190 protein-coding genes and 9 tRNA genes (2 of these 199 running past the window's edge) are annotated in these 230,686 nt (G+C 62.9%); 73 read left to right on the forward strand and 126 right to left on the reverse strand.

All coding sequences use genetic code 11. The features are described from left to right. The 4 genes from ACJJV2_RS15000 to preA all read left to right on the forward strand — a co-directional run. Positions 1-140 carry the final stretch of a nitrilase-related carbon-nitrogen hydrolase gene (locus tag ACJJV2_RS15000; RefSeq protein ID WP_043333765.1) on the forward strand. Its footprint begins 697 nt before the window's first position, so only the last 140 of its 837 coding nucleotides appear in the window; the start codon falls outside the window, past its left edge; the stop codon is at positions 138-140. 107 nt (positions 141-247) lie between these two features. Beyond that, positions 248-1,690, forward strand: coding sequence for a dihydropyrimidinase (gene hydA, locus ACJJV2_RS15005; RefSeq protein ID WP_043333732.1), 1,443 nt, complete (start codon positions 248-250; stop codon positions 1,688-1,690). Positions 1,691-1,895: 205 nt separating this feature from the next. Continuing rightward, positions 1,896-3,296 carry an NAD(P)-dependent oxidoreductase gene (locus ACJJV2_RS15010; RefSeq protein WP_405282002.1) on the forward strand — a complete coding sequence of 467 codons (1,401 nt, stop codon included), beginning with the start codon at positions 1,896-1,898 and terminating at the stop codon, positions 3,294-3,296. Beyond that, a complete protein-coding gene (gene preA / locus ACJJV2_RS15015) occupies positions 3,296-4,648 on the forward strand; it encodes an NAD-dependent dihydropyrimidine dehydrogenase subunit PreA (RefSeq protein ID WP_405282003.1) in 1,353 nt (450 codons plus the stop codon). Before ACJJV2_RS15010 ends, preA begins: the two co-directional genes overlap by 1 nt. A gap of 172 nt (positions 4,649-4,820) precedes the next feature. Here the strand turns inward: preA and ACJJV2_RS15020 are convergent, their stop codons facing one another. The 3 genes from ACJJV2_RS15020 to ACJJV2_RS15030 all read right to left on the reverse strand — a co-directional run bounded on the left by ACJJV2_RS15020 (position 4,821) and on the right by ACJJV2_RS15030 (position 7,446). After that, positions 4,821-5,441 carry a TetR/AcrR family transcriptional regulator gene (locus tag ACJJV2_RS15020; protein ID WP_043333730.1) on the reverse strand — a complete coding sequence of 207 codons (621 nt, stop codon included), beginning with the start codon at positions 5,439-5,441 and terminating at the stop codon, positions 4,821-4,823. A gap of 170 nt (positions 5,442-5,611) precedes the next feature. After that, a complete protein-coding gene (locus ACJJV2_RS15025; protein ID WP_348473058.1) occupies positions 5,612-6,820 on the reverse strand; it encodes a CmpA/NrtA family ABC transporter substrate-binding protein in 1,209 nt (402 codons plus the stop codon). A 50-nt stretch (positions 6,821-6,870) separates the two neighbouring features. Then, the gene (locus ACJJV2_RS15030) at positions 6,871-7,446 is read right to left on the reverse strand and encodes an ANTAR domain-containing response regulator (protein WP_405282006.1); all 576 of its coding nucleotides are present in this window, start codon (positions 7,444-7,446) and stop codon (positions 6,871-6,873) included. Positions 7,447-8,008: 562 nt separating this feature from the next. On the opposite strand from ACJJV2_RS15030, the gene ACJJV2_RS15035 reads away from it, so the two are divergent. Beyond that, positions 8,009-9,367 carry a NarK family nitrate/nitrite MFS transporter gene (locus ACJJV2_RS15035; protein ID WP_405282007.1) on the forward strand — a complete coding sequence of 453 codons (1,359 nt, stop codon included), beginning with the start codon at positions 8,009-8,011 and terminating at the stop codon, positions 9,365-9,367. A 121-nt stretch (positions 9,368-9,488) separates the two neighbouring features. On the opposite strand, the gene ACJJV2_RS15040 is transcribed toward ACJJV2_RS15035, so the two are convergent. From ACJJV2_RS15040 to dbpA, 3 genes are all read right to left on the reverse strand, one after another. After that, entirely contained in the window at positions 9,489-9,656 is a 168-nt protein-coding gene (locus ACJJV2_RS15040; RefSeq protein WP_166019763.1) for a hypothetical protein, read from the reverse strand. Positions 9,657-9,819: 163 nt separating this feature from the next. Further along, complete coding sequence (locus ACJJV2_RS15045; protein WP_054555319.1) at positions 9,820-10,392, reverse strand: GNAT family N-acetyltransferase; 573 nt, start codon at positions 10,390-10,392, stop codon at positions 9,820-9,822. 229 nt (positions 10,393-10,621) lie between these two features. After that, entirely contained in the window at positions 10,622-12,022 is a 1,401-nt protein-coding gene (gene dbpA / locus ACJJV2_RS15050) for an ATP-dependent RNA helicase DbpA (protein WP_043333726.1), read from the reverse strand. Positions 12,023-13,116: 1,094 nt separating this feature from the next. Between dbpA and ACJJV2_RS15055 the strand changes: the two genes are divergently transcribed. Continuing rightward, a complete protein-coding gene (locus ACJJV2_RS15055) occupies positions 13,117-14,730 on the forward strand; it encodes a hypothetical protein (protein ID WP_405282009.1) in 1,614 nt (537 codons plus the stop codon). Between the two features lie 342 nt (positions 14,731-15,072). On the opposite strand, the gene ACJJV2_RS15060 is transcribed toward ACJJV2_RS15055, so the two are convergent. Further along, positions 15,073-15,507 (reverse strand): hypothetical protein, encoded by a 435-nt coding sequence (locus tag ACJJV2_RS15060; RefSeq protein ID WP_043333725.1) that lies wholly within the window; start codon positions 15,505-15,507, stop codon positions 15,073-15,075. A 387-nt stretch (positions 15,508-15,894) separates the two neighbouring features. Here ACJJV2_RS15060 and ACJJV2_RS15065 point away from each other — a divergent pair, with 387 nt between their 5' ends. The 6 genes from ACJJV2_RS15065 to ACJJV2_RS15090 all read left to right on the forward strand — a co-directional run bounded on the left by ACJJV2_RS15065 (position 15,895) and on the right by ACJJV2_RS15090 (position 23,014). Then, positions 15,895-16,398, forward strand: a complete 504-nt coding sequence (locus tag ACJJV2_RS15065) for a hypothetical protein (RefSeq protein WP_405282011.1) — start codon at positions 15,895-15,897, stop codon at positions 16,396-16,398. Positions 16,399-16,601: 203 nt separating this feature from the next. After that, entirely contained in the window at positions 16,602-16,916 is a 315-nt protein-coding gene (locus tag ACJJV2_RS15070) for a hypothetical protein (protein ID WP_043333722.1), read from the forward strand. 283 nt (positions 16,917-17,199) lie between these two features. After that, the gene (locus tag ACJJV2_RS15075) at positions 17,200-19,917 is read left to right on the forward strand and encodes a TrlF family AAA-like ATPase (protein WP_405282014.1); all 2,718 of its coding nucleotides are present in this window, start codon (positions 17,200-17,202) and stop codon (positions 19,915-19,917) included. Positions 19,918-20,173: 256 nt separating this feature from the next. Further along, complete coding sequence (locus ACJJV2_RS15080) at positions 20,174-21,064, forward strand: pseudouridine synthase (protein ID WP_405282016.1); 891 nt, start codon at positions 20,174-20,176, stop codon at positions 21,062-21,064. A 142-nt stretch (positions 21,065-21,206) separates the two neighbouring features. Next, positions 21,207-22,400, forward strand: a complete 1,194-nt coding sequence (locus ACJJV2_RS15085; RefSeq protein WP_405282018.1) for a DUF3500 domain-containing protein — start codon at positions 21,207-21,209, stop codon at positions 22,398-22,400. Then, positions 22,397-23,014: a hypothetical protein gene (locus ACJJV2_RS15090; protein ID WP_405282019.1), complete on the forward strand. Its 618-nt coding sequence runs from the start codon at positions 22,397-22,399 to the stop codon at positions 23,012-23,014. Before ACJJV2_RS15085 ends, ACJJV2_RS15090 begins: the two co-directional genes overlap by 4 nt. Before the next feature lie 519 nt (positions 23,015-23,533). On the opposite strand, the gene ACJJV2_RS15095 is transcribed toward ACJJV2_RS15090, so the two are convergent. From ACJJV2_RS15095 to guaB, 4 genes are all read right to left on the reverse strand, one after another. Then, complete coding sequence (locus tag ACJJV2_RS15095; RefSeq protein ID WP_405282021.1) at positions 23,534-25,300, reverse strand: UvrD-helicase domain-containing protein; 1,767 nt, start codon at positions 25,298-25,300, stop codon at positions 23,534-23,536. Between the two features lie 4 nt (positions 25,301-25,304). Beyond that, positions 25,305-27,230, reverse strand: coding sequence for an ATP-dependent nuclease (locus ACJJV2_RS15100; RefSeq protein WP_405282023.1), 1,926 nt, complete (start codon positions 27,228-27,230; stop codon positions 25,305-25,307). A gap of 532 nt (positions 27,231-27,762) precedes the next feature. Next, entirely contained in the window at positions 27,763-29,337 is a 1,575-nt protein-coding gene (gene guaA, locus ACJJV2_RS15105; RefSeq protein WP_054555315.1) for a glutamine-hydrolyzing GMP synthase, read from the reverse strand. 164 nt (positions 29,338-29,501) lie between these two features. Continuing rightward, on the reverse strand, positions 29,502-30,971 hold the full coding sequence (gene guaB, locus ACJJV2_RS15110) for an IMP dehydrogenase (RefSeq protein WP_131431234.1): 1,470 nt from the start codon (positions 30,969-30,971) through the stop codon (positions 29,502-29,504). Positions 30,972-31,380: 409 nt separating this feature from the next. Between guaB and xseA the strand changes: the two genes are divergently transcribed. Continuing rightward, on the forward strand, positions 31,381-32,751 hold the full coding sequence (gene xseA / locus ACJJV2_RS15115; RefSeq protein ID WP_405282026.1) for an exodeoxyribonuclease VII large subunit: 1,371 nt from the start codon (positions 31,381-31,383) through the stop codon (positions 32,749-32,751). 231 nt (positions 32,752-32,982) lie between these two features. Here xseA and glrR read toward each other — a convergent pair whose 3' ends face one another. The 6 genes from glrR to ACJJV2_RS15145 form a co-directional block, all read right to left on the reverse strand. Beyond that, complete coding sequence (gene glrR / locus ACJJV2_RS15120) at positions 32,983-34,350, reverse strand: two-component system response regulator GlrR (RefSeq protein WP_054555312.1); 1,368 nt, start codon at positions 34,348-34,350, stop codon at positions 32,983-32,985. Positions 34,351-34,470: 120 nt separating this feature from the next. Then, the gene (locus ACJJV2_RS15125; RefSeq protein WP_052384557.1) at positions 34,471-35,037 is read right to left on the reverse strand and encodes a hypothetical protein; all 567 of its coding nucleotides are present in this window, start codon (positions 35,035-35,037) and stop codon (positions 34,471-34,473) included. A gap of 4 nt (positions 35,038-35,041) precedes the next feature. Continuing rightward, a complete protein-coding gene (locus ACJJV2_RS15130; RefSeq protein ID WP_405282028.1) occupies positions 35,042-36,598 on the reverse strand; it encodes an ATP-binding protein in 1,557 nt (518 codons plus the stop codon). Between the two features lie 1,089 nt (positions 36,599-37,687). Beyond that, entirely contained in the window at positions 37,688-38,998 is a 1,311-nt protein-coding gene (argA, locus tag ACJJV2_RS15135) for an amino-acid N-acetyltransferase (RefSeq protein WP_043333715.1), read from the reverse strand. A 182-nt stretch (positions 38,999-39,180) separates the two neighbouring features. Next, positions 39,181-40,464: an inorganic phosphate transporter gene (locus tag ACJJV2_RS15140; protein ID WP_043333714.1), complete on the reverse strand. Its 1,284-nt coding sequence runs from the start codon at positions 40,462-40,464 to the stop codon at positions 39,181-39,183. Between the two features lie 40 nt (positions 40,465-40,504). Beyond that, positions 40,505-41,185, reverse strand: a complete 681-nt coding sequence (locus ACJJV2_RS15145; RefSeq protein WP_043333713.1) for a TIGR00153 family protein — start codon at positions 41,183-41,185, stop codon at positions 40,505-40,507. 475 nt (positions 41,186-41,660) lie between these two features. On the opposite strand from ACJJV2_RS15145, the gene ACJJV2_RS15150 reads away from it, so the two are divergent. Further along, the gene (locus tag ACJJV2_RS15150; RefSeq protein ID WP_405282031.1) at positions 41,661-42,671 is read left to right on the forward strand and encodes a CYTH domain-containing protein; all 1,011 of its coding nucleotides are present in this window, start codon (positions 41,661-41,663) and stop codon (positions 42,669-42,671) included. Positions 42,672-42,822: 151 nt separating this feature from the next. Further along, the gene (locus ACJJV2_RS15155; protein ID WP_405282033.1) at positions 42,823-43,884 is read left to right on the forward strand and encodes an ion transporter; all 1,062 of its coding nucleotides are present in this window, start codon (positions 42,823-42,825) and stop codon (positions 43,882-43,884) included. 144 nt (positions 43,885-44,028) lie between these two features. On the opposite strand, the gene ACJJV2_RS15160 is transcribed toward ACJJV2_RS15155, so the two are convergent. Together ACJJV2_RS15160 and ACJJV2_RS15165 are read right to left on the reverse strand one after the other, a co-directional pair. Further along, on the reverse strand, positions 44,029-44,652 hold the full coding sequence (locus tag ACJJV2_RS15160) for an L-threonylcarbamoyladenylate synthase (RefSeq protein WP_107335589.1): 624 nt from the start codon (positions 44,650-44,652) through the stop codon (positions 44,029-44,031). A gap of 65 nt (positions 44,653-44,717) precedes the next feature. Then, positions 44,718-45,578, reverse strand: coding sequence for a PHP domain-containing protein (locus tag ACJJV2_RS15165; protein ID WP_405282246.1), 861 nt, complete (start codon positions 45,576-45,578; stop codon positions 44,718-44,720). Positions 45,579-45,946: 368 nt separating this feature from the next. Between ACJJV2_RS15165 and ACJJV2_RS15170 the strand changes: the two genes are divergently transcribed. The 3 genes from ACJJV2_RS15170 to mnmC all read left to right on the forward strand — a co-directional run bounded on the left by ACJJV2_RS15170 (position 45,947) and on the right by mnmC (position 49,296). Beyond that, on the forward strand, positions 45,947-46,528 hold the full coding sequence (locus tag ACJJV2_RS15170) for a septation protein A (RefSeq protein WP_405282035.1): 582 nt from the start codon (positions 45,947-45,949) through the stop codon (positions 46,526-46,528). Continuing rightward, the gene (locus ACJJV2_RS15175) at positions 46,528-46,827 is read left to right on the forward strand and encodes a YciI family protein (protein ID WP_043333710.1); all 300 of its coding nucleotides are present in this window, start codon (positions 46,528-46,530) and stop codon (positions 46,825-46,827) included. Before ACJJV2_RS15170 ends, ACJJV2_RS15175 begins: the two co-directional genes overlap by 1 nt. Positions 46,828-46,968: 141 nt before the next feature. Beyond that, positions 46,969-49,296 (forward strand): bifunctional tRNA (5-methylaminomethyl-2-thiouridine)(34)-methyltransferase MnmD/FAD-dependent 5-carboxymethylaminomethyl-2-thiouridine(34) oxidoreductase MnmC, encoded by a 2,328-nt coding sequence (gene mnmC / locus ACJJV2_RS15180; protein WP_405282037.1) that lies wholly within the window; start codon positions 46,969-46,971, stop codon positions 49,294-49,296. A gap of 14 nt (positions 49,297-49,310) precedes the next feature. Here the strand turns inward: mnmC and ACJJV2_RS15185 are convergent, their stop codons facing one another. Both ACJJV2_RS15185 and ACJJV2_RS15190 read right to left on the reverse strand, forming a co-directional pair. After that, on the reverse strand, positions 49,311-50,048 hold the full coding sequence (locus ACJJV2_RS15185; protein WP_175089931.1) for a response regulator: 738 nt from the start codon (positions 50,046-50,048) through the stop codon (positions 49,311-49,313). A 65-nt stretch (positions 50,049-50,113) separates the two neighbouring features. After that, positions 50,114-51,931 (reverse strand): ATP-binding protein, encoded by a 1,818-nt coding sequence (locus ACJJV2_RS15190; protein WP_405282248.1) that lies wholly within the window; start codon positions 51,929-51,931, stop codon positions 50,114-50,116. Positions 51,932-52,123: 192 nt separating this feature from the next. Between ACJJV2_RS15190 and ACJJV2_RS15195 the strand changes: the two genes are divergently transcribed. After that, entirely contained in the window at positions 52,124-53,434 is a 1,311-nt protein-coding gene (locus ACJJV2_RS15195; protein ID WP_043333707.1) for a 2-hydroxycarboxylate transporter family protein, read from the forward strand. Positions 53,435-53,603: 169 nt separating this feature from the next. On the opposite strand, the gene ACJJV2_RS15200 is transcribed toward ACJJV2_RS15195, so the two are convergent. The 13 genes from ACJJV2_RS15200 to ccmA all read right to left on the reverse strand — a co-directional run bounded on the left by ACJJV2_RS15200 (position 53,604) and on the right by ccmA (position 69,611). Continuing rightward, entirely contained in the window at positions 53,604-53,882 is a 279-nt protein-coding gene (locus ACJJV2_RS15200; RefSeq protein ID WP_043333752.1) for a YheU family protein, read from the reverse strand. 92 nt (positions 53,883-53,974) lie between these two features. Next, positions 53,975-56,077 (reverse strand): NAD-dependent DNA ligase LigA, encoded by a 2,103-nt coding sequence (ligA, locus tag ACJJV2_RS15205; protein ID WP_317292917.1) that lies wholly within the window; start codon positions 56,075-56,077, stop codon positions 53,975-53,977. A gap of 412 nt (positions 56,078-56,489) precedes the next feature. Then, on the reverse strand, positions 56,490-57,602 hold the full coding sequence (locus ACJJV2_RS15210; RefSeq protein ID WP_405282040.1) for a cell division protein ZipA C-terminal FtsZ-binding domain-containing protein: 1,113 nt from the start codon (positions 57,600-57,602) through the stop codon (positions 56,490-56,492). Between the two features lie 413 nt (positions 57,603-58,015). Then, entirely contained in the window at positions 58,016-61,537 is a 3,522-nt protein-coding gene (smc, locus tag ACJJV2_RS15215) for a chromosome segregation protein SMC (protein WP_405282041.1), read from the reverse strand. Between the two features lie 280 nt (positions 61,538-61,817). Further along, a complete protein-coding gene (gene ccmI / locus ACJJV2_RS15220; RefSeq protein WP_405282043.1) occupies positions 61,818-63,185 on the reverse strand; it encodes a c-type cytochrome biogenesis protein CcmI in 1,368 nt (455 codons plus the stop codon). After that, positions 63,182-63,745, reverse strand: a complete 564-nt coding sequence (locus ACJJV2_RS15225; protein WP_405282045.1) for a cytochrome c-type biogenesis protein CcmH — start codon at positions 63,743-63,745, stop codon at positions 63,182-63,184. The genes ccmI and ACJJV2_RS15225 overlap by 4 nt, the downstream gene beginning before the upstream one ends. Continuing rightward, complete coding sequence (locus ACJJV2_RS15230) at positions 63,742-64,320, reverse strand: DsbE family thiol:disulfide interchange protein (protein WP_405282046.1); 579 nt, start codon at positions 64,318-64,320, stop codon at positions 63,742-63,744. The genes ACJJV2_RS15225 and ACJJV2_RS15230 overlap by 4 nt, the downstream gene beginning before the upstream one ends. After that, on the reverse strand, positions 64,317-66,317 hold the full coding sequence (locus ACJJV2_RS15235; RefSeq protein WP_405282251.1) for a heme lyase CcmF/NrfE family subunit: 2,001 nt from the start codon (positions 66,315-66,317) through the stop codon (positions 64,317-64,319). Before ACJJV2_RS15235 ends, ACJJV2_RS15230 begins: the two co-directional genes overlap by 4 nt. Then, a complete protein-coding gene (ccmE, locus tag ACJJV2_RS15240; protein WP_175089946.1) occupies positions 66,317-66,823 on the reverse strand; it encodes a cytochrome c maturation protein CcmE in 507 nt (168 codons plus the stop codon). The genes ACJJV2_RS15235 and ccmE overlap by 1 nt, the downstream gene beginning before the upstream one ends. 81 nt (positions 66,824-66,904) lie before the next feature. Beyond that, positions 66,905-67,171, reverse strand: coding sequence for a heme exporter protein CcmD (ccmD, locus tag ACJJV2_RS15245; protein WP_405282048.1), 267 nt, complete (start codon positions 67,169-67,171; stop codon positions 66,905-66,907). Further along, entirely contained in the window at positions 67,168-67,935 is a 768-nt protein-coding gene (locus ACJJV2_RS15250) for a heme ABC transporter permease (RefSeq protein WP_405282253.1), read from the reverse strand. Before ACJJV2_RS15250 ends, ccmD begins: the two co-directional genes overlap by 4 nt. Positions 67,936-68,100: 165 nt before the next feature. Then, a complete protein-coding gene (gene ccmB, locus ACJJV2_RS15255) occupies positions 68,101-68,823 on the reverse strand; it encodes a heme exporter protein CcmB (RefSeq protein WP_043333704.1) in 723 nt (240 codons plus the stop codon). Beyond that, positions 68,820-69,611 carry a cytochrome c biogenesis heme-transporting ATPase CcmA gene (gene ccmA / locus ACJJV2_RS15260; protein ID WP_405282050.1) on the reverse strand — a complete coding sequence of 264 codons (792 nt, stop codon included), beginning with the start codon at positions 69,609-69,611 and terminating at the stop codon, positions 68,820-68,822. Before ccmA ends, ccmB begins: the two co-directional genes overlap by 4 nt. 475 nt (positions 69,612-70,086) lie before the next feature. Between ccmA and ACJJV2_RS15265 the strand changes: the two genes are divergently transcribed. Next, positions 70,087-70,563, forward strand: a complete 477-nt coding sequence (locus tag ACJJV2_RS15265) for a LexA family transcriptional regulator (protein ID WP_043333703.1) — start codon at positions 70,087-70,089, stop codon at positions 70,561-70,563. Between the two features lie 26 nt (positions 70,564-70,589). Next, on the forward strand, positions 70,590-71,216 hold the full coding sequence (locus tag ACJJV2_RS15270) for a YigZ family protein (protein ID WP_317292573.1): 627 nt from the start codon (positions 70,590-70,592) through the stop codon (positions 71,214-71,216). A gap of 110 nt (positions 71,217-71,326) precedes the next feature. Here the strand turns inward: ACJJV2_RS15270 and ACJJV2_RS15275 are convergent, their stop codons facing one another. Next, positions 71,327-71,956 carry an FMN-dependent NADH-azoreductase gene (locus ACJJV2_RS15275; RefSeq protein WP_043333701.1) on the reverse strand — a complete coding sequence of 210 codons (630 nt, stop codon included), beginning with the start codon at positions 71,954-71,956 and terminating at the stop codon, positions 71,327-71,329. A 153-nt stretch (positions 71,957-72,109) separates the two neighbouring features. Continuing rightward, positions 72,110-73,090, reverse strand: coding sequence for an MliC family protein (locus ACJJV2_RS15280; protein ID WP_405282052.1), 981 nt, complete (start codon positions 73,088-73,090; stop codon positions 72,110-72,112). Positions 73,091-73,686: 596 nt separating this feature from the next. Between ACJJV2_RS15280 and ACJJV2_RS15285 the strand changes: the two genes are divergently transcribed. Continuing rightward, positions 73,687-74,598: a LysR family transcriptional regulator gene (locus tag ACJJV2_RS15285; RefSeq protein WP_054555293.1), complete on the forward strand. Its 912-nt coding sequence runs from the start codon at positions 73,687-73,689 to the stop codon at positions 74,596-74,598. Positions 74,599-74,835: 237 nt separating this feature from the next. Here ACJJV2_RS15285 and ACJJV2_RS15290 read toward each other — a convergent pair whose 3' ends face one another. The 4 genes from ACJJV2_RS15290 to ACJJV2_RS15305 form a co-directional block, all read right to left on the reverse strand. Then, positions 74,836-75,042, reverse strand: coding sequence for a cold-shock protein (locus ACJJV2_RS15290; protein ID WP_043333698.1), 207 nt, complete (start codon positions 75,040-75,042; stop codon positions 74,836-74,838). Between the two features lie 214 nt (positions 75,043-75,256). Then, positions 75,257-75,706 carry a lipocalin-like domain-containing protein gene (locus tag ACJJV2_RS15295; protein WP_043333697.1) on the reverse strand — a complete coding sequence of 150 codons (450 nt, stop codon included), beginning with the start codon at positions 75,704-75,706 and terminating at the stop codon, positions 75,257-75,259. A gap of 24 nt (positions 75,707-75,730) precedes the next feature. Beyond that, a complete protein-coding gene (locus ACJJV2_RS15300) occupies positions 75,731-77,392 on the reverse strand; it encodes an ATP-binding protein (protein ID WP_405282055.1) in 1,662 nt (553 codons plus the stop codon). Positions 77,393-77,395: 3 nt separating this feature from the next. Further along, a complete protein-coding gene (locus ACJJV2_RS15305; RefSeq protein WP_394805763.1) occupies positions 77,396-78,100 on the reverse strand; it encodes a response regulator in 705 nt (234 codons plus the stop codon). 605 nt (positions 78,101-78,705) lie between these two features. Between ACJJV2_RS15305 and ACJJV2_RS15310 the strand changes: the two genes are divergently transcribed. The 4 genes from ACJJV2_RS15310 (at position 78,706) to gnd (ending at position 85,715) form a co-directional block, all read left to right on the forward strand. Next, positions 78,706-81,606, forward strand: a complete 2,901-nt coding sequence (locus ACJJV2_RS15310) for a ribonucleoside-diphosphate reductase subunit alpha (protein WP_043334707.1) — start codon at positions 78,706-78,708, stop codon at positions 81,604-81,606. A gap of 280 nt (positions 81,607-81,886) precedes the next feature. Beyond that, positions 81,887-83,140: a ribonucleotide-diphosphate reductase subunit beta gene (locus ACJJV2_RS15315; RefSeq protein ID WP_043334709.1), complete on the forward strand. Its 1,254-nt coding sequence runs from the start codon at positions 81,887-81,889 to the stop codon at positions 83,138-83,140. Between the two features lie 97 nt (positions 83,141-83,237). Continuing rightward, a complete protein-coding gene (locus tag ACJJV2_RS15320) occupies positions 83,238-84,632 on the forward strand; it encodes a hypothetical protein (protein ID WP_405282058.1) in 1,395 nt (464 codons plus the stop codon). A 99-nt stretch (positions 84,633-84,731) separates the two neighbouring features. Next, complete coding sequence (gnd, locus tag ACJJV2_RS15325; RefSeq protein WP_043334711.1) at positions 84,732-85,715, forward strand: phosphogluconate dehydrogenase (NAD(+)-dependent, decarboxylating); 984 nt, start codon at positions 84,732-84,734, stop codon at positions 85,713-85,715. A 149-nt stretch (positions 85,716-85,864) separates the two neighbouring features. On the opposite strand, the gene ACJJV2_RS15330 is transcribed toward gnd, so the two are convergent. The 6 genes from ACJJV2_RS15330 to ACJJV2_RS15355 form a co-directional block, all read right to left on the reverse strand. Then, a complete protein-coding gene (locus ACJJV2_RS15330) occupies positions 85,865-86,407 on the reverse strand; it encodes a TIGR02281 family clan AA aspartic protease (protein WP_216060141.1) in 543 nt (180 codons plus the stop codon). Then, a complete protein-coding gene (locus ACJJV2_RS15335) occupies positions 86,404-86,901 on the reverse strand; it encodes a hypothetical protein (RefSeq protein WP_248379892.1) in 498 nt (165 codons plus the stop codon). Before ACJJV2_RS15335 ends, ACJJV2_RS15330 begins: the two co-directional genes overlap by 4 nt. 26 nt (positions 86,902-86,927) lie before the next feature. Beyond that, complete coding sequence (locus ACJJV2_RS15340; RefSeq protein WP_052384714.1) at positions 86,928-87,593, reverse strand: ankyrin repeat domain-containing protein; 666 nt, start codon at positions 87,591-87,593, stop codon at positions 86,928-86,930. Between the two features lie 342 nt (positions 87,594-87,935). After that, a complete protein-coding gene (locus tag ACJJV2_RS15345; RefSeq protein WP_131431216.1) occupies positions 87,936-89,300 on the reverse strand; it encodes a HAMP domain-containing sensor histidine kinase in 1,365 nt (454 codons plus the stop codon). Next, positions 89,297-89,995 carry a response regulator transcription factor gene (locus ACJJV2_RS15350; RefSeq protein ID WP_405282062.1) on the reverse strand — a complete coding sequence of 233 codons (699 nt, stop codon included), beginning with the start codon at positions 89,993-89,995 and terminating at the stop codon, positions 89,297-89,299. Before ACJJV2_RS15350 ends, ACJJV2_RS15345 begins: the two co-directional genes overlap by 4 nt. 147 nt (positions 89,996-90,142) lie before the next feature. Beyond that, positions 90,143-90,640, reverse strand: a complete 498-nt coding sequence (locus ACJJV2_RS15355; RefSeq protein WP_405282063.1) for a PepSY domain-containing protein — start codon at positions 90,638-90,640, stop codon at positions 90,143-90,145. A gap of 258 nt (positions 90,641-90,898) precedes the next feature. On the opposite strand from ACJJV2_RS15355, the gene ACJJV2_RS15360 reads away from it, so the two are divergent. Next, positions 90,899-91,735, forward strand: a complete 837-nt coding sequence (locus tag ACJJV2_RS15360) for a hypothetical protein (protein WP_405282065.1) — start codon at positions 90,899-90,901, stop codon at positions 91,733-91,735. 336 nt (positions 91,736-92,071) lie between these two features. After that, entirely contained in the window at positions 92,072-92,425 is a 354-nt protein-coding gene (locus ACJJV2_RS15365) for a hypothetical protein (RefSeq protein ID WP_052384715.1), read from the forward strand. A 180-nt stretch (positions 92,426-92,605) separates the two neighbouring features. Here the strand turns inward: ACJJV2_RS15365 and coq7 are convergent, their stop codons facing one another. Then, positions 92,606-93,253, reverse strand: coding sequence for a 2-polyprenyl-3-methyl-6-methoxy-1,4-benzoquinone monooxygenase (gene coq7, locus ACJJV2_RS15370; RefSeq protein WP_043334772.1), 648 nt, complete (start codon positions 93,251-93,253; stop codon positions 92,606-92,608). Between the two features lie 260 nt (positions 93,254-93,513). After that, on the reverse strand, positions 93,514-93,855 hold the full coding sequence (locus ACJJV2_RS15375) for a histidine triad nucleotide-binding protein (protein WP_043334727.1): 342 nt from the start codon (positions 93,853-93,855) through the stop codon (positions 93,514-93,516). Positions 93,856-94,076: 221 nt separating this feature from the next. On the opposite strand from ACJJV2_RS15375, the gene ACJJV2_RS15380 reads away from it, so the two are divergent. After that, positions 94,077-94,907: an RIO1 family regulatory kinase/ATPase gene (locus ACJJV2_RS15380; RefSeq protein ID WP_405282068.1), complete on the forward strand. Its 831-nt coding sequence runs from the start codon at positions 94,077-94,079 to the stop codon at positions 94,905-94,907. A gap of 34 nt (positions 94,908-94,941) precedes the next feature. On the opposite strand, the gene ACJJV2_RS15385 is transcribed toward ACJJV2_RS15380, so the two are convergent. The 4 genes from ACJJV2_RS15385 to phaR all read right to left on the reverse strand — a co-directional run bounded on the left by ACJJV2_RS15385 (position 94,942) and on the right by phaR (position 98,505). Then, positions 94,942-95,814 carry a phosphoribulokinase gene (locus ACJJV2_RS15385; protein WP_043334728.1) on the reverse strand — a complete coding sequence of 291 codons (873 nt, stop codon included), beginning with the start codon at positions 95,812-95,814 and terminating at the stop codon, positions 94,942-94,944. Continuing rightward, complete coding sequence (locus tag ACJJV2_RS15390; RefSeq protein ID WP_052384717.1) at positions 95,814-96,269, reverse strand: thioesterase family protein; 456 nt, start codon at positions 96,267-96,269, stop codon at positions 95,814-95,816. The genes ACJJV2_RS15385 and ACJJV2_RS15390 overlap by 1 nt, the downstream gene beginning before the upstream one ends. A 259-nt stretch (positions 96,270-96,528) precedes the next feature. Then, positions 96,529-97,821 carry a phosphoribosylamine--glycine ligase gene (gene purD, locus ACJJV2_RS15395; RefSeq protein WP_043334731.1) on the reverse strand — a complete coding sequence of 431 codons (1,293 nt, stop codon included), beginning with the start codon at positions 97,819-97,821 and terminating at the stop codon, positions 96,529-96,531. Between the two features lie 165 nt (positions 97,822-97,986). Beyond that, a complete protein-coding gene (gene phaR / locus ACJJV2_RS15400; RefSeq protein WP_043334733.1) occupies positions 97,987-98,505 on the reverse strand; it encodes a polyhydroxyalkanoate synthesis repressor PhaR in 519 nt (172 codons plus the stop codon). A gap of 197 nt (positions 98,506-98,702) precedes the next feature. Here phaR and ACJJV2_RS15405 point away from each other — a divergent pair, with 197 nt between their 5' ends. Continuing rightward, the gene (locus ACJJV2_RS15405; protein ID WP_405282071.1) at positions 98,703-99,428 is read left to right on the forward strand and encodes an RsmE family RNA methyltransferase; all 726 of its coding nucleotides are present in this window, start codon (positions 98,703-98,705) and stop codon (positions 99,426-99,428) included. 107 nt (positions 99,429-99,535) lie between these two features. On the opposite strand, the gene ACJJV2_RS15410 is transcribed toward ACJJV2_RS15405, so the two are convergent. Then, positions 99,536-101,230: a deoxyribodipyrimidine photo-lyase gene (locus ACJJV2_RS15410; RefSeq protein ID WP_405282072.1), complete on the reverse strand. Its 1,695-nt coding sequence runs from the start codon at positions 101,228-101,230 to the stop codon at positions 99,536-99,538. 715 nt (positions 101,231-101,945) lie between these two features. Here ACJJV2_RS15410 and ACJJV2_RS15415 point away from each other — a divergent pair. Genes ACJJV2_RS15415 through ACJJV2_RS15440 form a run of 6 tightly spaced genes read left to right on the forward strand, consistent with a single transcriptional unit; the run spans position 101,946 to position 107,815 of the window. Then, on the forward strand, positions 101,946-104,738 hold the full coding sequence (locus ACJJV2_RS15415) for a monovalent cation/H+ antiporter subunit A (protein ID WP_054555277.1): 2,793 nt from the start codon (positions 101,946-101,948) through the stop codon (positions 104,736-104,738). Continuing rightward, entirely contained in the window at positions 104,738-105,094 is a 357-nt protein-coding gene (locus tag ACJJV2_RS15420; RefSeq protein ID WP_043334740.1) for a Na+/H+ antiporter subunit C, read from the forward strand. The genes ACJJV2_RS15415 and ACJJV2_RS15420 overlap by 1 nt, the downstream gene beginning before the upstream one ends. Further along, positions 105,094-106,635, forward strand: coding sequence for a monovalent cation/H+ antiporter subunit D (locus ACJJV2_RS15425; protein WP_405282074.1), 1,542 nt, complete (start codon positions 105,094-105,096; stop codon positions 106,633-106,635). The genes ACJJV2_RS15420 and ACJJV2_RS15425 overlap by 1 nt, the downstream gene beginning before the upstream one ends. Continuing rightward, positions 106,632-107,132 carry a Na+/H+ antiporter subunit E gene (locus tag ACJJV2_RS15430; RefSeq protein WP_043334742.1) on the forward strand — a complete coding sequence of 167 codons (501 nt, stop codon included), beginning with the start codon at positions 106,632-106,634 and terminating at the stop codon, positions 107,130-107,132. The genes ACJJV2_RS15425 and ACJJV2_RS15430 overlap by 4 nt, the downstream gene beginning before the upstream one ends. Continuing rightward, positions 107,126-107,395 carry a K+/H+ antiporter subunit F gene (locus ACJJV2_RS15435; protein ID WP_043334744.1) on the forward strand — a complete coding sequence of 90 codons (270 nt, stop codon included), beginning with the start codon at positions 107,126-107,128 and terminating at the stop codon, positions 107,393-107,395. Before ACJJV2_RS15430 ends, ACJJV2_RS15435 begins: the two co-directional genes overlap by 7 nt. A gap of 18 nt (positions 107,396-107,413) precedes the next feature. Next, positions 107,414-107,815 (forward strand): Na+/H+ antiporter subunit G, encoded by a 402-nt coding sequence (locus ACJJV2_RS15440; protein ID WP_054555276.1) that lies wholly within the window; start codon positions 107,414-107,416, stop codon positions 107,813-107,815. 187 nt (positions 107,816-108,002) lie between these two features. Here the strand turns inward: ACJJV2_RS15440 and hemH are convergent, their stop codons facing one another. Next, positions 108,003-108,992, reverse strand: coding sequence for a ferrochelatase (gene hemH, locus ACJJV2_RS15445; protein WP_405282077.1), 990 nt, complete (start codon positions 108,990-108,992; stop codon positions 108,003-108,005). A gap of 242 nt (positions 108,993-109,234) precedes the next feature. On the opposite strand from hemH, the gene ACJJV2_RS15450 reads away from it, so the two are divergent. After that, positions 109,235-110,869: a cryptochrome/photolyase family protein gene (locus ACJJV2_RS15450; protein ID WP_405282255.1), complete on the forward strand. Its 1,635-nt coding sequence runs from the start codon at positions 109,235-109,237 to the stop codon at positions 110,867-110,869. Further along, positions 110,866-111,252 carry a thiol-disulfide oxidoreductase DCC family protein gene (locus ACJJV2_RS15455; protein WP_054555274.1) on the forward strand — a complete coding sequence of 129 codons (387 nt, stop codon included), beginning with the start codon at positions 110,866-110,868 and terminating at the stop codon, positions 111,250-111,252. The genes ACJJV2_RS15450 and ACJJV2_RS15455 overlap by 4 nt, the downstream gene beginning before the upstream one ends. Positions 111,253-111,268: 16 nt before the next feature. On the opposite strand, the gene ACJJV2_RS15460 is transcribed toward ACJJV2_RS15455, so the two are convergent. The 10 genes from ACJJV2_RS15460 to rnr all read right to left on the reverse strand — a co-directional run bounded on the left by ACJJV2_RS15460 (position 111,269) and on the right by rnr (position 122,053). After that, entirely contained in the window at positions 111,269-111,625 is a 357-nt protein-coding gene (locus ACJJV2_RS15460; RefSeq protein ID WP_405282079.1) for a DUF6482 family protein, read from the reverse strand. A gap of 215 nt (positions 111,626-111,840) precedes the next feature. Next, complete coding sequence (locus tag ACJJV2_RS15465) at positions 111,841-113,709, reverse strand: bifunctional diguanylate cyclase/phosphodiesterase (RefSeq protein WP_405282080.1); 1,869 nt, start codon at positions 113,707-113,709, stop codon at positions 111,841-111,843. Positions 113,710-113,905: 196 nt separating this feature from the next. Beyond that, positions 113,906-114,193 carry a hypothetical protein gene (locus ACJJV2_RS15470; protein WP_043334752.1) on the reverse strand — a complete coding sequence of 96 codons (288 nt, stop codon included), beginning with the start codon at positions 114,191-114,193 and terminating at the stop codon, positions 113,906-113,908. A gap of 86 nt (positions 114,194-114,279) precedes the next feature. Next, positions 114,280-115,668 carry a replicative DNA helicase gene (gene dnaB / locus ACJJV2_RS15475; RefSeq protein ID WP_165873876.1) on the reverse strand — a complete coding sequence of 463 codons (1,389 nt, stop codon included), beginning with the start codon at positions 115,666-115,668 and terminating at the stop codon, positions 114,280-114,282. A 286-nt stretch (positions 115,669-115,954) separates the two neighbouring features. Further along, complete coding sequence (gene rplI / locus ACJJV2_RS15480) at positions 115,955-116,401, reverse strand: 50S ribosomal protein L9 (RefSeq protein WP_043334754.1); 447 nt, start codon at positions 116,399-116,401, stop codon at positions 115,955-115,957. 12 nt (positions 116,402-116,413) lie between these two features. Then, complete coding sequence (locus tag ACJJV2_RS15485) at positions 116,414-117,268, reverse strand: hypothetical protein (protein WP_043334783.1); 855 nt, start codon at positions 117,266-117,268, stop codon at positions 116,414-116,416. 12 nt (positions 117,269-117,280) lie between these two features. Further along, positions 117,281-117,508: a 30S ribosomal protein S18 gene (gene rpsR, locus ACJJV2_RS15490; RefSeq protein ID WP_024952281.1), complete on the reverse strand. Its 228-nt coding sequence runs from the start codon at positions 117,506-117,508 to the stop codon at positions 117,281-117,283. Between the two features lie 26 nt (positions 117,509-117,534). Further along, complete coding sequence (gene rpsF / locus ACJJV2_RS15495) at positions 117,535-117,915, reverse strand: 30S ribosomal protein S6 (protein ID WP_043334756.1); 381 nt, start codon at positions 117,913-117,915, stop codon at positions 117,535-117,537. A 347-nt stretch (positions 117,916-118,262) separates the two neighbouring features. Then, entirely contained in the window at positions 118,263-119,174 is a 912-nt protein-coding gene (gene rlmB, locus ACJJV2_RS15500) for a 23S rRNA (guanosine(2251)-2'-O)-methyltransferase RlmB (RefSeq protein ID WP_353888910.1), read from the reverse strand. A gap of 164 nt (positions 119,175-119,338) precedes the next feature. Next, positions 119,339-122,053: a ribonuclease R gene (gene rnr, locus ACJJV2_RS15505; RefSeq protein WP_405282084.1), complete on the reverse strand. Its 2,715-nt coding sequence runs from the start codon at positions 122,051-122,053 to the stop codon at positions 119,339-119,341. Positions 122,054-122,404: 351 nt separating this feature from the next. Between rnr and ACJJV2_RS15510 the strand changes: the two genes are divergently transcribed. The 4 genes from ACJJV2_RS15510 (at position 122,405) to ACJJV2_RS15525 (ending at position 123,017) form a co-directional block, all read left to right on the forward strand. After that, a tRNA-Leu gene (locus tag ACJJV2_RS15510) sits at positions 122,405-122,491 on the forward strand. A 123-nt stretch (positions 122,492-122,614) separates the two neighbouring features. Beyond that, positions 122,615-122,701, forward strand: a tRNA-Leu gene (locus tag ACJJV2_RS15515). A gap of 42 nt (positions 122,702-122,743) precedes the next feature. Further along, a tRNA-Leu gene (locus tag ACJJV2_RS15520) sits at positions 122,744-122,830 on the forward strand. 100 nt (positions 122,831-122,930) lie between these two features. Then, a tRNA-Leu gene (locus tag ACJJV2_RS15525) sits at positions 122,931-123,017 on the forward strand. A 288-nt stretch (positions 123,018-123,305) separates the two neighbouring features. Here ACJJV2_RS15525 and ACJJV2_RS15530 read toward each other — a convergent pair. Both ACJJV2_RS15530 and ACJJV2_RS15535 read right to left on the reverse strand, forming a co-directional pair. Continuing rightward, positions 123,306-124,172: a DNA/RNA non-specific endonuclease gene (locus tag ACJJV2_RS15530; RefSeq protein WP_405282086.1), complete on the reverse strand. Its 867-nt coding sequence runs from the start codon at positions 124,170-124,172 to the stop codon at positions 123,306-123,308. Between the two features lie 88 nt (positions 124,173-124,260). After that, positions 124,261-124,545, reverse strand: coding sequence for a hypothetical protein (locus ACJJV2_RS15535; RefSeq protein ID WP_405282088.1), 285 nt, complete (start codon positions 124,543-124,545; stop codon positions 124,261-124,263). Positions 124,546-124,620: 75 nt separating this feature from the next. On the opposite strand from ACJJV2_RS15535, the gene ACJJV2_RS15540 reads away from it, so the two are divergent. Beyond that, a complete protein-coding gene (locus ACJJV2_RS15540) occupies positions 124,621-124,938 on the forward strand; it encodes a high-potential iron-sulfur protein (RefSeq protein ID WP_043334757.1) in 318 nt (105 codons plus the stop codon). Between the two features lie 183 nt (positions 124,939-125,121). On the opposite strand, the gene ACJJV2_RS15545 is transcribed toward ACJJV2_RS15540, so the two are convergent. From ACJJV2_RS15545 to ACJJV2_RS15600, 12 genes are all read right to left on the reverse strand, one after another. Further along, positions 125,122-126,687 carry a SpoVR family protein gene (locus ACJJV2_RS15545; RefSeq protein WP_052384722.1) on the reverse strand — a complete coding sequence of 522 codons (1,566 nt, stop codon included), beginning with the start codon at positions 126,685-126,687 and terminating at the stop codon, positions 125,122-125,124. A gap of 83 nt (positions 126,688-126,770) precedes the next feature. Further along, positions 126,771-128,054, reverse strand: a complete 1,284-nt coding sequence (locus ACJJV2_RS15550) for a YeaH/YhbH family protein (RefSeq protein WP_043334759.1) — start codon at positions 128,052-128,054, stop codon at positions 126,771-126,773. Between the two features lie 97 nt (positions 128,055-128,151). Continuing rightward, positions 128,152-130,074, reverse strand: a complete 1,923-nt coding sequence (locus ACJJV2_RS15555; protein WP_043334761.1) for a PrkA family serine protein kinase — start codon at positions 130,072-130,074, stop codon at positions 128,152-128,154. Between the two features lie 702 nt (positions 130,075-130,776). After that, positions 130,777-131,862, reverse strand: coding sequence for a threonine aldolase family protein (locus ACJJV2_RS15560; RefSeq protein WP_405282090.1), 1,086 nt, complete (start codon positions 131,860-131,862; stop codon positions 130,777-130,779). Between the two features lie 199 nt (positions 131,863-132,061). Continuing rightward, on the reverse strand, positions 132,062-133,135 hold the full coding sequence (locus ACJJV2_RS15565) for a 1-aminocyclopropane-1-carboxylate deaminase/D-cysteine desulfhydrase (RefSeq protein ID WP_405282092.1): 1,074 nt from the start codon (positions 133,133-133,135) through the stop codon (positions 132,062-132,064). A 203-nt stretch (positions 133,136-133,338) separates the two neighbouring features. Then, entirely contained in the window at positions 133,339-135,366 is a 2,028-nt protein-coding gene (locus ACJJV2_RS15570; protein WP_405282093.1) for an FAD-dependent oxidoreductase, read from the reverse strand. Positions 135,367-135,845: 479 nt separating this feature from the next. After that, positions 135,846-135,922 (reverse strand) — tRNA-Asp (locus ACJJV2_RS15575). 4 nt (positions 135,923-135,926) lie between these two features. Beyond that, positions 135,927-136,003 (reverse strand) — tRNA-Val (locus tag ACJJV2_RS15580). Positions 136,004-136,052: 49 nt separating this feature from the next. After that, positions 136,053-136,129, reverse strand: a tRNA-Asp gene (locus tag ACJJV2_RS15585). A gap of 41 nt (positions 136,130-136,170) precedes the next feature. After that, a tRNA-Asp gene (locus ACJJV2_RS15590) sits at positions 136,171-136,247 on the reverse strand. 78 nt (positions 136,248-136,325) lie between these two features. Next, positions 136,326-136,401, reverse strand: a tRNA-Val gene (locus ACJJV2_RS15595). 216 nt (positions 136,402-136,617) lie between these two features. Next, positions 136,618-137,484 (reverse strand): alpha/beta family hydrolase, encoded by an 867-nt coding sequence (locus ACJJV2_RS15600; protein ID WP_405282095.1) that lies wholly within the window; start codon positions 137,482-137,484, stop codon positions 136,618-136,620. Between the two features lie 321 nt (positions 137,485-137,805). Between ACJJV2_RS15600 and ACJJV2_RS15605 the strand changes: the two genes are divergently transcribed. The 4 genes from ACJJV2_RS15605 to fnr all read left to right on the forward strand — a co-directional run bounded on the left by ACJJV2_RS15605 (position 137,806) and on the right by fnr (position 141,240). After that, positions 137,806-139,284 carry a cbb3-type cytochrome c oxidase subunit I gene (locus tag ACJJV2_RS15605; RefSeq protein ID WP_405282097.1) on the forward strand — a complete coding sequence of 493 codons (1,479 nt, stop codon included), beginning with the start codon at positions 137,806-137,808 and terminating at the stop codon, positions 139,282-139,284. After that, the gene (locus ACJJV2_RS15610; RefSeq protein ID WP_405282099.1) at positions 139,281-139,898 is read left to right on the forward strand and encodes a cbb3-type cytochrome c oxidase subunit II; all 618 of its coding nucleotides are present in this window, start codon (positions 139,281-139,283) and stop codon (positions 139,896-139,898) included. Before ACJJV2_RS15605 ends, ACJJV2_RS15610 begins: the two co-directional genes overlap by 4 nt. Positions 139,899-139,923: 25 nt before the next feature. Further along, a complete protein-coding gene (locus ACJJV2_RS15615; protein WP_192838652.1) occupies positions 139,924-140,202 on the forward strand; it encodes a hypothetical protein in 279 nt (92 codons plus the stop codon). A gap of 288 nt (positions 140,203-140,490) precedes the next feature. Then, entirely contained in the window at positions 140,491-141,240 is a 750-nt protein-coding gene (gene fnr, locus ACJJV2_RS15620) for a fumarate/nitrate reduction transcriptional regulator Fnr (RefSeq protein WP_043333190.1), read from the forward strand. Positions 141,241-141,458: 218 nt separating this feature from the next. Here fnr and ACJJV2_RS15625 read toward each other — a convergent pair whose 3' ends face one another. After that, positions 141,459-143,957, reverse strand: a complete 2,499-nt coding sequence (locus ACJJV2_RS15625) for a fatty acid cis/trans isomerase (RefSeq protein ID WP_405282101.1) — start codon at positions 143,955-143,957, stop codon at positions 141,459-141,461. Positions 143,958-144,226: 269 nt separating this feature from the next. Between ACJJV2_RS15625 and ACJJV2_RS15630 the strand changes: the two genes are divergently transcribed. From ACJJV2_RS15630 to ACJJV2_RS15665, 8 genes are all read left to right on the forward strand, one after another. Further along, a complete protein-coding gene (locus tag ACJJV2_RS15630; protein ID WP_197738697.1) occupies positions 144,227-144,493 on the forward strand; it encodes a hypothetical protein in 267 nt (88 codons plus the stop codon). 218 nt (positions 144,494-144,711) lie between these two features. After that, entirely contained in the window at positions 144,712-145,656 is a 945-nt protein-coding gene (locus ACJJV2_RS15635) for a DUF692 domain-containing protein (protein ID WP_405282103.1), read from the forward strand. Further along, positions 145,653-146,489 (forward strand): putative DNA-binding domain-containing protein, encoded by an 837-nt coding sequence (locus tag ACJJV2_RS15640; protein WP_405282105.1) that lies wholly within the window; start codon positions 145,653-145,655, stop codon positions 146,487-146,489. The genes ACJJV2_RS15635 and ACJJV2_RS15640 overlap by 4 nt, the downstream gene beginning before the upstream one ends. A 120-nt stretch (positions 146,490-146,609) precedes the next feature. Beyond that, positions 146,610-147,548: a pseudouridine synthase gene (locus ACJJV2_RS15645; RefSeq protein ID WP_405282107.1), complete on the forward strand. Its 939-nt coding sequence runs from the start codon at positions 146,610-146,612 to the stop codon at positions 147,546-147,548. A 215-nt stretch (positions 147,549-147,763) separates the two neighbouring features. Continuing rightward, the gene (gene tcdA, locus ACJJV2_RS15650) at positions 147,764-148,648 is read left to right on the forward strand and encodes a tRNA cyclic N6-threonylcarbamoyladenosine(37) synthase TcdA (protein WP_324692481.1); all 885 of its coding nucleotides are present in this window, start codon (positions 147,764-147,766) and stop codon (positions 148,646-148,648) included. 80 nt (positions 148,649-148,728) lie between these two features. Further along, positions 148,729-148,986 carry a DUF1653 domain-containing protein gene (locus ACJJV2_RS15655; RefSeq protein WP_225996526.1) on the forward strand — a complete coding sequence of 86 codons (258 nt, stop codon included), beginning with the start codon at positions 148,729-148,731 and terminating at the stop codon, positions 148,984-148,986. A gap of 221 nt (positions 148,987-149,207) precedes the next feature. Next, a complete protein-coding gene (gene purE / locus ACJJV2_RS15660; protein WP_043333193.1) occupies positions 149,208-149,726 on the forward strand; it encodes a 5-(carboxyamino)imidazole ribonucleotide mutase in 519 nt (172 codons plus the stop codon). A gap of 3 nt (positions 149,727-149,729) precedes the next feature. Beyond that, complete coding sequence (locus tag ACJJV2_RS15665) at positions 149,730-150,851, forward strand: 5-(carboxyamino)imidazole ribonucleotide synthase (protein ID WP_279834747.1); 1,122 nt, start codon at positions 149,730-149,732, stop codon at positions 150,849-150,851. Positions 150,852-150,944: 93 nt separating this feature from the next. On the opposite strand, the gene bfr is transcribed toward ACJJV2_RS15665, so the two are convergent. Beyond that, complete coding sequence (gene bfr / locus ACJJV2_RS15670; RefSeq protein ID WP_043333195.1) at positions 150,945-151,424, reverse strand: bacterioferritin; 480 nt, start codon at positions 151,422-151,424, stop codon at positions 150,945-150,947. A 399-nt stretch (positions 151,425-151,823) separates the two neighbouring features. After that, a complete protein-coding gene (locus tag ACJJV2_RS15675; protein ID WP_043333196.1) occupies positions 151,824-152,027 on the reverse strand; it encodes a bacterioferritin-associated ferredoxin in 204 nt (67 codons plus the stop codon). Between the two features lie 617 nt (positions 152,028-152,644). Here ACJJV2_RS15675 and ACJJV2_RS15680 point away from each other — a divergent pair. After that, entirely contained in the window at positions 152,645-153,469 is an 825-nt protein-coding gene (locus ACJJV2_RS15680; RefSeq protein WP_107335632.1) for a hypothetical protein, read from the forward strand. 114 nt (positions 153,470-153,583) lie between these two features. Here the strand turns inward: ACJJV2_RS15680 and ACJJV2_RS15685 are convergent, their stop codons facing one another. The 3 genes from ACJJV2_RS15685 to lptF are packed head-to-tail and all read right to left on the reverse strand — an operon-like array spanning position 153,584 to position 156,217. Next, a complete protein-coding gene (locus tag ACJJV2_RS15685) occupies positions 153,584-154,048 on the reverse strand; it encodes an RDD family protein (protein WP_235506925.1) in 465 nt (154 codons plus the stop codon). Continuing rightward, complete coding sequence (lptG, locus tag ACJJV2_RS15690) at positions 154,041-155,123, reverse strand: LPS export ABC transporter permease LptG (protein ID WP_213113694.1); 1,083 nt, start codon at positions 155,121-155,123, stop codon at positions 154,041-154,043. The genes ACJJV2_RS15685 and lptG overlap by 8 nt, the downstream gene beginning before the upstream one ends. Next, the gene (gene lptF, locus ACJJV2_RS15695) at positions 155,123-156,217 is read right to left on the reverse strand and encodes an LPS export ABC transporter permease LptF (RefSeq protein ID WP_405282112.1); all 1,095 of its coding nucleotides are present in this window, start codon (positions 156,215-156,217) and stop codon (positions 155,123-155,125) included. The genes lptG and lptF overlap by 1 nt, the downstream gene beginning before the upstream one ends. A gap of 412 nt (positions 156,218-156,629) precedes the next feature. Between lptF and ACJJV2_RS15700 the strand changes: the two genes are divergently transcribed. From ACJJV2_RS15700 to ACJJV2_RS15710, 3 genes are all read left to right on the forward strand, one after another. Further along, entirely contained in the window at positions 156,630-158,150 is a 1,521-nt protein-coding gene (locus ACJJV2_RS15700) for a leucyl aminopeptidase (RefSeq protein WP_405282114.1), read from the forward strand. 145 nt (positions 158,151-158,295) lie between these two features. Next, positions 158,296-159,390 carry a branched-chain amino acid aminotransferase gene (locus ACJJV2_RS15705; protein ID WP_405282116.1) on the forward strand — a complete coding sequence of 365 codons (1,095 nt, stop codon included), beginning with the start codon at positions 158,296-158,298 and terminating at the stop codon, positions 159,388-159,390. Between the two features lie 221 nt (positions 159,391-159,611). Then, on the forward strand, positions 159,612-160,082 hold the full coding sequence (locus ACJJV2_RS15710; RefSeq protein ID WP_043333207.1) for a DNA polymerase III subunit chi: 471 nt from the start codon (positions 159,612-159,614) through the stop codon (positions 160,080-160,082). A 15-nt stretch (positions 160,083-160,097) separates the two neighbouring features. Here the strand turns inward: ACJJV2_RS15710 and ACJJV2_RS15715 are convergent, their stop codons facing one another. Beyond that, a complete protein-coding gene (locus tag ACJJV2_RS15715; RefSeq protein ID WP_405282118.1) occupies positions 160,098-163,052 on the reverse strand; it encodes an ATP-binding protein in 2,955 nt (984 codons plus the stop codon). Between the two features lie 263 nt (positions 163,053-163,315). Between ACJJV2_RS15715 and ACJJV2_RS15720 the strand changes: the two genes are divergently transcribed. Continuing rightward, on the forward strand, positions 163,316-166,159 hold the full coding sequence (locus tag ACJJV2_RS15720) for a valine--tRNA ligase (protein WP_405282121.1): 2,844 nt from the start codon (positions 163,316-163,318) through the stop codon (positions 166,157-166,159). Between the two features lie 110 nt (positions 166,160-166,269). Here the strand turns inward: ACJJV2_RS15720 and ACJJV2_RS15725 are convergent, their stop codons facing one another. Further along, a complete protein-coding gene (locus tag ACJJV2_RS15725) occupies positions 166,270-166,776 on the reverse strand; it encodes an META domain-containing protein (protein ID WP_405282123.1) in 507 nt (168 codons plus the stop codon). A 533-nt stretch (positions 166,777-167,309) separates the two neighbouring features. Between ACJJV2_RS15725 and ACJJV2_RS15730 the strand changes: the two genes are divergently transcribed. Next, a complete protein-coding gene (locus tag ACJJV2_RS15730) occupies positions 167,310-167,993 on the forward strand; it encodes a phosphatase PAP2 family protein (RefSeq protein ID WP_405282125.1) in 684 nt (227 codons plus the stop codon). Between the two features lie 37 nt (positions 167,994-168,030). On the opposite strand, the gene ACJJV2_RS15735 is transcribed toward ACJJV2_RS15730, so the two are convergent. From ACJJV2_RS15735 to ACJJV2_RS15750, 4 genes are all read right to left on the reverse strand, one after another. Further along, positions 168,031-169,257, reverse strand: coding sequence for a GGDEF domain-containing protein (locus ACJJV2_RS15735; RefSeq protein WP_405282127.1), 1,227 nt, complete (start codon positions 169,255-169,257; stop codon positions 168,031-168,033). Positions 169,258-169,542: 285 nt separating this feature from the next. Next, entirely contained in the window at positions 169,543-169,983 is a 441-nt protein-coding gene (locus ACJJV2_RS15740; RefSeq protein WP_405282129.1) for a VOC family protein, read from the reverse strand. Between the two features lie 174 nt (positions 169,984-170,157). Then, a complete protein-coding gene (locus tag ACJJV2_RS15745; RefSeq protein ID WP_405282131.1) occupies positions 170,158-172,545 on the reverse strand; it encodes an FdhF/YdeP family oxidoreductase in 2,388 nt (795 codons plus the stop codon). Positions 172,546-172,560: 15 nt separating this feature from the next. Then, a complete protein-coding gene (locus tag ACJJV2_RS15750) occupies positions 172,561-173,352 on the reverse strand; it encodes a formate dehydrogenase accessory sulfurtransferase FdhD (RefSeq protein WP_405282133.1) in 792 nt (263 codons plus the stop codon). Positions 173,353-173,689: 337 nt separating this feature from the next. Here ACJJV2_RS15750 and ACJJV2_RS15755 point away from each other — a divergent pair, with 337 nt between their 5' ends. After that, positions 173,690-174,784: a rhodanese-related sulfurtransferase gene (locus ACJJV2_RS15755; RefSeq protein WP_303570608.1), complete on the forward strand. Its 1,095-nt coding sequence runs from the start codon at positions 173,690-173,692 to the stop codon at positions 174,782-174,784. A gap of 69 nt (positions 174,785-174,853) precedes the next feature. On the opposite strand, the gene ACJJV2_RS15760 is transcribed toward ACJJV2_RS15755, so the two are convergent. The 8 genes from ACJJV2_RS15760 to ACJJV2_RS15795 all read right to left on the reverse strand — a co-directional run bounded on the left by ACJJV2_RS15760 (position 174,854) and on the right by ACJJV2_RS15795 (position 182,152). Continuing rightward, positions 174,854-175,741 carry a LysR family transcriptional regulator gene (locus tag ACJJV2_RS15760; RefSeq protein ID WP_317292537.1) on the reverse strand — a complete coding sequence of 296 codons (888 nt, stop codon included), beginning with the start codon at positions 175,739-175,741 and terminating at the stop codon, positions 174,854-174,856. Positions 175,742-175,916: 175 nt separating this feature from the next. Then, the gene (locus ACJJV2_RS15765) at positions 175,917-176,048 is read right to left on the reverse strand and encodes an entericidin A/B family lipoprotein (protein WP_043333217.1); all 132 of its coding nucleotides are present in this window, start codon (positions 176,046-176,048) and stop codon (positions 175,917-175,919) included. 151 nt (positions 176,049-176,199) lie between these two features. Continuing rightward, on the reverse strand, positions 176,200-176,331 hold the full coding sequence (locus ACJJV2_RS15770; RefSeq protein WP_107335644.1) for an entericidin A/B family lipoprotein: 132 nt from the start codon (positions 176,329-176,331) through the stop codon (positions 176,200-176,202). 23 nt (positions 176,332-176,354) lie between these two features. Then, the gene (locus ACJJV2_RS15775; RefSeq protein ID WP_084589348.1) at positions 176,355-176,486 is read right to left on the reverse strand and encodes an entericidin A/B family lipoprotein; all 132 of its coding nucleotides are present in this window, start codon (positions 176,484-176,486) and stop codon (positions 176,355-176,357) included. A gap of 65 nt (positions 176,487-176,551) precedes the next feature. After that, positions 176,552-177,547, reverse strand: coding sequence for a zinc-dependent alcohol dehydrogenase family protein (locus tag ACJJV2_RS15780; protein ID WP_279835203.1), 996 nt, complete (start codon positions 177,545-177,547; stop codon positions 176,552-176,554). A gap of 179 nt (positions 177,548-177,726) precedes the next feature. Then, positions 177,727-178,506 (reverse strand): sulfite exporter TauE/SafE family protein, encoded by a 780-nt coding sequence (locus ACJJV2_RS15785; RefSeq protein ID WP_404325771.1) that lies wholly within the window; start codon positions 178,504-178,506, stop codon positions 177,727-177,729. Positions 178,507-178,708: 202 nt separating this feature from the next. Further along, positions 178,709-180,781, reverse strand: coding sequence for a TRAP transporter permease (locus tag ACJJV2_RS15790; protein WP_279835440.1), 2,073 nt, complete (start codon positions 180,779-180,781; stop codon positions 178,709-178,711). A 363-nt stretch (positions 180,782-181,144) separates the two neighbouring features. Continuing rightward, the gene (locus ACJJV2_RS15795; protein WP_284727140.1) at positions 181,145-182,152 is read right to left on the reverse strand and encodes a TAXI family TRAP transporter solute-binding subunit; all 1,008 of its coding nucleotides are present in this window, start codon (positions 182,150-182,152) and stop codon (positions 181,145-181,147) included. Between the two features lie 404 nt (positions 182,153-182,556). Here ACJJV2_RS15795 and ACJJV2_RS15800 point away from each other — a divergent pair, with 404 nt between their 5' ends. Further along, complete coding sequence (locus ACJJV2_RS15800) at positions 182,557-182,985, forward strand: HIT domain-containing protein (protein WP_405282138.1); 429 nt, start codon at positions 182,557-182,559, stop codon at positions 182,983-182,985. Between the two features lie 148 nt (positions 182,986-183,133). Here ACJJV2_RS15800 and ACJJV2_RS15805 read toward each other — a convergent pair whose 3' ends face one another. The 6 genes from ACJJV2_RS15805 to ACJJV2_RS15830 form a co-directional block, all read right to left on the reverse strand. Beyond that, positions 183,134-184,366 (reverse strand): nickel/cobalt transporter, encoded by a 1,233-nt coding sequence (locus tag ACJJV2_RS15805; protein WP_405282140.1) that lies wholly within the window; start codon positions 184,364-184,366, stop codon positions 183,134-183,136. Continuing rightward, positions 184,356-185,117, reverse strand: a complete 762-nt coding sequence (locus ACJJV2_RS15810) for a DUF1007 family protein (protein WP_405282141.1) — start codon at positions 185,115-185,117, stop codon at positions 184,356-184,358. The genes ACJJV2_RS15805 and ACJJV2_RS15810 overlap by 11 nt, the downstream gene beginning before the upstream one ends. Before the next feature lie 122 nt (positions 185,118-185,239). Then, positions 185,240-186,769, reverse strand: coding sequence for a sigma-54-dependent transcriptional regulator (locus ACJJV2_RS15815; protein WP_405282143.1), 1,530 nt, complete (start codon positions 186,767-186,769; stop codon positions 185,240-185,242). 16 nt (positions 186,770-186,785) lie between these two features. Beyond that, positions 186,786-188,894, reverse strand: a complete 2,109-nt coding sequence (locus tag ACJJV2_RS15820; RefSeq protein ID WP_405282144.1) for a cache domain-containing protein — start codon at positions 188,892-188,894, stop codon at positions 186,786-186,788. Positions 188,895-189,018: 124 nt separating this feature from the next. Beyond that, a complete protein-coding gene (locus tag ACJJV2_RS15825; RefSeq protein ID WP_043333222.1) occupies positions 189,019-189,456 on the reverse strand; it encodes a hypothetical protein in 438 nt (145 codons plus the stop codon). Then, positions 189,456-190,079: a hypothetical protein gene (locus ACJJV2_RS15830; protein ID WP_284727146.1), complete on the reverse strand. Its 624-nt coding sequence runs from the start codon at positions 190,077-190,079 to the stop codon at positions 189,456-189,458. The genes ACJJV2_RS15825 and ACJJV2_RS15830 overlap by 1 nt, the downstream gene beginning before the upstream one ends. 412 nt (positions 190,080-190,491) lie before the next feature. Between ACJJV2_RS15830 and ACJJV2_RS15835 the strand changes: the two genes are divergently transcribed. From ACJJV2_RS15835 to ACJJV2_RS15845, 3 genes are all read left to right on the forward strand, one after another. After that, the gene (locus tag ACJJV2_RS15835; RefSeq protein WP_054555244.1) at positions 190,492-192,489 is read left to right on the forward strand and encodes a choline BCCT transporter BetT; all 1,998 of its coding nucleotides are present in this window, start codon (positions 190,492-190,494) and stop codon (positions 192,487-192,489) included. Between the two features lie 364 nt (positions 192,490-192,853). After that, positions 192,854-193,333 carry a Dps family protein gene (locus tag ACJJV2_RS15840; RefSeq protein ID WP_043333228.1) on the forward strand — a complete coding sequence of 160 codons (480 nt, stop codon included), beginning with the start codon at positions 192,854-192,856 and terminating at the stop codon, positions 193,331-193,333. 199 nt (positions 193,334-193,532) lie between these two features. Then, positions 193,533-194,645, forward strand: a complete 1,113-nt coding sequence (locus ACJJV2_RS15845) for an App1 family protein (protein ID WP_192838676.1) — start codon at positions 193,533-193,535, stop codon at positions 194,643-194,645. Positions 194,646-194,779: 134 nt separating this feature from the next. Here ACJJV2_RS15845 and ACJJV2_RS15850 read toward each other — a convergent pair whose 3' ends face one another. The 5 genes from ACJJV2_RS15850 to rmuC form a co-directional block, all read right to left on the reverse strand. Then, the gene (locus tag ACJJV2_RS15850; protein ID WP_405282145.1) at positions 194,780-195,253 is read right to left on the reverse strand and encodes a DoxX family protein; all 474 of its coding nucleotides are present in this window, start codon (positions 195,251-195,253) and stop codon (positions 194,780-194,782) included. Positions 195,254-195,330: 77 nt separating this feature from the next. After that, positions 195,331-196,137, reverse strand: a complete 807-nt coding sequence (locus ACJJV2_RS15855) for a putative DNA-binding domain-containing protein (RefSeq protein WP_405282146.1) — start codon at positions 196,135-196,137, stop codon at positions 195,331-195,333. Continuing rightward, a complete protein-coding gene (locus ACJJV2_RS15860) occupies positions 196,134-197,060 on the reverse strand; it encodes a DUF692 family multinuclear iron-containing protein (RefSeq protein WP_405282148.1) in 927 nt (308 codons plus the stop codon). Before ACJJV2_RS15860 ends, ACJJV2_RS15855 begins: the two co-directional genes overlap by 4 nt. Before the next feature lie 110 nt (positions 197,061-197,170). Continuing rightward, the gene (locus ACJJV2_RS15865) at positions 197,171-197,467 is read right to left on the reverse strand and encodes a DUF2282 domain-containing protein (RefSeq protein ID WP_043333233.1); all 297 of its coding nucleotides are present in this window, start codon (positions 197,465-197,467) and stop codon (positions 197,171-197,173) included. A 345-nt stretch (positions 197,468-197,812) separates the two neighbouring features. Beyond that, complete coding sequence (gene rmuC, locus ACJJV2_RS15870; RefSeq protein ID WP_405282149.1) at positions 197,813-199,699, reverse strand: DNA recombination protein RmuC; 1,887 nt, start codon at positions 199,697-199,699, stop codon at positions 197,813-197,815. Between the two features lie 216 nt (positions 199,700-199,915). On the opposite strand from rmuC, the gene ACJJV2_RS15875 reads away from it, so the two are divergent. Further along, the gene (locus ACJJV2_RS15875) at positions 199,916-200,503 is read left to right on the forward strand and encodes a type 1 glutamine amidotransferase domain-containing protein (RefSeq protein ID WP_043333235.1); all 588 of its coding nucleotides are present in this window, start codon (positions 199,916-199,918) and stop codon (positions 200,501-200,503) included. A 390-nt stretch (positions 200,504-200,893) separates the two neighbouring features. Beyond that, the gene (locus tag ACJJV2_RS15880) at positions 200,894-201,307 is read left to right on the forward strand and encodes a hypothetical protein (protein ID WP_405282150.1); all 414 of its coding nucleotides are present in this window, start codon (positions 200,894-200,896) and stop codon (positions 201,305-201,307) included. Positions 201,308-201,424: 117 nt separating this feature from the next. Here the strand turns inward: ACJJV2_RS15880 and ACJJV2_RS15885 are convergent, their stop codons facing one another. Together ACJJV2_RS15885 and ACJJV2_RS15890 are read right to left on the reverse strand one after the other, a co-directional pair. Beyond that, positions 201,425-202,891 (reverse strand): aminoacyl-histidine dipeptidase, encoded by a 1,467-nt coding sequence (locus ACJJV2_RS15885; protein ID WP_303594636.1) that lies wholly within the window; start codon positions 202,889-202,891, stop codon positions 201,425-201,427. A 330-nt stretch (positions 202,892-203,221) separates the two neighbouring features. Then, on the reverse strand, positions 203,222-205,552 hold the full coding sequence (locus ACJJV2_RS15890; RefSeq protein ID WP_405282152.1) for a tRNA(Met) cytidine acetyltransferase TmcA: 2,331 nt from the start codon (positions 205,550-205,552) through the stop codon (positions 203,222-203,224). Positions 205,553-205,887: 335 nt separating this feature from the next. On the opposite strand from ACJJV2_RS15890, the gene ACJJV2_RS15895 reads away from it, so the two are divergent. The 4 genes from ACJJV2_RS15895 (at position 205,888) to ACJJV2_RS15910 (ending at position 209,499) form a co-directional block, all read left to right on the forward strand. Then, complete coding sequence (locus tag ACJJV2_RS15895) at positions 205,888-206,448, forward strand: iron transporter (protein WP_054555234.1); 561 nt, start codon at positions 205,888-205,890, stop codon at positions 206,446-206,448. Between the two features lie 177 nt (positions 206,449-206,625). Continuing rightward, positions 206,626-207,042, forward strand: coding sequence for a cupredoxin domain-containing protein (locus ACJJV2_RS15900; RefSeq protein ID WP_405282154.1), 417 nt, complete (start codon positions 206,626-206,628; stop codon positions 207,040-207,042). 76 nt (positions 207,043-207,118) lie between these two features. Further along, positions 207,119-207,979, forward strand: coding sequence for an FTR1 family protein (locus ACJJV2_RS15905; protein WP_405282156.1), 861 nt, complete (start codon positions 207,119-207,121; stop codon positions 207,977-207,979). Between the two features lie 41 nt (positions 207,980-208,020). Beyond that, a complete protein-coding gene (locus ACJJV2_RS15910) occupies positions 208,021-209,499 on the forward strand; it encodes a 4Fe-4S binding protein (RefSeq protein WP_405282157.1) in 1,479 nt (492 codons plus the stop codon). A 138-nt stretch (positions 209,500-209,637) separates the two neighbouring features. On the opposite strand, the gene ACJJV2_RS15915 is transcribed toward ACJJV2_RS15910, so the two are convergent. Both ACJJV2_RS15915 and ACJJV2_RS15920 read right to left on the reverse strand, forming a co-directional pair. Further along, entirely contained in the window at positions 209,638-211,248 is a 1,611-nt protein-coding gene (locus ACJJV2_RS15915; protein WP_405282159.1) for a DHA2 family efflux MFS transporter permease subunit, read from the reverse strand. A 2-nt stretch (positions 211,249-211,250) separates the two neighbouring features. Continuing rightward, a complete protein-coding gene (locus ACJJV2_RS15920) occupies positions 211,251-212,378 on the reverse strand; it encodes an HlyD family secretion protein (protein ID WP_405282161.1) in 1,128 nt (375 codons plus the stop codon). Positions 212,379-212,622: 244 nt separating this feature from the next. Between ACJJV2_RS15920 and ACJJV2_RS15925 the strand changes: the two genes are divergently transcribed. Continuing rightward, positions 212,623-213,300 (forward strand): TetR/AcrR family transcriptional regulator, encoded by a 678-nt coding sequence (locus ACJJV2_RS15925; RefSeq protein ID WP_107335663.1) that lies wholly within the window; start codon positions 212,623-212,625, stop codon positions 213,298-213,300. Positions 213,301-213,486: 186 nt separating this feature from the next. On the opposite strand, the gene ACJJV2_RS15930 is transcribed toward ACJJV2_RS15925, so the two are convergent. The 13 genes from ACJJV2_RS15930 to polA all read right to left on the reverse strand — a co-directional run. Then, positions 213,487-215,121, reverse strand: coding sequence for a sigma-54 interaction domain-containing protein (locus ACJJV2_RS15930; RefSeq protein WP_405282163.1), 1,635 nt, complete (start codon positions 215,119-215,121; stop codon positions 213,487-213,489). Between the two features lie 65 nt (positions 215,122-215,186). Continuing rightward, positions 215,187-216,644 (reverse strand): hypothetical protein, encoded by a 1,458-nt coding sequence (locus ACJJV2_RS15935; RefSeq protein WP_405282165.1) that lies wholly within the window; start codon positions 216,642-216,644, stop codon positions 215,187-215,189. 75 nt (positions 216,645-216,719) lie between these two features. Further along, complete coding sequence (locus ACJJV2_RS15940) at positions 216,720-217,889, reverse strand: iron-containing alcohol dehydrogenase (protein ID WP_405282167.1); 1,170 nt, start codon at positions 217,887-217,889, stop codon at positions 216,720-216,722. Between the two features lie 432 nt (positions 217,890-218,321). Continuing rightward, entirely contained in the window at positions 218,322-219,296 is a 975-nt protein-coding gene (locus ACJJV2_RS15945) for an ABC transporter substrate-binding protein (protein ID WP_405282169.1), read from the reverse strand. A gap of 203 nt (positions 219,297-219,499) precedes the next feature. Further along, entirely contained in the window at positions 219,500-220,144 is a 645-nt protein-coding gene (locus ACJJV2_RS15950; protein WP_405282170.1) for an HD domain-containing protein, read from the reverse strand. Continuing rightward, complete coding sequence (locus tag ACJJV2_RS15955; protein ID WP_405282172.1) at positions 220,141-221,283, reverse strand: TauD/TfdA family dioxygenase; 1,143 nt, start codon at positions 221,281-221,283, stop codon at positions 220,141-220,143. The genes ACJJV2_RS15950 and ACJJV2_RS15955 overlap by 4 nt, the downstream gene beginning before the upstream one ends. 232 nt (positions 221,284-221,515) lie before the next feature. Next, positions 221,516-222,139: a hypothetical protein gene (locus ACJJV2_RS15960; RefSeq protein WP_405282174.1), complete on the reverse strand. Its 624-nt coding sequence runs from the start codon at positions 222,137-222,139 to the stop codon at positions 221,516-221,518. Positions 222,140-222,293: 154 nt separating this feature from the next. Then, a complete protein-coding gene (locus ACJJV2_RS15965) occupies positions 222,294-223,643 on the reverse strand; it encodes a TRAP transporter large permease subunit (RefSeq protein WP_054555227.1) in 1,350 nt (449 codons plus the stop codon). Then, on the reverse strand, positions 223,633-224,364 hold the full coding sequence (locus ACJJV2_RS15970; protein WP_082388172.1) for a TRAP transporter small permease subunit: 732 nt from the start codon (positions 224,362-224,364) through the stop codon (positions 223,633-223,635). Before ACJJV2_RS15970 ends, ACJJV2_RS15965 begins: the two co-directional genes overlap by 11 nt. After that, positions 224,361-225,497, reverse strand: coding sequence for a TRAP transporter substrate-binding protein (locus ACJJV2_RS15975; protein ID WP_082388171.1), 1,137 nt, complete (start codon positions 225,495-225,497; stop codon positions 224,361-224,363). Before ACJJV2_RS15975 ends, ACJJV2_RS15970 begins: the two co-directional genes overlap by 4 nt. Before the next feature lie 451 nt (positions 225,498-225,948). Further along, positions 225,949-227,499, reverse strand: coding sequence for a sigma-54 interaction domain-containing protein (locus ACJJV2_RS15980; protein ID WP_405282177.1), 1,551 nt, complete (start codon positions 227,497-227,499; stop codon positions 225,949-225,951). Between the two features lie 322 nt (positions 227,500-227,821). Beyond that, positions 227,822-228,889: a type I restriction endonuclease gene (locus ACJJV2_RS15985; RefSeq protein ID WP_303570525.1), complete on the reverse strand. Its 1,068-nt coding sequence runs from the start codon at positions 228,887-228,889 to the stop codon at positions 227,822-227,824. Between the two features lie 125 nt (positions 228,890-229,014). Next, positions 229,015-230,686, reverse strand: partial view of a DNA polymerase I gene (gene polA / locus ACJJV2_RS15990; RefSeq protein WP_405282179.1) — the 3' portion only. Its footprint extends 1,217 nt past the window's final position; the window shows 1,672 of its 2,889 coding nt (coding positions 1,218-2,889); its start codon lies off the right edge, out of view — the gene reads right to left on this strand; it ends in the stop codon at positions 229,015-229,017.

Raw genomic sequence — 230,686 nt, forward strand, 5'->3', positions numbered from 1 at the left:
AAGCCCAGGCCAGCGCCACCGAGGATGAGCTGCTGATCCACGACCTCGACATGGCGATGGTGCGCGAGGTGCGCAACAACTGGCAGTTCTTCCGCGACCGTCGCCCCGATGCCTATACCCGCCTCACCGACGGCGAGTGACGGACTGACGACCCGCACGACAACAACAAGACGACCAGCACGACGACAACAAGACGACCTGACACTCAATGCCGGACAAGGCCGCGCGATGCGGCCGGGAGAGATTCATGGCAATCCTGATCAAGGGCGGCAGCATCCAGACCCACGAAGAGCGCTACACCGCCGATGTGCTGTGTGACGGCGAGACCATCACCGCCATCGGCACCGACCTGGACGTACCGGACGACTGCGAAGTGATCGACGCCAGCGGCTGTCTGGTGATGCCCGGCGGCATCGACCCGCACACCCACATGCAGCTGCCCTTCATGGGCACCGTGGCCAGCGAAGACTTCCAGACCGGCACCGCCGCAGCGCTGGCCGGCGGCACCACCATGATCATCGATTTCGTGATTCCCTCCCCGCAGCAGCCGCTGATGGAGGCCTATCACACCTGGCGCGAATGGGCCGAGAAGTCGTGCTGCGACTACAGCTTCCACGTCGCCGTCACCTGGTGGGACGAGAGCGTCAGCCAGGACATGGCGACGCTGGTCGCCGATTACGGCGTCAACAGCTTCAAGCACTTCATGGCCTACAAGAACGCCATCATGGCGCCGGACGACACCCTCGTCTCGAGCTTCGCGCGCTGTCTGGAACTGGGCGCGATTCCCACCGTGCATGCCGAGAACGGCGAGCTGGTCTACCACCTGCAGCAGAAGCTGCTGGCCGACGGCATCACCGGCCCGGAGGCGCATCCGCTGTCGCGCCCGCCGCAGGTCGAGGGCGAAGCCGCCAGCCGTGCCATCCGCATCGCCGGTACCCTGGGCACGCCGGTGTATCTGGTCCACGTCTCCACCGCCGATGCGCTGGAGGAGATCCGCTACGCCCGCGAGCACGGTCAGCCGGTCTACGGCGAGGTGCTGGCAGGCCATCTGCTGATCGATGAAGAGGTCTATCAGAACAAGAGCTGGGAATTCGCGGCCGGCCACGTGATGAGCCCGCCGTTCCGCTCGCTGGAGCACCGCCAGGCACTGTGGGGCGGCATCCAGTCCGGTGACCTGCAGACCACCGCCACCGATCACTGCTGTTTCTGCGCCGAGCAGAAGGAGATGGGCAAGGACGACTTCTCGAAGATTCCCAACGGCACCGCCGGGGTCGAGGACCGCATGGCGATGCTGTGGCACGAAGGCGTCAATACCGGGCGCTTCTCCGCCGAGGACTTCGTCGGCCTGACCTCCACCAACGCCGCCAAGATCTTCAATCTCTATCCGCGCAAGGGTGCGATCCGCGTCGGCAGCGACGCCGACATCGTCGTCTGGGACCCCAATGCCGAACGCACCATCTCGGCCAAGACCCACCACCAGAACATCGACTTCAACATCTTCGAAGGCCGCACCGTCAAGGGCATTCCGCGCCACACCATCAGCCGCGGCGACTGGGCCTGGCGCGATGGCGAACTGCATGCCAAGCGCGGCCACGGCCAGTATGTCGAGCGTCCGGCCTACCCCAGCGTGTTCGACCAGCTCAAGGCCCGCGCCGAGAGCAACGTCGTCAGCGCCGTGGATCGCAGCTGACGGCAGCGAACGACCCACCTGAGACCAGCACGACACGGCTGAGACCAGTACGGCACGACTGAACGACGGCCTGGCGGCGCACCTGACGCGCTGCCAGTCCCTTAGCACTTCCAAACAAGCCGCTGCCAGTCCCCAAGCGCAACCCGACTCGCCTGCAAGACCAACAACAACGACCCCGCGCCTGAGCGCGGGCAGGAGCCACACCGTGACCACATCCTCCACTCCTTCCCACTGGGCCCCGAGCGGGCTCACGGAAGAGGCGCTGAGTGCGCGTTTCACAGACCTGCATCCGGCGCTCAGCAAGCGCCAGGCCTTCATCGAGAGCTCGCGCTGTCTGTACTGCTACGATGCCCCCTGCATCAAGGCCTGCCCGACCAGCATCGACATCCCAACCTTCATTCGCCGTATCCACGATGACAATCTCGAAGGCGCCGCCAGCGAGATTCTCGATGCCAATATCCTCGGTGGCAGCTGCGCCCGCGTCTGCCCCACCGAGATCCTCTGCGAGCAGTCCTGCGTGCGCAATCAGGGCGAAGAGTGCCAGCCGGTGCTGATCGGCCTGCTGCAGCGACATGCGCTGGACAACGCCCAGTTCGAAGCCCATCCATTCACGCGTGGCGCCAGCACCGGTCGGCGTATCGCCGTGGTCGGCGCCGGGCCAGCCGGGCTTTCCTGCGCCCATCGTCTGGCACGTTTCGGCCACGACGTGGTGATCTTCGAGGCCGAGGAAAAGGCCGGCGGCCTCAACGAATACGGCATCGCCCGCTACAAGCTGACCGATGACTTCGCCGCCCGCGAAGTCGAATTCCTGCTCGAGATCGGCGGCATCGAGATCCGCCATGGTCAGCGCCTCGGCGACAACCTGGCGCTGGCCTCCCTGACACGCGAATTCGACAGCGTCTTCCTGGGCCTCGGCCTTGGCACCAGCCATGCCCTCGGCCTGACCGGCGAGGATGCCAGCGGCCTGATGGCGGCCACCGACTTCATCAAGGTGCTGCGTCAGAGCGGCGAACTGAACGCCCTGGCGGTGCCCAGACACGCCGTGGTGATCGGCGCCGGCAACACCGCCATCGATATCGCGGTGCAGGCCAGGCGCTTGGGCGTGCAGACGGTGGACCTGGTCTACCGGCGTGGCGAGGAGCAGATGTCCGCCACCCATCACGAGCAGGAAATCGCGCGCGCCAATGGCGTGATGATCCACACCTGGGCGCGCCCGCTGGCGATCGATGTGGCAAACGATAGTGATAGAAGCGAAGAAGGTGATGACGCCGCGCTCAGCGCGATGCAGTTCGCGCGCACGCGGGTCGAGGATGGCCGCCTCGTCGATACCGGCGAGACCTTCACGCTGGCCTGCGATGGGGTCTTCACCGCCATCGGCCAGGGCTTCGATGACGCGAGCCTGAGCGACGTCCATGCCGCAGGGCTGGCCCGCGAGGGGGCCAGGATAGAGGTGGACGAGATGCTGCGCACCAGCCTGCCCGGTGTCTATGCCGGCGGTGACTGCATCGCCCGCGGGCAGGACCTCACCGTTCAAGCCGTCGCCCACGGCAAGCTGGCCGCCGAGGCCATCCATCACGATCTGATGCTCAAGGTGGAGGCCGCCTGATGACCATTCATACCCCGCTCAATGATGACAACGCCCGCCCGGCAAGTGCTGGATCAAGCGGCGATCACGTCGCCAGCTACAAGGCCGATCTGTCGGTCAACTTCGCCGGCATCCGCGCCCCCAACCCCTTCTGGCTGGCCAGCGCCCCGCCCACCGACAAGGCCTACAACGTGGTACGCGCCTTCGAGGCCGGCTGGGGAGGCGTGGTCTGGAAGACGCTGGGCGAAGACCCGGCGGCGGTGAACGTCTCCTCCCGCTACTCGGCGCACTATGGCCCGAACGGCGAAGTCAGCGGCTTCAACAACATCGAACTGATCACCGACCGCTCGCTGGAGATCAACCTGCGCGAGATCACCCAGGTCAAGAAGGACTGGCCGGACCGCGCGCTGATCGTCTCGCTGATGGTGCCGTGCGAGGAAGAGGCCTGGAAGACCATCCTGCCGCAGGTCGAGGCCACCGGCTGTGACGGCATCGAACTCAACTTCGGCTGCCCCCACGGCATGCCGGAACGCGGCATGGGCGCGGCGGTGGGCCAGGTGCCGGAGTATGTCGAGCAGGTCACGCGCTGGTGCAAGACCTACAGCTCGCTGCCGGTGATCGTCAAACTGACGCCCAACATCACCGACGTGCGTGAACCGGCCAAGGCCGCCTGGCGGGGTGGTGCCGATGCCGTCTCGCTGATCAACACCATCAACTCCATCACCCATCTGGATCTCGACCGCATGGTCGCGCATCCCATCGTCGGTGACCGCAGCACTCACGGCGGCTATTGCGGCAGCGCCGTGAAGCCCATCGCGCTGAACATGGTGGCCGAGATAGCGCGCACGCCGGAAACCGCGAACCTGCCGATCTCCGGCATCGGCGGCATCTCCAACTGGGAAGATGCCGCGGAATTCATCGCCCTCGGCGCGGGCAGCGTGCAGGTGTGCACGGCGGCGATGCTGCATGGCTTCCGTATCGTCGAGGAGATGAAGGATGGCCTGGGGCGCTGGATGGATAGCAAGGGCTATCAGCGTATCGACGAGTTCTCGCGCGCGGCGGTGCCCAACACCACCGACTGGAAGCAGCTGGACATGAACTATCAGGTGATCGCCCGCATCGACCAGGACAAGTGCATCGGCTGCGGACGCTGCTACATCGCCTGCGAGGACACCTCGCACCAGGCCATCATGCATCTGGCCAAGGACAACGGCACCGCCCGCTATGAGGTGAAGGACGCCGACTGCGTGGGCTGCAACCTGTGCGAGATCACCTGCCCGGTCGAGGACTGCATCAGCATGGAAGTGCAGGACACCGGCAAGCCGTACATGAACTGGATGGAGGACCCGCGCAATCCGCATCGCGCTGCCTGATCGCCTGATGCGGCGCTGATCCTGAACAGGAGCGGAGAGAAACAACGAGAAACAGATGGAATCAAAAAAGGGGCTGCCAGCAATGGAAGCCCCTTCTTCATTGGCTTGATGACCCACCAATGATGACGATGATTAGCTTCAGGATAATGAAATCATGAAGTCACCTGCTGACTCAGGCAGACAAACCGACGCCCTTCAGCAGCACCCGCGTCACGTTCTGCACCGCCTGCTCGAATTCCCGATCACTCAGCGCCTTGCCCTGATTGAGCACCGCGATCTGGTGATCGAAGTCGGCGTAGTGCTGGGTGCTGGCCCAGATCATGTACAGGTAGGCGGAGGCATCGACGTTGTCGATGCGGCCCTCGCCGATCCACTGGCGCAGGCGTGACTTCTTCATCTCGGCCCACTCGTCGAGCCACACCGTCAGCTCCTCTCCCAGCACCGGCGCGCCCTGCATGATCTCGCTGGCCCACACCTTGGAGCCATAGGGGCGCTGGCGCGAGTGCATCATCTTGGCGCGAATGTAGGTGGAGAGCACCAGCTGCGGGTCGTCGTAGGCCTCGAAGCACAGCGCATCTTCCTTCCACAGCGCCAGCAGGCCATCGAGCACCGCGCGATACAGCGCTTCCTTGGTGCTGAAGTAGTAATGCAGATTGGACTTGGGCAGCTCTACCTCGGCGGCAATATCGACCATGCTGGCGCCGACATAGCCCTTGAGAGCGAAGATCTTTTCGGCGGCGAGCAGGATGCGGCCGACATTATCCTTGCGAATCTGAGACTTGCGAGTGGTCATGCGATCCCCTGACGCGGTGCTGGCAGTGCGATGAGAATATCACAACCGCACTGCCAACATGTCTGAGCCGTCAGGTTTGCCCTGTCATCCGGCAAAGGAGATGGCGACTTCTCTGCAAGTGCTGTGCAATCCCGCGCCAGCGCGGACCGGCAAGAACCGCGCCCGCGACATCACTCGAAGACCGCGCCATCGATGAAGCCATCCGCCGGCATCGGCACCTGGCCCGCCTCGCCGCTCAGCCACCAGGGCGCCGGATGCGTGCCTTCACTGCGCTCATCCGCCACCGGCACCACCATGCCCAGCTTGCGGGCCGCCGTGCGGTAAAGATCCGGGCGCACACAGCGTGTCAGCGTCGCCTCGAGATCCTCGTCATTGAAACCCTGCAGATGCCCCCAGCGCTGCATCTGGGCGATGTACCAGCGCGTCTGGGAACGCCACGGGAAGTTGGCCGCATAGCGATGGAAGATGGTCCAGCCGGGATTGTGCTGCTGGAAGTCGTCCACCGACTGCTCGACATCGACATCTTCCAGTCCGCGCGTCACCACGCTCATCGGCACCTCCGGCATGCCCTCGTCATGCAGCCACTCGGCGGCTCTGGCCCGATTGCCGGGGCGGTCCAGCCAGGCGCAGGCATTGAGCAGCGCGCGAATCAGCGCCTGATGCGCCAGCGGATGCTGCTCCGCCCAGTCCTCGCGCACGCCCAGCACCTTTTCCTGCCCGAAGCGCCAGATATCGTGACTGCCCGCCACCACCTGCCCCATGCCCTGCGCCGCCGCCAGGCTGTTCCAGGGCTCACCGACACAGAAGCCATCCAGCGCACCGCTGGCCAGCTGTGCCGCCATCAGCGGCGGCGCCACGGCGCGCATCTCGACGTCGCGGTCCGGATTGATGCCGCCCGCCGCCAGCCAGTAGCGCAACAGATAACGATGCGAGGAGAACGGGTGCACGCTGGCCAGCTTGAGCAGCGGCTCGCCGCGCTGCTTGCGCTCATGCACATGCGCCGCCAGCGCCTTCGCGACCTGCAACGGACTGGAGAGGTCGTGGCCGTCCTCGCCGAGGGTGGCCATCAGCGCGCGCGACAGCGTGATGGAGTTGCCGCCCAGATTCAGTGTCATGGCACTGATCACCGGCGTGGCGCGGCCATCCAGGCCCAGGGTCGAGGTCAGCGGCATCAGCGCCAGCATCTGCGCGCCCTGCAGCACGCCGGTCTGCAGGTCATCACGCAACGCCGCCCACGAAGGTTGCCACTTGAGTGTCACCGCCAGCCCTTCCTCGCGGAAAAGCCCCAACTGCTCAGCGACCACGAAGGGCGCGGCATCATTGAGTGGCATCAGGCCCAGCGTCAGCTGATGGCCATTCAGGGGTACATCTGTGGGCATCACGCACACCTCTTGAACGATCGAGAGAGAAGGACAGTACGGCGACCGGCTCAGCGCCGACGCGCGGCCTTGAGCAGCTCATCGGCCAGCTCATGCAGGGCCAGGCGCCGGTTCATGGCGGTCTTGCGCAGGTATTGGTAGGCGGCATCTTCACTGAGCCCGCGCGTCTCCATCACCACGGCCTTGGCGCGATCGACGCTGCGCCGCTGCACCAATGTGGTCTGGGTACGGTTGAGCTCCCCCTTGAGCGCACGGTGCGCCTCGAAGCTGGTGATGACGACCTCGACCATGCTGCGCACCATCGCAGGCATGACGTGGTCCACCACATAGGCCGAGACACCGGCGCCTGCCGCCTCACGCACGAGGTCCGGGGCATCTTCACTGGCCAGCATGATCATCGGCTTGGGATAGCGTCGCCCCAGCTGGCCGAGATGCTCCAGGGTGTCGCGGCTGGGCAGGTCGGCGTCGATGATCACCGCATCGGGCTGATGCTGCTCGACCAGCGCGTGCAGGTCCTCGTGCTCGTCAACGCGCAGCGCCACCTCGAAGCCGGCGCTCAATAGCGCCTGCTCCAGCGCGGCGGAGCGCTCACTGCGGACATCGACGATCAGCACGGTCACGGGCATGTCAGGTTTCCTTGGGTCGGGCATGAGACTTGCCGTACACCCAAGCAGGATTCGTGCCGCAATCTGGTGCAACCCTGCGACCAAAGGCCTTCAGAGCGGCCGAGCCGAAAGCGTCGCTGCACTGCAATGAGGCACGCGCCTTGCCGACCCTCCCAGCGCCAGTCGCGTGCGCCAGACTGGTACCTCGCGCCTTGCTGACGCACCGCCAGCGCGCATCGAGCGCGCATCCAGCCCGGGACACCGCCTGCGCGTGCCAACCTACTGCCCTCGCCAAGCCATTGATCTTCTGGGACTTGTCCCGCCCACACCCCCGCAACTGGCGCGCTACTTGCTTTGTTCCTGTCACTTGCCGCACAGACGCTCTGCTGCCGGCAACCATGGCATCACCGACTGCTGCCATCGCTATCCATGACGTGGACCAGGCTCTTCGGAGTACGAGTGCGTCGAACCAGGCCCCTCAATGACGAGGCGCCCTTGCTGTCGTTCATTCACAGCCGTTCGACCACTCGCCGAGCACACCTGACCTCGTGCCCGGCACCGACGCTGAATCAGGAGCCCACTCATGGATATCCGCAACAAGGCCAGCCGCATCCGGCTGTTCAGCTTCAACACCCCGCAAATGCGCGCCTTCCACATGTCGTGGTTCGCCTTCCACGTCTGCTTCTTCGGCTGGTTCGGCATCGCGCCGCTGATGGCCGTGGTGCGTGACGACCTCGGCCTGACCAAGACCCAGATCGGCAACACCATCATCGCCTCCGTCGCCATCACGGTGATCGTGCGCCTCGCCATCGGCGTGCTGTGTGATCGCATCGGGCCACGCAAGGCCTACACCTGGCTGCTGTGCCTCGGCTCGCTGCCGGTGATGTGCATCGGCTTCGCCGACAGCTTCGAATCCTTCTTCCTGGCCCGTCTGGCCATCGGTGCCATCGGCGCTTCCTTCGTCATCACCCAGTACCACACCTCCGTGATGTTCGGCCCCAACGTGGTCGGCACCGCCAACGCCACTACCGCGGGCTGGGGCAACCTGGGCGGTGGCACCACCCAGATGCTGATGCCGCTGGTGATGGCCGGCCTGCTGATGCTGGGCGTCGAGCAGACCCTGGGCTGGCGTCTGGCGATGGTCGTGCCGGGCATCGTGCTGTTCCTGACCGGTATCGCCTACTACTTCTTCACCCAGGATGCGCCGGACGGCAACTTCAACGAGCTGCGTGAGCGTGGTGAGCTGCCCAAGGCCGAGAAGGAATACAGCATGCGCGCCACCTTCGGCGCGGCGGCACGCGACATCCGCGTCTGGGCCCTGTTCCTCGTCTATGGCGCCTGCTTCGGGGTCGAGCTGACCATCAACAACGTCGCCGCCATCTACTTCTTCGATCACTTCGACCTCGATCTTGCCACCGCCGGTCTCATCGCGGGCCTGTTCGGCCTGATGAACCTGTTCGCCCGCACCCTGGGCGGCGTGTTCTCCGACCTGTTCGCCCGCCAGTCCGGCCTCAAGGGCCGCGTGCGCTGGCTGTTCATCGCGCTGCTGTGTGAAGGCGTGGCGCTGGTCGGCTTCGCCCAGATGGAAACCCTCGCGGTGGCCATCGGCATCATGCTGGTCTTCAGCCTCTTCGTGCAGATGGCGGAAGGCGCGACCTTCGGCATCGTGCCCTTCGTCAATCGCAAGGCACTCGGCGCGGTCGCCGGTATCGTCGGTGCGGGCGGCAACGCGGGCGCTGTCGCCGCGGGCTTCCTGTTCCGCAGTGAGGAGCTGACCTACCAGGAAGGCCTGATGTACCTGGGCATGGGCGTGATCGTGATCTCGCTGTTCGCACTGCTGGTGCGCTTCAGCGCCGCCACCGAGGCCGAGGAAAGCCGCGCCTACGACGCCGCCGTCGCGGACCGCAAGCAGCAGAGCGAGCAGCAGCCCGCCTCGGCATAAGCGGATTGCTTTCTCCCCGAGCCAGACACAAGAAGGCCCCGCCTCATGGGAGGCGGGGCCTTCTTGTGTCTGGCGACAGCTCAGGTCAGCGGCGACTCATCGCGGCGCTGGCATCCGAGCCTCAGCTATCGGTGGCGTTCTCGACGCTATCACCGGCTTCCTCGACGGCGTTGTCCATCTTCTCACCGGCCTTCTCCATCGGGCCTTCGTCCTCGCAACCGGCGAGCGACAGGCCACCGAGACCGAGCATGGCAATCATCAGCGAACTACCCAGAGTCTTGAGCTTCATGATGTCTCTCCTTGAATCATCGGTCGGAATGACGCGACAGCTGCCATCACACGCAGGCTGCCACGTGGTGTTACCCATGACATGGAGCTGGAGCCTTGCCGTTTCAAGGGTCACGCAACGCCGAGTTGCCTGTTGCTGATCAAAACCAACCGCTCAAGGCTGCTCAGATACCCAGCTCAGAGAAGGTATCGGGAAACTGCACTTCACCGCCCAGCCCCTCCAGATAGTCCGGCAGCAGCTCGAAGGCGACGAAGGAACCCGGCACGTCGTCATGATGGCAGTAGAGCCCGTAATGACACGCCGGATGAAAGCCCAGATGGGTATAGAAATCCGCATGGCCTGCCGCCACCACGGCCCCCGCCCCCAGCAGCCGGCAGCGCTTGACCGCCGAGATCACCAGCCGCTTGCCGATGCCGTGACGCTGATGCTGGGGCAGCACCGCCAGCGGCGCCAACGCCATCAGCACGCGGTCCGGGTAGCCGGAAAGCTCCACCCGCGACACCATCACATGCCCCAGCAGGCCGCCCTCGCCTTCGCTGAGGTGACGGCCGGTCTCCGGGTCGGTGACACGCTCGGCCACCAGCGAGATCTGCGCCAGATTGCCTCGACGCAATCTATCACCCAGGCGCGCTTCACGATGGCCGGCAAAGACGGATTCATGAATGCGGTAGATGCGCTCATGATCAATGAGACGTTCTTCACGAATGCGAAGATTATCGACGGCGTTGGCAGTCATCACGAGGTACCGGATCAGCGCCCTGATGGCCAGGGACGTTACCTCAAGCTTAGCCACCGCCCGCAGCGGCTGCGAGCGTCAATCTGCTGCTCAAAAAGCACGATGCCCGCCGTGGTGGCGGGCATCGCTTGGGGTGATATCAAGGTCGCATGGCAGATGAAAAGACTGGTTCAGTCCCTCTCAGGGTTCTCGCCGATACCGGTCAGACACGTCACCGACGCTGCCCGCCTCAGCTCTTGAGACGACGCGCGCGGAAGGAGCGCCCCTTGAGCTTGCCGTTCATCAGCTGGGTGAGTGCCGACTTGGCGACATCACGCTCCACGGCGAGGAAGGTGGTCCGCGCCAGCACCTTGATCTTGCCGATCTTGCTGCCTTCCAGGCCGCCGTCACCGGTCAGCGCGCCGAGGATATCGCCGGGGCGCAGCTTGTCCTTCTTGCCACCGTCGATCTGCAGCGTCGCCATGCGCGCATGGAACGGCTCGCGCGTCAGCATGCTTTTCGAGGGCAGCGGCTCGGCTTCCAGCGTCTGCTCGAGGAATTCACCCAGCTTGGTCAGACGATAGTCTTCCTTCTCGGTGTACAACGTGCAGGCGATGCCGGAGCTGCCGGCACGGCCGGTACGCCCGACACGGTGCACGTGGGCGTCGAGATCACGCGCGATCTCGTAGTTGAACACCGCGTCCAGCGCTTCGATATCCAGCCCGCGCGCCGCGACATCGGTGGCCACCAGAATCGAGGTGCTCTTGTTGGCGAACATCACCAATGTCTGGTCACGCTCGCGCTGTTCGAGATCACCGTGCAGCGCCATGGCACTGAAACCGTGCTCATTGAGCGCGTCGCTGACTTCCTGCGCCTGACGCTTGGTGTTGCAGAACACCACGCTGGATTCCGGGCGGTACTTGAGCAGCAGGATACGCAGCGCCTCGAAGCGCGCCTCGTCATCGGCGACACGGTGGAACAGCTGACGGATGCTGCTGTCATCGTGAGTGGAGGCCACCTCGATGCTGACCGGATCACGCAGCATGCGCTCGGCGATCGGGCGCACGCCATCGGCGAAGGTCGCGCTGAACAGCAGCGTCTGACGCTCCTCCGGGGTCTCGGCGACGATGGCATCCAGCACCTCGGCAAAGCCCATATCGAGCATGCGGTCGGCTTCATCCAGCACCAGGGTATTGAGCTCGACCAGGCTCAGGCTGCCCTTGCGCAGGTGCTCATCCACGCGCCCCGGCGTGCCGACGATGATATGCGCGCCGTGCTCCAGCGAGCCCAGCTGCGGGCCGAAGGGCGCGCCGCCGCACAGAGTCAGCACCTTGACGTTGTGCAGGCCGCGCGCCAGACGACGGATCTCGCCGGCGACCTGATCGGCCAGCTCACGTGTCGGACACAGCACCAGTGACTGCACACGGAAGCGCGAGACCTTGAGACGCGACAGCAGCCCCAGGCCGAAGGCAGCGGTCTTGCCGGAGCCGGTCTGGCCCTGGGCGATGACATCGCGGCCTTGCAGCATCGGCGGCAGGCTCTGCGCCTGAATCGGCGTCATGGTGTGATATTCGAGCGTGGCGAGGTTGTCGAGCAGCTCGGGCGCCAGCGCCAGAGAGGCAAAGGCAGGGGTGGCGGTGGCGTCAGTCACGGGGACATTCCTTCAATCGATGAACAGGCACGAGCCGAACGGGCTTACGCGCGGGCGCAGAGCATAGCAGAGCGTGGCCACTAACGCCTGCCACGGATGCCAGCACCTGATACCGGCTCCCCAGGCGAGATAGCCTTTTTGAGCAACGCCCTCTCTTGCCCGCCAGACTCACTTCTCAGCACACCGTATGAGCCAGCTCGAATGTGACTCAACTCAAAGCATGATTTTCGTCACGACAGGATTCGATTCCCGCCAAATATCATTTATTAATTATCGTTAATTAAACAAAATGGCCAACGGTCAGTTGGCATGACATGACACGGAAACGCATATCAGATTGTCGATGTTTCCCGAGCCTTGATTCATGCAGCGTATTCACACAAATAACGTCGCTACTCATGACGGAATAATCATCGCGACGTTCTTGTTATCTGCCTCAGACTATCAGTGCCAATGACGCACCAGGATTGGCGCATACCGAGATGGGCCCACCCCCATGCCGGGCATGAGGAATGCCAGCTCTCATCAATGATGTGCTGCTGGATACCGCTCGGCTACCGCATCGCAGCTTCTATTGAGCAGCGGTGCCGCTGCGCGCCCAGAGGCTCCATCTGAATCGATGTCATGAATATCAATGACTTGCAGATAGCGAAATGCTGTCTGTGTCGCACAGGCGTTTTCGATCTCGGGGTGGTCTCCCGAATTGGATCGTTGCAAGCGTACTGACAGCTCGTGCGAAGCCGCTCATCACGCTGGTCATGAAACCGGTCATCAAGCCCGGTGCAAGGCACAGGTCGCCGGCACTCAGAACCGGCAACACCTTGGAAACACCATTGACGTGAATCCTGCAGCTTCACCGCCGCAATGCACGGCACCACACGCATGCAAGTTGCTGTAATAGCACGTCAAAGAGCAAATGATATCGCACGGACAGGCGATCTTTGCCACCCGCAACACCACGGTCACCGCTGCCCCGACGACAGGGGAGCAGCAATAGAGCGGCGCAGTCTTCAAGCCGCCAGCTGTCAGAGGGGATCACACCTCTCTACCGAAACAGCCACAAGATGTCACTACGACCCAGGGAGCAAGACGACATGAAGGACCTCTCAAGAATCACGGGCTACGGATGTATCGTGGCCGGTGTCGGCCCGGCAGGCATGGGATTTCTGTTCAATGCCCTCAAGACAGGCCAGATCACGACACTGGCCCGCCACGGACTGTTGATTCTCGATGCCGGCGGTACCCACGCCAGCGGCAAGCTTGGCGCTGGTCGGCTGGGCGAATATCGCATCACCGCCAACTCGGTCGGCGATGTGTTCCTCGACTGCCTGCGCGACCCGGCACTCGCCGACGTGCTGGCCCCGCTTGAAGGCGAACCCTGCCTGGAACGAATCCGGGCCGATCCCTACTCCTCCCCGCGACTCGATGAGATCGGCGAGCTGCTGGAAGCCGCCAGTGCCCTGGTATTGGCGCACATCACCGCCCTGCCGGGCGTCAAGATGTGGTGCGGCACCAGCCTGGACACGCTGCAGTACCTCGACGGCACCAGCATTCTGACCCTCTCGCATGAACCGGAAGTGGCCCAGCGCACGTCGCGGCTGCGCACCGAGAACCTGGTGCTCAATCTGGGCGGCCAGCAGTGCCCGGAGCAACTGACCCAGAGCCTCAATCGTCAGGGGCTGACGCCGTCGCGGCGCGCACGCATCTACAGCGGCGATGAGCTGTTGCGCATGCCGCCGGGGCAGCTGCGCAGCCTGCTGCTGCCGCGTCTGCGGCGTGGTGGTCGCGTCTGTGTGGTGGGTGGCTCGCACAGCGCCTTCTCGATGCTCGACGTGCTGGCCGACGCGCTGCGCAATACCCACGTCAAGGAGATTACCCTGCTGCATCGCTCGCCGATTCGGCTGTTCTTCGAGAACGCCGAAGAAGCGCGCGCCGCAGGCTATCACTACGATGCCGAGCGCGATGTATGCCCGATCAGCGGTCGCATCAACCGTTCCGGCGGGCTGCGCTACCGGGCGCTGGCCATCGGTCAGGAAATACTGGCCACCGGCCGCATTGAAGAGTGCGCGATGGACATCCAGCTGGTGCAGACCGGCCCCGGCAGTGCCCAACGCCTGGAACTGGCCAGCGAAGTGCTCGCCGACGCGCCCATCGTGGTGCAGTGCAACGGCTATCAGCCGATTCTGCCCACCATCAGCGACGCTCATCATCAGCCCATCACGTTGCGCGAGGTGAATGGCGGGCTGGATTCCGATGCCAACGGCAACCCCTGCGACATCCACGGCCAGCGTCTTGCGGGCCTCTACATGTTCGGGCTGGGCGCCGGTCTTGCCGTCGACCCGACACTGGGCAGTGAAGCCTCCTTCGATGGCCGTATCTACGGCGTCTGGCAGTTCCACAACCACGCCAGCCTGCCGGCCCTCCACGCCATCATTGCGCGCAACGCCAGTGACGACGCACTCGGCAGCGACACTGCTCACTCCGTCGGTCAGGTGATCGCCAGCGATCGCGGCATGGCAAGCGTCAGCGGCAGTGGAATGACCAGCGTCAGCGACAAGACCCGCGACAAGACCATCGCAAACAATGTCGTCAGTGAGAAAGCCAGCGCGGACAGCCTCGCACAGGCGAGCGAAGCCGAGGACTTCTCCAGCGCCCTCAAGGTGCTGAGTGACTCACTGGGTCTGCAGCAGAAATCCCGCATGGCGTAGCAAGGCATGACGTGACCTGAGCAAGCACAGTGCTGCCTGTGGGCCTTGCCATCAGATAATTACGTAATGCTGATTATGTAGCACAGCAGTCACAATCATGGGCTTTACCATCTGCACATAAGCCAACAGATTGTCTTTTGGATAAACATAACAAGAAACCACACATAACGACGCTGGAGTCCCCACTCTCCCCGGCGCAAGCAAGAAAGGCCACACGAAGACGCACGATGGCGATACCTCCCCACACAAAAGCGCCGCCCGGGCATGTCCCGAGCGGCGCTTTTGTGTGTCATTTCAGCAAGAGCTTTGGCCGAGCCTTGCAGCCAGCTCGGCCACGGGCACTTAGCGTGCCGCTTCTTCCTCAAGACGCGCCTGCTTGCCACCGAGGGTGAAGCAGGTGTCGATCTCGCGCAGCATGAACAGCGCGACACAGGCGGCCAGCATCGGCCAGGCGGCGAAGAACAGCAGGTGATCGAACGGGTCCAGATACTGCTTGAAGGCAGAGAAGGTAGACCCGGCGTGCAGCAACAGCACCAGACCATAGGTGAGGGTCTTCTTCACGCCGGTGACGAACAGCAGCAACAGCACCATCTCGATGACGGCAATCGCGATGACGATGCCCTCGCCCATGCCACCGATGGCATAGAACTTCTCGAAGATGGCGGCGGCGTGGCCAGGATTGAAGAACTTGTCCAGTGTCCACATCGTGATCACGAGGAAGACCCCGAGGCGCAGCAGCAACAGGGAAATGCGGATTCGATCGGCGTACTTCGTCATGTCAATTCTCTCCAGGGGGAATGGGCCAGCGCTGCAACGCAGCAGGCACGTACTGCTGTGTACGCACGAAGTGGCCGTCTGGTTGCATCATCGATTGATGTTTTTTCTCGCAAAATTAATCACTTGGCAGCGCAATCCCGCCGCGTGACTCCTTGGCGCAAACGCCTGCTTCATCTGCGGGTTTAGCATCCGCGAGCTGCCATTGTTGGGCAAAACAGCAGCAGTGACTGCCGCGCAAGCGACGCTGACTCGCCCGCAATCCAACACTCTGCCTTTCTCGCTGTCTGATCCAGCAGGGGCTAGCGCCTTTGCAGCCTCGCCCTGACCTTTGTCCCTCGATCCTCGACCGGCCTGCCGGCTCGCCCCTTCGCGCTGGAGTTTATCCACATGGCCTCCAAGACTGATCATCCGTCTGCTTGTGCGTCGTCAGACGCTTCAATGCCGGGCTCTTCAATCAAGCCCTCTCCTGCGCTGCGCCGCTGGCAAGCGCCCGAGCCTGGCAACTCGCATCTGCCGGCCCGCATTGCAAAGGCGCGCTTTCCAGCCTTGAGCGCCCAACTGCTGGCGCATGCCGCGCGCATTGCAGCAGAACGCGAGCGCGGCGAGATTCTCGACTACGCCTGTGCCATGAGTGCGGTGCCGACGGTGATTCAGGAGATCTGGCTGGCCAGTGGCGAGCTTGAGACATTCGCATTACGCGAAGGCATCCAGATCGAGAGCCTGACGGAGCTGCTGGGCGAGCACACTCCGCCTGACAGCCCCGCCACCGCTGCACAAATTGGCGCGCCAGCGCGGGTCGTGAGGCCCCTTGATACTTTCGACTGGCTGCATCTGGCGCTGGAGCAGCTGTTGCAGATACATCAGGATAAGCAACGTTTACACTCAGACTGATGTATCTCGGCGCCAAAACTCGTATGGTGAGAGAGAGGCTCGGCTTGTCGTCGATCAAGATGACGCGCGAGCCTCGAGCACGACTGTCATATGCACGACTGGAACGCATTTCTGGTACGAGCAACAAGGCACGACATCAAGCACAGCACGCGGAGCAGAACATCACGATCGATCATTGAAAACGACCAGCCGAGGAGGTTCACATGAAGGTCTACAAACCTGAATGGCGTTGCACGCTCGACGTGACGGAAGGCCCCGACCCCACCGCCCGCTGGAAAACACGGCTTGCCTGGCGCTTGCGCGCCCTCGCCGACCGCTTTGATGGCGGTAGTCGTACGATGAAGATTGACTGCAATGTCACCCCGGCGCTCACCCGCGAAGAGGTCGACACCTGCCTGGGCAAGGGCTTCGCCCTCAGCCAGAATCTGATGCTGCAACTGGCCAACCACAGCGCCTGCGAAGATGTCCTACGCGACGCCAAGGCCGAGCTCTACGAAGAAGAGCAACACCCGATGTAATGGTCTGATCTGAGTAGAATTCCGCAGATCACCCCATCGGTGAAGGTAGTCCGCAAGACGCATGAAAAAGCCCTCCCGGCGATGTCGGGAGGGCTTTTTTCAATTATAACAAAGGCATACGCACACACTACTTGTTTTCAAGCAAGAATATTCAATGAATCATGAATAAAAACTGAATAAATAGTTCTTTAGCTACAAACTCTTGTTGTAGACTCAAAGAGTAATTTTCTGTATCGACAAAGAAGAGCCTTCAGCTTACAAAATAACATTCAGGGATGAAGATATGAAGCATATTTACTCAGGTAGCCGTTGGTATAAATTTGATTTTCATACACATACTCCAGCTTCATCTGACTACAAAATTAAGAACGAAACTCCTGAGCAGTGGCTAAAAGCATTAATGCTTGAGGAAATTGACTGTGTAGCCATAACAGACCATGTAACTGGTTACTGGGTTGATATACTAAAGAAATGCTATGAGAGTATGGATACAACTAGTGACTGGTATCGACCAATTGAATTGTTTCCTGGGTGTGAAATAACAATAAGCACGGGACAGTCTCGAGTTCATTTATTAGCCATATTTGGATATGATTGTAACACCGCAAAGATAAATGCAATATTAGGCCAGTGTGGTATCACAGGGGGACATGGTGATGCAGATAGTACCTGCGCGACTGAATCCATCGAAAAGGTTATCGATATAATTTCTAAAGCTGGCGGTATAGCGATACCAGCACATATTGATGGCGCAAAGGGTTTTCTACATAAAGTTAAAAATTTAAATCAGGAAATTACAAACTGGCTAAAGAAAATCGAAGCCGCAGAATTCATTAATCTAAATTATCTAGACCAAGTAAACCCTGAGTTAGCTACAGCCTGTAGCAATTTAGCTAAGCTACAAGGCTCAGATGCCCACGAGTGCTCTCGCTTAGGGAAGCGTTTTACTTGGATAAAAATGAGCACACCATCTATAGAAGGCCTAAGCTTAGCTTTATATGACCATAACCTATGCGTAATTAACGAATCAGAAGATCCGAATAGCACGCCAGACATATATATAAAGAGTCTATCAATATCTCAAATGCAGCATTGTGGTCGCATTAATTCGCATCCAACTGAGTTTAATCTACATCCACTCTTCAATGCGGTAATTGGCGGGAGGGGATCGGGTAAATCAACTTTCATAGAATCTATCAGATTAGCAATGGGAAGGGAGGATGAAGCATCAGAGCTTACACAAATACATACTGATATAATAGCCTTTAAAAATGGCGTAACAAACCCAAATACAGTAATTAAAGTAGGTATACAGAGAAGAGATGAACTATATCAGTCCATTTGGAAAAAAAATAGTCCGCCTTATATTGAAAAATACAGAAATGATGATTGGGTTTTAGATAACGGGAAACCAAAAGAAAGATTTAACGTGAGCCTTTACAGCCAAAAACAAATAAACAGCTTAGCAAGTAACCCGAATAGCTTATTAGATATAATAGATAGATCTGATGAAGTAAATATAAGCGAATGGAACGTGGCCTTCAGTAATGAGACGGCCAATTTCCTAACCTTTAAAAATGAAGTACGCTTACTTGAAGGTAAGCTGAACAATAGAGGATTTCTTGCATCACAGAAAGATGACTTAAATAGTGATATTGAAAGTTTTGAAAAAGGAGGCCACCGAGATATATTTCATTCATATCAAAGGTTCGTACAAGAGAAGCAAAAACTAGATGCTTCAATTGATACAAAAAATCTAGTCAAGTTTATTGATAATATACTCACAGAAAGATTTATAAACACAGACTTCTTATCAGATGAAACGACTAGCTCTTCTCAGTTAGCAGAGCTCGAAGACATACAAAGAAAATTTAATGGAAGAATAATAAAATTCAAGGAAGAGTTAACAAAATTAAAGGCCGTTGTTATTGATGCGGAAGAAGAAAGAGAGAAATCTATACAACATACAGAATGGTATATAAATGGATGCAACTCTGAAATCAAATATAATGAAATTGTCAGCGAATACCAAGCTAAAGGAGTAGAGCTAAATCCAGATAAATACGAGACATGGATTAGGCAACGAAATATTATAGATGAACAAATCAAAAATTTGGACAGTGTCGAAAAAACACTATTAATCAAGGAAAAGGAATGTGAAAAATCACTCATAAAACTTTATAAGCTAAGACGTAGATTGCAGCAAAAAAGGCAAAAATTCATTTCAAAGGTTATTGGTGGCAACAAATACGTAAGAATGAAGCTGGAACCATTTTCGAGCCATTCGAATATTGAAAGTCAATTCAGGAGCCTAATTGGAATTGAGAATAGTTTCTCTAGCTCAATTTACCAAGACGACCAGCCTAGCTCTTTGCTATACCCGTTGCTTACTGAAAAACTAGCTCCTAACAGTGTAGTTAGGCTAGTTGCCGAACTAAAAAGCACTATTGTAAAAATAGCAAAACAAGATGACCATTCTTATCCTATACACCAAAAATTACAAAACTCATTGGTTCAAAAGCTAGTCAAACAGCCAGAGTCGTATGATAGGCTAATGACTTGGTGGCCTGAAGATAATCTAGTAGTAGAATATGCAAAAGATATTGCTAAAGAAAAATTTGAGAATATAGAAAAAGGATCGGCAGGACAAAAAGCAGCAGCAATACTTGCTTTTTTGCTCAGCCATGGAGACAACCCCATTATTGTAGATCAACCTGAAGATGATCTGGATAACGCTCTCATATACCAGCTAATTGTTTCTCAGATCCATGAGAATAAAAAGAAAAGACAAATAATAATGGTAACCCACAACCCAAACATAGTAGTAAACGGAGATGCCGAACTTGTTAATGTTCTAGAATTCAAGAAAGGGCAAATTCAAATTACTAAAGCGGGCGGATTATGTGAAAAGGAAATTCGCGAACATGTATGCAACATCATGGAAGGTGGCACTACAGCTTTTGATAAACGTTATCAAAGACTAAGAAGCTATAATAGCTGAAAAATATAAACTACTAATTATGCCGAGCTATCTTCCAAAGCATAGCTCGGCATAATTTATAACATAAAGCTATGAATAAAACATATGCAAAACCATTAACATGCTTACTATAACCATGGTGCTCATTTATTAAGCTTAAAATAGGATTAACTAGCTGTATAATCCTGACTAGTAGCTAACCTCCTAAGCCTAATTTCATCACCATTAAACAGCCATCTCTGTATAATTGTTTTTCATTCAAGCTCCTAGGTCCTCAATGTCCATTTCCGCGCGTCCTTCCAAGCTGAGCCTGCCTCAGGTCAATCCCGGTGTGACGACAGTGCTGGAGTATCTGCTGCTCAAGTTTCCGGCGATTGCCGAGTCACGCTGGCGCGAGCGCATGGCCGAGGGTAAGGTGCATCGCGATGATGGCTCGCGGATTACGCCAGAGTCGCCCTATCAGCCACATCTGCGCGTGTTCTATTACCGCGAGGTGGCAAGCGAGCCGAGCATTCCTTTCGCGGAGCGGATTCTCTATCAGGATGAGCACATTCTGGTGGCCTACAAGCCGCACTTCCTGCCGGTGACACCCGGTGGCCTGTACGTGAACGAGTGTCTGCAACAGCGGCTGCGCAAGCGCACCGGAATAGAGGCGCTGCAGGCGGTTCATCGGCTGGATAGGGTCACGGCGGGGCTGGTGCTGTGCTCCGTCAATCCCGACACGCGCCCCCTCTACCATCAGCTGTTCAAGTCACGAAATATCCACAAGACCTATCAGGCCATCGCCGAGACCCACAGCGATGAGCCCCTGGTGGGCCAGCAGTGGGAGGTGAAGAATCGTCTCGAGCAGAGCGAGCAACGCTTCCGCATTCATGTCACCGACGGCGCAGCCAACAGCCACTCGGTGATTCGCTGCGTGCAGCAGACAGACCGCCGGGCATTGTTCGAGCTGCATCCTGTCACCGGCAGAACCCACCAGCTACGCGTGCATATGCAGACGCTGGGCTGGCCGATTCTGAATGATCGCTACTACCCCGTGCTGCAACCGCTCTCGCCGGATGACTACGCGCGCCCCTTGCAGTTGCTCTCCAAGGGGTTCGAATTCATTGACCCCGTCACCGGCGAGGCAAGACGCTTCGAATACGACGGTGACCTGACACTGGCATGAGCCGTGACATGGCCCGTGGCTGTCGTCGCCAGCCGACGCACAGCCCATCGCATGTGCACAAAGAAATCATCTGGCGAAGGCTTCCTGCTCGACGTCAGGCGGGCTAAGGTTTTCCTCCTGTCCCCGGAAAATAGGCCCATCGATGTCCCGACGTCTCGCAGTGACCGGAGGAGCCGCGCTGGCCGCGCTCCTGTCCTTCCCCGTCCTCGCACAACAAGGGCACGACGGGCCGCCGCCCGATCACGATGGCCCGCCGCCGATGTCAGCGGAAGACCAGGCCCTGAGCGAGGCGCTGCGCGCGCGCATGGGCGATACCAGCACCCAGATGCAGAGCGTGCCCATCCCCGAGAGCGCCGCCGAGTGCGGCGACACACCCGGTTATGAGCGCATGCTGTGCCTGATCGATCTGCTCAAGGCGGATATCTCCGACGATGACATCCTGCAGAACCTGCAGCATGACTACTCCCTCGCAGAGGCCGAGAACTGGAGCAATCTGCCCGCTGGCGCCTTCCCGAAACGCCCCGGTGTGCTGCTGGGCGAGCTGAATATCAAGCAGCGCGGCCTCGTCAAAGCCATCATGCTGGAAGCCACCGGCCACGCGCCCGATGAAGGCTTCGACGAGATGCTCCAGACGCTCAACGCCGATGACTACATCAACACCGTCAGCACCGACTACAAGGCCGGTTACTCCTCCTACAACACCAAGTTCGCCTTCCTCGGCACGCCCGGCGAGACCGGCACCTGGGAGCTGTACTACGGCGGCCACCACATGGCCTTCGCCAACACCTACACCGACGGCAAGCTGGCCGGCGCCACGCCCTCCTTCCGTGGTGTGGAACCCTTCCCCTATTTCGAGATGAACGGGCGCGTGAACGAGCCGCTGACCCAGGAGCGCGATGCCTTCGCCACCCTGTTGAGCTCGCTCTCCGATGACCAGCAGGCCAAGGCCACGCTGGAAGGCACCTACCGCGACATTCTCGCTGGCCCTCAGGCCGATGATGCCATCCCCGAAAGCTATGAAGGCCTGCCGGTCTCCGAGTTGGATGATGACCAGCGAGCGCTGCTGCTGACGGCTATCGAGACCTACGTGGACGATATCTCCGCCCCCGAAGCCGCGGCCTACATGGAGAAGTACACCTCCGAGCTTACCGAGACCTATCTCGGCTTCTCCGGCACGCCGCAGGTCAGCGCCGAAAATGATTATGTGCGCATACACGGCCCGTCGCTGTGGATCGAATTCTCATTGCAGTCGAACAAGTCCACCGACAAGGTCGGCAACCATCCGCACTCGGTATGGCGTGACCGCACCGACGACTACGGCGGCCAAAGCGAATGACCCGCTGCTCGCCGTGGCGCGCGGCGCTGCTCACGCTCGCGGTGATGATCGGCGGGGCCACGCTTGGCGGCAATGGTATGGGCATCATCCAGTCGGCTCACGCCCATGCCCTACGCGGCAGCACGCTCATCTTCCAGCCGCAGCCACAGCATACGCTCAAGCTCACCCTCCAGTTCCCGCGTGAAGACCTGCTGATCGCCGCGCCGGAGCTGGCAGCGCTTGGTGACGCCAAGCCCGATGCTCCCTTGCCGCAGGCGCTGACAGATCAGCTCGGCGACTATCTCAGTCGGCACCTAGCGCTCTCAAAGGACGGTGACACGCTGCCGCTGACACTCACCGAGGCACATCTCACCTCCACCTATCAGCCACAACTCGGCGACTACCTGCTGGTCGTCACACAATGGGATGTAAAGACCGAGGAAGCCGAACCGGACTCACTGCTGCTGAAATACGACGCCGTGATGCACGAAGTCCGCAATCACCGCGCCGAAGTCGAATGGCAAACTCCCGAAGGTGACACCCGCCTGATGGCCGACTTCGGCTTCTTCCACTCCGCCCACGGTGTCCGGCTGAACCTGCAGAAGGCCAGGCAGGCGCCAGCCAAGCAGGAGTGAGCCGAGCTGGAGTAAACAAGGCGGTTAGCGTTTCCTGAATCGCGCTCACAAAAAAGCCCTTCCGGCCAATGGCCAGAAGGGCTTTTTGCTTGCTGCGTTCTCGTCTCGATCAGTTCAAGAGACCGTCAGGACGAAACGCTGCGTCAGCTCAGCGAGGGGTGATCGTCAGGCGATCATTCCCACTCGAACATCAATGATCAGAAAATACATCGAAATAACAGCTAGTTAGAAAGACCACCTTTCTCGATACCATCATCTATACCATGCACAGATTTTTTTGATTTTTTGCTGCTCGTCGGCGTTTCAGCTCAACTTTGGCCCAGGCGGAGGATTCAGCCATGTCACGCCGTAGCTGCTCACGTTTCTTAGCAGATAGCCTGATATTTTCCAGCTTCGCTTCATTTGACATACATTCCCCGCTTTTGCTCAGGACTCCGAAAATCCAAACTGTAGAGACAAGCCTTCAACACGATTTCATTCTTGCACTAAAACTACAACAGCATATTTTATTGAAGTAGCTTAGGGGAAAAAGTGAAAGCCGAGGGAGGCAAAGGCCTCGATCTGGGGTTTATCCAGTTTTTTTACAGCCCAAACCAGCCGGTGTTTGGGCCGTGATGAAGCAACGTAAGCAAATCTGGCTGCTTCGCTAGAAGGATCCTTTAACCAACTCTTCCAATTAGATTCTGGCTGCCCACGCGCATCAGGACTTGACAACAATATCGTAACATCATGAGTTTCACCTTTTGCACCATGTATTGTTGCTTTTCTTTTTATTTTCTGAGGGCTAGCTTTATTTCCCAACGATTCCGCAACATTTTTCGTGGCTTCCCCTTTTGGAGATCTGAGATTAACCCCCTCTAAGGGCGATAGTACGTCCCCAAGCTCCTCACTCAAAAACAAGTTACTGCACATACATTGAATTTCCGGCTTAATAGCGCTCACCCACTCAGACCATGTTCTATCGAAATCGTCAAACCCTTTGCTTTTCAAATGAGTAATAGCTGATAAAAGGAATGTTCTCCATTCTCTAGTAGATTCTACACACTGAGGACAGTTGAAACTGTTTGGCTTTACACTTCCTTTTAAATAAAACCGAATAAACTCTGAAAAAAGACTCAGGGAATCTTTTACATTCTGCATATTTTCAGCATTAAAAATACCGATCGATAACGCTAACTTGTGAACAGGTTTCAAATCACGATTTGATGTATTAAACCGTGCCAATAATGCATGCCCTCTACTGACCAAAACTGTTTCATCAAACCCATCACATAAATGTTCAAAAACATCAATTAGTTCAGTGGGGCATTTTTCGTATTGCACAACATAGCACGTTGGCTCTAACTGAGTAAGTCTACCTATAATATTATCTCTTCCGGTCAAACTTCCACATAGATCTATTATTTTCTGGCAACTACGAAAATTATTTGTCAGTTTAAGATTGACAAAATTATTCTTATCAGCAAACTCTTTTACAGCCAACGGATCAACATCTCTGAAGCCATATATTGCCTGATTCAAATCACCGACAAAATGGACTTTTGTACCAAAGCCAATAAGCTTCTCAATAATCATCAATTGTTCAACGCATAGATCTTGACATTCATCAACATAGATTAGCGGCCATCTTTTTGCGAGCGTCTGAAAAAACACTTCATATTTTTCGTCACTTAACGCTTTTATAGCGAGATACTCTATATCTCCGTAAGTTGCAAACCCACAAGAAAGCATATTGTTTTTAGCTTTCAAAAGATCTTCAACTTGCCAATTCTCAAAAGAAAAAGAGCCTAATATACGATCCCTTTTACTATCTCCTGTACTGAACTCAAATATATTATCCTTTACATTAATAGAGAATTGGTGAGCACATATATTTCCTTGCTTGGCAATACCGTATTTGGTTCTAAATCCAAAAAACCCAGACGAGCCATCAACTAATCTAAGCGAGCAATCACCACCCTCTCCAACATATCCTGTTAAATCCGTCGATAAAGGATTAACTATATTTTTATAAACAAAGCTATCAAAAGTGCCTAAAAAATGAGGAAAAAAACCATACCCAGAAGGCATGTGCTTAGTAACTCGAGCTTTCAACTCGTCGGTTGCACTATTAGAAAATGAAAGTACTGCCATACCTCCTGGAAATTTATTCCAACTTCTCATTTCTCTTGCAACCTTTGCCGCTACAACCTCAGTTTTTCCACTACCAGGACAAGCCTCTAAAAAAACACATTTATCTATATCAGACTCTATATAATCTCGCTGCTCATTAGTGAATTCCATCATTAGATTAATCCTTGATTTCCAATGAGCATGCCCAGAGCACAGACTGTTTTATATAATCTGGCACAGTTAAACTCAAATCACCAATATTGATTTTATCAGAAAGGATTTGAGCAAAAATACCTTTCCCAATATTCTCATTATCAATACGATTTAAAATTTGTTTCGCGACATAAGATTTTTCTTCTGATGTTTTTTCTGTCCAGTCTTCTCTGCTGATAGCTTCGAGACTTTCTATAACCGGACTACTTCCAGACTTAGGTACAGGCCAAAGCGAAGCCAAGATTTTTGCCATTACAGCAGCGTTGTTTCCTTCCATTGCAAGATCATATTCAAGCGTTTTGTACTTGCTTACGAATAAGCGTGCATTATCTGATGAAGAAATATCATCAACTAACTTAATTGCGTGATTATTACCATCTAGTAGATTCCCATCATGCGGAATATAATCCATCGCAATATTTTCCCCTGCAATATTTCCTGTTGTTATTCTCTTTGGGGGATCTAGGTCTGTAATACCGGAGCAACGTATTGGTATATTCATGCCGATTTGATCTTCTTCACCATTCACATTATTTAGATTACAATAAAGTCTTATAAAATGATTAAAGTATATACCATTCATATTAATGACTGATATACCCTGATCTTCAAGATTATTCTTCCCATCAGGTTTTTCTTTAAGTACTTCTTTCGCCAGTGCAGGAATAAGCATTTGTTCTGCAATTCCTTCGACTAACACAACCCCACTTGCGAATAAAAGATTAGACTTAGTTACATCTAGCCAGCGGTTAATGAATTGTTTGCTATTAATAGGCAAACCACACTCTCTTAATGGTGTTGCAATAGGAAGATTAGATTTAGAGAGATGGATTATAGAATCTATATTAACTGAAGATGCCATAACAGTAGAATGAGTAGTGACGATAACTTGGACATTACTATCTTTGGCATCTGCCACAGATTTTATATGACTCAAAAGCCTAATTTGAAGCTGAGGGTGTAAGTGTGCCTCTGGCTCCTCAATTAAAAGTATTTTAAATATAGGACCATCATCTGCTTGATCGTCATCAAGCGTAAGCTCTGCCAATATAGATGCAATATAAAGAAGATTATTATACCCCAAACTATTTTGACTTAAGCTACGAAATAATGACTCATCCTTAGGTTTCATCCCCGGAAAGAACAAAAGAGTTAGACTTTCTACTATTTTCGTAAAATCACTTTCAACGAATTGTATTCTAGTGCTTTGCCCAAAATGTTGACCTATAGCTTTTTCTAACTGTTCGCCAACAAGATTATTAGCACGCTTGATACTTAGTTCATCATCTTCCGAGAGTGTTACATTAAAATCTTTAATTTTTTCTTCGAGAGGGTGGGGCTTTTGATTTTTCCTACAATCTTTCAATTCTTTACGATTGATAGCTTTAAGGAGTTTTGACAGCCTAGACATCCTGCCATTTTTGAGCTTTGATTCGGCATCGCGAAGGGGAGGCAAATAAACACATTGAATAAGATCAATTAACTCTGGATCGAATTGCGCCCCTCTAGCTGTTCCTCCCCATAAAATCCTCTTATAGCGACCGCGAAGTTCCTTATTTTCAACTTGAAGATTCAGTAATGCTGATTCAGAGTTTCCTGTCCAAGATAGAAATGCAACTTTTTCATCTATTTTTAAATCGGTAAACCTTACAGAGGCAGAAAAGAATGGTGCCTGATAAGAAGCAGAGATGAAATCAGAATAAAAATCTTCATCGCTAATACTATACCGACCAGATTCAGAGTCTTGAAATAGCTGTCTCATAGCATTTATTATAGCTGTTTTCCCTGCACCATTTTCACCAACAACAACATTAAGCCCACTGTTAAGTAAAAGAGTAAACTTTTCTTTAAAGCAGCGAAAGCCTTCTACCTCCAACTCTTTAATATACATTTATTCTCGTCCCTAAGATTTATGTATTCAAAATATGAACATTATTACCAATGAACTTAAAAAACAACCTTTATAAAAAATCTAAAAAAACACCCTTTCTAACCGAACTTTTATTAAGTTATTAGCATACTTTCCAAGACAGTTCTGTAATACTTTAGCATCTACTCTTCCCCCCTCCGATTAACCTAGGTTTCTAGAATACCCTAGAATTGACATAAAATAATTTTACTCTACAGATTATCCACCTATTCAGTCTACTAGGCTATGTTAATAGTAGTAAAATTTCAGCACAATGCTTTAGAGGCATACGGAATAATACTCTAATTTTTAAAAATGTGAGTCTCACTTTCACATGCTTCTCATTCAACGTGTGGTTATCAACTTTTAATCTAGTATATATTCCCCCACAAAAAAGCCCTTCTGGCCATTGGCCAGAAGGGCTTTTTGCTTGCTGCGTTCTCGTCTCGATCAGGTCAAGAGACCGTCTAGACAGAACGCTGCGTCAGCTCAGCGAGGGGTGATCGTCAGGCGATCATTCCCACTCGATGGTGGCCGGCGGCTTGCTGCTGACGTCATAGGTGACGCGCGAGACGTGCTCCAGCTCGTTGATGATGCGGTTGGAGACCTTCTCCAGCAGCTCATACGGCAGGTGCGCCCAGCGGGCAGTCATGAAGTCGACGGTCTCGACGGCACGAATGGCGATGACCCACTCGTAACGACGGCCATCGCCGACGACGCCGACGGACTTGACTGGCAGGAAGACGGCGAACGCCTGGCTGGTCTTGTGGTACCAGTCGAAGTTGTGCAGTTCTTCGATGAAGATGGCGTCGGCTTCACGCAGGATATCTGCGTATTCCTTCTTCACTTCACCGAGGATACGCACGCCCAGACCCGGCCCCGGGAAGGGGTGACGGTAGACCATGTCGTAGGGCAGGCCGAGTTCGAGACCGACCTTGCGGACTTCGTCCTTGAACAGTTCGCGCAGCGGCTCGACCAGTTCCATCTTCATGTCGTCCGGCAGGCCGCCGACATTGTGGTGGGACTTGATGACGTGGGACTTGCCGGTCTTGCTGGCAGCGGATTCGATCACGTCCGGGTAGATGGTGCCCTGGGCGAGGAAGTCGACATCCTTGAGCTTGGCGGCTTCGGCATCGAACACTTCGATGAAGGTGTTGCCGATGGCCTTGCGCTTGGCTTCCGGGTCGCTGACGCCAGCCAGCTTGCCGAGGAAGAGGTCTTCAGCGTCAACACGGATGACCTTCACGCCCATGTGGCGAGAGAAGGTTTCCATGACCTGGTCGCCTTCCTTCTTGCGCAGCAGGCCGTTGTCGACGAAGACGCAGGTCAGCTGGTCGCCGATGGCCTTGTGCAGCAGCGCCGCGACCACGGAGGAGTCGACACCGCCGGACAGGCCGAGCAGCACCTTGCGGTCACCGACCTGAGCGCGAACGCGATCCGTGAGGTCTTCGATGATCTTGGCCGGAGTCCACAGACGCTCGGACTGGCAGATCTCGATCACGAAGTGCTCGAGGATGCGCTGACCCTGCAGGGTGTGGGTGACTTCCGGGTGGAACTGCACGCCGTAGAACTGCTTCTCTTCCCACGCCATGGCGGCGATCGGGCAGCTCGGGGTGGAGGCGGTGACGGTAAAGGTCTCCGGGACCTTCGCGACCTTGTCACCGTGGCTCATCCAGACGTCGAGCAGCGGGCGGCCTTCGTCGTCCAGGTGGTCCTTGATGTCCTTGAACAGCGCGGACTCACCGTCGACACGAATCTGGGCATAGCCGAATTCGCGCACGTTGGAACCTTCGACCTTGCCGCCGAGCTGCTCGGCCATGGTCTGCATGCCGTAACAGATGCCGAACACCGGCAGACCCATCTCGAACACGCACTCAGGCGCACGCGGCGAGTCCAGCTCGGTGACGGATTCCGGGCCACCGGCCAGGATGATGCCGTTGGGATTGTACTCGCGGATCTCTTCTTCGGTGATGTCGAAGGCACGCACCTCGGAGAACACGCCCAGCTCACGCACGCGACGCGCGATCAGCTGTGTGTACTGGGAACCGAAATCGAGGATCAGGATCTTGTGGGAATGGATGTCTTGCATCTTCAGTCTCTCATTGGGGAGTCATGTGACCCGCTTCGGAGCTGCGAGGGAGCGCGGCGTCGTCTCCTTCCGGCCCCCGAAACCGCCGGGGGAGAAGTTTTCTCGACCTAAGCAAAGCGGGAACCCGTGTAGGGCTCCCGCTTTGCGTCGCGCTTCGCTATGTCTCAGTCGCGCCGATAGTTGGGCGCTTCCTTGGTGATCTGCACGTCGTGGACGTGGGATTCGGCGAAGCCGGCACCGGTGATCTGCACGAATTGCGGCACGGTGCGCATCTCTTCGATGGTCTGGCTACCGGTGTAGCCCATGGAGGCACGCAGGCCGCCCATCAGCTGGTGCACGATGGCGCTCATCATGCCCTTGTAGGGCACGCGGCCTTCGATGCCTTCCGGTACCAGCTTCTCGACGCCGGCATTCTTGTCCTGGAAGTAACGGTCGCTGGAGCCCTGGGTCTGGGACATGGCGCCCATGGAACCCATGCCGCGATACGCCTTGTAGGTACGACCCTGGAACAGCTCGACTTCGCCCGGCGCTTCTTCCGTCCCGGCGAGCAGGCCGCCGATCATGACGATGCTGGCGCCTGCGGCGATGGCCTTGGCGATGTCACCGGAGAAGCGGATACCGCCATCGGCGATGACCGGCACGTCGTACTTGGCCATGGCGGCCGCGACGTTGGCGACGGCGCTCATCTGCGGCACACCGACACCGGCGACGATACGCGTGGTGCAGATGGAACCCGGGCCGATGCCGACCTTGACGCCGTCTGCGCCGGCTTCTGCCAGGGCGATGGCGGCTTCAGCGGTCGCGATGTTGCCACCGATGACCTGAATCTTCGGGTGGTGCTCCTTGACCCAGGCGACGCGGTCGATCACGCCCTTGGAGTGACCGTGAGCGGTGTCGACGACGATGACGTCAACGCCGGCTTCGGCCAGTGCAGCGACGCGGTCCGGGGTTTCCGGGCCGGTGCCGACGGCGGCGCCGACCAGCAGGCTGCCGTTGCTGTCTTTTGCCGCGTTCGGGTAGGTCTTGACCTTCTCGATGTCGCGAACGGTGACGAGGCCGCGCAGGCGGAATTCGTCATCGACGATCGGCATCTTCTCGATGCGGCTTTCCTGCAGCTTGGCCTTGATCTGGTCCAGCGGCGTGCCTTCCAGCACGGTGACCAGCTTCTCGCGGCCGGTCATGATGCCGGCGACGGTATCGCTGAAGTCAGGCTGGAAGCGCATGTCGCGACCGGTCACGATGCCGACCAGGTATTCACCCTCGACCACCGGGAAGCCGGAGTAGCCATGCTCCTCGGACATTGCCAGCAGATCCTGGATCTTGGCCTTCGGGCTGACAGTGACCGGGTCACGCACGATGACGCTTTCGTGCTTCTTGACCTTGCGGACTTCCGCGGCCTGCTGGGCGATGCTCATGCTCTTGTGGATGATGCCGACACCACCTTCCTGCGCCATGGCGATGGCCAGGCGAGCTTCGGTGACGGTATCCATCGCAGAGGAGATAAGCGGGATATTGACGCTGATGTCGCGTGTGAGACGTGATCTCAGGCTGACGTCCTTGGGGAGGACCTCGGAGTAGCCGGGGACGAGAAGAACGTCATCAAACGTCAGAGCTTCTTGCGCTATACGTAGCATGTCGAACGCCCAGTAGCAGTTTATGAGGGATGCGCGAAAGCCGCAGTGCAGGGCCCGATGGACAGGCGCCATGACTACGGTTCTAGCGGTTGCTGCGAGGTAATCACCCATGATAACCCATTCGCCCCGCCCGAGACAAACGTCGCAGGCTATCAAACTCGCAACTTCACGTCCCGGCGGCACTAACCATCTGGTCAACTAAAGCCACGGATGGCGCGGCCTGCGGGCTGGCGGGCGGTGAGTCACCTTGCCAGAGCCGAGCCTCGCTGGGTGCCGGCCAGCGCAGCGCATGGGGCGCTTTGGATCGTCTCTCGCTTCTCGCCTGTGGCATCATTGTCTTGTTCTCTTCACAACTTCAATAGTCGCCCTCACTCAAGCTCCCCGTCAGCTCCAGCACAAGGAATGTCGCGTGTTCGAAACCTCGTCTGCCGCCAACGCCATCAGCGTGACCCAGCTCAACCGCGAGGCCAAGGGCCTGCTGGAGCGAGGCCTGGGGGAGCTCTGGATCGAGGGGGAGATCTCGGGCTTTTCGCAGCCGCGCTCCGGCCACTGCTACTTCACGCTCAAGGATGACAACGCCCAGGTGCGCTGTGCGCTGTTCAAGAGTCGCGCCCAGTTTCTGCGCGAGAAACCCAGGGACGGCGACCGAGTGCGGGTACGCGCCAAGGTGTCGCTGTTCGAGGCGCGTGGCGACTATCAGCTGATCGTCGAGGCGTTGCAGCAGGCGGGGCTGGGGGAGTGGCTGGCGCGACTGGCACGCCTGAGAGAGCAACTGGCGGCCGAGGGCATGTTCGCCAATCAGCGCGCCCTGCCCCATCCGCCGCGCCATCTGGGCGTGATCACCTCCGCGACCGGCGCGGCGCTGCAGGATGTGATCGCGGTGACGCGCAAGCGTTGGCCACAGGCGCATCTGAGCGTATTGCCGGTCGCCGTGCAGGGGCCGCAGGCGGTGCCGCAGCTGATTCGCGCGGTGGCGATGGCCAATCGTGACAGCGACTGTGATGCGCTGCTGATCACGCGTGGCGGTGGCAGCCTGGAAGACCTGTGGGCCTTCAATGATCAGCATCTGGCGCGTGCCATCTTCCACTCGCGCCTGCCGGTGGTCGCCGCCATCGGCCACGAGACCGACACCACCCTGGCGGAGCTGGCCGCCGACCTGCGCGCGCCGACGCCCTCTGCTGCAGCCGAGGCGCTATACCCGGACCAACGTGCTCAGGTGCAGCAACTGACCGCCCTCAAGCAGCGCCTGTGGCGCGCGCAGCGGGCCCGCCTCGACCAGGCGGCGCAGCGGCTGGATCACGCCCGCTCGCGCCTGCGTCATCCGGCGCGTGAGCTGGAAACCCAACGCCAGCGTGCCCGCGAGCTGGAGCGCCGCCTGCACACCGCAGTGCGCATGCGCATGACCAGTGAGCAGCAGAAGGCCGACCAGCTGACCCGCCGCCTGCAGCAGGCCAGCCCCGCGCGCGATATCCAGCGTCATCGTCAGCAACTGGCGATGCTGACCCCGCGCCTCAACAACGCCCTGCCACGTCGCCTGGCCGCTGATCGTGAACGCCTGGAAGGCGCGATGCGCGCGCTGAATGCGGTCAGCCCGCTCAATGTGCTCAACCGTGGCTACGCCATCGTCGAGCGCGTCGGCACCAGCCAGACGCAGTCACCCGGCGACAGCAAGGTGATTCGCGCCGCCCACCAGACCCAGCCCGGCGAGATGCTCTCGATCCGCCTCGGCGAAGGCCGCCTCGCCGTCGAGGTCAAACGTCGCTACAAGCCGCGCCCCTGATCCTCTGATCGGTACTGTCGCGCTACCAAACCGAAAAAGCCCCGCTACCTGAACAGGTAACGGGGCTTTTTCTTGGGCGCTTCACGTCTGACACACCAAGCCGCTTGTGATCTCACGCTTTACGCGCGTGAGCTTGCAAGGACCTGTGGCCGCTTCTGACCTTACGCCCTTCGCGCAGCTCCGGGCCGCTTTTGACCTTGCGCCTTTCGCGTGGCTTCGGACGCGATAAATCTAGAAGTCAGGCGGACCCTGCTCGGCGCCCGGCTTGAACACGCCCGGCTCCAGATCATGACGTCCCAGCAGCTTGTAGAAATCGGTGCGGTTACGTCCGGCGATACGCGCCGCCTGGGTCACGTTGCCTTCGGTAATCTTCAGCACCTTGATCAGGTAGCTGCGCTCGAAGCCGGCACGCGCCTCGGAGAAGGACGGCAAGGCGTTCTCTTCCGCGGCCAGCGCCTGGGAGACCAGCGCTTCCGGAATCATCGAGGAGCTGGTCAGGGCGACACACTGCTCGACCACGTTGACCAGCTGACGCACGTTGCCCGGCCAGGCACTGGAGGCCAGCAGGTTGAGCGCTTCCGGCGAGAAGCCCTTCACGAACGGCTTGTGGCGCGCGGCGGCCTGGCTGATCAGATACTTGGCCAGCAGCGGCACATCCTCGGCACGCTCGCGCAGGGCGGGCAGCTTCAGATTGACCACGTTGAGGCGGTAGTAGAGGTCTTCGCGGAAGTCGCCGTCATGCATCGCCTTGTCGAGATTGCGGTGCGTGGCGGAGATGATGCGCACGTCGATGGGCACCGAGGTGGTGGAGCCCAGCGGGCGGATCTGACGCTCCTGCAGGGCACGCAGCAGCTTGACCTGCAGCGCCAGCGGCATGTCGCCGATCTCATCGAGGAACAGGGTGCCGCCGTCCGCCGCCTGGAACAGGCCCTGGTGGGCGCTGACCGCGCCGGTGAACGAGCCCTTGGCGTGACCGAACAGTTCGCTTTCCAGCAGCTGCTCCGGCAGCGCGCCACAGTTGATGGCGACGAAGGGACGCGAGGCGCGCGGGCTGGCGTTGTGGATGGCCTTGGCCATCAACTCCTTGCCCGAACCGGACGGGCCGGTGACCAGCACGCTGACATCGGATGCCGCCACCATGCGCGCCTGCTCGAGAATCTGCTCCATCTGTGGGGAGCGAGTGATGATGCCAGCGCGCCAGGCATCGTCACCCTCCTTTACGGGCGGCGCCTGGGCCAGCGCCTCATCGATGGCGGCGAACAGCTCGTCCTTGTCGACCGGCTTGGTCAGGAAGCTGAACACGCCCTGGCGGGTGGCACTGACGGCATCAGGGATGGAGCCGTGTGCGGTCAGCAGGATGACGGGCATACCCGGCTGACGCTTCTGCAGCTCACCGAACAGGGCCATGCCATCCATTTCATCCATGCGCAGGTCGGACAGGACCAGGTCTGGACGTGCGGCTTCGAGACGGCTGAGCGCCTCGCGGCCACTGCTGGCCGTCGTGACCTTGAAGCCACGGCTTTCGAGACGCATGCCGAGCAGCTTGAGCAGGCTCGCATCATCATCGACGAGCAGAATATGCGCTTGTGCGTATTTCACACTAACTCTCCTTGCGACACCCGAGGGCCTGGGACATCGACGTCGGGGCCGCACAGTCTTGCGTCATGCAATCGCGGGGATTGAGTGACAGGGTCGTGGCCAGAGTCTGCCGCTGAGGGTTCAGGGCGTGCTCTGGCGGCGCGAATTGATCGATTCTTCGATGGCCGTCAAGGCTTCCAGCTTCTTGGTCAGCTGGGCGTTCTCGGCGCTGAGCTTGCGACGGGCACCGTCATTCTTGTCACGCTCGGCGATCAGACCGCGACGCTCCTCGAGGCCATTGAGCCACTGACGAAGCAGCGGCTGCAAGCGGCTCGGGGCGGTGGGCAGGTCCGCCTTGTAGAGGTCGGAGGCCAGCTCCCAGTCCGATTCATCGCCCCAGCTGAGCACGATGGCACGCGCGAGACGACGGTCGTGCCGGTTGCCTTCCAGCTGCAACAGGGTGCTTTCACGCCAGCCGCTGTTGCCACGCTGGGCCTGCAGCGCGAAGGCGACCCATTCATCCAGCAGGCAGTCCTCGCCGGTGAAGTCCGGCAGGTCGCCGGCGCCGTAGCAGCTCTCCCGCACACTCGGGCTGACCACTTCCGGCTCGCTGCCCGGCATGGTGATATTGGTCAGGGCGCCACAGGCGCTAAGCGTACTGAGCAACACGCCTGCAGCCAGGCGCATCAGTAGTCGTTGACCCTTCATCACTTCAGTTCCTTGCGTGCTTGATGGCATTCAATGACGCCATTTCATGTGGTGTGGACTGCTGATCCGCTCCGGCGGCATCCCTGTCTGCCTGCGGTTCATGCTCGCTGCCTTCCCCTGACGTCAGCGAGCGACTCGGTGTCGGCAATGTCAGCCGGAAGCAGACATCCGCCTTGGGGTCATCCACCAGCGCCAATTGACCAAATTGGGCGCGGGCGCTGTCAGCGGCGACCGAGAGACCGATGCCGGAGCCCTTGAGCGGGCCCTTGCGCTTCACCGCGCCCTGATAGAAGGGCTTGAACAGGTGGTCACGGTCCTGGGCGGCGATGGGTTCCCCGCTGTTGGCGACTTCGATGATCAGCTTGCGACGCTCCTTGCGGGCTCTCAACCACAGGTCACCACTGTCTTCGCCGTAGGCGATGGCATTGGAGATCAGGTTGTCGAGAATACGCCCGGTACGCGGCCTGTCCGCCTCCCAACTGAGGCTGGCAGGCGGAAGATGCACGCGCATGCCCTTCTTTTCCAGTGCCAGGCGATGTTTTGCCAGCACTTCCTTGAACACTTCATGCACATCGAAGCGGCTCTGTTCGAGGCCCTGATTGTGCTGCAGCAGATTGTAGTCGAGGAGTTGCTCGATCAGCTTCTGCAATTCCTTGCTGGAGTCATCCAGCAGGCCAAGAATCTCGGACTGGTGCGGACTCAGCGGCCCGGCGACCTCGTCGATCAGCAGGCCGGTGCCTTCACGGATGCTGGCCAGCGGGGTCTTGAGCTCATGCGACATGTGACGCAGGAACTGCTGCTTCTGCTCCTCGAGCTCATCAAGACGCGTCGACAGCCAGTTGAGGCGCTCGCCCAGCTGCACCAGCTCCGCCGGCCCCTTGATGACGATGGGTCGCTCGCTGTCGGTGCCGCTGCCCAGGCCATTGATGCGGCGCTCCAGCTGCCGGATGGGACGGATGATCAGCCAGGTGAAGAACAGCATCAACAGCAGACTGATGGAGACCAGCGCGGCGGTCTGCCACCACAGCTGATTCTTGACCTGGGAGGCGCGGGCGCGGATGCCTTCGATACGCGCATCGACGAGTTCACGCGTGGAGTTGAGCAGGCCGCTGGCCTGGATCGAGAAGGGCCCGAAGTCTTCCAGATGGCGACTTACCTGGTCGACGCTCATCTCGGGCATGCGCTCGAGCTGTGACAGCGTCGCCTTCAACTCGCTGACGCGGGGGTCCCCCTCGCCCAACAGGCGCGCCTGCTCATCCAGCAAGGTGCGGAAGCTGTTGGCCTTGTCGGCGTAGATCTTCATCAGATCAGGATTTTCCAGCACGGCGTACTGGCGGGCGCTACGCTCCATCTCGACGGCGAGATTGGTCAGCGTGCGGGCGCGGCGGGTCTGGTCGACGGCCTGGCGGGCACTGACATCCGCCAGTTCCGACAACTCCGACAGCGCCTGCCCTGCTTGAAACATGAGCACGGCAATCGGCAGCATCACCACCAGAAATGCCATCAGAACCAGCTGCGGCAGCGAGCGGGGACGCCAGCGTCGTGACACTGTGGAGGCCATGGAAAGAACTCTATGCAAGAAAGGGGTGGTCATCATCGAATCACGTCTTCCTAGAATACCAGAGTTCACCAGCGTCCATCGCGGTTGCCAGTTCGTTAATAAATATGACTCTTATTCAAATCATTACGCTGCCACGAGACGAACCGCCCCATTGGCAACGTTTCGCATGAAATTGTTGGCCATTCAGCGCTAGACGCACAAAAAAAGAGGGCCGGCATAGCCGGCCCCAAGTACGCAGGGAACTGAAGGGTCAGTCATCACGTGGTGCCTCTGGTACCTGGAGACCAGAGGCACTACGTGATTGGCGGGTCTGACAGGTGGTCTGCCTGTCAGTCCCGGGAGAAAAGAACGTCACCTGGTGGTCGTTCCAGGTCAGTTGACGTTCACGCCGGACAGCGTCCGCGCTCCCTATCGGATGTGAAGCAGGGGGCAACACATCGCAATGTGGATGATCGAGTCGGATGGCTTGCCGACTTGCCCGCCTCGATCGTCAATTCGGGGATGACGGCAGCCAATCTCTCCGGCTACCGCATCGGTTTCGGGCATCCTTGCCCGGGCGTCCTTGCCCTCAAGATACTGTCCATGCCCACCAGGGGCCGTACCTGTCTCATCGCAACCTGAAGTCACACATCGCGTGGAGCAGACGCTTGGCCTGTCAGCGATCACGGAGCGCACAGGGTAGTGAGTACCGTCATCGCTGGAAGGCCAGAGAAAGGGGCCGGTGATGCACCTCATATCTCTTGCTCACGGTACCTATTGCCAAAGGCGTGCCATAAACGCGAAAACATATTACAAAACAATGACTTGAAATGGCGATCACGGTGACAGGCATGCCAATGTTGCCCAGGGCGGCACACAGAGTCGTGTTTTACTGGCCGATTCGTCGCGATTTGCCAACACATATACGGGACATGTTATTTTTCCCTTCTGAATCAATATCTTGAAACGTCTCCTTTGCAAGACAATCTCGCAAGGGGTGAGGGAAAACTGCGACACCTACGCAAGAACACCCGCTGATCTGCCCTCATCGAGAGGGTCATCAGCGGGTGTTCTCTGGGCGATTCACACTGGCAGGCAAGTGAGGTGTGACTAGAGCGACTTGAGCAATACCTTGGAGTTACGCGCCGAGTTGTAGGCCTCGCGACGCATGGGCGGCAGGTCTTGCAGGCCGGCCGACACGAAACCGTGCTCGATGAACCAGTGGACGGTATGGGTCGTCAGCGCATACAGACGCTCGACGCCGGCGCGACGCGCGCGCAGCTCGATCTCGGCCAGCAGCTGCTCGCCGCGCTGTCCGCGGCGATAGTCATCATGCACAGCCACGCAGGCCAGCTCGCCCATGGCGGCGTCACGGCTGAGATGCAGCGCCGCACACCCGATGACCATGCCATCGCGCTCCAGCACTACATAGTCGTCGATCTCATGTTCGAGACGCTCCCGCGAGCGGGCCACCAGGATGCCACGCTGCTCCAGCGGCCCCAGCAGCGCCAGCAGGCCACCGACATCCTCGAGGCGTGCCTTGCGCAGCTGCTCATAGCCCTGACGCGTGATCATGGTGCCGATGCCGTCACGGGTGAATAGCTCGCCCAGCAGGGCGTCACGGTCGCGCCAGCTCAACAGGTGAGTGCGCCCGACGCCGCGCCGTGCGGCGCCACAGGCAGCGGCCAGGTGGCGCGACAGCTCACTGTCGTCATCGCGGGGCGGCGCCATCAGCGCGGCTTCCTCCGGATTGAGCTGACGCAGCAGCTCGCCGTCTTCGCCGAACAGGCCCTCCCCTTCGCCAAGCAGGATCAGCTTGTCGGCGGCCAGCGCCACGGCGGCGTGTTCGGCGACCTCAGCGGCGTCCAGATCGAACACCTCGCCGGTGCTGGAATAGCCCAGTGGCGGCAGCACGACGATGGCCTGCTGCGAGAGCAGCCCCTGGATCGCCTCACTGCGCACGCGGCGCACCTCGCCACCATGCAGGAAATCGACACCATGACGCACGCCCAGCGGCTTGGCCATCACCAGATTGCCGGAGACGGCGGAGAGCTCCACGCCATGCAGCGGCGTATTGGGCAGCCCCTGGGACAGACTCGCCTCAAGGCGCAGACGCAACGTGGCGACCTGCTGCTCCAGATGGCCGAGAATCTCGCGCGTCACCACCCAGCGGCCCTGATGGCGGTCCGCCTCGATACCGGCAGCTTGCAACGCCTCGGCCACCTGCGGGCGCACCCCGAACACCACCACCAGCTTCACGCCGAGGGTATGCAGCAACGCCAGATCCTGTATCAACTGCGTTCGTCGTGACGAGGACAGAGCATCGCCCTCGATCAGAATGACGAAGGTACGGCCGCGATGGGCATTGATATAGGGAGAGGAGTTGCGAAACCAGTCCGCGAAGGGGAAACGCGTGTTCAAGAGCCAGCTCCGGGCAGGAGAGAGGGGAAATGGCATGTCAGGCATGCCCATGAATCATCATATCAGCGCCGCAGCCTGCGCGGCGAGCGGTGCCCCCTGACATCCATGTGTCAGACACGAGAAAGGCGACCCGAAGGTCGCCTTTCTCGTATTTCCAATTCAGCTCTGGATCATGCGTCGGCTTAGCCGAACATGCCCTTGAACATGAAGAAGAACAGGATCGACAGGATCGCGCCGGCCGGCAGAGTGATCAGCCAGGACATCACGATGGTGCCGATGACACGCAGGTTGAGCGCTGCCATGCCGCGTGCCAGGCCCACCCCCAGCACCGCACCGACGAGGGTGTGGGTGGTGGAGATCGGCAGGCCGGTGCCGGAGGCCAGCACGACGGTCGAGGCGGCGGCCAGCGTGGCCGCGAAGCCGCGTGACGGCGTCAGCTCGGTAATGCCGGTGCCGACAGTGGCAATGACGCGACGACCATAGGTGACCAGGCCGACGACGATACCGCCGCCACCCAGCACGAGGACCCACCACGGCATGCTCGCCTTGGCGCCGATCTGACCGGCAGAGTCGACGACGCTGATGATGGCCGCCAGCGGACCGACCGCATTGGCCACGTCGTTGGAGCCGTGGGCGAAGGCCATCGCACAGGCGGTGAACATCATCAGCAGGCCGAATACCTTCTCGACGCCGCTGAAGTCGAAGTCGTCACCGGTGGCGCGATTCTTCTCCTTGAGGCGTGAACGCGCGACCTTGCGCTCCATCAGCACGCCGATACCCATCACGATGGCGCCGATGACGACGGCCAGCAGCAGGCTGGATTCGAAGCTCAGGTGCAGGCCGACATGCTTGAGGCCCTTGACCATGGTCACCATCGAGATGATGAAGCCGACCAGGAACATGTACATCGGCACGTAGCGCTTGGCGGCCGCGAACGGGTCTTCGTTGTCGAAGATCAGCGTCTGCACGGACTTGAACAGCACGAAGGCGATGGAGCCCGCCAGCAGCGGCGAGACCAGCCAGGAGGCCGCGATCTGACCGACCTTGGTCCATTCGACGGCATCCACGCCCAGACCCGCAGCGGAGAAGCCGACGATGGCGCCGACGATGGAGTGGGTGGTCGAGACCGGCCAGCCCTTCATGGAAGCGATCAGCAGCCAGATACCGGCGGCCAGCAGCGAGGCCAGCATGCCGTAGACCAGGAACTGCGGATTCTCGATCAGCAGTGACGGGTCGATGATGCCCTTGCGGATGGTGTCAGTCACCTCACCACCGGCAAGCCAGGCACCGAGGAATTCGAAGATCACGGCGATGATGATCGCCTGCTTGATGGTGATCGCCTTGGAACCTACCGAGGTTCCCATGGCATTGGCGACGTCATTCGCACCCACACCCCATGCCATGAAGAAACCGAACAGACAGGCAAGAATGACGAGCACATCGCCGTATTGAGCAATGATGGACATAGAAGACTCTTGGACAGATGGCAGGACGTCCTGATGGCGCTCAGCGCGCCATCAGGATCTGCAGTCGGGTACCGACCTTTTCCGCTTGGTCAGCCACATCGCCGACCCAATCGATGATCTTGTAGAGGAAGATCACATCGACGGGCGGGAGACTGGCTTCCAGCGAGAACAGGGTCTGGCGGATGGCGATCTGCTGTTCGTCAGACTGCTTCTCGAGCTCATGCAGCTCGTTGATCAGCTTGTCGACCAGCTCGCTCATGTTGCGCCCGAAACCGGACTCGACGAGGTCTTCCAGTTCACCCAACGCACGACGCGCCTGGCAGACCGATTCGACCGCAGTCTTGAGATACTCACGCATGGCGGGCACCAGTGCGGTGGGTATCTGCATATGACGACCCAGCATGATCCCGGCGATGTCCTTGGTGACATTCGCGATGGAATCCTGGACATGGATCAGCTCGAGAAGGTCGGAGCGCGAGACCGGCAGGAACAGCGAGTTGGGCAGGTTGAGACGCAGCTGCGTCTTCAACTCGTCCGCTTCACGCTCCAGACCACTGATGGTCTTGCGAATGCTGGCTGCCTGCTCCCAATCACCCTGCTCGCAGGCGTCGAAGAAGGTCAGCAAGTGCTGGGCGCACTCGTCGGTCTTGATGATGTGGGTGTGCAGCGCCTTGAAAGGCGAGCGCCCGAACATCGAAGAGAAAGGGTTGGTCGTTACCATAGTGGCCGTCGGCGTTAAGGATTGACGCGCGGAGTGTAGCAAAGCCTTTGTGACGATCACATAACTTTCATCGTAACGTCATGATACCGCCTTGCTGTTGTCATTTACGCAACAACAGCGGCAGTTCGGGGGAACACGAAGGATTCCAGAAGAGAGATTGTCATGTAGCGGCAGGACCCGTGGTCGCTGGCTTTATCCACTGTTCGTAATATAACCAAGGACGTGACGACAGGCAATTGCTGTCACTTCAATGTCATCATGCTGTCATATAAGTGTGATTCGGCCGACAGGCCGATATCCCGCATGCCCTTCCGCCCTCCCCGAGCTTGCCTTGCCGCGGGCCAGGCGCGAGCATGAGACACACGAGCCTTCACCACCATGCACCACGCTTGCCGGAGGCTCTGCGGTCCTGGCGCCGCTGTCATCCTCATCCGTCAGCATCTGTCTTCTTTCATCCGTACAGGGAGTGCCCATCATGGCGCAGGAAATCGAACTCAAACTGGCACTGTCTCAACCCGTCATTGATCGCGATGCCATTCTGGAGACACTGGCGAGCATTGCAGAACTGGCAATGGTCGCCCCCAGGCGGCGCTGGCTGGCCAACACCTACTTCGACACCCCCGAGCATGCGCTGGAGCGCGCGCGCATGGCGCTGCGTCTGCGCCAGAGCGGTGAGGATGCCGACAGCACGGGTGCCCTGCGCCAGACGCTCAAGACCAGCGGCGAGAGCCATGGCGGGCTGCATTCACGCGGCGAATGGGAGTGGGAGCTGCCCGAGGGCCAGACCGGTCTCGACCTCGACGGCCTGCGTAACCTGCCGCCCTTGCAGGCGCTGGAAGACGGCGCCCGCGAGCAGCTGCTGAGTGCACTCGCGCCCAGCTTCAGCACCGATTTCGAGCGTCATGCCTGGCAGATCGACGTCAAGGCGACACGCAGCGACGAGAATGTGAGCGACGAGCAGGTCACCGTCGGCGTCGAGATGGCGCTGGACCTGGGCGCGGTGAAGGCCAGTGGTCGCGAAGTGGCCATCCAGGAAATCGAGCTCGAGCTGACCGGCGGCGAAGGACTCGCCCCCGAGGTGAGAGAAGGCGTGCTCTGGCAGCTGGCGGATTCACTGGCCAGCCGCCTGCCACTGCGCCCGGCAGATGCCAGCAAGGCCAAGCGCGGTGCGGCGCTGCGGGATGGCGAATGGCATGAGAAGACGCTGGATACCGCAGACCCCGGCGCGCTGCTGTCCGCCGCCATCGATGCGCTCGATGCCCACGCCGACCGTCAGGCGAAAGACGACCTCAAGTGGCACGCGCATGCGCTGGCCGCCCTGTCGGCCCTCGCATCACGGCTGGCCGCCAGCCAGCATCCCGGCCATATCCACGCGGTGGCGCTGGTCGAGGCGCTGGAAAGCAGCGACGGCGACGCCTCACAGGACTGGGCGACTCGCGACTTCGGCCAGCACAGCCTGTCACTGCTCGCGACGCTGCGCGGCTGAATCTCAGCACGACACTGACTGCCCAGCCGCCAGGCGCTAGACCACTGGCTGATGGACAACGGCCGGGCAGTCACTGAAGGTCACACACTGAGACATCCCCGATACGCCCTGACATTCATCCGGCGTCGTCACGCCCGTCAAGGAAGCCTGCATGCCTGAACGCCAGGGCCCTGCCAATGAATATGGCAGCACGCCGCAAAGCCCCCCAGCGACACCCTCGCACCCCAGCGACTACGAGCCCGCGACGGGCCGCCTGCGCGCGCGGCTGTTCCACTGGATCTTCGAATCCGATACCAAGGCGGCCAAGGCCTTCGATATCGGCCTGATCCTGATGATCTTCGCCAGTGTCGCCGTGGTGATGCTCGACAGCGTACCCTCGCTCAATGCGCAATACGGCGAGCTGTTCCGCATCATGGAGTGGGGCTTCACGATCATCTTCACGCTGGAATACGCCGTCCGCCTCTACTGCCTGAAGCATCCCGGCACCTGGGCCAAGGGCTTCTACGGCGTGCTCGACCTGCTGTCGATCGCGCCCACCTGGCTGTCGCTGCTGATTCCGGGCGCCCAGGCCCTGCTGGTGGTACGCGTGCTGCGTGTGCTGCGCCTGTTCCGCGTGCTGCGCCTGATGGCCTTCGTCGGCGAGGGCCGCATGCTGGTCGAGGCCATGACGCGCAGCCGGCGCAAGATCCTGCTGTTCTTCATCACCGTGCTCAGCATCGTCACGGTGTTCGGCGCCCTGATCTATCTGATCGAGCCGCCCGAGGCCGGCTTCACCTCCATCCCCAAGGCGCTCTACTGGGGCGTGGTGACGCTGACGACGGTGGGCTACGGCGACATCGCGCCCATCACGCCACTGGGGCAGTTCATCTCGGCGCTGATGATGATTCTCGGCTACTCGATTCTCGCCGTGCCCACCGGGGTGTTCTCGGCCGAGGTCCTCAACGGCCTGCGCATGCAGCAGACCAGCGACGAAGCCTGCCCGGGCTGTGGTCGTGAAGGCCATGATCGCAACGCCAAGTACTGCAAGTTCTGCGGCACCTGGCTGGACGAGGACACCCGCGACCCGCGCGAGCCGGAACCGGAACCGGAGCCGGAATCTGAGCCTGAACCTGAGACAGAGTCCGAGTCCGAATCTGAAGCTGATGCAGAGACGCCATCGGGGGATGAGACCGCCTCCCCAGGCGACGATCCCCCTGACCGCGACCGCAGTTGACGAAGCCGAGAATCACTCAGCACACGACCACTCCTCGGAAATGACAACGCCTCGGAAATGACAACGCCCCCGCGACCGCAAGGTCCGGGGGCGTCTTCGTATGGCAAGGCGATGTCAGCGCCGTGAAGCGCTACGCTGTCGCGATCACTCGACGAAGCTCGAGATATCGCCACGTCCTTCGCGCACGATCACCGGCGGCAGCTCGCGCAGGTCCACCACACTGGTGGTCTCGAAGCTGCAGGCGCCGCCGTCGATGACCAGATCCAGCGCATGTCCGAAGCGCTCGCGAATCTCTTCGGCGTCCGTCATCGGCAGCTCCTCGCCCGGCGGAATCAGCGTCACGCTCATCAGCGGTTCGCGATGGGTTTCCAGCAGGGCGTGGGTGATGGCGTGGTCTGGCACGCGCACGCCGATGGAGCGGCGCTTGGGGTGCAGCAGCAGGCGCGGCACTTCGGAAGTCGCCTGCAGGATGAAGGTATAGGCGCCGGGCGTGTGACTCTTGAGCAGGCGGAAGATGGCGTTGTCGACCTTGGCGTAGGTGCCGATTTCCGACAGGTCAGAACACACCAGGGTGAAGTTGTGCTTGTCGTCCAGCTGACGCAGGCGCTTGATGCGCTCGATGGCCTTCTTCTCGCCCAGATGACAGCCCAGCGCGTAGCCGGAGTCGGTCGGATAGGCAATCACGCCACCCTGCTGGATGATGGCGACGGCCTGATCGATGAGGCGTTTCTGGGGATTTTCGGGATGAATCTGGAAGAACTGTCCCATGCGGTGCTCCTTGCGTCTGGGCGCCAGCCCGGCAGGCGGACTGGCGTCACGGTGATCTCTTGATATCACATGGAGGCAGCGTCGGCCGCAAAAAAGGGCGCGATGCGCGGATGACACCACACGGGCGGCACCTTGGTGCGGGGCGGCGGACTCATGCTGCCGGGCGCCAGCGGGCCGCCGGGGAAGTGGAAGTCACTGCCGACGGAGGCGTAGAGACCCAGCTCATCGAGCTGACGCGCCAGGTCACGCGCGCGATCGATATTCTGGAAGCCGCTGACCAGCTCCGCGCCTTCGCCACCGGCGGCAATGAAGTCACGCAGCAGCTCGCCACGCTTGGTGCGGGTCAGCTTGTAGCGCATCGGGTGCGCCATCACGGCGATGCCGCCATCGGCACGCACCCAGCCCACCGCCTCTTCCATCTCCGGCCAGTGCGCCTTGACGTCGCCTTTCTGGCCCGCGCCCAGATGCCGCTTGAAGGCGTCCTGCAGGTTGCGTGCAATCCCGGCCTCGACCAGCGCGCGGGCAAAATCCGGGCGTGACAGCGGGCGGTCGCCTGAGCCACTCAGCGTGGCCTGTTCCCGAGCGCGCTCGAAGGCATTCTCGAGCCCGAGCTTTTCCATGCGCGTGGCGATCTCGTGGCTGCGGCGTTCACGCGCCTCGTGCTGCTGCTTGAGACCGGCTCTCAGCGCATCGCCGGCGCCCTCGGGCATCAACGCCACGATGTGGATGGTCTGGTTGCGCCAGCGGACCGACAGCTCACAGCCGGGCAGCAACGAGATTCCCTCGGCGCGGGCGGCCTGCTGGGCCTCGAAGATGCCTTCCATGCTGTCGTGATCGGTCAGTGACATGCGTGACAGACCGCGCCGCGCGGCCAGCGCCACCAGCTCTGTCGGTGCCATGCCGCCATCGGAGGCGGTGGAATGCATGTGCAGGTCGATGTCCGGCACCTCGATATCGGAATCGAAGCGCTCCGGCAGCGGGCGAAACTCGATCGGCTTGCGGGATGCGGAAATCGGCGAAGAGTCGGACAGAACGTCGGACACGGGGAACCTCTCGGGATGAACGTCTGTGCCACGCGATGCCTGAGATGCAGGCGATCCAGCAGGCCAGACGTCGGGCAGTATTGGCTGCGATGCGCGCCCGGACACACAGGGGCTTTGTCAGCAGGCAGCAATGGCGGCAGAATGAGCACATGCAGGCAGGGGTGCGCCGCTGGTGTCAGACAGGATACCACTCGCACAGGCCCTTGCCTTCCCGACGGCTGCGTCGTCGTGTTCAGGAGTGCGCATTACCCATGAAGATGTTGCTCGACTTTCTGCCGATCGTGATCTTCTTCGCCGTCTACAAGATGACTGGCGACATGATCATGGCTACCGCCGTGTTGATTCCCGCGACCCTCGCGCAGGTGCTGTACATCTACTGGCGCCACAAGCGCGTCGAGAAGATGCAGCTGGTCACCCTGGCGCTGGTCGTCATTCTGGGTGGCGCGACCGTGCTATTCGGCAACAGCTCCTTCATCCAGTGGAAGCCCACCGTGGTCAACTGGCTGTTCGCCGTCGCCTTCCTGCTGTCGCCGCTGTTCGGCGGCAAGCCGCTGGTGGAGCGCATGATGGAAAAGGCGATTCAGCTGCCACGCCCCATCTGGCACCGCCTCAATCTGGCCTGGGTGGTATTCTTCCTCGCCATGGGCGGCCTCAACATCTACGTCTTCAGTCACTATTCGGAAGACATCTGGGTCGATTTCAAGCTGTTCGGCATGCTCGGTCTGACACTGCTGTTCGTCATCGTTCAGGGCGTCTACCTGTCCCGTCACATGGTGCAGGCCCCTCAGGAAGAGAACGCTTCCTCGACCAATTCTCAAAAGGATGATTCGTGATGCTCTACTCCATTGTCTGTCAGGACGTCGAAGGTAGCCTCGAAGCGCGCATGGCGGCGCGCCCGCCGCATCTGGCACGTCTGGAGGCGCTGCACGCCGCTGGGCGTCTGGTCATCGCCGGCCCCAACCCGGCCATCGACAGCGAAGCACCGGGCGAAGCCGGCTTCAGCGGCAGCGTCATCATCGCCGAGTTCGATTCCCTCGAAGACGCCCAGAAGTGGGCCGATGCCGATCCCTTCGTCATCGCCGGTGTCTATGAAAGCGCCGAAGTGAAGCCCTTCAAGCAGACCCTGCCCTAGCCCGGTGTCCGACCGGTCATCTGACCGGCGGTTTCTCACAGACGACGGACAGCCTGGCTGTCCGTCGTCTGCGTTGCAGGCCTTGCTCTGCCGCTGTCTCGCTGTGCTGCTCTCCCGCTCGACCTCCTGCCAGGAATGCCCGTGAACGATCACCCTTCCTCTCCCCGCCAGCCCGCTCCCGGCCAGTCAGCTCCTGATCAGGCCGCCTCGCCAGCCCGGAAGACTTCGCCGCAGGAAGCCCCGGCCACCGCGGCCCGCAAGCCTGCCACGACGCCACCGAGCGCGATCGAGCCGGTCACGGCGCCCGGCGTGGTGCCGAACGTGCCACTGGCGCCACTGGCGGCACTGGAAGAGGCACAGCTCGAGTGGGACGACACCGCGCCACAGGCCACCGATTACGGCGATGTGTACTTCTCGATCCACGATGGCCGCGCCGAGACCGTGCACGTCTTCCTCGACAGCAACCGGCTAAGCGAGCGTTTCCGTGACTGGCGGGAAGCGCGCCCCTTCGTGATCGGCGAGACCGGCTTCGGCACCGGCCTCAACATCCTGTGCGCCGCCCAGCGCTTTCTGGCGACGGCGCCCGCCGAGGCGCGCCTGCATGTCGTCTCGGTGGAAAAGCACCCGATGCGTGCCGCGGACCTCGAGCGGGCGCTGTCCGCCTGGCCGGACCTCGCCTCACTGGCGAAGCCGCTGGTCGCTCAATGGCCCGCTGCCGTCCTCGGCGTGCACCGCCTGTGGCTGGATGAGCGCATCACCCTGGACCTGCACTTCGGCGATGCGGTGGAGCGCCTGTCGCGCCTGGAAGGTGGCGTGGATGCCTGGTTTCTCGATGGCTTCTCGCCGTCGAAAAACCCGCAGATGTGGTCACCCGAGCTGTTCGCGGCCATGGCGGGTGTCTCGCGCCCCACGGCGACCTTCGCCACCTTCACCGCCGCGGGCTTCGTGCGGCGTGGCCTGCGCGCGGCAGGCTTCGTGTGGCGCAAGGTGCCCGGCCACGGCATGAAGCGCGAGATGATCTGCGGCGAGCTGGACGAGCCGACCGCCGCCGCGCGCGCCGAGCTGATGGGGCTTGATGCCTCACCCGCATCCACCCACGCCCCTATGCAGGAGCACGCGGTGCGTGGCGCCCTTCATCCGCTGCGTCGTGAGCAGCCCTGGACCCAGCCCCCGCAGCCCGCGCCGATCGCTCGCGAGACGCATGTCGCGGTACTCGGCGCCGGTATCGCCGGCACCAGCTGCGCCGAGGCGCTGGCGCGGCGCGGTGTGAAGGTCACGCTGATCGATGCCGAAGCCCCCGGCGCGCGGGCCTCCGGGAATCGCCAGGGTGCGCTCTACGTCAAGCTGGCCGCCGAGACCAACCCCGCCAGTCGCTTCCAGCTGGCCGCGCTGCAGTACAGCCGGCGCTGGCTGGCAAGCCTCGACCCCGAGCAGAGCCTGTGGTCCGCCAGCGGCGTGCTGCAGCTGGCCACCAGCGAGCGTGAGCGCAAGCGCCAGCAGCGCTTCCTCGACAATCACCCGCTGCCCGAGGCGCTGCTCACGCCGGTCAGCGCCAGTGAGGCCAGTCGAATCGCCGGCAGCGAGATCGCCTTCGACGGCCTCTTCTATCCGATCGCGGGCTGGGTGCGCCCCAGCGCGCTCTGTCAGCACCTCGCCGCCACCCCGGGCATCCGCTTCCTGCAGGCACGCATCGAGGCCATTCAGTCGCTGGAGGCCGAGGAAAGTGGGGCTACTGGCAACGGCGCGCCACGCTGGCAGCTGCAGACCAGCGACGGCAGCTGTCTGGAAGTCGATCAACTGATTGTCGCGCTGGGGGAGCAGACTCACCTGCCCGAGCCGCTCGCGCACCTGCCGCTGCAGCCGATTCGCGGCCAGGTCAGCGAGATCACGGTAGCGCCGGAACACGCCGCGCACCTGCCCGCGCTCGACAGCGTGGTGTGCGCCGGTGGCTATGTCTCGCCCTATCAGCGCCACGCCGATGGCAGCGTGACCCTCAGCTTCGGCGCGACCTTCGCCCCGCGCGATGAGGATGATGCGGTCCGCGAGGCGGACCACGCCGCCAATGTCGCGGAGCTGCGCAGTGCCCTGCCCGCCTTCGTCGCCGCCTGGGAGCAGGCGCGTGGTGTCAGGCTGGAAGACGATGACTGGCAGGGACGTGTCGCCTGGCGCGCCGCCAGCCCGGACAAGAGCCCGTTGGCCGGCCCGGCACCGGACGCCACGCAATGGCGTGAGGACTACGCCGCCATGGCCTTCGATGCGAAAAAGCGCGTGCCGCAGTCGAGCGGCACCCACCTGCCCGGCCTGTGGCTCTCCACCGCACACGGCTCACGCGGCTTCACCACCGCCCCGTTGTGCGCCGAATTGATCGCCTCGCAACTGTGTGGCGAGCCGCTGCCGCTGGAACGCGAACTGGCCGAGCACCTGCACCCGGGACGCCGCCTGATCCGCGATATCGTCCAGCGGCGTTGAGAGGTCGATATCACTCAGGCCTGACGGCACTGTCTGGACAGGGCCTGACGGTCGATGACCTGATAGGTGAAGGATGGCCGGCCGATCTGACCGTAGTGGAAGGCCTCGCTGAGCATGCCGCAGGCCGCGAGATGGCGCAGGTACTTGCGGATGGTCACTCGCGACATGCCGGTGGCAGGCAGCAACGCCTCACTGGTGAAGCTGCCTTCCTCACGCGGCAACGCCTGGATGGCACTGGCCACCAAGGCTAGAGACGCCGCCGTCACGCCCTTGGGCAGGCGCCCCTCGGGAACCGCGCCCGCAGCGCCGCTGACCAGCCCTTGCACGCCGAAGAGCTGGTCCAGTTGTTGCTGGCTGACTTCACCCTCTAGGCTCTCCAGCTGCTGGCGCCCGCGACGCGCCAGTGCCAACGCCTGCTGAAAACGGGCGAAGCTGAAGGGTTTGACCAGGTAATCGCACACCCCGAGCGCATGTGCACTGCGCACCGTGTCCGCCTCACTGGCGGCGGTGATCAGGATCACCTGGATATCGGGGGCGGCGTGGCGCCTCAGCCATCGCAACACTTCCAGCCCGCTGCGACTGCGCAGATAGACATCCAGCAGCACCAGGTCCACCGCTTCCTGCGCCAGCACGTCGAGTGCCGTCGCGACATCCTCGCACTGGGCCACCAGGCGCATGCCGTCGATGCGACTGAGGTATTCGACATTGAGACGCATGACCATGGGGTCGTCTTCGACTATCAGCACACGCATGCGCTCTGGCTCCTTCGTTGTGCAAATTCCGGCCGCAACGCCATCCCATGGCGCTCGAGATCCGCTCAAGGCGCCACACCAGTCAGCAGTCGGCAAGGCAGGGTCAGCTCGACCAGGGTACCGCCGCCCGAGGGCGCATAGAGGTGCCATTCTCCCTCGCGCGCGGTCACGATCTCCTGCACCAGCGACAGGCCCAGCCCGCGGCCTTCTCCATGACTGCTCACCCCCGCCATGCGTGCCGTCTGCCTCAGCTCCGTCGGCATGCCGGGGCCGTTGTCCGCCACGCTGATCGACAACTGCGCCTCTGCCGACGGGTCCAGTGATTCCAGCATCAACCCCAGGGTCACAGACGGGGCGTGAGCGTCAGCGCCCACCTCCTCCAGCGCTTCGAAGGCATTGTCGAGCAGATTGCCGATCACGCTGACCAGATCATGACTCAAGCTACGCTCCAGCACCGGAAACTCGGCCTGAGCGCCCTCGTCCTGTGGCATTCCCCACTCAGCGCAGCGGCCATGATGGCACTCGATCTCCAGCTCGACCGCCAGCGTGATGCCACGCTCGCGAGCCTCGCTGTGCTTGCCGATCAAGAGGCCTGCCAACAGAGGGTCCGCGATGCGCTCGGCGGCCGCGGCATCCGCCGGCAACTCCCGCTCCACCAGCAATGCAAGATAATCGCGCAGACCGGCGAGGTCCTGCATCTGTGTCAGGCCCGACAGCACATGCAGCCGGTTGCGGAACTCATGGCGCGCGGCGCGCAGTGACTCCGCCTGGCGGCGGACGCCGGTCAGCTCCTCGGCGAGGCGCTGCATGCGGTCGTGCTCGCGCAGTACCAGCACGCCGCCCATCAGCAGCTCGCCATCATGCACCCGCTGGCAACGCACCAGCAATCGCCGCCCGCCGTGGGTCACCTGGCGCAGTCGGGTCTCTTCCTGCTCGCTCGCCGGCTGGTGCGCAACAAGGCACTCACGCATGCCGGTGTCGGGCAACCAGTCATCAAGGCGCTCGCCCAGCGTCGGCAAGGCCCCCAGCAACTCGCGCGCCGCGGCATTCACCAGCGTGATCCGCCCCTCGGGGTCGACCACGATGATGCCTTCTTCCAGGCTGGCCAGCACCGCCTGGTGCTCTTCCACCAGACGCGCGATGGCTGCCGGCTCCAGCCCCTTGAGCTGCCTGCGCAGATAGTGCGCCAATCCCAGTGCGCCCAGCGTGCCGAACAGCATCAGTACGCCCAGCCCGAGCAGCAGCTGACGCTTCTCATCGGCCAGACGCCGCCCCAGGGAATCCAGCGTGATACCGATGGCCACCGCACCGACGACGGCGCGCTCACCGCCCCTGGACGCATTCGCCATGACCGGAACGAAGCTGCGCAGGCTTTCGCCGAGCGTGCCGCGGGATTCAGAGAGGTAGGAGGCGCCGGCAAGCGCACGCTGTTCGTCGCCACCCTGGAAGGGCTGCCCGATGCGTGCGGGGTCCGGGTGACTGAGCCGCAGGCCATCCGGGCGCATCACCACGATGAAGTCGACGGCATTCTCCTGACGCAGTCGCTCGATGCGTGCCGCCAGGCGGCTGTCCGCGACAGGAGGTGCAGCCTGCGGCGAGCTGGCCTCGCTCAGGGCGGAACGCACCTCGGGCAGACGCGCGATGCGCTGGGCAAGAGCGGCAATGCGCTGGCCCTGGATCTCGCGCTGGGTCCGCTCCAGCTGGGCACTGAAGAGCCAGGCCGCGACCAGCAGGCTGACGATCACCATGCCGGCGGCGAGCAATGAGGTCAGCGCGCTCAGCCCGGGTTGAGAATGTCGCAACACGCCGGACAAGCCATGTGCCCCCTTGGTGGCATGGCCATTCGGCCCGGCGCATGGGCGAGTGGCAGCCGGCGCTTTCATAAGTTTCAAAAGGCTTTCTTTAATTCGCAAAACTTGGCCCTCGGGAGCCACACCGTAAGCTCCCTGTGACGCGCATCCAGTGCGCGAACATGATGTCCCTTCCCCGTCCCAAACGATCCCGCGATGCCACGCCAACGCGTCCGGGCATGACAACAGGTCCTGCAACGACAGAGTGCAGGACAAGGAGCATGCATGACACATTCCTCGCAGACCGCCACGGCCACGCCTGCCGCAGAGTCCCCCTGGCAGAAGACGCGCATCTTCGGCATGTCGCTGCCGATCTTCGCCCTGTCCTTCCTGGTTCTTGTCGCCGCCATCGCCACCGACACCCTGCCTGCGGGCATGATCGGCGCGCTGCTGGTCATGATGATTCTCGGGGAGCTGCTGGGCTTTCTGGGCGACCGCCTGCCGATCATCAACAGCTATCTGGGTGGCGGCGCCATTCTCGCCATCTTCGGTGCCGCAGCGCTGGTCTACAGCGGCTGGCTGCCGCAGGAGGTCACGGCGAATGTCAGTGAGTTCATGAAGGCCGGTGGCTTTCTGAACTTCTACATCGCGGCGCTGATCACCGGCAGCATTCTCGGCATGGACTCCCGCGTGCTGGTCAAGGTCGGGGCCCGCTTCGCGCTGCCGCTGCTGTGCTCGGTGCTGTTCGCGGCGCTCTTCGCGATGCTGGTCGGCTGGGTCATGGGCTTCTCGCCCAAGGATGCCGTCATGGTCATCGCCCTGCCCATCATGGGCGGCGGCATGGGCGCCGGCGCCGTGCCGATGAGCCAGATCTACGAGCAGCTGCTGGGGCAACCGGCCAGCTACTATATCTCGATCCTGGTGCCGGCACTGGCCCTGGGCAATGTCTTCGCCATCATCATTGCCGGGCTGCTCAACGGGCTTGGCAAGCGCTTCCCGTCACTGACCGGTGGCGGCCAGATGATGCCGGGCGTCAATGTCCGCGAAGAGAAGAGCACGCCTGACCTGTCCCAGCTGGGCATCGGCATGGTGATTGCCTTGAGCTTCTTCGTCGCCAGCCAGATTCTCGGCAAGGTCATTCCGCTGCACCCCTACGCGCTGATGATCATCGCGGTCGCCGTGCTCAAGTGCGCCAACCTGGTACCGGAGAACATCAATCAGGCCGCCGCCCAATGGTTCCGATTCGTGGCAGGCAACTGGACCTTCGCGCTGCTGTTCGGCATCGGCGTGGCCTATACCGATCTGGGCCAGGTAATCGATGCCATCACCATCACCTACGTGGTGATCGTGTTCGGTGTCGTCGCCGGTGCCGCCTTCGGTGCGGGTCTGGTGGGCAAGCTGGTCGGCTTCTACCCCATCGAGTCGGCCATCACCGCTGGACTGTGCATGGCCAACATGGGCGGCACGGGTGACGTCGCCGTGCTTTCGGCGGCCAATCGCATGCAGCTGATGCCCTTCGCGCAGATTTCCTCGCGCTTGGGCGGGGCCTTGATCCTGCTGATCTCGAGCCTGGTCGTGCCAATGTGGTTTGCATGATCCGGCGCATCGCCAGACGCCACTAGGCGCACTAATTAGCGCAACAACTGGTGCTTCATGAACGACAATGCCCCTGGCTCAGGCCAGGGGCGTTGTCGTTTCCAGCCCCGGGACCAGGGGCAGGGTAAGGATCAGGGCATGCTCAACACAGCATGACCGCTGGCCGGGCTCAGTCGCCCTCTTCCTCGTCGTCCGCCAGCTGGCGACCGAAGGACTGCCATTGCTCCAGCGTCATCACCTCGGTGGATTCGGTGCCGATGTCATGGACGATCAACAGCTTGCCGCGTGACAGCTGGCCTTCCAGCTCCGCGACCCAGCCGGCCATGCCTTCGCCGACATCGGTGGTGTCATAGCCTTGGCGGGTGACGAAGGCTTCCAGCAGGGCGCGCCGTGTATCGGCGGGCAGCATGGTCTGCGGCACCTCGATGAAGCGGTCCCGCGGGTCCATCTGATCAAGTGGCATCTGGCTCATGGGTAGCTCCTGTCCTTCATCAGGGTGGCGTGGCGCCGCCTGCGGTGCATCGTTCAGCGTATCCGTACTCATGCATCCTCTCCCGCGCTGTCTTGCGCGCTGTCCTGCACATTGGCTTGCGGATTGTCCTGCTGTGCATCAGCACCGGATTCCCATTCGGCCAGGCGCTTCACGAAGGTCTCTTCGTCCAGCACCGTGAGGCCCAGCTGCATGGCTTTCTCGAGCTTGCTGCCCGCTGCCTCGCCGGCGACCACCCCGGCGGTCTTCTTCGAGACACTGCCCGCCACCTTGGCGCCCAGCGCCTGCAGACGTGCCTTGCCTTCATCACGCGTCATGCTGTCGAGGCTGCCGGTCAACACCCAGGTCTGGCCTGCCAGCGGCTGGGGGCGCTCACCGATCTCGACCTCTTCCCAGCTCAGGCCACAGGCGAGCAACGCATCCAGCGTCTCGTTGTTGGTCGGCTGCTGGAAGAAGGTATGGATATGCGCGGCGACGATGGGGCCGACATCTTCCACTGCCTCCAGCGCGGCCTGATCCGCTGCGCGCAGCGCTTCCAGGGTGCCGAAGTGCGTGGCCAGGTTCGCGGCGGTGGCTTCACCGACTTCCCGAATGCCGAGGGCGTAGATGAAACGTGCCAGGGTGGTGTTGCGGCTCTTGTCCAGCGAGGCGACCAGATTGGCGGCGGACTTCTCGCCCATGCGCGGCAGCTCGGCCAGGGTGGCAGCCTCCAGGTGGAACAGGTCCGCCGGCGTCTTGACCAGCTCACGCTCGATCAGCTGCTCGATCAGCTTCTCGCCGAGGCCATCGACATCCAGCGCCTTGCGGCTGGAGAAGTGCTTGAGGGCTTCCTTGCGCTGCGCGGCGCAGATCAGTCCGCCCGCACAGCGTGCCACCACCTCGCCTTCGAGGCGCTCGATCTCGGAGCCGCACACCGGGCAGCCGTCCGGCAGCACGATGGCTTCACGGCTGGCACCTTCACTGGCGACCCGCACCACCTGCGGGATGACGTCGCCAGCGCGGCGGATGATGACGCTGTCACCGATCTGCACGCCGAGACGCTCCACCTCGTCCATGTTGTGCAGTGTGGCGTTGGAGACCACCACACCGGCGACCTGCACCGGTGCCAGCCGGGCGACCGGTGTCAGCGCGCCAGTGCGCCCGACCTGAAAATCGACGCCTTCCAGGGTGGTTTCCTGCTCCTGTGCCGGGTACTTGTAGGCGATGGCCCAGCGCGGTGCGCGCGCCACGAAGCCCAGTTCACGCTGCAGACGCAGTGCATCGAGCTTGATGACCGCGCCATCGATGTCGTGATCGAGGCCATCCCGCTGCTCACCGAGGCGGCGGGTGTAGTCGATGATGCCCTGGGCACCGCGCACCACCTCAAGCTGCGGGCTGGTGCGGAAGCCATAGTCGTTGAGCAGCGCCATCAGACCGGAATGATTCTGGCCGGCCTCGCTGGCGAGCAGCGCATCATCCACCCGCGCGACCTGATAGGCGCAGAATTCCAGCGGACGCGAGGCGGCGATGTTGGAATCCAGCTGGCGCAGGCTGCCGGCGGCGGCATTGCGCGGGTTGGCGAACACCTTGCCATCCTCGTCGCGGCCGCGCGCGTTCAGCGCCTCGAAGCCAGCGTGGCTCATGTAGACCTCGCCGCGCACTTCAAGCAGCTCCGGCAGATCATCACCCCGCAGCTTGAGCGGGATCGAGCGGATGGTGCGCAGGTTGGTGGTGATGCCTTCGCCGGTGCGGCCATCGCCGCGCGTCACGCCTTGCACCAGCACGCCATTCTCGTAGATGAGCGACACGGCCAGGCCATCGAGCTTGGGCTCGCAGCAGAAGCTCAGCTCGTCACCCGCGTCCTGAGCGTCTCCCAGCTCCAGCGTTTTCGCCGCACGTTGCACGAAGGCGCGCAGCTCATCGTCATCGAAGGCGTTGTTGAGCGACAGCATCGGCACCGCATGCTGCACTTCCTCGAAGCCGCTGGCCGGCGCGGCTCCGACACGCTGGGTGGGCGATTCCGAGCTGATCAGCTGGGGATATTCGGCTTCCAGCGCCTCGAGGCGACGCAGGCGCGTGTCGTAGTCGGCATCGGTCAGCGTCGGATCATCCAGCACGTAATAGCGGTGGCTGGCCTCAAGCAGCTCGCGATGCAGCTGCGCGACCTCCTCCATCACCTTGGCAGGCACGCCTTCCACCACGGCCGGTTCAGCGGAGCGGGAAGCACTCGAGGCGTTGGAATCATCGGCAGGCGCCGAAAACAGATCATCCTGGGCTGACATGACACTCACTCGAAACAGTGGCTCGCCAGCACTGCCAGAAGGCAGCGCTGAGCGACCTGAAAACGGGTGGCGACCCCTCCGACCTGACGCACTTGCAAGAGCTTGCACAGGCTTGCAGGCGGAGGGGTCGCCTTGATGCTGCCATTGTACTCAATGTGATCGACGGGCCACACATTCAAGCACTTCGGGCGACGGTCAGAGGCTGCAAGAGGTCGGCAGGACATGAAAACGCCAACGGCGACCCGAAGGTCGCCGTTGGCGTTCTGGCATGACTGATCGACTCAGAGAATGGCTGGGGAGTCGATCAGTTGGCCTGGTAGCGATGCAGACGATTGCGACGCTCGAACTCATGCACCTGCTGGCGCTTGAACTCGATGGTCTGGGCCGTCATCACGCTGTGGTTCTCGTCTTTCAGCTCACCGCCCAGACGACGCACCAGCAGCATGGCGATCTCGACCATGGTCTCGAAGGCGGCGGAGGTGTCATCCGCGCCCGGCAGCGGCATCAGGAAGGTGACGCCATCCAGCTGGCTGTCCACCATCTCGGCCGGCTTGAAGATGCCCGGCTTGACCACGTTGGCCATCGCGAACTGCAGCGGGCTGTCATCGTCATCTTCCTCGTGGCGCAGGAACAGACCCATCTCGGAATGACGCAGACCACAGGCCAGCGAGATGCCCAGCACGTCTTCACCACTGAAGCCTTCATCGCCACGCGCCATCACCGAGATGATGATGACTTCACTGGCATCGGCCAGGGTGTCACGTGCGAGCTGGTCATCGACCTGATTGCGTTCGGCACGCAGCACCAGCGGATGACGATCATCCTCGGGCGCTGTGGCATCGGCAGCAGGCGCGGCGGCCGCTTCCAGTGAAGGTTCCTGGCGCTGGGAAGCACTGCTGGCGACATCGGCCGGCTTGCCAGCGGACGACGCCTCAGTCCTGGCATCCTGACCTTCCTCGATCTCGGCCATCGGCTCGAGATCATCGGCCTGGGTGGAGGAGACGCTGATGCTGTCGTCCTCGGCGGTGATCACCGGCTTCTCATGGAAGTCGTCTTCGCGCGCCGTCTCGGTCTGCTCGCTGGAGGCGCTGCCGAGCACGGGCTCACGATGCGCATCGTCGTGCTCATGCTCATCATCACGCCGTGCGCCCAGACTGGCCGTCACGTCGCGCATTGACTGGCTGGCACGTGCACCGAAGGCAGCCGCACGCTCGCCGAAGCCCTTGCGCTCCGGCGCTTCACGACGCTCCATGGGCTGCGCCGGACGACTCGGTTGAGTCACCCGCGAGGCCTTGATGCCGTGCGCATTGTCGAGCACGACATCTTCCTCGGCCTCGGCATGCGTCTCGGAATCGCCAACCACCCGGTAGCCGCCGTTCGGCAGCTCCCAGTTGTCACGCTCTTCCTCTTCTTCCACCGCGGGATTGCCCGCATCGTCGGTGGAATCCTCTGTACCCGCTCGATCCAGTCGGGGTACTCGACGTTGACGTTGGAGCCTGCGCACACCGTCAACGACGATGATTGCGACCAGCACCAACCCCAACAAGATGAGCCACTCTCTCAATTCCATGGGTCATTAGCCTGTTTGCTTGGGCACCATGCACGTGAACAGCATAGCGCGATTGCAGAAAAAGGGGACATTTTTTCGAATGTCAATCCTGTGGTGGTGACCTGCGCAATCGCCCTTCAATTATCCCTGACTGACACTATGACGCAAACTCGTAGTGCTTTCGATCTCTAGATGCAACACGATCTTGCCAACTAGGCCACCAAGGCGGCCACTGGCTACCGCGCCGGAGGATGACCTTGCCCTCCTGAACGGCTTTTCCCTCACGCTTCGGCAAGCACGGCAGCTTCTTCTATCCCTACAGAGACAAGGCGCGAGACGCCGGGTTCCTGCATGGTGACACCCATCAGCCGATCTGCCGCTTCCATGGCGATCTTGTTATGGGTGATATAGATGAACTGTACGCTTTCCGACATCTCCTTCACCAGCCTCGCATAGCGTCCGACGTTGGCATCATCCAGCGGTGCATCCACCTCATCGAGCATGCAGAACGGGGCCGGATTGAGCTGGAAGATGGCGAAGACCAGCGCCAGTGCCGTCAGTGCCTTCTCGCCGCCTGACAGCAGGTGAATGGTGGAGTTTTTCTTGCCCGGTGGCCGCGCCATGATCGCGACTCCCGTCTCCAGCAAATCATCACCAGTCAGCGTCAACCATGCGGTTCCGCCCCCGAAGATCTTGGGGAAAAGCGCCTGGATTCCGGCATTGACCTTGTCGAAGGTGTCCTTGAAGCGCACCCGTGTTTCCTGGTCAATCTTGCGGATGGCGCGCTCGAGGGTCTCCAGCGCTTCGCTCAGCTCGGCATGCTGGGCTTCCAGATAGTTGCGACGCTCGGCCTGCTGGTCGTATTCCTCGATGGCCGCCAGGTTGATGGCCCCCAGCCGCTTGATGCGTTCGCCGATCTGCTCGAGGTTGTGGCTCCAGGCCGATTCGGTGGCATTGGGGTCCAGCTCGTCCTCGAGCTGCGCGATCGCCGCCTCGTCATAGCCCAGTTCCACCAGTTGCTCGTCCTGCGCATCGCCCTTGAGGGTCAGCGCCTGCACCTGCATGCGGCCTTCCTCGAGGCGCTGGCGAATCCCCTCGAGATTGCGCTCATGAGTCTGGCGCGCCTGTTCCGCCTGTCGCATCTGTTCGACCAATTCATGAGTCTTGTCACGACAGGCGTTGAGCTTGGTTTCCTGATACAGACGCGTCTCGAGCAGCATCTCGAGCTTTTCGCGCTCTTCTTCCTGCGGCAGTGAGGCCTCTTCGCGGCTGGCCTCGAGCATCTCGATGCGCTCGGCGAGCTTCTCGCGCTGCTCGACGGCTCGCATGCGCTGGCCCTGCATGCCATCACGCTCGGTGGTCAGGCGCTGACGCTCCATGTCGAGGCGGTTGACCTGCTCACGCGCGGGCGCCAGCTGGGCACGCAGCCCGGCCAGCGCCTCCTGATGTTCGCGCCGTGAACGCTCCAGCGACTCGCGCGACTGGGCATTGTTCTCGACCGCCTCCAATGCCTGCTGCCAGCGCTCGCGCGCCTCCTCCAGCGTCAGGGCCTGAGTCTCGCGCGTTTCCGCCAGCTGCTCGAGCTCCTCATCCAGCTCACGAGCGCGACCATCGACATGCTCCAGGCGGCTGGCGATGCCGGCCTCCTTGAGACTGAGTTCACGCTGACGCTCGCCCAGCTCACGCTCTTCGACGCGCAGATGCTCGAGCTGCTGCTCGGCGCCGGCAATCTGTTCGGCGGCTGCGGCCAGTCGCGTCTCGATCTCCTCGAGACGCTCATCCAGTGACTCGAGCTCCAGCACGACCTGCTCGAGGCGCGCCCGCTGGGCGATGACGCTATCGGCACGTTCACCGGCCACCTGACGGCGGCTCCAGCCCTGCCCCAACCACAGACCATCCGGCGTCAGCACGCTCTCGTGCGCGGCCAGCGAATCACGCCTGGCCCAGGCGGCTGCCTGCGACTCGACACAGTGGATGCTGGCCAGCCAGCCGGCCAGGGCATCCGCGCCACTCACCTGCGCCGCCAGAGTGCCGGCGGGGCGGGTTGCCGCGCTGGACGCCGGCGTGCCATCGACCAGCAACAGCTCGCCGCCGGGCAGCTCATCCATCAGCGTGGCCAGACGCGACGGCTCGCTCGCCGCCAGGCGCGCCTTGAGGAAGGGGCCCAGCACCCAGGCACTGGCCGATTCCCAGCCCTCGGCGACCTCGAGCCCCTCGGCCAGCGCCGGGGTCTCGGCGAGCCCGTGCTGCTCCAGATGGCTCGCCAGGCTGTCATCGTCGTCACGCAGCGCCGCGTCGATCAGTGCCTCAAGCGAGGCCTTCTCGCCCTGCAGAACGTTGCGACGCTGGCGCAGCTGATCACGCTCTCCATCCAGCGCCAGACGATCGGCCTGGGCCTGCTCACGGGCTTCACTGGCCTGCTCGCGGCGCGACTCCAGTGATTCGCCACTGAGCGACAATTCATCGAGCTGCTCGCGCAGCTCCTCGCGGGCTTCACGCAGCTCAGCGACATCCGGCAGCTCCGCCAGCTGCTGGCGACGGCGTTCACGCTGGCGCTCGGCGTCGGCGATGGCATTCTCGAGCTGCTGGATCTCGCTCTGGGCCCGTTCGGCACCACGCTGGGATTCGTTGTCGGCCTGACTGAAGCGCTCCCACTCACTCTGGCTGTCCTGGCGGCGCTCTTCGGCCTCCTCCAATGACAGCTCGAGCCCTTCGAGGGTCTCGCGGGCCAGCTCGAGTTCCGGGGCGATGTCTTCCAGACGCGCATCGATCATCTCGAGGCGCTCGCCGTCCTCACCCTCGACGCGCTGGATGTCGCTCAGCTCACGCCTGGCCATCTCGAGATCCGCCGCCAGCTGCTGCTCACGGGTGCGGGCGTGCTCGAGGCTCTGCTCGAGACGCGCGATCTGGGCACCGGTCTCATAGAAGGCGGCCTGATGGGTTTCCAGCTCTCCCGCCAGCTCGTCGTGCTGATAGCGCTGCTCTTCCAGCTGGCTCTCGCACTGACGCTGACCGAGAATCTCGCGCTCGACGCTGGTTTCCAGCTCCGCGACGCGTGACTGCTGCTCGCGCTGCTGCGCACGCAGGCCCCGCCGACGCAGCACGGCCAGCTCGCCCTTGAGGCGGTATTCGTCCTGTTTGAGGGTCTGATAGCGCTTGGCGGCCTCGGCCTGACGCTTGAGGCGCTCGAGCTGCTTGTCGAGCTCCTCACGCAGGTCATCCAGGCGCTCCATATTCTCCTGGGTGCGCTTCATGCGGTTCTCGGTCTCGCGGCGGCGCTCCTTGTACTTGGAGATGCCCGCGGCTTCCTCGAGGGTGCTGCGCAGGTCATCCGGGCGCGCCTCGATCAGCTGCGAGATCATGCCCTGACCGATGATGGAGTAGGAGCGCGGCCCGAGGCCGGTGCCGAGGAAGACGTCGGCGATATCACGCCGGCGGCACTTCTGGCCATTGAGGAAGTAGCCGGACTGGCCATCGCGCGTCACCAGACGCTTGACGGCGATCTCGGCATACTCGGACCAGGCGCCACCGAGGCTACCGTCGGCATTGTCGAAGGTCAGCTCGATGGAAGCCTGCCCCACCGGCTTGCGTCCGGTGGAGCCATTGAAGATGACATCCGTCATCGACTCGCCACGCAGATTCTTGGCGCTGGACTCGCCCATCACCCAGCGTACAGCATCGATGACGTTCGATTTCCCGCAGCCGTTGGGGCCGAGAATCGCCGTCATGTTGCTGTCGAAGGGCACGGTGACCGGATCGACGAAGGATTTGAAGCCGACCAGCTTGATCGATTTGAGCCGCATTGCGCCTGGCGCGTCCTTGAGTCTGGAGAAAGAAGGTCTGAAGAAACAACTTCTGGAGAAAGAAGCTCTGACGCAGGAAAACCTGAAATACCGCGGCGTCGCAGGCCTTTCGATAAGAGCCCGCACCGCCGCAAGGTAAACATGTCCTTACGACGAGACAGCCGGTCATCGAGGGTATTTTCGAAAAACCAGCGCGCAGTCTACCCAAAAGCGGCGATGGCCCCAACCGGCGCAATGACAAACGAAGCCGTCATCGCGCGGGCCAGGGGCCAATCGCGGCTTACTGAGTGATGCGGTGATCGATGCGCAGTGCCAGCGGCGCCTGTGATGAATCAGTGCCCTTCTCGTCATCGGCGTCAGCACTGCGCGTGACGATGACATTCTCGAGCTTGCCTTCGAGATCCCCCGGCTGGGCCGTCGGCTGCCCGGAAGCGGAGATACGCGCCACGAGCGTGACGCGCTCGGCCATCGAGAGCCGCGCCATCGGGGCCATGGCGTTGTCGTCCGACAGAGTGAGCGTCAGCGGCAGCTTGTCCGCGGTGGTGCGCACCACTGCCAGCGGCGGCAGCTTGCCTTCGCCATCGCGCGCCACGATGAACAGGGTCGCCGCTTCGGCACTGACCGGCAGCGCCGCCAGCTGCGCCTTGAGCGTCGGGTCCAGTGACACCTTGAGCGTCAGACGTGCGGCGCCCTCCTTGCTGTCCTGATCAGCCGCAGTGCTCTGATCCGCCGAGCCTTGATCTGGCGCGACCGAGTTGGCCAGGGCGACCGAGGCATCGACATCACCGGCACTGGCCATGCGCTGGCGTGCGGCCTTGATGCCTTCGCGCAGCGCCTTGGCGGCATCGGGATTCTCGAAGCCGGCAATTGCCTTGCGCCAGTAATCGATGGCCTCGGGATAGCGGGCATGGTCGAAGGCCTCGATCCCGAGCAGGCCGAGTACCGTCGGCTGACGCGGATCGGCCGCCAGCACTTCATCGACCAGCGTCTGGACCTCATCGGTCAGGGTGCGCTGGGCGGCGAAGAACTTGAGCTGCGCCAGCTGCGCGATCAGCGCAGGCACGCGGCCCTCGAGCGCGATCAACGTCTCGAGCGACTGCATGGCCTCATCGAGACGTCCGGCATCGCGGTAGAGCGGGAACAGCGCCATCCACACCTTGGCGTTGTCGGGCTGGGCCTCGGCCTCGGCGCGCAGCCGGGCGATGCGCGCCTCGAAGCTGACGGCATCATGGATCGGCGTGGCGGCAATCGCCTGCGCCAGCGCCAGGTCCCCGCTCGCGCCTTCGCGCTGATACCAGTAGAGCGAGCCCGCCACCATCGCCACCAGCAACACGGGCACCAGCACACGGCCACTGCTGGCCGCCTTGAGCGGAGAGCGCTTCAGGGATTCGGCGTCTTCCAACAGGCTGCGTTCCAGCTCGACCCGCCCTTCCGCCAGCGCCGTGTCATCCAGCTCGCCGCGCGCATGGCCGCGCTCCAGCGAGGCCAGTCGACGCCGATAGACACGCACGTTCTCGGCGCCGAGGCTGTCGTTGTCCTCGAACGCCTGCTGATCGGCATGCACGCGACGCGCCCGCCGCAACGGCAGCAACAGCAGCCAGCCGGCGGGAATCAACAGCACGGCAATCGCCAGCCATAACAGGATCATGAGCGCTCCTTGGCAGTGTGTTGCCCAGCGCCGGGTTGCTCATCACCAGGCTGCTCATCAATGGACTGGCGGTGCGTGGCAAGCAATGCCGACAGGCGCGCCTGCTCATCATCATCCAGCGCACGCACTCGCGCACGCCGCCGGGCGCGCACGATCAGGGTCACGACCAGCAGGCCGAGCAGAATCAAAACAGCCGGACCGCCCCACAGCAGCCAGGTGCGCCCATCGAGGCGCGGATTGTAGAGCACGTACTCGCCGAAGCGCGCGACCATGAAATTCTGGATCTCGCTGTCACTGCGGCCGTCCTTGAGCAGGTCCGCCACGTTCTGGCGCATGTCACCGGCGATGGGGGAGTCCGAGTCACCGATCGCCTGGTTCTGACACTTGGGGCAGCGCAGCGCGGCGGTCAGGCTGTCGTAGCGCTTCTGCAGCACCGGATTGTCGAACTGATGCATCTCGATGGCGGCCTGCGCCTTGCCGGCTGACAGCCAGGCAAGAAACATCAGCACCACCAGCGCCTGCACCAGCGGGATGGCGAAACTCCTGAGCACGGATTTCATGAGCTGGCCTCCTCATCGGGCGTGCTGGCGGCGTTAGTCGCGGGCTCCGCGATGCGCTCCAGCGTCGGCAGGATGACGTCGCGGACATCTTCGGGCCGGATGTAGCCGGTGTGGTGATAGCGGATCACACCCTCGGCATCGACCAGGAAGGTTTCCGGTGCCCCATAGACGCCGAGATCAAAGCCCAGCGTGCCGTCGGGATCGAACAGATTGACGCTGAACGGGTTGCCGAATTCCGCCAGGAACTGACGGCCCTTGGCGCGGGTGTCCTTGTAGTCGACGCCGACCATATGCACGCCGCGGCTGGCGAGATCCAGCAGCTGCGGCATCTCGTGCTTGCAGGTCGGGCACCACTCGCCCCAGACGTTGACGAGGCTGACCTGCCCCTTGAGCAGCGAGGCATCGAGGCGCGCCTGCGGATCACTCAAGGTGCTGAGCGAGAATTCGGGGAAGGGCCGCGACAGCAGCGCGGAGTCCCGTGCATAGGGGTCATCATCGAGGCGCTGGTAGAGGAAGGCACCCAGCCCCACCACGACCACCAGCGGCACGAACAGCACCAGACGACGAACATTCATGGGCGAGCCTCCTGCGTGGCGAGGGAGCGGGTGTCAGACGCCGTGCTGGCCTCGACACGGCGGCGATAACGGCGATCCAGCACGGCGATCACGCCGCCCGCCCCCATCAGCAGGGCGCCCAGCCACAGCCAGCGCACGAAGGGTTTGACCTGGATGCGTACCGCCCAGCTGTCGTCATCCAGCTTCTCGCCCATGGCGACGTAGAGGTCACGCGTGAAGCCGGCATCGAGCGCGGTCTCGGTCATCGGCATGCCGCTGGCCAGGAACAGACGCTTCTCGGGATGCAGTGTCGTCACCGCCTTGCCATCACGGCTGACCTCCACCGTGGCGCGGTCCGACAGGTAGTTGGGGCCGCGATATTCACCAAGCTCTGTCATTCGGAACTGATAGCCGCCCACGCTGACTTCCTTGCCCTGCACCATGCGCACGTTCTCGGCGACCTCGGTATTGGAGACCAGCGTCACGCCGACGATGGTCACCGCCAGCCCCAGATGCGCCAGCTGCATGCCCCAGTAGCTGGGCGTGAGGCGCTTGAGCCCCGCCCAGCGCCCCGCCTTCGAGGCACTCTTGTCCCACAGGTCGCGCAGCAGCGGCAGCACCACCCACAGCGCGATGACCAGCCCGAGCGCCACCGAGAAGCTCCACTCGATATCCAGCGTCAGCGGCAGCAGGCCGCCGATGACGAGTGCCGCGCTGCCGGCCAGCGCCAGACGATGCGTAAGCTCGCGCCCCGGCATCTGTTTCCAGCGCGAGGCTGGCCCGAGGCCCATGAAGGCACACAGCAGCGTGGTCAGCGGCACGAACAGCGCATTGAAGTACGGCGGGCCCACCGAGATCTTGCCCAGCCCCAGCGAATCCAGTACCAGCGGATAGAGGGTGCCCAGCAGCACGGTGACCATCATCACCAGCAGCACAAGATTGTTGACCAGCAGGAAGGCATCCCGCGATAGCCAGTGAAAGCCCAGCGTCGAACGCACGCGCGGCGCGCGCAGCGCGAACAGCAGCAGCGAGCCACCGACGGTGATGCCGAGCAGCACCAGAATGAACAGTCCGCGATCGGGGTCGCTGGCGAAGGCGTGCACCGAGGTCAGCACGCCGGAGCGCACCAGGAAGGTGCCCAGCAGTGACAGCGAGAAGGCGAAGATCGACAGCAGTACCGTCCAGCTCTTGAAGGCGCCGCGCTTCTCGGTGACCGCCAGCGAGTGGATCAGGGCGGTACCGGCCAGCCACGGCATCAAGGAGGCGTTCTCCACCGGGTCCCAGAACCACCAGCCGCCCCAGCCGAGCTCGTAGTAGGCCCACCAGCTGCCCAGCGCGATGCCGACGGTGAGGAAGGCCCAGGCGATGTTGGTCCAGGGGCGCGCCCAGCGTGCCCAGGCGGCATCGAGACGCCCGCCCATCAGTGCCGCCATCGCGAACGCGAACGCCACCGAGAAGCCCACGTAGCCCATGTAGAGCATCGGCGGATGGATGATCAGCCCGATGTCCTGCAGCAGCGGATTGAGGTCCGCGCCGTCAGCCGGCATGTCCGGCAGCAGGCGCGCGAAGGGATTGGAGGTCAGCAGCACGAAGGCCATGAAGCCGGTGGAGATCAGCCCCATGATGCCCAGCACCCGTGCCAGCATGTCGCGCGGCAGATGGCGCGCGCCCAGCGAGACGGCAAAGCCCCAGCCGGCCAGTATCAGGCTCCACAACAGCACAGAGCCCTCATGGCTGCCCCACACGGCGCTGAACTTGAAGTACCACGGCAGCTGGCTGTTGGAGTTGTTGGCGATATAGGCGACGCTGAAATCATCCAGCAGGAAGCTCGCGGTCAGGCAGGCATAGGCGATCAACACGAACAGGAACTGCCCCCAGGCCATCGGCTGGGCGAAGCTCATCCACAGCGGACGGCGCGTACTGGCCCCCGCCAGCGGCACGACCGCCTGCACACAGGCCAGACAGGCACCCAGAATCAGCGCGAAGTGGCCGATTTCCGGCAACAGTTGCGTCACCATCACGGGGTCTCCTGCGGATCGAGCGCGGCCTTGGCTGCGCTGCTGTCGCTGGTCAGGTTGCCCGTCCTGTTACCAGACACATCACGCCCGGAGGCCTTGAGTGCATCGGTCACCTCCGGCGGCATGTACTTCTCGTCATGCTTGGCCAGCACCTCGCTGGCCTCGAGATGCTCACCATCGAAGGTGCCCATCACCACCACGCCCTGCCCTTCACGGAACAGGTCCGGCAGGATGCCCTGATAATGCACCGTCACGTCATGATCGAAATCCGTGACGGTGAAGATAGCATCCAGCGTCTCGTTGTCGCGCCTGACACTGCCATCACGCACCATGCCGCCCGCACGGATCTGCCGCCCCTGGGGCGCTTCGCCGGTGGCGATCTGCGTCGGGGTATAGAAGGCGTTGATGTTGGCGCGCAGGGCATAGAGGGTCAGGCCCACCGCGAGGGCGGCCAGCAGCACGATGGCCGTGACGATATACAGGCGCTGCTTGCGTTTGGGAGTCATGGTCAGGGCTCGATCAGGGCAAGGGACGGTCAAGCCTCTCGCGGCCAGCGGGACAACCGCCGCGGGAGGGAGAAAACAGGTTCAATCACGAGAGCTGTGGCGCGAAACCTGATGTGACGAACGATGCGAAGCGCGGTGTGAAGCAGGGTGCGAAGAATGACGGGAAGCGTCACGGCGCAGGCGGCGACGGATATCCGCCTCCAGCGCGCGACGCGACAGCCGCGTGGCGATCACCAGCCCCACCAGACACGCCGCCGTCAGCCCCCAGGCCGACCACACATACAGCGCATGGCCGCCCATGGCGAAGAACTCGCTGACACTCGAGAAGGCAGTGCCCGGCAGGTTCATGGCTTGTCCCCTTCTGTCGCGACTACCGCAGCATCGGGGCGCGCACGCGAAGACGGACTCATCAGATCACGCACCCACTGCTTGCGACTCTCGCGCCTCAGCACCTCGACCCGCGTGCGCATCAGCACCAGCGCGCCGAACAGGGCGTAGAAGCCGATCACCATCATCAGCAAGGGAATCCACATGCTGGCCGGCATCGGCGGCGCTTCGCTGAGCGTGAAGGTGGCCGGTTGATGCAGTGTGCTCCACCAGTCCACCGAATACTTGATGATCGGGATGTTGACCATGCCGACCAGCGCCAGGATCGAGGCCGCGCGCGAACCGCTGTCACGGCTGGCGAAGGAGCCACGCAGCACGATCACGCCCAGATACAGGAACAGCTGGATCAGCATCGAGGTCAGCCGGGCATCCCAGATCCACCAGGTGCCCCAGGTGGGGATGCCCCACACCGAGCCGGAAAACAGCGCCAGCGCCGTCATCAGGGCACCGACGGGCGCGGCGGCCGTGGCGACCATGTCCGCCAGCTTGATCTTCCACACCAGGAAGATGAGCGCGCACACCGCCAGCAGCATGAAGCACGACTGGGCGAGAATCGCCGCCGGCACATGCACATAGATGATGCGGAAGCTGTTGCCCTGCTGGTAGTCGGCGGGCGCGAAGGCCAGCCCCCAGATACTGCCGGCCACCAGCGCGATGATCGCCAGGGCCCAGAGCCACGGCAGCCAGCGCTGGCTGGCCGCGAAGAAGGTCGCCGGTGCGCCCATGCGATGCAGCCACGGCCATAGCCCGCCCTTGCGGGGGCGAACCTTGCGGGCAGGCGCTTGAGGAGAGTCGGAGTCGGCGGTCACACGGGCCTCTTGTCAGGGGCAATGAAGAGCCTTGCGAATGCCCGAGAATGCTCGGGCAGCGTCATGCAGTTCTTGATCGGGCTAGCCATTGATGCTCAGCCTGAGTCCGGCGGCGATGGCGAGTGGCGCCAGCAGCAAGGCCAGCGCCAGCATCGCGCCCAGAATGGCCAGATGGGCCAGGCTGGGCATGCCGTTGACGGCGCTCTGTACGGCGCCGGCACCGAAGATCAGCACCGGAATGTACAGCGGCAGGATGATCAGCGAGAGCAGTACTCCGCCACGCCGCAGCCCCACCGTGAGTGCCGCACCGATCGCGCCGATCAATGACAGACTCATGCTGCCCAGCGCCAGCGAGGCGATCAACACGCCAAAGGCGCCGCTCGGCAGCCCCAGCATCACGCCCAGCAAGGGCGCCATCAGCGCCAGTGGCAGGCCGGTCAGCAGCCAGTGGCCTGCCACCTTGGCCAGCACCAGCAACGGCAATGGCTGCGGCGTCAGCAACAGTTGCTCGAGACTGCCGTCCTCCAGATCCTGCCGGAACAGACCATCCAGTGACAGCAGCGTCGCCAGCAACGCCGCCACCCACAACAGGCCCGGCGCCAGCGTCGCCAGCAGCGCCTTGTCCGGTGAGATGCCCAGCGGAAACAGCGTGATCACCAGGGCGAAGAACACCAGAGGATTGATCAGCTCACTGCGTCGGCGCAGCGCCTGACGCAGGTCGCGCGCGAGGGTCGCCTTGAAGGCACCGGCCAGCGAACTGGTGGGCGGGGCCTCGGGCAGTGCCGTCAGCAGCTCATGGTTCATGCCGAGGCGCCTTGTATCGAGGCTGTGTCTTTCCCGCCCACGCCCTGCTCTGAACCCTGCTCTAGCCCCTGTTCTAGCCCCTGTTCTGATCCCTGTTCGGCCTTCTCCCCTTCCTTCGCGCCCAGGCACAGGCGGCGCAAGCGCGAGGCCTGCGAGAAGCGATGATGAGTCGTCATCACCACGCTGCCCCCACGCTGGGCGTGAGCCAGCAGCAATGCCTCCAGCGCCTGAACGCCGTCACGATCGATGGCGGTGAAGGGCTCATCGAGCACCCACAGCCGGCGTGGCGTAAGGTGCAGCCGCGCCAGCGCGATACGTCGCTGCTGACCGGCGGACAGCTGCTGGGCAGGCACATCCTCGAAACCGGCCAGCCCCACGGCGTCCAGCGCTGCCCAGGCGAGCTCGCGGCGGGCCTCTGCCTTCGCCTGCGGTTGACCGCCAAGCGCCTGATACCAGGCAAGGTTTTCCATTGCGGTCAGGGTGCCCTTGATGCCGGGCTGGTGACCCAGATAGAGCAGTGAGCCCAGAAAGTCGTCACGCACCCGCGAGGTGGGCTGGCCGCGCCACAGCACCTCGCCCTCGTAGTCATGGAACTGACCGGACAGAATCTTGAGCAGGGTCGTCTTGCCACTGCCATTGGGGCCCTCGACCTGCAGAATCTCTCCCGCATGCAGCGAAAGATCCAGTCCCTCGAACAGCCAGCGTTCATCACGCTCACAGCCGAGCGCCACGACCGCCAACAGAGGCGGCGCGCTACAGACTTCATCGCTGGCAGGCAGGCTGGGCATCCCGGATTCTCGCGGCTGAGCCGTCGCGGAGTGCGACATCAAGGGCAGACCCCGTGGGGTCACTGCGAGCCATTCTACGAGCTGAGGTCGACACTGACCACCGAGCAGCCGATCGCCTGACCTCGCAGCCCCGCCATGACGGGCAGTCAAGCACTCGAGAAATATATCAGCGACATGTGGTGCACATTCATACGACACACTTTCGCTGGATTGGCGCTGGTCGATCCGCTCACCTCTTGCCACTTCGCGAGAGCTTGCTATGATGCAGGCACTGTATACAAAAACAGTATCCATACAGTACCTTCATCACACGCCTGCCGAGTGCAGGCACAGACTGATCGGGTCGGCTCAACGCGTTGTCAGCATGTTCGCGGAGCCTAGCAGGCGACAGATGAACTCAGCCTGACGACCCTCCACGCTGCACCGCAGGCCGACGCACCATCCGCGCCGACCGCACGGCATCAGGGGATAGCTCATGTCACGTCTTCACGCTCCGCACTACCTTCAGCGTCTTCACAACCTGCCGCTCAATGACCAGGCCTGGCAGGAAATCACCGCCAGCGACATGATGGATATCCCGCTGCTCGGCAACATCACCGCCGGCATGCCCATCGAAGCCATCGCCGACTGCGGTACGGTTGCCGTGCCGACGCGCATGGTGCGCCGCAATACCTACGCTCTGCGCGTGCGCGGCCATTCGATGATCAACTGCAATATCCATGATGGCGACATCATCATCATCGAACGCAGCGAAAGCGCCGAGAACGGCGAGACCGCCGTGGTGATGATCAATCAGCAGGAAGTGACGCTGAAGAAGCTGTATATCGAGAAGACCGGCGTGCGCCTGCAACCGGCCAACGACAGCATGGCCCCCATCTATCTCAAGAATGCCGATATCGAAGTGCTGGGCATGGTGATGGGCGTGGTGCGCGGCAATGCCGTCACTCACTGAGGGCGACGCTTTGGTAAGATGGTGCCATGACCTATCTGATACCGGCACTGGCGCCCGAGGCGCACCATGAACACAGCATCGAGATCGAGAAGAGCCGCTTCATCGCCTGGCTGGCCCATGCCCCGACGCCAGAAGGCATGACGCGGCTGCTGGCTCAGGCGCATCTCGCCCACCCCAACGCACGCCATCACTGCACGGCGTTCATCGCCGGGGCGCCCAATGAGCAGAACGCCATCGGCTTCTCCGATGATGGCGAGCCGGGCGGCACTGCTGGCAGGCCGATGTATCAGGTGCTCGAAGGCAGTGGCGTCGGCCAGGTGGCCTGCGTGGTGATCCGCTACTTCGGCGGCATCAAGCTGGGTACCGGTGGCCTGGCGCGCGCATACAGCCGCGCGGTGCTCGAGGGGCTCGAGCACCTGCCCACCACGACCTTCACACCGCGCACGCCCAGGCGCCTGAAAGTCGGCTTCGCCCATGAAGCCGATGTTCGCCACTGGTTGAGCGGCTACGATGTGCCGGTGGATGCCAGCGACTATGGTGCCGATGGCGTGGTGTTGACGGCGGGCTGGCCGCAAGGCGGCGCCCAGCCGCCGCTGGAAGAACTGCATGCGCGCCTCAAGGGAGCGCTGGAAGTGCTCGATTCCCGCGACTGATCTGCACCAGCGACTGACCGGCGCCAGCGATTCCCTTTGGCTGTGCACAAACACGAACGCCATCGCCACCCCTTGTCCGGGCGGCGATGGCGTTCGTGTTTTCACTTCTCTCAGCGGAACTGCAGGGCTTCCACCTGATTGGCGATGGCAGCCTTGGCCTCGGCCAGCGAGGCGGCCCGGGGCTCATCGCCCATGCTGAGGCCTTCGGCATACACGAAGTGCTGATCCGTGATACCCATCAGCCCGAGCATGGATTTCAGGTGCGGTGTCTGGGAATCCATTTCAGTGCCCGCGTACATGCCGCCACGCGCCGCCAGTACCAGCGCCTGCTTGCCTTCCAGCAGGCCCACCGGCCCTTTCTCGGTATAGCGGAAGGTCTCGCCGGCACGCAGCACCCGGTCGAACCACGCCTTCATCTGCGTCGGCAGGCCCAGATTGTAGAGCGGTGCCGCAACAACCAGCAGGTCTGCCGCTCTCAGCTCGGCCAGAAAACCATCGGAAAGTGCGGCGAGCTTGCGTTGCTCGGCGCTACGCTCATCCGCCGGCGTCATCCAGGCCTGCATTTCCGCGCCATCGAGATGCGGCAGGTCACGCTCGACCAGATCATGATGCGTCAGCTGAAATGGCTGCCCGGAGGCCTCGAGCGCACTGACGAAGGATGAGGCCAGCGCACGTGAATTGCCCTTGTCGGCGAACAGGGAAGCAGACACCAGCAGGACATTGAGCGAAGCTTTTGACATGTGGAGGGTCTCCATGAAAGTGAGGCGCGATCCTGTCGACGGTGTTCGACCCGATCCGCATGCACAGCATGATAAATGAACCATTCCACACGAAAAGCGACTTAAATCGCCCATATCATTCGAAAAAAGCGGACAATTAGTCAGTCGTCACCCTTATTCGACTGCCGACTGATAACGGAACGCCTCGCCACAGCCCTTCAATTCCTGTCCCGCAATCGTCAGGGTCGCCGTCAGCGGATAGGGCGCACCCTGCATGGAATCGAAGCAGGCACCCGGCGCGACCACCAGCTGCAATGGCTCGCCCTGCTTGCCGTCAGCCGGGAGTTGCGCCTTGAGCACACGACTATCATTTTCCTCGCGGGCGACCCGATAAGGCAGCTTGACCACCTGGACACCTGACGAGCGCGCGCCAGCCTCCGCCTCTGCAGAGCGCTCGGATGCCTGCGCCTCGTGCGGCGACTCGAGCAAGCTCTGCATGGCCGTCAGCGTCAGCAGGTTGTGCTCGCTGTCGAGACTGACCTGCCAGCCGGGCTCATTGCCCTGCGCCACCAACAGCGGCTTCTGCGTCGTCGGATGAATCACGCGCCGATCATCCTGCACACATTCCAGATTGCCGCGGGCATTCTGCAGCATCGCCTCGGAACCCTTGAACCACACCTCCAGCCCCACTTCACCGGGCAACACCTTCACACCACCAGACGCCTTCTCGGCCGGCGATGCACCGGCATTGGCCTGATAGCGCTCGCCCGAGGCACTGACGACCCGCTCCAGGGTATAGGCATGCCGGCGTGACCACAGTCGCAACCAGTCATGCGACGCCTCGGCGTCGCCTTCACTGAAGGCCATCAGCAGATCCTGCGCCGGAGTGCAGCGCCACACCTGATACTCACTCGCCCGGGGCGGTGGCAGAAAACTGGAGGGCAAGGTCACGGCAGCGGCCTTGCCCAGTGATTCCGCACTGGGCGGCGCAGGTTTCTTCGCCACCTCATGCACCACGGGGCCCGGGTCCTGCGCGGGGGCCGGCACCTTCAGCGGCGGCTGGCCAGCATCCGTCCCTGACGCGGCATCCTGACTCCACGGCAGGGAGGTACATCCCGCCAGCAGCAGGGGCACCGCCAGAGGCGACAGGCGCAAGCCCGCTCGACCGGCAGCGATCATCCCTGGCGTGAGGCTCGCGGCCCACCTATGGGGCAACGCACGGAAAATGACAAAAAGACGACAGCAATGACGTGACATGATGGACCCTCCCTGGGCATGTCGGACGACAAGATGCAGCGCAGCACTCTCGCGACGAGACACTGCGGCATGGCTGGACTTCAAGGCGGAGACGGCGGCCTTCCTGGCGCACCCTGCCAAAGTCTATCAAGCGCAGTGGGGCTTGTGGGGATGGGAATGCACTGAGGGTACAAGGCGCGTGCCCTGCCGGCCTTGCATGACACCCTCCGGCGCCCTTCGTGTTCCGCCGCCCCGAGTGATACGCCAATCGCCATGAATATGAGACAGTATCATGAGCGCTCTCGAGCAGACGCGCGTCACGGCGGTGGTCTGGCAGGGGGAGATCCCGCTGCCACTCCCCCACTGATCCAGTCACGCGGGAGTGATTGACCCGCTCGCGGCTTGCGCCAGGAGTTTCAACTCAACGTTCTCGGCTTGCCTGTCTCAACTGGCCTGTCTCCACTTGCCGTTCACAACACATCTTTCTCAACCTCTCAACATGAGCACCATTCATCATGCTTGAATTGCGCCATCTGCGTACCCTGCTGGCCCTGCGTGATGCTGGCTCGCTGGTCGAAGCCGCGGAGCGTGTCCACCTCACCCAGTCCGCCCTGTCCCATCAGCTGAAGGACCTCGAGGAGCGCCTGGGCGCGCCGCTGTTCATCCGCAAGACGCGCCCCGTGGAGTTCACCCGCGCCGGACAGCGCCTGTTGTCGCTGGCAGAGCAGGTACTGCCGCAGTTCCGCATGGCTGAGCGCGACATTGCCCGCATGGCGGGTAGCGAGCAGGGCCGGCTGCACATGGCCATCGAGTGCCATAGCTGTTTTCAGTGGCTGATGCCGACGGTGGACCGCTTCCGCGATCACTGGCCGGAGATTGAAGTCGATATCCCCTCGGGCCACAGCTTCGCTCCCCTGCAGGCATTGGGCCGCGAGCAGCTGGACCTGGTCATCACCGCCAACCCGGTGGAGATGACCGGCATCCAGTACATTCCGCTGTTCCGCTATGAGGTCATGCTGGCCGTGGCACGCCAGCATGCATTGGCCATCAAGGGCCATGTGGAGCCGCAGGACCTGTGTGACGAGACCTTGATCATCTATCCGGTCGAGCATGATCGCCTGGACGTCTTCACCCAGTTCCTCGAACCGGCCAACGTGAGCCCGCGCGAGATCCGCAGCGCCGAGATGACGGTGATGATGATGCAGCTGGTCGCCAGCGGCCGCGGCGTCACGGCGCTCCCCAACTGGGCGCTGGCCGAGTATCTGACGCGCGATTACGTGCGTGGCCTGTCGCTGGGCGACGGTGTCTGGGCGACACTCTACGCCGCCGTCAGAGAAGATCTGCTCGGCACGCCGTGGATGGACGACTTCCTGCGTACCGCCCGTGAGACATCATTCGAGGTGCTGAGTGGCGTGAAGCCTGCCTGATACCCGAGCCTCAGCGCTTACGAGGAATGGATACACGAAAGCCCCACCACTCGACAGGCCGCAAGGCATCGATTGGTGGGGCTTTCGTGTATCTGCTGATCACTGCCTGTTCGCGCCATATCACTACGGCTACGCAAAAGACTTTTCTTCAGCACAAACAGAACCGCCCCAGCATGAGCTGGGGCGGTTCTTGACATCTATCATCTCAAGCGGAAAGCATTCCGCAATGAGTGATGATCAGTCGATAGCCTTGACGTTGGCTGCCTGCAGGCCTTTCTGGCCCTGGGTCACGTCGAAGGAGACCTGCTGGCCGTCCTGCAGAGTCTTGAAGCCATCAGCCTGGACTTCGGAGAAGTGAACGAACAGATCGTCACCACCGTCAGCCGGAGCGATGAAACCAAAACCTTTAGCGTCGTTGAACCACTTAACTGTACCTGTAGCCATGAGAAATTCCTCTCTGATTAGCATGTTTGAAATAACGGGCATTACCCGAAGAGCGTGGGCAAAGCAAAACCATGCATCAAATCAGCGAGGCTTCTCGGGGCGCTCAAGGCGATTTACCGAGCAGCACAGGCGACTGAGTGGTGCGTCTTGCTATCCAACAGGGGCTACATTGCACGCTAACCCATGATCACGTCAAGCCTTTTCGACAATCACTTCACACAGTCGCCAATCGATGCCACTCCAGCCAGGTCAGGAATCCCCCTTCGGGCAGCTGCAGATTCGGCGCATCGGTGCCCAGCAGCAGGCGGTCTCCCTCGAGCGTGACGCGCCGCACAAGCGTCACCTCATCCCAATCGGCGATCGTGGCCAGCGACAGATGATGGCAGACCTCCTCCCGCTCACTGTCCCACTGCCAGCGCCCACAGTAGGCAAAGCCCTCACGAAAGGCGGCGACCAGCTGATCATCCGTCGGCGCCATTCCCAGAGGCTGACGCTCACAGGACACCAGCTGCACGCTCATATAGCCATTGGCCATGTAATGCAGCTGTCCCTTGCACTCGCCCAGCGGCTCCAGCTCGCGTCCATCCGGCCAGGCATACCAGAAACGCTCGAGCCGCCACGCGCCGATCAAGTCAGGATGCAGTGACAAGGAAGATTCCCGCATGGCCGATTCCTCAAACGGTCGTGATCAGGTGGCGTGCTCGTCCTGGAGTGACGGCGGCTTGACCGGCGGCAAGGGCACAGGCGCCTTGCGTTCCAGCTGACTGGAGGTCAGTGGCAGCAACAGGCTGAAGCGCGCGCCCTTGAGCGACCTGCCCTTGTCCACCACCACACTGCCGCCGTGGGAATGCAGGATCTTCTGCACGATGGAGAGCCCCAGCCCGTAGCCGCCGGAGGCACGCGTACGCGAATCATCCAGGCGCGCGAAGGGCTTGAAGACCTTCTTGCGATCTTCCTCGTTGATGCCGGGGCCATCGTCCTCGACATCGAGCCTGACCACCTGCGGGTCACTGGTGATGCGCACCAGTACACGGGAGTCCGCGTGCCGGCAGGCATTGGAGACCAGATTCTGCAGCGCCCGCTGCAGATAGCGTGCCTCGGCCTCGACTTCCAGCGCCTCGCCTTCGATGCTCAGCAGCAACTCAGGATGCAACGGCGCCAGCGTCTCGCAGACCTGCTCCGCGATCTCGCGGCAATCCACCATGCCGAGGTCCAGCTGGATACCGGCGGCATTGTTGAGGCGTGCGTAGGTCAGGATCTCGTCGATCAGCTTGTCGAGTTCCTCGATGTCGCCGTCTGCGCCCTTTATCTGACGCTGGACGAAATCATCATCGACCATGTCCTCGATCATCTGCAGCGCGAAGCGGATACGCGCCACCGGCGTGCGCAATTCATGTGAGACCGCCCGAATCATGTCCTGCTGCGCGCCCAGCAACCCCTGCACCCGCTCGGCCATGCCATTGAAGGCCATGCCGAGACGCCCGAGAAAGTCATTGGACTCGATGCGTACCCGCGTATCGAGATAGCCGCCCGCGATGCGGGTCGCGGCCTTTTCCAGACGCGTCAGGCGCGCCTCCAGTGAACGCACCACCAGATAGATGACGCCGCCCAGCAGACTGATGACCGCCAGTATCATGGCGATGATCAAGGCCGGCGGTGTCGTCTCGAAGCCGCGAATGGGGCCGACCTTGAGCATGGCGCGGTCCCCCAGACGAGTATAGAGCGCCATCGCCTGGCCGTGACTGGCCACGTTGAGCACCACCCGACCGGCCTCCAGGCGACTGGCCTGCTGCGCATCGAGATTCTGCGGAATGTCCGGCAGCAGCGCGAAGGACAGACCGGAGGCCTGCTGCAGCTGGGCCAGCAAGTCGCTGCGCTGCTCGGCATTCATGGGTTGCAGGGTGTCATGCAGCGACACCATCAACCCGCGCAACTGCCGCTCCGCGAGATGCAGCAACCGGAATTCCAGCACTCTCTCTTCGCCCGGCACCGCCATCAGCAGCTGCCAGCCGGCGTCATCATGCGGCCGCACCAGCGGCCGCCCGGCCTCAAGTCGTCGCTGCTCCCACCAGCTGGGGTCAAAGACCGCCGCCGGTGCCAGCAACAACCGCCCATCCAGGAGGCGGGCGGTCCGATTGAGGAAGGCCCCGCGCTCAGCCTCCGGCGTGGCCGCGATCTGGCTCACCAGCAGGCGCATCGGCGCCGCGCCCAGACGCGTCTGGTAGGCCTCAAGCCGGACCATGTTGGTCAGCTGAAAGCCGCCCAGCGCGATGCCCAGCGTGAGCACCAATGCCACCAGCAAGGCGACATAGACACGCAGGAAGATGCTGTCGGAGAGAGCCCGGCGCATCGTCTAGAGGTCCTTGACGAACAGGTATCCCTTGCTGCGCACCGTCTTGATCCGCTCAGGATGATTGGGGTCATCGCCAATCTTGGGGCGGATGCGCGAGACACGCACGTCGATGGAGCGGTCCTGGCCGTCGTACTTGATGCCGCGCAGCGCAGAGAAGATTTCCTCGCGCGTCAGCACGCGTCCCGCATTCGAGGACAGCAGCCACAGCAGGTCGAACTCGGCACTGGTCAGTTCGATGCGCTCGCGCGCCAACCATGCCTCACGGGTGGCGTTGTCGATCTCGAGATCATTGAACACCAGGCGCGTCTCACCGGCGGCCACTTCGGGGCCATCGGCGCGACGCAGCAAGGCCCGCATGCGTGCCAGCAATACACGCGGCTGCACCGGCTTGGGCACGTAATCGTCGGCGCCCATCTCCAGACCCAGCACCTGGTCCATGTCATCGGTACGCGCCGTCAGCATCAGGATCGGCCCGGCGAACTGAGGCCGCACGCGACGACAGATGGACAGGCCATCCTCGCCCGGCAGCATCAGGTCCAGAATCACGATGTCGGGGCGCAGACTGATGATCAGGTCCACCGCCCGCGCGCCGTCATTCTCGACGCTCACGCGGAAGTTGTTGGCTTCGAGGTATTCGCGCGTCAGTGTCGCCAGACGCTCGTCATCCTCAACAATCAATACATGTTCTTGCGCATTGGTATCCAAGGGCATTCCATCCGCATCGTTGGGTCAACGTGGCCAGCAGCTCACAAGCAGTTACTTTCCTGTGCCACGTCGTAACCTTTTCAGGGTGATTTGTCACGAATGATACGCCAATTTGGGCGTTTACGCGCCAGCAGCGCAGGCACCATCTGCATTGACGGAGCGCAGAAAATTTAACACCTGAACTCTTGACATCCCCCAGCGGCAAGGCCGGATTTTCAACCACACCTTACCCACAAGTTATCCACTTGCACGCCCCACCAAACAACACTATCTTGTGTCCAAAACCAGCTCACACCCCATATGTAGGGTTTTGGCGACGTCGACACCCATAGATCATGGCGACGATTGTCAAGCCCCGAAAGCATGAATCAGCGTATGGGACGGCAGTCAAGCAAGGCTGCTGGAACCGTGTCTCATGAACGCTATCAGGCTCAGCCCGGGCGCCGATTGCCCCGCCTGAGCCTGATCGAGTTTCTCGACGACAAGGCTGACGACGACAGAATATCCCCGGGCGCCGGCAGGAATTTCCAGCCTGCGCCCCGATACGAATTGCCCTCGAGCCCTAACGGGCAACGATTCACCTTCAGACGATTCAGGAAGGCGTCATGGATTCCACTTTCAGCACCGATCAGGCGACAGTCGACGTGACTGCCCCCCAGCGCCTGCGCGTCATCAAGCGCAATGGCGATGTTGCGGCCTTCGACGCCAGCAAGATCTCCGTCGCTCTCTCCAAGGCGTTCATCGCCGTGGAAGGCGATCAGGTCGAGTCCAGCTCGCGCATCCGCGACCTGGTTCAGCAGCTGACCAGCCAGATCACCGACGCCTTCCAGCGTCGCATGCCTGACGGTGGCACCCTGCACATCGAAGACATCCAGGATCAGGTCGAGCTGGCGCTGATGCGTTCCGGCGAGCACAAGGTCGCCCGTGCCTATGTGCTGTACCGCGATGAGCACGCTCGTGCCCGCAGCGCCCAGAGCGACGGCATCGCCAAGCCGCACCCGACCATCAACGTCACGCACCTCGACGGCAGCGTGCGCCCGCTGGATCTGGGCCGTATCGAGACCCTCGTCTTCGATGCCTGCGCAGAGCTTTCCAACGTCGATGCCCAGAAGATCGTCGATGACTCCCTGAAGAATCTGTACGACGGCGTGCCGGTCGATGGCGTGTCCACCGCGCTGATGATGACCGCGCGTACGCTGGTCGAGAAGGACCCGAACTACACCTACGTCACCGCCCGCCTGCTGCAGGACAACCTGCGCCGCGAAGCCCTGAGCTTCCTCAAGGTCGCTGACGAGGCCACCTTCGGCGAGATGAAGGACCACTACCCGGTCGCCTTCAAGGCCTACATCGAGAGCGGCATCGCCTTCGAGCAGCTGGACGAGCAACTGGCCACCTTCGATCTGGAGCGTCTCGGCGCGGCCATCGATCACACGCGTGACAACCAGTTCACCTACCTCGGCCTGCAGACCCTGTACGACCGCTACTTCCTGCACCAGAACGACGTGCGCTATGAGCTGCCGCAGGTCATGTTCATGCGTGTCGCCATGGGCCTGTCCCTGAACGAGGAAGACCGCGAAGGCCGTGCCATCGAGTTCTACGAGCTGCTGTCCAGCTTCGACTACATGGCTTCCACGCCGACGCTGTTCAACGCCGGTACCCGTCGCAGCCAGCTGTCCAGCTGCTACCTGACCACCGTGCCGGACGCCCTCGACGGCATCTACGGCGCCATCCGCGACAACGCCATGCTCTCCAAGTGGGCGGGTGGTCTCGGCAATGACTGGACGCCGGTGCGTGCGCTGGGCTCCTACATCAAGGGCACCAACGGCAAGTCCCAGGGCGTCGTGCCCTTCCTGAAGGTCGTCAACGACACCGCCGTTGCCGTCAATCAGGGTGGCAAGCGCAAGGGCGCCGTCTGTGCCTATCTGGAAACCTGGCACATGGACGTCGAGGAATTCCTCGACCTGCGCAAGAACACCGGTGATGACCGTCGTCGTACCCACGACATGAACACCGCCAACTGGGTGCCGGACCTGTTCATGAAGCGTGTCTTCGATGACACCGAGTGGACCCTGTTCTCGCCGTCCGACTGCCCGGACCTTCACGACCTCTACGGCGCGGCCTTCCAGGCGCGTTACGAGCAGTACGAGGAGATGACCCGTCAGGGCCAGCTGAAGCTGTTCAAGCGCGTCAAGGCGCGTGATCTGTGGCGCAAGATGCTCTCCATGCTGTTCGAGACCGGCCACCCGTGGATCACCTTCAAGGACCCGTGCAACCTGCGCAGCCCGCAGCAGCACGCCGGTGTCGTGCACTCGTCCAACCTGTGCACCGAGATCACCCTCAACACCTCCGAGGACGAGATCGCGGTCTGCAATCTGGGCTCGATCAACCTGGCGCAGCACGTCATCGACGGCAAGCTGGATGGCGACAAGCTCAAGAAGTCGGTGCGTACCGCCGTGCGCATGCTCGATAACGTCATCGATATCAACTACTACGCCGTACCGCAGGCGCGTCGCTCCAACATGCGTCACCGCCCGGTCGGCCTCGGTATCATGGGCTTCCAGGATGCGCTCTACGCGCAGTCCATCGCCTATGCCTCCGAAGAAGCCGTGACCTTCGCCGACGAATCCATGGAACTCGTCAGCTATCACGCCATCGAAGCTTCCAGTGATCTGGCCGCCGAGCGTGGTCGTTACGAGAGCTTCGACGGTTCGCTGTGGAGTCAGGGCATCCTGCCGATCGATTCCATCGAGAAGCTCAAGACCGAGCGTGGCGCCGACTACATCGAGATGGACGAAAGCCAGACCCAGGACTGGGACTACATCCGCGAGAAGGTCCGCACCCAGGGCATGCGCAACTCCAACGTGATGGCGATCGCGCCGACCGCGACGATCTCCAACATCTGTGGTGTCTCGCAGTCCATCGAACCGACCTACCAGAACCTGTTCGTCAAATCGAACCTGTCTGGCGAGTTCACCGTGGTCAACGCCTACATGGTCAACGACCTCAAGGCGCGCGGCCTGTGGGACGAGGTCATGATCAACGACCTCAAGTACTACGACGGCAGCGTGCAGCCGATCGAGCGCATCCCGGAAGACCTCAAGGCGCTGTACGCCAACGCCTTCGAAGTCGAGCCGAAGTGGATCGTCGAAGCCGCCTCGCGTCGTCAGAAGTGGATCGATCAGGCCCAGTCCCTGAACCTGTACATCCAGGGCGTGTCCGGCAAGAAGCTGGACGTGACCTACCGCATGGCATGGTTCCGTGGCCTCAAGACCACCTATTACCTCCGTGCTCTGGGTGCGACCGCCGTGGAGAAATCCACCGTCGATCGCAGCAAGCACAACGCCGTCGGCAATGCACCGACTCCGGCACCTGCTCCCGCGCCGACCCCGGCACCGGAAGCCAAGCCGGAACCGCGCGGCATCGAAGACTTCCTGCAGGGCAAGAGCGGCCAGCGCGCCCCCTCCGCCAGCAACATCGATGAGTTGGGCTGTGAGGCCTGTCAGTAAGCGATTGCGCCAGACCCGAGTCCGCTGACGACGCTGACTCACCGCCTGCCAGGACACACCTTGCGGGCGGACTGCGGCAAATCCACAAGACCGAGCCCCGCTCGGTCTTGTGCCGCCACCAACAATCACTGCCTCCTGACATTCCCTCGAAACAAGCCCGGGCCTGACTCCCTGTGGGAGCCACGCCACTCGATGGCGCTCGCGTCGTAGAACGCACCGCCCCTGCCTTTTCGTCACGCTGACTGCCCGCGTGACCATCACCGAACACGAGGAACGCAACATGTTGAACTGGGACGATTTCCACGAAGACGAAGCCCCCGCTGCCGAGAAGCCGGCGACGGCCAAACCGGCGCCGCAGGCCGAAGCTCCCGCCGCTGCCCCGGCGGCTGACGCTGTCGTCGCGAGCGAGAACAGCGAAGGCTACGCGATCAGCGATGCCGAGCGCATCGCCCGCGCCCAGCAGGCGCTGGACGATCTCGACGTGGCCAAGGGTCTGGAAGAACTGGAAATGGGTGCCCAGCGCATTCAGGTCGACGAGAAGCGCATGATCAATGCGCGCGCCGACGTCAACCAGCTGGTGCCCTTCAAGTACGACTGGGCATGGCAGAAGTACCTCGACGGCTCCGCGAACCACTGGATGCCGCAGGAAGTGAACATGAACGCGGACATCGCGTTGTGGAAGAGCCAGGACGGCCTGACCGAAGACGAGCGCCTGATCGTGATGCGCTCGCTGGGTTACTTCTCCACTGCCGACTCGCTGGTCGCCAATAACCTGGTGCTGGCCGTCTACAAGAACATCACCAACCCGGAGTGCCGCCAGTACCTGCTGCGTCAGGCCTTCGAAGAGGCGATCCACACCCACGCCTACCAGTACTGCATCGAGTCACTGGGCATGGACGAAGGCGAAGTCTTCAACATGTACCGTGAAGTGGACTCCGTGGCGCGCAAGTCCGCCTGGAGCCTCAAGCACACCCAGGCGCTGGCGCGTGCCGACTTCCACACCGGTACACCGGAAGCGGACCAGGAATTCCTGCGCAACCTGATCGGCTTCTACGCCGTCACCGAAGGCATCTTCTTCTACTGCGGCTTCTCCCAGATCCTGTCCATGGGTCGTCGCAACAAGATGACCGGCGTCGCCGAGCAGTTCCAGTACATCCTGCGTGACGAGTCCATGCACCTGAACTTCGGCATCGACGTGATCAACCAGATCAAGGTCGAGAATCCGCACCTGTGGACCGCCGAATTCCAGGACGAAGTCACCCAGATGATTCTGGAAGGCACCCAGCTCGAGATCGAATACGCGCGTGACACCATGCCGCGCGGCGTACTGGGCATGAACGCGGCCATCATGGAGGAATACCTCCACTTCATCTGCAACCGTCGCCTCGCGCAGCTGGGCCTCAAGGAGCAGTTCCCGGGCGCCAAGAACCCGTTCCCGTGGATGTCCGAGATCATCGACCTGCGCAAGGAGAAGAACTTCTTCGAGACGCGCGTCACCGAATATCAGGTCGGCGGTGCCCTGAGCTGGGATTGATTTTTTAGCTTATAGAAGGAGGGGGGCAGCCCCCCCTCTTCTATAAACACAGCAATAGAACATCCCTTTTAAGATAATAAAATCTGAGGGCTTAATATTGAACACAATAGATAATAGCGAAGCTATTAACAGCATTAAGAATTTCAACTTAAAACCTACCACGAACATCTCGTTCAATTTTTTCAACAATCAAAACAGAAAGTTAACAAAACTATTAAACCCTTCTTCAAACTCAGTTTTGCAAGGGCAATCTAAATGGTATCATCTCTCTCTTCAAGAACCCGTTTTTATATCAAAAATCACAATACTACTATCCGGCTATTCGAATTCAAACAAATTCGACATTGAGTACTCATCAAAAAATCATAATATAAAAGCAGCACGATCTATAAAAGTTAACGACAATACTGTTACTATAGCTCCCAACGCGTTCGTAACAGAATTCTGCTTTAAGCCTGAAAAAAGGTACCTTGAAGAAACTACTATTCAGAAAATTGAAGTTCATGGCTACACTCAGGAAGGCTTCCTAGAGGTGTGCCAGGATCTTTCTAATCTAGAAAAGCTAAAAGAAAGAATAATTTCGGAAATAGAAAAAAACACTAGCCCAGCTATAACTCAAGCAAATGCACAAATTGAACTAGCACAAGATAGAATAAATAAAGCTGATTATCTAGAAGAGCAAAAGTCCGATTTAGAAAATGAAATATCTAATTATAAGCAAGAATGTGAGGATTTAGGACTTAAATTAAACGATTTAGAAAAAATAGTTAGCACCAAAAAATCTTATATAGATGAGCTGAAACAAGAAGAAAAAAACACTATAACAAGACAACAAGAACTAAATAATATCATCGAACAAAGAACTAGCACACAAAGAGAGCTTAATACTCAGATAGCAAGCAAAGAAACCGAATTATCCAAATTAAAGGATAACATCAATCTATTTCCAAGTGAATTAAGTCAGTTTGTACGGCAGAGCGCCTTAACCAATAGCCGCTATATGTGGATGGCTCTATTGCCAATACTAATAATATCTCTTATCACTGTCGCCCTATTTAATAACGCTGCTGATCTAACAGTCTTATACAAGCGCCCAGAGAATATCGATATACTTTCAATTTTGATCACGCGAATGCCTTATGTGATAATAGCTGCCGCCATTATCCATTCATGCTACAAAATTGCTAAAATATTTATATCAGAGATAATAAAAACAAATAAACAGGGACTCAATCTATCTAAAATAAGCATAATAGCTACAGATGTATCTAAAGCTTCCAGCCAAGGCCTGTCTCTCACTGACACGGAAAAATTTCATCTAAGGACGCAACTAAAGATGGACTTGCTCAGGGAACACTTAAAAGACTACATACAAAATGATTACAAATACTCATTGGATACAAAAACACAAAATCATTCGAAGGTAAAAGACAGTAAAAAAACTGAACTTGAGCCGGAAAACGAAATAGAGGGCGTAAATATCAACGAGTAAGCCATGTCATTGATATGGCCCGTTTTTGCGTCCAGCGCCCGCACAGGGTAGGCTTCGCGCCGTCCCGACTCTCCCCGGCTTCACGTGAAAGGAACGAACATGCAACTCGGTATCATCGGACTCGGCCGCATGGGCGGCAATATCGCTCGTCGCTTGATGCGCAATGGCCACGAAGTGGTCGCCCATGATCGTGACGCGGCAATCGCACAGTCACTGGTCGCCGACGGTGCGACGCACGTCGATAGCCTCGTGGAACTGGTTCAGCAGCTCGAGGCGCCGCGCGCCGTCTGGGTCATGCTGCCGGCGGGCGAGATCACCGAGCAGACCATCGCCACGCTTGCCGAGCTGATGGAAGCCGGCGACACCATCATCGATGGCGGCAACACCTTCTACAAGGACGACATCCGCCGTGCCACGGCCCTCAAGCTGAAGGGCCTGAACTACGTCGATGTGGGCACTTCCGGCGGCGTGTGGGGCCTGGAGCGCGGCTACTGCATGATGATCGGTGCCGAGAAGGCCGTGTTCGAGCATCTCGAGCCGCTGTTCGATACCCTCGCCCCGGGCTATGGCGATCTCGAGCGCACCAAGGGCCGCAACGCCCCGGATGAGCGCGCCGAGCGCGGCTACATCCACGCCGGCCCGGTCGGCGCCGGTCACTACGTGAAGATGGTCCATAACGGCATCGAGTACGGCCTGATGCAGGCTTATGCCGAGGGCTTCGAGCTGATGCAGAGCAAGGGCTCCGACGCCCTGCCGGAAGATCAGCGCTTCGACCTCAATCTGGCCGATATCGCCGAGGTGTGGCGTCGTGGCAGCGTGGTGTCTTCCTGGCTGCTCGACCTGACCGCCCAGGCACTGGCCGGTGACGAGCGTCTGGACCACTACAGCGGTGCCGTCTCCGACAGTGGCGAAGGCCGCTGGACCGTCGATGCCGCCGTCGAGCAGGGTGTCGCGGTGCCGGTGCTGGCCAATGCGCTGTTCTCGCGCTTCAGCTCGCGCAAGGAAAACACCTACGCCAACCGCCTGCTGTCAGCGATGCGCTTCGGCTTCGGTGGCCATGTCGAGCCGCCCAGGAAAGACTGAGCACCTGCTCTGACACCCCAGACGTGAAACGCCCCGCTCATGGTGATCATGAGCGGGGCGTTGTCGTTTGCGGGGCCTGCTGGCAGAGCGGTGGAGTGTCAGCTGCCCTTCTTGCCAGCCCTGTCAGCCATCTGTGTCAGCCACTGGCGTTATCGGCCGCCGCCAGCGCCATCCACCGGCGTCAGCGTCATCTGCTGACCGCGCATGTTGATATCGAACTCCCCCAGGAAACTCATACCCAGCAGCACCACCTCATCGTGCATGCCCGGCACGATGGCCCCGCGCACCTCGCGCTGGCTGAGCCCCGCCAGACTGACAGCGTCCAGTGTGGTCAGGGCACCGTGGCTGACGCCATTGGCGGTAGTGAAGCGCGCATCCCGCCCGCGTGGCAACTGCAGGCGCTCGGCCAGCGCTTCGGACACCGAGACATAGGTGGCGCCGGTATCGAGCAGGAAGGTCACCGGTTGATCATTGATCGTGCCGGGGGCCACGAAGTGCCCTGAGCGATTGCGCGACAGCGTCAGTGGCTCGCCAGATGACAGCGACTGGCCAGCCAGCGAGGCATTGGGCCGGGTGCGCTCATCAAGCTGGCCCTGAAACCACCACACCAGCATGGCGAGAATCAGCGCCCAGCACAGCACCAGCATGCCGACACCATAACGGCGGGTCGCGCCGCCCCCTGAATCACTCATCCACCACCACCCCGCAACAGCAGACGCAGGCCGACGGCGCACAGTGCGAAGCCGAGAATCAACGGCACCCCGATCAGCCAGCCGCGCGTCCCCGGCAGACTGGCCTCATGCGGGGCATCGAGGCGATAGACCAGCGCCACGCTCTCCCCCACGGCGGGTGTCGGCGAGGGCACCGCCAGCGGCGAGATGATCTCGTGCCAGCCATCACGCTGATCCTGATAGCGCACCACGGGCGCATACTGGATCGACTCGATATTGAAGCGCCCACCCGGCGGCAGCCCCGCCATCGCCAGAGCCTCATCCTCGCTGAGTTTGCCACCCTTGGGCAGATGGATCGGGCCACGCCCTTCGACGTGCAGCGTGCGGTCGTGGTTGATGACCTCGCCCATCACCTGCGCGCTGTTGCGGGCGAAGGACTGCGCCTGCTGCCAGCGATAGCCACCGAGCAGCAGCAAGGCGATGCCGATGATGATCAGTCCCCAGGTCAACGCCATGCGATGCCTCCTTGTGGTCGGTGCCATCATGCACGACGCGGTGTCGAGGTACGGGCCTGGACGTCGTCGCTCACGTCATGGGCAACGCCCTGCTCGTGTCCGCCGGCCGCTTCCAGCCTCTCGCTCAGCGCCTCGAACTGGCGCCAGCGCGCATGCGCCAGCGGCGTGACACCTTCGGCGTCCGCCAGATTGACGTCGGCACCGTGGGCCAGCAGCTGCTCGACGACCCGTTGATAGTCAACGCCGCCATCCCCCAGCAACACGGCCTCGATCAGTGCCGTCCAGCCGAGCGTATTCTGGTGATTGACGTCGACATCGGTCTCCTCGAGCAGCTGACGGCAGATATCGGCATGGCCACGCTCACTGGCCGACATCAGCGCAGTGGAAGAGAAACGATTGAGCACCGTCGCCGAGGCGCCATGCGCCAGCAGCCGGCTCAGGCAGCGGCCATAGCCGAGTGCGGCCGCGGCCAGCAGGGGCGTGTCGTGCAGGGCATCGGTCTGCTCGCAATCGGCGCCGGCGGCCAGCAGGGCCTCCACCGCCTCCGGCTGATTGGCCTGCACCGCGACCAGCAATGGAGAGCGCCCGCGATAATCCACGTCATTGACTCGCTCGTGCGCATCGGGAGCGGCCAATGCCTGTGCCAGGCCCTCCAGATCGCCATGCTGAGCACACATTGTCATGTCCTTCATCACCACCTCCTGACGCCCGGCAACGGATGCTTACTCTCTGACAGCCTATGCGATCCTGAGCGTGACCGTTAGCCCTGCCAGCGTTCAATCGGCGCCTTGAGCATCGTCGATCAGGCATGGCGTGGTGAATGACAGGCAAAAAAAAAGCGCTCCCGAAGGAGCGCCAGTTCGTCATCACCGTAGGGCGCGGCAGACGAGACTCAGAAACGAAGCCCGTCCGGCTGCCAGCCGGACACCGTCAGAATACGGTGTCGTCCTGGCCGCGCCCAATCATCTCTCGGGATGGCTGTGATAGCGCTGAGCTATCAAGACAAGATCGCCGATAAACGAGGCGGCGCCCTGTCACTCCGTCGGCTGCGCCCCGACCAAAGGGGAGCTCGGCAGCCAGACGCGTGCCGCCAGGCCGCCCAGGCTGGAGCGCTCAAGTGCCAGCTCGCCCCCGTAGAGCGCCATCAGATCATCGACGATCGCCAGCCCCAGACCGGAACCGGAGCGCCCCTCATCAAGACGCGCCCCACGCCCCAGCGCGGCGGCGCCCTCTTCTTCATTCATGCCGGGGCCATCGTCCTCGATGATCAACAGCACGCCGCCATCGCGGGTCTCGCTGCTGACGCGCACCTGCTGGCGAGCCCACTGCAAGGCGTTCTCGAGCAGGTTGCCGACCATTTCCTGCAGGTCCTGCGGGTCGACCCGCACGCTGGCGTCGTCCTCCAGCGCCAGACTGAGCGTGATGCCACGCCGGCTCGCCAAGCGCCCGAGTCCCTCGAAGACCGGCCCCGCCGCCTCACGCAGGCTGATGCGCCCGCTGAGGTGCGCGCCACCCGCGGCACTGGCACGCGCCAGATGGTGGCGAACGGCTTCATCGATGCGCTTGAGCTCGGCGTCGATCCGCGCACGGTCCTCGCCGTCGAAGCGCTCGGACTGGGCCTTGAGCACGCTGACCGGCGTCTTGAGCGCATGCGCCAGATTGCCGGCCGCCGCACGCCCGCGCTCGATCAAGCGCTGATCTCGCTCGAGCACGGCATTGATGGCGCGGGTCAGCTCGGTCAGCTCCGGCGGCAGACGGGTCTCTTCCAGCCGCTCCGCCTCGCCATCGGCGACCTTCTTGAGGCGAGCCCGCAGGCGCCGCAGAGGCGCCAGCCCCCAGCTGATCTGCGCGGCAGAGCCGCACACCAAAAGCGATGCCAGCGCGACCAGCGCACCCGCCAGCAGCCACTCGAAGCGCGCGACCTCGGCGTCGACCTCGCTACGACTGGCCGCCACCATCACGTGCAGTGGCTGGTTGCGGCCGGGCAGGCGGATATCGCGCTCGAGGGAGCGCAACACCTGATGGCGCGGGCCCTTGAGGTCACGACTGATGATGACGCCCTTGTCCATGTCTTCCAGCGGCGGCAGGCGTTGGTCCCACAGCGAGCGCGACGTCAGCACATTGCCGTTGCGGTCGGAAATCTGCCAGTACCAGCCCGAATAGGCCTGATCGAAGCGCGGGTCGCCCAGCGAGCGGGTCAGGCCGGGGCGGCCCTTCTCGCGGTCGAACTGGATGGCGGCGATCAGCACCTTCGACAGCGACAGCAGGCGCTGGTCGAAGGCGGTAGTCACGGCGTCACGGAAGCTCCAGGCCAGACCGAGTCCAGTCAGCGGCATGACGATCAAGGCAATGACCAGCGAGCCGCCCAGCAAGCGGCGGCCGACGGACAGTGGCTTCATGCGTCGCTGCCATTCGCCGGCGTCTGTGTCTCGGCGTCCGGATCACGCAGACGATAGCCACGCCCGCGCAGCGTCTCGATGCGCTCGGCACCCAGCTTGCGGCGCAGACGGCTGATCTGCACGTCGATGACGTTGGAATCGGGTTCGTGGTCGCGGTCATAGACATGCTCGACCAGTTCAGAACGGCTGACCACACCGGGCACGGCGTGCATCAGGTGCATCAGCAGGCGCGTTTCCTGGGCGGTCAGCGACACGGGGCGCCCCGCCAGGCTGACGGTACCGCCGTGGGTGTCGCAGGCCAGATCACCCAGCTTGAGCACGGGGTGGGCATGGCCGCGAGAGCGACGCACCAGGGCGCGCAGACGGAAGATGACCTCGGCGGTCTCGAAGGGCTTGGTGACGTAATCATCGGCGCCGGCAGAGAAGCCGGCAGCCTTGTCAGACCAGCGCTCGCGCGCGGTCAGCACCAGCACCGGCACCTCGATGCCGGCCTCTCGCCACTGGGCCAGCCAGCGCGTGCCATCACCGTCCGGCAGGCCGAGATCCAGCACTACGGCATCGTAGCTCTCGGTCTGGATCAAAAAGTCGGCGTCTCCCCCGGTGGTGGCATGCTCGACCAGTACATCGGCCTCCCCCAGGCGCGCCATCAGCGCTTCGGCCAACGGCATGTCATCTTCAACCAGCAATATCTTCATCGATTCTCGGGCTCCTGACGCAAGCGGCGTTCTACCGGTGGCGCAATGGACAATGGCACTAGCATACCGTTCCTCAGGGCCGCCAGGCACCCTCGGCGCCCTTGTCACAGCCTGCGCTGGCACTGCCTGGCCACTGCCTGCCTCGCCTTACTGACTCTCGACCTCGGCATTGGCGCCGTCAGTCACGAGCGGCGCGTCGTCCGTCTCGGGCAAGGGCCTGGTCAGGGGCTCGGACAAGGAACCGCTGCCAGCGCGACGCATGGCATCCAGATTGACGCCGCGCACCTCACGCAGGCTGCCATCCGAGGCGCGCACGGTGAATCTGGCCATCTGGCCCTGTGGCCCGAGCATCTCGACCTCATAGATCAGCTCGCCATGCGTCTCTTCGAGTTCCACCTCGACCACCTGCCCCAGCCAGTCGCGCTCGAGGCTATCGAGCAGCTCGGACAACGAAATGACACGTCCGGCGGCGACTTCGTCGTGCAGGCTGCGCCAGCGCTCGCTGTCACACAGCGCATGCGGCGGCAGTGCCAGTGCTCCGACCAGCAGGCTCCCGAGCCCGAAGCACAGCCAGACATAGCGTTGCCGCCATTGACTGCCACGCGCTGCACGGGCGTCTGGCTGAGCCTTGTGGGGAGTCTGCATGAAGAGGAACCTCGTGAATGACGGCGGGGCTGGTGTGCGCCCAAGGCGGGCGCTTGCGCGTGGCGCTCAATCTAGCAACGGAATGTGCAATCAAACCTGCGTTGGAACAACGCGGACCAACGCTAGAGCAACCACTGACCCTGTGATGCAGAGACTGACAGGAGGCAATGAACCTCAGATGAATTCACGTCTCAGCGTCGCGCAAGGTCGCCTGGCCCACAGTGAGTGCCATGCCCAGCCATCCTTGAGGAGGGTGTCATGTCCCCATCAGCCGCGTCCCGTATTGCTCCCGTTCGTGAATCAGACTCCGCATCCCGGCAGCCGCCGTCCTCGGCCGCAGGTGCCGCCCCGTCACGCTTCTGGCTCGCCAGCCGCGCAGTCCAGCACTGGCGACACGGCCTGGGCGTCAGCGCACTCGGCCTGATGCTGGGTTCGGTTCCCGCCTATGCCAATGGCATCGAGGACCTGCCGGTGCGCCATCAGCTGTCGGCGGCAGAACTCTCGACCGCAGGGCTCTCTGCAAATGGGCCCTCGACCAGCGAGCACTCAGATGACGGCAAGGCGCACGCCATGCTCGGCGATGATGCCGGGGATAGCGCGCTGGACACGGCCGCCACCCGCACAGCCGGTAAGCCTGCGACAGATAACTCTGAGGCCGCGACTACTCAAGGGCTCGCGCCAGAGCTGCTCACGCAGATGATGATCCACGCCAGTCGCAAGGGCATGATGGAATTCAGTACGATGGATATCCGCGACGATCATGTTCAGTTCACGGGCTGGGGGCATAATGGGTGGCAGATGGAACTGGCCATCAATCTCGCCGATGGAGAATTCATCAGCGAAGCGCTGCGCCAGAGTGATTCCGCGCCCGGCGACAAGGCCATCGATGGCGACAGCATGCGCCAGACCTTGAATTTTGCCGCTGTCGACGGCATCAAGAGTGTACAGAGCGTCGAAGTCGCTGCGCACGCCACCCAGATTCACGGGCGCGATGCGCAAGGCAGGCCGCAACGGATGACATTGAACATGCCGCTGCCGGGCAACGCTCTCAACCTCGCCGCCAGCGTATCCATGAATCCGGATTACCGGCCGTGAACTGATCGACCCGCTTGTCCAGCCGCCGTGCCTTGAAGTGGTTCGAGGACTGAACCCGACATCCAGCGCTGGATCAACGCCGAAGCCGCTTGACGGCAACGATGCCAACTTCGATGCTGAACGAGTCAACCGGCCGCCCGATGCCATCAAGCGCCTCATGCAAAAGTGCGTCGCATCGAGCCCCACTTACCCATCCCCCGGCCCAGAGCACGAATGCCCGTTGCGCCGGGAGGGCAATACCCCTGTTTCCTGACCCGATATCCCCGACCACCCACTTTCACCTATCGGGTCATCCTCGCCCGGCCTGACGGCCCGGCTCTATCGTGGAGAAGACACATGCAAGGCCAACAGCACAACACTCTGTGGAACCAGGCTCGCCAATGGCAGGCCAATGCAGGCAACCAACGCCCCTCCAATGGCCTGTCCGGCCTCAAGCTGGTCGCCGCCTGGCTGATCGGTGGCGTGGTCATGATCTTCAGCCTGTTCGCGGCGCTGGTGATGATGGTACTCGGCATCATCATGCTGCCCTTCATCCGCCGTCGCATGAAAAAGCGCATGAGCGAGATGCAGCAGCGCATGCAGGAGGCCCAGGACAAGGCCAGTGGCCGCCAGAACTACTCGCGTGATGCCACGCGTGAAGACGGCAGCAGCACCGAGACGCTGGACGGTGAATACCAGGTCAAGGAATAAGCCCTGACGCCAGAGACCGCTGAGCGTCTCACATTGGCCGACTCGCACTGGCCGATTCGCAATGATCGTCTCGTATTGATCATCACGACGTTCGCCCAAAACACAAAGGCCGCCCCATGGGGCGGCCTTTGTGTTTTGCAGCGTCCTGAAGCTGCCAAGGCAAGCTCCGGCGTCTGACCATCACACCCGATAGACGCTGGCCGTCATCACCTTGGACATCAGGCGCATGGCGCTCTTCAGCGGCCCCGGGAAGCGATGACCACCGGCTTCCAGTGCCCACTGCTCATGATGGGCTTCGTCGATTTCCATCTGGCGCAACACGGCACGTGAGCGCTGATCGCCCTCGGGCAGCGTCTGCTGGTGCTTCGACAGGTGCTCGCCGACCAGCTCTTCGGTCGCGGCCACGAACCCGAGGCTGACCTTGTCATTGATGGCACCAGCCGCTGCACCGAGGGCGAAGCTCGTCATGTAGAACAGCGGATTGAGCAGGCTGGTATTGGCATCCAGCTCGACGAGTCGTGCATCGCACCAGGCCAGGTGGTCGATCTCTTCCTGGGCAGCCAGCTCCATCTGCGTGCGCGTCTCGGGCAGACGCGCCGTGAATCCCTGACCCTGATAGAGCGCCTGGGCACACACCTCGCCGGTGTGATTGATGCGCATCAGGCCAGCGGCGTGCTGGCGCTCTTCGTCACTGATCGCTTCGTCATGGATGTCGCCCGCCGGAGAGGGACGCGACGGCTGGGCGGCATGCGGCACCAGGGTACGCAGTACGGTGTCGAACTGATGGATCAACTGATCGGCGCGGCTGTGATGACGTTGCGCCGAAATGGCATCGGAATGCGGCATGGGAAGACTCCTGCACGGCGTGAGCAATGAGGCCATCTTACGCAAGCCAGCCCGCGACGGTAAGGGGCAGAGTGTCGCCGGACGAGGCCTGACCGGCTCCCTTGCGCCGTGGCTTCCCCAATGCAAAACCGGCAATGCCGTTTTCACGACATTGCCGGTATGCGCCTGTGTGCCGCGCGCTTGTTATCGCTAGCCGCTACCTGCCCGCGAACCGCCGGTACAGGCGCCTGCTCTATGCCGGCTCAGCCAGCCGGCCATGTGAAGCGGCGACCACCCATCAGGTGCATATGAATATGATAGACCGTCTGGCCGCCATCTTCATTGCAGTTCATCACCACGCGATAACCGCCCTCGGCAAAACCGTAGTCCTTCGCCAGTCTGGCGGCGGTGTACTGCAGGCGCCCTACCGTGGCCAGCTGATGCTCCTCGATATCGTTGAGCGTGGCGATGTGCTGCTTAGGGATGATCAACACATGGGTCGGCGCCTGCGGATTGATGTCATTGAAGGCCAGCACCTCATCATCCTCATAGACGATATCGGCGGGAATCTCGCGGTTGATGATCTTGCAGAACAGACAGTCCATGACACCTTCTCCCTTGAAGTGGGGCTGCCCACGGCAGCGTGGCCTGCCAGCGTAGCGCCAGCCGGGCAACAGGCCAAGGGCAGACGCAGGAAAACGCGGGCCAGTTGGCGGACAGGGCAATGTCGCCTTTAGGGAAACAGACTGATTCACCGCTGCCAGTGGGCGAATGAGGAAAACAGTAGGATAATCATTGTTACCCCGCTAACGAGAAGCCGACTGTCATGCCCGTGTTCACTCGCCAAGATTCCTCCCTGCGCAAGGCCAACCCCGAACTGGAGGCCGGCCTTGGTTCTCACGGCGAGACACGAACGGCCACTGTCGGCGCCCCCGCCGTCGATCGCGCTGAGCCTACGCGCGCCGAGAAGGCGCGCGCTGTACTGCGTGCCGCGCCCAGGGTCGCGCGTGTTGACGGCGAGCAGGCCCCGGGCGAGTTCCTGCAGCGTGCCAAGGGCTTTCTCAAGGCCGAGGTCTATATCACGCACCTCAATGGCCAGCCGGTGGTCTGCAAGGATTACCGCCGCTATGCCGGCACGCCGGCGGCATTGGTGGCACGCTGGCTGGTACGCCATGAGCTGAAGATGCTCGAGCGTCTGGGCGACTGGATACACGCCCCCCGCGCCGTGGCGCGCCTGTCACCGCTGTCGCTGGCGATGGAGTACATCCCCGGGCCGTTGCTGAGTGATGCCGCCCTGGATGACGTGACGGATGCCCGCCTCAGTCAGCAGCTGATTCTCGTCGTGCAGCAACTCCATCAGCGTCAGATGGCCCACAACGACATCCGTGGCTCCAACGTCGTGCTGCGCGATGGCGTGCCGGTCCTGATCGACTTCACCTCTGCCGTCCGCCTGCCGCGCCTGCCGGGCACGGCCACTCTTGCGCGCATGATGCGCCGCTTCGACCTGCGTCACTCGCTGAAGCTCAAGCAACGCACCCTCGGCCTGCCGTTGAGCACCCGCGAGGCGCACCTGCTGATCCGCAGTGGCCGCCTGAATCGCACCCTGCGCGCCTGGAAGAAAGGCATCCTGCCACGCCTCAAGGGCCGCAAGCACTGAGCCACCCCAAGCCCAGCCCCCTTCATGTCTCCCGCTAGCGAAACCGCCGCTGCGCCAGCAGACTCTTGACCAGCGGCGTGATGATCAGCTCGATGGCCAGTGCCATCAGCGCGCCGGGCACCACCAGCGTATGCGGGCGCGACATGAACGAGCCCTGGATCATCGCGAGCAGGAACGGGAAGTCGACACTGCCGGGATCGCGGAAGTGGATCACGACCATCGACTCGGCGTCCGTCGGGATATCCTGCGGCTCGAAGGGGTTGGAGGTATCCACCGTCGGCACGCGCTGGAAGTTGATGTGCGTGCGTGAGAACTGCGGCTGGATGTAGCGTACGTAGTCATCCATGCGGCTCAGGATGGTGTCCACCACTGCTTCCTGGGAGTGCCCGCGCAGCTTGGTGTCCCGATCGATCTTCTGGATCCACTCCAGATTCATGGTCGGTGCCACCCCGATCAGCAGATCGACATGACGCGCGATGTCATGCTCCGGCGTCACCAGCCCGCCATGCAGCCCCTCGTAGAACAGCAGGTCCGTACAGTCCGGCAGCGACTGCCATTCGGTGAAGGTGCCGACCTTGTAGCCGGCCTCGATCATGCGCTTGTCTTCGGCATGGATGTAGTGACGATGCGTGCCGGAGCCCTGCTCGCCATATTCGACGAACAGCGCTTCCAGACGATCCAGCTGGTTGGCCTCGACGGCGAAGTGAGACAGCTCGCGCTTGCGCTCCGGCGCCTCCTGAAACATGCGCACCAGCTCGTCACGGGTATAGCGGTGAAAGGCATCCCCATCCACGTAGGCGGCATGAATCGCCTCACGCGAGAACATGCGCTCGAAGGTGCGCATGACAGTGGTGGTACCCGCGCCGGAAGACCCCGTCACGGCGATGATCGGATATTCCCGCGACATCAGTTGGCTACCCGGGACGACATGGCTGAGACGGCCTGCTCGATGGCGGCACTGGCGCGCGCGCTCGGCTCCGCCAGCCCCTGCTCGCCAGCGAACACCAGCCCGACGCGCAGCGTCGCCAGTACCGCGTCATCGCTGACACGCAGCAGGCGGTGATGGACGCCAAGCCCCTTGCCGGACACGCTGTCGATGGCCGTTTCCACCACGAGCGCGTCGCCCAGCCGACCCTCGCCCTGATACTGCACGGCGAGATCCGCGACGATGCTCATCAGCCCATCGATGTTCCATTCGGGGAAGCCCAGCGCCTGCCAGGCCTGGCCCCGCGCCTCGTGCGCCAGGCTGACTACGCTGTCGTGGCCCAGGTGCTGGCCATAGTTGATGTCGCTGACCCGAATCGTCATCGGGTGGCGATGTACCAGGCGGGAAACCGGAAATTCAAGCCGGATACGGTCCATGCAGACTCCTTGTCGGCGAGACAGGAAAAGGGTTCAGGGCGGACGGCGACGCCATCTTTCGACGCCGGTCAGCCTCAAGAAGGAATATAGGATGACTAGGGTTATCGCATGCCCGACACCGACATGACCAGACCCCGACACGATGGTCGTAGGCGCTCAGGGCGTCCAGAGACACCCCAACGACAAGACCCGGCCTGAGGCCGGGTCTTGTCGTGAAGCAGGCATGTCGCAGGGCGATGGCCCGTGCGACTCAGCGCTTTCAGCTATCGCCGCGCTCGCGAGCGATGGCGCGCCAGGCGATGTCGCGACGCACCAGCATGTCCTGCCAGCTGATGGCATCGACGCCTTCATAGGCACGCTCGGTGGCCGCCGCGACGCTGTCGCCCAGTGCGGTGACGCACAGCACGCGACCACCGCTGGTGACGACCTGGCCGTCCTGCTCGGCGGTGCCGGCATGGAAGACCTTGCAGCCGGTCGCTTCGGCAGCGTCGAAGCCACTGATGACATCGCCCTTGCGGTAGCTGGCCGGGTAGCCGCCAGCTGCCAGCACCACGCCGACCGCCGCGCGGGAATCCCACTCGCAGGTCTGGGTGTCGAGACGCCCGTCTTCAGCGGCCAGACACAGCGCGACCAGATCGGACTTCAGACGCACCATGATCGGCTGGGTTTCCGGGTCACCGAAGCGGCAGTTGTACTCGATGATCTTCGGCGCGCCCTGGGCATCGATCATCAGGCCGGCATACAGGAAGCCGGTATAGGGATGGCCTTCGGCCGCCATGCCACGCACGGTGGGCAGGATGATCTCGTCCATCACGCGCTGGTGAACGTCAGCCGTCACCACCGGCGCCGGAGAGTAGGCCCCCATGCCGCCGGTGTTGGGGCCGGTATCGCCTTCGCCGACGCGCTTGTGATCCTGACTGGTGGCCATCGGCAGCACGTTCTCGCCGTCGACCATCACGATGAAGCTGGCTTCCTCGCCGTCGAGGAATTCCTCGATCACCACGCGTGCGCCGGCATCGCCGAAGGCGTTGTCCTCGAGCATGTCACGCACGGCGGCGCGGGCTTCCTCGTCGCTCATCGCGACCACGACACCCTTGCCTGCCGCCAGGCCATCGGCCTTGATGACGATGGGCGCCGGATGGGCCGCCAGGTACTCAAGCGCCGCATCGACCTCCGCGAAGGTCGCATAGTCGCCGGTCGGGATGGCATGACGCGCCAGGAAGTCCTTGGTGAAGGCCTTGGAGCCTTCCAGCTGGGCGGCGCCGGCCGTCGGGCCGAAGCACTTGAGCCCCGCCTCGCGGAAGCGATCGACCACGCCGATCACCAGCGGCGCTTCCGGGCCGACGATGGTCAGCTCGATGGCGTTGTCACGCGCGAAGGCGACCAGCGCATCGAGATCGTCAGCGGCAATCGCCAGATTGGTCAGCTTGGACTCGCGCGCCGTACCCGCATTTCCGGGCGCCACGAAGACCTCCTCGACACGGGATGACTGGGCGGCCTTCCAGGCCAGCGCATGTTCGCGGCCACCGCCGCCGATGATCAGGACCTTCATCTTTTCAACCTTCATGAGCCAGTGAGGATCAGGGCTACCCGCATGGCGCGAGCTACCGAGGAAATATCAGGCTGCGCATTATGGCAGAAAGGCGCCCTGCTCGGGGCGCCCCTTTTCACATCACGATGAATTTATGTGAAAGCTGGATCTGACACGGTGTCACACTCAGCGCCGCTCATCGTCCGGCGGCGTATCCGACTCATCAGGCGCCGCATCCGCATCGCTCGGCTGTGAGCGTGAGGCGTTCTTGCCAGCACCCATGCCAGCGCCCATGGCCTGCTGCCAGAAGCGCAGGTTCTCTTCGGCGACCTCGCGCATCATCTCCATCGGCGAGTGACGCATGGCCTGGGACCACTGCTCCTGCATGCGCTGCTGCTGTTCCATCATCAGCCGCGTGCCCTGCTCCAGATAACCGGCCAGCGGCAGCGGCTTGGCCATCGCGTAGATGCGGATGAACTGCTCCAGCAGCTCGTTGGAGAAGACCTCGGCCTCGCCCTCGCCCTGCTCCTGCTCGATGATGATGGTCAGCAGGATGGTGCGCGTGAGGTCCTCACCGCTCTTGGCGTCCTCGACCTTGAAGACCTCTTCCGCCAGCACCAGGCTGCGCAGGTCTTCCAGGGTCACGTAGCGGCTCTGCTCGGTGTCATATAGGCGCCGATTGGCATATTTGCGGATCACTCGCACGTGTCAGGCTCCTGTCGATTTTTCTTCATTGTGCACTCAAGGGGGGGGACTGCAAGAAAAGGCGTCTCCACGCGTCAGCCATTGACGCCATGCCAACGCTGTCCCCGTCGGGTCAGCATGCACGACATGCTAGAATAACGCCCGCTTGCCGCTGTCTGTAAGCGATGCATCCCGCCCTCCACTGCCCCGGTATTGCCATGAATCTGATTTTGCTCGGCGCTGACGACCTGACCGCTCAGGACCATGCACGTGTCACGGACCCACGCCGCCTGCGCCATCTGCGTGAGGTGCATCGTGCCAGTGTCGGCGACGAGATGACGCTGGGGGTGGAGGGTGGCCTGATCGGCCGTGGCCGCCTGGAGCGACTGGAGGCGGACAGCGCCGAATTCAGCCTGACGCTGGACCGTCAGCCGCCGGCGCCACTCGACGTGCATCTGCTGCTGGCGCTGCCGCGCCCGCGCATGCTGGCACGCTCGCTGGAACACGTCACGGCATTGGGCGTGAAGCACATCACCCTGCTGCATACGCGGCGGGTCGAGAAGAGTTATTGGCAGTCGCCGGAGCTCAAGGAAGACAAGATTCGCCAGCATCTGGTGCTGGGACTGGAGCAGGCGCGTGACACCATCATGCCGACGGTGACCCACGAGAAACTGTTCAAGCCCTTCGTGGAAGACCGCCTGCCAGCACTGATGACGCCAGCATCAGGCACGCCTCCGCGTGGCATCATCGCCCATCCGGGCATGCCGGATGAATGCCCACGCGCCGTCCGCGAGCCGGTGATGCTGGCCATCGGCCCGGAAGGCGGCTTCGTGGACTATGAGGTCGAGAAATTCATGGCGGCAGGCTTTGAAGGGGTGCATCTGGGCGAGCGCATCCTGCGCGTCGAGACAGCCGTCACGGCGCTATTGGCCCGTCTGGGCTGAAGAGCGCCAAGTCATAGCAGCAGGTCATGGAAGCAGCAGGTCATGGATGAGGTGCCACCAGGGCTTGGGTCTTCCCGGACGACTGGCGTGATATCGACACCGTCCGATCACACATCGAAGCCCGCCAGATGCCGCCATTCGCCCCAATGGATGGCGGCGTCGTAATCGAGCAGGCAACGCTCGAACCAGCGCGCGCCCAACCGCCAGTCGCCGCCGCCCTCCAGCCAGACACCGGCCAGATACTTGCGCTCGGACCACGGCAACCAGCCTTCACGTACCAGCACCTGCATGGCCTTGTCGGCCCGGGCATCGCCGGTTCGCCCTTCGCTCCAGCGCGCAAAGGCGGCGTCATTTGCGGCGTCTTCCCGCAACGCGGCGCCATACCAGGCCGCGCGAGCCTCCTCATCCTTGTCACGCAGCATGCGCTGCCAGCACTCACGCTGCAGCACGATGGCCAGCAGCTGCTGATTGATCGCCTCATCACCCGCCTCGCGGCGGCGGGCATCCAGTACCTGCAGAATGCGGCGCGGACTGATGCAACCCAGCGCCAGCCATGCTGCCAGTGGCCATGCATCCGCCGGGCGCGCCATCAATTGCATATCGTCCAGCGTCTTCCCCGCCTCCCGCTGGGGTGCCAGTCCCGTCGGCACACCAGCGCCTTCGGCATCGACAGAGTGCGATCGCTGATAGGACGCCCCTTCGATCGAGTCGTCATCGCCCTTGCCGGCATCTCCCTTCGCCCAGGCCTTGCCCCACAGCAAGGTCGACAGGTATGCGCGGGCGGGTTCCTCGCCACCCTGCAGCTCCGCAAGCCTGGCAGTCGCCGGCTGCCAGGCTTGCGCCGAGCCACAGATGGCATCCAGCGGCGGAAAGCCACGCGAGGCAGAATCGGGCCACGGCGGCAGGGAATAGGGCAGCCCCTGCAAGGGTGACTGCGCCTCGCACAGCGCGCGCCACTGCTCATCGTTCAACCCTGTCGGCAAAGGCTCGTGTTGAGACAGAGCCTCGCGTTGAGAGAGAGCCTCGCGCTGAGGGCGTGCCTGCATGGCGCCGGGCGTCGGCGTCAGCACAGCACAAGGCGGCAGCATCAGGTCGGCCACGCCAGCGTCATCGCCACCACTGGCGCGCAGCACCCGCGAGGCAAGCGCGGCGCAGGTCGTCAGGGCGTCATGATCGCCTGATGCGCCTGTATCAGCAGAGGCCGTGTCACGCAGAGTGAGATCACTGGAGGGAGCCGCACGCTCGTCTACAACGCAGGACGCTTCATGCGCCACACGCAGGCGAGCCGTCTCTTCGCGGGGGGATCTGCCCGGCAGCAGGCGATCAAGCAGAGGGCCATCCAGCAGCTGGCTATCGAAGGCGATCTGGTCAGCAGGATGACAGTGGAGCCGGGTCGAGGCCGGCAGACGCCGTGAGAGCTGCTGCAGGGCGCGGCTGTCTTCCGGCGCGGCGGCGAGGCTGACTTCCAGACACTGGACATCATGCTGGGCGACCTGCGTCAGCACTTCCTCGACGGGGTCCCCGACGCGCACCAGCAGGTCGCTGCCGCGGCGCAGCAGCATGCCTCGCAGATTCATCAGGCTCTGCCACAGCAGGCGCAGACGCGCTGGCCCCAGGCGCGGCAAGCCGTCGCTCGGCGTCAGCCAGCGACGGTCGAAGACATACATCACCAGCATCTGATGCGGGCGACGTGACAGGGGCAGCGCGAACAGCGGGTTGTCTTCCAGCCGCAGGTCGTGACGCAACCACACCAGAGAGGTTTCCGGTGCGTTGCCCGAATTCATGCTGGCGACCTCGTGCATGATGACTCCGTGGAACGTATGGCGTGCAATATTTGTACAAGAAAATCGACATCTTGTACAACACTTCACACGGTACATGTCGCGTTCCGGCGGGTCGGGCATGCGCTGGCGAGGGGTGCAAGTGCGTGATACATTCGAGAGGTTAGGTCACGTTCCATCAATGTTTTCAACAAGATCGCGCAAGTGTCTCCACTCGAACACACACTTGTCATCCAGGGGCTTCAGGAGGAATACGGCCATGCTCGCAAGACATGACATGACCGCACCAACCCGGCATATTCGCCGTCTGCCCGTTGCGGGCAGCCGGGGACGCGCTGCGGACCTCATCCCATCCTGGATGCTGGCACCCCGTGCCGTGCGACTCCCCTTCCTGACGGATCCGCCCCTTGCGACGGTAACGTCATGCCCGGAGCGATTGACGCGCTGAACCCGCGCCAGATCCTCCGTGCAGCCTGAGCCAGCCACTGCCAACCCTTGCTGCCGCGTGACGCATGTCGTGTCTCGCATGGCCCCATGAGAACGTCTTCCTGACAAAGTCTCGTGTGTCCGGCACTTCATCGCGGCAACCTGCAGTGCGCTCGCCTATTCTGTCGGCACCCAGTGGCCGAAACTCCGCCTCCCGATCTCGAAGCTGGCAGTCCGGCCCTGAGCCTGTGTCTGCGCTGCCCACGAATGACGGACTACGTACTACAACAACGACTGGAGCGAGTCTTCCATGACCCTGCTGTTGATCGTGCTATTGCCGTTACTCGGTGCCCTGGTGCCCTTGATGGCCAGAAATCTGCCCCGTGCACGCCTTGCCTGGCTGACCGCGGTGGCGCCTGCCATAGCACTCGGTATCGCCGTCTTCCACCTCGGAGACGTCTTCTCGGGCATGGTGCCCCAGTTCCATCTGCCCTGGATCGCGGAGCTGGGACTCAACCTGTCGCTGCGCTTCGATGGTCTGTCGGGGCTGTTCGTGCTGCTGATTCTCGGCATTGGCCTGCTGATCATCCTCTATTCCCGCTATTACCTGTCGGGCGAGGATTCACTGGCACGCCTCTACAGCTTCCTGATGCTGTTCATGACTGCGATGCTCGGCATCGTGATGGCAGACAACCTGCTGCTGATGTGGGTGTTCTGGGAGCTGACCAGCCTGAGTTCCTTCCTGCTGATCGGTTACTGGTACCAGCTGAGCGAGGCGCGCAAGGGCGCCCGCATGGCCCTGACCGTCACCGGCGCCGGGGGTCTGGCACTGCTGGCCGGTATTCTGGTCATCGGGCATATCGTCGGCAGCTACCAGTTCGATGACGTACTGGCCGCGGCGGACCAGATCCGCTCCCACGAGCTCTATCCGGTCGCGCTGGTGCTGGTGCTGCTGGGCGCCTTCACCAAGTCGGCCCAGTTCCCGTTCCAGTTCTGGCTGCCCCATGCGATGTCGGCACCGACGCCGGTGTCCGCCTTCCTGCACTCCGCCACCATGGTCAAGGCCGGTGTCTTCCTGCTGGCGCGCATGCACCCGGTGCTCGCGGGGACAGACCTGTGGTTCTACATCGTCAGCCTGACCGGTCTGGCCACCCTGCTGTATGGCGCCTGGTTCGCGCTGATGAAGCAGGACCTCAAGGGCGTGCTGGCCTTCTCGACCATCAGTCACCTGGGCCTGATCACGCTGCTGTTCGGCTTCAACAGCCAGATGGCCGCCGTCGCGGGCCTGCTGCACATCATCAACCACGCCACCTTCAAGGCCTCGCTGTTCATGGCCGCCGGCATCGTCGATCACGAGTGCGGCACGCGTGACATCCGCAAGCTCAACGGCCTGTATCGCTACATGCCGCATACCACTGTGCTGGCGATGGTCGCCTCGGCCTCGATGGCCGGCGTGCCGCTGCTCAACGGCTTCCTGTCCAAGGAGATGTTCTTCGCCGAGAGCCTCGATGCCCAGCTGCTGGGCGGTCTGTCGTGGCTGATTCCGGCGCTGGCGACCCTCGGTGGCATCCTGTCGGTGGCCTACTCGCTGCGCTTCATCCACGATGTCTTCTTCAATGGCGAGCCGAAGGATCTGCCCAAGACCCCGCATGAGCCGCCGCGCTACATGAAGCTGCCCATCGAGGTGCTGGTGCTGATCTGTCTGCTGGTCGGTATCCTGCCGTCGCTGGTGATCAAGGACCTGCTGGTCAGTGCCTCCGCCAGCGTGCTGGCCGGACCGGTACCGGACTTCAGCCTCGCCATCTGGCACGGTTTCAACCTGCCGCTGCTGATGAGCGGTATCGCGCTGGCGGGCGGCGTCGCCGTCTATGCCCTGCGCCATCATCTCTATTCCTTCCAGCGCCAGTTCCGCGCCCGCAATGCCTTGCTGGTGTTCGAGGCCAACGTGCAGCGTCTCGTCAAGCTTTCCGAGCGCAGCATGGACAGCTTCGAGAACGGCTCGCTGCAGCGCTACATGCTGTGGCTGCTGCTGACCGCGCTGCTGTTCGTCGGCATCGGCCTGCTGGCCGTGCCGCAACTGGGCGGGGAGCTTGAGCAACAGCCCTTCGATGGCATGCTGCTGACCGGCGCCGTGATCACCGGCCTGGCCGGCCTCGGCACCGCGATCACCCACCGCAAGCGCCTGATCTCGCTGCTGATGCTGTCCGTGGTCGGCCTGATGACCTCGCTGGCCTTCGCGCGCTTCGCCGCACCTGACCTGGCACTGACCCAGCTGGCGGTCGAGGTGGTGACGATGATCCTGCTGATGCTGGCGCTGTTCTTCCTGCCCCAGCGCACGCCCAAGGAATCCAGCGCACGCCGCATCATGCGCGACGTGCTGCTGGCCAGTGCCTTCGGCGTGGTGGTGGCGAGCCTCAACTTCGCCATCCTGACCCGCCCGGTGGAGTCGATCTCCGACTTCTTCATGGCCAATGCGGTCTCCGGTGGCGGTGGCCATAACGTGGTCAACGTGATTCTGGTCGACTTCCGTGGCTTCGATACGCTGGGTGAGATCACCGTACTGGGCATCGCGGGTCTGGCGATCTTCAAGCTGCTCAACCGTCTGCGCCTGTTCATGCCGTCCAGTGACCTGGATGGCCGTGGCTGGTCGCCGGATCGCCATCCGATGATCCTGGCCACCGTTTCCCAGACGCTGCTGCCGCTGGCACTGCTGGTCTCGGTCTACATCTTCCTGCGTGGCCACAATGCGCCGGGCGGCGGCTTCATCGCCGGCCTGGTGACGGCAGTGGCCATCATCCTGCTCTACATCGCGCGTGGCGTGGACTGGACGCAGCGCTGGCTGCGCTTCCCCTATCAGCCCGTCGCGGCGGCCGGGGTGTTGATCGCCGGCCTGACCGGCGCCGGCAGCTGGGTGTTCGGCTATCCGTTCCTGACATCCTCCTTCGGCCACTTCACCCTGCCCGTCATCGGGGAAATCGAGCTGGCCACCGCGCTGCTGTTCGACCTCGGCGTCTACCTGACCGTGGTCGGCGCGACCCTGATGATTCTCGCCAATCTGGGCAAGCTGACGACTCCGCATCGCCCGACCAAGGAGAAGATGTGATGGAAGCCCTCTACGCCACTACCACCGGCCTGCTGGCCGCCTGCGGTGTCTACCTCACCCTGCGCGGCCGCACCTTCCCCGTCGTGGTCGGCCTGACGCTGCTGTCCTACGCCGTCAACCTGTTCCTGTTCTCCATGGGTGGCCTTGCGATGCACGGCAATCCAGCCGTGGTCGGTGCCGGTTCACCAGCGGCTGACCCGCTGCCTCAGGCGCTGGTGCTGACCGCCATCGTGATCGGCTTCGCCATGACGGCCTTCGTGGTCATTCTGGCGATGCGCGCGCGCGGCGATCTGGGCAGTGACCACGTCAACGGCAATCGCCTGGATGATTCGAAAGAGAAAGAGGACACCAAGTGATGCTGCAACACCTGATTGTCCTTCCGATTGTCCTGCCGCTGCTGGTGGGGGCGGGCCTGCTGCTGAGTCGTGCCACCTCACCGATTCTGCGCCGCACGGTCAGCCTGGTGGCCCAGGCATTGATGGTGGCCATCGCCATCGCGCTGGTGGTGCAGGCCGGTGATGGCACCATCCGCTACTACGCGCTGGGCGACTGGCAGCCGCCGTTCGGGATCGTGCTGGTGCTGGATCGCCTGTCGGCGACCATGGTACTGCTCAGCTCGCTGCTGGGACTGCTGGCCTGTCTGTACGCCACGGCGGGCATCGATGAGACCGGCTCCAACTTCCATGGTCTGTTCCTGCTGCAGCTGATGGGCATCAACGGCGCCTTCCTGACCGGCGACCTGTTCAACCTGTTCGTGTTCTTCGAGGTGCTGTTGATCGCCTCCTACGCCCTGCTGCTGCATGGCGGCAGCAAGGCACGCACGCTGTCGGCGCTGCACTATGTGGTGCTGAACCTGATGGGCTCGGCGTTCTTCCTGATCGCGCTGGGTATCCTGTACGGCGTGACCGGCACCCTGAACATGGCCGACATGGCGGTCATCGTCACCACGCTCGATCCGGGCCGTGCCGGCCTGATGGAAGCCGGTGGCCTGCTGTTGCTGGTGGTGTTCGGCCTCAAGGCGGCGATGCTGCCGCTGTACTTCTGGCTGCCACGCGCCTATGCCGCGGCCTCGGCACCGGTGGCGGCGCTGTTCGCGATCATGACCAAGGTCGGTATCTATTCCATCCTGCGCGTCTACTCGCTGATCTTCACCGACAACGCTGGCGCACTGGCGGACCTCGGTCGTGACTGGCTGTGGTGGGCGGGACTCGCCACCCTGGTGGTGGCGATGCTGGGTGTGCTCTCGGCGCGTGATCTGCGCACCCTGGTGGCCTATCTGGTGATGGTATCGGTGGGCACGCTGCTGACGGCGCTGGGCATGAACACGATCGAGGCAGACAGCGCGCTGCTGTTCTACCTGATCCACTCGACGCTGGTCACCGGCGGGCTCTTCCTGCTGGTCGACGTGGTCGCCGGTCAGCGCGGCAAGGCCGGGGCACGCATCGTGCGCTCGCGCCCGCTGCTGCAGGCAGGCCTGCTGGGCGGCCTCTTCCTGATCGGCACCGCCGCCGCCGCCGGGCTGCCACCGTTCTCGGGCGCCATCGGCAAGGCGCTGATTCTCGCCTCGGCGACGCCGGAGCAGCAGATCTGGCTGTGGCCGCTGCTGCTGCTGGCCGGTCTGTGCTCGCTGGTCGCCTGCTCACGCGCCGGTTCCAGCGTGTTCTGGCGCACCAGCAAGGCCGAGCCCAGCGGCGAGCGCACCGGCGTAGCCCGTGGCATCGCCACTGGCGGGCTGATCTCGGCCGCGCTGATGCTGGTCATCTTCGCGGGGCCGCTGGCGAACTGGACCAAGGCCACCGCCGAGCAGCTGTCCAACCCGGCCCCCTATCTTGAATCCTTGCTCGGCAAGGACGCGGCACCGGAAACCGCGCCGCCGCTGAAGGGAGATGTCTCATGATCAAGCCTCGTTCCCGTCTCTTGCCCACGCCGATGCTGTCGGTGCTGCTGTTGATCGTCTGGCTGATGCTGCAGAACAGCGTCGCGCCCGGTCAGATCCTGCTCGGGGCAGTGCTGGCCATCGCGATTCCCATCCTGACCTACCGCTTCTGGGAGCCGCAGCCCGACCTCCAGAAGCCCTGGCGGCTGATCAGCTATTTCCTGCGCGTGATCATGGACATCATCATCGCCAACCTGCAGGTGTCCTACCTGATCCTCAATCCGCGCGCCAAGTTCCGGCCGGCCTTCGTGCGCTATCCGCTGGAGCTTGAGGAGAAGTTCCCGATCACCCTGCTGTCGAGCACCATCACGCTGACACCAGGCACGGTCTCGGCCTATCTGACGCTGGATGGTCGCCATCTGATCATCCACGCGCTGGATGTCGAGGATGAGCAGGAGTTGATCGACGAGATCCGCCAGCGCTACGAGCGTCCGCTCAAGGAGATCTTCGAATGCTAGACATCGCCCTGTGGATCAGCATCGCGCTGTTCGCCGCCTCGCTGGTGCTCAACGTCTTCCGGCTCGCCATCGGGCCGGACCTGCCGGACCGCATTCTGGCGGTGGACACCATGTACGTGAACTCCATCGCCCTGATCGTGCTGTTCGGCATCCAGCTCAACAGCAAGTCCTACTTCGAGGCGGCGCTGTTGATCGCCATGCTCGGTTTCGTCAGCACCGTGGCAGTCTGCAAGTACCTGCTGCGCGGCGACATCATCGAATGACCTGAGCGGAGACTCCCCATGCCCACCTGGTTCTATCCTGTCCTCGAAGGCGTGATCGCCTTCTTCCTGGTTGCCGGCGGCCTGTTTGCCTTCATCGGCTCTCTGGGACTGACGCACCTCAAGGACTTCTACATGCGCCTGCACGGCCCCAGCAAGACCACCACGCTGGGGGTCGGCTGCGTGCTGATGGCGTCGATGATCTATTTCCGCGCCACCACCGGCCACTTCAGCTTTCAGGAAATGCTGGTGTCCATCTTCCTGTTCATCACCGCCCCCGTGACCGCTCACCTGCTGTCCAAGGCGGCGCTGCACCAGAAGCTGGTGGCGGACAGCCGCACACGCAACGTGCCGGAGCGACTCGAAGTCGCCGAGGAGCCGGACGAGGTCAACGCCGAGGCCAGCGAATCCCGCCTGCCGTGATCGTCACTCGGCTCTCGCCAGGCAGGCTCTCATCAAGCGGGGCCAAGCCACGAGAGCAGATTCACGAGCGCTGATTCGCAGGAGCGGATTCACGAACAGCAGGCCAGCAACATGAAAACGCCCCACCAGTGATGACTGGTGGGGCGTTTTCATTTCTCGGGCAATGGCAGTATGACGGGCCTGCTCGTTACCAGCCCTGAGTATGCTGGCGACACAGCGCCTCGAGCAGATCGATATGGTCACTGCGGTCATTGAGCGCCGGAATGTAGCGGAAGTCGCCACCACCGGATTCGGTGAAGTAGCCGCGGTTCTCTTCCTCCAGCTCTTCCAGCGTCTCGAGACAGTCAGCCGCGAAGGCCGGCGAGATGACATCGACGCTTTCCAGCCCTTCACCGCCCCACGCCTTCAGCGTTTCATCGGTGTACGGCTTGAGCCACTCGGCCTTGCCGAAGCGCGACTGATAGGTCATCGCCCACTCATCGTCACCAAGCCCCAGCGCCTCGGCCAGCAACTGGCTGGTGCGCTCGCATTGCGTCGGATAGGGGTCGCCTGCGGTGGCATAGCGCTTGGGAATGCCGTGATAGCTCATCAGCAGGCGCTTGCCACGCCGACCTTCCTTCTCCCAGTGCTCACGCACGCTGGTGGCCAGCGCCGCGATGTAATCCGGGTGGTCGTGATAGTCGCGCACGAAACGCAGCTCCGGCAGATGCGGGCACGGCTTGAGTGCGCGCGCCAGGCGATCGAAGACCGCGGCGGTGGTCGTGCGCGAAAACTGCGGATAGAGCGGCAGGATCAGCATGCGGTCGGCACCGCAGCTGGCGAGCTTGCGCCCCACCTCTTCCATGGTCGGCTTGCCGTAGGTCATCGCCAGTTCGACGGGAATATCCTCGCCCAGTGACTCGGCCAGGCGTGCTTCCAGCGCGGCGCGCTGACGCTTGCCGATGGCCATCAGCGGCGAGCCGTCTTCCGTCCACACCGAGGCGTAGGCCTCGGCCACCTTCTTGGGACGCGTCGTCAACACCAGGCCATGCAGAATCGGCAGCCAGAGCAGACGCGGCAGGTCGATCACGCGCACATCACCAAGAAACTCCGCGAGGTAACGGCGCACCGCCTTGGGGGTCGGGGCATCGGGGGTGCCGAGATTGACCAGCATGACGCCAAAACGCGGGGTACTCATGGATGATGGACTCCTGACTAGGGGCAAGAAGAGAGGTAAAGCGGCAGCGTATCCACTTTCACCGCAGCGCAGCCAACTTCACGACAGCGCAGTCATATTACCAGCTCGCCCTGTGCGTGAGGGATGAAGTTATACTATCATCACGATTTGTATAGCTTTAAGACAATTATTGTCACAACCCCTCCGGAGTCCTCGTGCCCGATACCACTCCCGCTACCCTGCGCCTGGCGACGCGTCATGACTTGGCGCGGCCATTGGTGCTGATCCTCGGCGACCAGCTCAGCCATGAGCTGGCAAGCCTCAAGCAGGCACCCGCCGACAGCGTGATCGCCTTCTGCGAGGTCGAGGAGGAAGGCCGCTACGTGCCGCACCACCCGCACAAGATCGCGATGATGCTGGCCGCGATGCGCCATCACGCCCAGGAACTCAGGGAGTGTGGCTGGCAGGTACATGAAAGCCGACTGGAGGACCCGGACAACCTCCAGCGCCTTGCCAGCGAGGCAGAGCGTCTGGCCGACCTGTATCAATGTGATGGCGTGCTGGTGACCCGCCCAGGCGAGTGGCGGCTGCTGGACGACTTTCTGGCGCGGCGCGAGGCCGGCAGCGTGCGCTGGGAAGTCCTCGAGGACACACGCTTCTTCACCACGCCGGCAGCCTTCGCCGGCTGGGCCGAGGGCCGCAAGCAACTGCGCATGGAGTACTTCTATCGCGAGCAACGCCGTGACACCGACCTGCTGATGGAAGGCAGCGAACCCGCCGGCGGCAAGTTCAACCACGACCACGACAACCGCGAACCGATTCCAGACGACTTCCACGCCCCACCGCCGCCGGTGCATGCCCATCACGAAGATGCGACGACCAGCGAGGTACTGGCGCTGGTCGCGGCGCGCTTCGGGGAGCAGGCCAGTGACAAGGAACGCCACTTCGGCAGCCTCGAGAACTTCAACTGGGCCGTCAACCGCGCCCAGGCTCGCTCTGACCTCGCGCATTTTCTCGATCACTGCCTGGCGGACTTCGGCCGCTATCAGGATGCCATCGAGGACAGCGATCCCTTCCTGTTCCATTCACGCCTGTCTGCCGCGCTCAATATCGGGCTCTTGAGCCCGCAGGAGGTCTGCAGCGCAGTGGATGCTGCCTGGCGGCGCGGCGAGGTGCCGATCAACTCGGCGGAGGGGTTCATTCGTCAGATACTCGGCTGGCGAGAATATGTGCGCGGCATCTACTGGACGCGCATGCCCGGCTACAAGCGCGAGAACCGGCTGGAAGCCAGCCGCAACCTGCCGGAATTCTTCTGGACGGGGGACAGCGGCATGCGCTGTCTGGATCAGGCCATCGCCAGCACCCGCGAGCATGCCTACGCCCACCATATTCGTCGCCTGATGGTCACGGGCAACTTCGCGCTGCTGTGCGGCGTGAAGCCCGAGGCGCTATGCGACTGGTATCTGGCGGTCTATGTGGACGCCTGTGAATGGGTCGAGCTGCCCAATACGCTGGGCATGGTGCTGCATGCCGATGGCGGCCTGATGGGCTCCAAGCCCTACTGCGCCTCGGGCAAGTACATCGACCGCATGTCCAATCACTGCGACAGGTGTCAGTACTCGCCGAAGAAGGTCACCGGCCCGCATGCCTGCCCGTTCAACAGCCTCTACTGGCACTTCATCGAGCGCCATCGCGAGGCATTGTCACGCAATACGCGCATGTCACTGGTCTACGGCAGCTGGCGACGCATGAAGGACGACAAGCGCGAAGCCCTGCTGCAACAGGCCGACGCCTTTCTGGCTCGCCTCGACAGCGCCGCGGACTATGGCAGTGATGCCCATCGCGCCGGTTACTACGCCGCACCCTCCAGTCTCACGACCGACAAGGAATCCTCATGAGTCGCATCTGGCAAGCCAGCGCACCGGTCACGCTCTATCACGATGGCAAGTGTCCCCTGTGCCAGCGCGAGGTCGCCTGGCTGGCCAGGCATCCCGGGCGGGAGCGGGTCAGAACGGTGGATATCCGTGCACCAGATTTCTCGCCTCAGGCGCTGGGCTTGAGCTTCGAGACGATGATGGGACGTCTGCATGTGCAGGACGCACGCGGGGAGTGGTATGTCGGCATGGATGCCAGCCGAGCACTCTATGCGGTACTCGGCTACCGGCGCCTGGTGCGCCTGTCGCTGCTGCCGGGCCTGCGCCCGCTGATGGACTTGAGTTACCGCTTCTTCGCCCGCCATCGCGAGCGCATTGGCCGCTGGGTGCCTCAAAAGCACACCTGAGCCAGGAGGCGCGGGCTCAGAAGCTCAACGGGATACGCGAGTTCAAGGGTTGATGGTACTGTGGCGGGCGGCCGATCATCTCGTCATTGGCGACCTGCGAGACCAGCCACGCCCGTGACATCCCGCCCCGCTTGAGCTCGCTGTAGACATCCTCCAGCGAGCGGAACAGCATCGGCTTGCCGCGCTTCATCAGCAGCTCACTGCGCTCCTCCTCTTCTTCGCCGGCGGCTTCCAGCACCAGCTGGACCTGATAGAAACGACTGGCGGCATGACTGATCACACGCGCCTCCAGTGCAGGGTATTCGGCCATCAAGGATTGCAGATTGCTGGTAAAGATGGCGGACGGCGTGAAGATGCTGGCGGTTCTGGACATGTAAAGACTCCTGCGCATCCAGGGGACTGCGCATGGTAAGGCCGTAAGACGACGACGTGGTACAAGGATAGCCCGTGAAAACAGGGGCTGGGCGACTCAGGCATCCGAGCAGCCCGACACTTCAGGATGAACTTCAAGGCTTCACGCCAGACTGATGGCCAGCGATGACAGTCATGGGGCAGGCGGATGACGATTGAGTGACTCGCAGGCAGAGATCACTGCACTGGTGAGGCACACGCCTCGATGACTCGCCCGGAGTCCCGCGCCTTGGCCTCGCTCTTGAGCTCGCTCCAGCGCGCGGCGATCCGGGTCGTCTCGCACCCGGCAAGACCATGCAGCGCTACCAGTGACAGTCGCGTCAGCGGAAAGAAGCGCGTGGTGCCGAAGCGGTCGTGGCCCTGAAAGCCTCCCGCTGCCAGCACATCGGCCGGATACAGGCTGGCGACCGCATGCTGGAATGCCGACTGCAGGCCAGCCAGACGTTGCTCGAGCGCTGTCAGGCGCAGTGCCCGGTGAGATTCGGTCATGCACAGCGTCATCACGAAATCATCGCCGCCGACATGGCCGAGAAAGTCACCCTCCTGCAGCGCATCGCGCAATACCGTCGCCAGCGCCAGCAACATGCGGTCGCCCTGCGCGTGGCCGAAGCGGTCATTGAAGGGCTTGAAGTTGTCGAGATCCAGATAGATCGCGGCCCATTCGGCACTGCGCGCGTTGCGGTCCTCTCGCAAGTCCTCTCGCAAGCCCTCGCCCAAGCCCGCTCCAGCCACGCACTCGAGCAACTGACGCTCGATCGGCCCGTTGCCCGGCAGGCGCGTCAGTGGGTTGGCCTCCTCGGCGCTCGCCACCTGCAGCTCCGTAATGATGCGCAGCAGATCCAGGGTGCGTCCCAGTCCCTGATAGCGCCCGCCCCGCGTGATGATGAAGTCCTCATCGCGATCACTGCCTTCGCGGCCGGTCACCTTGGCCGAGACGCGCTCCAGCGCTTCATCTGCCTCGACGCGCAGCGGACTGGACTGCATGACCTCGTGGATCATACGACGCGCATGCAGTTCCGGCCCGAAGCGCTGGCTCAGCAGCCCCAGCAGGCGATGGCGGATGATCAGGCCCACCGGTCGTTGTTGCTCGTCCACCACGGCCAGCGACATCACCTCCTGCTCGGCATGCAGACGCTGGGCGACCTCATTGACGGTGACATCCTGCTGCACCGGCGTCACGGCGCGCGCCAGACTGCCGATGCTGCGGCCAGGCGGCGGGCGCTGCTGCAGCCTGCGACTCAGCTGGCGCAGATGCCGGTCGAGCGCAGCGCGCTGGCCAAGCGGGTCGGCCTCGGCTGGCGCGAACAACCAGCCCTGCAGGTAGTCGGCCCCCAGCTGGCGCACGCATTCCATTTCCGCCTCATGCTCGATACCCTCGGCGATCACCTGACTGCCACTGCCGTGGGCGATATCGATGATCGAGCGCACGAAGCGCCGCTTGAGCGGGTCGGCATGGATGCCACTGATGAAGTGACGGTCGATCTTGACGAAGTCCGGCTGCACCGACGACCACAGCTTGAGGCTGGCATAGCCCTCCCCGAGATCATCCAGCGCGATGGCGAAGCCCATCGATTGATAGTGGCTGACGGCTTCCCGCATCAGCGCCGAATCCAGCCCCGGCGTCTGCTCGGTCAGCTCGATCACCACCTGATGCGGACGCAGGCCGAAGCGCCGCAGCAGGCGACGCGTCAGGCCGGGCGAGTGGGCGCCATCCAGCAGCACATCGGGAGATACGTTGATGAACAGCCGCTCCGTCAGGCCCAGCATCGACCATTGCTCGAGCGCACGCTCGCGACACAGGCTGTCGAGCTCCACCAGGCGGCCGTGCTCGCGCGCCGCCGAGAACATCGTCAGCGGTGAGGCCAGCGGCCCCGCGGCATTCCCGCGCGCCAGCGCCTCATAGGCGAAGACCTCACGACCATTGGACGACACGATGGGCTGGAAATGCATGCTCACCTGGCGCAGACGCAACAACGCCTCCAGTGCATGACGGGATTCGACGACAGGCTGGCCATGAGCGGCTTGCAGGGACGGGGATGGGAGCATGTCAGAATCTGAACATGCTGATATGACAGAGGGATGACAAAGGTGCCGCGCGGCGCATGAGGCGCCTCATCCGACAGAGGGGATGCCAGACGTCAGATCGACTAACTCGATATACCGACTATCTCGATCAAAACAGGATCACGCCATGCCGGCCTGGCAGCCGCCATGGCGTGATCCTCAAGCGCCAGGGTGACGCTTACAGCGAGTTGGGGTCGATGGCCTTGCCGAGGGAGTTGCGGTCGATCCACTTGCCCGCCTTGGTCTCCTTGTAGCGGAAGACGACCATGTCGCCGGCTACCACCGGCACTTCACTGTCTTCGGTCTGGTAGCTGTAGCTCTCACCTTCCACGACCAGCGTGAAGCGGTAGAGGTCCGGCATGCCCAGCCATTCCTTGAAGGGCCCTTCACGCTCCAGGCTCTCCAGCGTGCCGCGGCCCTGCAGCTTGGGGGTACGTGCGCGTCCGCGCCCAAATCCACCTGCCATGCTATCTCCTCCCCGTCAGTGCGGGTCTTGCGAGGCAACGGCGATGCCGCCGCCCGGGTACATGATTGACGCGCGTACGCATCACGTTATTCAGCGAAGGCCTGGCCATAACTGTCGGGCGCCAGGTCCTCGAAACGGGTGTACTTGCCGATGAAGGCCATGTGAACGGTACCGATGGGGCCGTTACGCTGCTTGCCGATGATCAGCTCGGCCAGTCCCTTGTTGTCGGGATTGTCCTTGTTGTAGACCTCATCACGGTAGACGAAGGCGATGACATCGGCATCCTGCTCGATGGCGCCGGATTCACGCAGATCCGACATTACCGGGCGCTTGTTGGGGCGCTGCTCAAGCGAGCGGTTCAGCTGCGAGAGCGCCACGACCGGGCAGGCGAATTCCTTGGCCAGGCCCTTCAGCGATCGCGATATCTCGGAGATCTCGGCGGTACGGTTCTCGGAAAGTCCCGGCACCTGCATCAGCTGAAGGTAATCGATCATGATCAGGCCGATGCCGCCATGCTCACGCGCCATGCGTCGACAGCGCGAGCGCATCTCGTTGGGCGACAGCGCCGCGGTGTCATCGACGAACAGCTGCTTGTCCTTGAGCAGGTTGACCGCCGAGGTCAGGCGCGGCCAATCCTCGTCTTCCAGCTGGCCGGTACGCACCTTGGTCTGGTCGATGCGGCCCAGCGAGGAGATCATGCGCAACATCAGCGATTCGGCGGGCATCTCCATCGAGAACACGGCGACCGGCTTGTCGCCGGAGACCACGGCATGCTCGACCAGGTTCATGGCGAAGGTGGTCTTGCCCATCGAGGGACGGCCGGCAATGATCACCAGATCCGACGGCTGCAGGCCGGAGGTCATGTCATCGAGATCACGGAAGCCGGTCGACAGGCCCGTCATCTGGCCCTTGAGATTGAACAGCTCATCGATGCGGTCCACCGCGCCGGTCAGCAGCTGACTCATGCCCTTGGGGCCACCGCTCTTGGGCCGCGACTCGCTGATCTGGAACACCAGGCGCTCGGCCTCGTTGACCAGCTCATCGGCATCACGGCCCTGCGGGCTGAAGGAGCTCTCGGCGATCTGGTTGGCCGCCTGGATGAGCTTGCGCAGCGTGGCGCGCTCGCGAACGATGTCGGCATAGGCCTTGATGTTGCTGGCCGAGGGCGTGTTGCGCGCAAGCTCAGCGAGGGTCGCCAGCCCGCCGACCGACTCGAGCTGGTCACGACTTTCCAGCAGCTCGGACAGCGTCACCACATCCAGCGGGCGGCTGCCGCCGACCAGCTGAGACATGGCGTTGTAGATGAGACGATGCTCATAGCGATAGAAATCGTCGGCCACCAGCCGCTCGGAGACGGTATCCCAGGCGCTGTTGTCCAGCATCAAGCCGCCAAGCACCGACTGCTCGGCCTCCAGCGAATTGGGCGGCACCTTGAGCGCTGCCGTCTCGCGATCCTGATCCTGAATCTCGCTCATGCCTGGCTGACTCCTGCTGATGACTGACATGCCCGCGGGGGCTTCTAGTTTCACGCATTGACGCAAGCCTGCCAACCGCCGCGCCCACGCCGAAGCCTCTTCCTGACGGGGGCAGGCATTCTACCGGATTTTGTGCGTCATCGCCTCGCCGGCGACCAGTCAAATGCCACGCCGACAACAAATCGCGCCCATGAAAAAACCGCCTTCGCATCGAGGATGCAAAGGCGGCTTGGGTACCGCAGCAGTCGCCACACCGGATCACCGGCCAGCCACTGTAAATCAGCGATTACTCGCCGACCACGACCACACGGACAGTGGCAGTCACTTCAGCGTGCAGCTGCAGCACGATGTCGTATTCGCCAGTGTTGCGCAGCGGGCCTTCCGGCATGCGGACTTCGCTCTTGGCGATGTCGATGCCAGACTGGGCGATAGCTTCGGCCAGATCACGCGGACCGATGGAACCGAACAGCTTGCCTTCTTCGCCAGCTTTGGCGACCAGGGACAGTTCGATTTCGTTCAGCTGAGCGGCACGCGCTTCAGCTTCGGTCTTGCGCTCTGCAACCTGTGCTTCCAGCTCAGCGCGCTGAGCTTCGAAAGCTGCCTGGTTTTCAGCAGTGGCCGGAACTGCCAGGCCGTACGGCAGCAGGTAGTTGCGACCGAAGCCAGCCTTGACGGAAACCTGGTCACCCAGGTTGCCCAGCTTGCCAATCTTGTCGAGCAGAATGACTTGCATCTCGTAAACCTCTTATCGATGACTGCCGGCGAGACGTGCGCGAAAATCCGCAAAGACGTCCACAAGCGCCAACAGCAGCAAAATCAGAATCGTGGGCCAGGTGGTCAGCATCATGAAATAGACGCCGACGAGCCATAACCCGCTCATCCCCTTTAACCCGATGTAACCATGTACCAGGGCAATGCCCGCCACCAGCAGCGGTATCCAGATCAGCAGGAGCACTGCAGGCACATTGAGCAGTACGCCAATGATCCCGCAGGCTGCCAGTATCAGGATTTCGGGCAAACTCAGCCGAAAGGCATGGAATTCGCTGCGAAACCCACCCGGATTATAGAGCCCGGACTGCCAACTGCGCGCCAGGGCCAGACAGCCCGTAGCGGCCAGCAGGACCACCAACCCGGTAATACCACCGATGACCAGCCCTGCGAGCTGTTCAGTCGGCACACCTTGAGCGGCAAAGTCGTTCAAGCGTGCGTCAAGCTCAGGGGCATTCTTGCGAATGCTCTCAAGCAGTGGACCGGCTCCGCCTGGTGGCAGGAATATCCCGGACTGCACCATCAGTGCCGCCGTCAGGCTGGCGCCTATCAGCGCCTCACCCCATCGCACGCGAGCGCGTAACAGGGTTGCCATCAGGGTGACCAGCAATACGGTTGCCAGAGGCACCGGATCGCCTTGTACCCACCACCAACCGGCCGGAACGGCGGCGGCGATGACTACGGGTGCGGCAGGCGCAAGGCCACGCCGAAGCGTGACCAGCGCACTGATGGCGGCACTGAACCAGAAGAACCAGGGCACGATTCCCGTCAGCAATGCAATCGCGATGCATTGCAGGGGGCCGCGCATGGCCCAGCGTGCCAGTGCCAGCATCATGGTGTCGCCTTACTGGTGGCTGTCGCTGTACGGCAGCAGAGCCAGGTAGCGAGCACGCTTGATGGCAGTCGCCAGCTGACGCTGGTAGCGTGCCTTGGTGCCAGTGATACGGCTCGGGACGATCTTGCCGGTCTCGGTGATGTAAGACTTCAGGACTTCGATGTCCTTGTAGTCGATCTGCTTCACGCCTTCAGCGGTGAAGCGGCAGAACTTGCGACGACGGAAAAAACGTGCCATTGCAATGACCTCCTGGGGGTGCGGTATCAGTTAGCGTCTTGAGCTTCGGATTCGTCACGCTTGTCTTCGCGACGCGGACGCTTCTCTTCAGCCGGCTTCATCATCGGAGACGGCTCGATGGCCGCTTCCTTTGAACGCACAACCAGGTTACGGATGACGGCGTCGTTGAAACGGAAGATGGTTTCGAGTTCTTCGACCACCTCACCGGTAGTTTCGACGTTCATCAGCACGTAGTGGGCCTTGTGGATCTTGTTGATCGGGTAGGCCAGGTGACGGCGACCCCAATCTTCCAGACGATGCACAGTACCGCCGGCTTCGGTCACGATGGAGGTGTAACGCTCGATCATGGCCGGAACCTGTTCGCTCTGGTCCGGGTGGACCATGAACACGATCTCGTAGTGACGCATGGCTTGGCTCCTTTCGGTTTGACAGCCCCCACGGCGCGTCTCGGGCCGGGAAGCAAGGAGTGGAGTGATTACTACGGTTGTGCCATTCAGACCCGAAGGCCACGAAAGACGCGCACGGGCGAGGACAGGTGCCCCCATGCCGCGCATTCACTGCAGACTGCACTTCACAGAACCGCAGTATTGTAGAGAGGAGTCAAGGGCTTGGCAAGCGGCCCGTGAAAGACAGCCAGCCCCGTTCCGCCGGCCGTCTCTCTCTTGCCACTCTCTTGCCACTCTCTTGCCACTCTCTTGCCACTCTCTTGCTTCTACCCTGCCCCTCCCCTGACTATCCCCTGCCGACAATTGCCTCAGCCGCGGCGCTGACGCACGGCCTCGAACAGGCAGATGCCCGCGGCAACCGAGACATTGAGGCTGGAGACGCTGCCCGCCATCGGCAGCTTGATCAGGCTGTCGCAATGCTCGCGGGTCAGGCGACGCATGCCCTTGCCCTCGGCACCCATCACGATGGCGACCGGGCCGGTGAAATCGGCTTCGAAGGCCATGGATTCGGCTTCGCCCGCTGTGCCCAGCACCCAGACACCGGCTTCCTTCATGGCGTCCAGCGTGCGGACCAGGTTAGTGACCTGATAGACCGGCACCACTTCCGCGGCCCCACAGGCCACCTTGCGCACGGTCGCGTTCAGTGAGGCCGACTTGTCCTTGGGCACGATGACGCCATGGGCGCCCGCGGCATCGGCACTGCGCAGGCAGGCGCCGAGGTTGTGCGGATCCGTGACGGAATCCAGTACCAGAAACAGCGGAGCTTCTGCGTGGGACCAGCCATCGAGACGCAGCTTGAGGCCGGTCTCGTTCTCGGTGGCCAGCGGCGCACACAGCGCGACCAGCCCCTGATGGGCGCCACCACCGACGGCCAGTGCATCCAGCTCTTCGCGCCCCTTGAGGGTGACGCGCGAGCCGGCGGCACGCGCCTGCTCGATGATCTCGCTCAGGCGCAGCTCGGCCTCGCCCGCCTGCACCCATAGTTCGCTGGGTGCGCGGTCACGTGCCAGCAAGGCTTCCACGGCGTGCACGCCATAGACGGCTTCCAGGCCACCGGGAATCTTCGGCGCGGCGGCGCGAGCGCCACCCTTGCGTGCCCCGCCACGCTCATGACGCTGAGCGCCGCTGCGCTCGCCTCGGGATTGCTCACTTCTGGCGTGGCTAGCACGCTCGCCGGCGGGCTTGCCGCGGCCGGGCTTGCGCCCCTTGTCCTGACTCATTGTGCCTTCCTGACTGATGACCCGACGGGCCCTGTCACATTGACGGAAACTGAGCTGCCGCCGACGCGACAGCCTTGAAATCGTGCAGTCTGACAACTGCCCAACGCATCAGCCCCGACCGGAGCCGGGGCTGATGCAGTGACGCGCGAGGAGCCGAGCCGAAATCAGCTACGGCCGTTACCGCGACGCCCGCGCGAGCGCGAACCCCGCTTGCGCGACGGGTCGTCCTTGCCTGCGGCCCCCATCGGCGCGACCGGCGCGAATGGGCTGTCGGCGGCTTCCGGGCCACTCGGCACGGCCGGACGCGCCGCAGCCGGCGCCTCGGCGGCGGGCTGCTGCTCATTGCCAGCGGCGGCCTTGCGCTCTCCACGGCCCGAGCGATCACTGCGCTCACCGCGCTCCCCGCGCGGCTTGCGCGGCGGACGCTCACCTGCCGGCTTTTCGGCCGCAGCCGCGTTGCCATTGCCTTCCTGACTGACTTCCTCGGTCAGGGACTTGAGGCGTTCGCGCTCACGCTTGCCGGGACGTCCCTTGGCGGCGGCTTCCTTGCTGGCGGCGGAACCGCTCTTGCCGGCTGCCGGCTTGTCGCCTTCGCTGCTGCGTGCCTTGCGTGGCTTGCGCTTGGGACGCGGCGTCGGGTCACTGAGCATGAAGTCGATCTTGCGCTCATCCATGTCGACACGGGCCACCTGGACGGTGACGCCATCGCCGAGACCATAGCTGACGCCGGCACGCTCACCCTTGAGGCGATGCTTCTCGGCCTCGTAGTGATAGTAGTCGGACGGCAGCGAGGAGATATGCAGCAAGCCTTCGACGTAGTAGGCATCCAGACGCACGAACAGGCCGAACTGGGTGACCGCCGCGACGGTGCCTTCCAGCACTTCCCCGACCTTGTCCTTCATGAACTCGCACTTGAGCCAGTCGTTGACGTCACGCGTCGCCTCATCGGCGCGGCGCTCGGTCATCGAGCAGTGCTCACCCAGCTCGAGCATCTGCTCGAAGGTGTACGGGCACCACTTGGTCGGGCGCTCGGTCACGGCATCTTCGGCGCGCAGCACGGTGTCGGTCTTGCGCGGACCACGGATGACGGAACGAATCGCACGGTGCACCAGCAGATCCGGATAACGACGGATCGGCGAGGTGAAGTGCGCGTAGGCATCGTAGGCCAGACCGAAGTGACCTTCGTTCTGCGGCGAGTAGACCGCCTGGGTCATGCTGCGCAACATCACGGTCTGGATGATGTCGAGGTCCGGACGCTCGGCGATCGAGGCACGCAGTGCCTGGAAGTCCTTGGGTGCCGGCTCGTCGCCGCCTTCCAGCGTCAGACCCAGCTCACCCAGGAAGGCGCGCAGGTTGTTCAGACGCTCCGGTGCCGGCTGCTTGTGGACACGATAGAGGGCCGGGAGATCGTGCTCATCCAGGAAGCGTGCCGTCGCGACGTTGGCCGCCAGCATGCATTCCTCGATCAGCTTGTGCGCGTCGTTGCGAGTACGCGGCACGATCTGCTCGATCTTGCGCTCATCGTTGAACAGGATCTGCGTTTCGGTGGTCTCGAAATCGATGGCACCGCGCTTGTCACGCGCCTTGCGCAGCACGCCATACAGCGCGTGCAGGTTGTGCAGCGACGGCAGCAGTTCATTGTACTGCTGGCACAGTGCCTGACCTTCCTCACTTTCCGGGTCGGTCAGCATGGTGCCGACCTTCTCGTAGGTCAGGCGAGCATGTGAACGAATCACGGCTTCGAAGAAGCGATAGTCGAGCATCTCGCCACTGCTGGCAGAGATGGTCAGTTCACAGACCAGCGTCAGACGATCGACATGCGGGTTGAGCGAGCACAGACCGTTGGAGAGCAGCTCCGGCAGCATCGGCACGACCTGACCCGGGAAATACACCGAGTTGCCGCGCACATAGCCTTCCTGATCCAGCGGACTGCCGCCACGCACGTAGTGGGAGACGTCGGCGATGGCGACCAGCAGCTTCCAGTTGCCATTGTCGTCCTGCCAGGCACAGACGGCGTCATCGAAGTCCTTCGCGTCTTCGCCATCGATGGTGACCAGCGGCGTCTCGCGCAGGTCGATACGGCCCTTCTTGTCTTCTTCCAGCACCTCGGCGGAGATGGTCGAGATCTGGTCTTCGACTTCCGGCGGGAATTCACTGGGGATATCGTGGGAACGGATCGCGATATCGATTTCCATGCCCGGGTCCATGCGCTCACCGAGCACCTCGACCACTTCCCCCACCGGCTGCACGCGTGTGGCGGGCTGCTGAGTGATGCGCACGGACACCACCTGACCGTCCTTGGCACCATTGGCCACGCGGTTGGGGATGATGACTTCCTGCGCGATGCGCGAGTTCTCGGGAATCAGCACACCGAAGTCCGGCTCGGACTGACGATAGATGCCGACCAGGGTCTGGGTATTGCGCGCCAGCACCTCGACGATGGTGATCTCGTCGCGGCCACGACGATCACGGCCGCTGACGCGAGCCAGCACCTGATCGCCATGGAAGACGCGACGCATCTGGCGCGGCGGCACGGCGAGGTCCGGCTTGACGCCATCTTCGCGCGCCAGGAAGCCGAAGCCGTCGCGATGACCGACGACGCGGCCACGGATCAGGTCCAGCTTGTCGATCAGGGCATAGGCACCGCGACGATTGCGCAGCACCTGACCATCACGCTCCATGGCATTGAGGCGACGGCGCACAGCTTCCTGCTGCTCCTCGTCCTCGAAACCGAGCATGCGGCTCATGTTCTCGTGGGTAATGGGCTTGCCATACTCTTCCAGCTTGTCGAGCAAGAACTCTCGGCTGGGGATGGGCTTGTCGTACTTATGGGCTTCGCGTTCCGCGTGCGGGTCGTCGCTGAGCGTCCATTGGGTCATTAATCAGGATTCCTTGACGATGAATTCGAGACGGGCAGCGATCGCGGCACGGAATGACAGGTTGTCTCTCATCCGCGCATTATAGCCTCTACCCTTGGGCCGACCCAACCATTCCCCGCCACTCATCACGGCGGAGGGGCCATTCAGTGCTCTCAATGGCGGCCCGGGGCCTGACTCTCAAGTCTGAAAGCTCGCCAATTGATGAGCTTCACCTGTCTGTTCTCTCTCTGCCCTCTGTCTGCCCCCTGTCCGTCCTCATGAAGCGAGAGAGGCTTTCTGCGGCTCGCTCAGCAGGACATGAAAGAAAAAGCTTGCATTCCCGCAGTACATCCGTATTATTCGGCACCACTTGCCCAGATGGCGGAATTGGTAGACGCGCTAGCTTCAGGTGCTAGTGTCCGTATGGACGTGGAGGTTCAAGTCCTCTTCTGGGCACCAATTTCAGGTTTCATGTTGGCGTGACACACGTTAAGATGGATACCAGAAAACGGGTAAAGCATTTAAGTTTCAACAACTTGACTGCTGATCCGGGTCTGCGGACCGAAACGAGTTCTGATGTCTGCCCAGGTGGCGGAATTGGTAGACGCGCTAGCTTCAGGTGCTAGTATCCGTAAGGATGTGGAGGTTCAAGTCCTCTCCTGGGCACCACGGACGTCAGACTCACAACGAACGACCCCTGTATCGCGCTTCGCCCAGATGGCGGAATTGGTAGACGCGCTAGCTTCAGGTGCTAGTATCCGTAAGGATGTGGAGGTTCAAGTCCTCTTCTGGGCACCACGATACGCACTCGAACAGGGAACATGGCATCCACTACCAAGGATTTCATGCTCGTTCAGCTGCAAGACTCAGCTCTTGAGACTTCAGCACACAACTTGATGCCCAGATGGCGGAATTGGTAGACGCGCTAGCTTCAGGTGCTAGTGTCCGTATGGACGTGGAGGTTCAAGTCCTCTTCTGGGCACCATCAAGTTGATATCCGATGCATCCTCGCAGCGCCTGCTGCTCACATCGCGATACTCCCTCTCGCAATATCCTGACTGACTTACCCTCTTGTTTTGCTCAGACCCACAGCGCCATGCGTTGTCTTTCGCATGTCTCGAAGAAACATCTCCCTCCTCATGTGCAACTTGTCCACACCCATTACTACGCTTGGCATTGTGGATAACTCTTTTCAGCTGCACTCCTTTTTCCGTCGGCTCCTGTCCGCCGAACTCCTTCAGTACGTTCCTGTCAGTCGGGCCTTGGCTATAGCTCAGTAACGTGATGGCGTACGACTGAAACTGTCGACCTGCCAGCCATCGCGCACGACTTGCGCCTCGAGGCGCTGCTCGACGTCATCGGGGAGCTCGTGGAAGAAGTCCAGCCCTGTCAGAGACTCGATGCGATCGATGCTGACCAGAAAACGATCCAGCGGCTCATCTCCCCTCACCTGCTGCGGAAAGAGAAAGGCCAGCGCGCGCGGTGCCTGCCGACCCGAGCTGGGCGAGATGATGATCTTGTAGAAGGCATCGGGAATCTCGATCAGATTGGGCAGCCGCTCGATACTGCCGCTGAAGACCGGTCCTGCCGTGATCCACAGCGCGCCTTCGCGCGGTAGGATGTTGTCCATGATGGCGGCTTCCAGCCGTTGCCAGAGCTTGCGGTTGAGCGCGGGTGTCTGTGGCGAGATATTCGTCATGCGAAAGGTCTGATGCTGCGCCTTGACGCCGTAGATCTTGCCGATGGCGTAGTTGGGCGCCAGGTGCCCACGGTCGTAGCCACTGTTGCGATAGCTATCCGGCGTGACGGGCCATAGAGAGCGCCAGTCGCGCTCGAACTCGTCAGGACGCTCCCCCAGCCGCGACCCTTGAGTATTCTCGAGCCGCCATGTCACCCATAACGGGTTGGCGCGCAGATCAGACCAGCCCACCAGATAGGCATCGCTGCGCAAGCCGCGCGCCAGCGTCTTCCAGTCCAGTGCACGCGCCTGCGGCACGCCCTGCCAGACGTAGAACTGCTGGTAGTCGCGCTCCTGCCACCACCAGAGCCCACCCCCTACCAGTGCAAACACCACGCTGACCCCGAAGCCTCGCCACAACTTGCGGCCGGCCGAGCGAATATCGTCCATCACATCCAGCATCCCGCCATTTCCTTCTTGTCGTTGCAGTTACCTCGGCAAGGCATGCATTCATCATTTCGCCAGGGCTCGCGGGCCACAGCGACGCCATTCACGTTCCTGCGTCGATTCCATCATGCCAGAGTTCTGCCAGCGAGGCTGACGGTTGCCCCAACTCAAGCCACAATAAGCAGGCAGCATCCGCTTGATGCACCATCGGCGAGCAGAGACCTCCTGACAAATCTGCCCGAACACTGATGGCGCAGAACCTGACCACATGTTCAGCATCTGGCATGCCACCTGCATCCATGAATGCCAGCAAGCGGTCAGCAATGCCATACAGAGTGCCCATCAAGGCGCCGGTGGCACCCGCGACATCGCAACGACTGACATACAAGCGCCTCCTGACAGGCGAGCCGTGACCGCAGCACATCCCGACGGTTGTGCTCCATTGATGAGAAGGAATCCGAACATGGCCAATCAGAGCCGCCGTAACTTCATGCGCAATAGCCTGCTGGGGCTCGCTGCCCTGCCGCTGGGTGCCGCCATACTCTCACCCCGCGCCCTTGCCGCCGACCTGCCGCGACTGGATACCTCCAACCCGCAAGCCAAGGCGCTCAACTACGTGGAAGTCGCCAGTGAAGCCAAGGACCACCCCGCCTTCAAGCCGGGTTCGGACTGCGCCAACTGCATGTTCTACAAGCCCGAGAACGAAGGCTGCCAGCTTTTCCCAAGCCATAGCGTCGAGCCGAAGGGCTGGTGTCAGTCCTGGACCAAGCGCCCGGCCTGAGGTGCGCAACCGGAACCCTCTGGCTGAGAGCATGAGCACGACAGCCGATTGAGACAAGAAAACCGCCGCGAGGGTGTCCTCACGGCGGTTTTTTCATGCCTGCCTTTTGGCGATTGCGCGCCGGTCAGGGCTGGCATCCTCTCGCCCCCCCCCGATCCGCCATGAGCGTCACCTGAAGCCCTGTCAGCCGGGATTGGCGTCCTCCGGCAGTGGCCACTGGTAGCGCCTTGCCACCTCATCGTTCTCCATCGACTCCAGATGGACAGGGAAGCCCCACAGCTGATGCAGATAGCGCATCACGGGATAGACGCTGCGCGCCAGCGGGCGGCGATCATCCTGCACATGGCGCAGGGTCAGCGAGCGATCACCGCGAATGTTGGCGGCCCACACCTGGATATTCGGCTCACGGTGGCTCAGCGCGTACTGCACGCACAGCGCCTCACGAATGCGCTTGTAACCACGACTGTCGTGAATGGCGTCGATGACGAGATGCTCATCGCTGTCGTCATCGACCAGTGAGAACAGCTTGAGATCCCGGATCACCTTGGGCGACAGGAATTGCTGGATGAAGGACTCATCCTTGAAGTTGCGCATCGCGAAGTGCACCGTTTCCAGCCAGTCGCTGCCGGCGATATCCGGGAACCACTCACGATCCTCATCATCGGGGTGTTCACAGATACGCTTGATATCAGTGAACATCGCGAAGCCCAGTGCATAGGGATTGATGCCGTTGTAATGCGGGTGATCGAAGCCGGGCTGCTGCACCACCGAGGTATGCGACTGCAGGAACTCGAGGATCACGCCCTCGCCGATCAACCCCTCATCGTAGAGCTGATTCATGATGGTGTAGTGCCAGAAACACGCCCAGCCCTCGTTCATCACCTGCGTCTGGCGCTGCGGATAGAAATACTGCGCCAGCTTGCGCACGATACGCACCAGCTCGCGCTGCCAGGGCTCCAGCAACGGGGCATTCTTCTCGATGAAATAGAGCAGGTTCTCCTGCGGCTCCGGCGGATAGCGGCCGCGGCGATGCAGACCGAGGGGGTCATTGACCTCATCGATCACCTCATCCTCTTCGCCCGCCTGGGGAATCGTGGTCCACAGCGCATTCACCTGGGCCTGCAGGTAGGCCTCACGCTCCTGCTGACGCTGGACCTCCTCTTCCGGCGAGATGGCCGAAGGACGCTTGTAGCGATCCACGCCATAGTTCTGCAGCGCATGGCAGGCATCGAGCAGCTGCTCGACGGCGTCCACGCCATGACGCTCCTCGCATTCGGACACGTATTTCCGCGCGAAGACGAGGTAGTCGATGATCGCCGAGGCATCCGTCCAGGTGCGGAACAGATAATTGCCCTTGAAGAAGCTGTTGTGGCCATAGCAGGCATGCGCCATGACCAGGATCTGCATCATCAGGGTGTTCTCTTCCATCAGATAGGCGATGCACGGGTCGGAATTGATCACCAGCTCGTAAGCCAGCCCCATCTGCCCTCGCCGATATGCCTGCTCCACTGACAGGAACTGCTTGCCGAACGACCAGTGATGGTAGCCGACCGGCATGCCGATGCTGGCGTAGGCATCCATCATCTGCTCGGACGTGATCACCTCGATCTGGTTGGGGTAGATATCCAGCTTGTACTGCGCGGCGATGCGCGCGATCTCGCTTTCGAAATGCTCGAGCAATTCGAAGGTCCAATCCGACCCGCTGGCCGGCTGGGTGTCTTCCAGCCGGCTATCGATGCGCTTGCTCATTCGGTCATCAAGACCGCCATCAAGACCATGACTCATGAGGCCTCCTGGCCCGGCGCGACTGCCGGGCACGTCGCATGATGTGATCAGGCGCTGATGCGGCGCTTGAACAGCTCGCGGAACACCGGGTAGATATCGCCTGCCTCGACGATCTGCTGCATGGCAAAGCGTTCCGGAAATTCCGCCTCGACCCGCTCGTACTCCTCCCATAGCGCCTGATGGGCATGCGGCGTGATCTCCACATAGGCGTAGTACTGCAGGCGCGGCATCAGCTTCTTGATCATCAGTTCGCGACAGTTGGTGGAATCGTCGTCCCAGTTGTCGCCATCCGAGGCCTGTGCCACGTAGAGATTCCACTCACCGGCCGGATAGCGCGATTCGATCACCTCATCGAGCAGCGTGAGGGCACTGGACACGATGGTGCCGCCGGTCTCGCGGGAGTAGAAGAACTCCTCCTCGTCGACTTCCTTGGCAGCGGTGTGGTGACGAATGAAGACCAGCTCGACCTTCTCGTAGTTGCGCTCCAGAAACAGATACAGCAACAGGAAGAAACGCTTGCCGATGTCCTTGTGCGCCTGGGTCATCGACCCCGAGACATCCATCACGCAGAACATCACCGCCTTGTTGGACGGCATCGGCTGATTGATGAGGTGGTTGTAGCGCAGATCATAGGTATCGAGGAACGGCACCGCCTTGAGGCGCGCCTCGAGCCGCTCGATTTCCGCCTTGAGCTCACTGATGCGCACCTTGTTGCGCAGCACCGGGTCCTTGCGCTCCTCCTGCTCCAGCGCTTCGACAGCCTCCTTCAGCGCCCGCTTGATCGGGGAACGCATCGCGATGCGCCGCGCCTGTGCTGAACGCATCGAGCGCACGATATTGATACGTGCCGGTGTGCCGTCACGCGCGATCCCCGCGCGCACCGGGCGCACCTCTTCCATGTCCGCGATCTGCTTGCGCTCCAGATGCGGCAGTTCCAGCCCGTCGAAGACGAACTCGAGAAATTCCTCACGCGAGAGGGTGAAGGCAAAGTCATCTTCCCCCTCGCCCTGGTTGGAGGCCTGACCCTCGCCACTGCCGCCTCCCCCACCACCGCCGCTGGGACGGCGCATGCGGTCCCCTTCGACAAATTCCTTGTTGCCGGGATTGATCACACGCCGCTTGCCGCCCTGCCCGTGCTGGAAGACCGGCTCGGAAATGTCACGCGTCGGAATGGACACTTCCTCGCCGCGCTCCATGTCGGTGATGGAGCGCCGATTGACGGCATCCTCCACCGCCCGTTTGATATGACTGCGATAGCGCCGAATGAAGCGCTGTCGATTCACTGCACTCTTGTTGCGTGCATTGCTGCGTCGATCAATGAAATAACTCATTCGCCCTCCTTGCCGGCCCCGCCCTCAGCGGATGGCCGGATGGCAAGTGCCGGCGGCAATCGTGCCCGCCGGCAGGCCTGTCGTCAGTCGGCAGGGCTTACTGCGACTTGCGTACGCGCAGGTACCATTCAGACAACAGGCGCACCTGCTTCTCGGTGTAGCCGCGATCCACCATGCGCGCCACGAAGTCCTCGTGCTTGCGCTGGTCGGATGCCGAGGCCTTGGCATTGAAGGAGATGACCGGCAGCAGCTCTTCGGTATTGGCGAACATCTTCTTCTCGATCACCGCACGCAGCTTCTCGTAGGACTGCCAGCTCGGGTTGGTACCGTTGTTCTGCGCCCGTGCGCGCAGCACGAAGTTGACCACCTCGTGACGGAAATCCTTCGGGTTGGAGATGCCCGCGGGCTTCTCGATCTTCTCCAGCTCCTCGTTGAGTGACTGACGGTCCAGCAGTTCGCCGGTCTCGGGATCGCGATACTCCTGCTCCTGAATCCAGAAGTCGGCATAGGTCACATAGCGATCGAAGATGTTCTGCCCATACTCGGAATAGGACTCGAGATAGGCGGTCTGGATCTCCTTGCCGATGAAGTCGACGTAGCGGGGCGCCAGATATTCCTTGATATAGCGCAGGTAGCGCTCATGGGTTTCCTTGGGCAGCTGCTCCTGATCGAGGCGCTGCTCCAGCACGTAGAGCAGATGGACCGGATTGGCCGCGACCTCACTGGCATCGAAGTTGAAGACCTTGGAGAGAATCTTGAAGGCAAAGCGTGTCGAGAGCCCATCCATCCCCTCGTCGACACCGGCGCTGTCGCGGTATTCCTGGATCGACTTGGCGCGCGGATCGGTATCCTTGAGGTTCTCGCCGTCATAGATGCGCATCTTCGAGTAGACGCTGGAATTCTCCGGCTCACGCAGACGCGACAGCACGATGAACTGGGACAGCATGCGCAGCGTATCCGGAGCACAGGGCGCCTGATTCAGCGACGAATGCTCCAGCAGCTTGGCGTAGATCTTGACCTCCTCGGAGGCGCGCAGGCAGTAAGGCACCTTGACGATATAGACGCGATCGAGGAAGGCCTCGTTGTTGCGATTGTTGCGGAATGCCTGCCACTCGCTTTCGTTGGAGTGCGCCAGCACCACGCCATCGAAGGGAATCGCGCCCATGCCTTCCGTCGGGTTGTAATTGCCCTCCTGAGTCGCGGTCAGCAGCGGGTGCAGCACCTTGATCGGCGCCTTGAACATCTCGACGAATTCCATCAACCCCTGGTTGGCCTTGCACAGCCCGCCGGAGAAGCTGTAGGCATCCGGGTCATCCTGGGCATAGAGCTCCAGCTGACGGATATCGACCTTGCCGACCAGCGCGGAAATGTCCTGGTTGTTGTCATCGCCCGGCTCGGTCTTGGAGATACCGATCTGATTAAGGCGCGAGGGGTAGAGTTTGACCACGCGGAACTTGCTGATATCACCGCCATATTCCTTGAGGCGTTTGGCGGCCCACGGCGACATGGCACTGCGCATGCAGCGCTGGGGAATGCCGTACTCCTTCTCGATCAGCTCGCCATCTTCCTCCGGCGAGAACAGCCCCAAAGGAGACTCGAAGACCGGCGAGCCCTTGATGGCATAGAAGGGAATCTGCTCCATCAGCAGCTTGAGACGCTCCGCCAGAGACGACTTGCCGCCGCCCACCGGGCCGAGCAGATACAGGATCTGCTTGCGCTCCTCCAGTCCCTGCGCCGCATGCCGGAAGTAGGAAACGATCTGCTCGATAGCCTCTTCCATGCCATAGAACTCGGCAAAGCTTGGATAACGGCGGATCAGCTTGTTGGAAAAGATACGGGAAAGACTGGGGTCCTTGGCGGTATCGATGACCTCCGGTTCACCGATGGCCGCCAGCATGCGCTCGGCAGCGCTGGCGTAGGCAGTAGTATCCTGCCGGCACAACTCCAGGTACTCCTGGAGACTCATCTCTTCTTGCTGAATCCGCTCGTAGCGGCTCTGCACGTGATCGAAGATGCTCATGGAAGCCTCCTTGTCGCGACATCAGTCGCTGGGACCATCGCCGGGCCCACTCAGGTAAGACCGCAAAATTCGTTCGTCCGCTCAGCCTGGATAGCGTACGCAGGACGACTGCCTCGGCGTGTTTATCAGCATAGGTCGATATAGGGTGCTGGTGTCCAATACAGTGAATGAATGCATTCAACGAACTTTCCGCCGGCGGAGCCAGTTCTGCCAAGCACCGCAGGATCTACGGCAGCCAGTGGGTCAGCAGACACTACGATGGCGCCTGAACGTCCCTGACAACGCGTTGAAGAAAGCTTCGAAAGACGCGAAAACTCGACCAATGCTTCTGCTGTCGCGGGTGATTCACTCATGTCATGTTGCACCGCAGCACACCTTGAGCATAGGAACAGACTGACGGTTGACGCCAGTCACTCTCACGCCAGACGGCACTGCATACCAACCAGGCGAGCAAGAATGGCCGCGCCCACACTTCACTCCCGACCACCCCCGCCACGCTTCATAAAGCCTCCTGATTCGCCACAAAGACCATGAAAACAACGACTGGCGACGAAGTGGCTACCAACCTGATCAGACTCTTTCCTCAATCACGCATGACGTTGACAAGATCGGACAACAGGCCACAAAAAAATCCCCACCGCCGGGGCGATGGGGATCTCGAGGGAGGCGCTCACGCCTTGGGGACTGCCTGAATCAAGAGACTCACAGCACGTCGCGAATATCCTTGAGCAAGGCGTCGAGCAACTCGGTGGTGGTATTCCAGGAGCAGACGAAGCGCGCGCCACCCGCACCGATGAAGGTATAGAAGGTCCAGCCACGCTCACGCAGCGCCGCCAGCACATGCTCGGGGAAGCTGGCGAACACGCTGTTGGCCTCGCTGGGGAACAGCAGCTCGATGCCCTCCAGCGCCTCGAGACGCTCAGCCAGATACTGCGCCATGCCGTTCGCATGGCGGGCATTGTTCAGCCAGACATCATTTTCCAGCAGCCCCATCCAGGGCGCCGCGATGAAGCGCATCTTGGAGGCCAGCTGACCGGCCTGCTTGCAGCGGTAATCGAAATCGCGTGCCAGCTTGCGATCGAAGAAGATCACCGCCTCCCCCATGGCCAGACCATTCTTGGTGCCGGAGAAGCACAGCACGTCCACACCCGCCTTCCAGGTCAGCTCGGCCGGTGAGACATTCAGCGCGGCGCAGGCATTGGCGAAACGGGCGCCATCCATATGGATCTGCAGATCATGACGGTCCGCCACTTCACGAATCGCCTGCAGCTCTTCCAGGCTGTAGACGGTGCCGACCTCGGTGCACTGGGTCAGGGAGATCACGCGCGGACGCGGATAGTGGATATCGCTGCGCTTGGTGACCAGCTGCTCGATGCCTTCCGGCGTCAGCTTGCCGTTGGGGCCCGGCGCGTTGAGCAACTTGGAACCGTTGGAGAAGAACTCCGGCCCGCCGCATTCATCGGTCTCGATATGGGCCAGTTCGTGGCAGATGACGCTGTGATAGGACTGGCACAGGTGGGCCAGCGACAGGGAGTTGGCGGCGGTGCCATTGAAGACGAAGAACACCTCGCACTCGGTCTCGAACAGCTGACGGAAGCTGTCGGTGACCTGCTGTGTCCAGCGGTCATTGCCGTAGGCGAGATCGTCATCACGATTGGCCTGCATCATGTACGCCATCGCCTCGGGACAGATACCGGACGTGTTGTCACTGGCCAGAAAGCGTGAAGTGCACGCTTCATCGGCAGCAGAGGTCGCAGCGGGGGTCGGGGCAATGGCGTCAGTCGTCATGGGGATTTCCAGAGCGGGACAGGGGATCACCCTGTCCGGTGAAACAGACACGGCTCCCGGATGCCAGGAGCCGCTGCAGAAACTCCATCATAACAGCGCTGCACGCCGCCGCCAGTGGCAGGTGAAGGCTGCACGCAAGCCACCGGAGGGCGCCTCGCGAGAGGAGACGAGCCAGATGACACTCGCCTCGCCAGCACCCTCAGATGGCCTGCAACGCCGGATAACCTCGCCGCCCCTGCAAGCCCCCGCTGTGCAGCACGCGAATGCGCGTACCGCGTGCGATCAGACCATTGGCCAGATGATGCGCCAGCGCCGCGAACAGCTTGGCGGTGTAGACCGGCTCCACCGCAACGCCGGTCTCGGCCTCGAAGCGCCGAATGAACTGGATCAACCAGTCAGGCGCCTTGGCAAAGCCGCCGGCCTGCGCCCCCAGCCACAGGCCCCACTCCGGCGTCTTCTGCTGGCTGCCGCCACTCTCCGCCAGCAGGCGACGCACACGATGATAGAGCTGGTCGCCATGATTCATGGTCGGCACCCCGATGACCCGCAGCCCATCGCGCTCGCCCAGCGCACTCAGCACCCCGGCAAGCGTCGTGCCGCTGCCACAGGCCAGCAGCACCAGCTGCGGCGCAGGTTCGCCCGGCACCGGCTCGGCCAGCGCCTGGGCCAACGGCGCCAGCCCGGCGACGCCCTCCACGCAACCGCCACCCTCGGGAATCCACACTCCCTCGCCATGGCGCCTGGCAAAATCAGGCTGGTCGCGCTGCCGGTACCCGGCTCGCGAGACGAAACTCAAGCGCATGCCATTGTCGCGCGCATCGGCGAGCGTGGGCGTCAGCGGCGCTTCAGGATGCCCGCGCACCAGGCCATGCGTCTCGATGCCCAATCTGGCACCCGCCGCCGCCAGCGCATGCAGATGGTTCGACCAACCACCCCCACAGCTGATGATGCCCCGCTTCTCGCTCAACGCCCTGGCCAGCGGCAGGCGCAACTTCCAGGCCTTGTTGCCGGAAATCTCGCTGTCCAGCGTGTCGGCGCGCAGGCACTCGACGATCACACCGGCCTCATCGGCCAGCGGCCACGCCAGGCGCTCGACCGCTGGCGGCGTGAAGAGATCCAGCAGGCTGTCCAGTGTCTCGGCTACCGGCGGGGAGGCGGCCAGCGATGATGAAGTCCGAGCATCCTCCCTGTGAGGCGGCAAAGGACTGTCCTCGGTGTCCGGCATCAGAGCCTCAGCGGTGGCATGGCGTGAGGCGGCAGCGTGCGGTGACATGAGCAGATCCCATCGTGGCGGCAAGGCAGAGATCAGAGCGCATCGAGCCGCTGGCGCGGCGCCCGAGGCAAACTCTGAAGACGACAAAGCCACCACGGAGGCACATGCAACAAAGGCACGGCGTCCGCGGTGGCTTCCATCAGTCTAGGCAGTGGTCAGGCTCAGCTCAACGCTGAATATCCCCATGCGTGATCGCGGTCAACTCAAAGGGCAGCGGCCGCCATGGTGCCCTGCGCGATCGCGCGCTTGGCATCCAGCTCTGCCGCCTTGTCGGCGCCACCGATGATATGCAGCTCCACCCCCGCCGCCTCCAGAGGCGCCTTCAGCTCCAGCACCGAATCCTGCCCGGCGCACAGCACGATGCTGTCCAGCGCCAGATGCTGCTCTTCGCCATTGAGGCTGACGGTCAGGCCTTCACTGTCGATCGAGCGATACTCACAGCCGGCAACCATCTTGACGCCACGCTGCTTGAGGGTCGCGCGATGCACCCAGCCAGTGGTCTTGCCCAGCCCCTTGCCGGGCTTGGAGGTCTTGCGCTGCAGCAGCCACACCTCACGAGGCGCCTGCGGCACCACGGGTGCCTTGAGGCCGCCAGGCGTGCTGACCGAGAGATCCACCCCCCACTCCTCGCACCACAGCTCACCATCCAGCGAGGGCGACGGCTCGACGTGAGTCATCAGCTCCGCGACATCGAAGCCGATCCCGCCAGCCCCGATCAACGCCACGCGACGCCCGACCCGCTCCGGCGCACTGATCGCCTCGGCATAGCTGAGCACCTGCCCCCGCTCGATACCGGCTTCGACACCCTCGATATCCGGCGTCCGCGCCTTCACCCCCGAGGCCAGAATCACGGCATCGAATTCCGCCAGTATCTCGGCGGTGGCGCGAGTATTGAGGCGCACCTCGACCCCACAACGCACCAGCTTCTCGTTGAAGTAACGCAGTGTCTCGTCGAACTCTTCCTTGCCGGGAATGCGACGCGCGAAATTGAACTGGCCACCTACCTCGGACTGCGCCTCGAACAGCACCACGTCATGACCACGCTCTGCCGCCGTCACGGCGGCAGACAGTCCCGCCGGCCCAGCGCCCACCACCGCCACGCGGCGCTCATGTCGCGCAGGCTCGATCACCATCTCGGTTTCATGGCAGGCACGCGGATTGACCAGGCACGAGGTCAGCTTCATCTGGAAGGTGTGATCGAGACACGCCTGGTTGCAGGCGATGCAGGTATTGATGATGGCAGCATCGTCCGCCCTGGCCTTGCTGACCCATTGCGGGTCCGCCAGGAACGGCCGCGCCATCGACACCATGTCGGCATGGCCCTCGGCCAGCACCGACTCGGCAACCTCGGGCATGTTGATGCGGTTGGTGGTGATCAGAGGCAGGCTGAGTTCCTGCTTCATGCGCTGGGTCAGCCCCGTGAAGACAGCGCGCGGCACGCTGGTGACAATGGTCGGCACACGCGCCTCATGCCAGCCGATGCCGGTATTGATCAGGCTCGCCCCTGCCGCCTCGATGGCCTTGCCGAGCGCGACCACTTCCTCCCAGGTGCTGCCCTCATCGACCAGGTCCAGCATCGAGAGGCGATAGATGATCAGAAAGTCCTCACCCAGCGCGGCGCGGATACCGGCGACGATCTCCACCGCCAGGCGGATGCGATTCTCGAAGCTGCCACCGTACTCATCCTCGCGCTGATTGGTGCGCCGACAGATGAACTGGTTGATGAAATAGCCTTCCGAGCCCATCACCTCGACGCCGTCATAGCCGGCCTCGCGGGCCAGACTGGCGCAGCGCACGTAGTCGGCGATCTGCTCCTTGACCTCTGACGTGCTCAGCGCGCGTGGCGTAAAGGGGTTGATCGGCGCCTGAATCGCCGAGGGCGCGACCTGATCCGGCGAGTAGGCATAACGCCCTGCATGCAGAATCTGCAGACAGATGCGCCCATCCTCGGCGTGCACCGCCTCGGTGACCTCGCGATGGTGCTCCGCCTCCTCCGGGGTGGTCAGCTTCGCAGCCCCCTGCATGACAGCCCCTTCCGCGTTCGGCGCGATACCGCCCGTGACGATCAGCGCCACCCCATGGCGTGCACGCTCACGATAGAACGCCGCCAGGCGCGCGAAGCCATCGGGAGTCTCCTCAAGCCCCGTGTGCATAGAGCCCATCAGCACACGGTTCTTGAGCGTGATGTGGCCCAACGTCAGCGGACGGAAGATATTCGGATAGGCAGTCATTGCGGTCTCTCCTTGGCTGTCTCGAGCACCTCGGACAATCATTGTTATATCGCGCCGCTGCCACTCTCATCAGCAACACTCACTCAGTCATGGTCATCAGCAACAGGTTGTCAGGACATCAACGACTGATGACAGATGGCAAACGGTCGTATGAAACGAGTGATCCCAGTGTAGAGCATCGCGCCATGGGCTCAATACTCCCAAAGGCCACATTGCGAATGACATCAGTGATGACATCAGAGAGGTGAGCAACCGCGCAGGACACCCATCAGCGGGAAAGAGCGAAGTGCCGCGATATGCACCGGGAAGGCCGACAAGACCGGAACATGATCAGATCAAAGAAAAGGAAAGAGGAAAGAAGCAAGAGGCAAGGACAGGGAGACAAGTGGGGCTGGATCAGTACTGAAGACTTTCCGACAGCCAGAAACGCAAAAACCCGAGCTTGAAAGCTCGGGTTTCACGAATTCTATGAGATCGAATGGCGGACCGGACGGGACTCGAACCCGCGACCTCCGGCGTGACAGGCCGGCATTCTAACCAACTGAACTACCGGTCCGCATTGGTGGGTGATACTGGATTCGAACCAGTGACCCCAAGCATGTGAAGCTTGTGCTCTAACCAACTGAGCTAATCACCCAACACAAACGATCTTTGCTGCAAGCAGCGGTGATATCTCGCGATTCTGATGGCGGACCGGACGGGACTCGAACCCGCGACCTCCGGCGTGACAGGCCGGCATTCTAACCAACTGAACTACCGGTCCACTTCAGAACAACTCAACATCGGGCGCATGACAAACGAGAATGGCGGACCGGACGGGACTCGAACCCGCGACCTCCGGCGTGACAGGCCGGCATTCTAACCAACTGAACTACCGGTCCACGACAATCGCTTGCTTCTGCTAACGAACCAGGCCATTTAATCAAGTAACGCTTTGAAAAGCAATGACTTTTTTCAAATGGTGGGTGGTACTGGGTTCGAACCAGTGACCCCCAGCTTGTAAGGCTGGTGCTCTACCAACTGAGCTAACCACCCCTGTCTCGTTGGCGCTGCATTCTACGGAATCCGGCCCATGAGTCAATACTTTTTTTACGCGCAATTTCAGCAATCGCCCGCGACAGAGTATTGATAAGACAGGACTTTCCCGCTGCATCTCGCCTGAAGGCCAGTAAACATCAGCGTTGCGTCATCATTCTGACATGCCGTTGTCGCCGTCGAAGGCCAGGGTAATGCCCCTCGCATGGTAACGATTCACTGCCGTTTTCCGCCCAGCGCCGGGTGATTGGCCAAGGCCTGCGCCGCACGCGAAATCAGTCCTTCACGTGTCTCGCCACTCGCTTTTCGTGGCTTGAAATCATGTTCGCCATCATTCAGCCAATGCAATGTAAGGCTTTCCGGCAACGGATATGCCGTCACTTCCTCGCGAGTTCCGAAGGGATCGCGGCTGCCCTGACAGATTAAACCGGCCATCGGGATATCCGGCAGATGGTCGATACGCAACTTGTCGGGCTTGCCCGTGGGATGAAACGGATAGCCCAGCGCGTACCACCCGTCCGGCAACCGCGCATGCGCCGCCCGGGTCAACTCCACCAGCAGATGGGAGGCCACACGACTGCCCATCGACTTGCCGCCGACCAGCCAGGGCAACGATCGCAAGGAGTCGACGGCCGCCACACACGCCATCAGCGCCTGACACCAGCGCGCCATCTCCTCGATCAGCCCGGGCAGCCGGGGCGGCGGTCGGCGGCGGCTTTCGCAGCGCATCCTGACGAGATAGCCGAAATCGAATGCCAGCCACGCCATGTCATGCGTCAGGCAGGCGGCAGCGAACTGTTGATGGAAGTCGGTCTCACGCCCGGCGCCGGCACCATGCGCATGCAACAGCAGGGCACGCCCCGGTCGTCCATGGATCTCAAGCGGGCCCAGTTCCGCCAACCAGCCTCGCCACGGCCCTCGCGCGGCCAGCGCGTCGTGGGACATGGTCTGGCGAGCAGCAAGCTCCGAGGCGACATCGGCCAGGCTGGCGACACGAAAGCCTTCCTCGGCGTAAGGGCTGGGAACCTCAGCCGTATTGGACGCATTGGCATCTTCGTCCGATGATGAAGTGACGGCGGGCAAGCGAAATTCTCCTGTTGATCTCGTACGGCTCGCGCCAGACAACGCTGGAACCGATGAGGGGTAAACGCTGCATTCCAGCGCGAGGGATGGCCTGTCAGTCGGTCATGGTCGCGCGTGATATCGGTCAGCGCCAGCCCTGCCGCCCTGACAGGGGCGTCGATGACCTGGCTGCTCCCGCAGCGCCGCTTCCAGCACCGTCACCACCAGCACTGCGCTTTCGCCCACTGCCGACGAGGTCGTGATATGCGTACAGCTCTTGAGGCTTCGGCCTGCCATCCCCGCGTGAACCATCATCATCACGCAAGCCATGATTTCGCTCGCATGGCCGTCATCTGGGGCCTGCTCAGCCTCTGTCTGGCCGTATGGCTCAACCTCATCTGGCTATGGCCCTCGCTGGGGCCGGAAGTGGCCTGGCTGAGCTACGGCCGCCTCGCGCCCTTGCAACATCACCTGCTGCTCTACGGTCTGGGCGGCTCGGCAGTGATCGCCGGCGGCTACTCCATCGCCATGCACAGTGTCCTGCAACGCGAATCACGCACGGACGCCGAGACGGCGATAGCGGATATCGCACTGACTCCCTTCACGCTCAAGCTGATGCATTTCACCTTCCTCGGCTGGCAGGCCGTGGTCGCGCTCGGCGCACTGGCGATTGTCGCGGGCTACTCCTCGGGCCAATACATGGCCGAAGCGCCCTGGCTCGTCGATCTCCTGATGACCCTCGTCTGGCTGGCCGTGGCGTGGGTCTTCTTCACGGTGCTGGAACAGCGCACGCTGCGCCGCCTGCCGGTGGCCTGCTGGTACTTCATCGCCGGTCTGATGCTGGTGTTGATACAGCATGTGCTGATCTCGCTCAGCGTGCCGATCGGCCTGCTGGAATCGATACCGCTCTTCACGGGCAGCCTCGAGGCACTGGTTCAGCGCTGGCAGGCAGGGCCACTCCCCGGTGGCATGTTCGCATTCGGCCTCATTGCCTTGCTCCATCACATGGTGACGAGCCGCTCGCGGCTGCCGCTCTACTCGCATCGGCTGGCCACCACCAGCTTCTGGATGCTGGTGCTGCTGGTGACATGGGGAGGTGCTCCGCTGCTGTTCGCGAGCGCCCTGCCGGCCTGGAGCCAGACGCTGGGCATGGCGATGGGAATCCTGCTGCTGGCGCCGGGGCTGGCACTCAGCCTCAATGGCCTGATGACACTCAAGGAGGATTGGCACTCATTGCGCCGGGATCCGCTTAACTGCCTGCTGGCGGCAGCTCTGGTCAGCTTCGCCCTTGCGGTTCTTGAATACAGCCTGCTGTCATTGCCGACACTCAATGCCCTGACCTTCAGTGCCGCCAACAGTCTGTCGCCGGCAGCAAGCCTGGGGGTGGTCGCGACAGTCGCCATCGTGATGGCCTATCACCTGCTGCCCCCGATGCGCTCCCTCGCGCTGCTCAAGACCCATGCCCTGCTGGTCATCATCGGCACCCTGCTGTGCGTTGCCGCCAGCTGGGCGACCACGCTGCTTCAAGGCAGCATGTGGCATGTGCTGGCAGATGACGGCAGGCCGCTATACACCTTGAGCGAGGTGCTGGAAGCGGCCCGCATGCCGATGATGATCTCGCTGGGCGGGCTCGCCTGCTGGGCGCTCGGCTTGCTGCTGATGCTCCTCAACGTGACGCGCACCCTGGCTGATCAAAAGAGCGAACGCCAAGCCGCTCACGAGCGCCAGCGCCTGAGCTCCGGCTCGCACAAGGCATCATCAGAGTCTGCCACGCCCTCTACTACGCCCCCTGCCACATCCTCGGGAGGGCACTACGCATGAGACATGTCCTGCTCGAACGTCACGCCGGCCTGATGACGGCACTATGCCTGCTCACCATGAGCCTCGGCGCCCTCGCCCAGCTGGTGCCGCTCGGGGCTCACCCCAGTCTCGCCAGCGCACCCGAAGACCTCAAACCGCTGAGCGCCCTGGCGCTGGAGGGCCAGCGCATCTACCAACGCGAGGGCTGTCAGCAATGCCACACACGCATGGTGCGCGATCTACCGGGCGATACGGCGCGCCACGGCGATGCGACGATCGCCCGGGAGCGCTACTACGACCGCCCTTCGCTGTGGGGCGTCGAGCGCTGGGGGACGGATTTGAGCCAGCTGCCTGCGCAGCATGACGATGCCTGGCAGCGTCTGCATCTGAATGACCCGCGCAGTCAGGTGCCGGACTCAGCGATGCCCGCCTACCCGTGGCTGTTCGAGCGGGCGTTGAGCGGCGAAGGCATCGCGGCCCGCATGCGAGCCCTGCAAGGCTTGGGCGTACCCTACGCGGAAGACGAAATTCTCGCCGCCCCCAATGACGTGCGTGGCACTGCCGAAATCACGGCTCTGCTCGCCTACCTGCAGCAGGCCGCCCCCGCGAGCGACATCGCCAGCCGTGGCCCATGACAGGACACCGCTCAGGAGACACGACATGAATCTGCTGGAGACAACTGGACTCCCCTTGTTCTGGAATCTCTGGGTGCTGGCCCTCACGCTGGGCAGCCTGGTGCTGTTCGCCATGCTGGCACTGGGCAGCCTTTCGCGCGCTGCAAGTGCTGACAGCGACGAGCGCGAAGGCGATGGCCCCATGCAAGAACATCGCATCAATGGCGTACGTCAGCCTGACACACCAGCGCCACGTGCCTGGGGCATACTGGCACTGGCGACGCTGGCCGCCGCACTGATCCTGCTGCTCGGCGCAGCTGGCTGAGGCAGGTCGTCGCGGTATGGTCACGCAGGGCCAACCAGGCCTAAAGTTCACACACCTTGCAACGCCCATGGGTTGGGCAGGATAATGAATTAATAAAATCTAATATTATGGCGCCACGAAATTGCACTGCATTAGCCGATGAGCGCTCAGACTCTGGCCGCTCGAATCACATCGGCTGAGCAGGGTAGCGGCGGGCGACAAGGCCCCGCCCCACCATTCGTTGCGCCCGAAAGACCCCTCCGCTGCCCTGCCCCAGGGGTAGCGGTGACATTCCTCAGGAGAGTCACCATGACGGCCAATGCACAGGCATCACACCGCTTGCGCGCCCATGAAGCCCGCTGCCAGACCTGTTCGCTGAGTTCACTGTGCCTGCCACTGGCACTGAACATGGAAGATATCGACCAGTTTGACGCCATCATCCGCCGTCGCGCGCCACTCAGAAAAGGGGAAGTGCTCTTCACCCAGGGCGATGCCTTCGATTGCGTCTTCACGGTGCGCTCCGGAAGTCTCAAGCAGATCACCAATGAAAACAGCGGCATGGAGCAGCTGACCGGCTTCTACCTGCCCAGCGAGCTGGCCGGGCTGGATGCCATCGACAGCAATTGCTATCCCGGCACCGCGGTGGCGCTGGAGACCACCACCGTCTGCGAGATTCCCTTCGACCGCCTCAATGCGCTCTCGGAGCAGATGCCGGAGCTGAGAACCCAGCTGTTCAAGAGCCTGAGCAAGGAGTTGCACGAAGATCGCCGCATGATGATGCTGCTGTCGCGCAAGACAGCCGATGAGCGGCTGGCGAGCTTCCTGGTCAACCTGTCACAGCGCTTCCGTCGTCGTGGCTATTCGCCGTACAGCTTCCGCCTCTCGATGGCACGCGCCGATATCGGCAACTATCTGGGGCTGGCCGTCGAAACCATCAGCCGTATCCTGACCCGCTTCCAGACCCAGGGGCTGGTCGACATTCGTGCCCGCGAGGTGCATATCCTGCATCTGGATGGCCTGATCGAACTGGCCGAAGGCGAGTGTCAGGGCGGTCGCTGATGACGCCTGCTGACAGCACATCACGCTGAGCGATACTGCGCTGATCCGCCGCCAGGGCGCCATGTCGGCACCACACAAGACAGAAGCCCGCCACGCAATTTGCGTGGCGGGCTTCTTCTTTCTGTCAGGCCAGTCGTCATGACAGTCCTGACAACCCTGACAGTCTTGGCAGCCCAGACAGTCATGACAATAGGCCTTGTCTCGGCCTTCGCTGGCGATCAGCGGTTCTCGAGGCGGTTATAGTCCAGCAGGCCCGCTTCGACAGGGCGATCAGCATAGTTGGTGCGCAGCACGCTGTCGGAGAACTCCCAGAAGCGCGGATCAGTCCGGCGCACCCCGATATCGGCCTGCAGGGCGCGATAGTCCTCTTCGGTCTCGAGTGCCGCCACCCGCTCTGCCAGCCCCGTCAGGGTGTCAGGCGTCAGACGCCAGAAGGCATTCGGGTAATCGCCCGCCACGCCCCGCAAGACATCGAGAGTGTCTTCCTCAGGACGGCGATTTTTCTCCTCATCGAACAGGCTGGTGATGTTGGCGTGGGCGGAATTGCGCAGCACGCTGTAAAGGCGCGGCGAGTCATCAGTGCCATCCTCCAGCGCGACGATCGTCACCTCAGGCATCAGGCTGGCCGAGACTCCCTGCACCGCAGCGAGGGCCTGCAGCTCATGTCGCACGTGCTCGTCCTCGACATTGCTCAGGCTGCGCTCATGGCCGAGTTCTGGCGCGAGGCGCTCCTGCATGCGCCGCATCAGCCCAAGGCGCGCCTGGTCCGGTGATGACAGCTCCTGCGGTGTCCAGACGATGCCACTGGGCGCATCGAACTGCGGCGGCTTCTTGAACAGCAGCTCGCCAAGGCCGGGGCTGACGTCGCGATACCAGCTGTCGTGCACCGCCTGGCGCTCGCCTGCCGGCAACAGCACCAGCAGGTTGTTCTCGCCTTCCATGCGCAGGAAGTCCATGTACAGACGGGTGACCAGCTGATGGCCGAGATTGCCATAGACATCGAAGCCGGCGACCAGCAGGTAGTGGATGCGCTCCAGCATCGGGTAATCGATGATCCAGCCCGTCTTGGGCACGCCACCGACCAGCCCCTTCATCACCGCCGCATTGTCGAAGTGGCGATAGATGGTCAGGGCCGCGTTGGGGTTGCGCCCCTGGCCGGGGCCCTCAGCCCAGCCGCTGCCGTCCCACAGCACTCGCTCATCCAGGCGCAGATCGCCATCGAGATAGGCCTGGGACATCAGGCGCTGCTTGGCCTTGAGATAGGCGGTCTGCTTGCTCTCGAACTTGACCCAGGAGCTGATCGGCAACGCATTGCTGCTCTGCTCGGCGGGCAGGCTGAGATTCTTTCCTTCCTCGGCCAGGGTGCGTTCCACTTCCGGGTGGCTGAACATCTTCGGGTCAGTGAAACCGACCCAGAAGTGATCATTGATCACATCCACCGCGACCTGCCCGCGACAGACCGGCCCCTTGATGAAGCCCATGATGGTGTTCTGCGACTCATCCAGCATGAAGCGATAGCGTGACTCGGCCGGAATGGCCTCGAAGGTCAGGAAAGGATTCGAGGCCGTCTTGAGGTCGTAATCCGGCAGGTAATCCACCGGGTAATCCGGTGTCAGGAACAGCGCCTGCCAGCGCTTGAAGCGAGCATCATTGAGCGCATAGGGCAGATGATTCTTGGCCAGGATCGTCGCGCGCTCCTGCCACAGACGGTAATAGACCCGCGGGCGCCTGGCCTCATCATGAGGCATGCTCGCGCGCTCATCGGCGGTGTAGGAGGCATAGGGGGCATCGTAGGGGCGGCGCGTGGAGATGCGATTGATCGGCTCGCCCGGCGGGGTGCTGGAACGCACCAGTTTGAAGAAGATCGGCCGTCCATCCGCGCCCTTGATGTCCGGGAAATACACATGGCTCAGGAAGAGATGCTCGTAGATATAGCGATTCATCAGGCGCTGCTTGAGGCTGTCGCCATTGAAGAAGCGCTCGGCCTGCTCGATATGCGGCATCAGCGCCTGGGGCAGCGGTGCCGGGCCCGTCATCGCGCCACCCTTGGCCAGCCAGTTCACCAGCGTGCGGTGCTCTTCATCGCTGACCTGTGGCAGGGCGTAGGGCATGCCCCAGTCAGGATGGTCTTCGGTGAACTTGTCGTAGCCCTCGACGGGGGCACACACCTGACTGCGATTGAGCGACAGGTCGAAGCGGTCTTCCGGCAGCAGGCCATCTTCCGTCACCGGCAGCGGCGCCTTGCGCTTCTGGCTGAGCGCACGGAACAGCACACTGCCCTCCAGATTGGCGGCCGGAGAGTCGAAGCGCTCATTGAGCACCGGCGAGAAGTCCATGTTGCGCCACTGCTCGGTGGTGTCCGCGTCCTCGAACATGCGCGTCAGATTGGCCGCCAGCAAGCGCGTTCCATCGTAGACCGGCGCCGGATTCATGCCGCGATCGATCCCGGCGGCCGATGACATCTTGAGCTGACAGGGAGCGTCGTAGCAGCCATGACAGACCACGCAGCGCGTCTCGATCACCGGTTTGACCTCATCCTCCCACTGACGCCCGGCAAGACTGTCGTGTGACACCACCCGCTCACGCGGTGACGCGGGGCCGAAACGCTCATCGAGCTGATGCATCGCGACGGCACTGCAGCCCCCCAACAGTAGAACGAGCACGATGCTCCAGCGCCAGCGCGGTATGCGCCATAGGCGTCGAAGAAGGTCCGGCATGGGGAGCTCCAGCAAGAGGAAGGGATATCGGCAATCAAATACATGATTGCGAAAGCCTACCATAAGCAGGCTCACGAATTCGGCAAGGCTGCACTTCCAAGCATAGTGAACAATGATGTCAGATTTTTTTGTCTCTTCCGCATCCAATCTTGTTTTGGCGGCGTATGACTTCATGACCCGTCTAGACGAGCTGTCTGACGCAAGCGGGTGCCACGATGTTCCTGATCCATAATTCAAAAAATACGGGCCCTGCCCGATAGGAAGCCATCATGACCATGAAGAAGACCGTTACTGCTGCCACCTTCGCCGCCGCTGCCGCCGCACTGTTCTCCACGGCCGCCCTGACCTCGTTGCCGGTGCACGCCGGTGACAATGCCGTGAAGTGCTCCGGCATCAACTCCTGCAAGGGCACCTCCGAATGTGCGACTGCCAACAGCGCCTGCAAGGGCCACAACGCCTGCAAGGGCCAGGGCTGGTCGTACACTGCCAGCGCTGAATCCTGTGTCGGCGAAGGTGGTACTGTCGTCGAGGGTTGATCCTCAGGCATCAGATGCGCCTGCTGAGGCAGGCGCATCTGGCGAATTCCCGACGGGAGGACGGCACACCGTCCTCCCGTTACTGATTCTGGCTCTAGCTCTGGTTCTGGCTCTGTTTCTGTCCGGGAACCCTGGCGGGTGTCTTTCAGCCCTCCTGACTCGCCATCTGCCTCGCCCTTTTCCGCACCCTCTGCCTTAGCTCAGAAGAGGACTCACGCATGACGACAGCTGTCACCTCTCGCCTGCCCACGCCCGCCAGCGCCGGCATTGGTCAGGGGCTGGGCCTGCGCCCCGAGTACTACCACGAGATTCTGACGACGCTGCCGGACATCGACTGGTTCGAGGCCATCAGCGAGAACTACATGGGCCACGGCGCCAGCGACTCCGGTGGTCTGAGTGCCGGTGGCAAGCCACTTCATCACCTCGAGCGAGTCCGCGAGCACTACCCCATCGCCTTGCATGGCGTCTCGCTGTCCATCGGTGGCAGCCATCCCATCGACAGCCGTTACCTGCGCGAGCTGCGCGCCTTGTGTGAGCGCATCGAACCGCTGTGGGTCTCCGATCACCTGTGCTGGACGCGCACCGGCGCGCATCAGTTCCACGACCTGCTGCCGCTGCCCTATACCGATGCCACCATCGACCATCTGGCCGAACGCATCGATCAGGTCCAGAACGCGCTCGGCCGTCAGTTATTGCTGGAAAATGTCTCCAGCTATCTGACCTGGCGCCCTGACGAGATGAGCGAATGGGAGTTTCTGGCCGAGGTCAGCCGCCGCGCCGACTGCCTGATCCTGCTCGACCTGAACAACGTCATCGTCTCGAGCCACAATCATGGCTTCGACCCGCTGACCTATCTGGACGCCATGCCGGCAGAGCGCGTCTGGCAGCACCATCTGGCCGGGCATGTCCGGCAGGAAGTCTCCGGCGGCGAGCTGTGCATCGACACCCATGACCAGCCCGTCCCGGACGCCGTGTGGTCGCTGTATGACGCCGCGCGGGAGCGCTTCGGCGATGTCGCCACCATGATCGAGCGTGACGACAACTTCCCGCCCTGGTCGGAATTGATGCAGGAGTACGCCGAGCTGCGCCGCCGCAGTGGTCGTCCGCTGGCGGATGCCGCGCGCGCGAATCAGACGCCAGACCACGGAGGGCTGCGCGCATGACGCAAGCGAGCCCCGCAGGCGGTGCTGATCGCAGCGCCCTGATGCAACTGCAGGAGACCACGGGCGCCTACCTCGCGACGCCGAGCCCTGACACCCGCAGCGCGGCGGCCGAGGCCGTCATCAGTGATCAGCTTGCCAGCGCCGAGGAGCGCCTCGACATCTACGCGATGGCCTATCGGCTGCGGCTGTTCGAGGTCTTCGGCGGGGATTTCGAGGCCGTGCACACCCTGATCGGCGATGACGCCTTCGGGCTGCTGTGTCGTGACTACCTTGCGGCCCACCCGCCGAGTCATTATTCGATTCGCTGGGCCGGCCAGCATTTCCCGGCCTTCGTCGCGACGCGCGAACCCGAGCGCTCCCTGGTCACCGAGATGGCCGCCTTCGAGTGGGCATTGGGGCTGGCGCTGGATGTGGTGGACAGCGCCCCGCTGAGTGTCGAGGCCCTGCAGACGCTGCCCCCTGATGAGTGGCCCGAGCTACCCCTGGCAGCGCATCCGTCCCTCAAGCGCTTCTCGTTCCACTTCGATACGCCGACCATCTGGAAGGCCATCGACAACGATGAGCCGCCACGCGCGCCGGTCGAATCCGACACGCCCACGCCCTGGATCGTCTGGCGCCAGCCCACCGCTGGCGCGCCCGAGGTGCACTATCGCTCTCTCGAGCCGCTGGAAGACCTGGCTCTCGGCGCCATCCTCGCGGCCGGAGACGAGGGCCTGAGCTTCGGCCGGCTCGGTGAACTGCTGACGCCGCAGGTGGGGGCAGAGCAAGCCCCGGGCGTGGCGATCAACCTGCTGGTGCAGTGGCTCGCCGCCGGCCTGCTGATCAGGCCCTGACATCAGGCATCCGCGCGCTCGGCGCCACGCCGGACATGACAGCCAGCGGCGAAAGCCGGACAATACACGCCGACCCTCATTGCGATGGTCGGCTTTCGTCTTCCTGCTGCCGTGATGCCCATGCCCTCTTCTCCTGATGCTCCGCACTCCGACGCGCCGACGGCGCCTCAGACACCTGCGCCGATGGCGGACACCACGCCAACGCCTCTCGAGGCCAAGTCTGCTGAGGTGACTGAGCCGGCCGAGCCGGTTGAGCTGACTGGACCCGCCGAGCCACTCGACATCCTGTTCCAGGATGAAGTGCTGGTGGTGGTCCACAAGCCATCGGGCCTGCTGGTGCACCGCAGCCCCATCGACAAGCACGAGACCGAGTTTCTGCTTCAGCGCCTGCGCGACCAGATCGGCCAGCATGTCTTCCCCGTGCATCGCCTCGATCGCCCCACATCAGGGCTGATGGTGTTCGGCCTCTCACCCCAGGCGGCGCGCAAGCTGAGCACCGCCTTCGAGGAGCAGCAGGTCAGCAAGCGCTATCTGGCGATAGTGCGCGGCGTCGCGCCCGAGCAGCAACGCCTCGATTACGGCCTGCGCAAGGAAGATGGCAAGCTGCCCAAGGCCGAGATGCCGGAGCAGGAAGCCATCACCGACACGCGCCGCCTGGCACAGGTCGAGCTGCCCATCGCCATCGATCGCTACCCGCAGTCGCGCTTCTCGCTGGTCGAGGCCCGTCCGCTGACCGGCCGCCGCCATCAGATTCGCCGTCACCTGTCACGCCGTGGTTACCCGATCATCGGCGACGCCAAGCATGGCAAGGGCAACTACAATCGCTACTTCGCCACGACACTGGAATGCCCCCGCCTGCTGCTGGCGGCTGTCGGGCTCGAGCTCCCCCATCCCGAGGGCGGCTGGCTGAGCCTGTCGTGTCCGCCAGATGGTGCCTACGCGGCACTGATGGAGCGCTTCGGCTGGCTGGGCCATCTGCCCGAACGCTACGCTGAACATCTAACAGAGCGCCCGACCAGACACTGGCTCGATGCGCCCGCCGGCGACCTGGCTGACTGAGCGCGTCCCTGCTGACTGCCACCCGTTCCCCCGAGATTCGCGAGCTGCGCATGACCACCTCTTCCGACACCCCGGACTCGACCGACATGAGCCCAGAACAGCAGAGCTCTGACAATAAAAGCTCTGAAAACAAAAGCTCTGAAGAACAGAGCCCTGACCGCAAGCACACAGGCGAGCCGTCGACTCACAACAGCACGCCCTCCGCCAGCGAACGGATGCTGGAGAGCTTCTTTGCGGCCGGCGCTGCCAGTCAGGCCCCCGCAGAAGACGACTACGACTTCCGCTTTGGTGGCATCCGCCGCCTCTACGGTGCCAGTGCCTTCGCCCACTTCCGCCACGCGCATGTCGCGGTGATCGGGGTCGGCGGCGTCGGCAGCTGGAGCGCCGAGGCGCTGGCTCGCTCCGGCATCGGCGAGATGACGCTGATCGATCTCGATGATGTCTGCGTGTCCAACGTCAATCGGCAGCTGCATGCGCTGGATGGCCAGATCGGCCGTCCCAAGGTCGAGGTGCTGGCCGAGCGCTGCCAACTGATTGCGCCGCAGATGAAGATCCACGCCATCTCGGCCTTCGTCACGCCGGACAATCTCGCCGAGCTGATCCACGACGACCTCGATCACGTCATCGACGCCATCGACAGCGTGCCCGCCAAGACGGCGCTGATCGCCTGGTGCAAGCGTCGCAAGCTGGGCCTGACCGTGACGGGCGGCGCCGGTGGCCAGCTCGACCCGACGCGCATCCAGATCGGCGATCTCGCCCGCACCGAGCAGGACCCGCTGCTGGCGCGCGTTCGCTCACTGCTGCGTCGCGACTACAATTTCAGTCGCAACCTGAAGCGCCGGTTCGATGTCGAGTGCGTCTATTCCGACGAGCAACTGACCTACCCCGGCGCCGACGGCGAGGTATGTGCCACCAAGCCCGGCGACAGCGCCACGCGTCTGGATTGCGCCGGCGGCTTCGGCGCGGCCACCTTCGTCACCGGCAGCTTCGGCTTCACCGCCGCTGCCCGCGCGCTGGCGCGCATCGCACGCCGCGGCGCCAAGGCCACGCCTGTCGCTGATGACACCTCTGTGGCTGATGCGCCGAACGCTGCCGACTGATACGCCTGCTTCTCGCTTCTCGCTACTGGCTTCACCGCTTCTTGCTTATCGCTTTTGGCTTCACCCTCAAGGAAATCGCCATGACTGACCTGCCTGCCATGCCGCCGCTGCCGGAAAATCGTCCCGTGCCGGGCCTCTACCGCCACTACAAGGGCGCGCAGTACGAAGTGATCGGCACCAGTCGCCACAGCGAGACCGAAGAACTGCTGGTGGTCTATCGTGCTCTTTATGGTGAATGCGGGCTGTGGGTGCGTCCGCTGAGCATGTTCATGGAGAACGTCGAGATCCAGGGCGAGCCGGTGCCACGCTTCGCGCTGGTCTCGGCGTGGTCCTGCTGATCCGCGGTCTTGCCGCACCCACATCCTGACCGACCAGACAGGTACATGCCGCCTGTCGGTCGCGGTGCTATACTGCGCCGCTTGTTTTTCCAGACATACGCATTGAGCCGCTTGCGGGCATGATCTGCCCGCGCGGCTCGGCCACGCCCACACAGCGCACTGCCCGGCACGTCTGACAGGCGCTGTGAGCTGGTTCATACCACGTCAAGAGCGGAGGAAGCATGAGCGCACTGGTTGGTGTCATCATGGGATCAAAATCGGATTGGGCGACCATGTGCCATACGGTCGAAACCCTGGAAGCGCTGGGGATCGAACACGAGGTCAAGGTCGTCTCTGCCCATCGCACGCCCGACCTGCTGTTCGACTATGCCGATACCGCTGCCGAGCGTGGCCTCGAGGTCATCATCGCCGGTGCCGGTGGCGCGGCGCACCTGCCGGGCATGTGTGCCGCCAAGACCTGGCTGCCGGTGCTGGGCGTGCCGGTGCAGTCCAGCATGCTGTCAGGTGTCGATTCCCTGCTCTCCATCGTGCAGATGCCCGCCGGCATCCCCACCGGCACGCTGGCCATCGGCCGCGCCGGTGCCGTGAATGCCGCGCTGCTGGCCGCCAGCCAGCTGGCCAACAAGTACCCGGCTATCCGCACCGCGCTGATCAACTTCCGTGCCGAGCAGACCGACCGTGTGCTCGACAATCCGGACCCGCGCCCCGACGCACCCAGCCTGTCCCACGGAGGCGAGTAAGCCATGAGCCAGCCGTTCCGCTTCGGTATCGTCGGCGGCGGTCAGCTGGGCCGCATGTTGGCTCAGGCCGGCGCCGCCCTGAATGCCCGCTTCACCTTCCTTGATCCTTCGGATTCGCCCTGCGGTCGCGTCCACGGTCATCATCTCTGCGCCGATTGGCAGGATGATGCGGCCCTGACGCAGCTGGTGGCGGCCTCTGACGCCATCACCTTCGAGTTCGAGAACGTGCCGGCGGACGCCGTCGCGCGTCTGGCGGCCGAGCGCCCGACCTTCCCGCCGGCTGGCGCCCTGGATACCGCGCGTGACCGCTGGAGCGAGAAGTCGCTGTTCATGCGTCTGGGCATCGAGGTGCCGCCGCTGGCGCTGGTCGACAGCCAGGCGGACCTTGAAGCGGGCGTCGCGACCATCGGTCTGCCCGCCGTGCTCAAGACACGTACGCTGGGCTATGACGGCAAGGGCCAGAAGGTGCTGCGCGAAATGGCCGACGTCGCCGACACCTTCGCCGAACTCGGCAGCGTGCCGCTGATCCTGGAAGGCTTCATCGCCTTCGATCACGAAGTCTCGGTGATCGCGGTACGCGGTCGCGATGGCGAGACACGCGCCTGGCCGCTGTCGCGCAATGAACATCGCAGCGGCATCCTGCATTGCTCCACGCCGCTCGACTCCCACGGCCTGCAGGCCGAAGCCGAGGCGGCTGCCTTCAAGGTGATGCACGAGCTCGACTATGTCGGCGTGATGGCCTTCGAGTTCTTCGTCGTCAAGGACGCCGATGGCAGCGAGCGCCTGCTGGCCAACGAGATCGCACCGCGTGTGCACAACTCGGGGCACTGGAGCATCGAAGGCGCCGTCACCAGCCAGTTCGAGAATCACCTGCGTGCCGTCGCCGGCATGCCGCTGGGCGAGACCGCACTGCTCACGCCCTGCGCGATGCTCAACATCATCGGCCGCATGCCGGAACGTGACGCCGTGCTCGCCATCCCCGGCGCGCGTCTGCACGACTACGGCAAGGCGCCGCGTGCGGGGCGCAAGATCGGCCACATCACGCTGCTGGCCGCCGACAAGGCGAGCCTAGACGCCCGCATCGCGGCTGTCGAAGCGCTGCTGGTCAATGAACTGGGCAAGTAAGCCGGTTCTGCGCCACTGAAGACAAAACGCCCCCGCTGCCATCGGCAGCGGGGGCGTTTTCGTTTCGGCACGGCTCAGCGAGCCGCCACGGGATCAGTCGATCTCGTGGTGGATCTGCTTCTGCAGGTAGAGCTCGATGCCGACCTTCTCGATCAGGCCCAGCTCGGTCTCCAGGTGATCGATGTGCTCTTCCTCGTCGTCGAGGATCTTGCGGAACAGATCACGCGAGGTGTAATCACGAACCTGCTCGGCGTAGGCGATCGCTTCCTTCAGATCGCCATGTGCCTGGTGCTCCAGCGCCAGATCGCACTCGAGCATTTCCTTGGTGTTCTCGCCGATGCGCAGCTTGCCGAGGTCCTGCAGGTTGGGCAGACCTTCCAGGAACAGGATGCGCTCGATCAGGGTGTCGGCGTGACGCATCTCTTCGATGGACTCGTCGTATTCCCACTTGGCCAGGCGCTTGAGGCCCCAGTCCTTGTACATGCGTGCATGCAGGAAGTACTGATTGATGGCGACCAGTTCGTTGGCCAGTATGGTGTTGAGATGCTCGATGATCTTGGGATCGCCTTTCATGTCGCCATTCCTCTCTTGTCAGGGTTGCTGCTTGCGTCAGGTTCTGTGCTGCGCCTGATGACGGCATGCATCAGCCGCAGCGCGGGCACGTCAGGCGTGCCCTATCGGTCAGGTGCAGCAAGTATGGCGCAAAAACATGAATTTTTCGAGACATACCAACAAGTTATCGACTTTTAGGCGCAAATGGGAAAGATTGGTATCCGCGTTGTCATGTGGCGACCGACACCGGATTGCCTGGCGCCCATACGAAAACGCCCGCCACCCGGTCTTGAGACCAGGTGGCGGGCGTCAGGCAGGCGAGCACTTGCCGGGATTCAACGAGAACGGATCACGCAGCAATGGACAGCGCGGCGACTGGAGTGTCAGTCGCCGGCAGGCGAGCCTCGGCTCGAGCCTGCATCACACCGCGTAGGCGAGATCCTCTGCCGGCATCATTTCACGCGCGACCGCTTCGCGAGTGATGGTCTTGGCCATGCAGGCACATTTGCCGCACTGGGTCGCGCAGCCGGTCTGCTCACGGACTTCGCGGAAGCTGCGCGCTCCCTGTTCCACGACTTCGCGGATCTTGTGGTCTGACACACCTTTGCACAGACAGACGTACATGGCTCACCTCGCTCACTCCAAGTGAGACAAATGTAAATGATTCGCAGAAACATGCGCAACACCTGACTGCAAAAAATTCTCATTCACACGTTATATCAAATACTTAGCGAGGCGATTTCTGGCCGGTTTGCGGTTGCGGAACACACGATGTCATAAGCAGGCCACATCAGCCTCACAAAGCGATTGCCGTGGGGAAAGCCAGCGCCGTATAAAGAATGATGGCTCGTGGCTGACAGAAAGGTAGGGTTGCGATTTCACACGAGGCCGCTAGTATGTATAACGATTTTTTATGCAATTCGAAAAACAATCGCACCAAAACATAATGAGTCATCGCTAGCCGATCACTCAGGCGGGTCACTCGAACGCAGCCTAGCTCCTCGCTCACGGGAAGCGCCGCGTCACGATGAAGGCAAATGACTGCCACGCCCCGCCAGGCAATCAGGAAAGAACATGAACAGGACACTGCAAGAGATTCCGTCGCTCCGCCTCCTCATGGCCATGACCCGCATCGGCATGCCGATGATGGGCGCCATGCTGAAGCCGTGACCGGCCTGAATCCGTCTGCTGTTGCCCTATCTGCCGATTTCCGAACGCCAATCCGCAAGGAGCCCGATATCATGTCAGTACAACTCGCCACCGCCGATCATCACGCCACGTCCCACCTGCCACTTGATCTGGACGCCGTCCGCGACGCCGGCAGCTGCTTCGGTGACCACCACCGTCTGCCGCTGACCCCGCTGCTGCGCAATCTCTATCGTGAAGCCCGCCGTGAAGGCCTGGTGGATGAGCATTGCAACGCGCGTGAACTGATGAGCCATATCGCTCTGCCCCATGACCACGTGGTCACCCAGGAAATTTCCGACCGCGTCTGGCGCTACAACGTCGGTTACTCCAACACCGGCGAGAGCGCGGAACAGGGCGACCTGAGCGCGGCGCTGGACTCCCTCAACGAGCGCACCCTGGATGAGCCGCTGCCGGGCGCCCTGCAACGCCTGACCGAATCCTGGCTGTACCTGCCGGGCGAGCTGGAAAGCCCGCGCCAGGCCAGCGCCGACGTGCTATGGCTCGACAAGCAGGGCCGTGCTCGCTACCGCCTGGATCAGGCGCGCCACTGGTTCGCCACCCTGCGCGATGAAGCCGTCGACATCGATGGCTGGCTGGCATGGCGCCTGACACATCTGCCGCTGACCAGCGCGCCGGTGCTCGATACCGTCAGCGCCTTCACGCGTCTGGCGCGCCTCGATCACGATGGCCAGCGCCCGATCGGTCAGCTGTCCTTCGTGCGTTATCGTGAGGGCGTGCGCCTGGAAGGCATGGGCACCGCGGTGATCGACCTGCCGCGCGAGCTGCCCGAGACGGCGGCACAGGAAGACAGCCTGGTGGTGTCGCGCGCCAGCGTGGAGCGCATCATCACGCGCCTGGATGGCCTGCTGGGCGTCTGAACAAGCCCTGCACTCGCGGAAAACACAACGCCCCGCCAGTCGATGACTGCCGGGGCGTTTTTTATCTGGCTGAGATCACGTCTGGCTGAGGTCACTGTCTTCATGCACGGTGCCTCACTCGCGCCGCGGCTTGGGCAGCACCACCACGCGAGTGCCGGAGGCGATGTCCTGCCAGCTGCGCTGCTCAGGGTCCCACAGCTGCCAGACGTACCCCAGCCCGCAGGCGCCCAATGACAGCCCGGCAACCACGAAGCGTATCAGGCACTGCTGCAGCGTCGGGACATGACCCTGTGGCGTCTCGATGCGCAGTCGCCAGGCCTGCATGCCCAGCGTCATGCCACTGCGGCTCCAGCAGCCGCCGAAGAAGGCGAACATCGCCACCAGCAACAGACTGCGGAACAGCGGCGACTGATTGGCCTCACCGCCATTGACGGCAACGCCGATGAAGCCCAGCACGATCAACAACGCCATCACGAGGAAGGCGTCATAGACCACGCCGCCCAGACGCCGCATCAGGCCCGCAGGGCGCGCTCCCTGCGGGTCGAGACGGCGGCGAGAGTGCGGGGCGCCCCTAGCCACTGCGCCGGATCAGCAGCAGGCCGATCACGTAACAGGCCAGCATCGGCGCCAGCACCGCCCAGATGGGCGCGAAGCCGAACACCACCGAGGCCGGGGCGAGCAGGTCCTGCAGATACTTGAACAGCAGGCCGACCACGATGCCGTAGAAGACCCGCGTCCCCGCCGCCACCGTGCGCAAGGGCCCGAACACGAAGGAGGCGGCCACCAGCACCAGCGCCGCCAGTGTCAGCGGCTGCAGAATCTTCTGCCAGAAGTAGAGCAGCGGCTGATTGGCCGACAGCCCTTGGTCCTGCAGATAGCGGGAATAGCGCCACAGGTCGGAGGCTGACTGCTGCTTGGGGTCGCTGATGACCAGCTTGAGCAGGTCCGGCGTCAGCTGGGTGTCCCACTCGCGGGTCTCCTGCTGAGCCACCGTGGTGGCGCTCGGCTCGCCATCCTGAGACTCGAAGGTGGTGGTCTGCACCGCCTCCAGCGTCCAGCCATCGCTCTCCCAGACGGCGCGCCTGGCGTAGAGCGCCTGGGTCAGGTGGCGCTCGTCATCGAAGCGATAACGGGTCACGTTGAGCACCACATCATCGCTGCGAATCGAGCCGAAACGGTAATAGTCATTACCCTCGCGCTGCCAGCCGCCACCTTCCGCGTAGACGGCGCCTGCGCCCTGCTGCTTCTCGGCGCGCCAGGCGTCGGCCTGCAGTTCGGTGACAGGGGCGACATATTCACCGACCGCCATGGTGATGGCGATGACCAGCCCCAGCGGCTTCATCACGCCCCACAGAATGCGCGTCAGTGAGCGACCGGCGGCGCGCATGATGGTCAGCTCATTGCTCGAGGCCATGCTGCCCAGCCCGATCAGGGCGCCCAGCAGTACGCCGACCGGCACGAATTCGTAGAAGCGCGACGGCAGACGCATCAGCAGATAGAGGAGCACTTCAAAGGCGCCGTAGTCGCCTTTCACATCCCCCAGATCATTGATGTAGGTGATCATCAGGTCGAGCCCGAGAATCAGTACCTGCACCACCAGCATGGCCACCAGCACATTGCGGGCGATGTAACGGTCGAGACGATCAAGCAGCATCAGCGGCCACCTCCGCGGTTGTCGCGCCAGCTCAGCCAGATGCCGAGCGCCAGATAGACGCCGTGAATGGGCCACAGGCCGATGGCGGCCGGGTACTTCTCGGATGCGACGGCATTCTGCGCCGCGATCAACAGGCTGAGATAGGTGATATGCACGAAGATGGCCGGCAGCAGGCGTGCAAAACGCCCCTGACGCGGATTGACGCGTGCCAGCGGCAGGCCGATCAGCATCAGGATCGGCACCATCAACGGCAGCGAGATGCGCCACTGCAGCTGGGCCTTGGCCTCCGGGGTATCGGAAGCCCAGAGCTGTGCCGTGGTCGCAAGCTCGATGTCCTCCTTGAGGGCCGCGGCGTCCTGGCCCTCGGTGATGCGCACGCCGTAGCGATCAAACCCCAGTCGCTGGGCGATCGCCTTGCCGGGCTCCACCCCGTAGCGCGTGCCGTCGCTCAAGACCAGATAGCGACTGCCGGTCTCGGGGCTGACTTCCTGGAAGGCACGCTCGGCGCGCACCACCGACTGGCTCGGTTCGCTGTCGGGCGTGCTGGCGGCATTGCTGTCACCTGCCTCGGCGATGAAGACGTTTTCCAGCTCGCTGTTGTCATCGCTCATGCTCTCGGCATAGACGGTGCGATTGCCGATCTCCTGGAAGCGCCCCGCACCGAGAATCGAGAAGTCGGTCTTCTGCTTCTGCTGCTCGAGCAACAGCTCATTCTTGAGCGCGCCGGCAGGCGTCAGATAGAGGCTGCAGGCCGCGACCAGCGCCGTGATCAACAGCGCCGGCAGCAGGGTGACCCGCAGCAGGCGCTCCGGGCCGACGCCACAGGCGACCAGCACGGTGATCTCGCTGTTCATGTACAGCTGACCGAAGGCCAGCAACACGGCGAGGAAGAAGGACAGCGGCAGCAGCAGTTCGAAGAAACCCGGCAGGTGATAGAGCATCAGGCTGCCGAGAATCGATGCCGGGAAATCCCCCTCCGCCGCATCACTGAAATAGCGGATGAATCGGCTGCCCATGATGACAAGCATCAGCACCCCGGCCACGGCGGCCATGGTGGTGAGTATCTCGCGTGTCAGGTAGCGGAAGATGATCAAGTGGAACTCCTGTTTCCCGCTCGCAAGCGAGCGTGTTGACCAGATCGATGATAGCCGGTGGAGGAATGGTCGTGATCACATGAAGGCATCATCCCCCTCATGCATGGTGCGCAGCCTTTGCGTACACTGGCGGCACGGGTCTGAAGACTGGACGGGAGCGGCTCCCCCTCATGCAGCAGCATTATCCAGAAAGGATGCTGCCTTGTCGCGGCTGCAGGCATTGCACGTGGACAGCCTGACATGATGGACTGCCCTCACTCGTGCATGCCAGCTCAGCTTGTCATGAGCGGTCTGCGCCCCCATCCAGACCATGACCCCGATGTCGCCGCGAGCCGGGCACGCCTGGCCTGACGACATCCTTCATCCTTGTACTGTTCATCTTCGTACCCTCACTCGCGCGCGTGGAGTTGCCATGGAATTTCCTGTAGTCACTGCCAATCCGGCCCAGCTTGAAACCGCCTGCATCGTGGTACCTGTCATCGAGGGCGACCTCACCGGTGCTGCGGCACGACTCGACGATGCCAGCGAGAAGCTGATCTCCCAGCTGATCGAGCGCGGCGACTTCAAGCCCGAGCTCGGCAATACCCTGCTGGTGCCCTTCGCTCCGGGCCTCGGCGCTCAGCGCCTGCTGCTGGCCGGTTTCGGCAGTGAGGAAAAGCTCGACGAAAGCCGTTACAAGCGTGGCCTCGACGCCGCCATGACTGCCCTGCTCAAGCTGCCCATCGAAGACGCGGCCTTCGCTGGCCTCGAGCTGAATCTCGAGCTGCGTGAGGCTGACTGGATGGCGCGCATGATCGCCGAGAGCGCACTGCGCACTGCCTATCGTTTCACCGAGATGAAGAGCAAGCCGGGCGAGCCCGTCTCTCTGACCCGCCTGAGCGTGGTTAGTGCCGACAAGCAGCGTCAGGCCGAACTGGAAGCCGGCCTGCGCGTCGGTGCTGCCATCGGCATGGGCGTCAATGAAGCGCGCACGCTGGGCAATCTGCCGGGCAACATCTGCACGCCGCGCTATCTGGGCGAGCGTGCCGAGCATTTGGGTGCCGCCTCCGATGGCGCCCTGAAAGTGACCGTGCTCGGCGAGGAAGAGCTCGAGGAGCTCGGCGCCCTGTCCCTGCTGTCGGTCGGCCGCGGCAGTGAAGAGCCGAGCCGCCTGATCGTGATGGAATACCGCGGCGCGGAAGACGAGAACGAAGCCCCGCACGTGCTGGTCGGCAAGGGCATCACCTTCGATACCGGCGGCATCTCGCTCAAGCCGGGCGCCGGCATGGACGAGATGAAGTACGACATGGGCGGCGCTGCCAGCGTGTTCGGCACCATGCGCACCGTGCTGGAACTCAAGCCCAAGCTCAACGTGGTGGCCATCGTGGCCAGCGCCGAGAACATGCCGGACGGCCGCGCCACCAAGCCGGGCGACATCATCAAGACCCTGAAGGGTCTGACCGTCGAAGTCCTCAACACCGACGCCGAAGGCCGTCTGGTGCTGTGCGATGCGCTGACCTACGCCGAGCGCTTCGAGCCGGCCAGCGTCGTCGACATCGCCACTCTGACCGGCGCCTGCGTCATCGCGCTGGGCAATCACGCCACCGGTCTGATCTCCAACGATGATGACCTGGCGCTCGACCTCCTCGACGCCGGCGAAGAAGCCTGGGACCGCGCCTGGCACATGCCGCTGTGGGACGAGTATCAGACGCAGCTGGATTCCAACTTCGCCGACATCGCCAACATCGGCGGTCGCGAAGCCGGCATGATCACCGCAGGTTGCTTCCTGTCCCGCTTCGCGGACACCTTCCCGTGGGCGCATCTGGACATCGCCGGCACCGCCTGGATGTCCGGCAAGCAGAAAGGCGCCAGCGGCCGCCCGGTGGGCCTTCTGACCCAATACCTGCTGGACCGCGAAGCGGAACTCAGCGCCCCGCAGGAAGAGACCGTCTGAGGCTTCGCATGCTCTCGATAGCATGCTAGCGTTGAGACACGCGGGTCGCGACGCCACTCGGCACCGCTGACCCGAGAGGTCCTATAAAAATGATTCGACCCCCGGCGTTCCGCGTCGGGGGTCTCGCTGCTACGGAGACACCCACGTGACCAAAGGCTTCGACGTCCGCGCGTCCACGCAACCGGCGGATGCTGCCGTTCGTGACACCATTCTGGCCAATCCCGGCTTCGGCCGTCACTTCAGCGATCACATGGCCCATGTACGCTGGACCGCCGATGGCGGCTGGCACGGCCATGAAGTCCGCCCCTACGGCCCGCTGAGCCTCGACCCCGCCGCCTCGGTACTGCACTACGCCCAGGAAATCTTCGAAGGCATCAAGGCCTACCGTCATGAAGACGGCTCGGTGTGGACCTTCCGCCCCGAGAAGAACGCCGCACGTTTCCGCAACTCCGCCCGCCGTCTGGCACTGCCGGAGCTGTCCGACGAGGACTTCGTCGGCTCGCTCAAGGCCCTGCTCGCGCAGGACAGCGCCTGGGTGCCGACTCCGGCCAGCGTCAGTGACGAATGCAGCCTCTATCTGCGTCCGTTCATGATCGCCAGCGAAGCCTTCCTCGGCGTGCGTCCGTCGCGTGAAGTCGATTACTACGTGATCGCCTCACCGGTGGCGGCCTACTTCAAGGGCGGCATCAAGCCGGTCTCCATCTGGCTGTCCTCGCACTACAACCGTGCGGCCGCCGGCGGTACCGGTTTCGCCAAGTGCGGCGGCAACTACGCGGGCTCACTGGCCGCGCAGAGCGAAGCTTCCGCCAATGGCTGTGACCAGGTCGTGTTCCTGGACGCCGCCGAGAACAAGTGGGTCGAGGAACTGGGTGGCATGAACCTGTTCTTCGTCTTCAAGAACGGCCGTCTGGTCACGCCGCGCCTGACCGGCACCATTCTGGAAGGTGTCACCCGGGACTCCATCCTGACCATGGCGACCGATCTGGGTCTGACGCCGGAAGAGCGCCCGATCAGCATCGACGAGTGGCGTGAAGGCATCGCCTCCGGCGAGATCACCGAGGTGTTCGCCTGCGGTACCGCCGCCGTCATCACACCGGTGGGCGAGCTGGTCAGTGAAGAAGGTCGCCTCGACCTGACCGTCAACGCCGGTGATGTCGCCATGCGTCTGCGCAGCCAGCTGCTGGATCTGCAATACGGTCGCGCCGAAGACACGCGCGGCTGGATGACGCGTCTGGCATAAGTGCTCTGGTATTAGTGCTCTGGAACAAGCCCTCGAGCCTGCCCCTGTGGCTTGAAGGATGACCGAAACCCCAAGGCCCGCCTCGAAAGAGGCGGGCCTTGGGGTTTCTGGCGCACTGATATCTGACTGCGGAAAGACGTCACGGGAGGCAGGCTGCATCGAAGCCGCGCGGCGAGTGCGGTATCCTGAGCGCTCGAGAATTCCTTGCCCGAGCGGTGCCCATGACCCAGATCGACTTCTACATCCTGCCCGACACCACGCTGGAAGCCCGGCTGGAATTCGCCTGCCGGCTGGCCGAGACCATCCACGCCAAGGGCTTTCGCCTGCATGTGCATGTCGAGGACGAGGCGATGGCGCGTCAGTTCGATGAGCATCTGTGGCAGTTCCGCCCGGAAAGCTTCGTGCCCCATGCGCTGGATATCGATCTCGACATGGCCGCCCGCGAGGCCGAACACGCCGATGACGTGCCGCGCCCGCCGGTCACCATCGGCTGGCAGGACGCCCCGGCGCCGGGTATCGAGGCACTGCTCAACCTGCACCCCGAGATCCCCGAATGGTTCTCACGCTTCGAGCGCGTCGCCGAGATCATCAATCAGCATCAGGATGTGCTGGTGACCAAGCGCGAATGCTGGCGTACCTACAAGTCACGCGGTTATGCCGTGCGCTCGCATCAGCTCAAGGGCGTCAGCTGAGCGACACGCCATGCGTCAGCGGTCCGTATCGCAGGCACGCTGGAAGCTGACCATCAGATGCGTCATCCAGCGCTCGATATCGGCCATGCTCGGCGGACTTTCACCATTGTCGAAGAAGGCCTCGGGCAGGCCGCCTGCGGCCTCGCTGGCGTGACGCTCCCCGATACGCACGGCCCACAACGGCAGTTCGCGCGGCATGCGCTGGATCTCGGCGAACAGCGCCGCCACGTTCATGTCCGGCACATCGCCGAAGATGACCAGACACGGGCAGACATCTCGCACCAGACGCAACGCCTGGGCCGCACTGCTGGCGATGATGATCTCCAGATTGGCGACGTGACTGCCGATCACCTCGAGGCGCAGACGGTCCTGCGCCCGGGTGCTGATCACCAGCCAGCGACAGGGCACCGGCAGCACCTTCTCCGCCGACCACGCCGCCTGGACGACGCGCTCATGGGCGCTGACATCCGCCAGCGGCAACCAGACCCGGAAGCTGGCGCCTTCGCCCAGCTCGCCCCGCGCCGTGATGTCACCGCCCATGCGGCGGGCGAGCTCCCGCGACAGCGCCAGCCCGAGCCCGGTGCCCTCGATGCCTGAATCTTCTCGTCCCAGACGCGAGAACGGCTGGAACAGCTGGACCGCCTGCGCGGAATCAAAGCCGAAGCCGCCATCGGTGATTTCCACCCAGCCCATCTCCACTCCGCTGGCATTGCGCTCCTGGCCAATGGCCAGACGAATCCAGCCCCCCTCGCGGTTGTACTTGATGGCATTGCCCATCAGGTTGCCGAGAATCTGATCCAGGCGCCGCTGGTCGGCATTCAGCCACAGTGACTCGCCTTCCAGTGCCAGCGATAGCGTCAGGTTGGCGCTCTCCAGACGCGGCTGATATTGCCCTGCCAGTCGTATCAGCTTCTGGCCCACCGAGAGGGGCTGGCAGTCCAGCGGCAGGTCACCGGCTTCCAGACTCGACATCTGCAGCACGTCCTCGATCAGCGCCGACAGCTGCGCCGCCGCATGACTGGCCTCATCCACGTAGCGGCGCTGCTCGCGGGTCAGGTCGGCTTCCTCGCAGAGCAGATCCGTGAAGCCCATGATGGCGTTGAGCGGGGTGCGAATCTCGTGACTGAAACTCGAGAAGAAACGAGACTTGGACTGGCTGGCCTCGGTGGCACTGTCGCGGGCCGCCTCCAGCAGCTTGAGTGACTGCTTGTGGCGCTGGATGTCCAGCGCCAGCCCGGTGGCGCGCTGTGGCCGGCCCTCATGATCACGCCGGGTGATCTGGCCGCGAATCTGCACCCAGATCCAGTGACCACGCGCATGCCGGTAGCGCACGTCGCGCGCCTCGGCCCAGCTCTCACCGTGCATGACCCGCCAGCGCGCCTCGAGCAGGCCGACGAGGTCTTCCGGGTGCGTCATGGCGTCAAGGTCCGCCAGATGCATGCTGGCGCGTACCGGCAGCCCCAGCATCAGGAAGAAATTCTCGTGCAGGTAGAGATCGTCCTGATCGAAGTCATAGCGCCAGGTGGCATCGCCGGAGGCCGCCATCACCATCTCGACGTGGCGCGCACCCTCGGCGCGTTCAAGCTCGATCTGGTCGCGCCGCTGGGCCGCTTCGCGCAGCGCCTCACCGGCCTGGTCCAGCTCCTGCAGCTGGAAGCGCTCGCGCACCACGGGCTGACCGCGACCGATGCGCAGCGCCATGTCGCTGAGACGTGCCAGTGATTCGGACAGGGTGGCCGCCATGGCCTCGGCTCGCCAACGCATCACCACCAGCAGGGCGAAGAAGAACAGGATCAGCCCCACCAGCATCACGTAGCCCAGCTGATTGAAACGCTCATTCCAGATATCGATGCCGCTGTTGACCTGCTGCGCATCCACCACCGCCAGCAACCGCCAGTCGGTGCCCGGCACCGATTGCCAGCCGACCAGCCGCTCACCGGCGAGTAAGGAAACGCTGCGCACGCCCTGCGCCTCATCCGAGATGCTGCGCAGCAGGTGCGCCATGGCCGGGGAGTTCTCGACATCATGCGCCGTATCGAGGAAGCGATCGTGCAGCAGCGGCATCGGCACCACTTCAGGGACGGGCTGGGGGCCGAAATCCTGCTCGCCGACCCTCGGCATGGCCATGACGACATCGTCACTCACCAGAATCAGATAGGCGCCCCAGGGCAGCTCGGCATGCTCGAGCCGCTCGACCAGAGAATCGAGGGTGACGTCGATGCCGACCACGCCTTCGAGGAAGTCGCCGCGATGGACCGGCATCAGCGTCGAGACCAGCCAGCCGCTGCCGACCGGGTCCTGGTAGGGCGGCGTGATGACGGCGCCACGACTCGGGTTGTTGCGGTCATCCGCCAGGTAGTAGAAGCCGTAGCTGGTGAGGTCGACGCCGGGCGTGAAGATGTTGCGGGTATCGGTCCACGGCAACATGCGGAAATAGCCGTCGTAGCCGGAGAACCAGATCTGGCGCAGCTCGGGTTGCGTGGCGAGCATGTCCGACACCTGGGCATCCATTGCCGAGAGGCGCACCACCTTGTCGTGGTCCTGCAGATAGCTGGGCACCAGCGAGGAGTAATAGGAGCCGGCACCACCATCGTTCTCGGCGACGTACAGGGTGCCGTCGCCCGCGCTCATGTGGCGCTTTAGCTCCTGCTCGCGCTGGCGGGTCGTCACGGGGGTGTCCATGTGACGCAGAGTGCTGCGCGCCAGCTGGCGGGCATCACTGCGCCAGTTGTCCGCCAGCAGGCTGATGTGCTCTGCCTCGTAATGGGTCAGCTGCTCGAGCTGGGTATTCACCAGCTCACTGCGCGTGGAGTCCTGCTGCCCGGAGACCAGCCAGTGCAACACCAGATAGCAGCCCAGCAGCGCCACCTCGAGCACCAGCAATGGCACCAGCGCATGACGCAGCAGTTCATGCCAGACCCAACGACGTGTCGGACGAGGGGCACCGTCCGTGGGGCGAGGCTTGGACATTGCGGCTCCGCGAGCGTGAGAGAATGGGAAGTGTGCGAGGCGGCAAGCCTCGGCGTCATGAGGTCGCAACAGGATACGGCATCAGTGCGTGGATGTTGCCTGCTTTGTGAAAACAGCGTCTGCCAGACGCCACGAGGGCCTGCCCGCCAAGACCGAATGACGCCCGTCATCAGCGGCGCTATAATCGAGCCCATTTTCTGCCTGCGCTGACCGCTCCTTGAGCCGGCGCGGGACGCCCCGCCCAACCGGATCAATGCAGACCCATGGACAAGACCTACCAACCGAACGCCATCGAGACGCGCTGGTACGAGCGCTGGGAATCCGACAACCGCTTTGCGCCGTCAGGCCAGGGCGAGAGCTTCTCATTGGTCATCCCGCCGCCCAACGTCACCGGCTCCCTGCACATGGGCCACGCCTTCCAGGATTCCATCATGGACACCCTGGTCCGCTGGCGCCGCATGCAGGGTCGCAACACCCTGTGGCAGGTAGGCACCGACCACGCCGGTATCGCCACCCAGATGCTGGTCGAGCGCAAGGTCGCCGCCGAAGAAGGCAAGACCCGCCATGACCTCGGCCGCGAAGCCTTCACCGACAAGATCTGGGAGTGGAAGGGAGAGTCCGGCGGCAACATCACCCGCCAGCTGCGTCGCATGGGCACCAGCATCGACTGGAAGCGCGAGCGCTTCACCATGGATGACGGCTTCTACAAGGCGGTGCAGGAAGTCTTCGTGCGCCTGCACAAGGAAGACCTGATCTACCGCGGCAAGCGTCTGGTCAACTGGGACCCGACCCTGCACACCGCGATTTCCGATCTCGAAGTCGAGAACCGCGATCAGCAGGGCAGCTTCTGGCACTTCCGCTACCCGCTGGCCGATGGCGTCAAGACCGCCGATGGCAAGGACTACGTCATCGTCGCCACCACGCGCCCGGAAACCCTGCTGGGTGACACCGGCGTGGCCGTCAATCCCAAGGATGAGCGCTACGCAAGCCTGGTCGGCAAGTTCATCGAACTGCCGCTGGTCGGCCGTCGCATCCCCATCGTCGCCGATGAACACGCCGACATGGAAAAGGGCTCCGGTTGCGTCAAGATCACCCCGGCCCACGACTTCAATGACTACGAAGTCGGCAAGCGTCAGGGCCACCTGCTGATCAACGTGATGAGCCAGGATGCCACCATCCTGGAGCGCGCCGAGATCTATGACCTCCAGGGCCGTCCGCAGCCCCAGGAAGACGCCAGCCTGCCGGCCGCCTACGCCGGTCTGGATCGCTTCGTCGCGCGCGAGAAGCTGGTCGCCGACATGGACGCGCTGGGCCTGCTGGAGCAGGTCGAGGCCGTCAACAACACCCTGCCGCACGGTGACCGCTCCGGCGATGTCATCGAGCCGCTGCTGACGGACCAGTGGTTCGTGGCCGTCGAGGAGCTGGCGCGTCCGGCCATCGAAGCGGTCGAGAACGGCGACATCGAGTTCGTGCCCAAGAACTACGAGAACATGTACTTCGCGTGGATGCGCGACCTGCAGGACTGGTGCATCTCGCGTCAGCTGTGGTGGGGCCACCGCATTCCGGCCTGGTACGACAACGACGGCAACGTCTACGTCGGCCGCAATGAAGAGGAAGTCCGCGCCGAGAACAACCTGGGTGCCGACGTCGAACTGCGTCAGGACGAAGACGTCCTCGACACCTGGTTCAGCTCAGCGCTGTGGACCTTCGGTACCCTCGGCTGGCCGGCGGACACGGAAGAGCTCAAGACCTTCCACTCCACCGACGTGCTGGTCACCGGCTTCGACATCATCTTCTTCTGGGTGGCGCGGATGATCATGTTCACCCTGAAGTTCAAGGGTGAAGTGCCGTTCCGCAAGGTCTACGTGCATGGTCTGGTGCGTGACAGCCTCGGTCAGAAGATGTCCAAGTCCAAGGGCAACGTGCTCGATCCCATCGACCTGATCGACGGCATCGGCATCGAGGAGCTGGTCGAGAAGCGTACCGGCAACATGATGCAGCCGAAGAAGGCCAAGGCGATCGCCAAGGCCACGCGCAACGAGTTCCCGGAAGGCATCGAGCCTCACGGTACCGATGCGCTGCGCTACACCCTGCTGTCACTCGCCTCCACCGGGCGTGACGTGAAGTTCGACATGGGCCGTCTCGATGGCTATCGCAACTTCTGCAACAAGCTGTGGAATGCGGCGCGCTACGTGCTGATGAATGCCGAGGACCAGGATTGCGGCGTCAATGGCGAAGCCGTCGAACTGTCGCTGGCCGATCGCTGGATCATCGCGCGCCTGCAGCAGACCGAGCAGCAGGTCACCCGCGCGCTGGAAGAGTTCCGCTTCGACCACGCCTCCCAGGCGCTCTACGAGTTCATCTGGAACGAGTACTGCGACTGGTATCTGGAGCTGTCCAAGCCGGTTCTGTGGGATGACAACGCCAGCATCGAGGCCAAGCGCGGCACGCGTCGCACCCTGGTGCGTGCCCTCGAGACCATCCTGCGCCTGATCCACCCGATGATGCCGTTCATCTCCGAGGAGATCTGGCAGCGTATCGCACCGCACGCCGGCAAGCCGGTGGAAGGCGAGAGCATCATGAGTCAGGCGTGGCCGCAGGCCGAAGCCGACCGGATCGATGAGCAGTCCATCCGCGATATCGAGTGGCTGAAAGGCATCATCATCGCCATCCGCAACGTGCGCGGTGAGCTCAACCTGTCACCGGCCAAACCGCTGGAAGTCTTCCTGCAGAACGGCGCAGCTGGCGATGCCGAGCGCCTGGAAGCCAACCGCCTGTTCCTCTCCAAGCTGGCACGTCTGGAAAGCATCACCTTCCTGGCGGCAGGCGACGAAGCCCCGATGTCCGCCATACAGCGCGTCGGTGAGCTGGAAGTGCTGGTGCCGATGGCAGGCCTGATCGACAAGGAAGCCGAGCTCAAGCGCATCGACAAGGAGCACGAGAAGCAGCAGAAGGTCATCACCGGCCTCGAGAACAAGCTCGGCAACGAGAAGTTCGTCGGTCGTGCACCGGCTGATGTGGTCGAGAAGGAGCGCGCCAAGCTGGCCGACGCCCAGGCGGAACTTGCGCTGCTGGAAAGCCAGCGCGTCAAGATCGAAGCGCTGTAAGTCACGCTCGCGCTTCACGCAAGCAAAAGCCCCCTGCACCGAACGGTGCAGGGGGCTTTCTCGTTTCTGGCAGCCCGCTCGCGAATCGCCCTCACAAGCGCGCCGAGCAATTACTCGGCGGCGCCTTCCAGCGGCATGAAGGTCGCCAGCAGATAGCCGGTGTCATCCATCACGCGCAGCCGAGCGCTCTCACCGCTGCCGATGATCTGGTAACTGGCCACATCCTCGAGCATGCGATTGAAGGCGTTGGACTGCTCGGGGTTGGGGCACATCTTCATGGTCGAGGCCAGCGGGCCGATATCCAGCGTCTGACGCGACTCATCCAGTACCACCGGCCCCATCAGGCGATTGCAACCATTGCTGCCGACCAGACGCAGACGGTCATCCTCCTCGTCTGCCAGCTGCTGCTGACTGGGGGGCTGCAACAGGAAGTTGGCGGCCTCTTCACTGGCATCCGTGGCGGAGAAACTCCATTGGGTGCCCACCAGGGCAGGAGCAGCGGCACCCGATGAGGCACTGCCCTGCGGATGCTGTGTCATGGCCGCGCAGCCAGCCAGCAAGTAAATAGCGAACCCCACGGAGGTATAACGCGATAGACGACGCACGGTAACGGACATGGATGACTCCTGTGGCGCCCGCCAGTGGCATTGCCGGCAACGGCAGTCTCCCGGCAGACGGAAAGAACGGTGGGTAAGGAACGGACATGACAGCAAGGGTAGCGATCATGCGCACGGCTGTCATGAACGACAGGCCCTCACGACATGCGCCTGAGTGTCACCTGCCGGACTGCCGCCGGCTTGCCAGCAGCGCGATGGACGCAACCATCTGTCCACCTCGCCGACCTTGAAAACAGTGTTTTCAAAGCGGAGTCTGCTCTAGAATTTCGACCAGATCGCCACTCAGCGTCGCCTGTCTCGAGTCCTCTGGCCACCGGGCCAAGCGAGCTACCGACCTGAGTGCGCCTATCCCGACATGAGCCCCGCAGAGCTGATACGACATGACTCCCGCCGCCCCCGACAGTCCTTCCTTGCACGCCGCTGATACTGCGTCTTCACAGCGAATCAGTGGTTCGCAGCAGGCCCCGCACGCGCAACCCTCGCCCCCGCCTCGCTCGCACAGGCCGCAGACAGGATTCAACCTGCGACGACTGGTGCTCCTGAATGCGCTGGGAGTGGCGCTGCTGGCGTGCTGGTGGATACCGGCGCTGGATTTCTGGCCCACCCTCGACAGCGATGTCTTCTGGGACTTCAACCAGTTCATCACACCGCTCAATCCGCACTGGGACACGCTGCTCGGCATTCTGAACACGCGCGCCTTCGACGCCGTGGCCTTCGCCATGATGGGGGTATTGTTCTGCTGGGCGATGCTCAATGATCAACAGCCTGCCCGCTATCGCCGCTGGACCAGCATCGGCATCACCATGCTGATGACGGCGGGCCTGCTCTCGCTGTTCGTGCTGCGCGCCATCAGCTATGGCCATGCCAGCCCGACGCGCTTTTTCAGCCACGCACAGCATCTCTCCGAGCTGGTGTCCTTCAAGACCAAGGATTCGGCGTCGAACAGCTTCCCGGGGGATCACGGCCTGATGCTGATGGTATTCGCGAGTTTCATGTTGGCCTTCGCACCGCGCCGTATCGCCCTGTGCAGTCTGGCGTTCGTGGTACTGCTGAGCGCTCCGCGGATCATGGTCGGCGCTCACTGGTTCAGCGATGTCTATCTGGGCTCGCTCAGCATTGCACTGATCGCGTTGCCCTGGGTGCTGTGCACACCACTGGCGACCACCGTTGCCCGTGGCATGGAAAACGCGCTGGCCCGTCTGAAACAGCATCCGTGAAACAGCTATTGCAAGAAGGTACTGAAACAACCGTATTTCAGCCAATGAAGTGCGTACGCGAGAAAGGACTGGAGTCCTTGCGGCTCTGTTTGTTCTTGCGGCTCTCACCGCTCTCGCGATCTCCCTTTGCGCCAGTGTATACCTTGCCACGTGCACCACCTCCCTTGCCCGGCGGTGAAGTGGGGGCATCAGCCGCGGAGAAGCCTGTCATCTCGTGCTCTCCCCCGGCCACTACCTGATCACGACCATTGCGCTTGGCGTGATACAACCGCCTGTCAGCCAGCTGCATCAGCTCATCCAGCGAGTCGACTTCATGCCTGATGGCAACGCCGATGGAAACCGTGACCGGTACCGGAGTGCCGGCGAAGGCCGGAGGAGACTTGGTCAGCAGGGAGCGCATGCGCCCCGCCACGGAGATGGCTTCGGAACGCCCGATACGCGGCAACAGCACCAGGAACTCCTCGCCACCGACACGCCCGGCGAGATCGCCCTGACGCAGTGTGGCTGTCAGCAGACGGCCCAGATGACGCAGTACCTCATCACCGACAGCATGACCATGCAGGTCATTGATACGCTTGAAGTTGTCAGCATCCAGCATCAATACCGCGTAGGGCACCCTGTCGTCCCACCAGTCCTCGGCATGGCGCAACGTCTGGCGTCGATTGAGCAATTCGGTCAGCTCATCACGACTGGCATCCTTCAGGTACTGGCGCTCGAAATGTTCGGTAAGTGCCAGCATGCGCCACAGGAAGGTGACCATCATCAGGAAGACCGCGAACAGGTTGGCAGACTGCAGCACCCAGGCCGACAGGACGCCGCCCTCATGCAGGACTGGCGAGACCATCAGCGCCGAGACAGCCGCCATGAACAGCATCAGTGTCGTCACCACTCGAATGCGCGGCGCCAGCGGGGCCAGGTGGATACCGGCCATTACGATGAAGAAATAGTACTCATAGCCCGCCGAGAGCCCGAAGCAGAAAACCGAGAGCCAGGCCATCAGCGTCAAGGCGCTCATCATCAGGGCCAGACCCAAGGTCAGCTGATGCGCCCGGTGCAGCATCACGCCCAGCACGGACACGAGCGCCATGATGCCGCTGACGAATGCCAGCCGCGACTCGTTGAAGAGAGTGAAGAAGGGAACCCACATCGCGAAGAGGCCCATCAACATCAGATAGACCCAAAGGTAAGCATGGTAGAAACGACGATGCTCCACGGCGAGCAAACGTGGTTCACGACGTAGCCAGGTACTTATGACTCTCGGCATCAGGCAGTCCTTGCCAACAAGGCAGTGTCCGCGTGGCGATCCCTCACGCGACTCCAGGAGATGCAACATCGCGACAGCCGGGCAGCAAGAGAAAGGAAGAAGACACACCTGCCTGCCGCGATGACACTCCACAAAGACCGAGCACGACATGTCACACATCATGCTACGGGGCTTATGAACTTCATTACATCATAAGCCCTGCTGGGCGATGCACCAGTGATGCCTGGGGCATTGCGTTGCCTGGATGCGACGCTGACGCACACGTCAACCTGCGGCGTTGCTTGCTTACCAGCTGCCCGTGTTGCCCATGGAGACCCAGGGTTCCTGCGGCGCAAGGGCGTCACCAGCCTGCAGCAGCTCCAGCGAAATCCCATCCGGGCTCTTCACGAACGCCATGTGGCCGTCACGCGGCGGGCGGTTGATGATCACGCCGTTGTCCATCAGATGCTGACAGGTGGCGTAGATATCCTCGACGCGATAGGCCAGATGGCCGAAGTTGCGCCCACCTTCGTATTCTTCCGGGTCCCAGTTATGGGTCAGTTCCAGCATCGGCGCCTGCATCTCGCGGGCTCGTTCGGCATCCTGCGGGGCTGCCAGGAAGATCAGCGTGAAGCGGCCCTTCTCGGAATCCTTGCGCGAGATCTCGACCATGCCGAGCAGGTCACGGAAGAAATGCAGTGAAGCGTCGACATCACGGATACGCAGCATGGTGTGCAGATATTGCATGGATCACTCTCTTGAACGGTGGTTGGGGCAGCACTGAGGACGGAAAAGACGTGCGCCGAGCGTAGCTGGCTCGGCGCACGGGAATATTCTAGACACACGACTGCCGCGCGACGAGTCTCCTCGCGGCACGGCAGTGTGGTGATGCATGCACCCTGCTGCTGGCGTCTCGCGCCATCAGGCGATGCGTGAACTGCGCTCCAGACGTACGGGCACCGCCTTGGAGGATGGCGTGCCGGTATCAGCGCCGTGGCTTTCCAACGCGACCAGCACGTTGGTTTCCGGATAGTAGGCCCCGATGCAACCGGCCGGGATGTCGTACTCGACCAGACGGAACTGTGGGGCACGTCGCTCGCTGCCGTCCGGACGCGGCTCGCCGAGCATGTCGACCCAATCACCGTCGGCCATCCCCAGCCGCGCCAGGTCTTCACCATTGATGAAGATCACCCGCCGCTGACCCGACACGCCACGATAGCGGTCGTTGTAGCCGTAGACGGTGGTGTTGTACTGATCGTGACTGCGCATGGTCTGCAGCGTCAGCCAGCCGTCACGCCGCGCCAGCTGTTGATGCATCACCGACTCCGGCAGCGGCATGTACGAGAACTCGGCCAGGCCGCTGGAGGTCGGGAAGACAAGCTCGCGTACCGGATTGGCGAGGTGGAAGCCGCGCTTGTGTGCCAGTCGTGAATTGAAGTCCGCGAAACCGGGGATGACCGCCGCGATCTCGTCACGGATCAGATCATAGTTCTCGCTCAGGGCCTGCCAATCGACCGGATCACTGGCACCTCGCGCCGGCAGCACGCGCGCCAGGGTGGCACGCGCGATCGCCGCGATGATGCCGGGCTCGGAGCGCAATTCAGGGCTGGCCGGTGCCTTGATGCCGGCGCTGGAATGCACCATCGACATCGAGTCCTCGACGCTGATGTGCTGGGAAGCCACCTGCGAGGAGCGATCGATCTCGCTGCGACCGAGACACGGCAGAATCAGCGCATCGGTCTGCTTGCCCATCACCAGATGACTGCGATTGAGCTTGGTGCTGATCTGGACGTTGAGCTCGAGGTTGCGCATCGCGGCCTCGGTCCGCTCGCTGTCCGGCGTGGCTCGCGTGAAGTTGCCGCCCAGCGCGATGAAGGTCTTCGCCTTGCCCTGCTCCAGCGCCGCCAGGCTCTCCACGGTGTTGTAGCCCGGCGCACGCGGCATGCTGACGCCGTAGCGCGCTTCCAGCGCATCGATCAGCCAGGCGGGCGCCTTCTCGTCGATGCCCATGGCGCGATCGCCCTGGACGTTGGAATGGCCACGCACCGGACAGGCACCGGCACCGGGACGGCCGAAATGCCCCCCGAGCAACAGCAGATTGACGATCTCGCGCACACTCTCGACGGCATGCAGATGCTGGGTGATGCCCATCGCCCAGGTGCAGATGACGTTGCCGGCACTGGCGAAGATGGCGGCCGCCTCCTCGAGCTGAACGCGTGTCAGGCCAGACTGGTCCTCGAGGGTTGCCCACTCGGTCGCCTCGACCAGCGCCTGCCAGGCCTCGACGCCCCGGGTATGCGCTTCGATGAAGCTGGCGGCGCGCGTGAATTCGCCCCGCGCCTCCATCGCGAACAGCGCCTTGGCCATGCCGCGCACCGCCGCCATGTCGCCGCCCATGCGCGGCTGGTAATAGCGATGGCTGATGGGCTGGCTGGAGAGGGTCATCATCTCCAGCGGCGACTGCGGGTCGGCAAAGCGCTCCAGCCCCCGCTCACGCAGCGGATTGAAGCTGACGATGCGCGCGCCACGCCGTGAGGCACGCCGCAGATCGCCCAGCATGCGCGGGTGATTGGTGCCGGGGTTCTGACCGAACACGAAGATGGCATCGGCGTGCTCGAAGTCCTCCAGCAGCACCGTGCCCTTGCCGACGCCGAGGCTCGCCTTCATGCCGACACCGCTGGCCTCGTGGCACATGTTGGAGCAGTCGGGGAAGTTGTTGGTGCCGAACAGACGCACGAACAGCTGGTAGAGATAGGCCGCCTCGTTGCTGGCACGCCCCGAGGTATAGAACAGCGCCTCATCCGGCGACGTCAGCGCGCTGAGGTGCTCGGCGACAAGCTCGAAGGCCGCGTCCCAGCTGATCGGCATATAGCGATCACTGGCCGCGTCGTAGCGCATCGGTTCGGTCAGGCGGCCCTGATCCTCGAGCATGAAGTCGTCCCAGCCCAGCAGCTCCGTGACGGTATGCTGAGCGAAGAAACGCGGTGTGACCCGCTTGGCGGTCACTTCCCAGGCCACTGCCTTGGCGCCGTTCTCGCAGAACTCGAAGGAGGAGCCGTGTTCCGGGTCTCCCCAGGCACAGCCGGGGCAGTCGAAGCCCTTGTCCTGATTGGCCTTGAGCAGGGAGCGCACGCTCTTCCACGGCGCCCTGGAGTGACTGACATGCTGACCGACGCTCTTGAGTGCGCCCCAGCCACCCGCCGGCCCGGCATAGGCGGCAATGCGCGGATGACGCGTCTGTTGCGCATCCTCGCGGGGCAGGCTGGCAGACGCAGGCGTCTCGATCTCGGGGGCAGCAATATCGGTCATGTCAGGATCCACTGGCTAGGATGAACGGGGGCGATCAGCGTGACCGCTGAGCAATTCGAGTCGACGCCCGCGGTGGGCACAGATCAGATTGAGATCGCAGGCGCGGGCGGTCTCGACGGCGAGTCGCGAGGGCACCGCGAGGGTGATCAGGGTCGGAATGCGCGCACGGATGGTCTTCTGCACCAGCTCCAGGCTGCAGCGGCTCGACACCAGCAAGGCCTCGGGCCACACACCGCTGTCGAGGCTCATGCCGATCACGCGGTCCAGCGCATTGTGGCGACCGATATCGGCACCCTGCGAGATCAGACCGCCTTCGGTGTCCAGCCCCAGCGCCAGATGCATGCCGCGGCGCGTGGCGCGCTCCAGGCGTTCCAGCCCACGCATCAGCGCATCGGGCGCCAGCGCCGCCCGTGGCGGCAGACGCATGAGCCCCGCCATCAGCTCCGCTTCGTCCTGCACGCCACAGGCGCCGCAGCTCGAGACACTGCTCTCACGCCGCTGATGACGCTCGGCCTTGCGCGCCAGCGAGTCACTGACCTCAAGGCGCACCGCCAGCCCATGGCGCAGCCGCGAGAGATGGATCGCCGAGACCTCGTCACGCCGCGTGATCCAGCCCGCAGTGAAGGCATGCCCCAGCGCCAGCGGCTCAAGGGCCTCTGGACTGGCCAGCAAGGTGCCCATCGCGGTGTCATTGAGCGCCAGACTCACCGGTAGCTCCGATGGGCCATCCAGCTCGCGCAGCGGCACCTCGCGGGCATCCGCGTAGCCTGCAGCGCCTGGCGCTTGTTGATAGAGCGAATCTTTCATTACGGCTCTCCGTGGCGCAGATGTGTGGCGAGGATGGTGCGCGCAACCCTCACCCGACCTCTGCGCAATATGGGAATATCCTACCGCCATGCCGTGAGGGCGACCAATTGAGCCGAGCCGCCAATTGATAGACACCGCCAATGAAGATGGCGCCCTGCCGGTGACAGGCATGCGGGCCATCGCGGCGGGCGAGAAATTCGCGCGCGAGTCGCGTAAAATGCGTCGCCGACCCTTGAGGGCGCTCCTGCTGTCGCGCTATCACCCGCCCGCCGGCCGCTCTCATCTCTCGATCATCCTGCTCCGGATTTACGTTCCGGCCCGCATGAGGACCCTTCGCATGACCGACACTCCCGACCTGACCGCCGCGCCTGATCAGGCCAGCGCCCCGCAGCTGACCAGCACGTCTGCCTCCGCCCGCCCCAGCCCGCTGGCGCCGCAGCATGTGGTCTGCGCGCTCTACAAGTTCGTCACTCTCGAGGACTTCGAGGCGCTGCGCGACCCGCTGCTGGCGGTGATGAACGAGCACGCCATCCGCGGCACCCTGCTGCTGGCCCGCGAAGGTATCAACGGCACCGTGTCCGGCTCACGCGCCGGCATCGATGCGCTGCTCGCCTGGCTGACCAGCGACCCGCGTCTGGCCGAGCTCGACACCAAGCAGTCACTGGCCGAGCAGGCGCCCTTCCTGCGCGCCAAGGTCAAGCTCAAGCGCGAGATCGTCACCATGGGCGTCGAGGGCATCGACCCGCGCCACACCGTCGGGACCTATGTGGAGCCTAAGGACTGGAATGCGCTGATCTCCGATCCGGAGGTGCTGCTGATCGACACGCGCAATGACTATGAGGTGGAGGTGGGGACCTTCGCCGGTGCCGTCAACCCGAACACCACGGCCTTCCGTGATTTCCCGGACTACGTCTCGCGCGAGCTGGACCCGACACAGCACCGCAAGGTGGCGATGTTCTGCACCGGCGGCATCCGCTGCGAGAAGTCCACGGCCTATCTCAAGGAGCAGGGCTTCGATGAGGTCTATCACCTCAAGGGCGGTATCCTGAAGTACTTGGAAGAGGTGCCCGAGGAAGAGACGCTGTGGCAGGGCGAGTGCTTCGTGTTCGATGAGCGCGTCACCGTCGACCACCAGCTGCGTCCCGGCCAGTACGACCAGTGCCATGCCTGCCGCCTGCCGATCACCGAGGAAGACAAGCAGAGCGAGCGCTACCAGAAAGGCGTCAGCTGCCCGCGTTGCTACGACAAACTGAGCGATGCCCAGAAGGCGCGCTTCGCCGAGCGCGAGAACCAGATTCGCCTCGCCAGAGAACGCGGCGAAGCCCATCTGGGCATGGATGCCGTCGCCCAGATGCAGGCACGGCGCGATGCCAAGCAGCAGCAGCGTGAAGCCGCCCGGCGTGCCGCGCTGGAAGCCAGCAAGAAGCGCTGATAGCGGCCAACGCCGCTTTCGCTAACAGAACACCCCGTCTCGACGGGGTGTTCTGCGTTGCAGGCTCGCTCAATCGGCCACACCCGCCGAGTGAGGCAGCGAACGCAGCAGCTCCAGCACGGCATTCAGGCGTCGGCTGCGCTGCTGACCACTGCGCCACAACAGCCCGACCGTCTCGCCCTCGCCGGGCAGTCGACGCGCGATCAGCCCTTCACCAAGCCGCGAATCGGCCAGGTTCTCCGCCAGCACGCTGACTCCCAGGCCAGCCTCCAGCATCACGCCGAGGCCGGAAATCGAATTGGCCTCCAACAAGGGCGAGGGCTGCAGGCCCAGCAGCTCGAACTGCTGATTGAGGCGTCGCCGTTGCTGCATCTCCGGCGTCAGCAACACCAGCGGATAGTCACGCAGGCACTCCCACTGCGGCGCATCGGGCAGGCGGAAATGCGCCTGACTGGCGATCAAGGCCGAATGCTCCTGATAGAGCGGCCGACAGGCGAAGCCGCTCATGGCCGGCGCTGCGGGGTAGCCGACCGCGAGATCCAGCTCGCCATCCTCGAGCCCCTGGGCCAGCGATGAGGTCGACAGCTCGCGCAGGCGCAGCGAGAGCTGCGGAAAGGCTTCGCGCAGCCGCGGCAGAAACTCGCCGACCGCCGCCAGCGCCGACGGCACCACGCCCAGTGACAGGCGCCCGGTCAGCACCGCGTCCGGCGACAGGTCTCCCTTCAGCTCATCCAGCTCGGCCAGGATGCGCCGCGCGTGGGTCAGTACGCGCTCCCCTTCCGGCGTGAAGCCCTCGAAGCGATGTCCGCGCAGTATCAGCGCCGTGCCCAGCTCCTCCTCGAGCTGCTTGAGGCGCGCCGACAGCGTCGGCTGGGTGACATGACAGACCCGCGCGGCGCGACCGAAATGGCGCTCACTGGCCAGCGCGACCAGAAAACTCAACTGTCGATGATCCATGTCGGGCCCTTGGCTCGCGGTGGCGGGAGTGACGTACGCTGAGGGCGTATGCCGTCAGCGGTATGATGACGCAAGGCGGCCCGTCAGTCAGCACGCCTGCATGTCTGGCGATCAGACACGAAAACGCCCGACGCGATGGCCGGGCGTTGGATATCACCACTATCCGGGGCGTCGCTTATTGAGCGGCGTCCTGGACAGCTTCGCCAGCATGCTCGACATCCTGGCCGGCACCGTCAACGGTGTTGCAGCCGGAAAGCGCGGCCAGAGTGAAGAAAGAGGCGAAGATGAGTGCAATGGTGCGGGACATGGTCATGCTCCTTGCGGTAGTGAATATCGAGAAATCTCGTAAAGACGCCAGTGCCTGCGCCTCTACCCTCATACCTTGGGCCGCCCCATGGGCTTTCAAGGGGTGAGATTCATGTTTTGTTCACTCGCCGCCCATGTCATGGACAGTGCCATCAACTGGCCGATTCCTCGATGGAACCCCCAAGGTGTTCGAGATCTTCCCCGAAACCTTCCACGGTATTGCAGCCACCCAACAGCAGGCCGAACAGCAGCGCGGTGCCAGTCATCATCATGAATCGTCGCATGGGCATTCCTCTCTCTCGGGCAATCAGCTGGCGGCGTTGTCGATCGAACCGCCCAGATGCTCCAGGTCCTTGCCGAAACCGGCCACGGTATTGCAGCCGGCCAGACTCACACTGGCCACCAACAGGGCAGCCACCATCAAACGCGTCATTCTCATCACTTCTCTTCCTGATCAACGGCCAATGAAGGTGAGACACCCTCACTGACCGAAGGTGCCAATACTCAACGATTTACCAGCAGAATCTTGCCCAGCGCCTCGCCGGACTCCAGCAGCTCATGCGCCTTGGCGACGTCACGGAAGCTGAACTGGTGCTCGTCGAGCAGCGGACGTACCGCACCGGCCTCCAGCATCTCGCTCAGGGCGTTGAGCAGTTCCGGCTGGTCGTCCATGCCGATACCGGTCAGCAGCGGTACCGAGCGGAAGATGACGTGCAGCGACAGGTTCTTGGAGTGCAGCTGGGTCAGGTCGTGGGTCGAGCGGGTATTGATGGAGCACAGACGACCGGAGGTCGCGGTGGCCTCGATGGAGCGATCCAGGTTGTCGCCACCGACGGTGTCGAAGACCAGATCGAAGCCACGCCCGGAGGTCAGGCGCGTCACGTAGTCCGCGACCGCTTCCTCGCGGTAGTTGATGATCTCGTCGGCGCCCAGCTGGCGTGCCAGGTCCGCCTTGGCTTCGCTGGACACGGTGGTGGTGACATGCGCGCCGAGATACTTGGCGATCTGTACCGCGACATGGCCGACGCCGCCGGTGCCGGCGTGGATCAGCACGTGCTCGCCTTCCTTGATCTGACCGCGTGATGCCAGTGCCGTCCAGGCCGTCAGGAACACCAGCGGCAAGGCTGCGCACTCTTCCAGCGTCAGCGCCGCCAGGCTCGGGCGCTTCACGATCACACGGGTGTCGGCAATCATGTAGTCCGCCAGAGCGCCCTGCCAGCCCTTCACGCCACCGGCACAACCCAGCACTTCATCCCCGACGGAGAAGTCCGATACGCCTTCGCCGACGGCATCGATCACCCCGGAGACATCGCCATTGAGAATGGCCGGGAATTCCGGGTGCGACTTGACCAGCCCGCTGCGCAGCTTGGTCTCGATGGGGTTGATGCTGGAAGCCGTCACCTTGATACGCACCTGCCCCCGCGCCGGTGTCGGGGTCTCCAGTTCGCGCTCGACGAACACTTCGGGACCGCCGTACTGCTCGATGACCATGGCTTGCATGAGGAAAGACTCCTGAACGATGAAAGAAGAGACGCCATAGCCGGGCTCGGCGCCATCATGAATAGGGGGTGAGCGGCGTGCCGGAGTGTCGACAGGACAGACTGGCATTTCGCTCAGATTACCGCGAGCTTACTCCGTGTCTAACATAAGGTCAGCATCAGCTCAGCATCAGGCCAGCATCAGGTCAGCGCCAGCTTGAGCACGATGATGAAGATGACCGCGACCGTCAGCCATTTCACCCAACGCGCCCCTGCCGGCCCCATGTTGACCCGCGCGCCGAGGAAGGCGCCGCTCATGTTGCCGACCGCCAGCACCAGACCGTAGGCCCAGCGCACCTGACCATCGAACACGAACACCGCCAGCGCCGGCAGGGTATACATCAACACGATGAAGACCTTGAAGACGTTGACCTGGGTCAGGTCGATCTTGAGCAGCCGGTAGAGCACCACGATGAACAGCACGCCGACACCGACCTGAATGAAGCCACCATAAATGCCGATGCCGAACATCGCCAGCAACACCACGGGCGTGATGCGCTCCGGCGTCAGTTCACGGGTGTCGATGCGTGGCGTCGGCAGCAGCATCATGATCGAACACACCACCATCACCACGATCAGGACGCTCTCGAAGGCCTCGGCACTGATGCGGGTCGCCAGCCAGGCCCCCAGCATGGCGCCTGCCACGGCGGGCACGGCCAGCCGCCAGGCCACCCCCATGTTGTGTGCGCCCGCCTTGAGGAAGGTGCTGGTCGCGGTCGCACTCTGCAACGCGATCGCCACGCGGTTGGTGGCATTGGCCTGCGCAGGCGGCAGGCCGAGAAACATCAGCAATGGCAGCGTCAGCATCGAGCCACCCGCCGACAGCACATTGATGAAACCGGCCACGCCACCCAGTGCGATCAGCGCCACTACGCTGATCAGATCAAGGCCGCTGGTCAGCCCTGCAACATCCGACATCATGCCGACATTCCTTGTCCCGCCATCCCGTTGAGTGAAGACGCCCGAGGCGGACAGGCCCCAGAGCGCGCGATGCCCGACACACCACCCTCGCGACTGAGCGGGGGAAAGTGATGCCGGGCATCGTTCATAGCATATCGCGTCGCGTCACGCCTGCTTCAGCCACATCGGCTGACGCGTCTGGCGCTCATCCGACACGCCTGGCTCAGTGCGCCAGCGCTTCCTGCCGGCCACTCTGACGCACGCTGTAGGTCAGCACGCCCAGGAAGATGACCAGACCCGCGAGGTCGTAGGTCAGCTGACCATGCGGCCACAGCATCAGCGCACCGAGCGGGAACATCGCCAGACGCAGCCACCAGGGCAGTTCGTGCTCCAGATAGCCTTCCAGGCCCGCGACGATGGCGTAGATCCCGAACAGCGCGAACACGAACACCGTCAGCATCTCGCCGATATCACCGGAGATCAGCGGGCTCCAGGCGAACAGCAGCGGCACGATGTAGAGGCCCTTGGCGATCTTCCAGGCCATCAGGCCGGTCTTCATCGGCGGTGTGCGGGCGATCGCGGCTGCCGCGAAGGCGGTCAGGCAGACCGGCGGCGTGACGTTGGAATCTTGGGACAGCCAGAAGATGATCATGTGGGCACTCACCAGTGCCATGGTCAGCACGTGCGGCGACAGCGCCTGCTCATACAGCTGGCTCTGGAAGGTATCCGGCACCAGCGCCAGCAGTTCGCGGGCGGCGTCCATGCTCATCGGCGCGCCCAGCAGGTCCAGCTTGTCCGGCGCTGCCAGCATGAAGATGGCCTTGGCCTGCTCCGGCAGGTTGCCCGCCGCCAGCAGATCCACCAGCTGGGAATGGGCGATCAGGTTGTAGAGCGCCGGGGCAGACAGCGTGCCCAGCACGATATAGGACGCCGTCACCGGCAGGCCCATGCCCAGAATCAATGACGCCAGCGCGATCAGGATGATGGTGATCAGCAGGCTGCCACCCGCCCAGTCAGTGATCATCAGCGAGAAGGTGTTGCCGATACCGGTGGTGGAGACGACGTTGACGATCAGGCCGACGGTGATCAGCAGGATCGCCGTGGTGGTCATGTTGCGAACCCCGGCCAGCATCGCCTCGATGATATCGCCGAGCTTCATCGGATTCTTCGACAGCCACGAGGCCGCGATGACGGACAGGATCGCGATGCCGGCGGCGTAGGTCGGCGTGAAGCCGTAGATCAGCGCGCCGACCAGCACGAACAGCGGTGCCAGATAGTGCCAGCCATCCTTGAGCACGTCCTTGAGGCGCGGGCCCTGCGGGTCGTCCAGCGCCGTGGCGTCGGAGCGCTTGGCCTCGATGCGCACGAACATGGCCACCGACAGGAAGTAGAGCAGCGCCGGCAAGGCGGCCACGCCGACGATGGTCAGGTACGGCACCTGAGTGTAGGACGCCATGATGAAGGCACCTGCGCCCATCACCGGCGGCATCAGCTGGCCACCGGTCGAGGCAGCGGCCTCGACGCCTGCCGCGAAGCGCGCCGGGAAGCCGGCACGGCGCATCAGCGGAATCGTGATCACGCCGGTGGAGACGGTGTTGGCGACACTCGAGCCGGACACCGAGCCCATCAGGCCGGAGGCGAACACCGCAACGAAGCCCGGGCCACCCTTGAAGCGACCCGCCGCGCAGCGCGCCAGATCGATGATGAAGTCACCCGCGCCGGACTTGACCAGAAAGGCCCCGAACAGGATGAACATGAACACGTAGGACCAGGAGATGCGCGCGATGGAGCCCAGCATCCCTTCGCCGCCGATGAAGCTTCTGAACAGCACCGTCTCCCAGGTCAGGCCCGGGAAGTTGAATACGCCGCCGACATACTTGCCCCACCAGGCCACGTAGGTCAGCGCGATCAGACACAACACCGGGATGAACCAGCCGGTGGTGCGGCGTGCGAACTCCAGCACCAGGCCCACAGCGACGATGGAGACCACCCAGTCCGCGGTGGAGAACACCACGCCGCGGTCATAGAGCGCATCCTCGAAGCCTATCAGATAGAGGCCGCAACCCAGCGCCGCCAGCCCCAGCAGGATATCCACGCCCAGCACCCAACGCTTGGCGCCATCACTGGCCGGGGTCAGCATCGGAATGGTCAGCGCACACAGCAGACCGAACAACCCGAAGTGCAGGGCGCTCACCCACAGTTCCGACAGGGTCGAGAGCGTATTGAAGTACAGATGCACCAGACAGGTGACGATGGAGATCACGAAGACGGCACGCCCCAACCAAGGCAGGTCCATGCGCCAAGGCGCAGCTTCGGTGGATTCGTCACGCACACCGGAGAGATCCGGCTCCTGCGCTTCGCTATCAGTGGGACGAGAGGGCTCTGGCGAGCGGGAATCATGCATGGCGTTGCCTCAAAACGGGGTCAGACAGCGATGGCGCAGCGGCAACTCACGTCACCATGCGCCCGGGCTTGCGAGGAGAATACGGGCTTCTACAGCAATCATTCGTGGGCACTGCTCTGGTCCTGCGCCTCACCTTGCCCACGCTGGGCAGTGTCACGGCGCCGGACCGGCGGTGGTTTATTGGTCTGGGAAACTGCACTGCCCTCACCGCCGCCAGAGGCGAGCGATGAGGGCAGCGGGAACATCAGGAGTGGATCACTCGGCGATCAGGCGCGCCGGAATCTCGATGCCCTGCTCCTTGAAGTAGCGTGCGGCACCCGGGTGCAGCGGCAGCGGCAGGCCCGCGATGGCCTTGTCGATAGCCATGGCCTTGGTGGCCGGGTGGATGTTGTTCAGGAACGGCAGGTTCTCGTACATGGTCTTGGTGATCTGATAGACGTCTTCTTCGGAGACATCATCACGCACCACCAGGATATTCGGCTGGGCGATGGTGTTGATCGCCTCGTCCTGACCCGGGTAGGTGTCAGCGGCGATTTCATACGGGGTCCACAGCTCGAACTGCGAGTTGACCTTGGCCAGCTGCTCTTCGGTGAAGTCCAGCGTGGTGATCTCGCCGCCCAGGTTGGCGTAGGCACGGGTCACTGCGGAGGCCGGTGCGCCGGCCGGAATGTTCATGCCGTCGATGTTGCCGTTCTGCATCGCGTCGGCGCTCGGGCCGTAGCCCATGTAGGCCAGATTCATCTTGCCGGCGTCGATGCCCAGCTGATCAAGGATGAAACGACCGGAGCCTTCGGTACCGGAATTCTTCTTGCCGATGGAGAAGCTCTCACCGTAGAAGTTGGTCATGTCATCGATGGTGCCGGTCTTGACCTCATCATTGCGCACCACGAAGTGCTCGACGTTCTGCCACAGCATCGAGATGCTGCGCAGGTTCTTGTGTGCCTTGTTGACCGGCGGGGTGCCATTCCATGCCCAGGCGCCGTAGAGGCCCTGGATGATGCCGAACTGGGCCTGGTCCTCTTCCATCAGCTTGAGGTTCTCACCGGAACCGGCCGAGGAAATCGCGGACACGGATATGCCGGCGGTCGGTTCGAGCTTGACCTTGATCAGCGTGGAGAGTGCCACGCCGACCGGGTAGAAGGTGCCGCCGGTGGTGGCGGTACCCATGATGTACTTGCCTTCCGCCTGAGCCACGGCACTGAGACCAAGAGAGGCTGCGATGGCGAGACCGAGACCGGCCTTGAGGAACTGGCGCTTTTGCATGGAGTGACTCCTTGGCGAACCTGCCGGGCGCAGGTTGAGCATTCTTGTAATATGGGTAGGCAGACGGACATTGCGGCTGAGCAGGCTCTGGCCCTGGGCGGTGCTGGCCATGTCGCGACCGACAATGCGCAAGGTAGCCCTCTTTTGCGTGGGGCGTTCGTTGCGAGCCTCTGCTTCAGCGTAGGAAGAAGGTTAGCAACTGTCCGCGCGGCGCGGTATTTGGCGATGGGGGCATTGCGCAGCCCCCACAGCGCGCACAGTCAATCCGCAAAGTGGCAGGATTCTGCCGATCTGGTCACACTGAGGGCATTCGCGGGTGTTCAAGCCAAGGAGTCCGCCACGATTCGGGTTACCCTTTGCCCTCGACTCACGCCCGCCCTGCTCCATCCGATCAAGGAGAGACGATGACCCCCTTCAGCCTTCACCCGCAGCTGGACGCCGACACCCACTTCGTGGCCGACCTGCCGCTGTGCACCGTGCGCCTGATGAACGATGCGCGCTATCCGTGGCTGGTACTGATTCCGCGCCGCGATGCCATCCGCGAGATCTACGAGCTGGACAGCAGCGCCCAGCAGCAGCTGTGGCAGGAAACCACCCAACTGGGCGAGCTGCTGATGACGGTAAGCGGCGGCGAGAAGCTCAATATCGGCGCACTGGGCAACATGGTGCCGCAGCTGCACATGCACGTGATCGCCCGCCGCAGCGATGATGAAGCCTGGCCGGGGCCGGTGTGGGGCGTCGGCACGGCCGAGCCCCACGACAGCGAGACGCTGACGGTGCTGGTCGACACCCTGCGCATGAAGATCGCCGAGCTGCCGAGCTATTCCTACTGACAGCATCACCTGCGCTGTCACTGACATCTACGCTCTCGCAGACACTGTCATCTACGCTCTCACATCTACAACAACGGGGCCCGATGGGCCCCGTTGTCGTAACTTGCAGGTAGTGTGTAGCAGGTAGTTAGCGGCGGCGCCGCAGACCTCACTCGTGGCCTGAGCTCTGCCCTGACGACCTCGGGCCCAGAGGGCTCTGGAGGGAGGTGCCCGGTGCCGAGCGATCGAACGGCGAGGCGCCGCGACCGGTGGGAGAGTCCAGCGCCTTGAGACTGCTGGCGACCAGCAAAGCGCCAAAGACCGTGATGATGATGCCGCCAAGCAGCCCGACCAGCGCCGCCCACGGCCACTGACGGCGCGCGCGGCCGTTTGAGTGCGGCCCACCCAGGCGCGAGCCGGCCGCCGCCAGGCGTCCGCTGGCCTTCATGATCAAGGTGGCCATCGCCACGCTACCCACCGTCAGCGCGGTGCCCAATGACATCGCCAGCACCGCCAGCACCCCACTGCCGACCATGTTCAGCGCCAGCGCGGCCAGCAAGACCAGAATCGCGCCGGAACACGGCCGCAGGCCGATCGCCAGCACCGCCATGCCCATGGTGCGCCAGTCGCCACTGGCCTGCTCCGCGGTAACGCCATGCGCATGGCCGCAGCCACAGTCATGCCCGTGTGAATGAGCGTGGCCGTGAGAGTGAGAATGTGAGTGGTCGTGGCCAGGCGACGGCTCGAACGCCAGCCCCTGCATCGCTGGCGCCTGCGGCGCTCCCGCGCTTGAGACAGGCTGTGCCCTGACAACACGCCATAGCGTGCGAGCGGCGCGCCACAGCAGCAACAGCCCCAGCACCAGCACCCCGAGATGACTGAGCAGGGTGACCTTCTCGACCTGTCCGAGCACATCGCGCCCCGCCCAGTCGAGCAGCCCCGCCCCGAGGCCGACCAGCACCAGCGCACTGACGCCCTGCAGCAAGGCCGCCAGCAGCGACAGCCACAGCGCACGGCGCCGAACGATGGGCTGGCTGACCAGCAGCGTACTGATCACGACCTTGCCATGCCCGGGGCCCGCGGCATGCAGCACGCCATAGGCGAAGGACAGCCCGATCAGCGCCCAGGGCGTGCCGGGATGCGCGGCAAGCTCACTCATGGAGCGCCCCAGCGAACGCTGGAAACGCGATTGCTCGGCAAAGACCCACCCCAGCGCCTCGCCCCAGCCCTGCACCAGGCTCGGCCAGAGCGCCATGCCCAGCACGAGCAGCCCGCAGCCGACCGCCAGCCAGCCGGCCAGGCGCCGCCCCCGCGACGAGGCCGGCTTCAGCAGGCCATCGCGCATGCCCTTGAGGCTCTTGATATCGCCAAGCCCGCTGGTGTCCTTCGGCTCACTGCTCATCAGCCACCTCACAGCTGACACTGCCGACCTCGGCGAAGTACTGGCCGAGATCCATCGGTGCGGTGGCGTTGATATCCAGCATCGAGGCCTCGGCGACCTTGGACGGGTCCGGGTCGGCCGGCGTGATGCCCGGCGTGCAGCTCAGCGCCGAGTCCTGCCCTTCCAGCCCGCTCACCACCAGCCCTTGCTGCACGGCGATGGCATCCGGGTCATGCAGAATCTCGATGTAATAGGTGGGGTCATAGATGCGATAACTGAGGGTATGGCCAGCCATCGCCACCGGCTCGGCCAGCGGCAGCTCCATCTGGAAGGCGACACGCTCGCCCTTGAGCCAGGTGGTCTGGCGCGTCGCCTTGCCAAGCGCTAAGGGTTCGCCGTCCAGCGTGGCATGGGTGTAGTAATCGAACTGCGACAGATTGGCCAGAATCTCGCTGCCCAGCACATCGAGGCGCTGCTCCATGCTGGTATCGTCCTCGAGCGCGGCCAGTTCCTGACGCAGCGTCAGGCTGTAGAAGGGGTCGAGCAGCCAATACTGGCGCATCGCGACGGCCCGCCCCTGGTCATCGAGGCGCAGCGTCACCCGCAGATCGACCCAGCCATGCGGATGCGCGGCGGCAGGCTGACTGGCCACCAGGGTGCCCAGCATCAGCAACGGCGTCAGCCAGGCTATGGGGCGCAGGCCATGACGAGACGGGAAACGCGCCAGCGCGGACGACAGCGCCGCCACCAGGCGATGAACAGCAACAGACATCGGGAAACTCCGGCAGAACGTCACGGGGACGACAGGAAGGGATTGGCAGGATGTTACTTCATGACAAAACGGGCGGCATCCCGACGCAGCCCGAGGACACTTTCGACAGGCTTTGATGGCGGTCAGTTCGCCGAATCATCATGGCCATGGCGAAAGTCTTCTCGGCGCAGCCCGTATTTGTGCATCTTGAGATTGAGCGTACGCCGCGGCAGCGCCAGCTCCTCCAGCACCTGAGCGATGTTGCCGCGTGCGCGAATCAAGGCGGCGCGAATCAAGGTCGACTCGAACATCGCCACCTGTGCCGCCAGCCCATGCTCCTCGCTGTTCGCCAGCGCCTCGTCGCTCGCCCCATTGCCGACCTCGCCTGCGTCCTCCTCCGCTGAGGCATTGCCCGGTGCGGATGACTGCCGCGTGGTGGGCAATTCCCCCAGCACCACGCGGCGACTGGCGGCCTGACGCAGCTGCCACAGATTGCCCGGCCAGTCCGCCGCCATCAATGCGGCCAACTCACCGCTGGCGAAGGGTTGCACCTCCACCTCATGCACCTCGGCGGCCTGACGGCTGAAATGCGCCATCAGCAATGGGATGTCCTCGCGCCGTTCGCGCAGGGCGGGTGTCGTCAGTTCGATTTCGGCCAGTGCATGCCCCAGAGTACGCGTCAGCGGCCCGCTCGCCATCACGTCGCCCACGCTGCACTGCGCGCTGCACACCAGCCGTGGCGCCTGGCGGGCGCCGTCCTCACGCGCGGCGATCCAGCCATCCAGCCACTGCCATTGCGCGCCACTCAGGTGGTCCACCTCATGCAGCAGCAAGGTATTGGCCGCAGGACGTGCCGCGAGTGCATCCTCGATCGCGCTCGCCAGTGCCTCCGCGCCCTCTGCCCTGGCTTGCGACAGGGGCGCGCATTCCACTCGCGCCAGCAAGGCCGTCGCCGCCGTCGACATGGCAGCAGATGAGGCCGACGCGTCGGCAGGCGGCGCATGCTCGGCCAGTGCCAGTGCCAGAGTGCTGCGCCCGCTGCCCGCCTCGCCGCTGATCCAGACCCGCGCAGGATGTCCGCGCAATTCAAGCAGTCGCTCACGCAGCTGGCGAATCTGACGGCTCTCGCCCCGCAGCAGACCACTGAGGCCGCGCACGCTCAAGCGGCGGCGCAGGCGTTGGTTTTCATCACTCAGACGCCGCCCCGCCAGCGCCTGACGCAGCTTGAGCTCCAGCGCTTCGGGGTCAAACGGCTTCTCGATGAAATCGCGCGCGCCGCCCTGCATCGCGGCGACGGCCGTGGCGACATCGCCGTGACCGGTCATCATCAGCACCGGCAGCTCCGGTGCCTGCAGCGCAAGCCGCGCCAGCAGCGTCAGGCCATCCATGCCCGGCATGCGGATATCGCTGATCACCACGCTGACCGGCTCGGCGGCGGCCAAGGCTTCCAGCAGCGCCTCGGCGCGCGAGAAGCAGCGCAGATGGATCTCGGCCAGCTCCAGCCACTGGGCGAGGGATTCGCGCACCGCCGGATCATCATCCACCAGCCATACCGGCGCCTCACGGGTCAGATCGCTGTCCTGCTGCAGGCGCAGCTCTGCCGGGTCCAGGCCCGTGGCGGCAAACTCCTCTGCGCCCTCGAAGCCATCGCTGTCGTGCGTATAGCCTGTCATTCGTGCGTATACCCCGTCATGTCACGGATTGCTGCCCGCTGCCTTGTTGTTCGGTGCCGTCGGCTGCATGCGTTGCCTCCGACGCCGGCGTGCGTAGCCACAATTCGAAGCAGGCGCCACCCAGCGCAGAGCCCTCAGCCAGCGAGGAGCCCTCAGCCGGTTCAGACACAGAAGCGCCATCGGCCAGACGCAGCAGGCCACCGAGGTCGCGCGCCAGGCCATAACTCAGAAACAGCCCCATCCCCATGCCTTCGCCGACCTCACGCGTGGTGGTGAAAGGATCAAACAGCGTGGCACGCAGCGCAGGGTCGATGCCGGGGCCGTTGTCCTCGATACGCAGACATCCGCCCGGCTGCCCCTCAAGACTGGCCACTGCCGCCCAGGCCTGCCAACTGAGGCGCAATCGCGGGGCCGCGCGCTTGTCGTCCGGCTCGTCGCTCTGCTGATCGGTCTGCTGATCGGTCTGCTGTGCTTTCTGCTGCCCTTCCAGCGCATCGAGTGCATTGCGGATCAAGTTGGTCAGCAACTGCTCGAGACGCACCTGCTCGCCCATCACGATGATGTCTCGGTGGAGCGCGCCCTGCTCCACCGTCAGGCCGAGGGCGGTGACTCGCTCGGCGAGCAGTTCCAGCGCGAAGTCGATGCGCGGCGCCAGCGCCAGGGCGGCGGGCGCCTGCTGACTGGCCGGACGCACGAAGACGCGCAGCTGGCGAATCATGTCGGCCAGGCGCTCGGACAGCTCACTGATGCGCGTGAAGTTGCTGGCGGCGGATTCGGCGGCACGCGCGGTCAGCTCGGGGCGCGTTGCGGCAGAGGCGATGCCCCGCGCCAGCAGCTTGCCGCCGCTGGCGGCGTAGGTGCGAATGCCGACCAGCGGCTGATTGAGCTCATGAGCGATACCGGCCGCCATGGTGCCCAGCGCGGCCAGCTTGCCGGCCTGCACCAGCTCGTCACGCGTGGCCTCGAGTTCGCGCGAGCGCTGGGCGACCCGCTCCTCGAGGCGCTCGTTGATCTCGCGCATCATCACCGCTTCACGCCGAATCAGCCCCAGGCGCGCCTGACGCTCGCGCATCCACAGCGCCATCATCGCCAGCCCCAGGATCACGGCGAGCCCGACCAGCACCACATTGCGCGCCTGGATATAGAGTGGCCGCAGCGGCATCAGAAAATGCAGCTGCCAGCCCAGCGGCCCGCTGGCCAGCGACTCATCCAGATAGCGCTGGCCCATCGCCGCCGTCGGCAGCCGCGCGATCTCCGACGCCGCCAGTTCGTGGTTGTCGCCCAGCACCAGGCTGCCGTCCTCCAGCTCCCGCGACAGGGGTGTCAGCGGCGCCCCGCGAAACTGCTGCTGTGCCCGAATGCTGTCCAGCGCCTGCGGCTCGATCGCCTCCAGCGCGCGATACTTCCAGTTGCGCCGCGAGGCCAGCAGGACGATGCGATTGGCATCGGCGAGCAGCACCGTCTCCCCCGCCTGGCGCCAGGTATCTTCCAGCGCCTCCAGCGAGACCTTGACCACCATGACGCCCAGCGGCTCGCCCTCGGCCCCGAGTACCGGCGCCGAGACGAAATAGCCGGGACGCCCGGTGGTATTGCCGACGGCGAAGAATTCACCGCGCCCGCGCGCCAGTGCATCGATGAAATAAGGGCGGTAGTCGTAGCGATAGCCGACGAAGCTGTCTGGCTCATCGAAGTTGCTCGCGGCCACGGTCATGCCGTCGCGGTCGGTCAGGAAGATGGCCGCCGCGCCGGAGGCACGCGCGACACGCCGCAGATGCTGGTTGAGATCGCTGTTCGAACCGAGGGGAGCGGCGGCACTGGCGGCGTTGCGTTCGTCTGAGGAGGCAACAGGCGGCGTTGCCGCAGGCGGGACGTCCGGCTCGCCAAGGGCGATACGCACACGGGCCTGGCGAGCCAGCAATTCCGGCAGCCACTGGAAGCGCGACAACTCTGCATTCAGGGTGCTGGCGTAGAAATTCAGGCGAGTCGCGGCGTGCTGGCGGGCATCACGCTCACTGCGCGCCAGCTCCCAATGCCAGAGAGCAAACAAGGCCATCAGCCCGGCCAGCAGACTGGCCGAGAGTGCCAGCCAGGCCAGACGCCGACGGCGCAGCGCACTCAGCGTCATGGGCCATCACACCGCGCGAGCGCGGGCTCGCCCGGGCTCCGGTACTGCCCGCCTGCGAAGTGGTGGGCAAGGCCAGAGAGGCGACGCCGAGGGCCGCCTCGCAGGGTTGGCATGCGCGGGGTGGTCACGGCGCGCCGATCACCGGCACGGTGCGCGCATCCAGAGCCACGGCGACCTCCACCAGCAGGTTGTCGAGCCGGCCCGGCGCGATATCGGCACCATTGCTGTCACCGCTCACGCTGAGACGAATCTGGCCGTTGACCTCGCTCACCCAGGCCTCGAGCGCCAGCGGCGGCCGGGCAGCGTAGCTGGCGTCGAGGCGCTCGAGATCCGGGTCTGCGCGCTCGATGATGAAGCCACGCTCCGCCAGCGTCGTCAGCAGGGTGACGAAGACCTGCTGGGAGGTCAGGGTGCCGCTGTTGGGGGCGATCACCGCGGTGCGCGAGTCCGGCGCATGGGTCGGCTGATTCATGCAGCCACCCAGTACCAGCAGGCCGGCGAGCAGCGTCGCGAGCCCCAGACGTTGCCACAGCGAGCGTGGAGATGCCTTGCGCATGTTCATCAGCGAACCTCCCGTGGATCACGACCCGCCAGCGCGGCCTGCAGCTGACGCTCGATCTGGCGGCAGCTGTCGCTGTCATTGTGAGGGCGGGCATCGATGACGTAGCCGCCCTGATTGATGACCTGCTCATCGCGGATCACGCGCACGCGCTCATCCGGCGCGACCAGCGAGATGCGCTCGAAGCTGATCGGGTCATCGCGGAAGGTGTCGTTGCCGACGCCTACACCGAAATCGTTGCCCGCCGCGACGCCATAGCCCACCGAGAAGCCGATGCGCGAGCCGAAGGGCCCATCGATCGCGCCCAGCCCCGGCTGGTCCACCTTGCGCTCACCCGTCACCACGCCCAGCGCCTGTTCGCTCTCGCGGATCTTGTAGCCACGGGCCTCGACGACCTGCGCCGCGGCACGCAACCACTGATTGGCATCGCCCTCACGCGGGAAGATGCAGGCTTTGGGCAGGCCAGCGCTGTCATTCGCGGCCAGCGGGTCCTTGCCGGACAGGGCCGAGCAGCCGCTCAGCAGCACCAGCCCCACTGCGAGCAGTGTCATGCGCGGCAGGCGTGAGCGCGCTGACGTGTCAGCCACGCTCGGCCGTGCGGGAAATTCGGGAAGTCGATGGAGCATGCGAACGTCTCCGGTCAGCCACTTGAGCCGGCGCTGCATCACGATTTTCACACCATGAGACACGCCAGAGGCACTAGACTGACACATAAGTCTTGTAGGATTTCTGCATAATTATGGTATCGAGACAGCGGGATACCCTGGATGCAGCAAGCCTCATCTTAGCGCCCAGCCATGCCAGCGCCTACCGTATCCAGCACCCGACAATGGGCGACAAGGCCGCACCGCCATTGCCATCCCGCACGATGATCACGCAACGCCAGCACTGCCAGGACCGCTCGCTCGGCGCGCAAACCGCCGGTCAGCGCGCGCAACACTGGTTACATATGGAAACGATATCGCGCGGACAACTCACGACGCTACAGGTTCAATAAGTTACCATTATCGACGAATAGGCAATCAGGGAGAGAAATTTATGTCAGAAAATGCCGACCAGCCCACGGTCGCCAAGATCAATCCGCCAGTCTTCTTCGGCTCCGCCGTGGTGATTCTGGCGTTCGTGATCTTCACGGTCGCCATGCCGGATACCGCGCAGACCGCCTTCGGCCATGTCCAGACCTGGATCATCGACACCGTCGGCTGGTTCTACCTGCTGGCCATGGGCGTGTTCGTGATCTTCACGCTGGGTCTCGCCTTCTCGAGCTATGGCGACATCAAGCTGGGGCCAGACCATTCCGAGCCTGATTTCAGCTACGGCTCCTGGTTCGCGATGCTGTTCTCCGCGGGCATGGGCATCGGCCTGATGTTCTACGGCGTCGCCGAGCCTGTCTTCCACTTCACTGCGCCTCCGGTCGGCGATGCCGGCACCGTCGAGGCCGCCCGTGAAGCCATGAAGACCACCTTCTTCCACTGGGGCATCCACGCCTGGGGCGTCTATGCCGTGGTGGCGCTGGCGCTGGCCTACTTCAGCTTCCGCCACAACCTGCCGCTGCGCATCAGCTCTGCGCTGTATCCGCTGATCGGCAAGCGCATCCATGGCCCGATCGGCCATGCCGTCGATATCTTCGCCGTCTTCGGCACCATGTTCGGGGTCGCGACCTCGCTGGGTCTGGGCGTGCTGCAGGTCAGCTCCGGCCTGCATTATCTGTTCGATATCGACAACGACCTGACCACCCAGATCATCCTGATCGCCATCATCACCTGTCTGGCGACCGTTTCCGTGGTCATGGGTCTGGACGGCGGCATCCGTCGTCTCTCCGAGCTGAACCTTGGCCTGGCACTGGCGCTGATGCTGTTCGTGCTGTGCGTGGGCCCGACCATCTTCCTGCTGCAGACGCTGATCCAGAACATCGGTGGCTACCTCAGCGAAGTGGTCGACAAGACCTTCAACATGTTCGCCTATATCCCGGAAGATGGCCCGTCCAAGTGGCTGGGTGGCTGGACCCTGTTCTACTGGGGCTGGTGGATCGCGTGGTCCCCGTTCGTGGGCATGTTCATCGCACGCGTCTCGCGTGGCCGCACCATCCGTGAATTCGTCTACGGCGTGCTGTTCGTACCGATGGGCTTCACCTTCCTGTGGCTGACCTTCTTCGGCGACAGCGCCCTGCACATGCTGCTGACCGATACCGCGGGCAACCTGGCAGAAGCGGTCTCCGCCGATGCATCCGTGGCACTGTTCAAGTTCCTGGAGCTGTTCCCGTTCGGTAGCATCACCTCCATGCTGGCCACCCTGCTGGTCGTGACCTTCTTCGTCACTTCCTCGGATTCCGGCTCGCTGGTCATCGACATGCTGACCTCCAAGGAAGGTGATGAATCTCCGGTCTGGCAGCGCGTCTTCTGGGCCTTCTCCGAAGGTTTCGTCGCCGTAGCGCTGCTGATGGCGGGTGGTCTGGGCGCCCTGCAGACCGCCTCGCTGGCCTCTGCCCTGCCGTTCGCGATCATCCTGATGTTCGTCTGCTATGGCCTGCTCAAGGCACTGCGTCTCGAGGGCGTCAAGCAACGCTCCATGCAGCACCTGAGCAACACGCCGGGCCACACCGCCGGTGGCGCACGCAGCTGGCAGAAGCGCGTCCAGACCCTGGTCGAGACGCCGCGCCAGAAGAACGTCGAGCAGTACCTGATCAACACCGTCACGCCGGCACTGGCGGATGTCGCGAAGGAATTCGAGGCCCAGGGCCTGGATACGCGCGTCAATGACGAGGAAGACCGCAGCTATCTGCAGGTCAGCCACGGCGAGGAAGTCGACTTCGTCTACGGTGTGCGAGTGCGCGAATACGCTGCACCGGCCTTCGCGCTGCGCAACGTCAAGCGCAAGGGCACCAGCGACGTGGAACGCCATTACCGCGCCGAGGTCTTCCTGCGTGAAGGTGGCCAGACCTATGACGTCATGGGTTACACCAAGGAGCAGGTGATCGGCGACGTGCTGGACCAGTACGAGAAGCACATGCACTTCCTGCACATGGCGCGCAACTGACGCCTGAGCGTTGCAGAAGTGATGACAGCTGATGACATGGCTGTCGCAAAGGCCCCGCCCCGTGCGGGGCCTTTGCGTATGTGGCCGAAATCAGAATGTCCGAGCCGACGACATTGGCTGCAATATCCGTGTGCGACCTTGAAAACCGCGTGCGCGCACCACATCTCTTACCAGGCATTCATCTACGGCTTGAGGGTGGTGCGCCGGCGACGATAGGGGTGGCCGATGAGGGCGATACAGTGAATTCGTTACCCTGCATCCCGCCCAGCCTCTACACTGGTGGCATACTGGCAGCACGGCTCGCCACCTGCATCTCCACTTTCCCCACAATGCCGTTCACTTCACATTTTTCAGGAGAGTCTTCATGTCCAACGATACCAATGCCATCGGCCTGCACACTGCCAGCGCCACTCAGCTGGCCGAGCACCTCAACATCCTGCTGGCCAACTACCAGACCTTCTACATGAATGCCCGTGGTTACCACTGGAACGTGAAGGGCAACCAGTTCTTCGAGCTGCACGTGAAGTTCGAGGAAACCTACACCGACCTGCTGACCAAGGTCGACGAGATCGCCGAGCGTATCCTGACTCTGGGTCACGAGCCGCTGCACGCCTACAGTGACTACGCGCGTGTCGCCACCATCAAGGAAGACACCCACGTCAGCGACGGCACGGCTTGCGTCAAGGGCCTGCTGACCGGTTACAAGTCCCTGATCGAACTGCAGCGCGAGATCATGTCCGTCGCGTCTGACGCCGACGATGAAGGTACCGCTTCACTGGTCGGTGACTACATCCGCGAGCAGGAAAAGACCGTGTGGATGCTGTCCGCCTACCTGGGCGAGTAAGCGCTCAAGCCAATGCAGTGCCAGGACATGGCAGCGCGGATCTCTGATGCTGCTATCTGACGCTGTACTTGACTGACACTGGGCCGCGAGGCATTCGCGCAGTGTGAACGCCGCCTTTCGACCCTGCACACACGGGACTCGAAAGGCGGCGTTGTCATGTGGCCATGAAGGCCCGCCAGATACCGACCAGGAGGGTTGCATGTCACTGCCGCTGACACGTCTGCTACGCAAGCTGCTGCATGTGGCTGCCAAGCCCATGCGCCACGCCCAGGGCAAGGATGGCTACGTCATTCACGCCTATCGTGGCTACGGCTCGCACAGCGAAGCCTTTCTGATGGGGCGCATCTTCCGCCAGCCCGGCTCACGCAGTCAGCTGGCCCCCGGCGCCGGGCGCGACCTGATGGATGTCGGTCGCCGCATGCTGCGCTGGGGCAAGAGCGGCGTCGAGGTAGAGGTCGCGCTGGGGGACAACCGCACCACCGCCATCACCGACCGCGATGGCTACTTCAGCGTGCATCTTCCGCTCGATGAGCCGCTGGAGCACCAGGGCCAGTGGCATACCGCCCGCATCACCGCGTGTCCGCCGAAGCAGCCCCCGGTGGAGGGCGAGGCGCAGGTCTATCTGCCGCCCATCAGCACACGCCTCGGGGTGATCAGCGATATCGACGACACCGTGATGTACACCGGTGTCGCCAACAAGCTCAAGATGCTTTACCGCCTGTTCATCGAGTCCGCCGAGCGCCGCACCGCCTTCCCCGGCGTGGCCGCCCTCTATCAAGCACTCCATGAGGGTGATGACGGCCAGCAGCAGCGCCCGCTGCTCTATGTGTCGCGTGGTCCGTGGAGCATCTACGAGATGCTGGAGGTCTTCTTCCAGCACAACCGCATCCCGGTCGGGCCGATCCTGTTCCTGCGCGAGTGGGGGCTGACGCTGCAACGCCCGCTGCCCAGACGCTCCGAAGACCACAAGCAGGCGCTGATCGAGAAGATGCTCGGCCTGTATGACGAGATGCAGTTCCTGCTCATCGGCGACAGCGGCCAGCATGACCCGGAAGTCTACGCCGAGGTCGTGCGCCGCTATCCCGGTCGCATCTGCGCGATCTACATTCGCCAGATAGGCGATTCGGACTCGCGCAAGGCCGAGCTGGACCAGCTCGGCGAGGAGCTGGCTGCCCTCGGCTGCGTGATGCTGTTGAGCACCGATAGCCTCGACATGGCGCACCACGCGCATGCCAACGGCTACATCGATGCCGCCAGCGTCGAGATGGTACGTGCCGAGATCGAGCATCAACTCGCCGACGAGCCGGCCTGAGCGCCTCGATAGCCAGCGGATAGATAGCGGCACTATCGCGGTACTACAACGCAAGACGGAGACCCCAGGGTCTCCGTCTTGCGTTGTGCGCGACTGATATGAGCCTCACCGAACGACTCTGCCGAATGACGGCCTCAGGCGATGCGTGAGCGAATCAGCTGATCGAGCGACAGGCGTCCCGGGCCCTGCAATACCAGCACCAGCAGGCTGGACAACCACAGACCATGAGTGACCCAGGCGTGGGGATAGACGAACAGCTGGATGGTCAGTGTCATGACGGCCAGCCCCAGTGCCGCGAAGCGCGTCCCCAGCCCCAGCCACAGCATCAGCGGGAAGAGGTGCTCGGCAATGGTCGCCAGGTAGGCGGCCAACACTGGCGACACCAGCGGCAGGCCATATTCATACTCGAACAGAAAGAAGGTGCTGTCCTTGATCGTGAAGCCGTCGACCTTGGTCTGCGCCGACATGAAGAATACCGCGCCGACGATGATGCGCATCAGGATCAACAGCGCATCCATGCGCAGGTTTTCCAGCCAGACGAACACTTTCAGGACCTGCCCCGCCACACCGGCACGAACCGCAGGCGTCGTTGATGATTCAAGGCTCATGATGAGGCCTCCTCAAGGGTGCGCCAGGGCGCTAAAAAGGGGAATGATTGGCTTGTAATGACCTGCTTGATGCGCGACTAATCCAGCGCCAGGAACACACCACTTGCCAGCAGGGGGGCCAGCAGCGGCCCCAGCGCCTGCTCGGGGTGCTCGTCCGCGAGCCGCGCTGCCGCGTCCGCCAGCGTCTCCCCCGCCAGCAGCAGTTCGAGCAGCAAGGCAGCGGCCTCGCACAGCACCGTCACCTGCACCTCCAGCGCCGGGCGCGTGATCAACACCCGCTCCGGCCGCGCGATAGCCAGCCCTTCAAGCGTCGCGCCGGCATGCTGGTGGCGCTGCCAGATCTCGAGCACCGCATGCTCCAGGCGCAGCAGACAAGCCGCGGGGTGCGCCGAGAACCTGAGCTCCATCACCGCCTCAGGCGGCAACCCCGCCAGCTGGGTCGGCACCAGGGTTTCGGCGTCCGCCGCGTGATAGGCCACCAGACGAGCGGCCTCGAAGCGTGCCAGGTCCACCGCATAGAACGGCAGCTGAGCGGCCGACACCTGACGCGTCTCGACCAACGTGGTCAGGGTCGTGTGCAGAGTCTCGGCAAGCCCGGCCCCGTACTCCATCATCAGCGGTGAGCGCGGCAGATGCTGGCGGGAATGATCATGGGCCAGAGCCGCAAAGAAGCGCTCGCCCACCACCTGTCGAGTCACCGGATAGGCCTCTTCCAGCGCACTGATCAGGCTGGCCCAGACATTGTTGCGATAGACATCGAGGCGCTGCTGATGGCCTGCCTCGATACCGGGCAGCGCGGCATCGGGCTTAGTGAGTGCCTCGATGAAGGCGCGCTGCCAGTCGGGCTGGCGCTCAGCGCTGGCATGCCGCTCGAGAGAGGTCATCGGTCGCCCTCCATGCCGGAGCGCGTCAGCTGCTGCGCCCGTGTGCTGTGCAGCAACGCCTGAGCGCGCGTGGTCTGCCCCAGCAAGACCTCCAGCGCCGGTACCTGGGTATCCCATTCAATCAGCGTCGGACGCGGCCCGATGCGATTGATGAAGTCGGCATACAGCGCCCAGACCTCATCACAGACCGGCGCGCCATGATTGTCGATCAACAGACCTTCACGCGTGTCCTCGCCATGCCCCGCCAGATGGATCTCCCCGACGGCGTGGCCCGGAATGGATTCCAGCCAGGCCGCGGGATCGATCCCGATGTTGTGCGCCGAGACGAAGACATTGTTGACGTCGATCAACAGACCGCAGCCACTGCGCTCGACCAGACGAGTGAGGAAATGCGTCTCGGGAATCAGTTCCGCTCCCAGCTCGCGCGCATCGAAACGCAGATAGTGGGCGGGATTCTCGATCAATACCTGACGGCCCAGGGTGTCCTGCAACTGCATCAGGTTATCGCTGACCCGTGCCAGCATCGCGTCCGTCAGCGGTACCGGCAGCAGGTCGTTGTAGAAGTGGCCGCTATGGCCGGCCCAGGCCAGGTGCTCTGACACGCTGGTGGGCGGGTGACGCTCGCAGAGCGTTCTGAGGCGCGCCAGATGCGTGGCATCCAGCGGGCGCTCCGATGCCAGCGACAGGCCGACACCATGAATCGAGAGCGGGTACTCCTGCAGCGCATCCAGCCGGGCATGGGGGGCCCCGCCGGCGCCCATGTAGTTCTCGGCATGAATCTCGAGAAACCCCAGCGCCGGGCGCGACGACATCAGCTCACGCACATGCTGCGCCTTGAGGCTGATACCGACGGCCATCTCGTCGAGGGACGGATAGGCCGTACCGAAATCCGGACTGCCGGAGGAAGGGAATGGCTGGTGCATGAAGACCTCTCGAGGCGGCGAGCGTCCGGTGGCGGCGTGGCGCCAGGCCACCGGACGTCAAGTTCGGGGGGATGCTCGGGAAAGCCCGAGCCAGCCCCGAGGCGTGATGCTTACTTGATCTCTTCCAGGCTGCCGGTGCCATTCGGCGTCTCGATGGAGGTGCAGGTGCCTTCCGGAACCAGCTTCCAGGCATTGCCCTGATAATCGACGGTGGAAGTCCCGGCACACGAAGTGCCCGGGCCGGCGGCGCAGTCATTCTCACCGGCCAGCGACACGCCGTAGCACTTTTCCATGCCCGCCGCGTGGGCCGGGAGGGAGACGACAGCGGTAGACAGAGCGACAGCGGTTCCGAGTGCGGAGGCCAGGGCAAAAGCGGTCTTGGCGGACTTGTTCGTCTTGGTAGACATGGGCACATCTCCTGAGAAAATGCTCTTTAATGAGCCAAACGTTATTTATTTATCACTTTCGCCCCTGCGCTGCGGGCTCAATCCAACTTACGGGGGGCTTGGGAAGATGGATGCAGAAAAATCGAAATTCTTGCCGCGACTCGACAATATCGCGCTGACCGCACTCCCCTCATCGCATGCGGAAACGATACCCCGCGCTTGCGTTGACCTCGCCATGCAAACGCCAGCGACCCCATATAGGGGCCGCTGGCGTCGACTGTCATCTGCTGTCTGAGGGCATGTCGCAACGCCTGTTGTAACGTCAGTCGCAACGGCTGCCTGCAGTGCTGCAGGCGATGAGGGCGATCAGCTATCGCCCTGCCACTTGCGCTCCATGAGCTCCCAGCGCGAGAGCGACGCAGGCGCCTGCCCTGCCTCGGTGTCCAGTGTCTCTGTGTCCAGTGCTTCGGCACCCGGTGCCTCGGCATCCGGTACTTCAGCACCCGAGGCTTCGGCGCCCGGCGCTCCGGTGACATCCTGGCCTTCTCTGGATGCCGCTTCTTCACTGGCAGGCTGTTCGGGCGCGGGCTGGCGATCAAGCGTCGACGGCGCGGATGTCGGCGGCTGATCCAGCGCCTGCTCGGGTTGATGCAGGGTGTCGCGCGACTGGCGCACCAGCGCTTCCGGCAGTGGCTTCTTCATGCGCGCGCCGAGTTCCAGCAGCTCCTCGGCACGGCTGATCAGATTGCCGCGCCCGCTGGCCAGCCGCTTCATGGCGGTATCATGCGCCTCGCGCGTGCGCCCCAGCTGAGTGCCCAGCTCCTCGAGGGATTCTGCGAGGCCGCGGAACTTGTCGAGCAGCGCTCCCGCGCGCTCCCCGATCACGCGCGCATTGTCGTTCTGGCGCTCCAGACTCCACAGGCTCGCCACGGTGCGCAGGCTAGCCAGCAAGGTGGTCGGCGTCACCATCACCACGCCCTGGGTGAAGGCGTCCTGGAACAGGCTGTCATCGTGTTCGAAGGCCAGCGCGAAGGCCGGCTCCATCGGCAGAAACAGGAACACGAAGTCCGGTGAGCCCAGCCCCTCGATGGCGGGATAGTTGCGCCGCGCCAGCCCGGTGACATGGCCGCGCACCGAGGTCAGATGCGCGCGCAGCGCGCGGGCGCGCGTCACGTCGTCCTCGGCATTGACGTACTCGGTGTAGGCGGTCAGCGAAACCTTGGCATCGATGATCAGATGCTTGTTGTCCGGCAGGTAGACGATGGCATCCGGACGCTGGCGTCCGCCCTCACCGGTGAACGACACCTCGCGCTTGAATTCGATGCCATCACGCAGACCGGAGCGCTCCAGCACGGTCTCCAGAATCATCTCGCCCCAGTTGCCCTGCATCTTGCTGTCGCCCTTGAGCGCCCGCGACAGGTTGGCCGCCTCCTCGGTGATCTGGCGATTGAGGCCCGCCAGCTGGTCGAGCTGACTCTTGAGACTGGTGCGCTCACGCACCTCCTCGCCATGCAGCTGCTCGAGGCGCTGACGGAAGTCGCCAACCTGTTCACGAAACGGCTTGAGCAGCTGTTCGAGCTGGGCACCACTGGCGGCGGTGAAGCGCTGCTGACGCTCCTCGAACACCTTGCCCGCCAGCTGCTCGAATTCCTGACTCAGGCGCTCGCGCGAATCGTTGAGCAACGCCAGCTGCTGCTCGTGATGGCTGGCCTCCTGACGCTGGCGCGTCACCAGCGAGGCATGGGTCTCGCGCAGCTCGGCGTAGCGCTCGCTCAGTGTCTCGAGACGCTCTTCACGCTCCAGCAGCTGCGCCTCCAGCACTTCCTGCTGGCGGGTCAGGCTGCGCGCCAGCGTCTGCTGTTCACTCAGGGCGCGTGACTGTTCATCCAGGCGCCCCTGCAGCGATTCGCGCAGCGTGGCGAGCTGCTCCGTCAGGGCATCACGCGCCTGGCGCGCCTCCTCCAGCGACTGGCTCAGATAGCGTTGCTGCTGCTCCGCCTGCTGCCCGTCCAGCGCGGCACGTTGCTCAATCAGGGCCGCCCGCTGCTCGACCTGTTGCTGGCGCTCACGCGACTCGTCCAGCGAGGCCTGCCACGTCTGCTGCATCGACTGTTGCTCCTCCTCACTGCTTTCCTGCAGCGCATGGAGCTGCTCGCGGGTTCGCCGCCAGCCCAGCCCCAGGGCCAACGACAGCATCAACAGCACGCCGACCAGCAACCACATCACGGCGGAAGATTCAGAAAGCAGCGACATCGGGCACTCCATGGCCTGTGAAAACGCAGCGGGGTTGCCCCCCTTGAAAGTCAGTATCGCGCATCCATGTCTTGAGTGTCAGGGCACGAAAGGACGGGAATTGCCTGCCATCAGCGTGCAGTGCTCACTGCGGTGAGTGACGTACGCCGAGAGCAGAATTCTCCCCCTCTCTGCCCAGCACGCTCGCAAGAGCCGAAGCACGGAAAGGAGATTCGCATGACACAGCAGACCGATCAGCAGACACGTCAACAACTGCAAGGTAAGCGCGTGGCCATTCTCGCGACCCATGGCTTCGAGGAATCCGAGCTCGCGGTGCCGCGCGCCGCACTGCAGGAGGCGGGCGTCGAGGTAGACATCGTCTCGCCGGAGAAAGACGGCATTCGTGCCTGGGCCGAAACCGACTGGGGCGAGAAGTATCAGGTCGACACCCCGCTCAGCGATGCCAGCGAACATGATTATCACGGCCTGGTGCTACCGGGTGGCCTGTTCAATCCGGACACCCTGCGTCAGGACGAGAGCGCACTGAGCTTCGTGCGCAGCTTCTTCCAGGCCCACAAGCCGGTCGCCGCCATCTGTCACGCGCCATGGATCCTGATCGATGCCGGCGTCGTCGAAGGCCGTCAGATGACCTCCTTCCCCTCCGTCGCTCAGGACCTGAAGAACGCCGGCGCCGAGTGGCAGGACAGCGAAGTGGTGTGTGACAGCGCGCTGGTCACCAGCCGCAAGCCAGCAGATCTCGATGCGTTCAACGCCAAGCTGCTCGAGGAACTGGCCGAAGGCAAGCACCAGCATCAGCACGCCTGAGGCCGCAAGCCAGAGAGCCGCAAGCTAGACAGCCGCAAGCTCTGAAGCTTGAACAGACAGACGCCCCTGCCACTTCGGCAGGGGCGTTTTCGTTGTCTCAAGGGCGCAATCCGGTGCCTTGGCGGCAGAAGTGAAGTGTCCTCGCAGCACTGGCTGAACCCCTCTTGGCCGAGGATCGTTGGCCACTCTGCAGCCGTGCATCCCAGAACCTCATTGCGAGCAACCACTTACACTACAGGCAACGCAATCTGGACAACTAAGCTCCACAACAACACACCGAGCGACGCACGGAGACATTAGCGAACGCCTTTCGTAAAAGGCGCTGCGACACGATATTCTGACGACAAGGATCCTCTTGGGTGACTGACCGACCATACGGGAGACCGCCCCATGCATATCTCTACCTTGAACACAGCCCTTACGTCTCTGCTGCCTTCCCTGCTGCTGGGACTGACGCTGATGCTCGCCACGCCGACGCTGGTCGCCGCGGATGATCGCCATCGCGCGCAGGGCCAGCACAGCGAGCGCCACAGCACGCCGCAGAGTCGCCACGAGGCGATCAAGCGCCGCCATCTCAGGATGTTCGACGAGCCGCGCGTGGAGCGCCATCACTCGCGCCAGCATTCTCGTCATGACATCCGCCGCCATGTCCCCAAGCGCCGCTACCATCAGCATGGGCGTCTTGAGCACGACCGCTACCGCCCGTACTACTACCGGAACCATGACTCCGGTCGGCATGGCATACGCCGCTACCATAACGGCGTGAGCATCGGCATTCCGGCGATCCGCATCAATATCAACTGAGCTTGCGCACTCTCATCAGGCCACGCCAGCGCCTGATGCCCAGAGATGACGACGCCCCCGCAGGCTGACCTGCGGGGGCGTCGTTCGTCTACGTGACGAGTCTTGCCTGAGAGTTGATCAAGCGGCCTTGGCAGGCTCGGCGAGTTCGGTGATCAGGCCCTTGAGCACCTGCCAGAATTCACCGACCGACTCGACCTCGACCCGCTCGCTGGGCGAGTGGGCGCCGCGAATCAGCGGCCCGAAGGAAATCATCTCGAGCTGGGGATACTTGGCCCCCAGGATGCCGCACTCGAGTCCGGCATGGATGACCTTGATCTCCGGCGCACGGCCGGTGACGCGCTCGTGCAGGCTGCAGAAGCGAGCCAGCAGCTGCGCATCCGGCGCCGGCTGCCAGCCCGGATAGGCATTCTCGGCCACGGTGGTCGCGCCGATCAGCGCAAAGAGCCCACGAATGCGTTGCTCCATCATGGTCACGGCATCATCGCGCAGCGAACGCACCAGCGCGCAGAGATGGAAGCGCCCCTCGCGCAGCTGCACCACGCCGAGGTTGTTGGAGGTTTCCACCACGCCTTCCACCGCCGCGCTCATGCGCTCGACCCCGTAGGGCGCTGCATCCAGCACCGCGACCAGCCGCTGGGTGTCCTCGACGGACAGCGCATTCTCGGCGTTGCCGCGGGTCACGCTGAGCGAGACATCCGGGTCCGTCTCGCGCAGCTCATCGCGAATCTGGGCCTCGAAGTCCGCGAGGCGCTGGCGCGCGGCGGCGACGCGCTCGTCATAGATCACCACGCCGACCGTGGCCTCACGCGGCAGGGCGTTGCGCAGCGTACCGCCAGACCAGCTGACCAGACGCGGCTTGAACTCGGCCAGCGCGACCAGCGCGCGTGACATCAGGCGATTGGCATTGCCGCGCCCACGGTGGATATCGAGCCCGGAATGGCCGCCGACCAGACCACCGATGGTCAGCTCCAGCTCCGCTTCGGCATCCTTCAGGGACGAGGTGGCAAACTCGTGGGCGACATTGATGTCCGCGCCACCGGCACAGCCGATATAGACCTGTCCGCGGTCTTCCGAATCCAGGTTGAGCAGGTAGCGCCCTTCCAGCCAGTTCTCGGCCAGATTCAGCGCGCCACCCATCGAGGTTTCCTCCTCGAGGGTGAACAGCGCTTCCAGCGGACCGTGCACGAGGCTGTCGTCCTCGAGAACGGCCAGCGCCGCCGCGACGCCGAGACCGTTGTCGGCCCCCAGAGTGGTGCCGCGCGCCTTGAGCCAGCCGTCTTCCAAGTAGGTGTCGAGGGAATCACGCGTGAAATCGTGATCACTGTCGCTGGCCGCCTGGGCGACCATGTCGAGATGGCCCTGCAGCACGATGCCCGCTGCGCTCTCGTGGCCGGGTGTGGCGGGCTTGCGCAGACGCAGGTTGCCGAAAGCGTCGCGATCATGGGCGAGACCACGCGCTTCGGCCCAGTCGATCAGATAGGCCACCAGCGCGGCTTCATGCCCGGACGGGCGCGGGATATTGCACAGAGTGCGGAAATGACGCCAGAGGATGGCGGGGTCCAACGTATCGATATGCTCATTCATGGCGAAGATTCCTGTTCTTGTCATCAATGAGCATACGGAACAGCGGACGGGCGTGGCTAGTGGTTGTCGACACCTATCGATCAGTGACTTCGAATATGCAAGGATGACAATCACGACCCTGCTGACAGCTGCATACCATTCCTCCCCCTCATCGGAGCCCTTATGCCTCGTCGACTACTGCTGCTGACCGCCATCTCCGCCACTGCCGGCCTGCTGATGCTGAGTGGCTGCTCGCCGATTCCTGACATGCCCGGCCCGATCGGCATTCCGGGCCTCTGAGCCGCGACCGGCCGCTCTGAGCTTATTTGATGCTCATGTCAGACGGCCTTGTCATTCGCTCTGTTCGATCAGACGCCCGGCGGCCGCTCGGCACCAGCGATCGCGCGCCTTGCGGCCCACGATGCCCTGCCCCTCGGCCCAGCTGACGAAGGCAGGCGCATCCTGTCCGCCCAGCGCCAGCACCAATCCGTGACGCGACGCCTCATCGAGTCGTGCAGGCTCACAGGCCTCGAGTGCTGTCTCGAGCCACGGCCGCACCAGCGCCAGCCCCCCGCCACCACGGCGATACCAGTCCAGTCGCTGCGCGCATGCGGCTGACGTCAGCGTGGCCAGATCATTCTCACTTCCCCGCTGCCTCAGCCTGTCGGCCAAGACGGGCGGCAAGCCGTGCAGCTCATGCGCGAGCAGGCTGGGCAGCAGGCGCTGGAAGTCCTGCTGCAGTGCGCCGAGCAAGGCATCCTGCGCCAATTGCCCGCACGGCGCAGATTCACCACTCCCGCTCTCGCCGATGGCCTTGCCCATCATCACCGCGTGCTCGCCACTGGCGGCATCGCGCTTGAGGCCCATGCGCAGCGGCACGAAGCCCTGCGCCAGCCAGAAGGCGACCAGATCGGCCTCGGCCCCGAAGCTGGTGCCGAGCCGCCTGACGCCTGCCGCCAGCGCCTGCTGCTCGAGCGCCTTGAGCAAGCGCGCGCCCTGACCACGCCGCCACAGCGCGGGATGCACCGCGATGCGCAGCACCCGCCACCAGCGGGCCTCGGCGGCGCCCTGGTGGCCTGCATGCGCCGCCAGCGACTGTGCCAGCAGGTGCCCGCGCGGCCGCCGCTTGCCGCACCAGATGTCATGCGCCAGGGGCGTCGGGAAGCCGCCCTCCTCGACGGCGGCCACCACCCCCAGCCAGGCATCACGCCCTGTCGTGACGTCGCGCTGACGAATCGCCATCAGCGTGAGCCCCGGCGTGTCGAGTAGCTGGCGCAGGTCCGCCGGTGTGGTGCGGTAATGCGCCTGCACCAGCAGGCCGAACAGCTGCCGCAACGCCGCCTCATCACGTGCCAATGCATCACGCTCCAGTACGACAATGTCGCAGCCCTCCAGCCACTGCTGAGCATTCTTCGCGCATGGCTCAGGCAGCTCAAGCGGCTGCGCCGAGAGCAGCAGCAGGTCATCGGTCAACGCCTCCAGCGGATCGCCGGGCGCCCAGCGCACGGGCGTCGTCATCTCCAGCGCCTGCCAGCCGGGACACTGGCGCTCGAGATGATGGCGAAACCGCAGCTGGAAGCCGCGCCCGGTGCCTTCATAGCCATGCACGGTGGTGGCGAAGGCGATGCGCGGAAAATGCGCCAGATAGCCTTTCAGCAATGGCGTGGGGATGGCGGCGGCCTCATCGACGAACAGCCGTGGCAGCACCTCATCGTGACAGGCGAGGCGAGCCGCCTCGATGGCATCCGGCGCCAGAAAACGCAGCTCGCTGCCGGAAGCCATATCGTCATCCGCCTGCCCAGCCGGCAAGCGAAAGACATTGCCCTCGCGCTGCCCCCGGGGCAGCAGGGCCGCCAGGCGCGCGAAGATCGCACTGACCGCCGCAGGGCGTGGTGCCGTCAGCCAGACATCCTGCCCCTCTGCCAGACAGCGCGCCGCCGCGATGCCCAGCGCACCACTCTTGCCACGCCCGCGATCGGCACTGATCACCACGGGTCGCGCAGGTGCCAGAGCCTCCAGCGCAGCCACGCTGGCGGCCTGGTCCTGCGTCAGGCAGTCACTATCGGCGATGGCGTCTGCTCGCGCCGCCTGATTGCCGCTATCCAGCGACGGCGCAGGCAAGTGTCCACCCTGTGGCCAGTGCAGCACACTGGCATGGGCTGAGAGGCGCCGCGCCAGCCGCGCCAGATAGCGTGCCGTCAGCTGCTGACGCTCGAAGGGCCAGTGAGCCAGACGCGCGTGATCGCCATCCGGCACTGGCGCAGGGTCTGCCGCGGCCCAGGCGGCAGGCGTCATCAGCACCAACAGCCCCCCCGCCTTCAGGGTGCCGGCCACGGCGCCGAAGGCATCGGGGTCGAAACCAGCCGCCGGCTGCGCCGCATCGAAGATGACCAGTGACTGCTCACCGCCCAGCTGGGTGGCGGCCTTGGCCATCGCCAGCGTACGCACGGGCGTCGCGCCCGATGTCGACAAGGCTTCACCTGTGCCCAGCCACAGTGGGGCAGGCTCAGGCGCTGGCCACCGCTCGCAGATCGCCTGCGCGGCGCCAGTGGGGTCATCGCCGCTGATCCACAGGCAGGCACGCTGACGCCGCGCGAGCAGATGTTGATGCAGCGTTCGGCACCACGCCTCGAGGGCGGGCAGATCACTGCGAGAAGGAGAATCTGAAGGAGGAGTCGTCATGTCGCGCAGCATGCCGCATGGCAGCGCGCCAGACCAGATGAGCAGACCAGATGAGCAGACCAGATGGCGCGAGAAAGACGTGAGGCAGTCGTGAGGTAGCCGCGGGGTAGTTGTGAGACCGTTGCAAGAAAACCGCGACCTGCTCGGCGCTGCCGCAGGCCTGCCACCCGCCCCTGTTACTTGAGAAGAATCTCGTGCTTACTTGAGAAGAAGCTCATGCTCATACAACGCCCCGTTGCAAGATGGGCAACGCAAGCGGCGCAGGGATGAGAATGGTTATATTTAGGCTTATCGGGATAATGAAGCTCCACTTCCCATCATTGCGAGTCCCCCCGATGCCACAGCGTCACTCCCTCACCACTGCTCTGCCCCGCGCGCTCAAGCCTTGCCTGCTCGCCCTGAGCCTGGCGGCAACATTCGTGGCGGGTCAGGCCTCGGCACTGGAATACCCGATCGGCACGCCGGTCAAGGAAGGCGGCATGGAAATCGCTGCGGTCTACCTGCAGCCGGTGGTGATGGCCCCGGCCGGCAAGCTGCCGGCCAATCAGGCCGATATTCACCTGGAAGCCGATATCCACGCGCTGATGGAAAACGACAACGGCTTCGCGCCGGGCGACTGGATTCCCTATCTCGGCATTCACTACACCCTGACCAGGCAGGGTGGCGAGGCGCCGATCGAAGGCGAGCTGGTACCGATGATCGCCAATGACGGCACCCACTACGGCAAGAACGTCAAGCTGGATGGCCCGGGCAAGTACCACCTGACCTTCGAGATCCAGCATCCGGACATGCCGCGTCATATCGACAAGGAAACCGGCGTCGCCGAGTGGCCGCAGACCATCACCACCGACTACGACTTCGTCTATGCCGGCGTCGGCAAGAAAGGCGGCTACTGAGCGCCGCTCTGCCCTTGCTGCATGCCCCTGAATGTCTGCATCCCGTGAGGCGGCCATTGCCGCTTGCTCCTTCGATGGCCGCCTGTGCTGACCTGCACTCGCGGCCATTGGTCGCTCTACCACCAGCGCCTTGTGCTGGTGTCAGTGTGCGCTTTCCCTCATCGTCCGGAGTGTCCCATGCGCCTGACCTCTTTCTTGCCCTCCCTCTTGCCCTCTCGCCTGCCCTGTCACTTGCCCCGTCGAGCAAGCGCCTTGCTGCCCGCGCTCGTCATGTTGCTCGTCGCCCTGCTGGTCGCAGCCCTGCTGCCTCGGCCGGCGGCCGCCAGCGACATGCCGTCCTACGACCTGACCCTCGACAACGGCAAGCTCATCCCTGAGGTCCTTGAGGTGAAGGCCGGTGAGAAATTCGTCATCCAGCTGCACAACGCGGGCAATACGCCGGCCGAATTCGAGAGCAACTCCCTGCGCAAGGAGAAGGTGCTGGCACCGGGCGTGAAGTCGTTCGTCGTCATCCATCCGCTGCGCGAGGGCAGCTATGACTTCTTCGATGATTTCCACCTGCCGGACGCGCGTGGCAAGGTCGTCGCCGAATAAGCTCGGCCACCCTGTGCCAATGACGCCTTTTTCGTCATCGATGGCGCGCACCGAACGTCAGTAGAAGAGAGTCCGCATGTTTGATCAGATCCTGTTTATCGTCTGGCGTGAAAGCGTCGAAGCCATTCTCGTCATCGGCATCATGCACGCCTGGCTGGTGCAGTCCGGCACCCGCGCGGGCCTGCGTTACCTGTGGGGTGGGGTCGTCGCCGGTCTGGTGCTGGCCAGCCTGATGGGAGCGGCGCTGATGGGCGCCAACACCTGGCTGACCGGCACCGCGCAGGAGGTCTTCCAGGCCGTACTGGTGCTGACCGCCTGCCTGTTGATCACCCAGATGGTGCTGTGGATGCGCACCAAGGGCCGCACGCTCAAGGCAGAACTCGAGAGCGGCCTGGCCAGCGCCGTCTCCTCCGGCAGCTACTGGGGCGTGGCGACGCTGGTCGCCATCGCCGTGGCGCGTGAAGGCGCGGAAACCGTCGTCTTCCTCTACGGCATGGGCGCCGCCAGCCTGCAGTCCGGCGGCATCGCCAGCTTCGCGCTGGCCGCAGGCCTCGGCTTCGCCCTCGCGGTGGCGACCTTCATGGCGCTGCAACTCGGTTCACGCCTGTTCTCGTGGAAGCTGTTCTTCCGCGTGACCGAAATCCTGCTGTTGCTGCTGGCGGCGTCACTGCTGATGTCGGGCCTCGAGCAGCTGATCGGCCTCGGCTATCTGCCGGCAGTCCTCGACCCGCTGTGGGATTCCAGCTGGCTGCTCGATGATGGCAGCGGCCTCGGTGGCCTGCTGGCGACCTTCGCCGGCTATCGCGCCTGGCCTGCCACGACGATGGTGGTCGGCTACCTCGGCTACTGGGTCATCGTCGCAAGCCTCATGAAGCGTCAGCGCAAGAGGGAGCGCGTCGACCAGCGCCGTCAGCTCACTGCCCGCGCGCGCAGCTGAGTCTTGTTCACGCGATCTGCCAGTCAGGAGAAACGATAGTCATGGCCAATTGCGGCTCCAGCCCCCACGGTGACATAAGCAACCTCATCGCCAGTGATGGCGGCACCTCGCCTGGCCGTCAGGCCACGCGCATCGCGCGCTTCGGACAGGCGATGCAGCAGCGGCGTGGTCTGATCCAGCTGGTGCAATGGCTGGTGGTCGGCGTCTATGCCTTTCTGCTGGTGGTGCCGGCCCTGTTGCCGCTGCCGGATTACCAGGCGCATATCCTCACCAACCTGACGGTGTTCGCCGAGTTCGTGTTCTGGGGGCTGTGGTGGCCCTTCGTGCTGATCAGCATGGTGCTGATGGGGCGGGTGTGGTGCGGTGTCTTCTGCCCCGAAGGCACCCTGACCGAAGCCGCCAGCCGCATCGGCCTGGGTCGCCCGATTCCCGGCTGGATGCGCTGGGGCGGCTGGCCCTTCGTGGCCTTCCTCGGCACCACGCTCTATGGCCAGCTGGCCAGCGTCTATCAGTACCCGCTGGGCGCACTGGTGGTACTGGGAGGCTCGACGGTGGCCGCGATCATCGTCGGGCTGATCTACGGCAAGGGCACGCGCGTCTGGTGCCGTCAGCTGTGTCCGGTGAATGGCGTCTTCAATCTGCTGGCGCGCCTGTCACCGACCCACTTCCGTACCGACCAGGCCCGCTGGAACGCCCACAACCAGGCTGTCCGTCAGGGCAACGCCGTGCGCATGCACGCTCCTGACTGCGCGCCGCTGATTCCGCTCAAGCAGCTCGACAGCGCCGGTGACTGCCATGTCTGCGGACGCTGCAGCGGCTACAAGGACGCGATGCAGCTGGAGTGGCGTGCGCCGGGGGTAGAGCTGGTCGAGCCGTCGCAGCCGGTGCGCTTTACCCACTACTCGGTGCTGGTGTTCGGCCTGCTCGGCATCGCCATCGGCGCCTTCAGCTGGAGCGCCAGCCCGTGGTTCGTCACCCTCAAGCAGCAGCTGGCCTTCTGGCTGATCGATCACGACCTGATGTGGCCACTGACCACCACCCTGCCGACCTGGATTCTGACCAACTACCCCGAGCACAACGATGTCTTCAACCTGCTCGATGGCAGTCTGATCACGCTGTGGATCGTGGTCGGTGGCGGCCTGCTGGGCGCGCTCACCAGCCTGCCGCTGCTGCTGGGCAACTGGCTGATGGGTGGCAAGGCGACGCTGTCACGCCTGTGGCACCTCTCGCTGAGCCTGATTCCGCTGGGCGGGCTGGGCGTGTTTCTCGGCCTCTCCGCCACCACCATGACGCTGCTGCGCGGTGATGGCATCAATCTCACCTGGGCCAATGATCTGCGCGCCACCCTGCTGGCACTGGCCTGCCTGTGGGGGCTGCGTCTGGCCTGGCGCATTACCGGTGAGCAGCGCAACGGCGGCCTGCTCGCCGGCAACGCTGCACGGCTGATCGGTACCGCGAGTGTCGCGCTGGCCTGCCTGCCCGCGCTGGGCATCTGGTATCTGATGTTCTGGGGCTGGTGACGCCCTGCTGGCTGGATGCTGGCTGACTGACAGATACTCAATGCCTGAAAGACAAAGACCCGCCGATTGGCGGGTCTTTGTGTATCCGCGACATGCGGCGTTTTCTCAAAGTACGATCAAGGAGCCTGCAAGGCGCCATCAGTGCGCTGGGCTCTGTTCGCCACTTTCGCTGGCATCCGCCTTGCTGGCAGGGTCTTGCGGACGACGGAACAGGAAGGCCGCCACGCTGCCGACTACATAGACCGCGCCCAGCCACAGGAAGATATTGTCGAAGGCCAGCACCTCGGCCTGGATGCTGATGCGCTGGGCGATCATCTGCACACCGGCCTGCCACGGATCAGCCAGCCCCGCGAAGGTCGACTGATAGCTTGCCAGCTGATCGATCACCACCTGGCGGCTCTGGTCGATGGCCCCGATCATCTGGTTCCAGTGATAGTCCTCACGCAGCTCGCGGATGGTGTCGATCAGCGCCAGCCCCACCGCGCCGCCCAGGTTGCGCATCACGTTGAACAGGCCACTGCCGTTGCCTATCTCGTGGGGCGCCAGACGCCCCATCGCCAGCCGGGAGACCGACAGCAGCACCATGATCTGACCCGCGCCACGGATCACCTGCGGCCAGAAGAAGTCATCGAAGCCCGAGTCCGAGGTCAGGTGCACGTTCATGCCGGTGCCGAGACCGGTCAGCACCAGGCCGATGCACAGCATCAGGCGCAGGTCGATGCGATCGGAAAGCTTGCCCGCCACCGGCGCCATCAGGAACATCACCACGCCGCTGACGAACATCACCTGCCCGATCTGCACGCTGGAGAAGCCGGAAATCGAGCCGAGAAACAGCGGCACCAGATAGACCAGCCCGTAGAGCACCACGCCGATCCAGAAGCCGATGATCGCCCCCAGCGCAAAGTTGCGGTCCCTGAACACCCGCAGGTCGACGATGGGGTTGCTGGTCGTCAGCACGCGCCAGAAGAAGCCGACTGCCGCCACCGCGCACACTACACTCCAGAACAGGATCAGCGAACTGGCGAACCAGTCATCGCCGGGCCCTTCCTCGAGCACGAATTCGAGGCTGCCGAGAAAGACCGCCATCAGCGCCAGGCCCAGCGTATCCAGACGACTGAGCAGACCGCGGTCGCCGCTGTCGATCTCCAGATTGCGCCACACCAGTGTCGCCACGATGATGCCCGGCACCAGGTTGACCAGAAACAGCCAATGCCAGCTCATGTTTTCGGTGATGTAGCCGCCAACGGACGGCCCGATGGAGGGCGCCATGGTGGCCACCAGGCCGATCACCGCCTGGATGCTGCCCATCATGCGGCGCGGGAAGATCGAGAAACTGGCCGCCTGGGTCAGCGGAATCATCGCCCCGCCCATGAAGCCCTGGACCGCGCGCAGCACGATCAGGGCTTCCAGCGAGGTCGAGAGCGCGCAGCCCAGACTCGCCAGCGTGAAGCCCAGCGCCGAGACGGTCAGCACCAGCCGCGTCGAGAAGATGCGCGCCAGCATGCCGGAGAGCGGAATCATCACGATCTCGGCGATCAGGTAGCTGGTCTGCACCCAGGAGATCTGGTCCTGACTGGCGGCCAGGCCCGCCTGCAGCTCGTTGAGCGAGCTGGACACGATCTGGATATCCAGAATCGCCATGAACATGCCGAACACCGCGGCCACGAAGCCGATCTGCTGGCGGCGCGTCGGCATGTCACTGGCGGTACCCGCCGGGGGCTGAACCGTGGACTGGGTCGTCTCGGCCATGCTTACTGCGCTCCGCGATCAGCGCTGGCGACCTGCGCGGCATCGGGCGCGATGACGTCCCTGGAGAGGCTATCGACGGCATAGGTGCCGGTGTCCGAAAGCTCTCGTGTATCGACGCTGGGGATGACCGACAGGCCGGCGCGCAGACGCGGCAGCGCATCCGCTGGGCCGGTCAGGCGAATGCGCACCGGCACACGCTGGACGATCTTGTTGAAGTTGCCGGTAGCGTTGTCGGTCGGCAGCAGGCTGAACTCGGTGCCGGTCGCCGGCGCCAGGCTGTCCACCACGCCCTCAAACTCGATGTCCGGGTAGGCATCCACCTCGAGACTGACCGGCTGGCCGACGCGCATGCGCTCGGTCTGGGTTTCCTTGTAGTTGGCCACCACATAGGCGCTCTTCACCGGCACCAGCTGCATCAGGGTCAATGAGGCGCTGGCCATGGTGCCCACCTCGACACTGCGATTGCCGACCACGCCATCCTGCGGCGCGTAGATCGAGGTCTTCTCCAGCTGGTGGCGCGCGTAGGCGAGATCCGCCGCCGCTGACACCACCTGGGCACGCGCCGACTCCAGCTGCGCCTTGTAGACCTCAAGCTGCTGCCGGGCAGACACCAGCGCGGCCTGCTTCTGGGCAACGCTCGCCTCGGCGGTGCGCAGGGTCACCTGGTCATCTTCATAGGACTGACGCGAGGCGTAGCTGCGGCTCTCCAGACTTCTGGAGCGCTTGAGGTGCAGCGCCGCCTGATCGCGTTCGGCCTTGGCCGAGGCCAGCGCGGCCTTGGCCTCGTCGATCTTCGCGCCTTGCAGGTCCAGCTGACGCTCGGCCTGGACTTCCCCAGTGCGGGCGTTGTCCAGCGCGGCACTGGCCTGGTCCAGATTGGCCTTGGCATCTTCGTCATCCAGCTGCACCAGCAACTGCCCCTTCTTCACCGGCTGGTTGTCATGCACCAGCATGCGCGTCACCCGCGCGGTGATCTCGGAGCGCACCGCGACGCTGTCGGTACGCACATAGGCGTTGTCGGTCTCCTGCATGAAGCGCCCGACCTGCCACCATTCGCCCCCCATCACTCCGCCAGCGATCACGCCCGCCACCACGATGAGTGCCACGACACCCTTGCCTGCCTTGTTCATTCGGCGACTCTCTCTTGCTGCCTGTCGGTGACAGGCGTGTAATCTGTCAGACGCTGCGGATGAGGCGGCCACGGCGCTTGCGAGCGCTCAGGCCACGGCTGTCATCTTGCATCGCCACAAAGTGTAATGAATACTACACTTCCTTGAGGCAGCCCCGACAGTTTCGGCAGACAGCGTCTCTCGTTCGCAATATCGCAACCTTGCCTGTTTCAGGCGGTTTCCGGATCACAGACAGGACACTCACATGACTGATTCGCCCTCATCAGAGACCGCCCCTGACTCGGGAAGCACCACGACTCGCGCCTCACCGCGCGGGGAAGCACGCCGCAAACGCCAGCTGGAAGTCGCCCGCGAACATTTCCTCGAACATGGCTTCGCCGCGACCAGCATCAATGAGATCGCCCGGCAGGCCGGCGGATCACTGGCAACGCTGTATCGTAATTTCGGCAACAAGGACGGCCTGTTTCTGGCCGTGATGCAGCAGGAGGCGCAGACGGTGTGGTCGGTGATGGACCACGAAGCCAACGAGACACGCAGTGTCGAGGAAGCGCTGGAAGACTTCGGCATGGCGATGCTGGCGCTGGCCCTCGCGCCCGAACTGATCCGCCTGTTCCGTGGCCTCGCCTTCGAGAGCGGCCGCAATCCGCAGCTCGGCAAGCTGTTCCTCGACAACGGCCCCAAGCTGACCCGACAACGCCTGGCAGGCTACCTGTCACGTCAGGTCGCCCAGGGCCACCTGCCGTCCACCGGCCTCGGCCAGGAGCCGCTGGCCGCCGCCAACCTGCTCACCGGCATGCTGCTCAACCCGCTGCATGTCGACGCCCTGCTCGGCTGCCCACCCGACACCGCAAGCCCCGAACAACTCCGCCCACATGTCAGACGCTGTGTGCGCGTCTTTCTTGCCGGCTTCGGGGCAAGTTAGAAAGCTTGCTGGCTTCGGGGCAAGTTGAAGAGCTGGCAGGTTTCGGTGCCAGTTGGAGGGCTGGCAGGCTTCGGGGCCTGATGGACAAGCTGTGAAAGGAAAGCGGGTACACGCTCATCTAGGGAGGATTGAAGAGGCGAAAAGCGAGGGTCGAGGATGAGAGAAGCCCGGGCAGCACTGCCGGCTTCAGGGCGTGTGGGTGAACTTCTGCATCTTCTTGACCAGCGTCGACTGGTTGATCCCCAGCGATGCCGCCGCAGCGCGAGTGGTGCGGTGCTTCTCCAGGGCTTGCTCGATCAAGCGCCGCTCCAGAGCTTCGATATGTTCCTTCAGCGTGCGCTCCTGTGTGCCATCCTCCGGGGCGGTTATCGCGCCGAGTATCATCGAGTCATCCCACCCGGAACTGGCATGCGCCGCAAGATACTCTGCCGGCAGGACATCGGACGTGATCACCTCGTTGGTGGTGGTCACCACGAGGCGCTCCACCAGATTGATCAACTCACGGATATTACCGGGCCATGCATGGCCGCCCAGCAGTTCGAGCACTTCAGGATCAAGGCGCCGGACCAGTGCATGACGCTGACAGAAATGGCGGAGGTAATGCTGCAGCAGCGGGATCACTTCGCTGCGCCGCTCACGCAGCGGTGGCAGCGTGATGGGCACGACACTCAGGCGATAGTAGAGGTCTTCCCGGAAGCGCCCCTCCTTCACCCGAGCAGCCAGATCATGATGTGAGGCGGTCAGCAGACGGACGTTGGTGCGCCGAAGCTCTGTCCCGCCGACAGGCATGAAACGCTGCTCCTCGACGACCTTCAACAACTTGGCCTGCAATGAAAGCGGCAGATCACCGATCTCATCCAGGAAGAGCGTGCCACCATTGGCGACGTCCAGAAGCCCCTGCTTGCCACGTGCGTTTGCCCCGGTGAAGGCGCCAGGCGCATAGCCGAACAACTCGGCTTCCAGCAGCCCTTCCGGCAAGGCAGCACAGTTGAGCTCAAGGAATACCCCCTCGGCACGCGTGCTGTGCTCGTGAAGATAGCGGGCCAGCAGCGTCTTGCCCGTTCCCGTCTCGCCCTGAATCAACACCTTCACATCAGTGGCAGCCACGCGTTCCGCCAACGCGAAACAGTCGGCAGTAGCGTCACTGGTCACCAGCTCCAGCGACTGTTCATCCGTCCCGGAGCTGACGCTGTAGGTGTCATGCAGAGAGTGCAGTTGGCGCAACTGCTCCTGCGCATGCTTGGCGCGCAGCAGCTCGGTGATATCGCGCACGCTGGTAACCACATGGCTCAAGGTGCCGTCGTGGGCCAGCATCGGGAGACCGCTGACCAATATCTTGCGGCCATCGCGCAGACTCTGCACGAGGGTGACGGGCTTGCCGTCACGGATGACCTCCAATGACACCGACTTGGAGATATACCCCCGGCGCACCAGCTCCTGCATGTGATGCCCCAGCACGTCACTGCGCTTGAGCCCGGTAATACGCTCATAGGCCTGATTGATGGCGACGGTCACGCCACGCCCATCGGTGATATAGACACCGTCATGCAGGGCATCCAGCAAACGCTGGGTCGGTACCTGAGCCAGCAGATCAGACGCCGGATCCGCGCCAACCTCCGTGGCATTCTTCCCGGTTGAGCTGCCCCGCTGATTGGAGAGCGCGAGGCGTTCCTTGAGTTCCGCGGCGGACTCCACCTCCTGACGCGTCAAGACACCGATAACCTCACCACGCGTATCGATGACCTTGACGGCCTCCAGTGACTGGCGCTCCAACAACGCCAGTGCTGCTTCAAGCCTGAGATCCTGCTCCACGTTCTGCATTGACGACTCCCCCGGCAGAAACCCCCGCACGCTCAGGCGGCGGGGGGACATGGGGTCACGATACGTCAATGCGAGGACGTCGGGGAGTCTGTCGAAGCGGCACCTGTCGAGGACAGGCTTGCTGTCTTGCTGTCGGCCGGCGCGATATCTGACTTGCCGATATCACGACTGAAGGTCTCATCGATCTCGCCGGAGAAGAAGCGCTTGCCGTAGATCAGCAGACACAGCGCAATGCCGATCCCGAAGGCCCAGGCAGCCCCCTTGATGACCAGTACGGCGGCGATCACCCCGGCAATGCCCAGGTCGCGCTGGCTACGCGCTTCCAGAATGCCCAAGCGCACGCTGACATAGCCCTGGATCAACAGCGTCAGTGCCAATGCTATCCCCAGGATGGGCTGGACCAGACTGACGATGGGCAGTAACAGCAGACCGGTGTTGGTGCCCCAGCGGAATGAGCCCGAGCCACCGAACAGCGAATGCATCGCCTGCTTGCCTTCCTTGTAGCGTTCGACCACCACCACCTGCATGGCAGCCCACAGCGGGCCACACATGGTGACGTCCGGGCCGAAGAGACTCATCAGTGTATTGCGCCCGCCGAAGATCATGTGTGCACGGTTGGCGTCGTAGTCGATCTTCTCGTCGGGGCGGGACTCATCAGCCTCCTCGACCAGTGCCTTGGACTGCAGAACATCGCCGAACAGCACGATATAGGCAGCCAGCACGGTCGGCAGCGCCGTCAGGAACATCGACAGCGGCGGCAAGCCGACACCGAAGACAGTGTACTGGCTGAACATGGTCACGAAATCAGGTTGGCTGAAGCCCCACTGCACATCAGGCCATGCGGCCTCGCCCACCAGCGGAGCGACGACGATCGCCAGCAGGATGATCGGGAAGATGCCCAGCTTGCCGAGATTGCCCCAGAACGGATTCGTGGTTTTCAGCTTGGCGAAATGACGCGAGAAGATGATGTAGAAAGCCAGACCTACCGCGATGCTGATGGTGATGGGATAAGTGTCGAAACGCCCGCCTTCCTTGAAGACCACGCTGATTGCGGCCAACCCCGCGCCCATGATGATGCCAGCCTTGATCGCCGAGGGGATCATGTTGACCACCTTGCTGGCCAGCCCCGTTCGCCCGAGCACGATGGCCAGTATCCCGAGCATAAGCTGGAAGGCAATCAAGGCATGCACCCGCGTCTCCCCCTCCGGGAAGGTCGCCACATAGGCCATCAACAGTGGAATGGCCGGCGTGATCCAGCCGGGAATGACCGGGTCGCCCAGCAGGTGGTGAACCAGATACAGCAGACCATTGAGCATCACGATGGCCAGTGCGGCCTCGAACGGCATGCCCAGGAGCTCCGTCATCAACGGGATGGCGGCGAGATCCACCGCACACATCAACAGCCCTTGCAGGTAGTCGGGCAGCTCGAAACGGTAGTGCAGGAAGGGGAGACGGATCTTGAAGGGCCCCAGCGCGAAGTAGGGGCTTTCCTCACCGGGCTGGCGGGTTTTCCAGTGGCTCATGATGGCGTTCCTGTTGTTATCGTTATGCATCTTCACCTGTGGTGGAGATGGTGTTCAGAAAGGAGATTCAGCACTTCAGTAGGCCGCGCGATAGATACTTTCGATATCGGCCTGGCTGAGCTGACGTAGATTGTTGCGCAGCAGGCGTTCGACCTTGAAGGCATCTGCCGCAAGAGAGGGGATGTCCTCTTCGGGGATGTCGAAATGGCGCAGGCCGCTGGGGATGTCCACATCACGACATAGCTTATGTAGTCGCTCGACGACCAGTTCGGCAGTCGCTTCATCCTTGAGCTTGCGATGTGATGTATCGAGGGCCTCCGCAATATCTCGGAAGCGCTCGACACAAGCCAATGCATTCCAGCGCATCACGTGGGGCAACAGCAGCGCATTGGTCACGCCATGTGGCAAGTGGTAGCGCCCTCCCAACGGATAGGCCAGGGCGTGCACCGCCCCGACACCGGCATTACCGAACGCCATCCCGGCCAGCAGACTGCCAGTCGCCATGTCTTCACGCGCCTTGAGATCGGCAGGATTGGCATAGGCCTTGGGCAAGGCCTTGATGATCAGGCGCATGGCCTTGATGGCCAGTGCATCGGTGATCGGCGTGGCGAAATTGGAAAGATAGGCTTCGATGGCGTGGACGAGCGCATCGACACCGCTGGCGGCAGTGACATGGCGGGGGCAGCTCACCGTCAGCTCCGGTGCGACGATAGCGACATCCGGCAGCAGATAGTCATTGACGATGCCCTTCTTCATGCGCGCTTCGGTATCGGACAGGATTCCGATATTGGTCACCTCGGACCCGGTGCCTGATGTCGTCGGCATGGCGATAAGTGGCGCACCGCGGACACGCGCCTTGTTCTCGCCAAACAGACTCTCGAGATCACCATCATGGGTGGCGTATACCGCCACGCATTTGGCGATATCCATCGCACTGCCACCGCCTACCGCGATCAGGCTATCGCAGCCCCCCTCGCGGTAGCTGCTCATGCAGTCCTCGACGATATGCACTTCAGGCTCGGCGCTGACATCACTGAAGATGCGATAGTCCGTCAGGTGTCCCCTGGTCTTGAGGTCATCCAATTGAGCCTTGATCGGCTCCAGTGTTCCGGACCCCAGTACACCTGGGTCAGTGACCAACATCGGCGAATGCATGCCCAGTCGCATGACCTCCTCAGCAAGACGAGTCGAGGCTTGTTGTCCGGTGATCAGACGATTGGCAGATTTGAAGCTGGCGATACTCATGGCGATATCCTTTGGTGTGTGACGAGATGAATCCGCTGACCGCGTCTCTTGTCACTGTGGATAGCAAGCGCCATGCCAGCACCGATCGCCTTACAACCTGCTGATATTACTAGTATTATTTTTAACCACCCTTCCAAGGTCGCTACACCAATGGTCTAGAGGTGATTCTATATCGCATCAAATAAGCGCCAATTGGATTCCCTATGGAATCAGAGACGATGCCTATCATGCTGTGCAGCCGGCGTGGATTGCCTATACCGAAAAGTATGCGAATGACCAGAAGCGCACCCCGCAGAAAGCAGAACAGAGCCCAGAGCAGAGCGCGAAGAGCGGTACGCAGAGCGACAGGTCACGCTCTGCAAGAGGCCTGGGCGGGAGCCATCCCTCGGCGCCCGCCCACGTCCTCAAGGCGGCAGCAAGGCTAGGTCAGCCTCACAGGCTGGCCTTCACGGCGGCCAGGGCATCCTCGCCATCGCGCGTGGTCACGTCGGCGAGAAATTCCGCCAGCCGGTCCGGGTTGGCGGCCAGCCAGTCGTGCGCCACCTCATCGAGGTCACGCTCCTTCAGGCTGTAATCGAGGATGAAGCCGCTCTGCTCTTCGGAACTGAAGACCAGCTGATCGAGGAAGCGGGCGAGGTTGGGATTGGCTTCGGCGTAGGCGGTGCGCACGACGGTCTTGACGTCACTGGCGCCATTGTCGGGGCCGAACACCGACTCCGGGTCTGCCAGGATATGGGTGTCGAATTCCGGCACCATCCAGTGCGGTGTCCAGCCGTAGAAGGCGATCCAGCGTTGTTCGCGCTGGGCGGCACGTACCTCGCTGAGCATGCCGGGCGTCGAGGATTCCATCGCATCCCAGTCGCCCAGGCCATAGACATCATTGTCGATGGCGCCATTGAGCATGTCGCTGACGGTGGAGCCGCTTTCGATGGAGTAGACGGTCTCGTCGAATTGCTCGGCGTGGGCGGCAAGGTCCGCGGCGCTGTGGATGCCGGCCTCGTAGACATAACCCGGCACCGCGAAGCCCATGCGGGCGCCGGTGACGTTGTTGCCGAGATCGGTGATCGCGCCGGCGGCCATGGCCGCGTCATAACTGTCTTTCTGGGCAGGCAGCCAGCCAGCGAGGAAGGCGTCGCTGTCGCCGGTGGTCAGGGTGTTGTAGCCGACGGTGGAGCTGACTTCCTGTCGCTCCACGTCGTAACCCAGCGGGGCGAGAATCTGGGTGACGATCTCGCTCTTGACGGTGACGCCGGGCCACGGCGGCACGATCAGCGTCAGCTCGTCATCCTTGTCCTGGGCCGAGGCTGCCAGGCTAGCCGTGCCGAGCAGCAGCGTCGCGAGGGCAAGCAGGCCACGGCGGGCGCCGTGCTTCGTCGTAGGTGTCAGGGGGTACGGGGTGGTGGTCATCGTGTCTTTCCTTGTCGGTTCCGGTCGCGCCGGGCCCTGTTGTTGTCGGGGCTGAAAGGCTTCGTATATGGCGGTCGTCGTGCGTGTCCGTCGCTCACGACGCTGTCGTTGTCGGCGCTTGTGTCTTCTCCGCCCTGCCGCGTCGCTGAATTCGCCGCAAGCAATTGATTCGTTGGAACTTTACCCTCAGGCAGAGTACGCCTTCAGCGAGCACTGGCCTGCCTGGCCATGCCCTTCTCAAGTTCTGGCTCCATTTCTGTCTCAAGTTCTGGCTCCGGCACCAGATCCGGCAAGCCGCCGAAGGGCGCGCGCGCCATCACCCGCTCCAACATCGGGATGAAATGCTCCAGCGGCAGGGTGTCGTATTCGGGGTCGAAGCTGGTCTGGTCCCACTCGTCGCAGAAGCGCACGGTTCGCTCATAGGCGGGATGCCCGGCATGTGCCTCGCGGGCGTGGCGGTCCTGCCCGAAGAATTCGCGGTAGTGATAGCCCTGGAACATCTCGTGATGACGAATCATCCAGGTGTTCAGCGGGTCGATGAACGGCTCGAGGATACCGGCGGCGATCTCGGCATGATTGGCCGGCGCCAGGTCATCGCCGATGTCATGCAGCAGCGCGCAGACCACCATCTCCTCATCGGCGCCGGCGCGCAGCGCGCGGGTGGCGGTCTGCAGACAGTGTTCGTAGCGATCGACCGGATAGCCGTGGTGATCGCCCTTGAGACGCCCCAGATGTTCAAGCACACGCCGGCAGGCATCGGACTGATATTCCCGGAAGCGCGCATCGATCAGCGCCCACTCGGCATGCGTGCTTTCCTCGAAACTGCGGAAGCGGGCCTGCTCGCTCATGCGCTGGCCTCCTCATTGGCGAACTGACCGGCGAGCTGATCGGCCAGCAGCAGACGGCGGCTGGCGGTGGAGTCGCGGTCCACGTAGCCCTGGCGCATATGGCGGATGCCACCTTCCAGATGGAAGGCGCTGCGGCCATGGAACAGCCGGTAGTTGTCCATGATCAGCATCTGGCCCGGTGCCAGCTTGAGGTGCAGCGTGAAGTCGTCACCGGAAATCAGGCGATAGAACGCCTGGCGGGCAGCGTAGTAGCGACGCAGGGTCGCGCCGGGCAGCGCCGGCACCCGCTCAGTGCGGTTTGAGAAACGTACCCGGGCGACCTGACCACGGCTGTCCAGCTCGATCAGCGGGCCTTCGCTTTCCAGGCGCGTGGTGGCGTCGTGGTAGCGGAAGCCGGGGCTGACGTCTGTCAGGCAGGCGAAGGCCTCGGGGTCTTCACGGCGCAGGTGCTCCGCCGCGCTGAAGCCATCCACCAGCATGCTGTCGCCGCCCTGGGCCGCGTTGCGCAGACAGTGCAGCCAGATATAGCCCGGAATCGGGTCGCGGTAGGGATTGTCGGTATGCGGCTCCAGCCCGCGCTGGGTCATGGTGAGGTCATAGGCATTGGCGACGGATTTCACGTCGGCGATACCGCCCCAGTTGGTGCGCCGCAGCGGCCCGATACGGTGGATCAGCCCCTGCATGCCGTCCTCCATGTCCGGCACGCCGCTGACCCGCACGAAGCCGAAGCGCTGCAACTGCTCGAGCATGTCCAGCAAGGCCGCGTCATCCTCCAGCGCCGCGGCGAAGTCGGCCTCGGGCAGCTGGGCGAGATTCCCCTGCCAGAAGGTAATGCCCTGATAGGCCTCACACGGCTGACACTCCGCCAGCAGGGCCGCCAGCGAGAAGCTCGCCGCATGGCCGTCACTGAAGGCCAGTGACAGCGTATCGCCATCCAGTTGTGCCTGAGTCAGGCTCAGGTCCAGCGGCAGGTCCGCCGCCTCGATCAGGCGCTGACCGGTGAGGGAGTCGAGCGTCGTTTCATCGGGACTCCGCTCACGCAGCCAGAGCGCCTCGAGGGTCAGATCGCCCTCGGCGTGGCTCAGATGCAGTTGTTGTCCATGGTCTTTCAGGCTGACGGAATGCGGGCTGCTGGGCACTCGATGATCTCCACGGCTGAGGGAGCGGCACTGTTGTCTTACTGGTCAGGTACCTGCTCGCAGATGCTGGTGCGACGCTGAGTCTCCTTCTACCTTAATCACTTCAGCCAGAGCGAATTGATATAATTGGACGTATATTTGATCAAATTGGCCATATGTCAGACCTGCAGACGACAACAAGCGGCCGTGGCAATGCCACGGCCGCTTGTGTTGTAAAACGTCTGTCGGGAGATCAGTCGCTCAGGTGCAGCACCTGACCATTGAGGGAGCGCCCGGCGCCACCGGCCAGAAAGCGCGCGCATTCCGCCACGGCGTCCGGTCGGCTTCCCTCGGGACACAGCAGATTGGCGCGCACCTTGTCCGGCGCGCGTGATGCCAGCCGCTGGATCAACTCACTCAGCGCCGCCTGTGCCATGGCAGTGCCGTGATGGTCCTGAGAGGACAGCTGCGAGGACAGCGATGAGGACAGCTGCGAAGGCAGCGGTGGTGCGACAGCCAGCAGGCGTCCGCCGTGGCGCAACATGCGCGCACAGGCCGCCTTGAGCAAGGCACCCGGGCCGGCGACCTGCGCGACCAGGCAGGCTTCCAGCGACTGCCCGGCCATGGCCTGCGGCGGCATGCAGACCAGCACATCGAGGCGTCCGAGACGCGCCACCAGTGTCTCGAAGCAGCCTTCGCCGACCACCTGGCCGAAGCGGTCCGACTGCTCACCGCCCAGTGCATCCAGCACGCGTTCGAGGTCCGCCGGCGCGGTGCCCATCAGGGCGATGATGGCGCCATCTTCCAGGAAGGTGCGCGCCATGGCCTCCAGCCACTCCCCCTGCCCCGCAATCAATACCCTGCGTCGTGGCAGCATCTCATTCTCCCTGATAGAACCCCCGAAGGGTCACCCTGCGTGCCTCACGCCGCGCTGCGCTGCTCAGCTCTTTGCTCAACCCTCTGCTCAACCCTCTGCTCAGCTCTCTGCTTACCCAGACATCACCTCCCTGTGATGTCCCAAGTGGCGTGGGTCAGGGCATCAGCCCCGGCAGCCACAGCACCAGCGCCGGGAACAGCATGCACAGGATCAGACCCGCCAGCTGCAGGCCGACGAAGGGCAGAATCGAGCGATAGATGGTGCCGATGGACACCTGTCCGGCGGTGATGCCCTTGAGATAGAACAGCGCATAGCCGAAGGGTGGCGTCAGGAAACTCGTCTGCAGGTTGATGGCGACCAGAATCGCGAACCACACCAGCAGCCCCTGGCCGGAAAGCCCGAGCCCGAAGTCCAGCGCCTCGACCACCGGCGCCACCAGCGGCAGCACCACGAAGCTGATCTCGATCCACTCGAGGAAGAAGCCGAGCACGAAGATCAGGCCCATCAGCAGCAACAGCAGGCCATAGGGGCCAAGGCCGGTGCCGGTGATGACATCCTCGATCAGGTAGTCACCACCGAGGCGCTTGAAGACCACCGAGAAGCAGGTCGCGCCGATGACGACGAACAGGATCATCGCGCTGGTGCGCGAGGTATCGCGCAGCGTGTTGCGCAGGGTGGAGAAGGACAGCCCGCCCATCACCAGCGCCAGCAGCAGGCTGCCACCCGCGCCGATGGCCGCGGCCTCTGTGGGCGTGGCGATACCGGTCATGATCGACCCCAGCACCGCGACGATCAGCACCATCGGACCGAGCAGGTCACGCAGCAGTGCCAGCGGCAGCGGTGTCTTGTCGGTGCCGAGCAGCGACTGGTCCGGCAGCGGTGCCCAGTCCGGGCGCAGCTTGGCGGTGATCAGCAGATAGGCGACGTAGAGCGCGCCGAGCATCAGCCCCGGAATCAGCGCCGCCTTGAACAGCGCCCCCACCGAGATCTGCAGGATGGAGCCCATCAGCACCAGCATGATCGAGGGCGGAATCAGGATGCCCAGGGTGCCGGAGGCCGCGATGACCCCGCAGGCCATCTCGGCCTTGTAGCCCTGCCCCAGCATCACCGGCAGCGCCAGCAGGCCCAGCATGACCACCGAGGCACCGATGATGCCGGTACTGGCGGCCATCACCACGCCCAGCAATGCCACCGAGACGGCCAGACCGCCATGCACGCGACCGAACAGCCGCTGCAGTGTCATCAGCAGATTGCGCGCCACGCCGGAGCTTTCCAGCATCAGCCCCATGAACACGAACAGCGGAATCGCGATCAGCAGCCAGTTCTCGATCACGCCGCCGAAGATGCGCGAGCCGACGGTGCCGAGAAACGGCAGCGGGATGTCGCCGATGAAGGCGAACAGGATGCCCAGCCCGCCGAGCAGAAAGGCCACCGGGTAGCCGGAGAAGATACCGATCAGAAGTGCCACCACCATGGTGATGGGCAAGGCGTATTCAGCGAGCATTGTCATGGCTCCCGTCTGCATGATTCTGGGGTGCCGTGGCGTCGGTGGTCGCTTGCGCAGCATTCTGCTGATCCGCAAGGCCGGCCAGACTGGCAATCTCGTGGTCTTTCAGGCGCTCAGGGGTGCGCGCCGGGTCGAACAGGCAGGCCAGATTCTCGAAGATCTGCCCCAGCGCACCGAGGGCGAGGAACACAAGCCCCGTCGGCAGCATCGCCTTGATCAGGTAACGGTCCACCAGACCGCCATAGTTGGACTTCTCGCCGGACATGTAGGACATGGTGACGAAGTGCTTGGACAGCCAGGCGATCAGCAGACAGAAGGGAATCAGCATGATGATGTGGCCGAGGATATCGACCACGGCGCGTCCGCGCGGCGAGAGGCGCTGATAGAACAGGTCGACCCGCACATGCGTATCGCTGTGCAGGGCGTAGGTGCCACCGAAGAGCGTCAGCAGACCGAACAGGTGCCACTGCAACTCGGTGACGGAATTGATGGTGATCGCGGTGCCGAACAGCAGCACGTCGGGCGACCCCCAGTTGGCGATTTCATTGATGCCCAGGGCGTTGAGCGTGACGGTGGTGAGCACGGCCAGGATGATCGCCAGACCCAACCAGCTGGTCAGGCGACCCACCCACAGCCCCAGGCCGACCAGCGGTCGACCCAGGGCGTCACACACCGCCCCGCCCTGTGCCCGCCAGGGCGCAAGGCGGGGGTCGGTCATTGGGCGCTACCCTCGTCAGCGTTGTCTGCCTGCTTCATGGCCATCGGCTGCGGCATGGCCTGCAGCTCGTACCATTCGTCGATCAGTGCGGCGTGCTTCATCAGCGAATCGTAGGCCTTGGCGAAGTCAGGATTGGTCTGCTTCTCTTCGGCCAGCACTTCACCCCAGGCTTCCTGCAGCGCGGTCATCACCGGCTCCGGGAAACGCTTGACCTCGACACCCTTCTCCTCGAGCTCATGAATCGCACGCACCTGAGCCGGCGGCGCTTCGGCCATCGCCCACTGCAGGGTCGCGCGGCAGGCAGTCTGGAACTGCGCCTTGCGCTCATCGCTGTAGCTGTCCCACACCTGCTGGTTGATCAGCAGCGAGAACCAGCTGGCGCTCTGGTGCCAACCCGGGAAGTAGTAGTACTTGGCGACTTCATTGAAGCCCATCGCCTGATCGACCTGCGGCACCGAGAACTCGGTGGCATCGACACGGCCACGCTCCAGCGCGAGGTAGATCTCGCTGCCCGGCACCAGCTGAGTCGAGGCGCCCAGCTTGTTGAGCACCTTGGCGCCGAGGCCGGAGATACGCATCGACAGGCCCTTGAAGTCCTCCGGCGAGTTGATTTCCTTGTTGTACCAGCCGCCGGTTTCCTGCGGCGAGATGAAGCACGGCAGCACCTTCACGCCGTAGGGGTCGTAGGCGGCCTGCACAAGCTCGGTACCCTCACCGGCCCACATCCATGACATGAAGGCTTCCGGGCTCGGGCCGAACGGCAGTGCGCCGTAGAGGTTGGTGATCGGCACCGTGCCGGCCCAGTAGCCCATCCAGTCCCAACCGGCCTGGATGGCACCGGAAGACACGGAGTTGAAGACTTCGAAGGCCGGTACCAGGTCCCCCGGCTCGTGCACGCGCAGGCCGACTTCGCCGCCGGTCGCGCTCTTGAGTTCCTCTGACAGGCGCACGGCACCGGCACCGAGGAAGTTCTTGGTCGAGAAGGTACTGGCGACGTCGAGCTGTTTCGGCCCTTCCGCCTGGGCTGGCGCGGCGGCCATCAAGGTGGTGGTGGCCACGGCCGCCGCAATGGCAGCTCCGAGGCGCAGGCGGCGGGTCGGCGTCGATTGATACGGCGTGGCGTGTTGCGACATGGTGCGGCTCCCTGATTTGTTGTTGTGCTCGCTGGTCGTACGGCTTGTGGCTTGCTGGACATGAGCCACGTTGCAAGATGACGCTTACGTCAACTTACCCGATGACAACGCAAGCGGCTGACCACGCCACAACAACGTCAATGATTTCAGAGAGCTACGAGGGGAAGGCCCGCGCGAGCCGACTCACCGCACCCTGAGCGGCAGTATCGGCTCACGACAGCGTCCGGAAAGCCGGACACTCAGGCCGCCAAGGCTGCGACCAAGGTCGCGCGCTGTCATGAATTCTGTCTACGACTCCAGTCGAATATGCCGATAGAGGAATGCAGACCCCATGCGGCTATGCACGCCGCGGGCTGGCGAGAAACGCAAAGCGTCCGGAATTCCGGTCACTGACCGAGATTCCGGACGCTTTGGCCACTCGTTGGTGGCGGGGAGGTGAAATGCCGGTCGATCAGGGCGTTTCGGCCAATAGTCCATGCCGGTTGAGCTTTTCGTAGAGCGAGGACTTGGCGATGCCGAGCTGACGGGCGGCGCGGGTGCGATTGCCCTCGGCGGCGCGCAGCGCATCCTCGATCAACTGGCGCTCCGCCTGGGCCATTGCCTCACGCAGCGTGGCCGGCGAGGTGTGCAACTCCCGGGCGGTTGTGGACGACTCGGACGCTGAAGCGGGTGTGGACAAGTCGCTTTGATGGGTAGCGGCGTGCCGCGCATCGCCATGCCGCGCATCGCCATGCCGGGCACCGATGGCATCCGGCAGATCGGTCGGTTGGATATGACTGCCGCCCAGATAGAAGGCAGCTTCGAGCACGTTTTCCAGCTCGCGCACGTTGCCGGGCCAGTGGTGGGCGCACAGGCGCTCGAGGGCGGCTTCGGAGAGAATCGGCGGGCGGCGACCACTGCGTCGCGCCAGACGTGACAGCAGATGCGTGGCCAGGGTCGGCAGGTCGTCGCGGCGCTCGCGCAGTGGCGGCACCTTCAGGGGCACCACGTTGATGCGGTAGAAGAGGTCTTCGCGGAATTCGCCGCTCTCGACCAGCGCTTCCAGCGGGCGGTGAGTCGCGGCGATGACACGTACATCAACACTGACCAGACGGGTCGCGCCGACTGCCTCGACCTCGCGGTCCTGCAGCACGCGCAGCAGCTTGGCCTGCATCGCCAGCGGCATGTCGCCGACCTCATCGAGAAACAGCGTGCCGCCATCCGCGAGCTGGAACTTGCCGGGCTTGCCGCCACGCTTGGCGCCGGTGAAGGCGCCTTCTTCATAGCCGAACAGCTCCGCTTCCAGCAGCGCTTCGGGAATCGCTGCGCAGTTGAGCTTGATGAAGGGGCCCTTGGCGCGCGCCGAGCTGCGGTGCAGCGCATGGGCGTACAGCTCTTTGCCGGTGCCGGACTCGCCACGGATCAACACCGAGGCACCGCCGGGGGCGATCTTGCGCACCTTGCAGGCCAGCTCACGCATGGCGGGCGAATCGCCGATGATGTCACTCAGCTGCCAGCGCGCGCCGGTGGGGGTTTCCAGCGCCTGACGGTAATAGTCCACTTCCGCTTCCAGCGCCTGAACCTGAGCATTCACCTGCCGCCATTCCCAGGTGTCGTGATAGAGCACCGAACCGATGGCACCGATCAGCTCGCCATCGCGGAAGATGGGGTAACGATGGGCAATCATGTGGTGGCCACGAATCAACTGCAGCTGGGCAAGCTCGGCGCGCCCGCTCTCCAGCACCTCGTGCATGCGGGTGTTCTCGATCACCTCGCTGACATCGCGCCCCAGCACCTCGCTGGCCTCGACGCCGAGAAACTCGGCATAGGGCGCATTCAGAAACTGGATACCGCCCTGGGCATCCACCACCACGACCCACTCCTCCACCGCATCCATCGCGGCACGCAGCAACTCGCGGCGCGCCCGCTCCAGATGAATCGAGGTGGCAGGTAGATCATCGCGCAGCGGGGCAGCCATCTTCTCCCCGCCCGCCGCGCCTGACACAGGCATCTGCTGAGCCATCACCGCTCTCCCTTGGCGTGTCCGGTCATCGTAGGCAGCCGTATCCCTCTGCCACCACACCCGCCGGATCTGATTGTTATAGGCTGCGCCATCACGCAGCCGGCGTCCGGAAAACCGGACACCACCCACAGCATCGGCCTACCGCCGCCAAGGATCAACGTAGCCAGTGGTCGTAGAACTGCCCGAGGCCAGTGCCTCTGCTTTCTCATGCTCGTTTTATGGGTATGGACAGAGACGAGGGGACCAGAGATCCTGCCCAGGAAATGCAGCCCAGAAACAAGAAAACCCCGCTTTGGCGGGGTTTTCTTGATCACATCTGAAATTACTGAATATATTTATCCAGGGTGTTCAACAAGCGATCCTTGAACAAGAATATATCTTTAACATCTTTGATTTCTACTCTATCCGCCTCATCATCAAAGAACTCAACTCTTTTGATGCTTTTTCCGTTAAAGCGAAGGCGACAGATCGGCTTGCGGTTATTATCATCAAGTAAAATACCGCAATAACTCTTAGTATCACGCATAACAACACGCTCAATATCGACCTTATCGCACACCAAAGCTCGCACGATATTATAGGCGTCAATTTCCTCTTGCGTGGTTTCGATACCGTCTTCTGGCTCTGCCTCTTTTTCAGCAGGATCGCTTCTCATGACATCGCTAACTGACAGGTCACTTGAGTTAAGCGCTTTCTTGAGGCGAGTATCTACCTGTTCACGAATAAACTGTTGAATCGCATCATAAACGGTTGGCTTGAACTCACTCACGACACTTTGTGTCATACGTCCTTCGTAGACACGGGACACGATAAATTTCACAAAGTCTTCAGGCACATCTGTAATGAGAGAAGAAAACTCTTCTTGTATAAGCGAGATATACTTCAGCTGACTCGCAGAACCAAGGATATTATCAACCTCAAAATCACTCTTGCTGAATTTCTTCAATTCTTCTAAATCACGATCATTATGATCTAGCAGATCGAAACGGAAGAAAGGCTGATCGTCAAGCTTATTCCTGTCATCCAAGTCCGAGAAGAAGCGGTACTCCACACCATTTGTGAGTACGCCAAAACGTGCAGGAGTCACACTAAAATAACGATAAAGCTGAGTGAAGTGAGCTTGATCAAGGTTCATACCTAAAGGCTTACACTCGATCAAAACTGAGATCTCGCCATCTTTCATGATGGCATAATCTACTTTCTCACCCTTTTTCTTGCCTATGTCGGCGATATACTCGGGGATGACCTCGCGAGGATTAAAAACGTCATACCCCAATATCTGCAACATAGGCAGTATTAACGCAGTCTTTGTGGCTTCTTCCGTTGTAATGTGAGAACTTTCATCGCGTGCACGACGGACCAATGGCTGGAAACGTTCTATCAAGCTCATTTTTCTTCTTCCCTGTGTAAAAGCTAGCGCTTATATTTTTGCCTTAATAAGTATAACTGTCAAAGTTAATAACAAAAAACCCCGCCGAAGCGGGGTTTTGATGATTGCTTTAATGGTGCGTCGCGTTAATGCGCTTCTTCCCAGTTGTCGCCTTGCTCGACTTCGACAAGCAGCGGGACGTCGAGGGAGGCGGCGTTCTGCATGCGCTGCGCGACGTCTTTCATGAAGTCTTCGACCTGCGCTTCGGCGACTTCGAAGACGAGTTCATCGTGTACCTGCATGACCATCATGGCGTCGTATCTGTCGGCGCCATCGCTGCCCGCCAGCCAGGCGTCCACATCGATCATGGCGCGCTTGATGATGTCGGCGGCGCTGCCTTGCATCGGGGCGTTGATGGCGGTGCGCTCGGCGGCGCTGCGACGCGCGTGATTGCGTGAACCGATTTCCGGCAGGTAGAGACGGCGACCGAAGATGGTCTCGACGTAGCCCTGCTCGGCGGCGAGCTGACGCGTGTCTTCCATATAGGTGGCGACACCCGGATAACGCTCGAAGTAGCGCTCGATGTAGGTCTTGGCCTGGCCGGGTTCGATATCCAGCTGGCGCGAGAGGCCCCAGGCGGACATGCCGTAGATCAGCCCGAAGTTGATGGCCTTGGCGCTGCGGCGCTGGTCACTGCTGACACGCGATTCCTCGGTGCCGAAGACTTCAGCGGCGGTAGCGGCGTGCACGTCGCGGTTGTCGGCGAAGGCCGAGAGCAGGCCCTTGTCACCGGAGAGGTGCGCCATGATGCGCAGCTCGATCTGCGAGTAATCCGCCGCGACGATGCGATAGCCGGGGCGCGCGATGAAGGCCTGACGGATGCGTCGGCCCTCGTCGCTGCGCACCGGGATGTTCTGCAGGTTCGGATCAGACGACGACAGACGCCCCGTGGCGGTGACGGCCTGATGGTAGCTGGTGTGCAGGCGACGCGTGGTCGGGTTGACCAGCTGCGGCAGCTTGTCGGTGTAGGTGCTCTTGAGCTTGGTCATGCCGCGATGGCGCATGATCAGCTTGGGCAGCGGGTAGTCCAGCGCCAGCTCCTCAAGCACCGCTTCGGCGGTGGACGGCGCGCCCTTGGGCGTCTTCTTCTTGACCGGCAGCTTCTGCTCCTCGAAGAGGATCTCGCCCAGCTGCTTGGGCGAAGAGAGGTTGAACTCGCGGCCCGCCAGCTCAAAGGCCTGCTTCTCGATGTCGTGGATCTGCTCGGTCAGCTCGCGGGTCTGGACGTGCAGGCGCTCGGGGTCGATCGCGACCCCATTGCGCTCGATGCGCGCCAGCACCGGAATCAGCGGATACTCGAACTGACGCAGCACTTCATCCAGACGCCCCAGCTTCTCGATGCGCGGCATCAGCAACGCGGCAAGACGCAGGGTGATGTCGACATCCTCGCAGGCATACGGCATCGCCTCTTCCAGCGCGATCTGATCAAACGTCAGCTGCTTGGCGCCCTTGCCGGCGATGTCGGTGAAGCTGATGGTGCTCTCGCCCAGATACTTGAGCGCCAGCGAGTCCATGTCGTGACGGGTCGCGGTGGAATTGAGCACGTAGGACATCAGCATGGTGTCGGCCAGCGGGCCGGCCACCGCGATGTCATAGCGCGCCAGCACCTCGATGTCGTACTTGAGGTTCTGGCCGATCTTGGTGATGGCGGTATCGGCCAGAATCGGCGTCAGCGCTTCCAGCACGGCCTGGCGCTCCAGCTGCGCGGGGGCATCCAGATAGCTGTGAGCGACGGGAATGTAGACGGCCTCGCCGACT

Origin of the sequence: Cobetia sp. Ld8 (assembly GCF_045066615.1) — a bacterium.
In the GTDB taxonomy this organism is placed as follows: Bacteria; Pseudomonadota; Gammaproteobacteria; order Pseudomonadales; family Halomonadaceae; genus Cobetia; species Cobetia amphilecti.

Bases quoted from the DNA above. Each gene is read 5' to 3' on its own strand.
- ACJJV2_RS15250 (WP_405282253.1), bottom strand. From the start codon at position 67,935: ATGGGCGCACCGGCGACCTTCTTCGCGGCCAGCCAGCGCTGGCTGCCG.
- ACJJV2_RS15545 (WP_052384722.1), bottom strand. From the start codon at position 126,687: ATGAGCAAGCGCATCGATAGCCGGCTGGAAGACACCCAGCCGGCCAGC.
- ACJJV2_RS15350 (WP_405282062.1), bottom strand. From the start codon at position 89,995: ATGAAGATATTGCTGGTTGAAGATGACATGCCGTTGGCCGAAGCGCTG.
- ACJJV2_RS15900 (WP_405282154.1), top strand. From the start codon at position 206,626: ATGCGCCTGACCTCTTTCTTGCCCTCCCTCTTGCCCTCTCGCCTGCCC.
- guaA (WP_054555315.1), bottom strand. From the start codon at position 29,337: ATGCAAGACATCCATTCCCACAAGATCCTGATCCTCGATTTCGGTTCC.
- ACJJV2_RS15615 (WP_192838652.1), top strand. From the start codon at position 139,924: ATGAATCTGCTGGAGACAACTGGACTCCCCTTGTTCTGGAATCTCTGG.
- ACJJV2_RS15635 (WP_405282103.1), top strand. From the start codon at position 144,712: ATGACGACAGCTGTCACCTCTCGCCTGCCCACGCCCGCCAGCGCCGGC.
- ACJJV2_RS15530 (WP_405282086.1), bottom strand. From the start codon at position 124,172: ATGCTGGATGTGATGGACGATATTCGCTCGGCCGGCCGCAAGTTGTGG.
- ACJJV2_RS15565 (WP_405282092.1), bottom strand. From the start codon at position 133,135: ATGTCACCGCACGCTGCCGCCTCACGCCATGCCACCGCTGAGGCTCTG.
- ACJJV2_RS15865 (WP_043333233.1), bottom strand. From the start codon at position 197,467: ATGTCTACCAAGACGAACAAGTCCGCCAAGACCGCTTTTGCCCTGGCC.
- ACJJV2_RS15225 (WP_405282045.1), bottom strand. From the start codon at position 63,745: ATGAAATCCGTGCTCAGGAGTTTCGCCATCCCGCTGGTGCAGGCGCTG.
- ACJJV2_RS15355 (WP_405282063.1), bottom strand. From the start codon at position 90,640: ATGCAGACTCCCCACAAGGCTCAGCCAGACGCCCGTGCAGCGCGTGGC.
- ACJJV2_RS15410 (WP_405282072.1), bottom strand. From the start codon at position 101,230: ATGCACGAGGTCGCCAGCATGAATTCGGGCAACGCACCGGAAACCTCT.
- smc (WP_405282041.1), bottom strand. From the start codon at position 61,537: ATGCGGCTCAAATCGATCAAGCTGGTCGGCTTCAAATCCTTCGTCGAT.
- ACJJV2_RS15555 (WP_043334761.1), bottom strand. From the start codon at position 130,074: ATGAGCATCTTCGATCACGTGCAGAGCCGCTACGAGCGGATTCAGCAA.
- ACJJV2_RS15045 (WP_054555319.1), bottom strand. From the start codon at position 10,392: ATGACTGCCAACGCCGTCGATAATCTTCGCATTCGTGAAGAACGTCTC.
- ACJJV2_RS15540 (WP_043334757.1), top strand. From the start codon at position 124,621: ATGGCCAATCAGAGCCGCCGTAACTTCATGCGCAATAGCCTGCTGGGG.
- ACJJV2_RS15980 (WP_405282177.1), bottom strand. From the start codon at position 227,499: ATGGCTCAGCAGATGCCTGTGTCAGGCGCGGCGGGCGGGGAGAAGATG.
- rmuC (WP_405282149.1), bottom strand. From the start codon at position 199,699: ATGTCGCTGCTTTCTGAATCTTCCGCCGTGATGTGGTTGCTGGTCGGC.
- ACJJV2_RS15645 (WP_405282107.1), top strand. From the start codon at position 146,610: ATGCCCTCTTCTCCTGATGCTCCGCACTCCGACGCGCCGACGGCGCCT.
- ACJJV2_RS15965 (WP_054555227.1), bottom strand. From the start codon at position 223,643: ATGCTCGCTGAATACGCCTTGCCCATCACCATGGTGGTGGCACTTCTG.
- fnr (WP_043333190.1), top strand. From the start codon at position 140,491: ATGACGGCCAATGCACAGGCATCACACCGCTTGCGCGCCCATGAAGCC.
- ACJJV2_RS15055 (WP_405282009.1), top strand. From the start codon at position 13,117: ATGAAGGACCTCTCAAGAATCACGGGCTACGGATGTATCGTGGCCGGT.
- ACJJV2_RS15420 (WP_043334740.1), top strand. From the start codon at position 104,738: ATGGAAGCCCTCTACGCCACTACCACCGGCCTGCTGGCCGCCTGCGGT.
- ACJJV2_RS15385 (WP_043334728.1), bottom strand. From the start codon at position 95,814: ATGTCGCGGGAATATCCGATCATCGCCGTGACGGGGTCTTCCGGCGCG.
- guaB (WP_131431234.1), bottom strand. From the start codon at position 30,971: ATGCTACGTATAGCGCAAGAAGCTCTGACGTTTGATGACGTTCTTCTC.
- ACJJV2_RS15335 (WP_248379892.1), bottom strand. From the start codon at position 86,901: ATGGCGTTGACCTGGGGACTGATCATCATCGGCATCGCCTTGCTGCTG.
- ACJJV2_RS15560 (WP_405282090.1), bottom strand. From the start codon at position 131,862: ATGACGACTGACGCCATTGCCCCGACCCCCGCTGCGACCTCTGCTGCC.
- ACJJV2_RS15835 (WP_054555244.1), top strand. From the start codon at position 190,492: ATGTCAGAAAATGCCGACCAGCCCACGGTCGCCAAGATCAATCCGCCA.
- ACJJV2_RS15710 (WP_043333207.1), top strand. From the start codon at position 159,612: ATGACCCAGATCGACTTCTACATCCTGCCCGACACCACGCTGGAAGCC.
- ACJJV2_RS15875 (WP_043333235.1), top strand. From the start codon at position 199,916: ATGACACAGCAGACCGATCAGCAGACACGTCAACAACTGCAAGGTAAG.
- ACJJV2_RS15930 (WP_405282163.1), bottom strand. From the start codon at position 215,121: ATGCAGAACGTGGAGCAGGATCTCAGGCTTGAAGCAGCACTGGCGTTG.
- ACJJV2_RS15075 (WP_405282014.1), top strand. From the start codon at position 17,200: ATGAAGCATATTTACTCAGGTAGCCGTTGGTATAAATTTGATTTTCAT.
- ACJJV2_RS15415 (WP_054555277.1), top strand. From the start codon at position 101,946: ATGACCCTGCTGTTGATCGTGCTATTGCCGTTACTCGGTGCCCTGGTG.
- ACJJV2_RS15940 (WP_405282167.1), bottom strand. From the start codon at position 217,889: ATGAGTATCGCCAGCTTCAAATCTGCCAATCGTCTGATCACCGGACAA.
- rnr (WP_405282084.1), bottom strand. From the start codon at position 122,053: ATGACCCAATGGACGCTCAGCGACGACCCGCACGCGGAACGCGAAGCC.
- ACJJV2_RS15770 (WP_107335644.1), bottom strand. From the start codon at position 176,331: ATGCGACGATTCATGATGATGACTGGCACCGCGCTGCTGTTCGGCCTG.
- ACJJV2_RS15750 (WP_405282133.1), bottom strand. From the start codon at position 173,352: ATGAAAGATTCGCTCTATCAACAAGCGCCAGGCGCTGCAGGCTACGCG.
- ACJJV2_RS15630 (WP_197738697.1), top strand. From the start codon at position 144,227: ATGACCATGAAGAAGACCGTTACTGCTGCCACCTTCGCCGCCGCTGCC.
- ACJJV2_RS15830 (WP_284727146.1), bottom strand. From the start codon at position 190,079: ATGCTCCATCGACTTCCCGAATTTCCCGCACGGCCGAGCGTGGCTGAC.
- ACJJV2_RS15200 (WP_043333752.1), bottom strand. From the start codon at position 53,882: ATGGACCCGCGGGACCGCTTCATCGAGGTGCCGCAGACCATGCTGCCC.
- ACJJV2_RS15740 (WP_405282129.1), bottom strand. From the start codon at position 169,983: ATGCAATATCTGCACACCATGCTGCGTATCCGTGATGTCGACGCTTCA.
- ACJJV2_RS15470 (WP_043334752.1), bottom strand. From the start codon at position 114,193: ATGGCAGGTGGATTTGGGCGCGGACGCGCACGTACCCCCAAGCTGCAG.
- ACJJV2_RS15805 (WP_405282140.1), bottom strand. From the start codon at position 184,366: ATGAGCAGTGAGCCGAAGGACACCAGCGGGCTTGGCGATATCAAGAGC.
- ACJJV2_RS15175 (WP_043333710.1), top strand. From the start codon at position 46,528: ATGCTCTACTCCATTGTCTGTCAGGACGTCGAAGGTAGCCTCGAAGCG.
- ACJJV2_RS15095 (WP_405282021.1), bottom strand. From the start codon at position 25,300: ATGATGGAATTCACTAATGAGCAGCGAGATTATATAGAGTCTGATATA.
- ACJJV2_RS15070 (WP_043333722.1), top strand. From the start codon at position 16,602: ATGAAGGTCTACAAACCTGAATGGCGTTGCACGCTCGACGTGACGGAA.
- ACJJV2_RS15880 (WP_405282150.1), top strand. From the start codon at position 200,894: ATGCATATCTCTACCTTGAACACAGCCCTTACGTCTCTGCTGCCTTCC.
- ACJJV2_RS15845 (WP_192838676.1), top strand. From the start codon at position 193,533: ATGTCACTGCCGCTGACACGTCTGCTACGCAAGCTGCTGCATGTGGCT.
- ACJJV2_RS15195 (WP_043333707.1), top strand. From the start codon at position 52,124: ATGACACATTCCTCGCAGACCGCCACGGCCACGCCTGCCGCAGAGTCC.
- hydA (WP_043333732.1), top strand. From the start codon at position 248: ATGGCAATCCTGATCAAGGGCGGCAGCATCCAGACCCACGAAGAGCGC.
- ACJJV2_RS15165 (WP_405282246.1), bottom strand. From the start codon at position 45,578: ATGCATTCCACCGCCTCCGATGGCGGCATGGCACCGACAGAGCTGGTG.
- ACJJV2_RS15455 (WP_054555274.1), top strand. From the start codon at position 110,866: ATGAGTCGCATCTGGCAAGCCAGCGCACCGGTCACGCTCTATCACGAT.
- ACJJV2_RS15810 (WP_405282141.1), bottom strand. From the start codon at position 185,117: ATGTCTGTTGCTGTTCATCGCCTGGTGGCGGCGCTGTCGTCCGCGCTG.
- ACJJV2_RS15755 (WP_303570608.1), top strand. From the start codon at position 173,690: ATGACCGACACTCCCGACCTGACCGCCGCGCCTGATCAGGCCAGCGCC.
- ACJJV2_RS15065 (WP_405282011.1), top strand. From the start codon at position 15,895: ATGGCCTCCAAGACTGATCATCCGTCTGCTTGTGCGTCGTCAGACGCT.
- ACJJV2_RS15035 (WP_405282007.1), top strand. From the start codon at position 8,009: ATGGATATCCGCAACAAGGCCAGCCGCATCCGGCTGTTCAGCTTCAAC.
- ACJJV2_RS15610 (WP_405282099.1), top strand. From the start codon at position 139,281: ATGAGACATGTCCTGCTCGAACGTCACGCCGGCCTGATGACGGCACTA.
- ACJJV2_RS15890 (WP_405282152.1), bottom strand. From the start codon at position 205,552: ATGACGACTCCTCCTTCAGATTCTCCTTCTCGCAGTGATCTGCCCGCC.
- ACJJV2_RS15985 (WP_303570525.1), bottom strand. From the start codon at position 228,889: ATGAGCTTGATAGAACGTTTCCAGCCATTGGTCCGTCGTGCACGCGAT.
- ACJJV2_RS15640 (WP_405282105.1), top strand. From the start codon at position 145,653: ATGACGCAAGCGAGCCCCGCAGGCGGTGCTGATCGCAGCGCCCTGATG.
- ACJJV2_RS15975 (WP_082388171.1), bottom strand. From the start codon at position 225,497: ATGTCGCAACACGCCACGCCGTATCAATCGACGCCGACCCGCCGCCTG.
- ACJJV2_RS15295 (WP_043333697.1), bottom strand. From the start codon at position 75,706: ATGCGGGAATCTTCCTTGTCACTGCATCCTGACTTGATCGGCGCGTGG.
- ACJJV2_RS15030 (WP_405282006.1), bottom strand. From the start codon at position 7,446: ATGCCCGTGACCGTGCTGATCGTCGATGTCCGCAGTGAGCGCTCCGCC.
- ACJJV2_RS15570 (WP_405282093.1), bottom strand. From the start codon at position 135,366: ATGACTGCCTATCCGAATATCTTCCGTCCGCTGACGTTGGGCCACATC.
- ACJJV2_RS15720 (WP_405282121.1), top strand. From the start codon at position 163,316: ATGGACAAGACCTACCAACCGAACGCCATCGAGACGCGCTGGTACGAG.
- ACJJV2_RS15040 (WP_166019763.1), bottom strand. From the start codon at position 9,656: ATGAAGCTCAAGACTCTGGGTAGTTCGCTGATGATTGCCATGCTCGGT.
- ccmE (WP_175089946.1), bottom strand. From the start codon at position 66,823: ATGACTCCCAAACGCAAGCAGCGCCTGTATATCGTCACGGCCATCGTG.
- ACJJV2_RS15275 (WP_043333701.1), bottom strand. From the start codon at position 71,956: ATGTCAAAAGCTTCGCTCAATGTCCTGCTGGTGTCTGCTTCCCTGTTC.
- purD (WP_043334731.1), bottom strand. From the start codon at position 97,821: ATGAAGGTCCTGATCATCGGCGGCGGTGGCCGCGAACATGCGCTGGCC.
- rplI (WP_043334754.1), bottom strand. From the start codon at position 116,401: ATGCAAGTCATTCTGCTCGACAAGATTGGCAAGCTGGGCAACCTGGGT.
- ACJJV2_RS15485 (WP_043334783.1), bottom strand. From the start codon at position 117,268: ATGCTGGCACTGGCACGCTGGGCCATGCGCGGCCCCCTGCAATGCATC.
- ACJJV2_RS15910 (WP_405282157.1), top strand. From the start codon at position 208,021: ATGGCCAATTGCGGCTCCAGCCCCCACGGTGACATAAGCAACCTCATC.
- ACJJV2_RS15360 (WP_405282065.1), top strand. From the start codon at position 90,899: ATGTCCCCATCAGCCGCGTCCCGTATTGCTCCCGTTCGTGAATCAGAC.
- ACJJV2_RS15440 (WP_054555276.1), top strand. From the start codon at position 107,414: ATGCCCACCTGGTTCTATCCTGTCCTCGAAGGCGTGATCGCCTTCTTC.
- ccmI (WP_405282043.1), bottom strand. From the start codon at position 63,185: ATGATCCTGTTATGGCTGGCGATTGCCGTGCTGTTGATTCCCGCCGGC.
- ACJJV2_RS15340 (WP_052384714.1), bottom strand. From the start codon at position 87,593: ATGAAGGACATGACAATGTGTGCTCAGCATGGCGATCTGGAGGGCCTG.
- ACJJV2_RS15855 (WP_405282146.1), bottom strand. From the start codon at position 196,137: ATGACCTCTCTCGAGCGGCATGCCAGCGCTGAGCGCCAGCCCGACTGG.
- ACJJV2_RS15090 (WP_405282019.1), top strand. From the start codon at position 22,397: ATGACCCGCTGCTCGCCGTGGCGCGCGGCGCTGCTCACGCTCGCGGTG.
- ACJJV2_RS15230 (WP_405282046.1), bottom strand. From the start codon at position 64,320: ATGAATGTTCGTCGTCTGGTGCTGTTCGTGCCGCTGGTGGTCGTGGTG.
- bfr (WP_043333195.1), bottom strand. From the start codon at position 151,424: ATGAAAGGCGATCCCAAGATCATCGAGCATCTCAACACCATACTGGCC.
- dnaB (WP_165873876.1), bottom strand. From the start codon at position 115,668: ATGAGCGAGATTCAGGATCAGGATCGCGAGACGGCAGCGCTCAAGGTG.
- gnd (WP_043334711.1), top strand. From the start codon at position 84,732: ATGCAACTCGGTATCATCGGACTCGGCCGCATGGGCGGCAATATCGCT.
- ACJJV2_RS15840 (WP_043333228.1), top strand. From the start codon at position 192,854: ATGTCCAACGATACCAATGCCATCGGCCTGCACACTGCCAGCGCCACT.
- ACJJV2_RS15185 (WP_175089931.1), bottom strand. From the start codon at position 50,048: ATGCGTGTGCTGATAGTCGAAGACGACCCCATGGTCATGCGTCTCAAT.
- ACJJV2_RS15405 (WP_405282071.1), top strand. From the start codon at position 98,703: ATGAATCTGATTTTGCTCGGCGCTGACGACCTGACCGCTCAGGACCAT.
- ACJJV2_RS15960 (WP_405282174.1), bottom strand. From the start codon at position 222,139: ATGCTGCCACGACGCAGGGTATTGATTGCGGGGCAGGGGGAGTGGCTG.
- rpsR (WP_024952281.1), bottom strand. From the start codon at position 117,508: ATGGCACGTTTTTTCCGTCGTCGCAAGTTCTGCCGCTTCACCGCTGAA.
- ACJJV2_RS15130 (WP_405282028.1), bottom strand. From the start codon at position 36,598: ATGGCCTCCACAGTGTCACGACGCTGGCGTCCCCGCTCGCTGCCGCAG.
- ACJJV2_RS15825 (WP_043333222.1), bottom strand. From the start codon at position 189,456: ATGAACATGCGCAAGGCATCTCCACGCTCGCTGTGGCAACGTCTGGGG.
- ACJJV2_RS15140 (WP_043333714.1), bottom strand. From the start codon at position 40,464: ATGTCCATCATTGCTCAATACGGCGATGTGCTCGTCATTCTTGCCTGT.
- ACJJV2_RS15790 (WP_279835440.1), bottom strand. From the start codon at position 180,781: ATGGACCTGCCTTGGTTGGGGCGTGCCGTCTTCGTGATCTCCATCGTC.
- hemH (WP_405282077.1), bottom strand. From the start codon at position 108,992: ATGAGTACCCCGCGTTTTGGCGTCATGCTGGTCAATCTCGGCACCCCC.
- ACJJV2_RS15625 (WP_405282101.1), bottom strand. From the start codon at position 143,957: ATGCCGGACCTTCTTCGACGCCTATGGCGCATACCGCGCTGGCGCTGG.
- ACJJV2_RS15170 (WP_405282035.1), top strand. From the start codon at position 45,947: ATGAAGATGTTGCTCGACTTTCTGCCGATCGTGATCTTCTTCGCCGTC.
- preA (WP_405282003.1), top strand. From the start codon at position 3,296: ATGACCATTCATACCCCGCTCAATGATGACAACGCCCGCCCGGCAAGT.
- ACJJV2_RS15945 (WP_405282169.1), bottom strand. From the start codon at position 219,296: ATGACCACCACCCCGTACCCCCTGACACCTACGACGAAGCACGGCGCC.
- ACJJV2_RS15270 (WP_317292573.1), top strand. From the start codon at position 70,590: ATGACCTATCTGATACCGGCACTGGCGCCCGAGGCGCACCATGAACAC.
- ACJJV2_RS15150 (WP_405282031.1), top strand. From the start codon at position 41,661: ATGGCGCAGGAAATCGAACTCAAACTGGCACTGTCTCAACCCGTCATT.
- ACJJV2_RS15425 (WP_405282074.1), top strand. From the start codon at position 105,094: ATGCTGCAACACCTGATTGTCCTTCCGATTGTCCTGCCGCTGCTGGTG.
- ACJJV2_RS15860 (WP_405282148.1), bottom strand. From the start codon at position 197,060: ATGCACCAGCCATTCCCTTCCTCCGGCAGTCCGGATTTCGGTACGGCC.
- rpsF (WP_043334756.1), bottom strand. From the start codon at position 117,915: ATGCGTCACTACGAGATCGTGTTCATGGTCCACCCGGACCAGAGCGAA.
- ACJJV2_RS15905 (WP_405282156.1), top strand. From the start codon at position 207,119: ATGTTTGATCAGATCCTGTTTATCGTCTGGCGTGAAAGCGTCGAAGCC.
- ACJJV2_RS15745 (WP_405282131.1), bottom strand. From the start codon at position 172,545: ATGACCGATATTGCTGCCCCCGAGATCGAGACGCCTGCGTCTGCCAGC.
- ACJJV2_RS15330 (WP_216060141.1), bottom strand. From the start codon at position 86,407: ATGAGTGATTCAGGGGGCGGCGCGACCCGCCGTTATGGTGTCGGCATG.
- ACJJV2_RS15100 (WP_405282023.1), bottom strand. From the start codon at position 27,230: ATGTATATTAAAGAGTTGGAGGTAGAAGGCTTTCGCTGCTTTAAAGAA.
- ACJJV2_RS15885 (WP_303594636.1), bottom strand. From the start codon at position 202,891: ATGAATGAGCATATCGATACGTTGGACCCCGCCATCCTCTGGCGTCAT.
- ACJJV2_RS15460 (WP_405282079.1), bottom strand. From the start codon at position 111,625: ATGTCCAGAACCGCCAGCATCTTCACGCCGTCCGCCATCTTTACCAGC.
- ACJJV2_RS15785 (WP_404325771.1), bottom strand. From the start codon at position 178,506: ATGATGTCGGATGTTGCAGGGCTGACCAGCGGCCTTGATCTGATCAGC.
- ACJJV2_RS15700 (WP_405282114.1), top strand. From the start codon at position 156,630: ATGGAATTTCCTGTAGTCACTGCCAATCCGGCCCAGCTTGAAACCGCC.
- ACJJV2_RS15020 (WP_043333730.1), bottom strand. From the start codon at position 5,441: ATGACCACTCGCAAGTCTCAGATTCGCAAGGATAATGTCGGCCGCATC.
- ACJJV2_RS15935 (WP_405282165.1), bottom strand. From the start codon at position 216,644: ATGAGCCACTGGAAAACCCGCCAGCCCGGTGAGGAAAGCCCCTACTTC.
- ACJJV2_RS15550 (WP_043334759.1), bottom strand. From the start codon at position 128,054: ATGAGTTATTTCATTGATCGACGCAGCAATGCACGCAACAAGAGTGCA.
- ACJJV2_RS15780 (WP_279835203.1), bottom strand. From the start codon at position 177,547: ATGCAAGCCATGGTCATCGAGCAGTACGGCGGTCCCGAAGTGTTCGTC.
- ACJJV2_RS15290 (WP_043333698.1), bottom strand. From the start codon at position 75,042: ATGGCTACAGGTACAGTTAAGTGGTTCAACGACGCTAAAGGTTTTGGT.
- tcdA (WP_324692481.1), top strand. From the start codon at position 147,764: ATGCTGGAGAGCTTCTTTGCGGCCGGCGCTGCCAGTCAGGCCCCCGCA.
- ACJJV2_RS15850 (WP_405282145.1), bottom strand. From the start codon at position 195,253: ATGAGCCTTGAATCATCAACGACGCCTGCGGTTCGTGCCGGTGTGGCG.
- ACJJV2_RS15765 (WP_043333217.1), bottom strand. From the start codon at position 176,048: ATGTCCCGCACCATTGCACTCATCTTCGCCTCTTTCTTCACTCTGGCC.
- ACJJV2_RS15085 (WP_405282018.1), top strand. From the start codon at position 21,207: ATGTCCCGACGTCTCGCAGTGACCGGAGGAGCCGCGCTGGCCGCGCTC.
- ccmD (WP_405282048.1), bottom strand. From the start codon at position 67,171: ATGAACCTGCCGGGCACTGCCTTCTCGAGTGTCAGCGAGTTCTTCGCC.
- ACJJV2_RS15435 (WP_043334744.1), top strand. From the start codon at position 107,126: ATGCTAGACATCGCCCTGTGGATCAGCATCGCGCTGTTCGCCGCCTCG.
- ACJJV2_RS15155 (WP_405282033.1), top strand. From the start codon at position 42,823: ATGCCTGAACGCCAGGGCCCTGCCAATGAATATGGCAGCACGCCGCAA.
- ACJJV2_RS15950 (WP_405282170.1), bottom strand. From the start codon at position 220,144: ATGAGCGAGCAGGCCCGCTTCCGCAGTTTCGAGGAAAGCACGCATGCC.
- rlmB (WP_353888910.1), bottom strand. From the start codon at position 119,174: ATGAGTCAGGACAAGGGGCGCAAGCCCGGCCGCGGCAAGCCCGCCGGC.
- ACJJV2_RS15265 (WP_043333703.1), top strand. From the start codon at position 70,087: ATGTCACGTCTTCACGCTCCGCACTACCTTCAGCGTCTTCACAACCTG.
- purE (WP_043333193.1), top strand. From the start codon at position 149,208: ATGAGCGCACTGGTTGGTGTCATCATGGGATCAAAATCGGATTGGGCG.
- ACJJV2_RS15665 (WP_279834747.1), top strand. From the start codon at position 149,730: ATGAGCCAGCCGTTCCGCTTCGGTATCGTCGGCGGCGGTCAGCTGGGC.
- ACJJV2_RS15390 (WP_052384717.1), bottom strand. From the start codon at position 96,269: ATGGACCGTATCCGGCTTGAATTTCCGGTTTCCCGCCTGGTACATCGC.
- ACJJV2_RS15235 (WP_405282251.1), bottom strand. From the start codon at position 66,317: ATGGTGACGCAACTGTTGCCGGAAATCGGCCACTTCGCGCTGATTCTG.
- ACJJV2_RS15375 (WP_043334727.1), bottom strand. From the start codon at position 93,855: ATGGACTGTCTGTTCTGCAAGATCATCAACCGCGAGATTCCCGCCGAT.
- ACJJV2_RS15430 (WP_043334742.1), top strand. From the start codon at position 106,632: ATGATCAAGCCTCGTTCCCGTCTCTTGCCCACGCCGATGCTGTCGGTG.
- ACJJV2_RS15285 (WP_054555293.1), top strand. From the start codon at position 73,687: ATGCTTGAATTGCGCCATCTGCGTACCCTGCTGGCCCTGCGTGATGCT.
- ACJJV2_RS15775 (WP_084589348.1), bottom strand. From the start codon at position 176,486: ATGAGAATGACGCGTTTGATGGTGGCTGCCCTGTTGGTGGCCAGTGTG.
- ACJJV2_RS15675 (WP_043333196.1), bottom strand. From the start codon at position 152,027: ATGTACGTCTGTCTGTGCAAAGGTGTGTCAGACCACAAGATCCGCGAA.
- ACJJV2_RS15735 (WP_405282127.1), bottom strand. From the start codon at position 169,257: ATGCCGAGAGTCATAAGTACCTGGCTACGTCGTGAACCACGTTTGCTC.
- ACJJV2_RS15715 (WP_405282118.1), bottom strand. From the start codon at position 163,052: ATGTCCAAGCCTCGCCCCACGGACGGTGCCCCTCGTCCGACACGTCGT.
- ACJJV2_RS15310 (WP_043334707.1), top strand. From the start codon at position 78,706: ATGGATTCCACTTTCAGCACCGATCAGGCGACAGTCGACGTGACTGCC.
- ACJJV2_RS15800 (WP_405282138.1), top strand. From the start codon at position 182,557: ATGACCCCCTTCAGCCTTCACCCGCAGCTGGACGCCGACACCCACTTC.
- ACJJV2_RS15315 (WP_043334709.1), top strand. From the start codon at position 81,887: ATGTTGAACTGGGACGATTTCCACGAAGACGAAGCCCCCGCTGCCGAG.
- ACJJV2_RS15190 (WP_405282248.1), bottom strand. From the start codon at position 51,931: ATGAAAGCGCCGGCTGCCACTCGCCCATGCGCCGGGCCGAATGGCCAT.
- ACJJV2_RS15915 (WP_405282159.1), bottom strand. From the start codon at position 211,248: ATGGCCGAGACGACCCAGTCCACGGTTCAGCCCCCGGCGGGTACCGCC.
- ccmA (WP_405282050.1), bottom strand. From the start codon at position 69,611: ATGCCCAGCCTGCCTGCCAGCGATGAAGTCTGTAGCGCGCCGCCTCTG.
- ACJJV2_RS15345 (WP_131431216.1), bottom strand. From the start codon at position 89,300: ATGAAGCCACTGTCCGTCGGCCGCCGCTTGCTGGGCGGCTCGCTGGTC.
- ligA (WP_317292917.1), bottom strand. From the start codon at position 56,077: ATGGAGGAGGTCGCGCAGCTGCATCGCGAGCTGCTTGAGGCCAGCCAC.
- ACJJV2_RS15925 (WP_107335663.1), top strand. From the start codon at position 212,623: ATGACTGATTCGCCCTCATCAGAGACCGCCCCTGACTCGGGAAGCACC.
- ACJJV2_RS15820 (WP_405282144.1), bottom strand. From the start codon at position 188,894: ATGACGCTGAGTGCGCTGCGCCGTCGGCGTCTGGCCTGGCTGGCACTC.
- ACJJV2_RS15380 (WP_405282068.1), top strand. From the start codon at position 94,077: ATGCCCGTGTTCACTCGCCAAGATTCCTCCCTGCGCAAGGCCAACCCC.
- ACJJV2_RS15815 (WP_405282143.1), bottom strand. From the start codon at position 186,769: ATGACAGGCTATACGCACGACAGCGATGGCTTCGAGGGCGCAGAGGAG.
- lptG (WP_213113694.1), bottom strand. From the start codon at position 155,123: ATGCTGCTTGATCGTCTCGACCGTTACATCGCCCGCAATGTGCTGGTG.
- ACJJV2_RS15680 (WP_107335632.1), top strand. From the start codon at position 152,645: ATGTCAGTACAACTCGCCACCGCCGATCATCACGCCACGTCCCACCTG.
- ACJJV2_RS15605 (WP_405282097.1), top strand. From the start codon at position 137,806: ATGGCCGTCATCTGGGGCCTGCTCAGCCTCTGTCTGGCCGTATGGCTC.
- ACJJV2_RS15895 (WP_054555234.1), top strand. From the start codon at position 205,888: ATGCCACAGCGTCACTCCCTCACCACTGCTCTGCCCCGCGCGCTCAAG.
- ACJJV2_RS15725 (WP_405282123.1), bottom strand. From the start codon at position 166,776: ATGTCCGTTACCGTGCGTCGTCTATCGCGTTATACCTCCGTGGGGTTC.
- ACJJV2_RS15125 (WP_052384557.1), bottom strand. From the start codon at position 35,037: ATGAAGGGTCAACGACTACTGATGCGCCTGGCTGCAGGCGTGTTGCTC.
- ACJJV2_RS15060 (WP_043333725.1), bottom strand. From the start codon at position 15,507: ATGACGAAGTACGCCGATCGAATCCGCATTTCCCTGTTGCTGCTGCGC.
- ACJJV2_RS15025 (WP_348473058.1), bottom strand. From the start codon at position 6,820: ATGCCCACAGATGTACCCCTGAATGGCCATCAGCTGACGCTGGGCCTG.
- ccmB (WP_043333704.1), bottom strand. From the start codon at position 68,823: ATGAACCATGAGCTGCTGACGGCACTGCCCGAGGCCCCGCCCACCAGT.
- ACJJV2_RS15920 (WP_405282161.1), bottom strand. From the start codon at position 212,378: ATGAACAAGGCAGGCAAGGGTGTCGTGGCACTCATCGTGGTGGCGGGC.
- ACJJV2_RS15465 (WP_405282080.1), bottom strand. From the start codon at position 113,709: ATGCTCCCATCCCCGTCCCTGCAAGCCGCTCATGGCCAGCCTGTCGTC.
- ACJJV2_RS15145 (WP_043333713.1), bottom strand. From the start codon at position 41,185: ATGGTAACGACCAACCCTTTCTCTTCGATGTTCGGGCGCTCGCCTTTC.
- ACJJV2_RS15300 (WP_405282055.1), bottom strand. From the start codon at position 77,392: ATGCGCCGGGCTCTCTCCGACAGCATCTTCCTGCGTGTCTATGTCGCC.
- ACJJV2_RS15795 (WP_284727140.1), bottom strand. From the start codon at position 182,152: ATGCAAAAGCGCCAGTTCCTCAAGGCCGGTCTCGGTCTCGCCATCGCA.
- ACJJV2_RS15160 (WP_107335589.1), bottom strand. From the start codon at position 44,652: ATGGGACAGTTCTTCCAGATTCATCCCGAAAATCCCCAGAAACGCCTC.
- ACJJV2_RS15655 (WP_225996526.1), top strand. From the start codon at position 148,729: ATGACTGACCTGCCTGCCATGCCGCCGCTGCCGGAAAATCGTCCCGTG.
- ACJJV2_RS15760 (WP_317292537.1), bottom strand. From the start codon at position 175,741: ATGGATCATCGACAGTTGAGTTTTCTGGTCGCGCTGGCCAGTGAGCGC.
- ACJJV2_RS15365 (WP_052384715.1), top strand. From the start codon at position 92,072: ATGCAAGGCCAACAGCACAACACTCTGTGGAACCAGGCTCGCCAATGG.
- ACJJV2_RS15080 (WP_405282016.1), top strand. From the start codon at position 20,174: ATGTCCATTTCCGCGCGTCCTTCCAAGCTGAGCCTGCCTCAGGTCAAT.
- ACJJV2_RS15970 (WP_082388172.1), bottom strand. From the start codon at position 224,364: ATGACCGACCCCCGCCTTGCGCCCTGGCGGGCACAGGGCGGGGCGGTG.